At 72.7% G+C, this 230,686-nt stretch carries 178 protein-coding genes, 3 tRNA genes and 3 pseudogenes (2 of these 184 running past the window's edge); 69 read left to right on the top strand and 115 right to left on the bottom strand.

Going from position 1 to position 230,686, the window contains the following annotated elements; translation table 11 throughout:
* The 5 genes from OHQ87_RS17430 to ftsY form a co-directional block, all read right to left on the bottom strand.
* On the bottom strand, nucleotides 1-1,367 hold the 5' portion of the coding sequence (locus tag OHQ87_RS17430; protein WP_328339124.1) for a [protein-PII] uridylyltransferase. It extends 958 nt beyond the left edge of the window; 1,367 of the gene's 2,325 nt are visible here — the first part of the coding sequence; its start codon is at nucleotides 1,365-1,367; its stop codon lies off the left edge, out of view.
* Between the two features lie 13 nt (nucleotides 1,368-1,380).
* Nucleotides 1,381-1,719, bottom strand: a complete 339-nt coding sequence (locus OHQ87_RS17435) for a P-II family nitrogen regulator (RefSeq protein WP_067307311.1) — start codon at nucleotides 1,717-1,719, stop codon at nucleotides 1,381-1,383.
* A 24-nt stretch (nucleotides 1,720-1,743) separates the two neighbouring features.
* Complete coding sequence (locus tag OHQ87_RS17440) at nucleotides 1,744-3,156, bottom strand: ammonium transporter (protein ID WP_328339128.1); 1,413 nt, start codon at nucleotides 3,154-3,156, stop codon at nucleotides 1,744-1,746.
* 325 nt (nucleotides 3,157-3,481) lie between these two features.
* On the bottom strand, nucleotides 3,482-4,345 hold the full coding sequence (locus tag OHQ87_RS17445; protein ID WP_328339130.1) for an aminoglycoside phosphotransferase family protein: 864 nt from the start codon (nucleotides 4,343-4,345) through the stop codon (nucleotides 3,482-3,484).
* Nucleotides 4,346-4,352: 7 nt separating this feature from the next.
* The gene (gene ftsY / locus OHQ87_RS17450) at nucleotides 4,353-5,534 is read right to left on the bottom strand and encodes a signal recognition particle-docking protein FtsY (RefSeq protein WP_328339132.1); all 1,182 of its coding nucleotides are present in this window, start codon (nucleotides 5,532-5,534) and stop codon (nucleotides 4,353-4,355) included.
* A gap of 147 nt (nucleotides 5,535-5,681) precedes the next feature.
* On the opposite strand from ftsY, the gene OHQ87_RS17455 reads away from it, so the two are divergent.
* The 5 genes from OHQ87_RS17455 to OHQ87_RS17475 all read left to right on the top strand — a co-directional run bounded on the left by OHQ87_RS17455 (nucleotide 5,682) and on the right by OHQ87_RS17475 (nucleotide 10,678).
* A complete protein-coding gene (locus OHQ87_RS17455) occupies nucleotides 5,682-7,394 on the top strand; it encodes a DUF7800 domain-containing protein (RefSeq protein ID WP_328339134.1) in 1,713 nt (570 codons plus the stop codon).
* 24 nt (nucleotides 7,395-7,418) lie between these two features.
* On the top strand, nucleotides 7,419-7,856 hold the full coding sequence (locus OHQ87_RS17460) for a MarR family winged helix-turn-helix transcriptional regulator (RefSeq protein ID WP_328339136.1): 438 nt from the start codon (nucleotides 7,419-7,421) through the stop codon (nucleotides 7,854-7,856).
* A 116-nt stretch (nucleotides 7,857-7,972) separates the two neighbouring features.
* Nucleotides 7,973-9,592: an MDR family MFS transporter gene (locus tag OHQ87_RS17465; RefSeq protein WP_328339138.1), complete on the top strand. Its 1,620-nt coding sequence runs from the start codon at nucleotides 7,973-7,975 to the stop codon at nucleotides 9,590-9,592.
* A gap of 3 nt (nucleotides 9,593-9,595) precedes the next feature.
* The gene (locus OHQ87_RS17470; RefSeq protein WP_328339140.1) at nucleotides 9,596-10,087 is read left to right on the top strand and encodes a universal stress protein; all 492 of its coding nucleotides are present in this window, start codon (nucleotides 9,596-9,598) and stop codon (nucleotides 10,085-10,087) included.
* 69 nt (nucleotides 10,088-10,156) lie between these two features.
* Nucleotides 10,157-10,678 carry a DinB family protein gene (locus OHQ87_RS17475; RefSeq protein WP_328339142.1) on the top strand — a complete coding sequence of 174 codons (522 nt, stop codon included), beginning with the start codon at nucleotides 10,157-10,159 and terminating at the stop codon, nucleotides 10,676-10,678.
* Nucleotides 10,679-10,768: 90 nt separating this feature from the next.
* Here OHQ87_RS17475 and OHQ87_RS17480 read toward each other — a convergent pair whose 3' ends face one another.
* The 3 genes from OHQ87_RS17480 to OHQ87_RS17490 form a co-directional block, all read right to left on the bottom strand.
* Nucleotides 10,769-11,386: an HAD family hydrolase gene (locus OHQ87_RS17480; protein ID WP_328339145.1), complete on the bottom strand. Its 618-nt coding sequence runs from the start codon at nucleotides 11,384-11,386 to the stop codon at nucleotides 10,769-10,771.
* Nucleotides 11,386-14,994: a chromosome segregation protein SMC gene (gene smc / locus OHQ87_RS17485; protein ID WP_328339147.1), complete on the bottom strand. Its 3,609-nt coding sequence runs from the start codon at nucleotides 14,992-14,994 to the stop codon at nucleotides 11,386-11,388. Before smc ends, OHQ87_RS17480 begins: the two co-directional genes overlap by 1 nt.
* A gap of 323 nt (nucleotides 14,995-15,317) precedes the next feature.
* Complete coding sequence (locus OHQ87_RS17490) at nucleotides 15,318-15,512, bottom strand: hypothetical protein (protein WP_067305353.1); 195 nt, start codon at nucleotides 15,510-15,512, stop codon at nucleotides 15,318-15,320.
* A gap of 375 nt (nucleotides 15,513-15,887) precedes the next feature.
* Between OHQ87_RS17490 and OHQ87_RS17495 the strand changes: the two genes are divergently transcribed.
* A complete protein-coding gene (locus OHQ87_RS17495; protein ID WP_328339149.1) occupies nucleotides 15,888-17,252 on the top strand; it encodes a CAP domain-containing protein in 1,365 nt (454 codons plus the stop codon).
* Nucleotides 17,253-17,465: 213 nt separating this feature from the next.
* Nucleotides 17,466-18,293 (top strand): endo alpha-1,4 polygalactosaminidase, encoded by an 828-nt coding sequence (locus tag OHQ87_RS17500; protein ID WP_328339151.1) that lies wholly within the window; start codon nucleotides 17,466-17,468, stop codon nucleotides 18,291-18,293.
* On the opposite strand, the gene mutM is transcribed toward OHQ87_RS17500, so the two are convergent.
* From mutM to rsmD, 8 genes are all read right to left on the bottom strand, one after another.
* Nucleotides 18,283-19,140 carry a bifunctional DNA-formamidopyrimidine glycosylase/DNA-(apurinic or apyrimidinic site) lyase gene (gene mutM, locus OHQ87_RS17505; protein WP_328339153.1) on the bottom strand — a complete coding sequence of 286 codons (858 nt, stop codon included), beginning with the start codon at nucleotides 19,138-19,140 and terminating at the stop codon, nucleotides 18,283-18,285. The two genes, OHQ87_RS17500 and mutM, sit on opposite strands and share 11 nt — an antisense overlap.
* Nucleotides 19,133-19,945, bottom strand: a complete 813-nt coding sequence (rnc, locus tag OHQ87_RS17510) for a ribonuclease III (RefSeq protein ID WP_328339155.1) — start codon at nucleotides 19,943-19,945, stop codon at nucleotides 19,133-19,135. Before rnc ends, mutM begins: the two co-directional genes overlap by 8 nt.
* The gene (locus OHQ87_RS17515; RefSeq protein WP_328339157.1) at nucleotides 19,942-20,982 is read right to left on the bottom strand and encodes a phosphate acyltransferase PlsX; all 1,041 of its coding nucleotides are present in this window, start codon (nucleotides 20,980-20,982) and stop codon (nucleotides 19,942-19,944) included. The genes rnc and OHQ87_RS17515 overlap by 4 nt, the downstream gene beginning before the upstream one ends.
* 108 nt (nucleotides 20,983-21,090) lie before the next feature.
* Nucleotides 21,091-21,264, bottom strand: coding sequence for a 50S ribosomal protein L32 (gene rpmF / locus OHQ87_RS17520; RefSeq protein WP_088646032.1), 174 nt, complete (start codon nucleotides 21,262-21,264; stop codon nucleotides 21,091-21,093).
* Nucleotides 21,265-21,269: 5 nt separating this feature from the next.
* Complete coding sequence (locus OHQ87_RS17525) at nucleotides 21,270-21,833, bottom strand: YceD family protein (RefSeq protein WP_328339162.1); 564 nt, start codon at nucleotides 21,831-21,833, stop codon at nucleotides 21,270-21,272.
* 110 nt (nucleotides 21,834-21,943) lie between these two features.
* Nucleotides 21,944-22,441: a hypothetical protein gene (locus OHQ87_RS17530; protein WP_328339164.1), complete on the bottom strand. Its 498-nt coding sequence runs from the start codon at nucleotides 22,439-22,441 to the stop codon at nucleotides 21,944-21,946.
* 144 nt (nucleotides 22,442-22,585) lie between these two features.
* Nucleotides 22,586-23,071 (bottom strand): pantetheine-phosphate adenylyltransferase, encoded by a 486-nt coding sequence (gene coaD / locus OHQ87_RS17535; RefSeq protein WP_328339166.1) that lies wholly within the window; start codon nucleotides 23,069-23,071, stop codon nucleotides 22,586-22,588.
* Nucleotides 23,068-23,631 (bottom strand): 16S rRNA (guanine(966)-N(2))-methyltransferase RsmD, encoded by a 564-nt coding sequence (rsmD, locus tag OHQ87_RS17540; RefSeq protein ID WP_328339168.1) that lies wholly within the window; start codon nucleotides 23,629-23,631, stop codon nucleotides 23,068-23,070. The genes coaD and rsmD overlap by 4 nt, the downstream gene beginning before the upstream one ends.
* A 298-nt stretch (nucleotides 23,632-23,929) precedes the next feature.
* On the opposite strand from rsmD, the gene OHQ87_RS17545 reads away from it, so the two are divergent.
* Nucleotides 23,930-25,219, top strand: coding sequence for a cell wall anchor protein (locus tag OHQ87_RS17545; RefSeq protein ID WP_328339170.1), 1,290 nt, complete (start codon nucleotides 23,930-23,932; stop codon nucleotides 25,217-25,219).
* A gap of 1,237 nt (nucleotides 25,220-26,456) precedes the next feature.
* Here the strand turns inward: OHQ87_RS17545 and recG are convergent.
* Both recG and OHQ87_RS17555 read right to left on the bottom strand, forming a co-directional pair.
* On the bottom strand, nucleotides 26,457-28,661 hold the full coding sequence (recG, locus tag OHQ87_RS17550) for an ATP-dependent DNA helicase RecG (RefSeq protein ID WP_328339172.1): 2,205 nt from the start codon (nucleotides 28,659-28,661) through the stop codon (nucleotides 26,457-26,459).
* Nucleotides 28,658-30,304, bottom strand: coding sequence for a DAK2 domain-containing protein (locus OHQ87_RS17555; protein WP_328339174.1), 1,647 nt, complete (start codon nucleotides 30,302-30,304; stop codon nucleotides 28,658-28,660). The genes recG and OHQ87_RS17555 overlap by 4 nt, the downstream gene beginning before the upstream one ends.
* Nucleotides 30,305-30,552: 248 nt before the next feature.
* On the opposite strand from OHQ87_RS17555, the gene rpmB reads away from it, so the two are divergent.
* Nucleotides 30,553-30,744, top strand: a complete 192-nt coding sequence (gene rpmB, locus OHQ87_RS17560) for a 50S ribosomal protein L28 (RefSeq protein WP_007456456.1) — start codon at nucleotides 30,553-30,555, stop codon at nucleotides 30,742-30,744.
* A 90-nt stretch (nucleotides 30,745-30,834) separates the two neighbouring features.
* On the opposite strand, the gene OHQ87_RS17565 is transcribed toward rpmB, so the two are convergent.
* Both OHQ87_RS17565 and OHQ87_RS17570 read right to left on the bottom strand, forming a co-directional pair.
* Entirely contained in the window at nucleotides 30,835-31,296 is a 462-nt protein-coding gene (locus OHQ87_RS17565; protein WP_328339176.1) for a GNAT family N-acetyltransferase, read from the bottom strand.
* A 22-nt stretch (nucleotides 31,297-31,318) separates the two neighbouring features.
* Nucleotides 31,319-32,257, bottom strand: coding sequence for a thiamine-phosphate kinase (locus OHQ87_RS17570; RefSeq protein WP_328339177.1), 939 nt, complete (start codon nucleotides 32,255-32,257; stop codon nucleotides 31,319-31,321).
* 120 nt (nucleotides 32,258-32,377) lie between these two features.
* Here OHQ87_RS17570 and OHQ87_RS17575 point away from each other — a divergent pair, with 120 nt between their 5' ends.
* The 11 genes from OHQ87_RS17575 (at nucleotide 32,378) to OHQ87_RS17625 (ending at nucleotide 45,925) form a co-directional block, all read left to right on the top strand.
* Nucleotides 32,378-32,611 (top strand): Lrp/AsnC ligand binding domain-containing protein, encoded by a 234-nt coding sequence (locus OHQ87_RS17575; RefSeq protein ID WP_067305404.1) that lies wholly within the window; start codon nucleotides 32,378-32,380, stop codon nucleotides 32,609-32,611.
* Nucleotides 32,612-32,662: 51 nt separating this feature from the next.
* Nucleotides 32,663-33,322: a DUF3515 family protein gene (locus OHQ87_RS17580; protein ID WP_442930839.1), complete on the top strand. Its 660-nt coding sequence runs from the start codon at nucleotides 32,663-32,665 to the stop codon at nucleotides 33,320-33,322.
* 132 nt (nucleotides 33,323-33,454) lie between these two features.
* Nucleotides 33,455-34,660, top strand: coding sequence for an MFS transporter (locus OHQ87_RS17585; RefSeq protein WP_328339179.1), 1,206 nt, complete (start codon nucleotides 33,455-33,457; stop codon nucleotides 34,658-34,660).
* 896 nt (nucleotides 34,661-35,556) lie between these two features.
* Nucleotides 35,557-37,692 (top strand): Agd3-related carbohydrate-binding protein, encoded by a 2,136-nt coding sequence (locus OHQ87_RS17590; RefSeq protein WP_328339181.1) that lies wholly within the window; start codon nucleotides 35,557-35,559, stop codon nucleotides 37,690-37,692.
* A gap of 46 nt (nucleotides 37,693-37,738) precedes the next feature.
* The gene (gene pelF / locus OHQ87_RS17595) at nucleotides 37,739-39,574 is read left to right on the top strand and encodes a GT4 family glycosyltransferase PelF (RefSeq protein ID WP_328339183.1); all 1,836 of its coding nucleotides are present in this window, start codon (nucleotides 37,739-37,741) and stop codon (nucleotides 39,572-39,574) included.
* The gene (locus OHQ87_RS17600) at nucleotides 39,574-41,100 is read left to right on the top strand and encodes a hypothetical protein (RefSeq protein WP_328339185.1); all 1,527 of its coding nucleotides are present in this window, start codon (nucleotides 39,574-39,576) and stop codon (nucleotides 41,098-41,100) included. The genes pelF and OHQ87_RS17600 overlap by 1 nt, the downstream gene beginning before the upstream one ends.
* 48 nt (nucleotides 41,101-41,148) lie before the next feature.
* Nucleotides 41,149-41,943: a nucleotidyltransferase family protein gene (locus OHQ87_RS17605; RefSeq protein ID WP_328348896.1), complete on the top strand. Its 795-nt coding sequence runs from the start codon at nucleotides 41,149-41,151 to the stop codon at nucleotides 41,941-41,943.
* The gene (locus OHQ87_RS17610; protein ID WP_328339187.1) at nucleotides 41,940-42,836 is read left to right on the top strand and encodes an NAD-dependent epimerase/dehydratase family protein; all 897 of its coding nucleotides are present in this window, start codon (nucleotides 41,940-41,942) and stop codon (nucleotides 42,834-42,836) included. The genes OHQ87_RS17605 and OHQ87_RS17610 overlap by 4 nt, the downstream gene beginning before the upstream one ends.
* A 55-nt stretch (nucleotides 42,837-42,891) precedes the next feature.
* A complete protein-coding gene (locus tag OHQ87_RS17615) occupies nucleotides 42,892-44,271 on the top strand; it encodes a nucleotide sugar dehydrogenase (protein WP_328339189.1) in 1,380 nt (459 codons plus the stop codon).
* Nucleotides 44,268-45,233 (top strand): NAD-dependent epimerase/dehydratase family protein, encoded by a 966-nt coding sequence (locus tag OHQ87_RS17620; RefSeq protein ID WP_328339191.1) that lies wholly within the window; start codon nucleotides 44,268-44,270, stop codon nucleotides 45,231-45,233. Before OHQ87_RS17615 ends, OHQ87_RS17620 begins: the two co-directional genes overlap by 4 nt.
* The gene (locus tag OHQ87_RS17625; protein ID WP_328339193.1) at nucleotides 45,224-45,925 is read left to right on the top strand and encodes a hypothetical protein; all 702 of its coding nucleotides are present in this window, start codon (nucleotides 45,224-45,226) and stop codon (nucleotides 45,923-45,925) included. The genes OHQ87_RS17620 and OHQ87_RS17625 overlap by 10 nt, the downstream gene beginning before the upstream one ends.
* Before the next feature lie 198 nt (nucleotides 45,926-46,123).
* Here the strand turns inward: OHQ87_RS17625 and OHQ87_RS17630 are convergent, their stop codons facing one another.
* Complete coding sequence (locus OHQ87_RS17630; protein WP_328339195.1) at nucleotides 46,124-46,750, bottom strand: TetR/AcrR family transcriptional regulator; 627 nt, start codon at nucleotides 46,748-46,750, stop codon at nucleotides 46,124-46,126.
* A gap of 108 nt (nucleotides 46,751-46,858) precedes the next feature.
* Here OHQ87_RS17630 and OHQ87_RS17635 point away from each other — a divergent pair, with 108 nt between their 5' ends.
* Entirely contained in the window at nucleotides 46,859-47,911 is a 1,053-nt protein-coding gene (locus OHQ87_RS17635; protein ID WP_328339197.1) for a hypothetical protein, read from the top strand.
* A 55-nt stretch (nucleotides 47,912-47,966) separates the two neighbouring features.
* Here OHQ87_RS17635 and OHQ87_RS17640 read toward each other — a convergent pair whose 3' ends face one another.
* Nucleotides 47,967-48,548, bottom strand: a complete 582-nt coding sequence (locus tag OHQ87_RS17640) for a TetR/AcrR family transcriptional regulator (RefSeq protein ID WP_328348897.1) — start codon at nucleotides 48,546-48,548, stop codon at nucleotides 47,967-47,969.
* A 149-nt stretch (nucleotides 48,549-48,697) separates the two neighbouring features.
* On the opposite strand from OHQ87_RS17640, the gene OHQ87_RS17645 reads away from it, so the two are divergent.
* The gene (locus OHQ87_RS17645) at nucleotides 48,698-49,717 is read left to right on the top strand and encodes an aldo/keto reductase (RefSeq protein WP_328339199.1); all 1,020 of its coding nucleotides are present in this window, start codon (nucleotides 48,698-48,700) and stop codon (nucleotides 49,715-49,717) included.
* A gap of 50 nt (nucleotides 49,718-49,767) precedes the next feature.
* On the opposite strand, the gene OHQ87_RS17650 is transcribed toward OHQ87_RS17645, so the two are convergent.
* Nucleotides 49,768-50,670, bottom strand: a complete 903-nt coding sequence (locus OHQ87_RS17650; RefSeq protein WP_328339201.1) for an oxidoreductase — start codon at nucleotides 50,668-50,670, stop codon at nucleotides 49,768-49,770.
* Nucleotides 50,671-50,728: 58 nt separating this feature from the next.
* Here OHQ87_RS17650 and OHQ87_RS17655 point away from each other — a divergent pair, with 58 nt between their 5' ends.
* The 3 genes from OHQ87_RS17655 (at nucleotide 50,729) to OHQ87_RS17665 (ending at nucleotide 52,963) form a co-directional block, all read left to right on the top strand.
* Nucleotides 50,729-51,322: a TetR/AcrR family transcriptional regulator gene (locus OHQ87_RS17655; protein WP_442930491.1), complete on the top strand. Its 594-nt coding sequence runs from the start codon at nucleotides 50,729-50,731 to the stop codon at nucleotides 51,320-51,322.
* Nucleotides 51,323-51,437: 115 nt separating this feature from the next.
* Nucleotides 51,438-51,911: a carboxymuconolactone decarboxylase family protein gene (locus OHQ87_RS17660; protein ID WP_328339205.1), complete on the top strand. Its 474-nt coding sequence runs from the start codon at nucleotides 51,438-51,440 to the stop codon at nucleotides 51,909-51,911.
* Nucleotides 51,912-52,006: 95 nt separating this feature from the next.
* Nucleotides 52,007-52,963, top strand: a complete 957-nt coding sequence (locus OHQ87_RS17665) for an RNA polymerase sigma-70 factor (RefSeq protein WP_328339207.1) — start codon at nucleotides 52,007-52,009, stop codon at nucleotides 52,961-52,963.
* Here the strand turns inward: OHQ87_RS17665 and OHQ87_RS17670 are convergent.
* Both OHQ87_RS17670 and OHQ87_RS17675 read right to left on the bottom strand, forming a co-directional pair.
* The gene (locus OHQ87_RS17670) at nucleotides 52,957-53,145 is read right to left on the bottom strand and encodes a DUF397 domain-containing protein (protein WP_328339209.1); all 189 of its coding nucleotides are present in this window, start codon (nucleotides 53,143-53,145) and stop codon (nucleotides 52,957-52,959) included. The genes OHQ87_RS17665 and OHQ87_RS17670 overlap by 7 nt on opposite strands.
* Nucleotides 53,138-53,815 (bottom strand): DUF5753 domain-containing protein, encoded by a 678-nt coding sequence (locus OHQ87_RS17675; protein WP_328339210.1) that lies wholly within the window; start codon nucleotides 53,813-53,815, stop codon nucleotides 53,138-53,140. Before OHQ87_RS17675 ends, OHQ87_RS17670 begins: the two co-directional genes overlap by 8 nt.
* Nucleotides 53,816-54,519: 704 nt before the next feature.
* On the opposite strand from OHQ87_RS17675, the gene OHQ87_RS17680 reads away from it, so the two are divergent.
* A complete protein-coding gene (locus OHQ87_RS17680; protein WP_328339211.1) occupies nucleotides 54,520-54,786 on the top strand; it encodes a hypothetical protein in 267 nt (88 codons plus the stop codon).
* A gap of 106 nt (nucleotides 54,787-54,892) precedes the next feature.
* Here OHQ87_RS17680 and OHQ87_RS17685 read toward each other — a convergent pair whose 3' ends face one another.
* A complete protein-coding gene (locus tag OHQ87_RS17685) occupies nucleotides 54,893-55,894 on the bottom strand; it encodes a trypsin-like serine peptidase (RefSeq protein WP_328339212.1) in 1,002 nt (333 codons plus the stop codon).
* Nucleotides 55,895-56,218: 324 nt separating this feature from the next.
* Between OHQ87_RS17685 and OHQ87_RS31410 the strand changes: the two genes are divergently transcribed.
* Nucleotides 56,219-56,860, top strand: coding sequence for an RICIN domain-containing protein (locus OHQ87_RS31410; protein WP_442930493.1), 642 nt, complete (start codon nucleotides 56,219-56,221; stop codon nucleotides 56,858-56,860).
* 257 nt (nucleotides 56,861-57,117) lie between these two features.
* Here OHQ87_RS31410 and OHQ87_RS17690 read toward each other — a convergent pair whose 3' ends face one another.
* Both OHQ87_RS17690 and OHQ87_RS17695 read right to left on the bottom strand, forming a co-directional pair.
* The gene (locus OHQ87_RS17690) at nucleotides 57,118-58,218 is read right to left on the bottom strand and encodes a D-alanine--D-alanine ligase family protein (RefSeq protein WP_328339213.1); all 1,101 of its coding nucleotides are present in this window, start codon (nucleotides 58,216-58,218) and stop codon (nucleotides 57,118-57,120) included.
* 150 nt (nucleotides 58,219-58,368) lie between these two features.
* On the bottom strand, nucleotides 58,369-58,602 hold the full coding sequence (locus OHQ87_RS17695; RefSeq protein WP_328348898.1) for a hypothetical protein: 234 nt from the start codon (nucleotides 58,600-58,602) through the stop codon (nucleotides 58,369-58,371).
* A 253-nt stretch (nucleotides 58,603-58,855) separates the two neighbouring features.
* Between OHQ87_RS17695 and OHQ87_RS17700 the strand changes: the two genes are divergently transcribed.
* Together OHQ87_RS17700 and OHQ87_RS17705 are read left to right on the top strand one after the other, a co-directional pair.
* On the top strand, nucleotides 58,856-59,701 hold the full coding sequence (locus OHQ87_RS17700; RefSeq protein ID WP_328339214.1) for a helix-turn-helix domain-containing protein: 846 nt from the start codon (nucleotides 58,856-58,858) through the stop codon (nucleotides 59,699-59,701).
* A 7-nt stretch (nucleotides 59,702-59,708) separates the two neighbouring features.
* Complete coding sequence (locus OHQ87_RS17705) at nucleotides 59,709-59,909, top strand: DUF397 domain-containing protein (RefSeq protein WP_328339216.1); 201 nt, start codon at nucleotides 59,709-59,711, stop codon at nucleotides 59,907-59,909.
* An 86-nt stretch (nucleotides 59,910-59,995) separates the two neighbouring features.
* Here the strand turns inward: OHQ87_RS17705 and OHQ87_RS17710 are convergent, their stop codons facing one another.
* The 5 genes from OHQ87_RS17710 to OHQ87_RS17730 form a co-directional block, all read right to left on the bottom strand.
* A complete protein-coding gene (locus OHQ87_RS17710) occupies nucleotides 59,996-61,036 on the bottom strand; it encodes an ROK family protein (RefSeq protein WP_328339218.1) in 1,041 nt (346 codons plus the stop codon).
* Between the two features lie 29 nt (nucleotides 61,037-61,065).
* Complete coding sequence (locus tag OHQ87_RS17715; RefSeq protein ID WP_328339220.1) at nucleotides 61,066-61,881, bottom strand: putative protein N(5)-glutamine methyltransferase; 816 nt, start codon at nucleotides 61,879-61,881, stop codon at nucleotides 61,066-61,068.
* Between the two features lie 159 nt (nucleotides 61,882-62,040).
* Nucleotides 62,041-63,192, bottom strand: coding sequence for a cystathionine gamma-lyase (locus OHQ87_RS17720; protein ID WP_328339222.1), 1,152 nt, complete (start codon nucleotides 63,190-63,192; stop codon nucleotides 62,041-62,043).
* Complete coding sequence (locus OHQ87_RS17725) at nucleotides 63,189-64,196, bottom strand: NAD(P)H-dependent glycerol-3-phosphate dehydrogenase (RefSeq protein ID WP_328339224.1); 1,008 nt, start codon at nucleotides 64,194-64,196, stop codon at nucleotides 63,189-63,191. Before OHQ87_RS17725 ends, OHQ87_RS17720 begins: the two co-directional genes overlap by 4 nt.
* Before the next feature lie 37 nt (nucleotides 64,197-64,233).
* Nucleotides 64,234-64,959, bottom strand: a complete 726-nt coding sequence (locus OHQ87_RS17730; RefSeq protein WP_328339226.1) for a lysophospholipid acyltransferase family protein — start codon at nucleotides 64,957-64,959, stop codon at nucleotides 64,234-64,236.
* A gap of 125 nt (nucleotides 64,960-65,084) precedes the next feature.
* Here OHQ87_RS17730 and cofC point away from each other — a divergent pair, with 125 nt between their 5' ends.
* The 4 genes from cofC (at nucleotide 65,085) to OHQ87_RS17750 (ending at nucleotide 69,371) form a co-directional block, all read left to right on the top strand.
* Nucleotides 65,085-65,750: a 2-phospho-L-lactate guanylyltransferase gene (cofC, locus tag OHQ87_RS17735; RefSeq protein ID WP_328339228.1), complete on the top strand. Its 666-nt coding sequence runs from the start codon at nucleotides 65,085-65,087 to the stop codon at nucleotides 65,748-65,750.
* A gap of 83 nt (nucleotides 65,751-65,833) precedes the next feature.
* On the top strand, nucleotides 65,834-66,031 hold the full coding sequence (locus tag OHQ87_RS17740) for a cold-shock protein (protein WP_328339230.1): 198 nt from the start codon (nucleotides 65,834-65,836) through the stop codon (nucleotides 66,029-66,031).
* Between the two features lie 54 nt (nucleotides 66,032-66,085).
* Entirely contained in the window at nucleotides 66,086-68,416 is a 2,331-nt protein-coding gene (locus OHQ87_RS17745) for an RNA degradosome polyphosphate kinase (protein ID WP_442930496.1), read from the top strand.
* 70 nt (nucleotides 68,417-68,486) lie between these two features.
* Complete coding sequence (locus OHQ87_RS17750) at nucleotides 68,487-69,371, top strand: NUDIX hydrolase (RefSeq protein ID WP_328339231.1); 885 nt, start codon at nucleotides 68,487-68,489, stop codon at nucleotides 69,369-69,371.
* Between the two features lie 100 nt (nucleotides 69,372-69,471).
* Here OHQ87_RS17750 and OHQ87_RS17755 read toward each other — a convergent pair whose 3' ends face one another.
* The 3 genes from OHQ87_RS17755 to leuC form a co-directional block, all read right to left on the bottom strand.
* Nucleotides 69,472-70,203 carry an HU family DNA-binding protein gene (locus OHQ87_RS17755; RefSeq protein ID WP_328339233.1) on the bottom strand — a complete coding sequence of 244 codons (732 nt, stop codon included), beginning with the start codon at nucleotides 70,201-70,203 and terminating at the stop codon, nucleotides 69,472-69,474.
* Nucleotides 70,204-70,375: 172 nt separating this feature from the next.
* A complete protein-coding gene (leuD, locus tag OHQ87_RS17760; protein WP_328339235.1) occupies nucleotides 70,376-70,963 on the bottom strand; it encodes a 3-isopropylmalate dehydratase small subunit in 588 nt (195 codons plus the stop codon).
* A gap of 15 nt (nucleotides 70,964-70,978) precedes the next feature.
* Nucleotides 70,979-72,421, bottom strand: coding sequence for a 3-isopropylmalate dehydratase large subunit (gene leuC, locus OHQ87_RS17765; protein WP_328339237.1), 1,443 nt, complete (start codon nucleotides 72,419-72,421; stop codon nucleotides 70,979-70,981).
* 49 nt (nucleotides 72,422-72,470) lie between these two features.
* On the opposite strand from leuC, the gene OHQ87_RS17770 reads away from it, so the two are divergent.
* Nucleotides 72,471-73,157 carry an IclR family transcriptional regulator gene (locus OHQ87_RS17770; protein ID WP_328339239.1) on the top strand — a complete coding sequence of 229 codons (687 nt, stop codon included), beginning with the start codon at nucleotides 72,471-72,473 and terminating at the stop codon, nucleotides 73,155-73,157.
* 238 nt (nucleotides 73,158-73,395) lie between these two features.
* On the opposite strand, the gene OHQ87_RS17775 is transcribed toward OHQ87_RS17770, so the two are convergent.
* The 4 genes from OHQ87_RS17775 to OHQ87_RS17790 form a co-directional block, all read right to left on the bottom strand.
* Nucleotides 73,396-73,471, bottom strand: a tRNA-Glu gene (locus OHQ87_RS17775).
* 382 nt (nucleotides 73,472-73,853) lie between these two features.
* Nucleotides 73,854-73,926, bottom strand: a tRNA-Glu gene (locus OHQ87_RS17780).
* Between the two features lie 141 nt (nucleotides 73,927-74,067).
* Nucleotides 74,068-74,139 (bottom strand) — tRNA-Gln (locus OHQ87_RS17785).
* 104 nt (nucleotides 74,140-74,243) lie between these two features.
* Nucleotides 74,244-75,047, bottom strand: coding sequence for a fumarylacetoacetate hydrolase family protein (locus OHQ87_RS17790; RefSeq protein ID WP_328339240.1), 804 nt, complete (start codon nucleotides 75,045-75,047; stop codon nucleotides 74,244-74,246).
* A gap of 155 nt (nucleotides 75,048-75,202) precedes the next feature.
* On the opposite strand from OHQ87_RS17790, the gene OHQ87_RS17795 reads away from it, so the two are divergent.
* Both OHQ87_RS17795 and OHQ87_RS17800 read left to right on the top strand, forming a co-directional pair.
* Nucleotides 75,203-76,729, top strand: coding sequence for a hypothetical protein (locus OHQ87_RS17795; protein ID WP_328339241.1), 1,527 nt, complete (start codon nucleotides 75,203-75,205; stop codon nucleotides 76,727-76,729).
* Nucleotides 76,730-76,810: 81 nt separating this feature from the next.
* A complete protein-coding gene (locus OHQ87_RS17800) occupies nucleotides 76,811-77,695 on the top strand; it encodes a 3-methyladenine DNA glycosylase (protein WP_328339243.1) in 885 nt (294 codons plus the stop codon).
* A 156-nt stretch (nucleotides 77,696-77,851) separates the two neighbouring features.
* Here the strand turns inward: OHQ87_RS17800 and OHQ87_RS17805 are convergent, their stop codons facing one another.
* The 7 genes from OHQ87_RS17805 to OHQ87_RS17835 all read right to left on the bottom strand — a co-directional run bounded on the left by OHQ87_RS17805 (nucleotide 77,852) and on the right by OHQ87_RS17835 (nucleotide 84,434).
* Nucleotides 77,852-79,030, bottom strand: coding sequence for a cellulose binding domain-containing protein (locus tag OHQ87_RS17805; protein WP_328339245.1), 1,179 nt, complete (start codon nucleotides 79,028-79,030; stop codon nucleotides 77,852-77,854).
* Between the two features lie 284 nt (nucleotides 79,031-79,314).
* The gene (arfB, locus tag OHQ87_RS17810; protein ID WP_328339247.1) at nucleotides 79,315-79,740 is read right to left on the bottom strand and encodes an alternative ribosome rescue aminoacyl-tRNA hydrolase ArfB; all 426 of its coding nucleotides are present in this window, start codon (nucleotides 79,738-79,740) and stop codon (nucleotides 79,315-79,317) included.
* A gap of 32 nt (nucleotides 79,741-79,772) precedes the next feature.
* Complete coding sequence (locus OHQ87_RS17815; protein ID WP_328339249.1) at nucleotides 79,773-80,636, bottom strand: S1C family serine protease; 864 nt, start codon at nucleotides 80,634-80,636, stop codon at nucleotides 79,773-79,775.
* A 61-nt stretch (nucleotides 80,637-80,697) separates the two neighbouring features.
* Nucleotides 80,698-81,657 (bottom strand): VWA domain-containing protein, encoded by a 960-nt coding sequence (locus OHQ87_RS17820; protein ID WP_328339251.1) that lies wholly within the window; start codon nucleotides 81,655-81,657, stop codon nucleotides 80,698-80,700.
* Nucleotides 81,654-82,655, bottom strand: a complete 1,002-nt coding sequence (locus OHQ87_RS17825; protein ID WP_328339253.1) for a DUF58 domain-containing protein — start codon at nucleotides 82,653-82,655, stop codon at nucleotides 81,654-81,656. Before OHQ87_RS17825 ends, OHQ87_RS17820 begins: the two co-directional genes overlap by 4 nt.
* The gene (locus OHQ87_RS17830; RefSeq protein WP_328339255.1) at nucleotides 82,652-83,701 is read right to left on the bottom strand and encodes an AAA family ATPase; all 1,050 of its coding nucleotides are present in this window, start codon (nucleotides 83,699-83,701) and stop codon (nucleotides 82,652-82,654) included. The genes OHQ87_RS17825 and OHQ87_RS17830 overlap by 4 nt, the downstream gene beginning before the upstream one ends.
* 211 nt (nucleotides 83,702-83,912) lie before the next feature.
* Nucleotides 83,913-84,434, bottom strand: a complete 522-nt coding sequence (locus tag OHQ87_RS17835; RefSeq protein WP_328339257.1) for a hypothetical protein — start codon at nucleotides 84,432-84,434, stop codon at nucleotides 83,913-83,915.
* 348 nt (nucleotides 84,435-84,782) lie between these two features.
* Between OHQ87_RS17835 and OHQ87_RS17840 the strand changes: the two genes are divergently transcribed.
* Nucleotides 84,783-85,133: a hypothetical protein gene (locus tag OHQ87_RS17840; RefSeq protein WP_442930500.1), complete on the top strand. Its 351-nt coding sequence runs from the start codon at nucleotides 84,783-84,785 to the stop codon at nucleotides 85,131-85,133.
* On the opposite strand, the gene cimA is transcribed toward OHQ87_RS17840, so the two are convergent.
* Entirely contained in the window at nucleotides 85,102-86,685 is a 1,584-nt protein-coding gene (cimA, locus tag OHQ87_RS17845; RefSeq protein WP_328339259.1) for a citramalate synthase, read from the bottom strand. The genes OHQ87_RS17840 and cimA overlap by 32 nt on opposite strands.
* A 287-nt stretch (nucleotides 86,686-86,972) precedes the next feature.
* Between cimA and OHQ87_RS17850 the strand changes: the two genes are divergently transcribed.
* Together OHQ87_RS17850 and OHQ87_RS17855 are read left to right on the top strand one after the other, a co-directional pair.
* Nucleotides 86,973-87,431 carry a PRC-barrel domain-containing protein gene (locus OHQ87_RS17850; protein ID WP_442930501.1) on the top strand — a complete coding sequence of 153 codons (459 nt, stop codon included), beginning with the start codon at nucleotides 86,973-86,975 and terminating at the stop codon, nucleotides 87,429-87,431.
* A 212-nt stretch (nucleotides 87,432-87,643) separates the two neighbouring features.
* Nucleotides 87,644-88,402 (top strand): tyrosine-protein phosphatase, encoded by a 759-nt coding sequence (locus OHQ87_RS17855; protein WP_328339260.1) that lies wholly within the window; start codon nucleotides 87,644-87,646, stop codon nucleotides 88,400-88,402.
* 1,137 nt (nucleotides 88,403-89,539) lie between these two features.
* On the opposite strand, the gene OHQ87_RS17860 is transcribed toward OHQ87_RS17855, so the two are convergent.
* Together OHQ87_RS17860 and OHQ87_RS17865 are read right to left on the bottom strand one after the other, a co-directional pair.
* Nucleotides 89,540-90,637 (bottom strand): branched-chain amino acid aminotransferase, encoded by a 1,098-nt coding sequence (locus OHQ87_RS17860; protein ID WP_328339262.1) that lies wholly within the window; start codon nucleotides 90,635-90,637, stop codon nucleotides 89,540-89,542.
* Nucleotides 90,638-90,743: 106 nt separating this feature from the next.
* Entirely contained in the window at nucleotides 90,744-91,775 is a 1,032-nt protein-coding gene (locus OHQ87_RS17865; protein ID WP_328339264.1) for a 3-isopropylmalate dehydrogenase, read from the bottom strand.
* Nucleotides 91,776-91,997: 222 nt separating this feature from the next.
* Between OHQ87_RS17865 and OHQ87_RS17870 the strand changes: the two genes are divergently transcribed.
* Complete coding sequence (locus tag OHQ87_RS17870) at nucleotides 91,998-92,873, top strand: FAD:protein FMN transferase (RefSeq protein ID WP_328339266.1); 876 nt, start codon at nucleotides 91,998-92,000, stop codon at nucleotides 92,871-92,873.
* Nucleotides 92,874-93,228: 355 nt separating this feature from the next.
* Nucleotides 93,229-93,585, top strand: coding sequence for a hypothetical protein (locus OHQ87_RS17875; RefSeq protein WP_328339268.1), 357 nt, complete (start codon nucleotides 93,229-93,231; stop codon nucleotides 93,583-93,585).
* Between the two features lie 170 nt (nucleotides 93,586-93,755).
* Here OHQ87_RS17875 and serA read toward each other — a convergent pair whose 3' ends face one another.
* The 5 genes from serA to OHQ87_RS17900 form a co-directional block, all read right to left on the bottom strand.
* On the bottom strand, nucleotides 93,756-95,354 hold the full coding sequence (serA, locus tag OHQ87_RS17880; RefSeq protein ID WP_328339270.1) for a phosphoglycerate dehydrogenase: 1,599 nt from the start codon (nucleotides 95,352-95,354) through the stop codon (nucleotides 93,756-93,758).
* Between the two features lie 712 nt (nucleotides 95,355-96,066).
* Nucleotides 96,067-97,080: a ketol-acid reductoisomerase gene (gene ilvC, locus OHQ87_RS17885; RefSeq protein WP_328339272.1), complete on the bottom strand. Its 1,014-nt coding sequence runs from the start codon at nucleotides 97,078-97,080 to the stop codon at nucleotides 96,067-96,069.
* A gap of 73 nt (nucleotides 97,081-97,153) precedes the next feature.
* Nucleotides 97,154-97,669, bottom strand: a complete 516-nt coding sequence (gene ilvN, locus OHQ87_RS17890) for an acetolactate synthase small subunit (protein WP_067307043.1) — start codon at nucleotides 97,667-97,669, stop codon at nucleotides 97,154-97,156.
* A 66-nt stretch (nucleotides 97,670-97,735) separates the two neighbouring features.
* The gene (locus tag OHQ87_RS17895; protein WP_328339278.1) at nucleotides 97,736-99,622 is read right to left on the bottom strand and encodes an acetolactate synthase large subunit; all 1,887 of its coding nucleotides are present in this window, start codon (nucleotides 99,620-99,622) and stop codon (nucleotides 97,736-97,738) included.
* Between the two features lie 238 nt (nucleotides 99,623-99,860).
* Nucleotides 99,861-102,260 (bottom strand): putative bifunctional diguanylate cyclase/phosphodiesterase, encoded by a 2,400-nt coding sequence (locus OHQ87_RS17900; protein WP_328339280.1) that lies wholly within the window; start codon nucleotides 102,258-102,260, stop codon nucleotides 99,861-99,863.
* 110 nt (nucleotides 102,261-102,370) lie between these two features.
* Between OHQ87_RS17900 and ilvD the strand changes: the two genes are divergently transcribed.
* Nucleotides 102,371-104,218 carry a dihydroxy-acid dehydratase gene (gene ilvD / locus OHQ87_RS17905; protein WP_328339282.1) on the top strand — a complete coding sequence of 616 codons (1,848 nt, stop codon included), beginning with the start codon at nucleotides 102,371-102,373 and terminating at the stop codon, nucleotides 104,216-104,218.
* A gap of 126 nt (nucleotides 104,219-104,344) precedes the next feature.
* Here the strand turns inward: ilvD and OHQ87_RS17910 are convergent, their stop codons facing one another.
* The gene (locus tag OHQ87_RS17910; RefSeq protein WP_328339284.1) at nucleotides 104,345-106,096 is read right to left on the bottom strand and encodes a hypothetical protein; all 1,752 of its coding nucleotides are present in this window, start codon (nucleotides 106,094-106,096) and stop codon (nucleotides 104,345-104,347) included.
* Nucleotides 106,097-106,200: 104 nt separating this feature from the next.
* The gene (locus OHQ87_RS17915) at nucleotides 106,201-106,452 is read right to left on the bottom strand and encodes a hypothetical protein (RefSeq protein WP_328339286.1); all 252 of its coding nucleotides are present in this window, start codon (nucleotides 106,450-106,452) and stop codon (nucleotides 106,201-106,203) included.
* Between the two features lie 263 nt (nucleotides 106,453-106,715).
* On the opposite strand from OHQ87_RS17915, the gene OHQ87_RS17920 reads away from it, so the two are divergent.
* From OHQ87_RS17920 to OHQ87_RS17930, 3 genes are all read left to right on the top strand, one after another.
* Complete coding sequence (locus OHQ87_RS17920; protein WP_328339288.1) at nucleotides 106,716-107,597, top strand: helix-turn-helix domain-containing protein; 882 nt, start codon at nucleotides 106,716-106,718, stop codon at nucleotides 107,595-107,597.
* Nucleotides 107,590-107,784 carry a DUF397 domain-containing protein gene (locus OHQ87_RS17925; protein ID WP_328339290.1) on the top strand — a complete coding sequence of 65 codons (195 nt, stop codon included), beginning with the start codon at nucleotides 107,590-107,592 and terminating at the stop codon, nucleotides 107,782-107,784. The genes OHQ87_RS17920 and OHQ87_RS17925 overlap by 8 nt, the downstream gene beginning before the upstream one ends.
* A gap of 290 nt (nucleotides 107,785-108,074) precedes the next feature.
* Nucleotides 108,075-109,472 (top strand): stress response protein, encoded by a 1,398-nt coding sequence (locus OHQ87_RS17930; RefSeq protein ID WP_328339292.1) that lies wholly within the window; start codon nucleotides 108,075-108,077, stop codon nucleotides 109,470-109,472.
* Nucleotides 109,473-109,496: 24 nt separating this feature from the next.
* Here the strand turns inward: OHQ87_RS17930 and OHQ87_RS17935 are convergent, their stop codons facing one another.
* Nucleotides 109,497-110,537: a helix-turn-helix domain-containing protein gene (locus OHQ87_RS17935; RefSeq protein WP_328339294.1), complete on the bottom strand. Its 1,041-nt coding sequence runs from the start codon at nucleotides 110,535-110,537 to the stop codon at nucleotides 109,497-109,499.
* 140 nt (nucleotides 110,538-110,677) lie between these two features.
* Here OHQ87_RS17935 and OHQ87_RS17940 point away from each other — a divergent pair, with 140 nt between their 5' ends.
* Nucleotides 110,678-111,151, top strand: coding sequence for a DUF2690 domain-containing protein (locus tag OHQ87_RS17940; protein ID WP_328339296.1), 474 nt, complete (start codon nucleotides 110,678-110,680; stop codon nucleotides 111,149-111,151).
* Nucleotides 111,152-111,239: 88 nt separating this feature from the next.
* Here OHQ87_RS17940 and OHQ87_RS17945 read toward each other — a convergent pair whose 3' ends face one another.
* From OHQ87_RS17945 to OHQ87_RS17980, 8 genes and pseudogenes are all read right to left on the bottom strand, one after another.
* Nucleotides 111,240-112,904, bottom strand: coding sequence for a SulP family inorganic anion transporter (locus OHQ87_RS17945; RefSeq protein WP_328339298.1), 1,665 nt, complete (start codon nucleotides 112,902-112,904; stop codon nucleotides 111,240-111,242).
* Nucleotides 112,905-113,017: 113 nt separating this feature from the next.
* Nucleotides 113,018-113,341: pseudogene (locus tag OHQ87_RS17950) on the bottom strand (ArsR/SmtB family transcription factor); the annotation flags it as partial.
* Nucleotides 113,342-113,483: 142 nt separating this feature from the next.
* A complete protein-coding gene (locus tag OHQ87_RS17955) occupies nucleotides 113,484-114,452 on the bottom strand; it encodes an acetyltransferase (protein ID WP_328339300.1) in 969 nt (322 codons plus the stop codon).
* Between the two features lie 191 nt (nucleotides 114,453-114,643).
* Entirely contained in the window at nucleotides 114,644-116,653 is a 2,010-nt protein-coding gene (locus OHQ87_RS17960) for an FAD-dependent oxidoreductase (protein WP_328339302.1), read from the bottom strand.
* A 92-nt stretch (nucleotides 116,654-116,745) separates the two neighbouring features.
* Entirely contained in the window at nucleotides 116,746-119,196 is a 2,451-nt protein-coding gene (locus tag OHQ87_RS17965; RefSeq protein WP_328339304.1) for a glycoside hydrolase family 2 protein, read from the bottom strand.
* Nucleotides 119,193-120,098, bottom strand: a complete 906-nt coding sequence (locus OHQ87_RS17970) for a carbohydrate ABC transporter permease (RefSeq protein WP_328339306.1) — start codon at nucleotides 120,096-120,098, stop codon at nucleotides 119,193-119,195. Before OHQ87_RS17970 ends, OHQ87_RS17965 begins: the two co-directional genes overlap by 4 nt.
* A 169-nt stretch (nucleotides 120,099-120,267) precedes the next feature.
* A complete protein-coding gene (locus OHQ87_RS17975; protein ID WP_442930504.1) occupies nucleotides 120,268-121,281 on the bottom strand; it encodes a carbohydrate ABC transporter permease in 1,014 nt (337 codons plus the stop codon).
* Between the two features lie 44 nt (nucleotides 121,282-121,325).
* Nucleotides 121,326-122,606: an ABC transporter substrate-binding protein gene (locus tag OHQ87_RS17980; protein WP_328339308.1), complete on the bottom strand. Its 1,281-nt coding sequence runs from the start codon at nucleotides 122,604-122,606 to the stop codon at nucleotides 121,326-121,328.
* A gap of 390 nt (nucleotides 122,607-122,996) precedes the next feature.
* Here OHQ87_RS17980 and OHQ87_RS17985 point away from each other — a divergent pair, with 390 nt between their 5' ends.
* A complete protein-coding gene (locus tag OHQ87_RS17985) occupies nucleotides 122,997-124,016 on the top strand; it encodes a LacI family DNA-binding transcriptional regulator (RefSeq protein ID WP_328339310.1) in 1,020 nt (339 codons plus the stop codon).
* 47 nt (nucleotides 124,017-124,063) lie between these two features.
* Here the strand turns inward: OHQ87_RS17985 and OHQ87_RS17990 are convergent, their stop codons facing one another.
* Complete coding sequence (locus tag OHQ87_RS17990) at nucleotides 124,064-126,643, bottom strand: putative bifunctional diguanylate cyclase/phosphodiesterase (protein ID WP_328339312.1); 2,580 nt, start codon at nucleotides 126,641-126,643, stop codon at nucleotides 124,064-124,066.
* 164 nt (nucleotides 126,644-126,807) lie between these two features.
* Here OHQ87_RS17990 and OHQ87_RS17995 point away from each other — a divergent pair, with 164 nt between their 5' ends.
* Nucleotides 126,808-127,182 carry a PH domain-containing protein gene (locus tag OHQ87_RS17995; protein WP_328339313.1) on the top strand — a complete coding sequence of 125 codons (375 nt, stop codon included), beginning with the start codon at nucleotides 126,808-126,810 and terminating at the stop codon, nucleotides 127,180-127,182.
* 72 nt (nucleotides 127,183-127,254) lie between these two features.
* On the opposite strand, the gene OHQ87_RS18000 is transcribed toward OHQ87_RS17995, so the two are convergent.
* Nucleotides 127,255-128,181 carry a 2-hydroxyacid dehydrogenase gene (locus OHQ87_RS18000; RefSeq protein ID WP_328339315.1) on the bottom strand — a complete coding sequence of 309 codons (927 nt, stop codon included), beginning with the start codon at nucleotides 128,179-128,181 and terminating at the stop codon, nucleotides 127,255-127,257.
* Between the two features lie 165 nt (nucleotides 128,182-128,346).
* On the opposite strand from OHQ87_RS18000, the gene OHQ87_RS18005 reads away from it, so the two are divergent.
* From OHQ87_RS18005 to OHQ87_RS18015, 3 genes are all read left to right on the top strand, one after another.
* Nucleotides 128,347-130,152 (top strand): GAF domain-containing SpoIIE family protein phosphatase, encoded by a 1,806-nt coding sequence (locus OHQ87_RS18005; protein ID WP_328339318.1) that lies wholly within the window; start codon nucleotides 128,347-128,349, stop codon nucleotides 130,150-130,152.
* 62 nt (nucleotides 130,153-130,214) lie between these two features.
* A complete protein-coding gene (locus OHQ87_RS18010; protein ID WP_442930840.1) occupies nucleotides 130,215-131,387 on the top strand; it encodes a PQQ-dependent sugar dehydrogenase in 1,173 nt (390 codons plus the stop codon).
* A gap of 102 nt (nucleotides 131,388-131,489) precedes the next feature.
* The gene (locus OHQ87_RS18015; RefSeq protein WP_328339322.1) at nucleotides 131,490-133,124 is read left to right on the top strand and encodes a metallophosphoesterase; all 1,635 of its coding nucleotides are present in this window, start codon (nucleotides 131,490-131,492) and stop codon (nucleotides 133,122-133,124) included.
* 912 nt (nucleotides 133,125-134,036) lie between these two features.
* Here the strand turns inward: OHQ87_RS18015 and OHQ87_RS18020 are convergent.
* The 8 genes from OHQ87_RS18020 to ligA form a co-directional block, all read right to left on the bottom strand.
* Nucleotides 134,037-136,394, bottom strand: a complete 2,358-nt coding sequence (locus OHQ87_RS18020; protein WP_328339323.1) for a transketolase-like TK C-terminal-containing protein — start codon at nucleotides 136,392-136,394, stop codon at nucleotides 134,037-134,039.
* 59 nt (nucleotides 136,395-136,453) lie between these two features.
* Nucleotides 136,454-137,953 carry an Asp-tRNA(Asn)/Glu-tRNA(Gln) amidotransferase subunit GatB gene (gene gatB / locus OHQ87_RS18025; RefSeq protein ID WP_328339324.1) on the bottom strand — a complete coding sequence of 500 codons (1,500 nt, stop codon included), beginning with the start codon at nucleotides 137,951-137,953 and terminating at the stop codon, nucleotides 136,454-136,456.
* 94 nt (nucleotides 137,954-138,047) lie between these two features.
* Nucleotides 138,048-138,677: a DUF4276 family protein gene (locus OHQ87_RS18030; protein ID WP_328339325.1), complete on the bottom strand. Its 630-nt coding sequence runs from the start codon at nucleotides 138,675-138,677 to the stop codon at nucleotides 138,048-138,050.
* Nucleotides 138,677-140,068, bottom strand: coding sequence for an AAA family ATPase (locus OHQ87_RS18035; RefSeq protein WP_328339326.1), 1,392 nt, complete (start codon nucleotides 140,066-140,068; stop codon nucleotides 138,677-138,679). The genes OHQ87_RS18030 and OHQ87_RS18035 overlap by 1 nt, the downstream gene beginning before the upstream one ends.
* Before the next feature lie 10 nt (nucleotides 140,069-140,078).
* Nucleotides 140,079-141,554, bottom strand: a complete 1,476-nt coding sequence (gatA, locus tag OHQ87_RS18040; RefSeq protein WP_328339328.1) for an Asp-tRNA(Asn)/Glu-tRNA(Gln) amidotransferase subunit GatA — start codon at nucleotides 141,552-141,554, stop codon at nucleotides 140,079-140,081.
* A 127-nt stretch (nucleotides 141,555-141,681) separates the two neighbouring features.
* Nucleotides 141,682-141,987 carry an Asp-tRNA(Asn)/Glu-tRNA(Gln) amidotransferase subunit GatC gene (gene gatC, locus OHQ87_RS18045; RefSeq protein WP_067307096.1) on the bottom strand — a complete coding sequence of 102 codons (306 nt, stop codon included), beginning with the start codon at nucleotides 141,985-141,987 and terminating at the stop codon, nucleotides 141,682-141,684.
* Between the two features lie 162 nt (nucleotides 141,988-142,149).
* A complete protein-coding gene (locus OHQ87_RS18050) occupies nucleotides 142,150-144,654 on the bottom strand; it encodes a putative bifunctional diguanylate cyclase/phosphodiesterase (protein WP_328339334.1) in 2,505 nt (834 codons plus the stop codon).
* A gap of 259 nt (nucleotides 144,655-144,913) precedes the next feature.
* Complete coding sequence (ligA, locus tag OHQ87_RS18055) at nucleotides 144,914-147,070, bottom strand: NAD-dependent DNA ligase LigA (RefSeq protein WP_442930506.1); 2,157 nt, start codon at nucleotides 147,068-147,070, stop codon at nucleotides 144,914-144,916.
* 159 nt (nucleotides 147,071-147,229) lie between these two features.
* On the opposite strand from ligA, the gene OHQ87_RS18060 reads away from it, so the two are divergent.
* Complete coding sequence (locus tag OHQ87_RS18060; protein ID WP_328339338.1) at nucleotides 147,230-147,742, top strand: type II toxin-antitoxin system PemK/MazF family toxin; 513 nt, start codon at nucleotides 147,230-147,232, stop codon at nucleotides 147,740-147,742.
* A gap of 20 nt (nucleotides 147,743-147,762) precedes the next feature.
* On the opposite strand, the gene OHQ87_RS18065 is transcribed toward OHQ87_RS18060, so the two are convergent.
* The 7 genes from OHQ87_RS18065 to OHQ87_RS18095 form a co-directional block, all read right to left on the bottom strand.
* Entirely contained in the window at nucleotides 147,763-148,764 is a 1,002-nt protein-coding gene (locus tag OHQ87_RS18065; protein WP_328339340.1) for an ADP-ribosylglycohydrolase family protein, read from the bottom strand.
* A gap of 205 nt (nucleotides 148,765-148,969) precedes the next feature.
* Nucleotides 148,970-149,338, bottom strand: a complete 369-nt coding sequence (locus tag OHQ87_RS18070) for a VOC family protein (RefSeq protein ID WP_328339341.1) — start codon at nucleotides 149,336-149,338, stop codon at nucleotides 148,970-148,972.
* Between the two features lie 35 nt (nucleotides 149,339-149,373).
* Nucleotides 149,374-150,381 carry a methionine synthase gene (locus OHQ87_RS18075; RefSeq protein WP_328339342.1) on the bottom strand — a complete coding sequence of 336 codons (1,008 nt, stop codon included), beginning with the start codon at nucleotides 150,379-150,381 and terminating at the stop codon, nucleotides 149,374-149,376.
* Between the two features lie 78 nt (nucleotides 150,382-150,459).
* Nucleotides 150,460-151,533 carry a tRNA 2-thiouridine(34) synthase MnmA gene (mnmA, locus tag OHQ87_RS18080; protein ID WP_328339343.1) on the bottom strand — a complete coding sequence of 358 codons (1,074 nt, stop codon included), beginning with the start codon at nucleotides 151,531-151,533 and terminating at the stop codon, nucleotides 150,460-150,462.
* Between the two features lie 378 nt (nucleotides 151,534-151,911).
* Complete coding sequence (locus tag OHQ87_RS18085) at nucleotides 151,912-153,087, bottom strand: cysteine desulfurase family protein (protein WP_328339345.1); 1,176 nt, start codon at nucleotides 153,085-153,087, stop codon at nucleotides 151,912-151,914.
* 182 nt (nucleotides 153,088-153,269) lie between these two features.
* Nucleotides 153,270-153,938 carry a class F sortase gene (locus OHQ87_RS18090; RefSeq protein ID WP_328339347.1) on the bottom strand — a complete coding sequence of 223 codons (669 nt, stop codon included), beginning with the start codon at nucleotides 153,936-153,938 and terminating at the stop codon, nucleotides 153,270-153,272.
* Nucleotides 153,935-154,765 carry a DUF4397 domain-containing protein gene (locus tag OHQ87_RS18095; protein ID WP_328339348.1) on the bottom strand — a complete coding sequence of 277 codons (831 nt, stop codon included), beginning with the start codon at nucleotides 154,763-154,765 and terminating at the stop codon, nucleotides 153,935-153,937. Before OHQ87_RS18095 ends, OHQ87_RS18090 begins: the two co-directional genes overlap by 4 nt.
* Before the next feature lie 251 nt (nucleotides 154,766-155,016).
* On the opposite strand from OHQ87_RS18095, the gene OHQ87_RS18100 reads away from it, so the two are divergent.
* On the top strand, nucleotides 155,017-155,622 hold the full coding sequence (locus OHQ87_RS18100) for an RNA polymerase sigma factor (RefSeq protein ID WP_328339349.1): 606 nt from the start codon (nucleotides 155,017-155,019) through the stop codon (nucleotides 155,620-155,622).
* The gene (locus OHQ87_RS18105; protein ID WP_328339350.1) at nucleotides 155,576-156,469 is read left to right on the top strand and encodes an anti-sigma factor; all 894 of its coding nucleotides are present in this window, start codon (nucleotides 155,576-155,578) and stop codon (nucleotides 156,467-156,469) included. Before OHQ87_RS18100 ends, OHQ87_RS18105 begins: the two co-directional genes overlap by 47 nt.
* 113 nt (nucleotides 156,470-156,582) lie before the next feature.
* Here the strand turns inward: OHQ87_RS18105 and OHQ87_RS18110 are convergent, their stop codons facing one another.
* The 4 genes from OHQ87_RS18110 to OHQ87_RS18125 form a co-directional block, all read right to left on the bottom strand.
* Entirely contained in the window at nucleotides 156,583-157,542 is a 960-nt protein-coding gene (locus OHQ87_RS18110) for an electron transfer flavoprotein subunit alpha/FixB family protein (RefSeq protein ID WP_328339351.1), read from the bottom strand.
* A gap of 11 nt (nucleotides 157,543-157,553) precedes the next feature.
* Nucleotides 157,554-158,333 (bottom strand): electron transfer flavoprotein subunit beta/FixA family protein, encoded by a 780-nt coding sequence (locus OHQ87_RS18115; RefSeq protein WP_328339353.1) that lies wholly within the window; start codon nucleotides 158,331-158,333, stop codon nucleotides 157,554-157,556.
* Between the two features lie 248 nt (nucleotides 158,334-158,581).
* A complete protein-coding gene (locus OHQ87_RS18120) occupies nucleotides 158,582-158,995 on the bottom strand; it encodes a hypothetical protein (RefSeq protein WP_328339354.1) in 414 nt (137 codons plus the stop codon).
* Nucleotides 158,992-159,789 (bottom strand): GNAT family N-acetyltransferase, encoded by a 798-nt coding sequence (locus OHQ87_RS18125; RefSeq protein ID WP_328339355.1) that lies wholly within the window; start codon nucleotides 159,787-159,789, stop codon nucleotides 158,992-158,994. Before OHQ87_RS18125 ends, OHQ87_RS18120 begins: the two co-directional genes overlap by 4 nt.
* Nucleotides 159,790-159,830: 41 nt before the next feature.
* On the opposite strand from OHQ87_RS18125, the gene OHQ87_RS18130 reads away from it, so the two are divergent.
* The 3 genes and pseudogenes from OHQ87_RS18130 to OHQ87_RS18140 form a co-directional block, all read left to right on the top strand.
* Nucleotides 159,831-160,223, top strand: a complete 393-nt coding sequence (locus OHQ87_RS18130) for a YidH family protein (protein WP_328339356.1) — start codon at nucleotides 159,831-159,833, stop codon at nucleotides 160,221-160,223.
* Entirely contained in the window at nucleotides 160,220-160,552 is a 333-nt protein-coding gene (locus OHQ87_RS18135; RefSeq protein ID WP_328339357.1) for a DUF202 domain-containing protein, read from the top strand. The genes OHQ87_RS18130 and OHQ87_RS18135 overlap by 4 nt, the downstream gene beginning before the upstream one ends.
* A gap of 27 nt (nucleotides 160,553-160,579) precedes the next feature.
* Nucleotides 160,580-160,969 (top strand): annotated as a pseudogene (locus tag OHQ87_RS18140) (PLD nuclease N-terminal domain-containing protein); the annotation flags it as partial.
* A gap of 245 nt (nucleotides 160,970-161,214) precedes the next feature.
* Here OHQ87_RS18140 and OHQ87_RS18145 read toward each other — a convergent pair.
* The 4 genes from OHQ87_RS18145 to OHQ87_RS18160 all read right to left on the bottom strand — a co-directional run bounded on the left by OHQ87_RS18145 (nucleotide 161,215) and on the right by OHQ87_RS18160 (nucleotide 165,705).
* The gene (locus tag OHQ87_RS18145) at nucleotides 161,215-162,033 is read right to left on the bottom strand and encodes an ABC transporter permease (protein WP_328339358.1); all 819 of its coding nucleotides are present in this window, start codon (nucleotides 162,031-162,033) and stop codon (nucleotides 161,215-161,217) included.
* Nucleotides 162,030-163,016 carry an ATP-binding cassette domain-containing protein gene (locus OHQ87_RS18150; RefSeq protein ID WP_328339359.1) on the bottom strand — a complete coding sequence of 329 codons (987 nt, stop codon included), beginning with the start codon at nucleotides 163,014-163,016 and terminating at the stop codon, nucleotides 162,030-162,032. Before OHQ87_RS18150 ends, OHQ87_RS18145 begins: the two co-directional genes overlap by 4 nt.
* Before the next feature lie 143 nt (nucleotides 163,017-163,159).
* Complete coding sequence (locus OHQ87_RS18155; RefSeq protein WP_328339361.1) at nucleotides 163,160-164,782, bottom strand: acetolactate synthase; 1,623 nt, start codon at nucleotides 164,780-164,782, stop codon at nucleotides 163,160-163,162.
* A 149-nt stretch (nucleotides 164,783-164,931) separates the two neighbouring features.
* Entirely contained in the window at nucleotides 164,932-165,705 is a 774-nt protein-coding gene (locus tag OHQ87_RS18160; RefSeq protein ID WP_328339363.1) for an enoyl-CoA hydratase-related protein, read from the bottom strand.
* Between the two features lie 100 nt (nucleotides 165,706-165,805).
* On the opposite strand from OHQ87_RS18160, the gene OHQ87_RS18165 reads away from it, so the two are divergent.
* From OHQ87_RS18165 to OHQ87_RS18175, 3 genes are all read left to right on the top strand, one after another.
* Nucleotides 165,806-166,363, top strand: a complete 558-nt coding sequence (locus OHQ87_RS18165; protein WP_328339364.1) for a DUF6232 family protein — start codon at nucleotides 165,806-165,808, stop codon at nucleotides 166,361-166,363.
* Nucleotides 166,364-166,436: 73 nt separating this feature from the next.
* Entirely contained in the window at nucleotides 166,437-166,919 is a 483-nt protein-coding gene (locus OHQ87_RS18170) for a DUF6232 family protein (protein WP_328339365.1), read from the top strand.
* 83 nt (nucleotides 166,920-167,002) lie between these two features.
* A complete protein-coding gene (locus OHQ87_RS18175; protein ID WP_328339367.1) occupies nucleotides 167,003-167,731 on the top strand; it encodes a hypothetical protein in 729 nt (242 codons plus the stop codon).
* 182 nt (nucleotides 167,732-167,913) lie between these two features.
* Here OHQ87_RS18175 and OHQ87_RS18180 read toward each other — a convergent pair whose 3' ends face one another.
* Nucleotides 167,914-168,807, bottom strand: a complete 894-nt coding sequence (locus OHQ87_RS18180; RefSeq protein WP_328339369.1) for a ribokinase — start codon at nucleotides 168,805-168,807, stop codon at nucleotides 167,914-167,916.
* Between the two features lie 217 nt (nucleotides 168,808-169,024).
* Nucleotides 169,025-169,855, bottom strand: coding sequence for an ABC transporter ATP-binding protein (locus tag OHQ87_RS18185; protein WP_328339370.1), 831 nt, complete (start codon nucleotides 169,853-169,855; stop codon nucleotides 169,025-169,027).
* 130 nt (nucleotides 169,856-169,985) lie between these two features.
* Between OHQ87_RS18185 and OHQ87_RS18190 the strand changes: the two genes are divergently transcribed.
* Both OHQ87_RS18190 and OHQ87_RS18195 read left to right on the top strand, forming a co-directional pair.
* The gene (locus OHQ87_RS18190; RefSeq protein WP_328339372.1) at nucleotides 169,986-171,017 is read left to right on the top strand and encodes an ABC transporter ATP-binding protein; all 1,032 of its coding nucleotides are present in this window, start codon (nucleotides 169,986-169,988) and stop codon (nucleotides 171,015-171,017) included.
* Nucleotides 171,014-172,027, top strand: a complete 1,014-nt coding sequence (locus tag OHQ87_RS18195; protein WP_328339374.1) for an ABC transporter permease subunit — start codon at nucleotides 171,014-171,016, stop codon at nucleotides 172,025-172,027. Before OHQ87_RS18190 ends, OHQ87_RS18195 begins: the two co-directional genes overlap by 4 nt.
* 120 nt (nucleotides 172,028-172,147) lie before the next feature.
* Here OHQ87_RS18195 and OHQ87_RS18200 read toward each other — a convergent pair whose 3' ends face one another.
* Nucleotides 172,148-173,323 (bottom strand): ROK family transcriptional regulator, encoded by a 1,176-nt coding sequence (locus tag OHQ87_RS18200; protein WP_328339376.1) that lies wholly within the window; start codon nucleotides 173,321-173,323, stop codon nucleotides 172,148-172,150.
* Between the two features lie 149 nt (nucleotides 173,324-173,472).
* Here OHQ87_RS18200 and OHQ87_RS18205 point away from each other — a divergent pair, with 149 nt between their 5' ends.
* Nucleotides 173,473-174,981, top strand: coding sequence for a glycoside hydrolase family 3 N-terminal domain-containing protein (locus OHQ87_RS18205; RefSeq protein ID WP_328339378.1), 1,509 nt, complete (start codon nucleotides 173,473-173,475; stop codon nucleotides 174,979-174,981).
* 4 nt (nucleotides 174,982-174,985) lie between these two features.
* Here the strand turns inward: OHQ87_RS18205 and OHQ87_RS18210 are convergent, their stop codons facing one another.
* Nucleotides 174,986-175,327 carry an STAS domain-containing protein gene (locus tag OHQ87_RS18210; RefSeq protein ID WP_328339380.1) on the bottom strand — a complete coding sequence of 114 codons (342 nt, stop codon included), beginning with the start codon at nucleotides 175,325-175,327 and terminating at the stop codon, nucleotides 174,986-174,988.
* A 430-nt stretch (nucleotides 175,328-175,757) separates the two neighbouring features.
* On the bottom strand, nucleotides 175,758-176,420 hold the full coding sequence (locus OHQ87_RS18215) for a GNAT family N-acetyltransferase (protein ID WP_328339381.1): 663 nt from the start codon (nucleotides 176,418-176,420) through the stop codon (nucleotides 175,758-175,760).
* Nucleotides 176,421-176,617: 197 nt separating this feature from the next.
* Here OHQ87_RS18215 and OHQ87_RS18220 point away from each other — a divergent pair, with 197 nt between their 5' ends.
* Together OHQ87_RS18220 and OHQ87_RS18225 are read left to right on the top strand one after the other, a co-directional pair.
* Complete coding sequence (locus tag OHQ87_RS18220) at nucleotides 176,618-176,815, top strand: DNA repair protein (RefSeq protein WP_328339383.1); 198 nt, start codon at nucleotides 176,618-176,620, stop codon at nucleotides 176,813-176,815.
* Nucleotides 176,816-176,912: 97 nt separating this feature from the next.
* Entirely contained in the window at nucleotides 176,913-177,431 is a 519-nt protein-coding gene (locus OHQ87_RS18225; protein ID WP_328339385.1) for a hypothetical protein, read from the top strand.
* A 154-nt stretch (nucleotides 177,432-177,585) separates the two neighbouring features.
* Here the strand turns inward: OHQ87_RS18225 and OHQ87_RS18230 are convergent, their stop codons facing one another.
* A complete protein-coding gene (locus OHQ87_RS18230; protein ID WP_328339387.1) occupies nucleotides 177,586-178,314 on the bottom strand; it encodes a Clp protease N-terminal domain-containing protein in 729 nt (242 codons plus the stop codon).
* 276 nt (nucleotides 178,315-178,590) lie between these two features.
* Here OHQ87_RS18230 and OHQ87_RS18235 point away from each other — a divergent pair, with 276 nt between their 5' ends.
* The gene (locus OHQ87_RS18235) at nucleotides 178,591-179,454 is read left to right on the top strand and encodes a DUF72 domain-containing protein (RefSeq protein WP_328348902.1); all 864 of its coding nucleotides are present in this window, start codon (nucleotides 178,591-178,593) and stop codon (nucleotides 179,452-179,454) included.
* 50 nt (nucleotides 179,455-179,504) lie between these two features.
* Here OHQ87_RS18235 and OHQ87_RS18240 read toward each other — a convergent pair whose 3' ends face one another.
* Nucleotides 179,505-179,837 carry a tetratricopeptide repeat protein gene (locus OHQ87_RS18240; protein WP_328339389.1) on the bottom strand — a complete coding sequence of 111 codons (333 nt, stop codon included), beginning with the start codon at nucleotides 179,835-179,837 and terminating at the stop codon, nucleotides 179,505-179,507.
* 382 nt (nucleotides 179,838-180,219) lie between these two features.
* Here OHQ87_RS18240 and OHQ87_RS18245 point away from each other — a divergent pair, with 382 nt between their 5' ends.
* On the top strand, nucleotides 180,220-181,257 hold the full coding sequence (locus OHQ87_RS18245; RefSeq protein WP_328339391.1) for a glycoside hydrolase family 11 protein: 1,038 nt from the start codon (nucleotides 180,220-180,222) through the stop codon (nucleotides 181,255-181,257).
* An 83-nt stretch (nucleotides 181,258-181,340) separates the two neighbouring features.
* On the opposite strand, the gene OHQ87_RS18250 is transcribed toward OHQ87_RS18245, so the two are convergent.
* The 4 genes from OHQ87_RS18250 to OHQ87_RS18265 form a co-directional block, all read right to left on the bottom strand.
* Entirely contained in the window at nucleotides 181,341-183,779 is a 2,439-nt protein-coding gene (locus OHQ87_RS18250; protein WP_328339393.1) for a ricin-type beta-trefoil lectin domain protein, read from the bottom strand.
* A gap of 304 nt (nucleotides 183,780-184,083) precedes the next feature.
* Nucleotides 184,084-185,319 (bottom strand): RCC1 domain-containing protein, encoded by a 1,236-nt coding sequence (locus OHQ87_RS18255; RefSeq protein ID WP_328339395.1) that lies wholly within the window; start codon nucleotides 185,317-185,319, stop codon nucleotides 184,084-184,086.
* 176 nt (nucleotides 185,320-185,495) lie between these two features.
* Nucleotides 185,496-186,866, bottom strand: a complete 1,371-nt coding sequence (locus tag OHQ87_RS18260; protein ID WP_328339397.1) for a ricin-type beta-trefoil lectin domain protein — start codon at nucleotides 186,864-186,866, stop codon at nucleotides 185,496-185,498.
* 572 nt (nucleotides 186,867-187,438) lie between these two features.
* Nucleotides 187,439-190,141, bottom strand: coding sequence for an RICIN domain-containing protein (locus OHQ87_RS18265; RefSeq protein WP_328339399.1), 2,703 nt, complete (start codon nucleotides 190,139-190,141; stop codon nucleotides 187,439-187,441).
* Nucleotides 190,142-190,669: 528 nt separating this feature from the next.
* On the opposite strand from OHQ87_RS18265, the gene OHQ87_RS18270 reads away from it, so the two are divergent.
* A complete protein-coding gene (locus OHQ87_RS18270) occupies nucleotides 190,670-190,897 on the top strand; it encodes a hypothetical protein (protein WP_328339401.1) in 228 nt (75 codons plus the stop codon).
* A 544-nt stretch (nucleotides 190,898-191,441) separates the two neighbouring features.
* Here the strand turns inward: OHQ87_RS18270 and erm are convergent.
* From erm to hflX, 4 genes are all read right to left on the bottom strand, one after another.
* Nucleotides 191,442-192,275 carry a 23S ribosomal RNA methyltransferase Erm gene (gene erm, locus OHQ87_RS18275; protein WP_328339403.1) on the bottom strand — a complete coding sequence of 278 codons (834 nt, stop codon included), beginning with the start codon at nucleotides 192,273-192,275 and terminating at the stop codon, nucleotides 191,442-191,444.
* Between the two features lie 240 nt (nucleotides 192,276-192,515).
* On the bottom strand, nucleotides 192,516-193,970 hold the full coding sequence (gene desII / locus OHQ87_RS18280) for a dTDP-4-amino-4,6-dideoxy-D-glucose ammonia-lyase (RefSeq protein WP_328339405.1): 1,455 nt from the start codon (nucleotides 193,968-193,970) through the stop codon (nucleotides 192,516-192,518).
* Nucleotides 193,971-194,004: 34 nt separating this feature from the next.
* Entirely contained in the window at nucleotides 194,005-195,231 is a 1,227-nt protein-coding gene (locus OHQ87_RS18285; protein ID WP_328339407.1) for a dTDP-4-dehydro-6-deoxyglucose aminotransferase, read from the bottom strand.
* 63 nt (nucleotides 195,232-195,294) lie between these two features.
* On the bottom strand, nucleotides 195,295-196,671 hold the full coding sequence (hflX, locus tag OHQ87_RS18290) for a GTPase HflX (protein WP_328348903.1): 1,377 nt from the start codon (nucleotides 196,669-196,671) through the stop codon (nucleotides 195,295-195,297).
* A gap of 476 nt (nucleotides 196,672-197,147) precedes the next feature.
* Here hflX and OHQ87_RS18295 point away from each other — a divergent pair, with 476 nt between their 5' ends.
* On the top strand, nucleotides 197,148-198,356 hold the full coding sequence (locus OHQ87_RS18295) for an IS701 family transposase (protein WP_442930841.1): 1,209 nt from the start codon (nucleotides 197,148-197,150) through the stop codon (nucleotides 198,354-198,356).
* Here the strand turns inward: OHQ87_RS18295 and OHQ87_RS18300 are convergent.
* From OHQ87_RS18300 to OHQ87_RS18340, 9 genes and pseudogenes are all read right to left on the bottom strand, one after another.
* On the bottom strand, nucleotides 198,301-200,307 hold the full coding sequence (locus tag OHQ87_RS18300; RefSeq protein WP_328339411.1) for a helix-turn-helix domain-containing protein: 2,007 nt from the start codon (nucleotides 200,305-200,307) through the stop codon (nucleotides 198,301-198,303). The genes OHQ87_RS18295 and OHQ87_RS18300 overlap by 56 nt on opposite strands.
* Before the next feature lie 183 nt (nucleotides 200,308-200,490).
* Nucleotides 200,491-201,849: a crotonyl-CoA carboxylase/reductase gene (ccrA, locus tag OHQ87_RS18305; protein ID WP_328339412.1), complete on the bottom strand. Its 1,359-nt coding sequence runs from the start codon at nucleotides 201,847-201,849 to the stop codon at nucleotides 200,491-200,493.
* A 54-nt stretch (nucleotides 201,850-201,903) separates the two neighbouring features.
* Nucleotides 201,904-202,620 carry a class I SAM-dependent methyltransferase gene (locus OHQ87_RS18310; RefSeq protein ID WP_328339413.1) on the bottom strand — a complete coding sequence of 239 codons (717 nt, stop codon included), beginning with the start codon at nucleotides 202,618-202,620 and terminating at the stop codon, nucleotides 201,904-201,906.
* 5 nt (nucleotides 202,621-202,625) lie between these two features.
* Entirely contained in the window at nucleotides 202,626-203,936 is a 1,311-nt protein-coding gene (locus OHQ87_RS18315) for an activator-dependent family glycosyltransferase (RefSeq protein ID WP_328339415.1), read from the bottom strand.
* Nucleotides 203,924-205,258 (bottom strand): cytochrome P450 family protein, encoded by a 1,335-nt coding sequence (locus OHQ87_RS18320; protein WP_328339417.1) that lies wholly within the window; start codon nucleotides 205,256-205,258, stop codon nucleotides 203,924-203,926. Before OHQ87_RS18320 ends, OHQ87_RS18315 begins: the two co-directional genes overlap by 13 nt.
* A gap of 55 nt (nucleotides 205,259-205,313) precedes the next feature.
* Nucleotides 205,314-210,701 (bottom strand): type I polyketide synthase, encoded by a 5,388-nt coding sequence (locus OHQ87_RS18325; RefSeq protein WP_328339419.1) that lies wholly within the window; start codon nucleotides 210,699-210,701, stop codon nucleotides 205,314-205,316.
* A gap of 31 nt (nucleotides 210,702-210,732) precedes the next feature.
* Nucleotides 210,733-215,457: pseudogene (locus OHQ87_RS18330) on the bottom strand (type I polyketide synthase); the annotation flags it as partial.
* A gap of 56 nt (nucleotides 215,458-215,513) precedes the next feature.
* Nucleotides 215,514-226,751, bottom strand: a complete 11,238-nt coding sequence (locus tag OHQ87_RS18335; RefSeq protein WP_442930517.1) for an SDR family NAD(P)-dependent oxidoreductase — start codon at nucleotides 226,749-226,751, stop codon at nucleotides 215,514-215,516.
* A gap of 70 nt (nucleotides 226,752-226,821) precedes the next feature.
* Nucleotides 226,822-230,686, bottom strand: the 3' portion of a protein-coding gene (locus OHQ87_RS18340) for a type I polyketide synthase (RefSeq protein ID WP_328339422.1). It continues 1,961 nt past the right edge of the window; only the last 3,865 of its 5,826 coding nucleotides appear in the window; its start codon lies off the right edge, out of view; the stop codon is at nucleotides 226,822-226,824.

A 230,686-nucleotide genomic window follows, 5' to 3' on the forward strand; every position in this document is an offset into this window, starting at 1 on the left:
GGGCGCTCGACGTCGCGGGTGTGCCGGCTCGCCTCGTGGGCCGTCTGCACGAGGTGCCGGTCGAGGGTGAACCGGTGCACCGGGTTGTGCTGGGGCAGGCTGCGCAGCCGGGTCCACTCGGGCAGCCAACCGTCGATCAGGCCGTACCTGTCGCAGGTCTCCCAGGCGGGCACCAGGCCGGGGCCGGCACCGAGCAGGGTGACGAACGCGGCCCGGGCGGCCGGTGGCCAGGGCGCGGGCAGCGGCGGGCAGTACGCGGCCAGCCACTCGCAGGTGGCGCGGGCGATCGGCAGCCGGGTGCTGGCCGCCGCGGCGGCGATCCGCAGCGACAGGCTCGGGTCGGGGCGGGCCCCGATGGCGGTCCGGGCGAGCACCAGTTCCCCGTCGTGTTCGACCACGTCCCGGGCCACCGGCCGGCGCAGCGGCCGGCCGTCGGCACCCCGGCGGCGGCCGGAGCGGAGGCGGTCGGCGGCCCGCCAGGCGTCGTCGAGGGCGTGGCTGACGGTGCGTGCGTCACCGGCCACCCGACGCAGCAGGGCGTCGCCGTCGCCGGACTCCGCCCGTGCCCCGGCGTCGGTGGCCTCGGACGCCGGCTGGCGCAGGCCGAGCAGCGCGGCGACCCCGGCGCGTTCCTGGGCGACCAGCCGGTCGACCCGGCGGCCCACCTGCTGGTGCAGGGCGTCGCGGGTGTCCAGCAGCCGCAGGTGGGCGGCGCGGACGGCGGGACGCAGCGCGTCGGTGATCCCGGCGGTGGCGATGGCCCGCAGGATGCCCACGTCACGCAGCCCGCCAGCGGCCTCCTTGAGGTCGCCTTCGAGCAGGAAGGCCAGCTCGCCGTGGGTACGCCAGCGCACCTCGGTGATCTCCCGCAGGGCGGGCAGCTGACGGACGGCGGTCCGCCGCCAGTGGTCGGTGGCGGTGCGGACGAGGGTGTCGGCGAGGCTGGGGTCGCCGGCGACGAACCGGGCGTCGAGCAGGGCGAGGGCGACCTTGACGTCGTCCTGGGCCACCGACAACGCCTCGGCGAGGGTACGCACGGAGTGGTCCAGGCGGACCCCGGCGTCCCAGATCGGATACCACAGCGAGGCGGCCAACTCGTCCACCCCGGCCACCCCGGCGTGCAGCAGCACGAGGTCGAGGTCGCCGTACGGGGCGCACTGCCGACGGCCGAGGCCACCGACGGCGACCAGCGCGATGCCCTCCCGCCCCGGCAGCAACCCCCGCAGCCACGTGTCGAACGCCCCCGCCCGGGTCACCCGGGCCGGTTCCCCGATCCCCCCGGGCACCCGGACGACCCCGTCGACCAAGAGGTTTGCGTCCCCGTCGCCGGTGTCGCCCGACGCATTCCTCTTGATCGACGAGGTCATCTGGTGGGTCCTCCTACAGGGCGTCGAGGCCGCGTTCGCCGGTACGGACCCGGACGACCTCTTCCACACCGGTCACCCAGACCTTGCCGTCGCCGATCTTGCCGGTCCGGGCGGCGGCCACGATCGCGTCGACCACCTTGTCGACGTCCATCTCGTCGGTGAGCACCTCGACCCGGATCTTGGGCAGGAACTCGACCGTGTACTCGGCACCCCGGTAGACCTCGGTGTGCCCCTTCTGACGCCCGTACCCCTGGACCTCGCTGACGGTCAGCCCGGCCACGCCGAGGGCGTGCAGGGCCTCCTTCACCGCGTCCAGTTGGTACGGCTTGATGACCGCGGTCACCAGCTTCATGTCCAAGCCCTCCATTCTCCGAACTTAACCGGCGACCTTCTCGTCCACCGGCGCGGTGGCCGGCTCGGGGGCCTCCGGGGAGGCCGACTTCGCGCCGCCCGGGGTGATCCCGGCCATCGCGAACGCCCCACCACCGGCACCGCCGGTGCTCGGGGAGAGGTCGTAACCGCTCTCCGCGTGCTCGCTGATGTCGATGCCCTCGACCTCGTCGTCGGCCTTGACCCGGAAACCGAGGGTCTTGTCGATGACGAAGGCGAGCACCCAGGCGACACCGAACGACCAGACGGTCACGATCAGGCCGGCGAGGGCCTGGCGGCCGAACTGGGTCACGCCGCCGCCGTAGAACAGGCCGTCGGAGGCGCCGACCACGTCGCTGATCGCGGCGTTGACCGAGTTGGTGGCGAACAGGCCGAGCCAGAGCGACCCGATCCAACCGCCGACGAAGTGCACGCCGACCACGTCGAGCGAGTCGTCGTAGCCGAGCTTGTACTTCAGGCTGATGGCCAGCGCGCAGACCACACCGGCGACGATGCCGAGCAGGACTGCCGCCCAGGGGGCGATGAAGCCACAGGCCGGGGTGATGGCGACCAGACCCGCGACGGCACCGGACGAGGCACCGACCATGGTCGGCTTCTTGTCCTTGATCCACTCCACCGCGATCCAGCCGAGCACCGCCGCGGCGGTGGCGAGCTGGGTGTTGATGAAGGCCAACCCGGCGACCGAGTCGACGGTCAGCTCCGACCCGGCGTTGAAGCCGAACCAGCCGAACCAGAGCAGACCGGCACCGAGCGCGACAAGCGGGATGTTGTGCGGCTTCATACCCTCACGGGGCCAGCCCAGCCGCTTGCCGAGCACCAGGGCGACGGCGAGGGCCGCCGCACCGGCGTTGATGTGCACCGCGGTGCCACCGGCGAAGTCCAACGCGTGGATCTTGGCGCCGATGATGCCGCCGCCCCACACCCAGTGGGCGACCGGGAAGTAGACCAGGGTGGCCCAGCCGAAGGCGAACAGCAGCCAGCCGCCGAACTTGGCCCGGTCGGAGATCGCCCCGCTGATCAGCGCGACGGTGATCACCGCGAAGACCATCTGGAACGCCATGAACACGTACAGCGGTACGCCGATGCCGCTGGGGTTCTCCGCCGTGGCACCCCACAGGTCGGTCTCGGCGAGGAAGGTCTTGGTGCCGAGGTACGCACCGGGGTCGCCCCAGAAACCGTTGACGTCGGTCCCGAAGGCAATGCTGAAACCGTAGAACCACCACAGAACAGAGATGAGCCCGATGGCGGAGAAGCTCATCATCATCATGTTGAGCACGCCCTTGGCCCGGTTGAGGCCGCCGTAGAACAGCGCCAGTCCCGGGGTCATGAGCAGCACGAGAGCGGTCGAAACCAGCAGCCAAACGGTGTTGCCGCCGTCGATCGTCGGTGCTTCAGGCACGCTGGCCTCCTAAAGGTGAAGTTCCCTCCTTCGCGGCTTCCGGGGCAGCGTCGCCCGTACGCCGGTTGGCCGAGAGCTTGGTGGGCCGCTGTTTCCTGCACCGACCCCCCTCGATTTCCGACACGTGACGGGTTGTTTCCGGCGTGTGAAGAACCTCGATCATGAGAATCGGAAAACGAAAGAGTGGCCGTTCGGTACCGAACGGCCACTCTTTCCCCGATGGCGACTGCTCGGAGGGGTGCTCCGGGTGGTCGGCGCGCGGGGCTACCGGGCCCGGCTCGCGCGGGGTGTGCAGGGCTCCTCGCGCGCAGGAGGGGGGTTGAGCTCAGCGCAGGGCGTGTTCCAGGGCGTGCCGCTCGTAGTCGAGCAGCCGCAGATCGCGCATCGGGCGACGGAGGTGACCCTTGTGCACGATCCGGACGAACGCCGGCTCGCCCGCGGCGGCCATCCGGCGGATGCCCTCCACGTGGTCGACGACCCGCTTGCGGATGGTCCGGATCAGCCGGTGCCGGTCCCGGGGGATCAACCCGTACGCGTCGGCGAAGAGCCGCAGCCGGCGCGGCCGGTCCGGGTTCTTCCAGCCGAGCGTGATCGAGTCCCGGTCGGCGAAGATCGGCACCCAGGTCCAGGCCGCGTACGCCACGTCGTAGATCCGGGCGCCGGGCGAGGCGAGGTCGAAGTCGATCAGGCCGAGGGTGCCGTCAGGCCGCCAGATCACGTTGTGCGGGGCGGCGTCGTGGTGGCAGATCACCTCGGTGTCCGGCGGCGGCGGCCCGAACGAGCGCCACACCGCGCCGGGCGGCGGGGCGAACCCGTACTGGGCGTCGTGGAACATCCGCAGCATGGTGGCCACCGTCACCAGCGCCTCGTCGGTGACCCAGTGCGGGGCCAGCGGATATTCCCCGCACTCCCCTTCGAGGTAGGACAGGACCTCCCGGTTGCGCTCGTCCATGCCCAGCGCCCGGGGTGCGCCGGTGAACCCGACGTACTCCAGGTGGCGCAGCAGGGCGTGTACCGAGGGCGTCCACGGGCCGGCGTTACGCCGGACGGTGTCGCCGACCCGGACCACTGTGCTCACGTTCCCGCCGTGCAGCGGGATCTCCTGCGAGGTCACGTACGGTCTCCCCAGGCCCGGTGCCGCATGGCGGGGGTCACGCCACCCGGCGTACGCGCGATCGTCGTTGCTCACCGCGAGGTTACGCGTCCCGGGAGAGCGGCTCGGTGCCGAGCAGCGCGTCGACGAACTGCGCCGGGTCGAACGGGGCCAGGTCGTCCGCGCCCTCGCCGAGGCCGACCAGCTTGACCGGGATACCGAGCTTGCGCTGTACGGCGATCACGATGCCGCCCTTGGCCGTCCCGTCGAGTTTGGTCAGCACCACGCCCGTCACGTTGACCACCTCGGTGAAGACCCGGGCCTGTTCCAGCCCGTTCTGCCCGGTGGTGGCGTCCAGGATCAGCAGGGTCTCGTCGATCGGGCCGTGCTTCTCCACCACCCGCTTGACCTTGCCCAGCTCGTCCATCAGGCCGATCTTGTTCTGCAGGCGGCCGGCGGTGTCGATGAGCACGGTGTCGGTGCCGGCGTCGATGCCCCGGCGGACCGCGTCGAAGGCCACGCTGGCCGGGTCGGCGCCCTCCGCGCCCCGGACCGTCTCGGCGCCCACCCGGCCGCCCCAGGTCTCCAGCTGGTCGGCGGCGGCGGCCCGGAAGGTGTCGGCCGCGCCGAGGGTGACCGAGCGCCCGTCGGCGACCAGCACCCGGGCGATCTTGCCGCAGGTGGTGGTCTTGCCGGCCCCGTTGACCCCGACCACCAGCAGTACCGCCGGCAGGCCGTCGCGGCCGGTGGTGCGCAGCGACCGGTCCAGGCCCGGATCGAGGGCGTTGACCAGCTCGGCGGCGAGCAGATCGCGCAGCTCACCGGCGGAGCGGGTGCCGAGCACCCGGGTCCGCTCGCGGAGCCGGTCGACGATGTCCCGGGTGGCGTCGATGCCGACGTCGGCGGTGATCAGGCTGTCCTCGATCTCCTCCCAGGCGTCCTCGTCCAGGTGGTCCCGGGCGAGCAGGCCGAGCAGGCCCTTGCCGAAGGCGTTCTGCGAGCGGGCCAGCCGGGACCGCAGCCGGACCAGCCGGCCGGCGGTCGGCTCGGGGACCTCCAGCGGCGGGGCCTCGACCATCGGCGGCTCGACCAGGACACCGGTGGACAGGTCGGACTCCGCCGCCTCGACGGGCGGCCCGGCCAGCTCCTCCTCGGCCCGGGTGTCGACCTCGGTCTGCGGCAGCGGGGGTTCGGCCCGCCGGCGCAGCCGGGGCACCACCAGGCCGAGGCCGCCGAGGATCAGCACACCGAGCAGGGCCAGTGCGACGAGGAGGTAGTCCGTCATGCCGAAATCCTGTCAGATGCCGGCGACGGCGTCCCACTCACCGCCTCCGGACCCGAGCGAGCTGCGGGTACGCTCGCCGCTGCCGGGGGTGACCCACCCGCCCACGGGTAGAAAAGATGAATCGTCTTCTCCTCGGAGGTGCCACCCATGCCCGAGCCGCGTCTGCTCATCGGCCCGTTGCTGCGCCGGGTCGTCGGCACCCGGGCAACGGTGTGGGTGGAGACGAGCGGGCCCGCGGTGGTCACCGTCCGCACGGCCGACGGCGCCTCCGGCTCCGCGCCGACCTTCTCCGCGTACGAGCACCACTACGCGTTGGTGGTGGTGGAGGGGCTCACCCCGGACCATGCCACCAGCTACGAGGTGCTTGTCGACGACGAGCTGGTCTGGCCGGTGGCCCGGGACGGCTTCCCGCCCAGCGTGATCCGGACCAGGGCGGCCGACGACCGGGACCAGCCGGTCAGCCTGATCTTCGGGTCGTGCCGGGAGACCACCCAGCACAACACCGCCCGCCGGCTGCCCCCGGACGCGCTGGACGCGTACGCCCGGCGGCTGATGGCCGCGCCCGACCCGGACGACCTGCCCGACCTGCTGGTGCTCCTCGGTGACCAGGTCTACGCCGACGTCACGTCGCCCACGGTCAAGCGCCTGCTCAAGCGGCGTCGGCGGCGGCCGCAGGACGCCCCGGCCGACCAGGTGGTGAGCTTCGACGAGTACACCAAGCTCTATCTGGAGTCGTGGCGCGACCCGGAGATCCGCTGGCTGCTCTCCACCGTGCCGAACGTGATGATCTTCGACGACCACGAGGTGATCGACGACTGGAACACCTCCCGGTCGTGGCGGGCCGACATGCGCGCTCAGGCCTGGTGGGCCGAGCGGATCCGCAGCGGCCTCGCCTCCTACTGGGTCTACCAGCACCTGGGCAACCTGGCCCCGGACGAGATCGCCGCCGACCCGATCTACGCCAAGGTGGTCGCCGCCGGGGACGCCACCGACGTGCTGCGGGAGTTCGGTGAGCGGGTCGACAGGGAGGCCGACGAGGCGCACGACACCGAGCGCTGGCGGGCCGTGCAGTACCAGTGGAGCTACGCGCTGGACCTGGGCCGGACCCGGCTGGTCATGCTGGACAACAGGTGCAGCCGGGTACTCGAACCGGGCAGCCGGGCGATGCTGCCCGCCGGCGAGTGGTCCTGGTTCCTCGACCGGGCCCACGGCGTCTACGACCACCTGGTGATCGGGGCGTCGCTGCCCTGGCTGCTGCCGCCTGGCATCCACCACGTGGAGGCGTGGAACGAGAAGCTGGCCGACTCCGGCCGACCGTGGGTGGCCGGGCTCGCCGAGAAGCTGCGCCGCGCCCTCGACCTGGAGCACTGGGCCGCGTTCCGCCGCTCGTTCGACGCCCTCGGCGCGCTCTTCGCCCGGTTGGGCAGCGGCGGACCGAGCACCCCCGGGGACCGGGTCGGCGCCGGGCCCGCCTACCCGGCGCCGGCGTCGATCAGCGTGCTCTCCGGCGACGTGCACCACTCGTACGTGGCCCGGGCCCGGTTCGACGACCCGGCGGTACGTACCCCGGTGCACCAGCTCACCTGCTCGCCGATCCACAACCAGGTGCCGGCGGCGATGCGTCCGCTGATGAAGCTGGGCTGGAGTTCCGGGCCGGCGGCGGCCACCCGGGCGCTGGCCCGGTCCGCCGGGGTACGCCGTCCGACGGTGCGTTGGAAGAAGCTGGCCGGCCCGTACTTCGGCAACGCGGTGAGCACGCTGCGTCACACCGGGCGGGACGCCGAGGTGCTGATCGAGGGCACCACAAGCGACGGGCACCTGCGGGAAGTTGCCAGACAGCAACTTTCCTCGGCGAAGTGACGAACGGCACGTAACCTTTGCCCCGTGGACGATCATCTGCCGGAGACGCTGCGCGTGCTGGAGCACGAACTGGCGGCGCTGCTCCGCCGGGGCCGGGCGCTGTCCTGGGAGATCGCCGGGGAGGTGCACCCCAACCTGGAGCCGAACGCCTACGGCCTGCTGCTCTGGCTGCGCCGGTCCGGTTCCACCCGGCTCACCGACCTGGCCGTGCTGCTGGGCATCGGCAAGGGCACGTTGAGCCGGCAGATCCAGGGGCTGGAGGTGTTGGGCCTGGTGCGCCGCGATCCGGACCCGGCCGACCGGCGGGCGGCGCAGCTGCGGCTGACCGAGGAGGGCACCCGGCGGTTCGACGCGGCCCGGGCGGCCCGGATGGACCAGATCAACAGGTCCATGGAGAAGTGGCCCAAGCGGGACGTCGAGGAGTTCGCGCGCCTCATGCACCGGTTCAACGAGACCTTCTGACCCGCCGCGCCCGCTTCCCCGGGCGGAATAGAGTCTCGTCACGTCCGGTTGTTGCTTGAGGCAACAAAAGCTTACGGTTGCCCGAGGCACCCTTTTCACCACCGGAGGCAGCAACGATGACCCAGGCGACAGCGCCCACCAGGGCGACCGGCGTCGAGATGACCCACCGGCAGATCCTGGAGGCCCTCTCCGGACTGCTGCTTGGCATGTTCGTCGCGATCCTCTCCTCCACGGTCGTCTCCAACGCGCTGCCGCGGATCATCACCGAGCTCAAGGGCGGGCAGTCCGCCTACACCTGGGTGGTCACCTCGACCCTGCTGGCGACGACCGCCACCACCCCGATCTGGGGCAAGCTCGCCGACCTGACCAGCAAGAAGATCCTGGTCCAGCTCTCCCTCACCATCTTCGTGCTGGGCTCCGTGCTGGCCGGCCTGTCCCAGTCCACCGAGCAGCTCATCGCCTGCCGGGTGCTCCAGGGCGTCGGCGCCGGCGGCCTCACCGCCCTGGCCCAGGTGATCATGGCAACGATGATCGCGCCCCGCGAGCGCGGCCGGTACAGCGGCTACCTCGGCGCGGTGATGGCCCTCGGCACCATCGGCGGCCCGCTGATCGGCGGCGTCATCGTGGACACCTCCTGGTTGGGCTGGCGCTGGTGCTTCTACGTCGGCGTGCCGTTCGCCATCGCCGCCCTGGTGGTGCTCCAGAAGACCCTGCACCTGCCGGTGGTCAAGCGCCAGGTGAAGATCGACTGGTGGGGCGCAACCCTGATCACCGCCGCCGTGTCGCTGCTGCTGATCTGGGTCACCCTGGCCGGCGACAAGTACGACTGGCTCTCCTGGCAGAGCGCCGTCATGGTGACCGGTGCGGTCGCCCTCGGTGTGCTCGCCGTCCGGGTGGAGAACCGGGCCAGCGAGCCGATGATCCCGCCCCGGCTGTTCCGCAACCGGACCATCACCCTCGCCGTCGTCGCCAGCATCGCCGTCGGCGTGGGAATGTTCGGCGCCTCGGTCTTCCTCAGCCAGTACTTCCAGATCAGCCGGGGCGCGACCCCCACCATGTCCGGCCTGATGACCATGCCGATGATCCTCGGGCTGCTGGTCTCCTCCACCGTGGTCGGCCGGATCATCACCAACACCGGCCGCTGGAAGCGTTACCTGGTGGCCGGGTCGGCGCTGCTCACCGCCGGCTTCGCGCTGATGGGCACGATCCGCTACGACACCCCGTACTGGCACCTCGCCATCTACATGGCGCTGATCGGCCTGGGCCTCGGCATGACCATGCAGAACCTCGTCCTCGCCGTGCAGAACACCGTCGGCACGCACGAACTCGGCGCGGCCAGCTCGGTGGTGGCGTTCTTCCGCAGCCTCGGCGGCGCGGTCGGCGTGTCCGTGCTCGGCGCGGTGCTCGGCCACCGGGTCAAGGACTACATCGCCGACGGCCTGGCCGCGCTTGGCATTCCGAGCACCGGCTCGGGCAGCGGCGGTGTGCTGCCGGACGTGCACAGTCTGCCCGGTCCGATCCGCACCGTGGTGGAGAGCGCCTACGGCCACGGCGCGGGTGACATCTTCCTGGCCGCCGCCCCGTTCGGGCTGATCGCCCTGATCGCGGTGATCTTCATCAAGGAGATCCCGCTGCGCCAGCACACCGGCGACGCCCTGACCGACACCGTCGACCAGGAGTCCACCGTCGTCGCGGGCGGCGGCGCGGCGGTGGTGCGCACCGGGACCCGGGACTGACCGGTGAGCACCCCCGTCGAGCGCGAGCAGTACGGCCCGCAGGCCCGCCCGCTGGAGTTCGAGCGGGGCACCGACGGGCCCCGGGTCGTGCTGGTCGGCGTCGACGGCAGCCGGACCTCGCTGCGGGCCGCGTCGTACGCGGCGGGGCTGGCCCGCCGGCAGGGCGCCGGGCTGGTGGTGGTCTTCGTCAGCGCCCCGGTCGCCTACACCGCGCTGATGTCCGGGGTGGTGGCCGGTGCGGTCCAGCAGACCCACGACGAACTCACTTCCGAGCTGCGGCAGGAGTGCCGCCGGGGCGCGGAGGAACTCGGGCTGCCGGTGACGTTCCTGTGCCGGCGCGGCGACGCGTACGCCGAACTCCGCGCGGCGGCCGACGAGTCCCGGGCGGACCTGGTGGTGGTCGGCTCCTCCGCGCAGGCCGGGCACCGGCTGGTCGGTTCGGTCGCCACCCGACTGGTCCGCGCCGGCCGCTGGCCGGTCCTCGTGGTCCCCTGACCGCGGGCATGCGGTGCGGCGGCGAATACCTGTCGCGGAATGTCGGACCGGCGGGCGAGGATGCCCGGCATGACCTGGCGAGCACCGGAGATCACCCGGACCCCTGAACTCCCCGTCGGCGACGAGCGGGCCATGCTGGAGAGCTGGCTCGACTACCCCCGGCAGACCCTGCTGCTCAAGTGCGCCGGGCTGACCGCCGCGCAGTTGCGCACCCCGAGCGTGGAGCCGTCGGCGCTGACCCTGCTCGGCCTGGTCCGGCACCTGGGCGAGGTGGAGTCCTGGTGGTTCCGGGAGAACTTCGCCGGGCAGCAGGTCGACTACCCGTACGGTTCCGTGGACGACCCGCGCGCCGACCTCGACGTCAGCCACGCCGACGCCGAGGCCGACTTCGCCGCCTACCACGAGCAGGTCGCCCTGGCCCGGGCTGCCACCGTCGGCCGCTCGCTCGACGAGACGTTCACCGAGGTCCATGCCAAGAAGCGGACCTTCAGCCTGCGCTGGGTCTACCTCCACCTGATCGAGGAGTACGCCCGGCACAACGGTCACGCCGACCTGCTCCGGGAACGCCTCGACGGCGTCACCGGCGAGTGACCCCGGTGCGGGCGTCCGCAGGGACCGGCCCACCGGTCGCCGACCCGCCCGGCGGGCACCGCCACCCCGGCCGGCCCACCGGGCGCCGGGTCAGTAGGCCAGCGCCGCCCGCAGGTAGCGCAGCCCCTCCGGCCCGCTCCACCGGTACGCCGACAGCCCCGCCGCCCGGGCACCCCGGATCGCCCAGTCCTCGTCGTCGACGAAGAGCACCCGGGCCGGTGGGGTCACCAACGCCGCGCAGGCCGCCTGGAAATACTCCTTGGCCGGCTTGTGCACCCCGACGACCGAGGAGTTGACCACCACGTCCAGCTCGCCGACCAGGCCCAGCTCGGCGAGGTCGGTGTCGAGCAGGTCGGTGGCGTTGGTGCCGAGCCCGACCCGGATCCCGGCGGCCCGCGCCTCGCGGACGAAGGCCAGCACGTCGGCGTCGACCTCGCCCCGGTAGCGCTGCCACTGCTCCACCGCCGCCCGCGCCCGGTCCGGGCCGACCGACTCGGTCAGCGCGTCGGCCACGCTCGACACCCAGTCGGCGTGGCTGACCTGGCCGGTCAGCACCGGTTGGAGCCGCCCCCAGTGCATGGCGATCTCGCCGAGCACCCCGGCGGAGAGGCCGTACTCCCGCTCGATGCCGGCGGCCACCGCCGGGTCCCAGTGCCGCAGCACGCCGTCGAAGTCGAGCAGGAGTGCCGTCGGCCGTTCCCGTGCCACTACTGATTCTCCTCAGTTCGGTCGGACCGTTCGTCGTCGGTCCGGTTGAGCCGTTGGCTGATCACCTGGGTGACGCCGTTGCGCATGGTGACGCCGTAGAGCGCGTCGGCGATCTCCATGGTCCGTTTCTGGTGGGTGATGACGATCAGCTGGCTCTTCTCCCGCAGCTGGGCCAGCAGGGTGATCAACCGACCCAGGTTCACGTCGTCGAGGGCCGCCTCCACCTCGTCCATGATGTAGAACGGGCTGGGCCGGGCCCGGAAGATCGCCACCAGCATCGCCACCGCGGTCAGCGACCGCTCGCCACCGGAGAGCAGCGACAGCCGTTTGATCTTCTTGCCGGGCGGCCGGGCCTCCACCTCCACGCCGGTGGTGAGCAGGTCGTCGGGTTCGGTGAGGATCAACCTGCCCTCGCCGCCGGGGAAGAGCACGGTGAAGACCTGCTCGAACTCGCGGGCGGTGTCCTCGAACGCGCTGGCGAAGACCTCCAGGATCCGCTCGTCGACGTCCTTGACCACGGTGAGCAGGTCACGCCGGGTGGCCTTGAGGTCCTCCAACTGCTCCGAGAGGAACTTGAAGCGCTCCTCCAGGGCGGCGAACTCCTCCAGCGCGAGCGGGTTGACCTTGCCGAGCAGGGCCAGCTCCCGTTCCGCCTTGGCGGCCCGTTTCTCCTGCACCGGCCGCTCGTAGCGGACCGGCTCGGGCACCGGCAGGCCGTCGCGTTCGGCCGCCGCGACGTCCACCGGGGTCGGCGGGACGGGCTGCGCCGGGCCGTACTCGGCGACCAGGGTCTCCACGTCCAGGCCGAAGTCCTCGGCGGCCTTGGCCTCCAACTGTTCGATGCGCAGCCGTTGCTCGGCGCGGGCCACCTCGTCCCGGTGCACCTGGCTGGTCAACCGCTCCAGCTCCGCGCCGAGCCGCTTCGCCGCGCCGCGTACCTCCTGGAGTTCGGCCTCCCGGGCGGCGCGTTCGCGGGCGATCGCGTCGCGGTGTTCCTCGGCACGCGCGATGGAGGTGCCGAGCCGGGTCAGCGCCTCGCGGGCGCCGCCGACCACGGCGCGGGCGATCGCCGCGCCCCGGGTCCGCGCCGCCCGCCGGGCCGCCGCCCGCTCCCGGGCCGCCCGCTCGGCGGTGGCCTGCCGGGCCAGCGAGTCGGCCCGGCCGGCGATCGAGGCGACCCGCTCCTCCGCGGTACGCACCGCGAGCCGGACCTCCATCTCGTTCTGCCGGGCCCGGGGCACCATCGCGGCGAGCTGGTCCCGTTCCTCGGTGGAGGGTTCCGCGTCGATCGGGGTGTCCTCGGCGAGCCGCAGCCGTTGCGCCAGCTCGGCGAGGGCTGCCAGGTCCCGTTCCCGGGCCGCCTCGGCGCGGGAACGGCTCTCGCCGAGCCGCTCGGTCTCCGCCTTCGCCGACCGGGCCGCCGCGCCCAGCTCGGCCAGCCGCCGGGCGGCGGCGTTGCGGTGGCTCTCCGCCTCCCGTTTCGCGGCGGCGGCGTGCTGCACCGCCTCCTTCGCGGCGGCCACCTCGGCACGCGCGTCGACGAGCTGCTCACGCAGCTCGGCACCGGTCTGCTCGGCGGTGAGCCGGTTGGTCCGGGCCTCCTCCACGGCGGCCTGCACCTCGATGAAGCTGGCCGCCTTGGCCGACCCGCCGGCCGCCGCGTACGCCCCGACCACGTCGCCGTCCGGGGTGACCGCGCGCAGCTCCGGGTTGCCGGCGACCAGCTCGGCGGCGGCGGTGAGGTCGTCGACGAGCGCCACGTCGCGTAGTGCCCGGTGCACCGCGGGACGCAGCTCCGGGGCGCACTCCACCAGGTCGGGCGCCCACCGGGCGGTCTGCGGCAGCCGGGGGCGCAGCGCGTCGGCGGGACCGGTCATGCCGGGGCCGGCGGGACTGCCGACCAGCAGGCCGGCCCGGCCGGCGTCGGAGATCTTCAGCAGCCGCATCGCCTCGACGGCCTCGTCTACCCCGCTGACCGCGACCGCGTCGGCGAGCCCGCCGAGCGCGGCGGCGAGCGCCGCCTCGTGGCCGGCGGCGACGGTGAGCAGCCCGGCCAGGCTGCCGAGCAGGCCGGGCACCTCGTCGGCGCGGGCCAGCAGCGCCCCGGCACCGTCCTTGCGGCGCAGGCCCAGGGCGAGCGCCTCCTCGCGGGCCTTCCAGGTCGCGGCGTCCTTCTCGGCGGCCCGCTCGGTGTCGGTCAGCGCCCGGACGGTGGCCTGCGCGCGCTCGTGGACGGCCACCGCCTCGGCGTGCCGGTCGTCGAGTTCGGCGTTGTCCCGGTCGGCCTCGGTGGACTGCTCGGCGACCGTGTCCAGCTCGGCCTGGGCCTGGTCGGCGCGGGCCAGGGCGTCGGCGTGCGCGGCGGCGAGCCGGTCGATCTCCTCACCGGCGCTTGTGGTGCGGGCCTGCGCCGAGTTCACCTGACCGGTCAGCCGGGCCAGCCCCTCGCGCCGGTCGGCGATCGCCTTGGCTGCGGCGACCAGTTCCCGTTCGGCGGCGGCGAGCTGGCGTTCCAGCTCCTGCCGGTGCTCGACCGCCTCGGCGAGCCGGATCTGGTCGTCGGTGAGCGCCGCGCGCAGCTCCTCCTCCTGCTCGCGGACCCGTAGCGACTCGGCGTCCAACTGGTCGGGGTCACGGCCGGGGCGCTCGTCGTCGCCGGTGGCGCTGAGGTGGCGCAGCCGTTCCCGGGCCAGCTGCTCCACCGAGCGGAACCGTTCGGAGAGCGCGGAGAGCTTGTACCAGGTGTCCTGGGCGGCGGCGAGCAGCGGCGCGTCCTCGGCGAGCGCCGCCTCCAGCTCGCCGAGGCGGCCCTGGACCTCGGCGTACTCGCCCTCGATCTGCTCGCGTCGCTCCCGCAGCGCCGTCTCGTCGGCGATCTCCTTGTCCAGGGTGGCCCGCAGGGTGTGCAGGTCGTCGGCGAGCAGCCGGAGCCGGGCGTCGCGCAGGTTGGCCTGGATGGCGGCGGCCCGGCGGGCCACCTCGGCCTGCCGGCCCAGCGGCTTGAGCTGGCGGCGCAGCTCGGCGGTGAGGTCGGTCAACCGGTTGAGGTTGACCTGCATCGCATCGAGCTTCCGCAGCGCCTTCTCCTTGCGCTTGCGGTGCTTGAGGACGCCGGCCGCCTCCTCGATGAACGAGCGGCGGTCCTCCGGCTTGGCGTGCAGCATGCCGTCGAGCCGACCCTGACCGACGATGATGTGCATCTCCCGGCCGATGCCGGAGTCGCTGAGCAGCTCCTGGATGTCGAGCAGCCGGCAGGAGTCGCCGTTGATCTCGTACTCGCTCTCGCCGGAGCGGAACATCCGGCGGGTGATGGAGACCTCGGTGTACTCGATCGGCAGCGCGCCGTCGGTGTTGTCGATGGTGAGGGTGACCTCGGCCCGACCCAGCGGCGCCCGCCCTGCGGTGCCGGCGAAGATGACGTCCTCCATCTTGCCGCCCCGCAGCGCCTTGGCGCCCTGCTCGCCCAGCACCCAGGCGATGGCGTCGACGACGTTGGACTTGCCGGAGCCGTTCGGGCCGACCACGCAGGTGATCCCCGGCTCCAGCTTCAACGTCGTGGCGGAGGCGAAGGACTTGAACCCCTTCACCGTCAGGCTCTTGAGATGCACCTTCTCGATCCTCGTCCGGTGACCACCGCAGGCGTCGCGGGCTGCGCGGACCTGGTGAACCCGCAGACTAACCCGTCGGTACGTGGTGGCCGGCACGCGACCCGCCCCGGCTCCGCGGTGCCCGCGCGTCCCCGCCCGCGCCGGTGGGGCCGGCCGGTGCGCCCCGTCCGTCGGGAAATGATCAGGTGCGCCGTGCCACATCGGGCGCCAAGATCGCGAATTGGCGATCGGGAATTATGTCGGAGACAGCACTGCGCGCCGGCACAGAAGTGACGGCGCGCTTTTTCGCGGTGGTGCTGTTCAGTTTTCTGCGGATCCGAAGATCAGGTGAGCGCCGGCTCGGCCAGCCGGAGGAGGTCGTCCACCTCCGCCGCAGCCGCCGCGAGCCGATCGTTGTCGGCGCGCAGGCGCGTGATCTCGAACTCCAGGGCCTGCACCCTGGAACGCAGTCGGGTGACCTCGTCGAGCAGACGCCGGTCGGGCGCTGCACCTACGTGGCCGTAGAGGGCCTTCGCCATGCTGACTCCTTGATATGCGCTGCCGGAAAAGCCGGCCAACGCGCGCCCATTTCGTGTTCGCGACTACTACCAGGCCACTGAGATCCGGGCGTGGCTGGGCGCGACTGGCGACACCTATATATTGAGCGATAACCCGCCGTTCGTCAAGTTCTCGCAGGCCGTAGATCATCTCCACGCCTACCCTGACCACTTACACCGGGGGCCGCAAGGCTCGGACACTCTCTGTCCGGACTTCTTGACTCTACGCCTTCGGAAACGGGTACGGTGACCCTGGACGCCTGTCCCGCCTTAACTCTTCCTTAGCCACGTTGCCGCTGTTGTCGTCGCCGCCGTAGCGTCACCCCGGCCCGCAACCGACCCGTGGAGGCGACAGGCGTGTACGGCTGGACCGATCCGAACGACCCGGACGCCGCATACCGACGGCCGCAGCCGTCGGCGGACGACCCGGCCTGGCTGACCGACCGCCCCGAGCCCCGCTCGGCGTACCTCTTCGGTGACGGGCCGGTGCAGGACGGGCCGGTGCAGCCGGACTCCGGTGCGGTCGACGCCTCCGCCCGGCACTTCGAGGACACGCCGGACCGTTGGGTCGACCCTTCCGGTCCGACCCCCTCCGCGTCGCCCGGGGAGCCCTGGGCCGGTGTCCCGCGCGGCCAGCACCCGACGGAACCGACCGGGCAGTGGCGCCACGAGCAGGCTGGCCAGTGGTCGGCCGGGCCGACCGACCAGTGGCGGGACGAGCCGACCGGGCAGTGGACCGGTGGGCAGACCGGATCATGGCAGGGCGAACAGGCCGGGCAGTGGCAGGACGAACAGGCCGGGTCGTGGCAGGGCGAACAGACCGGGTCGTGGCAGGGCGAACAGGCCGGGCCGCAGGCGTACCGGGCCGCCGCCGTGCCGGTGCCCGCCGACCTCGACCGGGACGCCACCGCGCTCACCCCGGCGGTCGTGCCGGTCGGCGGGCGTCCGGTGGCGACCGACCGCACCCGGTCGCGCCGCCGGTCGAAGCGCCCGTTGCTCATCGGTGGGGCCGCCGCCGCGGCTACCCTGGTGGTGAGCCTGGGTATCGGCGCCCTGCTGCTGCCCGACGACGACGGGCCCGCCGACCGGGCCGCCCTCGACGAGCCGGTGGCCACCGCGCCGGTCATCCCGGACGCCGCGCCGAGCGCCACCACCGCCGCCCCGGCCTCCCCCAGCGCGTCACCGAGCCCGTCGACGGTGTCCCCGAGCCCGTCGCCGAGCCGGACCGCCACGCCGACCCCCACCCCGAGCCGGACCCAGGCGGCCTCCCGGCAGACCACCAGGGGTGGCGCCATCCCCACCGCGGCGACCACCACCCGGGCCGCGGTGAGCGGCGGCGGTGGCAGCCAGACCCAGCAGGTCGTCGACCTGGTCAACGCCGAGCGGGCCAAGGCCGGCTGCGCCGCCGTCACGGTGGACGACAAGCTGACCCTCGCCGCCCAACGGCACAGCCAGGACCAGGCCGACCACGAGAGCATGACGCACACCGGCAGCGACGGCAGCAACGCCGGCCAGCGGCTGGACCGGGCCGGCTACACCTGGCGCACCTACGGCGAGAACGTCGCCTGGAACCAGCAGACCCCGGCCGCGGTGATGGCCGCCTGGATGAACAGCTCCGGGCACCGGGCCAACATCCTCAACTGCGCGTTCACCGAGATCGGCGTCGGCGTGGCCAGCAGCAACGGGCCGTACTGGACGCAGGACTTCGCCGCCCCGCGCTGACCGGGGACGGCCACGCCCTCCGGTGACGACGTGACCGCGTCGTCACCGGAGGGCGTTCGTTTGACCGGGTGAGGAGTGCGGCGGGCACCGCACGGGACCCGGGAGCTGCCGATGCGGATCCGGCTGCCAGCGTCCGCGACGCGCGGCGGGTCGCCTGCCGCGTCCGCCCGGTCACCACACCGGCAGCCGGCCCGCCGGACGCTGCCGGCCGCCGTGGCACTCGCCCTGCTGACCCCGGTGTACGCCTGCCGTCCCGACCTCGGGCCGCCCGGCGCACCGACCCCCTGGCCGCCCGCCGCCGCCCCGCAGTGGCGGTGGCAGTGGCAGCTCACCGGGCCGGTCGACACCACCGTCGAGGCCGACGTGTTCCTCCTCGACCCGGTCCGGGTGAGCAGCGCCGAGACCGGGGCGCTGCGCCGGCGCGACCGGCGACTGGTCTGCCACGTCCCCGTCGGGACGTACGCCGGGACCGATCCGGACGCCGACCGCTACCCGGCGGCGGTCGGCGGCGGTGCGGCCGGGCGGCCCGGGAGCCGTTGGGTGGACGTCCGGCGGTGGGACCTGCTGCGTCCCGTCCTCGCCGACCGGTTCCGGCTCTGCCGGGGCAAGGGGTTCGGCGCGGTGGCCCTCGTCGACGCCGACGGGTACGCCCACCGGTCCGGCTTCCCGCTCGACTTCGACGACCAGTTGGCGTTCAACCGGCTGACGGCCGGGCTGGCCCGGGGGCTGGGCCTCTCCCCCGGCCTGGTCGGTGACGTCGGTCAGGTGGCCGCGCTCGCGCCGGACTTCGACTTCGCGGTCGACGAGGAGTGCGTCCGGCTGCGCCGCTGCGCCAAGCTGCTCCCCTTCGCCGACGCGCACAAGCCGGTCTTCCAGGTCGAGTACGCCGGTGACCCGGCCCGTTTCTGCGTGACCACGATCGGCTACGGCTTCGCCTCGATCCGCAAGAACCGCACCCTGGACGCCTGGCGCGAGCCCTGCCCCACCCCAGGGCAGCCGGCCGCCGGGGCGACCCCGAACCGGCTCCGGGTCACCCCCTGAGGGCACCCCGGGGGCGGGGCTGACAGCGGGGGCAACTGTACGACGACCGGTTCATGAACGCCTCCCGGCGGATCGGCGCACCGCAGCGGCGGCAGGGCTCGCCCTCCCGGCCGTAGACGTTCAACGACCTGTCGAAGTAGCCGCTCTCCCCGTTGACGTCGACGTACAGGTCGTCGAAGCTGGTGCCGCCCTGCTTGATCGCCTCGCCGAGGACGTCCCGCACGTGCCCGAGCAGCCGACCCGCAGCGGGGGCGGTCACCGCGTCGGTCGGCCGGGCACCGTGCAGCCCGGCCCGCCACAGCGCCTCGTCGGCGTAGATGTTGCCCACCCCGGAGAGCAGCGTCTGGTCCAGCAGGGCGCGCTTGACCTCCGTACGCCGGCGGCGCAGCGCGGCGACGAACCCGGCGTCGGAGAACTCCGGGTCCATCGGGTCGCGGGCGATGTGCGCGATCTCGGCGGGCAGCTCGGCCCCGCCCTCGCTGACCGCGAGCCCGCCGAACGTCCGCTGGTCGACGAAGCGCAGCTGCGGACCGTCGTCGGCGAACCGGAACCGGACCCGCAGATGCAGCTCGTCGGCCGCCTCGGCCGGCTGGAGCAGCAGCTGCCCCGACATGCCCAGGTGGCCGACGAGGGCGTCACCGCTGTCCAATGGCAGCCACAGGTACTTGCCCCGCCGTCGTACGTCGGTCACCGTCCGACCGGCCAGCACGTCGGCGAAGTGCGCCGCACCGGGGAGGTGCCGCCGGACGGCCCGGGGGTGACGTACCTCCACCGTCGCGATCCGCCGGCCGGTGACCCACTGGGCCAGCCCCTGCCGTACCGTCTCGACCTCGGGCAGCTCAGGCACGGCCCGACCCCACCTCGGCGGCCTCGTCCACCATCGGCTGCACGCCGTCGGGCTGCTCAGCGTCGGATGACACGGCGTCGGACCGGTCCCGCTCGGCCTGCGCGGTGAGTTCCCGCCAGGCCGCCTCGGCGGCCCGCTGCTCGGCCTCCTTCTTGCTGCGCCCCTCGGACCCGCCGTAACGGTTGCCGGCCACCACCACCCAGGCGGTGAAGGTCTTCAGGTGGTCCGGGCCGGTGCCCTCGATCCGGTACTCGGGCACCCCCAGGCCCAGCGCGGCGGTCAGCTCCTGGAGGCTGGTCTTCCAGTCCAGTGCGGCGCCCCGGCCCGCCGACTCGGCCATCAGCGGGTCGAAGAGCCGGTGGACGACGATCGCCGCGGTGTCCAGCCCGTACTGGAGGTAGATCGCGCCGAGCAGCGCCTCCAGGGTGTCGGCGAGGATGCTCGCCTTGTCCCGCCCGCCGGTGGTCTCCTCCCCCTTGCCGAGGAGCAGGTAGGCACCGAGCCCGTCCGGGCCTAGCCCCCGGGCCACGTCGGCCAGGGCGCGCATGTTGACCACGCTGGCCCGCAGCTTCGCCAGTTGCCCCTCGGGCAGGTCCGGGTGGTTGCGGAACAGCGCCGTGGTGATCACCACGCCGAGCACCGAGTCGCCGAGGAACTCCAGCCGCTCGTTGGTGGGCAGCCCGCCGTTCTCGTACGCGTACGACCGGTGGGTCAGCGCCCGCTCCAACAGCTCGGCGTCGAGTGTCACCCCGAACGCCCCCTCCAGATGGCTGACGGGCGAACGCCGCCGCTTGTCGTTGGTCATGTCCCTACCTCTGCTTCGTTCACGACTACGGGATACCCGGTCGGGTGACCGGCGGGCCGGGCCGGCGCGTCCCCGCGCTCCTGGTCGGTGCCGTCGTCGGCCGGGAGGGCGGCGAGCTGTTCCCGGACCCGGTCGGTGGCCCGGCGACGCCACAGGTGGGCGGCCAGGGCGATACCGGAGGCGACGTCGTCCGGGGTCGCCGCGCCGTGGCAGACCACCACGGTGCCGGCCACCCCGAGCAGGGCCGCCGCCCGTGGGGCGCCACCGCTTGCGGGCGGTCCCCCGGCCATCGCGTAAGCCCCCTCGATGGCCTTGAGCAGGACGTTACCGGTGAAGCCGTCGGTGACCACCACGTCGGCGTGGACGCCCAGCGTCACGTCGTACCCCTCGACCAGGCCGACGTAGCGGGCATCGCAGGGCAGCGGTGCGGCGGCGAGCAGCGGGTCGGCGGTCCGGCGCGGGCGGTCCCCCTTGCCGGCCTCGGTGCCCACCGAGAGCAGGCCGACCCGGGGCGCGTCGATGGCGTGCGCGACGGCGGCGAAGGCCGCACCCAGCGCGGCGTGGCGGACCAGGGTGGCAGGTCGGGGTTCCAGCGAGCCACCGACGTCGAGCAGGATCACCGGGCCGGAGACGGCCGGGAGGGTCGCCACCAGCGCGGGTCGGCGCACGTCGGCCCAGCGGCCGAAGCCGAGGGCGGCGGCGGAGACGGTGGCGCCGGTGGACCCGGCGGAGACGAGCGCGTCGGCAGCGCCGTCACGGACGGCGAAGACCGCCGCGCGCACGGTGCTGTCGGCACGGGGGGCGTGGTCGGCCGACCCGGCGGCGGTACGGGTCGCGCGGATCGTGATCCGGGTCCGTTGCGCCGGGGTCAGGGCGTCGACCACCCCGGCCGCGACCTCGGTCGGGCCGACGAGCAGCAGGTGCAGGTCCGGGTCGGCGCGCACCGCCCGCAGAGCGCCGTCAACCACGACGGCGGGAGCATCGTCCCCGCCGAGGAGGTCAACGGCGATCCGCGCGGTGCCCGGCTCCGTCGTCACGCCGGCCGGAGCAGGCCGGTCGGCGTCGGACGGAGCCGGGGCACCGGGCGATCGTCTGGGTGCGCGCGCCACCCGACCCGTGGTCGGGGGTGTCACTCGGCGTCCAGGTCAGACCTCGAGAACCTGGCGGCCGTTGTACGTGCCGCATACGGAGCACGCCGCGTGCGGCAGCTTGGGGGACTTGCACTGCGGGCAGGCCACGGTCGCGACCACAGCCGCCTTCCAGTTCGCCCGGCGGGACCGGGTGTTGCTGCGCGACATCTTGCGCTTCGGGACGGCCACGGTTCCTACTCCTCTGTACGGTTCAGTTGCGACAGGCTCGCCCAACGCGGGTCGATCTGCTGGTGGCTGTGATCGGCCGGCAGATCGTCCCAGTGCACCCCGCATTCGGGGCACAGCCCTGGGCAGTCCTCCCGGCAGAGCGGGTTGGTCGGCAGCGTGAGCACCACCGCGTCCCGCAGCGCCGGCTCCAGGTCGATCAGATCGTCCTGCATCCGGCCCACCTCGTCCTCGTCGGTCGTGATGTCCGTGGTGCTGTTCTCGTACGCGTACAGCTCCTGGACGTTCACGGCCACCGAGTAGTCGATCGCGCGCAGGCAACGGCCGCACTCGCCCTGGACGGGACCGGTGACGGTCCCGGAGACGAGCACGCCCTCGGACACCGACTCCAACCTCAGGTCGAGGTCGAGGTCCGCGCCCGCCGGCACGCCGATCAACTCCACGCCGAGGTCCGCCGGTGCCGGCACGACCCGCCGAAGCGTACGCAACGCACCAGGGCGACGCGGCAGATCCCTCGTGTCGAGGACCAGCGGCGCCTTGGGGTTGAGTGATGAAGGCGAGTGTTTGGGCATAGTCAGACTCCGGCCGGTGAGAGGCCGACAAAAAAGGTTACCTGGGCGACCGCCGGATCGTCGAACCGGGGGCGACGCCCGACCAGTCCGTCGGTGCGATGAGGTGCCGCTCAGAAGGGTAGCGGGCGTTCCGCCTCGTCCCCACCGAAGGTGCCGATCTCCCGCAGCGCGTGCATCTTGTCCCGCCCGCGCTCGATCGACGCCAGCGCCCGGGTGAGGAACTGCTCGAAGTTCGCCAGCGCGGTGTCGACGTAGTCGTCGACCTCGTCACGCAGCCGCTGCGCCTCGGCGCGGGCCTCGGCGATGATCCGCGCCCCCTCGTGCTCGGCGGAGACCGTGATCTCGTTCACCGACACCAGTCGGGCGTGTTCCGCCTCACCCTCGCTGATGATCCGGTCGGCCTCCCGCTTGCCGGCGTCCATGATCTTGTCCCGCTCCTCCAGGAGGGCGGCGGCACGGCGCAGGTCGGCGGGGAGATCGGCGCGCATCTCGTCGAGGGCGGCGATCATCTCGCCCCGGTCGACCATGCAGTTGTTGCGCGACATCGGGACGGAGCGCGCCTGCTCCACCATGGCGATCAGTTCGTCGATGCGATCGAGCGGGTCCACCGGTACCTCACTCCTGTCGTTCGTCGGCCGACCTACATGATGCGGCCTGCGCCCGGCTTCGGCGCTGCACCACATGATGTCGTGCCCCGGCCACCACCGCCGCCACCACCCCGGCCCGACGCGCCGCCCGCTGCCGGACGACGGTCAGGGACGGGGGACGGTGAGCCGGGCCGCAAGCGCCTGTCGGACGGTCTCGGGGACGTGGGAGGAGACGTCGCCACCCCACTTGGCCACGTCCTTCACCAGGCTGGAGGAGAGGAACGAGTAGAGCGGGTTGGTCGGCATGAACAGCGTCTCCACGCCGGCCAGGCCGATGTTCATCTGGGCCATCTGCAGCTCGTAGTCGAAGTCGCTGACCGCCCGCAGGCCCTTGATCAGCACGCTCGCCTCCTGCGCCCGGCAGAAGTCGACGAGCAGGCCACGGAAGGACTCGACCCGCACGTTGCCGTATGAGGAGGTCACCTCGCGGAGCATGTCGATCCGCTCCTCGACGGTGAACAGGCCGCTCTTGGACTGGTTCACCAGCACGCCCACGATCACCTCGTCGAAGAGCCGACTGGCCCGTCCGACGATGTCGAGGTGTCCGTTGGTGACCGGGTCGAACGAGCCGGGACACACCGCACGTCTCATGATCGGCGACCGTACCAAAGAGTGGTCTCGCCGTAACGCCGGCTGCGGTCGGCGGTGATGCCCCGCACCCATTCCAACGGTCCACCGCGGGTGGACCGTTCGACCACCACCAGCGCGTCGGGGGCGAGCCAGGCGTGGTCGACCAGGGCGGCCAGCAGCGCGGTGATCTCGTCGTCCGGCACCGCGTAGGGGGGGTCGGCGAAGACCACGTCGTACGGCTCGCCGCCGGGACCTGCCGTGAGTACCGCGGCCACCTTGCCGGCCACCAGCCGGGCGGCCGGGGCGGCGCGGAGCACGGCGACGTTCTCCCGGATCACCCGGGCGGCCCGGGGATCGGACTCGACGAGCAACACGTGCCCGGCACCCCGGGACAACGCCTCCAGCCCGACCGCGCCGGAGCCGGCGTACAGGTCGGCGAAGCGCGCGCCGACCAGGTCCACCTCGGTGGCGACGGCGCTGAAGAGCGCCTCCCGCACCCGGTCGGAGGTGGGTCGGGTGCCGGCGCCGGCGGGTGCGGCGATCCGCCGGCCACCGAGCGTGCCGGCCACGATCCGGGTCATGGTCTCCCCCTGTCCATGTCTGTGACGCTACGCGACGGGCGGACCGTCCGATCCATTCACCTTCGTGTTCAAGTGATCACTTCCTGTACATGAATGATCTCAAATACATAACAAGCTCTTCGGTGCCAGCTGTGCGCTGTGCCCGGATCGGCGAGCCCACTAGGGTCTGCCCGGTGCCGGTGCCGCTCCGCCGGCCGGGGCGCCGGGAGGCGCCGTCGCGGCGCTCCGCACGCGCACCGCGACCTGGCAACGCCACCCCCCGCCGCACCCCTGACGCATCTTCACCCCGGGAGTACGCGTGATCCGTCCCCAGCTGTCGCTCCGGCGACCGCTCGCCGTGACCGCCGCCGCCCTGGCTGGCCTGGCCACGGTCCTTGCCTGCACCGCTCCGGCGAGTGCCAGCCCGGCCTCGCCGTCCCCGACGGCCACGGCCACCCCGACGGCCACGGCCACGGCCACACCGAGCGCGACGGCCACCACCCCGTCGGACGAGCCGACCGCGCCGTCCTGCGTCGCCGCCGCCGACGCGCGCTACACGCACACCTTCGACGGCCCAGCGGGCAAGGCCTCGATCACCCTGACCAACGGCCCTCTCTGCCGGGGCGAGGAGCAGGAACTCGCCCTGGTGTCGTACGTGACGCCGTCGGCGAAGTTCGCCGTGCCGCAGTACGTGCTCGACAAGTCGATCAAGAAGTTCACCGGGGTGGCCCCGGGTGAGCTGGGGGTGGCCACCCTCGACTTCGCCGTCGAGGTGCCGAACTGCTACACCCAGGTCGACTTCGTCTTCGGCAGCAAGCTGATCGACCCGCTGACCGACACCAGCGACCGGTACGGCGACCGCAAGGTCGGCAGCCCGTCCGGCATCGGCGCCCGCTCCACCGGCCCGCGCGCCTGGTACAACGGCGGCTCGGGCACCTGCTCGGCGGCGCCCGAGGTGATCGCCGAGTCCGACTGCGACGGCAACGTCGAGCTGACCCTGGTCAACCGCAGCGGCAACGCCGAGGCGACGTTCACCATCACCGGCAGTGGTGGCTTCACCGAGAAGGTGACCGTCCCGCTTCGCAAGATCGAGACCCGGAAGCTCAGCGCCGGGGAGGCGCAGGAGATCACCGTGGCCGCCCCGGGCATGAAGGACTTCACCGGCGGCTGGCAGAAGCCGGCGGACTGCCAGCAGCCCGAGGTGGGCACGCCTGACGCCAGCTACGAATCCGACTGCGACAAGATGATCTTCCGGATCAGCAACCCGGAGGACGGCGCCCCGCTGACCTCCGTCTTCACCCCCAACAAGGGTGAGCCGAAGAAGCTGACCGTCGAGCCCGGCCGGACCGGCACGGTCAGCTTCCCGGCCAACAAGGGCCTCACCGTCACCGTCACCGGCGACCTCGACTCCGGCGGCCCGCTCAAGTGGGAGCAGCCGAAGGACTGCCCGTCCACGGGCGGCGGCAGCGGCGGGGGCGACCAGGACGGCGGCCTCCCGGTGACCGGCGCGGCGGCCGGTGCCATCGCGGCCGGCGCTGCCACCCTGCTGGCAGCCGGCGTGGTGCTCTTCTTCGCCGCCCGACGCCGACGGATCCGCTTCACCGTCTGACCGCAACACGCCTGACCCGTACCACGACGTAGGCGCGTGCCGACCACCCGGTCGGCACGCGCCTGCGTCGTGTGGCCCCGCAGCCGTCGCCCCGCCGGACGGTGGATGAGAGACGTCGCCCCGCCGGACGGTGGGGTGTCGAGAGCCAGGGGTCGCTTCTGGCACGTCGGTGGGTCGGGCGTCATTGCCCGGTGCTGCGGGATCCCCGACGCACCACCTCCGGCACTGTCCGAAGCCGAACCGAACCGAGCCGAGCCAATTCGATTGCCGATCCGATGGTGGCCGTGCTGGTGCTGGTGCCGCTGCTGGTCGTCGCGCAGGGACAGCGTTCCTTGCCGATCCGATTGCCGATCCGATTGCCCACGCGGTCGCCGACGCCTACAGCCGCTCCGGCCATCACCGGCCCCCACCGGGGGCACCGTTACCCCGTCGGTGTCCTGTAGAGCTGATGACGTTAACGAGTCACCCTCCGGACCACCGGACCACCGAACCGAACAGGACCAACAGGCGGGACTAGATCGAAGGCCCATACCCGACCGAGCCAGAACGGGCCGAGCCGAGCTAAATCGAGCCGAGCCAAGCCAGGCCAGGCCGGCCAGGCCGAACCAAGCCAAGCCGGACCGAGCCGGACCGAGCCGGACCGAGCCGAGCCGGGCCGGGCCGGGCCGCGCTAGTGGTGGGCAACACCGTTGCGTTAGGGGGAACGGCTGTTCGTCAACCACCGCTGCCTCGCCGATCATGGAGTTGTGGTGGGCAACAGAACGCCCGTAAACCCCCAAAGTCGGCACCACAACTCCATGATCGCCAAGCGGGCCCACCCCGCTCCCCGATCGGGCACTTCCTGTCCCGGGTTGACCAGCCGCCCACGGCGTTAACGCAACGGTGTTGTAGTGGTGGGTGGTGTGTGATCCGTTAACGTCATCAGCTCCAAAGGACGCGGATGTACCAAGCGTCGCTGCCCTCAGTAACGATGTGCTTCGACCGGCTAACCCGCCCTGAGCAGGGCAGCGATTGCCATTCACTAACTGTGCAGGTTGTCACACGGCGCGAGCGGGACCGGACCGCCCCGGAGCATGGTCGAGCAGCCCGGAGCAGAACCCGGCAACGCAGGGAAGCACCCCGCCGCACAGAGCGTCGCCGAGCAGCTCGCCGCCCAAAAGGAGCAGCGCAGACCACGGGCGACGCAGACCACGGGCGACGCAGACCACGGCACGGGCACGGCGGGGCGGGGGGTGGGTCAGCCCTTCTCCAGGTACTCCGCGCGCTCCTCGTCGACCAGGGCGGCGACCGAGGCCGCCAGCGCCGGGTGACGCGTCAGCTCCGGGTCCTCCTCGACCAGGGTGAGCGCCTCGGCGCGGGCGTCGCGGATCAGGTCGGCGTCGCGGAGCAGGGACAGCAACCGCAGGTGCGAGCGGTGGCCGGACTGGGTCGCCCCCAGCACGTCGCCCTCCCTGCGCTGTTCCAGATCCAGCTCGGCCAGCTTGAACCCGTCGGTGGTGGAGGCGACCGCGTCCAACCGCTCGCGCGCCGACGAACCCTCGGCCGCCTCGCTCACCAGCAGGCAGAGCCCGGGTGCCGAGCCCCGACCGACCCGGCCACGGAGCTGGTGCAGCTGCGAGACACCGAACCGGTCGGCGTCCAGCACGATCATCACGGTGGCGTTGGGCACGTTGACGCCGACCTCCACCACAGTGGTGGCGACCAGCACGTCCAGCTTGCCGTCGGCGAAGGAGCGCATCACCGCGTCCTTCTCGTCGGCGGGCAGCCGGCCGTGCAGGACGCCGATCCGCAGCCCGTGCAGCGGCCCCTCGGCGAGCAGCGGCGCCACCTCGGTCACCGCCAGCGGCGGCCGCCGCCCGTTGTCGTCCTCCCGGGGCGGCTCCTCCTCGACTGCCGGCCCCTCACCGATCCGCGGACAGACCACGTACGCCTGGTGGCCGGCGTCGACCTCCTCGCGCACCCGCCGCCAGGCCCGGTCCAGGAAGGCCGGCTTCTCGGCCGCCGGTACCACGTGCGAGGCGATCGGGGACCGTCCCTGCGGCAACTGGGACAGGGTGGACGTCTCCAGGTCGCCGTAGACGGTCATCGCCACCGTGCGCGGGATCGGGGTGGCCGTCATCACCAGCACGTGCGGCGGCTGGTCGGCCTTGGACCGCAGGGCGTCGCGCTGCTCCACGCCGAAGCGGTGCTGCTCGTCGACCACCACCAGGCCCAGGTCGGCGAAGTCGACCCCCTCGTAGAGCAGGGCGTGGGTGCCGAGCACGATGCCGGCCCGCCCCTCGGCGACCTCCGCGAGGGCCCGGCGGCGGGCCGCCGCGCCCAGCGAGCCGGTGACCAGCTCCACCCGGGTCGCGTCGTCGGCCGCGCCCAGCTCACCGGCCTGGGCAAGCGGGCCGAGCAGGTCGAGCATGCCCCGGTGGTGCTGGGCGGCGAGCACCTCGGTCGGGGCGAGCAGCGCCGCCTGGCCGCCCGCGTCGACCACCTGGAGCATCGCCCGCAGGGCCACCACCGTCTTGCCGGAACCGACCTCACCCTGCAACAGCCGGTGCATCGGGTGCGGCTCGGCCAGGTCGGCGGCGATCTCGACGGCGACGTCCCGCTGGCCGGAGGTCAGCTCGTAGGGCAGCCGGGCGTCGAACGCGTCGAGCAGGCCGCCCGCCTTCGCCGGGCGCGGCCTCGCCGGCCAGGACGCCGCCCGCAGCTTGCGCTGCACCAGGGTCAGCTGTACGGCGAACGCCTCGTCCCACTTGAGTCGGCGGCGGGCCCGGTAGAGCTCCTCCTTGCTGGACGGTCGGTGGATCTCGCGTAGCGCGGTGCCGATGCCGACCAGTTTCCGGCCGACCCGCAGCTCCGTCGGCAGCGGATCGTCCGGCGGGGTGACGGTGTCCAGCACCACCCGGACGCAGCGGGCGATAACCCAGGTCGGCACGGCCGCTGCGGCCGGGTAGACCGGAATCAGCGCCCCGGCGAACTCCTCGACCTCCTCGGAGGCCGCCACCTCACCCTCGCCCCCTTCGCCGAGCAGGACGTACTCCGGGCCGTTGAGCTGCCGTCTGCCCCGGAACTCGGTGACCTTGCCGGCGAACAGCCCCCACCGGCCGGGCCGAAGCTCCCGCTCCCGCCACGCCTGGCTGCCGAAGAAGGTCAGGGTCAGCGTCCCGCCGGAGTTGTCACCGACGGTCACCTCCAGCAGGTTGCCCCGACGCTGCCGCATCGGTCGTACCGCCGTGCGTTGCACCTGGGCCAGCACGGTGACCTGCTCTCCGACGTCCAGCGAGCGGATGTCGGTGTGCTCACCGCGCTCGTCGTAGCGGCGTGGGAAGTGGTACATCAGGTCACCGGCGGTGTGCAGGTCGAGGTGGCCGGCGAGCGCCTTGGCGGTCTTCTCCCCGACCAGCTTCTTGAGCGCGGTGTCCACCGTGGCCGGTTCGGCCGTCGTCATTCGACCCCCACCAGGAGCGGATAGTACGGTTGCCCACCCGGGTACGCCTGCACCTCGACGAAGGGCCAGCGCCGGCTCACGTGCTCCCGGACCGCCTCGACGAGACCGGTCGGGGCGTCCGCGCCGGTGAGCAGGGTGACCAGCTCGCCGCCGCCGCCGAGCATCCGGTCGACCATGGCCGCGCAGGTGTCGACCAGGTCGCTGCCGATCAGGTGGACCTCGCCCTCGACCAGGGCCAGCACGTCACCGGGGCGGCACGGGCCGGCGACGGTCAGCGCCTCCCGGCTGGCGTGGCACACCTCGGCGTACCGGCAGGCGCCGGCGGCCTCGGCCATCGCGATGACGTCGTCTTCGAACCGGCGCTGCGGGTCCCGGACGGCGAGGGCGGCGAGCGCCTGCACCGGCGAACGGGTCGGCACCACGCTCACCTTCACTCCGAGCCGGTGCGCCTCCCTGGCGGCGGCGCTCGCCACGGCCTGGGTGTTCGGGTCGTTGGGGAGCACCACCACCCGGGCGGCGGCGGTGGCCCGGATCGCGTCCAGCAGCTCACCGGTGGACGGGTTGCCCGGCACCACTGTCGCCCCCTCGGCACCGAACAGCTCGGCGATGCCGTCGCCGGCCGCGACCACCACGGCCGCCCGCCCGTCGGCGGCGGTGGGACCGGGCGCGGGGGCCGGCGCAGCCTGCTCGGCCGGCGCGTGGTGCTCGGCGAACCGGGTCACCGAGATCCGGTACGGCCGGCCGGCGACCACCCCGGCCTCGACCGCCGCCCCGACGTCATTGACGTGGACGTGGACGTTCCAGGTGGTGGACTCGGCGGGTGAGCCGCCGTCCCCGACCACCACCAGCGAGTCGCCAAGCGTGGCCAGTTCGGCGCGCATCCGGGTCACCGCCTCGTGCGGGGCGTCGAGGAGGAACTGCACCTCGTAGGCGTACTCGGTGGAGCCGGTCTCCCGGACGGCGGTCAGCGGCGGGCGGACCGTGCGGGTCACCGGCGTCGGCCGGGGTGGGATCTCCCCCGTGACCACCTCGACCAGCGCGTCGAGCAGCAGGCAGAGCCCCCGGCCGCCGGCGTCGACCACGCCGGCGCGGGCCAGCGCGGGCAACTGCTCGGGGGTACGGGCCAACGCGCGGGCGGCCTCACCGGCGGCGGCCCGGGTCACCGTGCGCAGGTCGTCGCTGTCGGCCTGCTCGGCGGCGGTCGCGGCGGCGGCGACCACGCTGAGCACCGTGCCCTCGACCGGCCGGGCCACCGCGGCATAGGCGGCGGTGGTGGCGTCGCGCAACGCGGCAGCCAGCGCCCGGCCGGCGACTGCGGGTACGACGCCGAGGGCGTCGGCGAGGCCGCGCAGGATCTGCGAGAGGATCACCCCGGAGTTGCCCCGGGCGCCGAGCAGCGCTCCCCGGGCCATCAGCCGCAACGCGTGCCCGTGCGCGGTGTTGCCGTCCTCCGGCAGGGTGCCGAGGTCCATCGCCAGCGCCTGCTGGGCCGAGGTGAGGGTGAGCACGAGGTTGGTGCCGGTGTCCCCGTCGGGGACGGGGTAGACGTTGAGGTCGTCGATCTCGCCCTGGTGCCGACGCAGGACCGCGAGGCCGCTCGCGCACCAGCGGCGTACCGCGGCGTCGTCGAGGGTGTCCAGCACGGCCAGAAGCCTACTGGCGGCGACCGACACCCGCCGGGGTCGCCCGGCGTGTCCCCGCGCCGGTCGGCGGAGACGCGCGCCGGCCGGCGGAGGCACCCGGGACGGTGACCGGGCGCACACCGCAAGCGGCTACGGCGGGCCGGGACGGGCCGGTTGGGCCGGCCCGGGGTCCATCGGGTAACCTGGCCAGGTTGTCCGGGCAGCGCCTGCCGGCGACCTCATGAACGTATCAATCTCAGGAGTATCCCGTGGCTAGCGTGTGCGACGTCTGTGGCAAGGGACCGGGCTTCGGCCACAACGTGTCCCACTCGCACCGGCGGACCAACCGCCGCTGGAACCCGAACATCCAGTCGGTGCGTACCCCGGCCGGTGGTGGCAACACCAAGAAGCTCCAGGTCTGCACCTCGTGCATCAAGGCCGGCAAGGTCACCCGCGCCTGACCCGGTAGCACCTCCACCGCTTCAGCTTCGACGATACCGGCGGGCCACGACGGCCCGCCGGTATCGTCGTGTGCCCGTGTCCGGCGGCGGTCAGAGCACCCGGCCGAACGACAGGCAGCCGGGGGCGTCGGCGTAGTAGCCGAAGTTGGGGATCCGCTCGTATCCCGCCGAGGTGTACAGGGCGATCGCCTCGGGCTGCCGGTCACCGCACTCCAGGATGATCCGCTTGCGTCCGTGCCGGCGGGCCGAGTCCTCGACGGCGGTCAGCACCGCGCGGGCCACCCCGCGCCCCCGGACGGCCGGGGCGGTGTACATCCGCTTCAACTCGGCGTCGTCGTCGCCGTGACTGCGCCACCCCGCGCAGCCCACCGGCTCGCCGTCGAGGCGGGCGACGAGGAAGTCGCCGTGCGGCGGCGCGAACTCGGTCGGGTCGACGGGGGTCTCGTCGCCGTTGCCTCCGTACCGGACGCCCAGGTCGGCCAGGGTCGCCCGGATCAGCGTCTGCGCCACCGGCGCGTCGAAGCCGAGCGGGCGGATCTCGATCTCACTCACGGGTGAAGGGTACGACCGCCCCTTACCGGAAGTGGTCCCAGCCGGCCGGTCCGTCGTACGCGTCACCGTCGACGGTCACCCCGGCGCCCTCGGCCACCCGGCCCACCACCCGCCACGACTGCGGCAGGGCCACCGCCTGGGGAAAGGTGGCGACCAGGGCATGGTCGTCGCCACCGGCCAGAATCCAGGTGTACGGGTCGACGCCGAGCGCCTGGGCGGCGTCGCGCATCTGCCGGGGCAGCTCGAAGGCGTCCCGGCGCAGGTCCACGCCGACGCCGCTGGCCTTCGCCAGGTGCCCCAGATCGGCGAGCAACCCGTCCGAGACGTCGATCATGGCGGTGGCACCGAGCCGGGCGGCCTCCGGCCCGGCCGGATAGGGCACCTCCGGTCGCCGGTACGCCTCGACCAGCAGGCGCGGGGTCCGGAAGCCCCGGGAGAGCACGGTCAGCCCGGCGGCGGCCCAGCCGGTGCGCCCGGCGAGCGCCACCACGTCACCCGGGCGGGCACCGGAGCGGACCACAGGTGGCCGGCCGCCCAGGTCGCCGAGGGCGGTCACCGCGATGGTCAGGGTCGCGCTGGCGGACATGTCCCCGCCGACCACCCCCGCCTCGACAAGCGCCGCCTCGGCGGCCAGCCCGTCGGCCAACTCCTCCACCCAGGCGGTGTCCAGGTCGGCGGGGATGCAGAGGGCGACCAGCAGGGCGGTGGGGGTGGCGCCCATCGCGGCGATGTCGGCGAGGTTGGCCGCCGCCGCCCGGTGCCCGACGTCCCGCGCGCTCGACCAGTCCCGCCGGAAGTGCCGCCCCTCGACCAGCACGTCGGTGGAGGCGACCACCCGCCGGTCGGGGGCGGCCACCACGGCGGCGTCGTCGCCCGGCCCGAGCAGGCAGGACGATCCGTAGGTCAGCCGGGCGGTGACCCGGTCGATGAGGCCGAACTCGCCGACGTCCGCGACACCCATGTCTTCCTTCCGACAAGCTCGCTAGCTGCTTCGGCTCGACCACCGATAGGGATCACCCCTGCTCCGTAGGGTATTTTCACCCTTCGGGCCGCCCTGGGCGGCGACGGACGGAGGTCGAGCGTGGTACAGGCGTACATCCTCATCCAGACCGAGGTGGGCCGGGCGCGGGACGTGGCCGGTCTGATCGCGGACCTTACCGGCGTGGTACGCGTCGACGCCGTCACCGGGCCGTACGACGTGGTCGTCCTCACCGAGGCGAACACGGTCGACGAGCTCGGCAAACTCATCGTCAGCAACGTGCAGATGGTGCCCGGCATCACCCGCACCCTCACGTGTTCGGTGGTGCGCCTGTAAGTGGACGAGAAGACTCCCTCCCCAGCGACCCCGCAGACCGCGACCGACTCCGTGGCCACCGCCGACCCGGCGACCGGGGCACCCGACGCCGCCCCGTCGACCGACCAGGTGACCGACCGGTCTGCCGCCGACGGCCGGCGGGCCGGTTGGGACCGGTCGACCCGGCGGGCCGCGTTGTTCGCCGCCCTGGTCGCCGTCCCGGTGACGGTGGCCGTGGCGGCTTTCACCTTCGACAGGCTGTCCCCGGACACGCCGGCCGCCGCGCCGAGCCCGTCGCCGACCAGTCTCCGTCCCCAGTCCGTCACCCCGGTCGAGATGGCCGCCCCGGCGCTGGCCGAGCGACCCGGTGTGGTGTGCCGGGCGCTGGTGTCGCAGTTGCCGGCGACCGTCCGGGAGCTCGCCCAGCGCCCGGTGACCGCCGGCGCGGAGCAGAACGCCGCCTACGGCGACCCGGCGTTGACGGTCGCCTGCGGCGGCCCCGAGCCGACCGTGGACGCCACCGCCGACCTGTGGATCGTCAACCGGGTCTGCTGGTATGCCGCCGAGCGGTCGGACGCCACAGTGCTCACCACCCTCGACCGGGAGACCGCGGTCACGGTGACGGTGCCCCGGGCGTACGAGGGGCCGTTGCAGTGGATCACCCCGATCTCCGACGCGGTGGTCGCCTCCGTGCCGTCCGGCGGGGACAGCCCGTCCGGCTGCCGGCGCTGAGGTCCAGGCAGCCGGTCGGTGGTGGAGACGACGGCGAAAATCGTTTGACGGCACCGATATTCTGATCCTCCGTACCTGCGGCTGACCGTGGGTGGCGAGGGGGCCCTGCCCCCTCACCAACCAGGAGCCGCAATGCGCCGGGCACCCGCCCTCTCCTTCCTCCTCGTCACCGTCTTCCTGGACATGCTCGGGCTCGGCCTGGTCGTGCCGATCATGCCGGCCCTGCTGAGCTCCGTCACCGAGGATCCCGCCGCCGCTGTCCGCTGGTCCGGGCTGCTCGGCTCGGTCTACGGCCTGTTGCAGTTCGTCGTCTCGCCGCTGCTCGGCCGGCTCTCCGACAGGTACGGCCGGCGGCCGGTCCTGCTCGTCTCGCTCACCTGCCTCGGCGTCGACTGGCTGGCCCACGCGGTCTCTCCCAGCCCGTGGACGCTGCTGCTGTTCCACGCCCTCGCCGGTGCCTGCGCGGGCACGTACACAGTGGTCAACGCGTACCTCGCGGACGTCACGGCACCCGAGGCGCGGGCCCGTGCGTACGGGTCGGTGGGTGCCGCGTTCGGGCTCGGCTTCGTCGCCGGCCCGACCGTCGGCGGCCTGCTCGGCAGCGTCGACGTACGCCTGCCGTTCCTCGCCGCCGCCGCGCTGTCCTTCGCCAACGTCGGGTACGGCTGGTTCGTGCTGCCCGAGTCGCGGCCCGGTGACCGGACCACCCCGTTGACCCTGCGGACGGCGAACCCGGTCGCCGCCATCGTCGCCGTCCTGCGTCGACCGGTGCTCGGGCGGCTCGCGTACGCCCGGCTCTGCGCCGACGTCGCCCGGATGACTCACCAGTCGACCTGGACGTTCTTCCTCACCCACCAGTTCGCCTGGGGCACCGCGCGGGTCGGCACCGTGCTCGCGGCGGGGGCGCTCGCCGGGGCGCTCTTCCAGGCCAGGGCCGTCGGGCCGATCGTGCGCCGACTCGGGGACAAGCGGGCCGCGGTGGTCGGCGGCCTGCTCGGGGTGGCCGCGCTGGCGGGTACGGCGTTCGTGACGGTGCCCTGGCTGCTCCACCTGCTCCAGGCGGTCGGCGTGCTCGCCGCGGTCGGTGGTGCCGCCGCACAGTCGTGGCTCTCAGGCATGGTCCGGCCCGACGAGCAGGGCACGGTGCAGGGGGCGCTGACCGGGATCGGGGCCGCCGCCGAAACCCTGGTGCCGGTGGTGGCCGGCGCGGTGTTCGGGTGGTCGCTGGCGTACGCGTCACCGGGCCTGGTCCTCGTCGGTGCGGCCGTCTTCGCGGCCGGGTCGACAATTCTGCTGGCCACGACACCCGACCTGCGGCCACCGCCGACCGGGCGGTGATTTCGGCACCCCGGTTCGGGTTTGCCGGGTCGTTCGGTCGGCAAGTCGGCGGCGGTCGTGCACATCCAATTCTGCATTTTGCCGTCCGCAGAAGTCCCCAGCCGCCGATCGGGTCCGCTTGCAGCGATTTCATCAAGCGGTCCTGATCGGCGAATCAGGACAGGTTCCAACGGGTGGGAATTGGGCAACTCCTGAAGCTGGGAACAGCAGGCGGCGGCACTCGCCGACTCGGCGGTCTCCGCTGGGGTATTCGCCATTTCCGAACGGGTCGTTCGACCGTCCTCGGCCGTGAAGCTCAACGAAAACGGTGTTCTCCGCTATCTACGGTCGATCGAGAGATTGCCCCACAAAGGCACGCAGGACGCCCGACCACCGGGGTCGGCAAGGGCACTGGCTGCGGAAACGGCGGGTAGGCCCCGCCTCGGAGCCCTCGGGCCGGCCGACACCGGCCCGATCGACCGAAGGGATGGCCCGGCAATCGGCTGATCAGCGGGCCAGCATGGGCTGATCGGTCACACCTGCCCCACGTCAATTGCCCGACCCGAAGCGAATGGCCGATGCGCCCGGGCGACCGACCCCGATCGCCGACCACATTCTGGACGACGCCGGCTACAGCCCTGTGAAGCGAACGTGAATGCCGTGTTTCGGTGCTCCCGGAAAAGAGCACGTCAGCGTGCCTGAGACCGACGTGACCCGACTTCACGATCCCCGAAAAAGACGTTACCGGAAGTCGCCGTCACAGGTGCGGCGCTAACATCCCACCCCGCTTGCGTCAATGCTCCACATGCGACAGGATCGGACGCTGAATCCGGAAGAATAATTGCTAGCCTTCGATGGCAACCCGGCAGCTCCTACTGAGCTGCGGCATTGTTCTTCTCCTCATCGGAGGTCACCACATGGTCCCCACCGGACCTGCGCGCCCGCGCGCGAAACGAATCGCCCTCGCCGGGCTCACCGCGCTCGCGGTCGTCCTCGGCACCCAGACCGCCGGCCTCGCCCAGCCACGGACAGCGCCAAGCACGCTGGCCCAGCCGCCGAGCGCACCCGGCCTCGGTCAGGTCGCGAGCAAGAAGGAGGCCCGACCCGGGCCGCTGCCCACCCGGTCCGGCACCGTCAAGGTCGCCCCGTCCCCGTCGGGCGCCCGCAGTGGCGCGGTGGGCACCCAGGCGCTCAACGACAAGGTCGCGCTCCGCTCGCTGATCGTGGCCACCAACACTGCGGACTTCGGCGTGGCCACGCTCACCACCACCCTCGACCGGGTCGGCGCGAGCTACGACATCATCTACACCGCCAGCCAGACGCTCTCGGCGAGCACGCTCGTCGACTCCAACGGGGTCGGCAAGTACAACGCGATCCTGCTGACCAACAGCATGTTGATCTACGAGTCGGGCGGCAACTACCTGGAGGGCCTCAGCAGCACGGAGTGGACCACCCTCTGGGCCTACGAGCGCAACTTCCAGGTGCGGCAGGTCGCCCTCTACACCAGTTACGGCACCTGGCCGGAGGACTACTGCCTCAACTCCGCCGGGGAGACCGCGGTCGGCGACACCGCCCTGCCGCTCTCGCTGACCACCGCCGGCGCCGGGGTCTTCGACTACCTCAAGAGCACCGCCCAGATCCCGTTGACGCAGTCCTACGTCTACAAGACGTCGATCAAGAGCGGTTGCAACGCCGACGCCCTGCTCACCAACGGCTCCAACGTGCTGGCCGTGCGCACCACGTCGACCGACGGTCGGGAGCGGATCGCCCTGACGTTCACCTCCAACCAGTACCTGCTCCACTCGGACCTGCTGGTCTACGGCCTGTTCCGGTGGGCGACCAAGGGCCTGCACTTCGGTGAGCAGAAGCACCACCTCAACGTCGACATCGACGACTGGTTCAGCTTCTCGGACCACTACAAGGACGACGGCACCATCGAGTACACCCCCGGCTTGCAGATCAGCGGGCACGACGCGGTCAACCTCGACACGAAGCAGACCGCGCTGCGCACCGCGAACCCGCTGGCGTCCGGCCTCACCTTCAACATCCCCTACAACGGCGCCGAGATCGACCCGTTCGCCGGCAGCACGTGCAGCCCGAACGGCGACGCCACCACGCTGACCGCCACCACGAAGTGCCTGAAGAACAACTTCCGGTGGATCAACCACACGCTCACCCACCCCGCGCTGAACACTACCGACTACGCCACCACCCACGACGAGATCAGCTCGAACCAGACCGCTGGCACCTCGATCGGGTTGAACCCTCCGGCCGCCGTGCTGAAGACCCCCGAGTACTCCGGCCTCGGTGTCTACAACAACTCCAGCGGCGTGCTCACCGACTACGGCCTCGCCGCGTCCAACCCGGACCTGATCGACGCGGCCGGCGACCTCGGCATCAACACGCTTGTCGGCAACATGTCGTTCGCCAGCCACGTGCCGGCGCACTTCAACGCGTCCACCGCGCACCCGCTGGACCCGAGCATCGCGGTGGTGCCGTGCTGGCCGACCAACATCGCCTACCACACCACCAACCAGGCCGAGGAGACGCACTTCTACAACGCCTTCTACGGTCCGAACGGCCACTTCCCCTACTGGCCCACCGACCGCACCTACTCGCAGATCCTGGACTACGAGTCGACGGTGGGGCTGCAGCACGTGACGTCCGGCTCGATCTACGCGCACACGTTCCACGTCGCCAACGTGCGTGACTACGGCTCGGGCAACAGCCTGGTCACCGACTGGGCGGGTGCGGTGCTCACCAAGTACAGCTCCTACTACTCGGTGCCGCTGCTGAACTCGGCGTGGACCGACATCGCCGCCTACACCAGGGCGCGCACGGCCCACTTCGCCGCGCTCGGCGCCGGGGCGTCGGCGGTCTACGACCGGACCACCGGTGAGATCACGGTGACCTCGCCGGCCGCCGGCTCGCTCCAACTCGGTGGCGTGACCACGACCACCGCGGGTGCCGGCACGTACGGCAGCGACGTCACCGTCCCGGTGACGCTTGTGGCGAACACCCCCGTGACGTTCACCGCCGCTCCTCGCCTGTAGGGCGGCACGACGAAATCAGCACAGCAAAGGTGAACGGGAGCAATTGGTGAGGATCGCGCTGGTCTCGGAGGGCACCTACCCGTACGCGATGGGTGGGGTGAGCATCTGGTGCGAGCAGCTCATCCGGGGAATGCCGGACTACCGGTGGGAGGTCGTGGCGCTCACCGTGGACGGCACCGAGGAGCCGGTGTTCGAGCGGCCGGCGAACCTCGACCGAGTGCACTCGATCCCGTTGTGGGGCGGTCGGCCGGCAGGCCGCCGCCCCCGGCGGGGCCGGGGAGTGCTGGTCCCGTCCGGCCGCCCCGGCGCGGAGTTCGTCGAGTCGTACGAGGTGTTCCTGCGGGCGCTGGTCACCCCGCTGGAGTCGACCCGCTCCCAGGCCGGCGCGGTGAACCGGAGCACCTTCCTGCTCGCCCTGCGCGGCATGTTCGAGTACGCCGCCGGCGGCGGTGACCTGAGCGCCGCCCTGCTCTCCAACGAGGCGCTGCGGATGATGCTGGAGGCCTGGCACACCCTGCGGGTCGAGGAGACCGGGCCGACGCCCACCGTCGCCGACGCGCTCGAGGCGGCCTGGCTCATCTCGCACATGCTCCGGCCGCTGAGCGCGCCGCCGGTCCGCGCCGACATCGTGCACTCGTCGATGAACGGACTGTCCACGCTCGTCGGGATGGCCGCCACCTGGACGTACGGCACCCCGCTGGTGCTCTCGGAACACGGCATCTACCTGCGCGAACGCTACATCTCCTATCTGCACGACGACGCGCCGCACCCGGTCCGGGTGCTGGTGCTGAGCTTCTTCCGCTCGCTCGCCGGCGCGGCCTACCTGATCACCGGCGCGCTCGCGCCGCACTCGCAGTACAACCGGCGCTGGCAGCTGCACAACGGCGCCGACCCCGACCGGATGTGGACGATGTACAACGGCGTCGACCCGGACGAGTTCCCGCCGGCGGCCGGCGAGCCGGACGAGCCGACCATCTCGTTCATGGGCCGGATCGACCCGCTCAAGGACCTGCACACCCTGATCCGGGCGTTCGCGGTGGTCCGCGCGGAGATCCCGAACGCCCGGCTGCGCATCTTCGGTGGGACGCCGGCCGCCAACAAGGTCTACCACGAGAGCTGTCTGGCCCTGATCGACGAACTCGGGTTGACCGGGCAGGCCGTCCTGGAGGGCCGGGTGGGCAACGCCGTCGAGGCGTACCACGCGGGCAGCCTGGTGGCGCTCACCAGCATCTCCGAGGGCTTCCCCTACACGGTGGTGGAGGCGATGGCGTGCGGCCGGCCCACCGTGTGCACCAACGTGGGCGGGGTCGCCGAGGCGGTCGGCGACACCGGCTTCGTCGTCGCGCCACGGGACGTCGCCGCGATCGCCGACGCCTGCGTACGGATGCTCAACGACAGGGAGCTGCGGCTGCGGCTGGGAGCGGACGCCCGCGCGCGGGTGCTGGAGAAGTTCACCCTGCAACGCTCGTTGCAGGCGTACCGCGACATCTACGAGGGGCTCGCCGAGCCCCCGACCGCGTCCCCCGCCCCGAAGCAGCTGCGCGGTCAGGCCCAGGGTTTCGTCCGCGTCCCGAACCGCTCGGTCCGCCCCGGGGTGGCCGCCGTCGCCGCCCGCCCCGAGGCCGTGCCCGTCGCCGCCCGGCCTGAAAGCGTGCCCGTCGCGCCCCGGCCCGAAAGCGTCCCCGTCGTCGCCCGGGTGCCCCGCCAACGGGGGCCGGAACAGTACTCGTCCGCCGCGTACCCGAGCCGCCACGACCCGAACTCGTCCGGGCCCGAGCTGCCGCAGTCCGCCGGAACGCGCTCGGACGGCACGTATCCGGACGGCACGTGTGCGGGCGACGATCCAACTGTCGGCATCCTGCGCGCCACCGGCGGTCGTTGATGACCGGCACCAACGACCCGGACGTCACCGACCCCTTGTTCCGACCCTTCGCCACGATGACCACCGAGGCGGGGACCGACGACCGGGCGGACAGTCCCGAACGCACGATCCTGCTGCCCCGGATCTCCACCGATCCGGTCGACGACCTGGTCGAGCGGGTCCGCCCCCAGCTGACCCGGGCGGTGGACGCGCTCCAGGTCGCCGCCGCCCTGGAGGCCGACGGGCACACCGACCGGGCCGCCCAGGTCGAGTACGGCTACCGCGACGTCTTCGTCCTCGCCTCGGAGGTGTTCCGGCGGTTGGGGCCCAACCCGCCGGTGGTGGACGGGCCGCCCGCCGCGTCCGCGCCCGGCCCCGACCGGCGGGGCGACCTGCGGACGATCTCGCACGGCCTGCTGTACGTGCTGCCCAGCGCCGCCTTCCCGGCCGTACTGGCGGTCGTGGGTCGACCTGGCCTGGTGCTCGGCATGATCCTCGCCGGCACGGTGGGGTGGATCTGGTCGGGGATGGCCGCCCACGCGGCGTTCCGCCTGCTCGGCCTGGGCCGGGTCCGGTCGGCCAGCCGGGTGCTGCGGATCGCCGCGCTGACCGCGCCCCTGCTCGGCGCGGTGGCCGGTGCCGCGCTGCTGCCGTACGGCGGCCTGCCGCTCGCCGTCATGATGGTCTTCCAACTGACCTACCAGTTGGCGAGCACGCTGCTGCTCTTCCACAGTCGTGAGTGGTGGCTGGCGGCGGCCATGCTCCCGGCGGTGCTCTCCGGCGCCGTCTTCCTGCTCGACGGGGGCGCGACGGCCCGGCTCTGGGCGGTCGGCGGGGCGGTCCTCGGCGTGCTGGCCAGCCTCGCCGCCGGGCTCTGGGCCACCCGGGAGGCCGTCCGGGCCGAGGAGCCGGTGGCCCGGGAACCGCTGTGGCCGCCCGCGCCCCGGCTGCTCGGCGTCGCCGGCTACGGGTTCTGCTCGGCGGTGCTGCTCTTCCACGCGCAGGCGCCCTACCTGCTGGGCCGGTTGGACATCGCGGCGGCGGCGGTGCCGCTGATCCTGTCCATGGGGTTCGTCGAGTGGCGGACCAGCCGGTTCTGGGCGAGCGGGGTCGCGCTGTCCCGACGGGCCCGCGTCCCGCGCGGCTTCGTCGCCGGGATCTGGCGCACCATCGGCCGGGAGGTCGCCGCCTGTCTGGCGGTGCCGGCGGTGCTCGGGGCGGTGCTGATCGTCGTGCTCGCCCAGCTGGGCCGGCTCTCGGCCGCCGGGGTGGTGATGACCGCTGCGCACGTGGCCCTCGCCGGGGCGTACTACCTGGCCTTCCTGCTGGTCGGTAGGGGCCGGTACGGCTGGCTCTGCCTGGCCATGACGGTGGTGGTCGTGCTGCACGTCGGCCTCGGCGGGCTGCTCGGCGTCGCCCCGCTGCTCGGCCAGGGCGACGACCCGGTCGCCGACACCTCGCTCTACCTGGGCAGCGTGCTGCTGCTCCAGGCGTTGTTCGCGCTCGGTCTGTTTCCGGTGATCGGGCAGGTTCGGCACTACCGATAGTCCACCGATAGTCCACGCGAGACCTATGGGGAGGTCCGGTTGCACGCGGTGATTCTTGCCGGCGGCAAAGGGGTGCGGCTGAAGCCGTACACCACGACGCTGCCGAAGCCCCTGATGCCGATCGGGGACAGCCACTCGATCCTCCAGATCGTGCTCGACCAGCTCGCCTCGCGCGGGTTCACCTCGGTGACCCTGGCGATCAACCACCTCGGCCCGCTGATCCGGGCGTTCGTCGGGGACGGCAACCGGTGGGGCCTCGCCATCGACTACGTCGAGGAGGACCGACCACTGTCCACGGTCGGCCCGCTGTTCGCCCTGAAGGACCGGCTGCCCGACGAGTTCCTGGTGATGAACGGCGACGTCCTCACCGACCTGGACTACGGCGACCTGCTGCGGGACCATCAGCTCTCCGGGGCGGGGCTGACCCTGGCGACCTCCGAACGGGTGCACCGGATCGACTTCGGCGTGCTCGACGTGGACGACGGGCGGGTCGTCGGGTTCCGGGAGAAGCCGGCGCTGCACTACCCGGTCAGCATGGGTGTCTACGGGATGTCCCGCCGGACGCTCGACCCGTATCCGGCCGGGTTGGCCCTCGGCTTCGACCAGTTGGTGCTGGACCTGCTGGCGGGCGGCGACCAGCCACGGACGTACCCGTTCGAGGGGTTCTGGCTGGACATCGGCCGACCGGAGGACTACGACGAGGCGAACCGCTCGTTCCCCCAGCTCAAGCCGATCCTGCTGCCCACCCGGTCGAGGCCGGTGGAGGTGACCGTCGGTGAGGCGGCCGAGCCGTTGGCCGTCGCCGACCTGCCGGGCGTGGTGCGGGCCGGGGAGCTGACGTGACGCGGGTACTGCTGTTCGGGGCGTCCGGATTCATCGGCGGGCACGCCCGCGACGCCCTGGCCGCGGATCCCCGGGTCACCGAGGTGATCTGCCCGGGGCGGGCGACGTACGACCTGCTCGACGGCGAGCCGGCCGCGCTCGCGGTGCTGCTGCGCGAGGTCGCCCCGGACGCGGTGGTCAACTGTGTGGGCGCCCTCACCGGCTCCGCCGCCCAACTGGTCAACGCGAACACGGTGGTCGCGGCGAAGCTGCTTGAGGCGACCGCCGCGGCGGCACCGCAGGCCCGGCTGGTCCGGCTCGGCTCGGCCGGCGAGTACGGGCCGCTGCCGCAGCGCGTCCCGGTCACCGAGGAGGCACCGGCCCGACCGGTCAGCGCGTACGGCGTGAGCCACCTGGCCGGGACCCGGCTGTTCCAACTCGCCGGGGAGGCCGGCGAGGTCGACGCTGTCTCGCTGCGGGTGTTCAACCCGATCGGTCCCGGCATGTCGCAGGAGAACCTGCTCGGTCGGGCGGCGGCGCGGATCCGGGCCGCGCTGGCCGACGGGGCGACCGAGATCACCCTGGGACCGCTGTCGGCGTACCGGGACTTCGTCGACGTGCGGGATCTCGCCGCGCTGATCACGGTGGCGGCGCTCGCGCCCGCGCTGCGGCACCGGGTCGTCAACGCGGGCAGCGGCCGGGCGGTCAGCGCCCGGCAGGCCGTCGCGCTGCTGGCCGACGCGGCGGGCTACGACGGCGCGATCCGGGAGGCCGGCGTCGGGCCGCAGCGCTCGCAGGCGGTCGACTGGATCCAGGCCGACATCGGCCGGGCCGCCCACGAGCTGGGGTGGTCGCCGGTGCGCGACCTGGCGACGTCGATCAAGGACATCTGGGCCGCCGGCGACGCACGCTGAGCCGGCGGACCGCTCCCCCATCACGACACACCCGTAACACGAGAGGACACCGCAGATGAGTACGAAGATCGGGGTCGTGGGCCTGGGCTACGTGGGGCTCACCCTCACCGCCGCCCTCGCCGACAAGGGCTTCACGGTGTACGGCGCGGACGTCTCGCCGGCGGTGCTGGACGCGCTCTCGCACGGCCGGCCGCACATCTTCGAGCCCGGCATCGAGGACGTCTTCGCCGCCCACCTCGGCAAGAGCATCCACGTCGCCGCCGACCTGCCGAAGGACACCGTCGACGTGGCGGTGATCAGCGTGTCGACGCCGGTGGACAACATGACCCACCGCCCCAACCTGGCGAACCTGGCCGCCGCCGCCCGGGTGGTGGCCGCCAGTTGCCGCCCGGACACCCTGGTGGTGGTGCGCAGCACGGTGCCGGTCGGCACCAGCCGCCGGGTGGTGCTGCCGGAGCTCCAGGCCGCCTGGGGTGAGCGGGTGAAGCTGGTGATGGCCCCGGAGCGGACCATCCAGGGCCAGGCGCTGCGGGAACTCGTCGAGCTGCCGCAGGTGGTAGGCGGCCTGGACGACGAGAGCCTCGCCGCCGGGGTCGAGTTCTTCGACGGGTTGGCACGCACCGTCGTCCCGGTCTCCGGGCTGGAGACCGCCGAGTTGGTGAAGCTGTCGAACAACTGCCACACCGACCTGATCTACGCGTTCGGCAACGAGATCGCGTTGATCGCCGAGCGGCACGGCCTCGACCCGCTGGAGGTGATCCGGGCGACCAACGTCGACTACCCGCGCCCGGATCTGGCCAAGCCCGGGTACGTGGGCGGCGGCTGCCTCTCGAAGGACCCGTACATCATGATCGACAGTGCGGGTGACAGGCGGCCGTTCCTCGTCGGCAAGGCCCGCCAGCTCAACGAGTACCTGCCGATCCACGTCGGTGAGACCGTGGTCCGGATGCTCGTCGAGGCGCGCGGGCGCAGCCTCGGCGCCCGGCTGGCGGTGCTCGGCTGGGCGTACAAGGGCTGGCCGGCGACCGACGACATGCGGGGCACCCCGATCGAGCCGATGATGCGGGTCTTCTCCGCCGCCGGTGTGACAGTCCTCGGCCACGATCCGATGGTCACCGACGACGTGATCCGCCAGTACGGCGGCGAACCGGTCAGCCTGGACAAGGCGTTCACCGAGGCGGACGCCGTGCTGATCATCAACGACCATCCGGACTACCGGGCGTTGCGGGTACCGGAGGTGCTCGGCGCGACGCCCCCGGCGTTCGTCTACGACTCGTGGCGGGTGCTCGACGGCGACGCGGTGATGGCCGCCGGGGTGCGCTACGCCGGACTCGGCTACCTGCCGCCCGCACCGACCGGTCCGGGTGACGACGGCGGTACGGCCGGCGCTGCCGCCGGCGCCGGCGCGGCGACCGCCGGGGCGGTGTCCGCATGAGGGCACTGCTGCTCGGCGGGGCCGGCTTCATCGGCCTGCACCTGGCCCGCCGTCTCGTCGCCGACGGTCACCAGGTGACTATCGTGGACGACTTCTCCCGGGGCCGCGACGACGCCGACCTCGACCGGCTGCGCGCCGATCCGGCCGTACAGGTGATCTCCGGCGACCTGACCAGCCCGGACACCTGGGCCGCGCTGCCGACCGGCTGGGACCAGATCTACCTGCTCGCCGCCGTCGTCGGGGTGCGCAACGTGGAGCAGGATCCGGCCCGGGTGATCCGGGTCAACACCCTCTCCGCGCTGCACCTGCTCGACTGGGTGGCCCCGGGTGAGCGGGTCTTCTTCGCCTCCACCAGCGAGGTCTACGCCGGGGGCGTCACCGCCGGGGTGGTGCCGGTGCCGACGGCCGAGACGGTGCCGACGATGATCTCCGACATCGCGGCCCCCCGCTTCGCGTACGCGGCCAGCAAGCTGCTCGGCGAGGCCGCCTTCCTGCACACCGCCCGCGCCAAGGGCTTCGAGACCGTGGTGGGCCGATTCCACAACGTGTACGGCCCCCGGATGGGCGCCGACCACGTCATCCCGGAGATGTCCCTGCGTGCCCTGCGCGGGGCCGACCCGTTCCCGGTCCCCGGCGCCGACCAGTACCGGGCGTTCTGCCACGTGGACGACGCGGTCGAGGCGATGCTGCGGCTGATGGGGGCACCTGCCGCCGCCGGGCAGATCGTGCACATCGGCAACGACCGGGAGGAGACCAACATCGGCGACCTGGCCAAGCTGGTCCTGCGGGTGGCCGGGGTGAGCCCCGCCATCGTGCCCCGGAGCGCGCCACCGGGATCGGTCGCCCGCCGCTGCCCGGACCTGTCCCGGCTGCGCGAGCTGACCGGCTACGAGCCGGGCGTCAGCCTGGAAGAGGGGGTACGCAGCACGTTCGCCTGGTACCAGGAGCACGGATGGACGTGACGAACCGACGCCCGATCTGCTTCTACTACGGCGACGGCCGGCTGCCCGAACTCACCAGGTACGTGCGGGTGGTCCTGCAACCGGACTTCTACCGGCCGGCCGAGCTGCGCTACCTCGCCGAGCAGGACGTGCAGACGCTCGGCTACCTGTCGCTGTCGGAGGACCAGGGGCCACCCGCGCCCTGGCAGCGGCAGGAACGCAACCCGGACTGGGGTGGCGCGTTCGTCCACGTCGACCATCCGCTCTGGGTGGCGCACGTGGTGAAGCAGGCGAAACAGGCGATCGCGCAGGGCTTCGCCGGGCTCTTCCTGGACACGCTCAACGTCGAGCTGACCTTCCCGGAGGACGTGCCGCACCTGCTCACCCTGGTCGCCGCGGTCCGGGAGGAGGCCCAGCCGGCGTACCTGCTGGCCAACCGGGGGTTCGGCATGCTGCCCCGGTTGGCCGAGATCGTCGACGGGATCGTCTTCGAGTCGTTCTCGGCCCGGTGGACCGACCAGGGTTACGCCGCCTGGCCGCCCGACGTGCTGGAGTTCCACGCCCAGATCGCCGAGCAGTTGCTCCAGTTGGAGCTGGACCTCTACAGCCTCGACTACGCCGACAGCCAGGGGCTCACCGATTTCGCCGAGCGCCGGGCCCGCCAGTTCGGGCTCCAGTCCTCGGTCAGCGACCGCGCCCTGTCCCGTACCTGACCACCCCGTTCGGGACGTCCGCCCGGACCGGTCCGGTGCCCGGTCCGGCTTGGGCACCCGCCCCTGCCGGGCCGGGACCGGATCGTGCGTCGGCACCACGCGCGACCGGCTCCCGCCCGACGGGGGCGGGGTTCCCCGCAGCGGTCGGGCGGCAGACGGCGTCCGGCCGGCGGGCAGGCAGCGGGTCGGGGCGGCGGGTCAGGCCGTTGCGGTGTCGAAGGCGGGGGCGAGCGGCAGCAACGCGGCCCGGACGAGGTCCGGCAGTGGCCCGGACGGCACCACGAACCCGGCCATCGACGGCACCTCGCTCGTGCCGTCCAGCCACTGCCGCAGCGCCACCCTGGTCGCCGCGCCGACGGCGGCGGAGAGCACCCGGGCGGTCAGAAGTTCGATGCCTGGGCAGCGGGCGGTGACCGCCTCGAAGAGCGGTTCGTCGATCGTGGTGACCGCGTCGACGTAGCAGGCGCGCAGCGCGGGGCTGGCGGCGATCATCAGCAGCGCGGCGGGGGGATGGTCGCCGGGGTCGGTGTACAGGCCCACGACGGCGTCGATGACCGCGTCACCGAGGCCGACCCCGGCCGGCCGGGCGAGCACGGCCCCCGCGATCCCGGCCGCGCGGTCCGCAGCGACCCCGGCGACGATCGCCTGCTCCCGGCTCGGGAAGTAGTTGTTGTAGGTCCGGGGCGACACGCCCGCCGCCTGGGCGATCTCCTCGACGCGGACGTTGTCCGGCCCGCGTTCCAGCGCGAGGCGCAGGGCCGCCGACTGGAGCGCCTCCCGGGTGGCCCGCTTCTTCCGTTCCCGCAGCGTCGATGGACTGCTCACGGTGCCACTTTCGCACACTCGGTACGTGCACGCAAACTTGCGTGCACGCAAGTTTGTGCTACGGTTCCTCCGAACCGTCTTGGAGCACCACGATCGAAAGGGGCCGACATGCGCGCCAAGGGCATGGCCTACGACACCGGCTTCGTCACCGACGGCGTCAGTTCGGTACCGCACTGGGACCCCGAGGTGGTCCGCCGGGAACTGGCCATCATTCGGGACGACCTGCACTGCACCGCCGTACACCTGGTCGGCGGCGATCCCGGGCGGCTGGAGTCGGCCGCCCGCACCGCCGCCGAACTCGGCCTGGAGGTCTGGTTCTCGCCGTATCCACTGGAGCTGGAACCCGACCTGATCCGCGCGCTGTTCCTCGACTGCGCCGAGCGGGCCGAGCGGCTCCGCGCGACGGGGGCCGAGGTCGTGTTCGTCACCGGCGCCGAGCTGAGCATCATGAACCGTGGCTTCATCGCCGGGGAGCGTCTCGCGGACCGCCTCCACCACCTGTTTACCGACCCGAACGGCCGCGCCGAGCGCATCGCCGAGGTCCGCGTCCGCCTCGACAAGTTCCTGCGCACCACAGTGGCGGCGGTCCGCGAACGCTTCCACGGCAAGGTCACCTACGCCGCGATCCCGTTCGAGGGCGTCGACTGGGACCTGTTCGACGTGGTGACCGTCGAACTCATCCGGTCCGCCGAGGTCGCCGACCAGTTCCGCGACGGCGTACGCCGGCTGGTCGACCAGCCCAAGCCGGTCGCCGTCACCGGCTTCGGCACCGCGACCTGGCGCGGCGCGGGCGAAGTCGCACCACGCAGCATGGAGATCATCGAGTACGACGCGACCAGCGGGAAGCCCCGGCGACTGGACGGAGTGTACGAGCGCGACGAGGACGGTCAGGCCGCATACCTGCGCGAACTGCTCGACATCTTCGACAGCGAGGGCGTCGACAGCGCCTTCGTCCACCTCTTCGCGCTACCCAGCCTGCCGCACCGGCCGGACGGCGATCCCCGGGACGACCTCGACCTCGCCAGCCCCGGAATCGTCAAGGTGCTCGACGGCCGCACCGGCGAGACGTATCCCGGCCTTCCCTGGGAGCCGAAGGCCGCGTTCGCCGCCGTCGCCGAGCACTACTCCCGCCCACCCGCGTCGGCCGGTCGGCGCGGCTGAACGGACGACGCCCGGCCGGAGGGGGCAAGTGTCCGGGCCACTGGGCACTGCCCCCTCAGCGCAGGCGCAGCCCCGCGACGAGGAGCCCGACCATGCGGCGTGCGTCGTAGTAGGGGGCGCGGCCGGCGCAGAGGTTGCCGACGGCGAACAGGAACTCCTGGGCGTTCTGGCCGGGGTGGATCTCGCCGGCTTCGGCGGCGGCGTCGAGCAGCTGGGCGCACGCGGGGACGAGCCGGTCGAGGAAGTACCCGTGCAGCGTCTCGAAGGCGGCGTCGTCGGACTGTAGCGCCCCGGCCAGGCCGTGCTTGGTGACCAGGAAGTCGACGAACAGGTCGATCCAGGTGGCCAGGGCGGCGTGCGGCGTACCGCTGGTGGCGAGCAGGGCCGGCGCGGCCTCGGCGCACGCCTGCACCTGGTGCCGGTAGACGGCGACGATGAGGTCCGCCCGGGTCGGGAAGTGGCGGTAGATCGTACCGACGCCGACGCCGGCCCGTGCGGCGATGTCGCGGACGGGCGCGTCGACGCCGACAGCGAGGAAGGCCGCGGCGGCGGCCTCCAGCAGCGTCGCCTCGTTACGCCGGGCGTCGGCCCGCTTGCGTGGGGCCGGCGACGCCGCTCCCCCGTCGCGGCCGGTCATCGCGCCCACGCCTCCACCCTCCTTGGCAAGCGGAACAGGGTTCCGTATAGTTCTTAGCGGAACATTGTTCCGCTTGAGCCATGATGCCAGAACCGGCCGGCCGACCGCCAGCGCGGGGACGGCCGCCGTCATCCCCAGGAGGAACAGCCATGCAGTACCGCACCCTCGGCCGCACCGGCGTGCAGGTCAGCACCCTCGCGCTCGGCGCGATGAACTTCGGCGCCATCGGTCGGACCGGCCAGGACGAGGCCACCGCGATCATCGACGCCGCCCTGGAGGGAGGGATCAACCTGATCGACACCGCCGACCGGTACAGCCAGGGCGAGTCGGAGGAACTTGTCGGCCGGGCCATCGCCGGCCGCCGCGACGACGTCGTGCTGGCCACCAAGGCGACCATGCCGATGGGCGACGAGCGCAACCACCAGGGCAGCTCGCGGCGTTGGCTGGTCAGCGCGCTCGACGACAGCCTGCGCCGGCTCGGCGTCGACCACGTCGACCTATACCAGATCCACAGGTGGGACCCGACCACGAGCGACGAGGAGACGCTGTCCGCGCTGACCGACCTCCAGCGGGCCGGCAAGATCCGCTACTTCGGCAGCTCGACGTTTCCGGCGTACCGGATCGTGCAGGCCGAGTGGGCCGCCCGGGAGCACCGCCTGAGCCGGTACGTCACCGAGCAGCCCAGCTACTCGATCCTGCAACGCGGCATCGAGACGCACGTGCTGCCCGTCACCGCACAGTACGGGCTGGGCGTGCTCGCCTGGAGCCCGCTCGCCTCGGGCTGGCTGTCCGGCGCGGTCCGGGCGGGCCGGGAGATCGCCACCCACCGCGCCGACGTCCTGCCGCAGCGCTTCGACCTCACCGTCGCCGCCAACCGGGCCCGGCTCGACGCCGTCGAGCAGTTGGCCAAGGTCGCCGACGGGGCCGGGCTGACCCTGATCCAGCTCGCGCTCGGCTTCGTCACCGCGCACCCCGCCGTGACCAGCGCGATCATCGGCCCCCGCACGCCGGACCACCTGCGCAGCCAGCTCGCCGCCGCCGACACCGTGCTCACCGCCGACGTGCTCGACGCGATCGACACGATCGTCGCCCCCGGCGTCGACCTGGCCCCGGACGAGAAGCACGACGCCCCGCCCGCCCTGCTCGACCCGACGCTGCGCCGCCGCTGAGCGGTCACCCGCTCGATCCACCTGCGGCGCGGGGCTCCGACTCGCACCGCCTACCGGGTGGGCCGGGCGGCGAGTGGGAAGGTGACGCCGGTCAGCTCCTCGGAGACCGTCCACAGGCGACGGGCGGTAGCGCCGTCCCGGGCTGCCTTCGACCGGCCGACGAGCTTGGGCGCACCGCGCCCTTCGAGCAATCCGTCGGGCCCGACGTAGCTGCCGCCCGGGATGTCGGCCACCGCCGCGTAGAGGGTGGGCAGCGCGCCGTCCGCCTCGCTCTGGGCGAAGCGGTTGACGAGGGTCGTCTGGAGCCGGTTCCACAGGGAGCGGTCGTGGTCGAGGTGCCCGAGCAGGTTGGTGGCGGCCAGGCCGGGGTGGGCGGCGGTCGCCCGCACCGGCGAGCCGACCTCGGTGAGGCGGCGGTGCAGCTCCGCGGTGAACAACAGGTTCGCCAGCTTCGACTGCGCGTACGCGGGGAACGCCCGGTAGGACCGGCGCTCCCAGTTCGGGTCGTCGAAGTCGATCTTCCCGGCCCGGTGCCCGCTGGAGGAGACGGTCACCACCCGCTCCCGGATCTGCGGCAGCAGCAGGTTGGTGAGCGCGAAGTGGCCGAGGTGGTTGGTGCCGAACTGGAGCTCGAACCCGTCCGCGGTACGGCCGAGCGGCGGGATCATCAGCCCGGCATTGTTGATCAGCAGGTCGATCGGCCCGGTGCAGCCCTCGGCGAACGCCCGGACCGAGGCGAGGTCGGCCAGGTCGAGCCGGCGGACCTCGACCTCGCCGGTCATGGTCGCGGCGGCGGCAGCGCCCTTCGCGGTGTCCCGGACGGCGAGCACGACGTGGGCGCCCCGGGCGGCGAGCACCCGGGCGGCGATCCGGCCGATGCCGCTGTTCGCCCCGGTCACGACGACGGTACGGCCGGTCATGGCGGGAACCTGGGCGGGCGTGAATGTTGTCATGGAAAACAATGTAGCCGGCGACAACAATGTATGCAACGACGACTTTTTGTCGACTACGATGACCGTCGTGCCCGCGTACCACCATGGAAACCTTCGCTCGACGCTGCTCGCGGCGGCCGAGCGCAGCCTGCGTCAACACGGCGCGGGCCAGCTCTCGCTGCGTGAACTGGCCCGGGAGGTCGGCGTCAGCCACGCCGCGCCACGCCGGCACTTCCCCGACCGGCAGGCGCTGCTCGACGCCCTCGCCGAGGCCGGCTTCGCCCGGCTGCACGCCGAACTGTGTGCGGCGCTCGCCGCCGCCGGGGACGACTTCGGGCCGCGCCTGCACGCCATGGCCGCCGCCTACCTGCGGTTCGCCACCGAGGACGCCGCGCTGCTGGAGCTGATGTTCACGGCCAAGCACCGCCAGGGGGCCGACCATCTCGTCGTCGCCGCCGCCGGGCCGTTCGGGCTGATGGACGATTTGATCGCCCAGGGGCAGGCCCAGGGCTTGCTGGAGCCCGGCCCCCCGGACCGCGCCGGCATCGTGCTGTTCGCGACGTTGCAGGGCATCGCCACCCTGGTCAACGGCAACCTGGTGGCAGCAGAGCTGCTCGACGGGATCACCCAGACCGCCGTCGACCAGTTCATGCGGGGGTCCCGCCCCCGTTAGCGGGCGACGTCAGCCGCCGAGCGGGGAGATGCGGGTCACGTTCGGACATGTCACTGGGCGGTGGGCTGCCCCGTCTCAGGGGGTGTAGCCATGAACGACCGCAGAGGAGCACATCATGGACGCCCGACTGAACTTCCTCGCCGCCCCGACCGCCGGCAGGGCCCTCAAGCACATGATGTCGGCGGGCAAGGCGTTGAAGGAGTCACCGCTGCCGACCGCCACCCAGGAGTTGGTGGCGCTGCGCGTGAGCCAGATCAACGGCTGCGCCGTCTGCGTCGACATGCACACCAAGGACGCCGCTGCGGCGGGCGAGACGTCGGTGCGGCTGAACCTGGTCGCGGCCTGGCGGGAGGCCACGGTGTTCACCGAGGCCGAGCGGGCCGCGCTGGCACTGGCGGAGGAGGGAACCCGGGTGGCGGACGCGGCCGGCGGGGTCAGCGACGAGGTGTGGACGGACGCCGCCAAGCACTACGACGACGAGCAACTGGTCGCGCTGGTGTTCCTGGTCTCGTTCATGAACCTGGCGAACCGGATGAACATCATCACCCGGCAGCCGGCCGGCGCCTACCAGCCCGGACAGTTCCACTGAACGCACCACAGCAGCCACCGGCCCGGTGTCCCGACTACGGGCCACCGGGCTCGGAGCCCGCGCAGGTGCACACGAGTGGGTGGGAGGGGTTCCGCGTGACCAAGGTCGAGGAGTTCGAGGAACTGCGACCGCTGCTGTTCTCGATCGCCTATCGGATCCTGGGAAGTGTGGGTGAGGCCGAGGACACGGTGCAGGAAACCTGGCTGCGCTTTGACGGCTCAGCGACCCGGCCCACGTCGACCAGGGCTTTCCTGTCGACCACGGTGACCCGACTCTCGATCGATGTGTTGCGCTCCGCGCGGAGGCGGCGGGAGGAGTACGTGGGCCCGTGGTTTCCCGAGCCGCTGCTGCACGACCCGTACCAGGACCCGGCACGGTCGGTGGAGCTGGCCGACTCGGTGTCGATGGCGGCGTTGCTGCTGCTGGAGCGGCTCAGCCCGTTGGAGCGGGTGGTGTTCGTGCTGCGGGACGTGTTCGCCTTCGGGTTCGACGAGATCGCCGGCGCGGTCGGCCGATCGGAGCCGGCATGCCGGCAACTGCTGGTACGGGCACGCCGGCACATGGCGGCCGGGCAGCCGCGCTTCGAGGCGGACCGCCAGGAACGGCAGAGGCTGGCGACCCGGTTCTTCGACGCGCTGACCGACGGCAACGTCGACGAACTGCGCGAGCTGCTGGCCGCCGAGGTGCAGCTGGTCGGCGACGGCGGCGGCAAGGCCCCGCAGCTGGCCAGGGCCGTGACGGGCGCAGAGAACGTGGCCCGGGTGCTGGGCACGGTCCTGCCCTGGCTGACCCGGATCGACGTGTCGTTCGCGCCGCACGAGATCAACGGCCAGCCCGGCGTGATCTTCCGCGACCCGGATGGCAGGGTGCTCCAGGTCCTCGCCCTCGATGTGCACGACGGACAGGTGCAGACCATCCGGGCGGTCATCAATCCCGACAAGCTCCGCCACATCGGGCCGGTCGCCGACGCCTGGGCCATCAGTCGTCAGGCGAAACAGGCCCGTCGACACCGGAACTCAGAGGGTGCGACGCCTCAAAGGGCCGGTCAGTGAGGCTGGCGGATGGTGGCGAGGAAGCTCCGCCAGGACTGGGCGGAGAACACCAGTACCGGCCCGGCAACATCCTTACTGTCCCGCACTCCCACCCCGACAGCCAGACTGTCGGCGAACTCCACACACGCGCCCTCGGCACTGCGTGTGCTCTTGCGCCAGCGAGAACTTGCCAGCTCATTCATCGTAGGTCTCCTTGATCACACGTCCGATGAGATCCTCGGACTCACGCTCGTCGAGGGCAAGCGCCGAGAGCGCCTGCCAGGCTTCGGAGTAGGTTTCCAGCTCGTTCGGGCCGTCCAGGTAGAGACTGCCGGTGAGCGACGCGCTGTAGATAGTGGAGGGTTCGGCAGGGCGGGTGCCGAGGGCCGGAGAATCCAGAAAAATGAAGGCGCTCGCGACAAAGACCATGTGCGGACCAGCCGACTGCGGAACGATGCGGACCGACACGTTGGGCGCTTGAGCGGCGTTCACGGTATGCGCAAGTTGCCTGCGCCACGCCTCCACATCGGCGATGGGTCGGCGGATGACCGCCTCGTCGATGATGGCCTCGAAGGTCGGAGCGACCGGGCGGCGTCGAGACAGCAGACGCTGCCGCTCCAGCCGAAGGGACACCTTCCGCGCCACTTCCTGTGCGGCACGCCCAGGCTTGCTCTCGAACACCGCCGCCATGTACTCCGGAGATTGCAGCAGGCCCGGGATCAACATCGTCTCGTAGTGGCGGATCTGGCGTGCTGCCGCTTCCAGCCCCACGTACAACTCGAACCATGCAGGGATGACCTCTCCAGCAACCGGCCGAGCTGCCTGCGGGGGACCGAAGATCCGTCGCTCACGTTCCGCTTCCCGTCTCAACACCGTGCGTCACCTGTCTCATCTGAAACAGATGGCGGGCCCGATGAGGCATCGTCAACATCTTTCGCTGAATTTCTCGATGAGACGTTGCACCTCGATCCGTTTCGGACTCATCGTGGCGGACAGGGCGGCCTGTCGACGATCAATGGAGGTGGCACTGTGCCCCGATGGAATTGGTTCCAGCGCCCGGATCATCCGGTCGATGTGGTCGGTCGGTCGAGTGCCCCGCAGAAGGCCGACACCATCGGGCACACCGGGAGGGATGCGGGGCGGGCCGACCGGCGTGGAACAGCCCTACGGTGATCTTCGCGCGGGACCTTCCGTTGCTGACCTCCGCCGCGTAGTGGCGGGCACGGAACGCGGTCAGGGGGCACCGCCGATGAGGCTGCACATGCCAACCTGCCCAGCGGTGCGCCGGACAGGAACGGGCGTCGAGCGGGGCACCCGCCATGTTTGAGGGACGACCCGGGCCGCCGTTCCGCGTCCTGATGGCCGGCTACGTGGTCGACTTCCACCACTGCAACGCCTGCCCCCCGCTGCCGCCCCGACGGCTCCTGCCGCCGCCTCACCGCAGTCGCCGACACCGTCCGCGCCTGGCGCGACCGCCCCGACCGGCAACCCCGCGAGCCCGCCACCGGTGAACAGGGCGGGTCGACCGACCGGCCCGCGCAGACCAACCGACATGCGCAGACTGACAGGGGTACGCCGTGAAGCCCGGCGACCTGCTGCTGATCACCAGGGCCGCCAGTGTGCAGTTCATCCGCCCGATCCGGTGCCGGCTGATCCGGATCGACGACCGGCCGACGTACGACGGGTGGGTCTGGCTGGATGTCTATCAGCTCGACGCCCGGGACCGGGCGGCGGTCCGGCGGAGCATCTTCGTGCAGCGCGCCGGGGTGCGGCCGGCTGCCCATGGGCAGCCACCCCCGCAGCGCGCCACCCAGCGACCTCCCCTGCGCACGACGCCCAGCTAGATCCGGCGCGGGTCCTGACAATTTCCCGACACCCGGCGCGCATTTCCACGACGGGAAGGCACGACAGTGCCCTGGCCGGCGGCCAGGGCACTGTCGGGGGAGGGAATTACGCGGGAGAGCCGGCTTCCGCGTAGTCGTACAGGCTCTTGATGTCGTCGTCGTAGTACGGGCCGTCGAATTGCCCGTTACCCGGATTGTCGCCGTGGCTGACGGTGCTGTTGATGTATCCGGCACCGATCGAGTCGTTGTATTCCTGCAACCAGGGTCCGCCGCTGGAACCGTAGGTCATGTTGCAGCTCATCCGGATCTGCTGGCCGCCCGCGTCCCAGGTCGTGCCCTGGCAGTATTGCTGGCTCTCACCGCCGCCGAGGTTGGACGGGTAGCCGAGGGCGGTGACAGCGACGCTGTAGCCCCAGTTCCAGCGCAGGCCGTTGCCGCCGACGGTGTCGACGACCTTGGCGTTGTAGATGCCGCCGTTGGACATCACCGCGATGCCCATGTCCTCGGCGTAGCTCGACGAGCTGGCCCACGCGCCACGGGTGGAGAGGGTGTACGCCACGAAGGTGCCGAACGGCCGGACGCCGTTGCGGTACCGGGGGACGAACTGCCAGTTGGTGTACCACCCACCGCCGGCGCCCTGGTGGACGCAGTGGCCGGCGGTCACCACCAGCCGCCGCTTGGCGCTGGCGACAGTGCTGGCCGAGCAGGAGGCGGTGCCGCCGCCGGGGACGGTGAAGTAGACCTTGCCCACGGTCACCGCCTCGTTCAGCAGCGTGCTGGGGCCGCCGGCGATGCGCGGCGTCACCGGCGCGACCGAACCGGCAGGCCCGGTCGGCCTCGGCGCGCGGCCGGTCGACTGGGTGGCGGACGCCGACTTCGGGAAGTCCAGGTCGACGGCGGACGCCATGCGCGCCGGGGTCCAGAAGTCGGCGACCTCCTTGGCGATTTTCTCGTTGGTGATGGCCCGGCCGTCCAGGGTACGGGCAATCGCGGTGATGTTTCCTTTCTGGGCGACAGTTGTCGAATTCGCCTCGGCTGCCGGCGCACCGGTCAGGATCAGGGTAAATGCCGCACCGGCACTCACAGTCCAACGCAGAGCGGATTTCAAGAGGACCTCCTAATGCCCCTCACACCATCCAAGCTCCGGCAGCATATTGAATTGATTCTATTGATCACAACGCCGGACATTGTCAGGAATCCGTGCCACCCGGCCGCGACCGCCATCACCGACGCCACTTTTCCCACCAATGGGAAATGCCGCTGCGGGCCCCGACCCAACTCGACCCACCCGTGGTCGGGCCCCGCCTGGAAAGATCGCCAGGCGACCAGGAGGAGGAGCAGTGATCGATGCAATGGCCGAACGGGTATTGCAATCTCCCGCCCGCGTCCGGATACTAACGAAGAGTATTCACGTCTACGAATGGATCACCGTATGATTCATCTCCATCGTGATCGCCGTGCCCTCACGGCAGGATTCGGGGCCGCCCTTCTCGCGCTGAGTCTTCTGGTATGGCCGGCCGCCGGCGCGACGGCGCAACTGGAAGCTCCCGGTCGGAATGACACGAAAGCGGGTGTCAACGCCAACTACTACCAGCTCAAGAATCCAGACTCCGGATTGTGTCTCACGCTCTACAACGGCAACACGATCGATGGGGCGCCGCTGGTCGTCATGCCATGCACCCAAGGCGGGAAGCCTATGAGCTGGGCTTTCAGCGCTGGGAACGCTGGCACTCTTTCCTCCCAAGCCGATCCGCAACGATGTGTCGATGTCCTGAATGGCGTGACCGCCAACGGAACTTCCGTGCTCGACTGGACCTGCGGTTCCACTAACCCCAACCAGCAGTGGACTCTCACCAATGGCGGCAGATTGCTGAGCGGCCTGTCAGGCGGCTGGTGTCTCTCCATCTACGGGAACAGCCCGACGCCTGGGACGATCGTCGTCCTGATGTCGTGCCTGAATGAGGGTGGAAGCCCGCCCCCCTCCCCCTCGTCGTCTCCGTCTCCGTCTCCCTCTTCGTCTCCATCCCCGCCTCCGAGTGGGGCGGGCGATTACGCGAAGTGGGTTGTCAACTAGTGCCATGACCATGACGTTCGCGGTGTCGGGCCAGGCGGGCCGGTCGCGGGCCGGCCCTGGACCTGGACGACGTGGAGCTGCCCCTGCGGCGTTCCCTTGCCCACTAGTCGGGCCAGCTGTCCGGCCGCCGACAAGGCGACGTTCCGCCGATGTGGCGGTATCCGAGGTGCGGGGATACCGCCACATCGGCGGAACCGGCGTCGGGACCACGCCCGGACGCCGGTCTGCGGAAGGGCCGGCCACCGCCGGCGCGGAGGTCAGCGCGAACCGGAGCCGAGGGCCGTCCGGATCAGCCGGTTGACAAGCTTCGGGTACTCCAGGCCGCTGGCCGCCCACATCCGGGGGAACATCGACGTCGGGGTGAACCCGGGCATCGTGTTGATCTCGTTGAGGTAGACGTCCAGGTCGGGGGTGACGAAGAAGTCGACCCGGGCCAGGCCGGCGCAGTCCAGCGCGGTGAACGCGCGGGTGGCGTACTCCTGGACCTGGCGGGTGACCCGGTCGGGCAGGCCGGCGGGGACGTCGTACTCGCAGACCTCGTCGGCGAAGAGGTACTTGGCCTCGAAGTCGTACCACTCGCGGTCGCCGACCATCCGGACCTCGGCCAGCACTGACGCCTCGGGCGCCCCGCCGGCCTCACCCTCCAGCACACCGCACTCGATCTCCCGGCCGACGATCGCGGCCTCGACCAGCACCTTGGTGTCGATCTCACGGGCGGTGGCGACGGCGGCGTCCAGCTGTGCCCAGTCGTCGACCCGGGTGATGCCGAACGACGAGCCGGCCCGGGACGGCTTGACGAAGACCGGCAGCCCCAGCCGCTGCTTGTCGGCCTCGCTCAGGGTCACCCCGTTGCGCAGCACCGCGTACGCCCCGACCGGGATGCCCTCGACGGCGCAGAGCTTCTTGGTGAACTCCTTGTCCATCGCGGCGGCGGAGGCGAAGACGTTCGCGCCGACGTAGGGGATGTCGGCCATCTCCAGCATGCCCTGGATGGTGCCGTCCTCGCCGTACGCGCCGTGCAGCACCGGGAAGACCACGTCGACGTCGGCGAGCGCCCGGGGGCCCTCGGTCGGGTCGAGCACCAGCAGGCCACCGGCGGTCGGGTCGGCCCGGAGCACCACCTCGACGCCGGCCCCGGCGGTGACCTCCGGGAGCTTGCGCGCCCGGATCGCCAACTCGCCCGGTTCCCCGCTGGTCAGCACCCACCGGCCCTGCCGGGTGATGCCGACCGGCACCACGTCGTACTCGTCGGGGTCCAGCGCGCCGAGCACGCTGCCGGCGCTGACGCAGGAGATGCCGTGCTCGGGGCTGCGTCCGCCGAAGACGATCGCCACGCGGGTCTTGCCTGGGGTGGTCACTCGGGTCACCTCTCGATACGCGACTGCGGAGCCGTCAGCTGCGCTCACCCGACTGACCTTACTGTGGGTGGCGACGCGCCGATGGGGATACCCGGCAGGACGCGAGTCACCCTCGCAAACGGTCATCCACCCCGATACGGTACGTGACGGTCAGCCCCGTCCGGGCGGCAGGACGCGGCGTCGCCGACCGACGGCGATCACCTTCACCCGCTGTCGCCCGGCCCGGACCATGCCCAGCGCCATGAACGCCCCGGCGATCCGGTCGGCAGCCTCCCTGCTGTTGGCGCCCACCACCTGGCGGCGCCGCTCGGGACAGGACCGCTCGTCGCGTCCCTCCGTCTCCATGGGCCGGACGTCACTGAGCACCACCAGGAACCGGGTCATCGCCGTCATCAGGCCTCTCACAGTCCGAAGTCCCTTCCAGACGGATGGCGGCGGCGGCGCGTGACGATCGGGAACGGGGGAGTAAACCCGATCGCCACGCGCCTCATCCCCTCCGGTCACTCACCATCGCCGTCGCCACGACAACCGTTGGTGAGGACGTAGTCACAGAGTGCCATGTGGACATGCATGAATGCAACTCTCATCGACCTTCTCTCATGCACTGATTCCCATCGACGTGTGTCACCATCAACGTATGGCACCGAAGACCGCTCGGGCTCGCCGCCTGGGCATCGCCCTGCGCACCCACCGGGAAGCCGCCGGCCTCACCCTGGAGGCCGCCGCCGACGAGATCAACAGCACCCGCAGCACGCTCAGCCGCTACGAGAACGCGCAGACCCTGGTCAACCCGGCCACCGTCCGCGCGCTGCTCAGCCTCTACGGGGTACGGCCCGAGGAGATCGCCGCGGCGGTCCAGCTCGCCAAGGACACCCGCAAGCCCGGCTGGTGGGTGCCCTACTCACACCTGTTGGACAAACGCACGATCGACTTCATCGCCCTGGAGGCCGAGGCCACCGGCATCGCCAACTTCGAACCGTCGATCGTGCCGGGGCTCCTCCAGACCGCCGACTACATCCGGGGCGTGATGCGGGGCGGCCCGCACACCCTCACCGACGAGCAGGTCGAGCAGCGGGTCAAGCTCCGCCTGGACCGGCAACAACGGATCACCGCCGCCGAACCACCGATCTTCGACGCGATCATCGACGAGGGCGCGCTGCTGCGCCCGGTGGGTGACCACACGGTGATGGGGGCGCAGCTCAGCCACCTGCTCAAGACGTCGGAGCTGCCGAACATCACCGTCCAGGTGATCCCGCTCTCCGCCGGCTACCACCGGGGCACCCGGGGCTCGCTGCACATCCTGGAGTTCGCCGACCCGGAGGACCCGCTGATCGCCTCGGTGGAGACCGTCGCCGGTCAGATGGTCCTGGACCGGCCGGGCGACCTGCGTACCTGCACCAAGATCATGGAACACCTGCGGACCGTGGCGCTCAGCCCGGCGGACAGCCGCGACCTGCTTCTGCAACTGGTGAAGGGACGGTAGGAGACCGATGACACCGACGATCAGCGCGGCCCTGTCCAGGACCGCCTGGCGAAAGAGCAGCCGCAGCGGGGACGAGGGGGCCTGCGTCGAGCTGGCCCCGCTGCCGGGCCGGGTCGCGATCCGCGACTCCAAGGACCCGACCGGCCCGGTGCTGCTCTTCCCACCCGCCGCCTGGGCCGCCTTCGCCGCCGCCCCGCCGCGCCGCTGACCCCGCCCGCCCCCGCAGTGCACCGACGCGCTGCGGGGGCGGGCGCGTCCGGCCAGCGGGTCGGGTCAGTGGGCCAGCCGGGCGGGTCAGTCACCCCGGGTGGCGTCGGGGCGTACCGATTCGGCGGCGGCGATGGCGGCCCCGCGTGCCCCGGCCATGTCCCGGTCCGGGACCAGGGCGAAGGTGGCCAGCGCGGCCTGCTCCGCCCGGAGCACGGTGTGCGCGCGGACGGTGTCGAGGAACCAGTCCCGGAACTCCGGCGTCGCCTCCACCACCCCACCACCGACGAAGTACGCGTGCGGGTCGGTGAAGTTCGCCGCGATGGTGAACAACCGGCCGAGCGCCGCCGCCTGCTGGGCGAAGACCTCCCGGGCCAGCGGGTCACCCTGCTCGGCGTACCCCCGGAGCAGCTTGGCGGCCCGCGCGGGCGGCTCCTGGGCCAGTGGGTGCCCGGGATACCGGGACAGCCAGTACGGCAGCAGGTTGCGCCCGATCGCGGTCAACGAGGCGACGCTCTCCGCGTCCCCGACGAAACCGCAGGCGCACCGCGGTTCCGGCTGGCCGGGGGCGAGCAGCCCGCCCAACGGGATGTGCACGTGGCCGAACTCGCCGGCCATCCCGGCCGCCCCGGTGACCACTCGGCCGTCGACCACCACCCCGCCGCCGAGCCCGGTGCCGACGATCGCCGCCACCGAGGACCGGGTGACCGCATCCGCTCCGAAGTGGACGTGGTGGGCGTAGAGCGCGGCGGCGTTGCCGTCGTTGTGGTAGACCACCGGGAGGCCGAGCCGCCGCTCCAGCGCGCCCCGCACGTCGAAGCCGTGCCAGGCCGGCTGGGCGAAGTTCGTCGAACCCCGGGACGAGATGACGCCGGTGGCGCTGGCCGGGCCGGGGGTGTCCAACCCCACCGCCCGGACCAGCTCACGGCGCACGCCGGTGTGGGTCAGCACCCCGTCGAAGGCGCGGGCCAGCGCCTCGATCGCCGCCTGCGGCCCTGCGGTCACCTCGCTGGGGATCTCCACCAGCCCGTCCACCAGGAACCGGTCGTCCAGGCTGAGCACGGTGGCGTTGTTGCTGGTGCCACCGTTGTCGAGGCCGACCACCACCGGTACGTCCGCGCCACCCATCCGCCACCTCCGCCACGCCTGATGCGAGGTTAGTTCCCGTTCCCGCCGCCCGTCACGCCCGGACGGCGGGCGAGGACGCCTGTGGCGTCCCACTCCTCGGCGTACAGCACCGTCGGCACCAGGCCCAGCCCGGTCATCGCCGCACACAGCGCCTCGATCTGCCCGGTGCTGACCTCCACCACCAGGTGACCGCCGGGCCGCAGCCAGTCGACCGCCCCGGCGGCCACCCGACGCAGCACGGCCAGCCCGTCGGCACCACCGTCCAGCGCCACCGGCGCCTCGTGCAGCCGGGCCTCCGCCGGCATCAGCGCCACCGCCGGGGTGGGCACGTACGGGGCGTTCGCCACCACCACGTCCAGCCGGCCCCGCCAGTCGGGCGGCAGCGGGTCGTACAGGTCGCCCTGCAGCACTGTGGCGTCCCGGCCGGCCAGGTTGCGGCGGGCGCAGGCGACGGCAGCCGGGTCCACGTCGACGGCGGCGAGCCAGCGCGGGGCGAGCCGGTCGGCCAACGCGACGCTTATCGCGCCCGACCCGCAGCAGAGGTCGACAAGCGCCGGCGCCGGCCCGGCGACCGACGCGGCGGCCTCCACCAGCAGCCCGGTGCGCGCCCGGGGTACGAACACCCCCGGGTCGACGGCGATCCGTCGGCCGCAGAACTCGGCCCAGCCGAGCAGGTGTTCCAACGGTTCGCCGGCGATCCGGCGGTCGGTGAGAGCGGCCAGCTCCCGCGGCGAGCCGGCGGCGGCGCTGATCAGCGCGGCCTCGTCCTCGGCGTAGACACAGCCGGCGGCACGCAGCCGGGCGACGAGAGCGGTGTGGTCGTGGTGGAACGGATCGGATGCCATGGTGCTGCCTTTCGGGAACGCACGTCGACGCTCCCACCGTCGCTGTCACGGCGACGGGGACTCCGTTACCGCAGCGACGGGGACTCGACGGGGAGCGCCGGTCCTGATGTCTGACGGATCGGACTCACCTCCTCGGGTCGGGGCCCGTGCGGGCCGGCATCACGATAGCGGACCGGCCGCCCCCGCGCTGTCCAGTGCCGCGGCCACGTCGGCGACCAGGTCGACGGTGTCCTCCACCCCGCAGGAGAGCCGTACGAAGCCGGGGGCGGTGTCGTCGCCCCACTGCGCCCGCCGGTCGGCGCTGGTGTGCACGCCGCCGAACGAGGTGGCGGCGGCGACCAGCCGGGACGCGGCGACGAACCGGGCCACCCGGTCGGCGTCGCCGAGGTCGAACGAGAGCACCCCGGGCATCCGCCGCAACTGCCGCGACGCCACCGGGTAAGCCGGGTCCTCCGGCCGCCCCGGCCAACGCAGCCCGGTCACGTCGGCCCGACCGGCGAGCAGTTCGGCAAGCGCCGCCGCGTTGGCGCTCTGCCGGGCCAGCCGCAGGTCGAGGGTGGCCAGCGAGCGGTGCGCCAGCCAGGCGTCGAACGCCCCGGGCACCGCGCCGGTGGTGGTCCGCCACCCGGTGACCGTCTCCAGCAGCTCCGCCGACCGGGACGCGACGTAGCCGAGCAGCAGATCCGAGTGGCCGGTCAGCGCCTTGGTGCCGGAGGCGACCACCAGGTCCGCGCCGAGGTCCAGCGGGCGCTGACCGAGCGGGGTGGCGGTGGTGTTGTCCACCGCCAGCAGCGCGCCGGCCGCGTGTGCCGCCTCGGCCAGTACGGCGATGTCGGCCACGTCCAGGCCCGGGTTCGCCGGGGTCTCCAGCAGCACCAGCCGCACCCCGTCGAACGACGGGTACGGCCCGGCGGTGGGCACGAAGCCGACCCGTACCCCCATCCCGGCCAGGGTGGCGGTCGCGAACGCCCGGATCGGGAAGTAGCCGTCGGCGGGGAGCAGCACGGTGTCGCCGGGGCGCAGCACCGCCAGCAGCACCCCGGTGATGGCCGCCTGCCCGGAGGCGAAGGCCCGGCAGTCGCCCCCCTCCAACTCGCCGATGGCCGACTCCAGTAGCCGCCGGGTCGGGTTGTCCGGGCGGCCGTAGCCGTTCGGGGTCGCGGCCGGCCCCTGCCGGGGGTCGAGGTGGTACGGCGCGGCGAACACCGGGCCGGGCAGGAACGGCTGCCCCGGCTCCGGTGCGGGCAGCCCGGCGTGCACGCACCGGGTGCCGTCGTGCCAGTGCGGCGTGGTCCCCGGTCGGCCGCTCACTCGTACGACTCCGGCTTGGCGGTACGGCTCATCAGGGTCTCCACGGCCAGCCTCGGGTCCATCCCCTCGTGGCAGATCCGCTCGATCTGCTCGGTGATCGGCATCTCCACCCCGTGCGCGCGGGCCAGGTCCCGGATGGCCAGGCAGCTCTTCACGCCCTCGGCGGTCTGCCGGGTGGCCGCCTGGGCCTGTTCCAGGGTCTCCCCCCGGCCCAGGTGCTCGCCGAAGGTGCGGTTGCGGGCCAGCGGCGACGAGCAGGAGGCCACCAGGTCACCCATCCCGGCCAGGCCGGCGAAGGTGATCGGGTCGGCGCCGAGCGCCACCCCCAGCCGGGCGGTCTCGGCCAGCCCCCGGGTCATCAGCATGGCCCGGGTGTTGTCGCCGAAGCCCATCGCGGTGGCGATCCCGTACGACAGGGCGATCACGTTCTTGACCGCCCCGCCCAGCTCGCAGCCGATCACGTCGTCGTTGGTGTACGGCCGGAAGTACGGGGTGCGGATCGACTGCTGCACCAGCTCGGTGCGGCGGGCGTCGGTGCCGGCGACCACCGTCGCGGCCGGCTGCTCGACGGCGATCTCGGGGGCCAGGTTGGGGCCGGAGACCACCACCACCCGGTCCGGGGTGACCCGGGCGGTCTCCACGATCACCTCGCTCATCCGTCGGGTGGTGCCCAGCTCGATCCCCTTCATCAGGGAGACCAGGGTGGCGTCCGGGGCGAGGTGCCCGGCCCACTCGGCGAGGTTGCCGCGCAACGTCTGCGACGGCACCGACAGCACCACCAGCTCCGCGCCGGAGATCGCCTTGGCCGGGTCGCCGGTCGCGGTGACCCGGTCGGGCAGCCGCAGCTCCGGCAGGTAGTCGGGGTTGCGCCGGTGGGCACGGATCGCCTCGGCGACCTGCTCCCGCCGGGCCAGGATCGTCACCTCCCGACCGGCGTCGGCGAGGATCTTGGCGAACGCCGTCCCCCAGGAGCCCGCCCCCAGCACCGCCACGTGACCGTTCATGCCCCTGCCGTCCCTGCGTCGCAGTCGATCCACTCGCTCATTCGGTCACCTCGGGATTGTGCGGACGGGCGGTACGTTCCCACAGCGGCGGTGGTGTCCCACCCCGGATACCGGCGAGCAGGTCACGCAGGGTCACCATGATCTGGTCGGTCATCTCGTCCAGCACCACCCGGCTGGGGGTCGCCTCCGCCCACCGGCTCAGGTCGACAGGCGGACCGGCCACCACCGTCACCGGGGTCCGGGGCCGCAGGCCCACCCGGCCGGTACGTGGGTCGAAGAGCCGTTCCGGCCCCCACATCGCCACCGGGACAACCGGCGCGCCGGTGGCCAGCGCCAGCCGGGCCGCCCCGGTCTTGCCCTTCATCGGCCACAGCTGCGGCTCGCGGGTGATGGTGCCCTCCGGATAGACGACCACCGCGCCGCCCGCGTCCAGCGCGGCGACCAGCCGGTCCAGCGACCTGACGGCGGTGGAGGTCTCCCGTTCCACCGGGATCTGCCGGCACCGGTGCAGGATGTAACCGACCACCGGGACCCGGAACACGCTCGCCTTGCCGAGGAACTGCGGCCACCGGCCGGCGTCGTAGACGAAGTGCGCGCAGACCAGCGGGTCGGCATGCGACAGGTGGTTGGGGACGATGATGACGCCGCCGTCGGTGCCCAGCCGCTCGGCCCCGTGCCAGGTGCGCCGGGTCCAGACCAGCATCACGGGCTTGACCAGCGCCACCGCGAACCGTCGCCAGAAACCGAGCCTGCGCCGTGTCACCGTGCCTCCCCTCGCCCCGTCCGCGTGCCACACCCCACCGTCGCGCGCCCGCAGCGAAATCATGCCTGCTCGTCCCGGGTACGGCCAGTGAGGGTACCGCCGTCGGCGCTGGCAGGATTGTCGACGTGGGCCAGGCGAGGTGGGTGGTGGTGGTGCCGGTGAAGCGGCTCCGGGCGGCGAAGAGCCGGCTGCGGGGGGCGCTGCCGGTCGTACCGCATGAGGAGCTGGCGTTGGCCCTGGTGGCCGACACGGTCGGTGCGGCGCTGGCCTGCCCGGCGGTGGCCGAGGTGCTCGTGGTCACCGCGGATCCGCGGGTGGCGGCGACCACCGGCGCGGCGGGCGCCCGGGTGGTGCCGGAGCGGCCGGACGCCGGGTTGAACGCGGCCCTGCGGCTCGGCGTCGACACGGCGGTCGCCGACGGTGACGAACGGACCTGGGTGGCCGCCCTCACCGCCGACCTGCCGGCGCTGCGCCCGACCGAGCTGGCCGCCGCACTGCACGCGGTCGTCACCGGCCCACCGGGGGTACGCCGGTTCGTGGCCGACGCCCCCGGCACCGGCACCGCGCTGCTCGCCGCGCCGCCCGGGGTGCCGCTGGACCCCCGGTTCGGGGTCGACTCCGCCGCGGCCCACCTGGGCTCCGGGGCGGTGCCGCTGGTCGGCTCCTGGCCGAGCCTGCGGCGCGACGTGGACACCGCCGCCGACCTGGTCGACGCGGCCCGGCTCGGCCTCGGCCCGGCCACCGGCGCGCTGACCGGCGTCGTCCCGGCGGGCCCCGCCCGGCCCGACTGAACCGCCCGGCGGCCCCGACTGAACCGCCGGCGGGCCCGGACCGAGCGGCCACCCCGGCGGAACCACAGGTGTACGGTGCTGGCATGCAGGGCACCGTGGCGACCTTCGACGCGCAGACCCGCACCGGCGTGCTGCTCCTCGACGACGGCACCGAGCTGGCCTTCCCGGCCCGCGCGTTCGACGCCTCCGGGCTGCGCCTGCTCCGCCTCGGCCAGCGGCTCAAGGTGGAAACGGATCCGGACGGCGGGGTCGTGAGGGTGACGTTGCCGACCATGGCCTGAACAACCCGGGCCAAGTTCATTTTGCGTTAACCGGAATCGGGTGATTATGAGCGGGTGAGCACCCCTCGCGAGCACCCCACCAGCCCGTCCGCCGCCACCGACCCGACCGGCTCCCGCAACGGCACCCGCCGCCGCAGCGGTACCCGCACCCGCCGCGCACCCGAGGACGTCGTCGCCACCGCGCCCGACTCCCCCGGCGCCAGCGCCGCCGGGGCCTCCGCCGGCCTCGACGAGGTGCTCGACACCGGCGACCGGCCCACCGCCGCCGAAGCGTCCGCCGCCGAAGGGGCGGCTGTCGCCGACGGCCCGTCCGCCGTCGAGCCGCTGCCGGCCGACCGGTTCCTCAACCGGGAGCTGTCCTGGCTCGACTTCAACGGCCGGGTGCTGGCGCTGGCCGAGGACACCCACACCCCGCTGCTGGAACGGGCCAAGTTCCTGGCCATCTTCGCCAGCAACCTCGACGAGTTCTACATGGTGCGGGTGGCCGGGCTCAAGCGCCGGCTCTCCGCCGGCCTGCCGGTACGCGGTGGCGACCGGCTGCCGCTGCGTACCCAGTTGGAGCGGATCACCGAGTGCGCCGCCGGTCTGGTCGCCCGGCAGGCCGCCTGCTTCGTCGACGACCTGCTGCCGAAGCTGGCCCGGGAGGACATCCGGATCCTGCGCTGGGCGGAGCTGGACGACCCGGAGCGGGAACGGCTGCGCACCTACTTCCGGGAGCACATCTTCCCGGTGCTCACCCCCCTCGCGGTGGACCCGGCGCACCCGTTCCCGTACATCTCCGGGCGGTCGCTGAACCTGGCCGTGGCGGTGCGCGACCCGGACGGCGGCTCGGAGCTGTTCGCCCGGGTCAAGGTGCCCAACAACGTGCCCCGCTTCGTCCGGGTGGCCCGGGACCAGCCGGGGCTGCGGATGCTGCCGGTCGAGGAGCTCATCTCGGTGCACCTCGGGCAGCTCTTCTCCGGCATGCAGGTGGTCGAGTGCCACCTGTTCCGGGTCACCCGCAACGCCGAGGTGGAGGTCGACGAGGACCGCGACGAGGACCTGCTCCAGGCGCTGGAACGGGAGCTGGCCCGACGCCGCTTCGGCCCTCCGGTCCGGCTGGAGGTGGCCGCCTCCATCTCCGACCACATGCTGGAGCTGCTCGTCCGCGAGCTGGACATGGACGGCCACGACGTGCTGCGGGTGCCCGGTCTGCTAGACCTGTCGGCGCTCTGGCAGCTCTACGGCGAGGCGGACCGCCCCGACCTGAAGGACAAGCCGTTCGTGCCGGCCACCCATCCCCGGCTGGCCGAGGGCGAGGTGCCGCGCAGCGTCTTCGCCACCCTGCGCGACGGCGACGTGCTGGTGCACCACCCGTACCACTCGTTCGCCACCAGCGTGCAACGCTTCGTCGAGCAGGCCGCCGCCGACCCGAACGTGCTGGCCATCAAGCAGACCCTCTACCGCACCAGCGGGGACTCCCCGATCGTCGACGCGCTCGTCGACGCCGCCGCCGCCGGCAAGCAGGTGGTGGTGCTGGTCGAGCTGAAGGCCCGCTTCGACGAGGTGGCCAACATCGGCTGGGCGCGCACCCTGGAACGGGCCGGCTGCCACGTGGTGTACGGCCTGGTCGGGCTCAAGACGCACTGCAAGACCGCGCTGGTCGTGCGCCAGGAGGGCAACCAGATCCGCCGGTACTGCCACATCGGCACCGGCAACTACCACCCCAAGACCGCCCGGCTGTACGAGGACTTCGGTGTGCTCACCGCCGACCCGGAGATCGGCGCCGACCTCACCGACCTGTTCAACGTGCTCACCGGCTACAGCCGGCAGACCGCGTACCGACGGTTGCTGGTCGCGCCGCAGGGCATCCGCAGCGGGCTGATCGAGCGGATCGAGCGGGAGATCGCACACGTCCGGCTGGGCATGCCGGGGCTCGTGCAGTTCAAGGTGAACTCACTCGTCGACGAGGAGATCACCGACGCGCTCTACCGGGCGTCGCGGGCCGGCGTGCACGTGGACCTGCTGATCCGGGGCATGTGCACGCTGCGGCCGGGGGTGCCGGGGCTGTCGGAGAACATCCGGGTCCGCTCGATCCTCGGCCGGTTCCTGGAACACTCCCGGATCTTCCGGTTCGGCAACAACGGCGACGCCGAGTTCTGGATGGGTTCGGCCGACCTGATGCACCGCAACCTCGACCGTCGGGTGGAGGCGCTGGTGCAGGTGAGCGATCCGGTGGCGCGCGCCGAACTCGACCAGGTGATGGGGTACGCGATGAGCCCGGAGGTGGACGCGTTCGAGCTGGCCGGGGACGGCAGCTGGACCCGGCGTACCGGCACCGCCGAGGAGCCCCTGCACGACCTCCAGGAGCTGCTGTTGCGCCGGGTGGGCAGCTCCGCCGGCTGATCCGCGGGCGCGGTCCGACGAGGCGGACGAGCGACCGGCACGGCGGATTCCTCGGACGTAGGGTGACCAGATGGTGCAGGAGGAACCGAACGGCATCCGGGCGGCCGGTGGGGTGGCCTGGCGGCCGTCCGGGCCCGGCGGGGTAGAGGTGTGCCTGGTGCACCGGCCCCGCTACGGCGACTGGTCGCTACCCAAGGGCAAGCTGGAACCCGGCGAGCATCCGTTGCTGGCCGCCGTCCGCGAGGTGGCCGAGGAGTCCGACGTACGGGCGGTGCCGCAGGTCCGGCTGCCCACCGTGCGGTACCGCAGCGAGGGGCGGCCGAAGGTGGTCGACTACTGGTCGATGCGGGCCGTGGACACCGGCGGTTTCCAGCCGGACACCGAGGTCGACGACGTGTGCTGGCTCGACGTCGACGCGGCGGTCGGGCGGGTCAGCTACCCGCACGACGCGCAGGTGCTTGCCGCGTTCGCCGCGCTGCCACAGGTGACCGGCACCGTGGCACTGGTGCGGCACGCGCACGCCGGCAGGCGGGCCACCTGGTCCGGGCCGGACACCGGCCGGCCATTGGACGCCGAGGGGGTCGCCCAGGCCCGGGCGCTGGCTCCGCTGGTCGCCCTCGTCCGGCCGGTCCGGCTGCTGTCGGCCTCGCCCCGCCGCTGCGTGCAGACCCTGGACCCGACGGCCGCCCTGCTCGACCTGCCGATCGAGGTGTGCGGGGATTTCGACGAGCCGCAGCCCGGTCAGCAGGTCGACGAGTGCGCGCTGGCCGCCGCCGGCCGGCTGGCCGAGCTGGCCGCCGCCGGGGCAACGGTCGGGGTGTGCAGCCAGGGCAAGGTGATCCCGGGCGCGTTGACCCGGCTCACCGGGCGGGGGGACGACTTCACCACCGCCAAGGGTGGGGGTTGGCTGCTCGCCTTCGCCGCCGACCGGCTGCTCGCCGCCGACCGCCTCTGAAACTTCGGGTGCAGGCGCTGCGGCATCGGGCGCACGGGTGGCATGACACGGAAACGGACGTCCACCGTCGGGTGGACGCCCGTTTCCGTCGTACCGGAGATCAGCGCTTGGCGGTGGCCTTCTTGGCCGGTGCCTTCTTCGCCGTGGTGGTCTTGGCAGCGGTGGTCTTCTTGGCCGCCGTGCTCTTGGCAGCGGTGGTCTTCTTGGCCGCCGCGCTCCGGGCGGTGGTCGACTTGGTCGCCGTGGCGCTCTTCTTCGCCGGAGCCGTCTTCTTGGTCGCGGTGGCTGCCTTGGTGGCCTTCGCCGCGGTGGTCTTCCTGGCCGCGGCCGCCGTCGTCTTCTTGGCGGCGGTGGCCTTGGTGCCGGTGGCCTTCGCCCCGGTCGCCTTGGCGGCGGTGGCCTTGGTGCCGGTCGCCTTGGCTGCGGTGGCCTTCGCCCCGGTCGCCTTGGTGCCGGTCGCCTTGGTGCCGGTCGCCTTGGCTGCGGTGGCCTTCGTGCCGGTGGCCTTGGCAGCCGCCGTGGTGGTCTTCTTCGCCGGAGCGGCGGTCTTCGGCACCTTGCCGGTGGCCACCATCTCCTTGAAACCGGCGCCCGGCTTGAAGGCCGGGACAGATGTCTTCTTGACCTTCACCGCCTCACCGGTACGCGGGTTGCGCGCTGTTCGCGCCGCCCGGACACGCTTCTCGAACGATCCGAATCCGGTGATCGCCACTTTGTCGCCCTTGGTGACCGCCGCCTGGACCTCGGCGAGGACCGCGTCGAGCGCCGCCGTCGCCGACTTCCGGTCCCCCAGGCGAGCAGCGAGCGCCTCGATGAGCTCGGCCTTGTTCACGAATTCCTCCCGATTGTGCAACTGACTCGACGCGAGCCATTCTGCGCGCACCGTATGCCCTGTGCTGCCTGGACACAAACATTCGGTGGAAAAAAGCCCTTGTGTCGTAACGGATTCGCCCCCACCGGATGAACCGGTGGGGGCGAAAACCGTGCGCTGGTCGGGCGTACGGCTAGGCCACGGCGGGGGTGAACGACGGCCGACCCGCCTCGTACGCCTCGATGTCGGCGAGGTGCCGGAGGGTTAGTCCAATGTCGTCCAGTCCCTCCATCAGCCGCCAACGGCTGTGGTCGTCGAGCGGGAACGACCAGGTGGACGCCCCGACCCGGACCTCGCGGGCGGCCAGGTCGACGGTCACCGGCGTGGTCGGCTCGGCCTCCACCAGGTCCCAGATCTGCTCGACCGCGGTCAGGTCCAGCTCGACCGGAAGGAGCCCTTCCTTGAGCGCGTTGCCCCGGAAGATGTCACCGAACCGGGGGGAGATCACCGCCTGGAAACCCCAGTCGCGCAGCGCCCAGACGGCATGCTCCCGGGACGACCCGGTGCCGAACTCCGGCCCGGCCACGAGGATCGAGGCCCCGGAGTACGCGGGATCGTTGAACACGAATGCCGGGTCCTCCCGCCACGCGCTGAACAGGCCGTCGGCGAACCCCGTCCGGGTCACCCGCTTGAGGTACACGGCCGGGATGATCTGATCGGTGTCCACATTGGATCTGCGCAGCGGCACGGCGGTGCCGGTGTGGGTGGTGAACTTGTCCATCTCTCGGCAGCCCTTCTACAGGTCGGCGGGGGCGGCGAGCCGGCCGGCCACGGCGGTGGCGGCGGCGACCGGCGGCGACACCAGGTGGGTACGCCCACCCCGGCCCTGCCGGCCCTCGAAGTTGCGGTTGGAGGTCGAGGCGGAACGCTCGCCCGGCTTGAGCGTGTCCGGGTTCATGCCGAGGCACATCGAGCAGCCGGCGAACCGCCACTCCGCACCGGCGTCGGCGAAGACCTTGTCCAGCCCCTCGGCCTCGGCGGCCTCCCGTACGGCGGCGGAGCCGGGCACCACCAGCATCCGTACCCCGTCGGCGACCCGCTGGCCGCGCAGCACGTCGGCGGCGGCCCGCAGGTCCTCCAGCCGGCCGTTGGTGCAGGAGCCGACGAAGACCACGTCGACGGCGAGGTCACGCAGCGGGGTGCCGGGGGTGAGGTCCATGTACTCCAGGGCCCGCCGCGCGGCGGTCCGCTCGGCGTCGGTGGCGAAGTCCTCCGGGTCCGGCACGGCCGCGCCGAGCGGCGCACCCTGACCGGGGTTGGTGCCCCAGGTGACGAACGGGGTGATCCGGTCCGCCTCCAGGGTCACCTCGGCGTCGAAGGTCGCGTCGTCGTCGGTGGGCAGCGTCCGCCAGTAGGCGAGCGCCGCGTCCCAGTCGGCCCCGGCCGGCGCGTGCGGCCGACCCTTGAGGTACGCGAAGGTCGTCTCGTCCGGCGCGATCAGGCCGGCCTTGGCGCCCCACTCGATGGACATGTTCGCCACCGTCATCCGGCCCTCCATGGACAGCGCCCGGATCGCCTCGCCCCGGTACTCCACGATGTGGCCACGCCCGCCGCCCGTGCCCACCTGCGCGATCAGCGCGAGGACCAGGTCCTTGGCGGTGACGCCGGGGCCGAGCTGACCGGTGACGTTGACCGCCATGGTCTTCGGCCGGGCCTGCGGCAGGGTCTGCGTGGCCAGGACGTGTTCGACCTCACTGGTCCCGATGCCGAAGGCCAACGCACCGAACGCGCCGTGGGTGGCGGTGTGCGAGTCGCCGCAGACGATCGTCATGCCGGGCTGGGTGACGCCCAACTGGGGACCGATCACGTGCACGATCCCCTGGTTCTCGTCGCCCAGGGGGTGCAGGCGCACGCCGAACTCGGCGCAGTTGCGGCGCAACGTCTCGATCTGGGTACGCGACGTCGGGTCGGCGATCGTCAGCAGGTCGCCACGGCGCAGCCGGAACGAGGGATCGTCGTACCCGGTCGGGGTGTTGTGATCCTCGGTCGCGAGCGTGAGGTCGGGACGACGGACCCCTCGGCCGGCCAGTCGCAGCCCGTCGAACGCCTGCGGGCTGGTCACCTCGTGCAGCAGGTGCAGGTCGATGTAGAGCAGGTCCGGCTCGCCCTGGGCGGTCCGTACGACGTGTGCGTCCCAGACCTTCTCGGCCAGGGTCCTCGGTTGAGTGACTCCCACCATCTGGACATCCTAAATTCTGGGAGGTATGTTTCGGCTTGTGGGACACAGTATGAGCGGTGTCGGCGTCCTCGACAAGGCGGTGGTCATCCTGGCCGCCTGTGTCGACGGTGCCAGCCTGGCCGAACTCGTTGAACGCACCAAGCTGCCCCGAGCCACCGCGCACCGGCTCGCCCAGGCACTGGAGATCCACCGGATGCTGGTCCGGGACACCCAGGGGCGGTGGCGGCCCGGGCCCCGGCTCGGAGAGCTGGCCAACGCCGCCCCGGACGTCCTGCTGACCGCCGCCGAGCCGTTGCTGGCCGCACTGCGCGACGCCACCGGGGAGAGCGCCCAGCTCTACCTGCGCCGGGCCGACGAACGGGTCTGCGTGGCCGCCGCCGAACGGGCCAGCGGCCTGCGGGACACCGTGCCGGTCGGCTCGGTGCTGCCCATGACGGCCGGCTCCGCGGCGCAGATCCTGCTCGCCTGGGAACCACCCGAGGCCGTCATGCCGCTGCTGCCCCGGTCCAAGTTCACCGGCCGCACCCTCGCCGAGGTACGCCGCCGGGGCTGGGCGCAGAGCATCGCCGAACGGGAAGCTGGTGTGGCGAGCGTCTCCGCCCCGATCCGGGACCGCACCGGCCGGGTGATCGCCTCGATCAGCATCTCCGGCCCGATCGAGCGCCTCGGCCGCCGCCCCGGCGAACGCCACGCCATGGCCGTCGTCCGCGCCGGCCAACGCCTCTCCGGCCTCTGACCAGCCCTCCCCACCGCCCCACCCCCACCGCCCCGCCCCCACCCGCCCCGCCCCCACCCGCCCCGGTGATCAAGAGGTTTACGTCATTTCGATCTTCAGACCTGACGCAAACCTCTTGATCACCGGGGCGGTGGGGTCAGGGTGGGCAGCGGGGTGTGTGGATGGGGCGGTGGGGGCAGGGGGCGGTGGGGGAATGCGATCGGCCCGTCTCGGCGATGCGAGACGGGCCGATCGTTTTTGGTAGCCCCGACCGGATTCGAACCGGCGCTACCGCCTTGAGAGGGCGGCGTCCTGGGCCACTAGACGACGGGGCCAGGCACTTTTCCTGCTTCACCACCCCGCAGGGCGGTGCGGCAGTAGTCTAACGGCACCGGCATCCGGCCTCCGAGACGGGGGTCGGCCCGTGCGGGTCGGCCCGGGTGGGACAGCACCGGTACTGCGAAGTAGCGGCATCAGGGCGGGTGGGACAACGCAACATCGCCCCACAGGGTTGAGCCGTCGGCGTTGCGGACTTCACCGTCACCGGGACCGGCCAGCCCACGGGACTCAGGCCCCACGGACGAGGGCTGCGCCAGCCCACGGGACTCAGGCTCCACGGGCGCAGGCCCCACGGGCGGGACTGCCCGGTAGCGCACGGGGGCAGGGCTGCACACGACGAAGCCCGCCCCAACGAAATGGGACGGGCTTTCAGCGTTGTAGCCCCGACCGGATTCGAACCGGCGCTACCGCCTTGAGAGGGCGGCGTCCTGGGCCACTAGACGACGGGGCCAGAACATAGCTTGTGCTTCCCTGCCCTATCGGGCGGGGAAGCTGCACTCTTCCAGAGATCAACTTTGCCCCCAGAGCAGGGAACGTGGTCGATCTCCGCAAGAATCCAGCGTCCGAGGATTCGGATGAACCCTCGGTTGCGCTGGGGTACCAGGACTCGAACCTAGACTAACTGAACCAGAATCAGTTGGGCTGCCAATTACCCCATACCCCATTGGCCCCTTGTGGCGCCGGGAAGGAACTTTACCCTCCCCGCGCCAACAGGCCAAATCCGATCCCCCAAACCGCCTTTGAGCTGCGGAAACAGGGGGCGTACGGTCAGCCGACCGGCACCACCGAGTTGGTGAGCTCGCCGATCCCCTCGATCCGTACGGTGACGGTATCCCCGTCGGTGAGCGGGCTAACCCCGGCCGGGGTGCCGGTCAGCACCACGTCCCCGGGGAGCAGCGTCATCACGTGCGAGATGTACGACACCAGCGCCGGCACGTCGAAGACCATGTCCTTGGTCCGGCCGAGCTGGCGTACCTCCATCTCGTCCGGGTTGCGCCCGACCTCGCAGCGGACCTCCAGGTCGGTGACGTCGAGGTCGGTGGTGATCCAGGGGCCGATGGGGCAGAACGAGTCGAAGCCCTTGGCCCGGGTCCACTGCCCGTCGGAACGCTGGAGATCCCGCGCGGTGACGTCGTTGGCGCAGGTGTAGCCGAAGATGGCCCGCGCGGCGGTGGCCCGGTCGACCCGGCGGGCACCGGGCGCGCCGATCACCACGGCCAACTCGGCCTCGTGCTCCACCTGCCTGGTGAAGACGGGCAGCCGGATCGCGTCCCGGGGGCCGATCACCGAGGTGGACGGCTTGAGGAAGAGCAACGGCTCCTTCGGCACCTCACTGCCGTGCTCGGCGGCGTGCTCGGCGTAGTTGCGCCCGACACAGACCACCTTGCTGGGCAGGATCGGCGAGAGCAGCCGGACGTCGGGAAGTGCCCAGCGGGCACCGGTGAGCTGGATCTGCCCGAACGGATGACCCTCGATCTCGGCGATGGTCAGACCCTGCGGCCCGGCCTCCGACTCGCCCTCGACGACTCCGAACGACATTCCCTTGGCATGAGCGAAACGAGCGATACGCACCGGGCCAATCTATCCCCACGGCGGCGTCGGCCGTCGGCCACCGGCCGAGCGTCGGCGCAGCTTAGGCCATCGGTCGGTGCTCCGGGCGGGGTTCGGCGCTTCGTACCCGCCCGGAGGCGGCGCGCTCATACCGTCGGCCTCGGAGGTTCGTTGGTATGCCTGCATCGAAACGACACCACAGGACCCTCGCGGTTTTCGTGAACTGCCTGGGCATCCTCGCCGCCGTACCGGCGCTGCCCAGCCCAGGAACGGGCCCGGCGACACCGGCGGCCACCGCACCGGCAGCAGCGACGGCAGGGGCGGCCACCGCACAGGCGGTCATCGCACCGGCGGCCATCGCAGCGACGGCAGCAGCGGCAGCGGAAGCCCCGGCACCGGCACCGGTGGCAGCGACGGCGGCGGGGACACCGGCTGCGGCGGCGCACCGGGGGGCTCAGGCCGCACCGGCCGTGCCCGGGGTGGCGGCCAGCGGGGCGGTCGTCCCGGTCACCCCGTCGGCGCCCGCCCCGGGGATGACCACCGCCGGCAATCCGGGTGTGCCCCGACCGGCACCGCAGCTCACCGTCGCCGTGGCACCAGCCGCGACCTCGGTGCCGGGCTACCGGATCCTGGTCCGCAACAACGGCGTCTCGCCGGTGCAGACCATGGTCCGGCAGGAGTTGCCGGCCGGCACGTCGACCACCGCGGTCAGCGCGGGCGGGCTGGTCACCCGGCCGGGCGGGTCGACCGGCGGTGGGGAGGTCACCTGGCGGCTCGTCGTACCGGCCGGGGCGACCCGGACCCTGGACACCGCCCTGGCCGCCACCGCGCCGGGCCAGGCGCTGACCGCGCCGGCCTGCGCCTACACCGGCGACGGCGACCAGCCGTACGACTGCGCGACCGCCACCTGGCGCAGCGCGGTGACCCCGGAGGCGGCAGTGCCCGCGACACCGACCTGGCGGCAGCCCCCGATCCTGCTCGGCGCGGCCCTGGTGGTGCTGGCGCTGCTGGCCGGCGGGCTCTGGTGGTGGCAGCGGGCCCGGCGGCGGGCGAGCGGCATCGCGCCGACCGGCACCGCCCCGACGGCGGCCGGCAGCCCGCCCTACGCCGGCGGTCCGGCAGCACCGGGCGGCGGGACGGTGTATCCCCGACCCGCCGTTCCGGGACAGCTCGGACGGCGACGTAGCCCGTCGGTGTGGCTGGTGGTGGGGGTGGCCGCGACGGTGCTGGCCGGGGTGGTCTTCGCCGCCGCCTGGACGGCCACCCGGCAGGTCGCCGCGATCGACACCAGCAAGCAGCCGACCGCCGGGGCGTGGACGGGCACCAGCATGACCGGCACCGTCGGCACCCCGCTCCGGGAGAAGGCGTTCGAGTTCACCGTCTACCGGGTGGACTGCGCCACCGCGAGGGCGGCGAGCCAGCAGTGCCAGGCCACGGTCGGGGTGCGCAACGTCACCCCGGAGCAGCAGAGCTGGCACGGTCAGCTCCAGCGGGCCTACCTGCCGGGCGGGACCTGGGTGAGCACCGACGAGGACGCCACCCGGCTGGCGAACCTGGGGCGTGACGTCTTCGCCCAGCCGGTCTCGGCGGGCAGCCGGGTGGTGCTGCCGCTGGTCTTCACCGTGCACGGGATGCAGAAGCCGAAACAGTTGGAGCTGCGCAGCGGGGTGTTCTCCGCCGGGGTCCGGGTGGACGTGCCGTGACCGGCGGGACACGCCGAACAGAGGAGACGTGCCGGGGGACGTGCGCTGAGCGGGAGCGGGCGGCGGTCGTACCCTGAAGGTGTGACCGCCGCCCTCGCTCCCGCCGCCCTCGACGCGGCCGACTGGCGGGCCCGGCGGGCGGCCCACCAGACGCGGGTGGCCAGCTGGCTGGACCCGCACCTGGCCCGTCGGCGCACCGGCGGTCGGCACCCGGTGGAGGACTTCCTCTTCACCTACTACTCGTACCGCCCGGCGCAGCTGCGTCGCTGGCACCCCGGTGCCGGGGTGCTGCTGCGCGACGCGGACCCGGCCGAGTTCGGCCCGGACTACCGCGCCGACCCCGCCGGGGTCACCCTCGACACCGATCGGGTACGCGCACGACGCGCCGAGTCGGTCGCCTGGATCCGGGAGCTGCTGGCGGCCACCGCGAGCCGACCGGCACACCTGGGCTGCTTCGGGATGCACGAGTGGGCGATGGTCTACCGGCAGACCCAGGAGGAGGTTCGGCACAACGCCTGGCCGCTGCGGCTCAGCCCGGAACGGACCGCCGAGGTGGTGCGGGAACGCGGCGTGCGGTGCAGCCACTTCGACGCGTTCCGGTTCTTCACCGCGCCGGCCCGGCCGCTGAACGTGCTCCAGCCCAGCAGGGAGACCCAGCACGCGCTGGAGCAGCCGGGTTGTCTACACGCCAACATGGACCTCTACAAGTGGGCGTACAAGCTCTCACCCCTGGTCTGCTCGGAGCTGGTCGCGGACTGTTTCGGGCTGGCCCGGCAGATCCGGACGCTTGACATGCGGGCCAGCCCGTACGACCTGGCCGCCCTCGGCTGTCCCCCGGTGCGGGTGGAGACCCCCGAGGGCCGGGCCGAGTACGCGGCGGCACAACGCGGCTTCGCCGAGCGGGCCGCCGTGCTCCGCGCCCGCCTGCTGACCGCCCTGGACCTCGCCGAGGCTGTCCACAGCTAACCACCCCGGCGCACCCCTCGACCGCCCGCACGCGCGACCAGTCTCCTGCATGTTCACGCTCGAACCCCGAAGTAGTGGCCTCCGTCGTTCGGGAGGCCACTACTTCGGGGTTTCAGCACGATCTTGGGGGCGCCCTTCGGCGAACGGGTGGACCGGTCAACTGGCGGTGCAGGTCACCGCCGGTGCCGTGGCGGTGCCGGTGCTGGTGCCGAGGAACCCGAAGGTGGCCTCGGCGACCGGGGCGAGCGCGCCGTTCCAGTTCACGTTCCGGGCGGTGACCGCGCTGCCGGTCTGGGCCAGTTCGGCGTTCCACACCTGGGTGATCTGCTGCCCGGCGGGCAGGGTGAAGGTGACCCGCCAGCCGGTGGTCCGCGCGGCGCCGGTGCTGCGCACGGTCACCTCACCCTGGTAGCCACCCTGCCACTGGTTGGTGACCCGGTAACTCGCAGTGCAGGCGACCCCGGCCGGCGGCGAGGTGGTCGGCGGGTCCACCGTGGGCGACCCGGTGGGGCTCGCCGTCGGGCTGGGTGAGGTGGTCGGGCTGGGTGAGGTGGTGGGAGTGGGTGAGGTGGTGGGAGTGGGGGTCGGGGTGGTTCCGCCGAGGGCAGCCACCAGCGCCGGGTACCACCTGTCGGACATCTTCTGGTCGCCTGCCGCGTTGGGGTGCACCCCGTCGTAGGTATCGGTGGTGGTGCTGAACCCGGTCCACTGGTCGACCACCACGATCGGCGACGCGGTGGTGGCCTTCCCCGCCGCCCAGCCGTCGATCACGGCGTTCAGGGCCACCGCCCGCTGCCCGCACTCGGCACAACTCGACGGCGCCATCGGGATGATCTTCGCGACGATGATCCGCATCGCCGGGTTGCTGGCCCGCATCTGGTCCACCAGCTTCGAGTACGCAGCGAGGATGGTCGCCGGTGCGATGTTGCTCCACACGTCGTTGGTGCCGAAGTGCATGAGCACCACGTCCGGGCGGGTCGCGGCGAGCCAGCCGGGGAGCAGGTTCTGGTTGGCGACGTTCGTCACCAGGTAACCACCGTGGCCCTCGTTGTCCCCGTCGTACGGCTGACCGCAGCCCTGCGGGCCGAGGGTGCCGACGAAGTCGACGTCGGTGTGGCCGGTGGACTGGAGGCGGTTCCAGAGGATGGACCGCCAGCAGCCGGGTGAGCCGGTGATCGAGTCGCCGAGCGGCATGACCCGTACCGGGGTGGCGGCGACGGACCGGGCCGGTGGGGCGGCGGTAGCGGGATGGGCCGGCGGAGTGACGGCCAGCCCGACGAGCAGGGGGATGGCCGCAAACGCGGCGAGCATGGAGAGGAACGGCCTTCGGAGCATGGTGAGGGGACTCCTGTCACGTGACGACGTGCGGTCGGTGACGGCCCGGTTGCTCCCACCTACATCCCAGCAGACCGCACGTACCCGCTCAACGCCCTCCCGCATCGTGGCGAAGCGCTTCGACGGTCGCCGCGACCGAGGACACCGGCGAGCGCTCCGACGCGCAGCCGCTCCTCACCGCTCGGCGAGGGTGCACAGGGTGTCGGTGGACATGCCCGCCAGCCTGGGCAGACCGGGCCCGACCCCGACGCCGTCTTCCGGTGCGCGCGGTCGGGCGGTGGGGCTCAGTCCCCGTCGGCGCGGCGGTCCCGTTTGCGCTGGGACTGGCGCTTCTTGTCGGCGAGGCGGCGTTCCTTGGCGCCCCGGGAGGGGCGGGTGGGCCGACGGGCCGGCGGGGGTGGGGCGACGGCGGCGCGCAGCAGCGCGGCCAGTCGCTCCCGGGCCGCCTCCCGGTTGGCCAGCTGCGCCCGGTGCTCGCTGGCGGCGATGGTGAGCACCCCGTCGACCAGCCGCCCGGCGAGCCGCTCCAGCACCCGCTCCCGCAGCACCGGCGGCAGGCTGGTGGTGCCGGCGACGTCGAAGCTCAACTCGACCCGGGAGTCGGTGGTGTTGACGCCCTGCCCGCCCGGCCCGGACGAGCGGGAGAACCGTTCCCGCAGCTCGGCGGCGGGCACGGTCCACCTGTCGGTCACCCGCAGTCCGTCGTCCACCCGGCGAGGCTATCGCCCTCGGCCGACAGGTCTCAGCCGCCCTTGCCGATGATGGTGTCGGCGGTCTGCTGCACCTGGTCGATGGGGATGGCGAAGCCGATGCCGATCGAGCCGCTGCCGTCGATGGTGGCGATCGCCGTGTTCACCCCGACCACCTCGCCCCGGGCGTTGACCAGCGGGCCACCGGAGTTGCCCGGGTTGATCGACGCGTCGGTCTGCACCGCGCTGCGCCGGTTGGTGCCCAGCCGTACCTGCCGGTTGAGGGCGCTGACGATCCCGGCGGTCACCGTGCCGGCCAGGCCGAGCGGCGAACCGACCGCGAGCACCGGCTCGCCGACCCGGGTGGACCGGGGCTTGGCCAGGGGCAACGGGGCCAACCCGGCGGCCGACGGCACCTTCAGCACGGCCAGGTCGCTGCCGGGTTCCCGGCCCACCACCTCGGCGGCGTACCGGCGGCCGTCCGGCATCTCCACCGTCACCGCGCCACCGCCCCCCTTGGCCAGGATGTGGTCGTTGGTGACGATGTGCTGCTCGTTGTCGATGGCGAAGCCGGAGCCGGTCGCCGACTGCCCGGTGGCACCGCCGCCGACCAGCACGGACACCACCCCGGGCACGGTCTTCTGGGCGGCGGTGACCAGCTCCGCCGGCACCGGGGCGGCGGAGGCCGCCGTCGGCCCCGCCCCGCCCTGGCCGGCCACCCAGCCGCCGGCCGCCGCACCGGAGACGGTGGAGAGGGCGACCACCGCCGCCGCGGTCCACAACCGGCCACGCCAGCGCCGCCGGGACGGGTCCTCCCCCGGCCCCGGCACGTCCCACCGGTGCCGGCCGTCCGGACCGAGCTCGGGTGAGAGGAACCAGGGGCCCCGGGGCTCCCCCAGACCGGTCTGTACTGCCATACGTCCGCTCCTCACTGTGTGCTCCGACGGATCAGGGCAGGTCGGCCGAGGTCGGCCCGGCTCAGGGAAGACGGGAGAACCAGCGCATCGACCCGACTGCGGCACCCATGGCGAAGACCAGCCCGAACCCGATGAACCGGGCGGAGATGTCCTGACGTTCCTTGCGGTAGCCGACCGAGGAGCCGATGTCCTCGTACACGTTGCGCAGTTCGGCGCTGCTGCCCGCCTCGTGGAACCCGCCCCCGGTCTCGTCGGCGACCGCCCGGAGGGTCTGCCCGTCGACAGGCACCTGGATCGGCCGGCCCCCCCGGTCGACGAAGCCACCCGGGGTGCCGAACGAGATGGTGTGCACCGGCACCTTCGCCGCGACGGCCGCCGAGGCAGCCTCCATCGGGTCCGCGCCGGAGGTGTTCGCCCCGTCGGAGAGCAGGATGACCCGGGCCGGCGGCGGTTGCTTGGCCGCCTTCTCGTCGAGGCTCTTCACCGCGCCGAGGGAGGCGCTGATCGCCTCGCCGATGGCGGTGCCCTGCACCCCGGTGATCCCCTCGGCGAGCCGGTCGATGCCGTCGTGCAGGGCACCCCGGTCGGTGCTCGGCGGCACCAGCACCGCCGCGCTGCCGGCGAAGGCGACCAGGCCCACGTTGAACTCGTCGGGCAGCCCGTCGACGAAGGTCCGGGCGGCCTCCTTGGCGGCGGTCAACCGGTCCGGTTCGACGTCGGTGGCGAGCATCGACGTGGAGACGTCCACGGCGACCATCACGGTGGCCCGCTCGCGGGGCACCCGTACCTCGGCGGTGGGCCGGGCGAAGCCGACCACCAGCAGCGCCAGCATGGCCAGGAAGAGCCCGGCGGGCACGTGCCGCCGCCAGGCGGGTCGCTGCGGGGCGACCCGGTCGAGCAGCCGCAGGTTGGTGAAGCGGACCGCGTACCGGCTGCGTCGGCGTTGCATCAGCAGGTAGCCGGCGGCCAGCGCGACCACCCCCAGCAGCAGCAGGAGCCGGGTGGGTGACTGCCAGTTCACGCGACACCTCCCCGGGAGGCGGCGGGCGCGGTCGCCAGCCGACGCTGGGTGTGCACGTGTCGCACGATGTCGGCGGTCCAGTCCCGGTCGGTACGCAACGCCAGGTGACCGGCCCCGCTGCGGCGCAGCGACCGGGCCACCTGGTCGCGTTGCGCGGCGGCGGCGCTGGCGTACCGGCGGCGCAGTCCCGAGTCACCGGTCCACACCTCGCGCCGTCGGCCGGTCTCCGGGTCGACCAGGGTGATCAGGCCGACGTCGGGCAGCTCCAGTTCGCGTGGGTCGGTCACCTCGACCGCCAGCACCTGGTGCCGGGCGGCGAGCCGGCGCAGCGCCGGTTCCCAGGGGGCCGGGGCGTCATGGTCGTCGGGAAGCCCGTCGAGGAAGTCGGAGACCACCACCACCAGCCCCCGCCGGACGGCGGTCCGTTGCACCGCCGCGAGGGCTGCGACCAGGTCGGGGCCGACCGGCGGGCCGGTCGGGGGTTCGGCGTCCGCCCGGGGGGCGTGCAGCAGCGCGCGGAGCAGGCTCAACAGGTGGGTACGCCCGCTGCGGGCGGGAAACCGGCGCAGCCCGTCGGCGCTGAGCACCTGTGCGCCGAGCCGGTTGCCGGTGCCGGCGGTGAGGAAGCCGACCGCGGCGACGGCCGCCACCGAGAGTTCCCGTTTGTCCAGCTCGGCGGTGCCGTACTCCATGCTGGGGCTGGCGTCGACCAGCAGCCAGGTGGTCAGTTCCCGGTCGGCGTCGACCTCCCGGACGTGCGGCACTGTGGTGCGGGCGGTGACCGCCCAGTCCATCCGGCGTACCTCGTCCTCGCCGGGGCGGTACTCGCGGCTGCCGGCGAGTTCGCTGCCGGGGCCGGGCAGCAGGCCGCGCAGCTGGCCCTGGAGCAGCCCGTCGAGTCGGCGGGTGACGGTGAGTTCGAGGCGGCGCAGCCGCTGTTCGGGGGCGAGGTCGGCAAGCGCCGGACCGGCGGGTGCCGGGGTGGTCGGGGCGCTCACGCCGCCGCCAGGTCGGGCGTGTACTCGGGGTGGCCGGTGGCGAGCACCGGCGGGGGCACCGCTTGGACCAGCCGGTGCACCACCGCCTCGGCGGAGACCCCGTCGGCGACCGCGTCGAAGGAGAGCACCAGCCGGTGGGCGAGCACGTCGACCGCGAGTTCGCGGACGTCCTCGGGGAGCACGTACTCGCGGCCCCGCAGCAGCGCCTGGGCGCGGGCGGCGGCGACCAGGCCGAGGGTGGCCCGGGGGCTCGCCCCGTACGCCAGCAGCGGGGCGATCTCCGGCAGCCCGAAGCGGCCCGGGTCACGGGTGGCCAGGATCAGCCGGACCACGTACTCGGCGAGCGCGTGGTGCACGAAGACGTGGGCGGCCCGGCGCTGGTAGTCGCGCAGCCGGACCGCGTCGAGCACCCGACGGGGGCGGGGCCGGTCGCTGCTCATCCGGTAGAGGATGGCCAACTCGTCGGCGTCGCTCGGGTAGTCGACGACGATCTTCATGAGGAAGCGGTCCCGTTGCGCCTCGGGGAGCTGGTACACCCCCTCGGACTCGATCGGGTTCTGGGTGGCCAGCACCAGGAACGGCTCGGGCACCGGCCAGCTCCGGCCACCGATGGTGACCTGCCGCTCGGCCATCGCCTCCAGCAGCGCGGACTGCACCTTGGCCGGGGCCCGGTTGATCTCGTCGGCGAGCACCAGGTTGGCCATGATCGGGCCGAGCTCGACGTCGAAGTTCTCGGTGGAGGCGCGGTAGATCCGGGTGCCGACGATGTCGGAGGGGACCAGGTCGGGGGTGAACTGGATGCGGGTGAAGCTGCCGCCGACGACGGTGGCGAGGGTCTGTGCGGCAAGCGTCTTGGCTACGCCGGGCACTCCCTCCAGGAGGCAGTGACCGTCGGCGATCAGCGCGATGAGCAGCCGTTCGACGAGCCGGTCCTGCCCGACGATCACGCGTCTGACCTCGAAGAAGGTCTGTTCCAACTCGGCGCCTGCCGCGTCGGCTTCGACCGGGCTGGGCAGGCTGGCCAGGGTGTCCGAGATGTCCGTCACGGTGCTTGCTTCCCGTGGCGACGGGCCGGCAAACGTCGGAATTTCCGCCCCGGGAAGGCCCTTACCCACCCGGATCGGGACGACCTGCCCGGCAGGGTGGCAATCACCCGGGACGGCAGTAGCCGCACCGCAGCGGGTGTCGGAGCCATCCCTCCACAGCGGACGGTGCCGACCCCCTCCCGGGGGTCGGCACCGCCGACGGGACCGCGCCTCAGTTGGCGACGAACAGGTGGAACGGCTTGTTCGAGACCGATCCGCCGGAGCTGTACGTCTGGATGAAGACACCGTTCGCGGTCTGGTTGCGTGGCGCGACCGAGATCTCACCGGCCGGCGGCACGTTGAACTGGTCGTTGGTGCCGATAGTGGCCTGGAACGCCTTCCCGACCACGCTGTAGTCGAGCAGCACCTGATACTGGCCGGTGCCGTACTTGGTCGCCGAGACGACGTTCGCCGAGTGCTGGAGCAGGGTGCCGCCGCTGGTGACGACCGCCCAGGCGACCGAACCGGCGGCCGGCGGGGCGAGCGAGGCCTTCAGCGCCGCGCGGGCCTGCTGGGCTTCGGCCGCCGACACGAGCGGCTGGCCGGTGGCGCCGGCCTGCTGTGCCCCCGGCTGAGCCACCTCGGCCCGGGTGCTGGTCGTCGGCTGGGCGGCGGCGATCCCGCCGCCGGCCAGGGTGAGCGCCAGGACGCCGAGCGTCACCGCCGCCGCCTTACGCCTGAAGAATGTGGCCATGACAGGTCTCCCTTTTGTGACCGTGGCAATACGGCCGGCCCACCGTTCGGAGAGCCGGATGGGTCTGGTGCGGACGGGCCGGAATTGACACGGGCAGAAGAACTCCACCCGCGCCGGAAATGTTGAACGAGCAACAGCTCCAACCGGTCTGAGCTGGGATTACTACGCTCTGTTGCGGCACCTCAACGAGGAGGAACGTAACACCAACAAAAGCGGAGCGTCAATAGCGGGCCAATCCGTTTTGCCATCTTCAAAATGATGTTGGAAATTGCGAAAGATGAACTCTCACCCATTCATGAATTGGCTCCGAGGCCCTGCGGAACGGCATCGGCCACTAGGCTGGCCGCCGTGCTCCTGACCTCGGCGCCGTCCACCACCCGACGTCCCGCCGCCACCCTGGCCTGCTGGCTGGCGGTGGCACCCGGTCTCGTCTGGGCGGTGGTCCGCCTCGCCGGGCTGGACCAGGGCCCGCTGGTGCAGGCGCTCGCCTGCACCCCGTACGTGGCGGGGTGGAGCCTGCTGGCGCTGACCCTGACCCTCGCCCTGCGACGCCGGTGGCCGGCGGTGGTCGCGACGGTGGCGGCGCTGGCCCTGGTCGGGGCGGTGGCACCCCGCGCGCTGCCCGCCGGACAGCCGGCAGCCCGGGGGCCGGGGGCGGGGCTGCTGGTCAGACCCGCGCGTGGTCGAGGCCGTAGGTGAGGGCGTCGACCAGGGCGTGCCAGGAGGCTTCGACCACGTTGGGGTGCACTCCCACGGTGGTCCAGTCCCGGCCGGTGCCGTCGGCGGTCTCCACCAGCACCCGGGTCACCGCGCCCGTGCCGTGGGTGCCCTCCAGGATGCGCACCTTGTAGTCGGCCAACTCGAAGCCGCGCAACTCGGGGTAGTGCTTGGACATCCCGACCCGCAGCGCCTCGTCGAGGGCGTTGACCGGGCCGTTGCCCTCGGCGGTGGCGATCACCCGCTCACCGCGTACCCGGATCTTCACGGTGGCCTCGGAGACCACCGCACCGTCCTCCCGGTGCTCGACAAGCACCCGGTACGACTCCAGCGCGAACGGCCGCACCGGGGCGGCGCCCGGCAGCTCGGAGCGGACCAGCAGCTCGAACGAGGCGTCGGCGGCCTCGAACGACCAACCGCCCGCCTCCAGCTCCTTGACCCGGGCGGTCACCTTCGACACGGCGTCCGGATGGCCGGCCAGGTCAAGACCCAGCTCGCGGCTCTTCAGCTCGATGCTGGCCCGGCCGGCCATCTCGGTCACCAGGATCCGCATGTCGTTGCCCACCACCGACGGGTCCACGTGGTTGTAGAGCAACGGGTCGACCTTGATCGCGCTCGCGTGCAACCCCGCCTTGTGGGCGAAGGCGGCGGCCCCGGCGTAGGCCTGGTGGGTGTCGGGGGCGATGTTGGCGATCTCGGCGATGGCGTGCGAGACCCGCACCATCTGTTCCAGGCAGCCGTCGGGTAGGACGGGCAGCCCGAGCTTGAGTTGGAGGTTGGCCACGACGGCGAAGAGGTCGGCGTTGCCGGGACGCTCGCCGTACCCGTTGGCGGTGCCCTGGACGTGCCGGACCCCGGCCTCGACGGCCGCGATCGTGTTGGCCACCGCGCAGGCCGTGTCGTTCTGGGCGTGCATGCCGAACAGCTCCGGGGCGATCCCGGTCCGCGCGGTCAGATCGGTGATGGCGGCGGTGATCTGGGACGGCAGCATCCCGCCGTTGGTGTCGCAGAGCACGAACCGTTCGGCCCCCGCGGCGAGCGCGGTCTGGACCACCGAGGCGGTGTACGCGGGATCGTGCCGGTACCCGTCGAAGAAGTGCTCGCCGTCGACGAAGACCCGCCGCCCCTCGGCGACCAGGTGGGCCACGGTGTCGTGGACCATCGCCAGGTTCTCCGCGCCGGTGGTGCGCAGCGCGCGTTCGACGTGCCGGATGTCGGCCTTGGCGACCAGGGCGACGACCGGGGTCTGCGCGTCGAGCAGCGCGCGCACCTGCGGGTCGTCGGCGACGGCCACCCCGGCCTTACGGGTCGCGCCGAAGGCGACAAGCAGGGCGTGCCGCAGATCCAGCTCGGTTCGCGCCCGACGGAAGAACTCGGTGTCCTTCGGCACCGCACCGGGCCACCCGCCCTCGACGAAGCCGACCCCGAACTCGTCGAGCAGCCGGGCCACCGCGAGCTTGTCCACCACCGAGTAGCTGAGCCCCTCGCGCTGGGCGCCGTCGCGCAGCGTGGTGTCGTAGACCTGGAACGTCATCGCGAGTCCCTTCCTTCGGACCGTCGGACCTTGCGGGGGCAACAAAAAGACCCCCCGCGGATGCGGGAGGTCTGCGCGCTCGGCAGTGGGGAGGGCCGGCGCGCTAGCTGCGAATAATGCGGGCTGAGCTGGTCACGGTCGTCACTCTGCCACCCCGTCCCGGTTTTGGGAGGCAAAATCCACATCTCGGGACGGGGTGTGCGCGGCGGCACCACCGGGTACCCCCGGATGCGGACACCAAGCGCTTTTCTCCGATAACGACTACCACAGTCGAGGCAGGAGTTCCCATGAACAGGCTCGACCCGCACGCCACGCACGGCACCACCGACCCGATGGTCGACGACGGCCAGGGCGCGATCCCCGGTGGCGCACCCGCCGGGGCGTTCAGCCCGTGGAGTTACCGGGACGAGGCCGGGGTCGCCGACGCCGACCTGGTCGGCTACAAGGTCGAGGCCACCGACGGCGGCATCGGCAAGATCGACGACGCGAGCCACGAGGTCGGCGGCAGCTACCTCGTCGTCGACACCGGGCCGTGGATCTTCGGCAAGAAGGTGATGCTCCCGGCCGGCACGGTCGCCCAGGTCGACCACGACGACCGGAAGGTCCACGTCGACCGCACCAGGGACCAGATCAAGGCCGCTCCCGAGTACGACGAGACCAGTCACAGCGACTCGGCGTACCGGGACAAGCTGGGCGGCTACTACGACGACACCTACGGCAACCTGCCCCCGGGCACCGCACGGTAGCCACCCGGCTGCCGCTCGGACGGCACAGCCGTCGGCCGGCGGCACGCCCGTCGAACGGCACGCCCGTTGATCGGCACGCCCGTCGAACGGCACGCCCGTTGATCGGCACGCTCGTCGGACGGCACGGTCGATGGGGCACGGTCAGCCAGCACGGTCGATGGGCACGGTCGGTGGGGGCGCGCACACGCCCCGCCGACCGTTACCGTGTCCGGATGAACCCCACCGAGGACAGTCGCCGCATCCCGTTCTCCGCGATGTTCAACTTCCGCGACGTCGGCGGCTATCCCGGCCACGACGGTCGTACCGTCCGCTGGGGCCGGCTCTACCGATCGGACTCCCCGCACCGGATCGACGGCAACGACCGGGAGGCCTTCACCGCCCTCGGCATCCGTACCGTGATCGACCTGCGCCGCCCGGACGAGGTGGCCCGGGACGGCCGGGTGCCCGACGTGGACGGACTCGCCTACCGGCACATCCACCCCGAGCACGCCGACTGGGCGCTGCGGATGTACGAGCCGGACTCCAGCCTGGCCCGCTACCTCGCCGACCGGTACGTCGACCTCGCCGACACCGGCACCGCCGGGCTGGCCGAGGCGGTCGGCCTGATCGCCGACAGCGCCAACGCTCCCGTCCTGGTGCACTGCGTCGCGGGCAAGGACCGCACCGGCATCGTCTGTGCACTGACCCTGTCGGTGCTCGGCGTCGACGACGACCGGATCGCCGAGGACTACGCGCTGAGCACCGAGGCATCCCAACGGTTCAGCGCCTGGTTGGCGGAGGCCATGCCGGACGCCCAGAAGCCGCCCGCGCCGTTCCTGGGCTCCCCCGCCGAGGCGATGTCGCTCTTCCTCACCGAACTGCGCCGGCGGCACGGTTCGATCGAGGACTACCTGCGGCACGCCGGAGTCACCGACGCCCAACTCGCCGCCCTCCGCGACCACCTGCTGGAGCAGCCCGACCGAACGCAGTAGCCGCACCCACACCAACAGCTGGCTCGGGAGGGCGGTGCGGTCGGGCGGTGCGGTCGGGCGGTGCGGGCGGGTCGGGCGGTGCGGGCGGGCGGTGGGGGCGGGCGGGGCGGGCGGGCGGGCGGGGCGGGCGGTCGCGGGCGGGCGGTCGCGGGCGGTGGGGGCCTCGCGGTTGGGGGTCGGCGATCCATGGTCAAGGTCATCGGTCGCAGATGCCCGGCCCAACCGGCGCGTAGGGGCCCGACGCCCCAGGTATCAGATCCCTCGGTGTGTCCTTTAGAGCTGATGACGTAAACGGATCACCACCACCACGGCCCGACCTACTGACCGTCCGTCAACACGCACGCATGACCGGTAGGGAACACACCCGAGACCAGGCACGCCCAGCATCGCCGGCACGACCGAGACGACAGGCACGACCGAAACAACCGGCACCACCGGCACCGAACCAACCCGCACCACAAACCAACCGGCACCACGAGACAGCCGGCACGACCGGCACCACCGAACCAACCAACACCACCAGACGACCGGCACCACCGGCACCACCGAACCAACCAACACCACCAGACGACCGGCACCACCGAGGCAGCCGAGCCGACAGGCATGACCGAGACGACCGGCATGACCAAGGTGAGGGCCGGCAGGCAGGGCTCTAACCACCCGCTGTAGACCCGCCACCATGCCCGGCCCGGATAGCCGGGGTGATCAATCCCGGCAGGGTCGGCCGCTGCCGGCGAGCCGCATGTCTGTCGGCGGCACCGTGATTCGTCTACGTCATCAGCTCTAAAGGACGCGAACCTACCTACCTACCTACCGCAGCAGCAGCCAGGCGGGGCAACACCGGCCGAGCAGCGCTCAGCATGCCCAGGGCGCAACACAAGCAGGGCTCAGGCAAGCAGGGCTCAAGACGAGCAGAGGCAAGCCACGGCAGCAGTGGGGCGGCTAGCAGGGTCAGCACCATCAGAGGTCAGCAGGGGCCGACGCGGGGCGTGGTCGCGAACCACCTACCAGTGTCCGGACACCAGGGACGCACGAGCACCAAAGCCGCCCGAGCACCACAGACGCCCGAGCACCACAGACGCCCGAGCACCACAGGTGTCCGGACAGCACCGGTGCCCGGACACCACCGACGACGGATCAGAGGACGCGCTGTACCCAGCCGTGCGGGTCGGGGGCCGCGCCACGCTGGATCGCCACCAACTGCTCCCGCAGCGCGGTGGTGGACCGTCCCGCCTCGCCACCGCCGATCACGAACTCGCCGTCGGGGAAACGTACCCGGGCGATCGGGGTGATGACGGCGGCGGTGCCACAGGCGAAGACCTCGCGCAGGCGGCCACTCTCCGCGTCGGCCTGCCACTCGGCGAAGCTGATCGGGCGTTCGACCACCTGGTGCCCGGCGGCGGTGGCCAGGGAGAGCAGCGCGTCCCGGGTGATGCCGGGCAGGATCGTGCCGTTCAGCGGCGGGGTGACCACGGTGTTGTCGTCGTAGACGAAGAAGACGTTCATGCCGCCCAACTCCTCGACGTAGCGGCGCTCCACCGCGTCCAGGAAGACCACCTGGTCGCAGTCGGCCTCGATCGCCTCCGCCTGCGCGGAGAGCGACGCGGCGTAGTTGCCGCCGCACTTGGCCGCGCCCGTACCGCCGGGGGCTGCCCGGGTGTAGTCCGGGGAAACCCAGACCGTGACCGGCTTGACCCCACCGGCGAAGTACGCGCCGGCGGGCGAGGCGATGACGCAGTAGAGGTATTCCTTGGCCGGGCGGACCCCGAGGAAGACCTCGCTGGCGAACATGAAGGGCCGCAGGTAGAGGCTGGCGTCAGCACCCTCGGGGATCCAGTCCCGGTCGATCTCGACCAGCCTGCGCAACGACTCGACGAACAGCTCCGCCGGCAACTCCGGCATGGCCAGCCGCCGGGCGGAGGTGATGAACCGGGCCGCGTTGGCCTCCGGCCGGAACATGGTGACCGACCCGTCGGCCGTCCGGTACGCCTTCAACCCCTCGAAGATCTCCTGCGCGTAGTGCAGGACGGCGCTCGCCGGGTCCATCGGGATCGGCGCGCGGGCCTCGACCCGGGGGTCGTACCAGCCTTTGCCGTCGGAGTAGCGGATGGTCACCATGTGGTCGGTGAAGACCTGGCCGAAACCCGGGTTGGCCAGCACGACGGCCCGCTCGGCGGCGGATACCGGCGCGGGATTCGGACGGATCTCGAAATCGAGCATGTCACCACCGCTCATCGCGCTGACCTCCCTGGGAGTTGACGGCGTGTGGGGGCCACGCGCCGAACTGGTGCCAGAAACCTACCCCGAACGGTCGTTCAGTGGATAGCTCCACCCGGGTGGATCAGGCCGCCGCGTGTGCGGCGAGCCGATCCCCCACCTCGTCGGTCCGCAACGCCACGCCCGACGTACGGGCGGCCAGCTCGGCGGCGACCGCACCGGTCACCCGGGCGGCGGCATCGGCGTGACCGAGCTGGTCGAGCAGGAGCGCGGCGGAGAGCACGGCGGCCACCGGGTCGGCGACCCCCTTGCCGGCGATGTCCGGCGCCGAGCCGTGCACCGGCTCGAACATCGACGGGTACGCCCCGGCGGGGTTGATGCAGCCGCTGGCCGCCAGACCGATTCCCCCGGTCACCGCGGCAGCGATGTCGGTGAGGATGTCACCGAACAGGTTGTCGGTGACCACCACGTCGTACCGCTGGGGCTGGGTGACCAGGAACATGGCGGCGGCGTCGACGTGCTGGTACTCGGTGTCGACGTCGGGGTGCTCGGCGGCGACGGCCGCGAACGCGCGCGCCCACAACGAGCCGGCGTGGGTCAGCACGTTGGTCTTGTGCACCAGGGTGACCTTGCGGCGTTCCCGGCGACCGGCACGGGCGAACGCGTCCCGGATGACCCGCTCCACCCCGTGCCGGGTGTTCAGGCTCTCCTCCGTGGCCACTTCGGCCGGGGTGTCCCGGTGCAGGCTGCCGCCGGCACCGGCGTAGAGACCCTCGGTGCCCTCCCGGACGACGACCAGGTCGACCTCGCCCGGCTTGACGTTGGCCAGCGGACCGGCCACCCCCGGCCAGAGGCGGGACGGCCGCAGGTTGACGTACTGGTCGAAGGCGAAGCGGAGCTTCAGCAGCAGGCCGCGCTCCAGCACGCCGGGCGGCACGGTCGGGTCGCCGACCGCGCCGAGCAGGATCGCGTCGTGACCGGCCAGCTCGGTCAGCACCGAGTCGGGCAGCACCTCACCGGTGCGGTGGTACCGCGCCGCGCCGAGGTCGTACTCCGTGGCCTCGACCCCGGGGAGCACGGCGTCGAGGACCTTGAGGGCCTGCGCGACCACCTCTGGTCCGATCCCGTCCCCGGCCACCACCGCGATCCGTGCCACCAGCGCTCCCTCACCTCGTCCGTTGCCGTGAACGGTACGTCGCCGTCCCGACTTCCGGTACGGCCCTTCCATGATCTGAGACGTGCAGATCCTCAGCAGGCTCCCAGGCAGCATTCATGGTGCGGTCATCTCCACTGCCTAAGGTCAACCTCATCGACGGGTCGTGGGGCCCGGGACGGACCAGCCGCGACGCCGCGGCACCGTCGGTGAAGGAGCAGTGTAATGCGGACCGAGCAGCAGCGGGGACCAGGCCGACTGGACGAACAACCGCGCACCCGTTGGGTGGACCAGGGGGCGTTCTCCCGACGCCGTCCCGACCTGCGCCTCGGCACGCACAGCCACCGCCTCGACCGCGTCGGTGACCCGCCCGGCGGCCGGATCGCCGTGCAGCACTCCGTCCGGACCGGCACCGCCGAATACTCGCTCCTGCTCAACGCCCCCGAGCAACTGGGCCGACGGGTGGTCGGCGACGCGCTGCGCGACGCCGTCGCCGAACTGCGGGCCATCGACCTCACGTACGGGCCGAACCGGCCGGAGAGCCTGGTCTCCCGGTTACGGCGCGGCGAGATCAGCCCCGAGTCGTACCCGCCGCTGACCGACCTGGTCGACCGCTGCGCGGCCATGCGGGCCGCCACCGACGGTTGGTTCGACGCCTGGGCCGTCCCCGGCGGTTTCGACCCCGGCGGCCTGCTCAACGGTTGGGCGGTGGAGCGGGCCGCGACCCGGCTGCGGGCCGCCGGCATCACCGACTACGCGGTGCTCTCCGGCGCCGACCTGACGGTACGCGGACACGCCGCGCACGGCGGCCCGTGGCGGGTGGCGGTGCACCACCCCACCGACGGCCGGCGCACCCCGCTGGTGCTGGAGATGACGGCCGGCGCGGTCGGCACCTCCGGGGTGAGTGGCCGGCGGGGACACGTGGTCGACCCGCACACCGGGGAACCGGCCGGGCAGCTGGTCGCCGCGACCGTCGTCGGACCGGACCTGGCGGTGGCCGACGCCTACGCGACCGCGCTGTACGCGGCCGGTCCGGTGGGGCTGTCGTGGTTCCGCACCGACTCGGCCTATCAGGCTCTCTTCGCCCACCGGCGCCGCTGAGCGGTGCCGTGGCGCGTCGGCCGACCTGTGGAGGGGGTCCACGGGGTGGCGCGGTCGACGGGCCGGCGATCGGCCCCCACGGTCTCGGCAACGACCGTGGGGGCCGGTCGACGACGAGTGCGCGTGGCTCGCGCATTCGAGGGGTGCGGGCCGGTCGTGCGGCGTTCGACCCCGTCACCCGAAGACGGGTCGCCGCCACAACTTTCCGGTGACCGCACCGGTACCGTAGCGAATCGACGCAACTCGACGCAAGGGGCTCCACAGCGGACGGTATTCTTCGGACGCTCCCACCACCTGCGGGAACCACGGCGGGTCAGTGTCGCCCGGGTGAACGCATGATGGCACGCTGTCCGCCGTGAGTTTCGATCTGAGCGTGTGGGCCCTCCACGACGGGGCCACGCCGGAGGACGTCCGGACGGCGGTGCAGCGGTGCCGCGAAGGGCAGCACGGCGAGCGGTATCCGGACCCCCGGGTGGTCGGCTTCTACCGGGCCATCACCGCCTCCTATCCCGACCGTCCCTCCCATCAGGGCACCCCGTGGGAGGTCTCGCCGCTGCACGCGGCCGCCGACCACGTGGCCCTGAACCTCGTCCCGACCTGCGAGGACCAGGTGCTGTTGGACATCGAGCGGCTGGCCGGCGAGTACGACCTGATGCTCTTCGACCCCCAGGACGGCTCGGTCTACCCACCGCCGTCCCGCGTCGCCCGCTGACCCGACGTACCCGCGCCACCCGGCCGCGACCTGGCATCCCGGCGCCACCCGGCCGCCACCCGACGTTCCCGCGCGGCCGGACGACGACCCGCGTCCGCTCCCCGTCGGGTGTGGACGACGGAAGGGCCCGACCGTGACGGCCGGGCCCTTCCGAGGCTGTGCCGGTGGGACTACTCGTCGCGCAGGTCCGCCGCGCTGGCGGCGGTCGCGCCGATCGAGTCGGCCGCCGAGGTGAGCAGGTCCGCCCCGAGCGCCTGGTCGACGGTGAGGGTCATCAGGGTCTCGCCGCCGGCCTCGCGGCGGGCCACCTGCATGGCGGCGATGTTGATGCCGGCCTCGCCGAGCAGCGTGCCGACGGTGCCGACCACGCCCGGCCGGTCGGCGTAGCGCAGGAAGAGCAGGATGCCCTCCGCGCCGATCTCCACGTCGAAACCGTCCACCTCGGTCAGCTTGAGGACGTCGCGGGCACCGGTGTGGGCGACCGTGCCGGAGACGCTGACGGTACGGCCGTCGGGCAGCGCGCCCCGCACGGTGACCAGGTTCGGGTGGTCGACCGTCTCGGCCTGGGTCACCAGGGCCACCTCGACGCCCCGCTCGGCGGCCAGGTGCGGCGCGTTGACGTAGGTGACCTGCTCCTCGACCACCGAGCTGAACAGCCCCTTGGTGGCGGCGAGCTTGAGCACCGACACGTCGTGGTTGACGATCTCGCCGCGCACCTCGACGGTGACGCTGGCGGCCACCCCGCCGGCAACGGCGGTGAACGCCCGGCCCAGCTTCTCGGTCAGCGGCAGCAGCGGCCGGACGTCCTCGGCGACGACGCCGCCGGCCTGCACGTTCACCGCGTCCGGCACGAACTCGCCCTGCAACGCCAGCTTGACGCTCTTGGCGACGGCCAGACCGGCCTTGTCCTGCGCCTCGTGGGTGGAGGCGCCCAGGTGCGGGGTGGCCACCACGTTGTCGAAGGCGAACAGCGGCGACGAGGTGCACGGCTCCTTGGCGTACACGTCGACGCCGGCACCGGCGACCCGCCCCTCGGCGATCGCGTCGGCCAGCGCCTGCTCGTCGACCAGGCCGCCCCGGGCGGCGTTGACGATCCGGACGCCCGGCTTGACGATCGCCAGCTCCTTCTCGCCGATCAGGCCGACCGTCTCCGGGGTCTTCGGCAGGTGGATGGAGATGAAGTCGGCCTCCCGCAGCAACTCCTCCAGGCCCACCAGGCGGACGCCGAGCTGGGCGGCGCGGGCCGGCTGGATGTAGGGGTCGTACGCGATCAGCCGGGTGCCGAAGGCGGCGATGCGCTGCGCGAACAGCACGCCGATCCGGCCGAGGCCGACCACGCCGACGGTCTTGCCCTGCAACTCGACGCCGGTGTACTTGGACCGCTTCCACTCGCCGGCCTTGAGCGCGGCGCTGGCGCTTGCGGTGTTCCGCGCGACGGCGAGCAGCAGCGCGACGGCCTGCTCGGCGGCGGAGACGATGTTGGAGGTGGGGGCGTTGACGACCATGACCCCCCGCGCCGTGGCGGCCGGGACCTCGACGTTGTCCAGCCCGACGCCGGCCCGGGCGACCACCTTCAGGCGCGGCGCGGCGGAGATCGCCTCGGCGTCGATCTGCGTGGCACTGCGCACGATCACCGCGTCGGCCTCCGCCAGCGCGGAGAGCAGGGCCGGGCGGTCGGTGCCGTCGACGTGGCGTACGTCGAAGTCGTGCGCGAGCACCTCGATGGCGGCGGGGGCGAGTTCTTCGGCGATCAGTACGACAGGATTCATCGGTCCTCGTAGACGTCGTATTAGGTTGGGCCGGGGCGACCGGGCGCCGCGATGCGCCCTGCGCCGATCCGGGCCAGTGGCCGTCAGGTGCCGGTCACGCACCTCACCAAGGATCGTAGGGGCCACCCAGGCCAGCATGTCCCGGACTGAGGGGTGAGGGCCCTCACACAGCGTTGTCGCACGCCTGTCATCCGCCGTTCATCCGGCCCGGGAGCGCGCGGCAACGGGCCGATCGGCCCGATGAGGCATCGATCACCCCATCCCGCCAGGTGAGCCCGGCACGACGCACGACGGAACCGGGTGAGGCCCGGCGGGCAGCAGCGCCACCATCGCCTCGGCGACCACCCGCGGCAGCAGGCGGGGCGGCGCGGCAGCAGGCGGCGCGGCGCGGCGGCGAGCGGGGCGGCGACGAGCGGGGCGGCAAGCGGCGCGGCGGGGCGGCGCGGCGCGGGGCGGCGGGGCGGGCCGGTCGAGTCGCCCCGGAGTGAGTTATCCAGAAAGCGGTATGCCTGGCAGTCATATTTATGCCTGCCAGGCATACCGCTTAACTCCATGACATCGGCCTGCCGCGACACGCCCGGCGCAATCGGCGACCACGCAGGACCGCAGAGGCTCAGCGCGCGCCGCCAGCCAACCGGTCTCCCATCGGGTGCCGCCGGTCGAGCAGCCTCTCAGCGCGCCGCCGGCCAGTCGGCTCTCAGCGCGCCGCCGGTCAGGCGGTCTCGGTGAGCGGGCGGTCCACCCAGCTCATCATGGAGCGCAGCTTCTGGCCGGTCTCCTCGATCGGGTGCGCCGCACCCTCGGCCCGCCACTTGGCGAAGTTCGGCCGGCCGGCGTCGTCCTCGGCCACCCACTCGCGGGCGAACTCGCCGGACTGGATCTCGCCGAGGATCTTGCGCATCTCGTCCTTGACCCGGGAGTCGACGACCCGCGGACCACGGGACAGGTCGCCGTACTCGGCGGTGTCGGAGATGCTGTAGCGCATCCGGGCGATGCCGCCCTCGTACATCAGGTCGACGATGAGCTTCAGCTCGTGCAGGCACTCGAAGTAGGCCACCTCGGGGGCGTAGCCGGCCTCGGTGAGCACCTCGAACCCGGTCTGCACCAGGGCCGCCGCGCCGCCGCAGAGCACCGCCTGCTCACCGAAGAGGTCGGTCTCGGTCTCCTCGGTGAAGGTGGTCTTGATGGCGCCGGCCCGGGTGCCGCCGATGCCCTTGGCGTACGCCAGGGCGAGCGGGAAGGCGTTGCCGCTGGCGTCCTGCTCGACGGCGACCAGGCAGGGCACGCCCTTGCCGTCGACGTACTGGCGGCGGACCAGGTGGCCGGGGCCCTTCGGGGCGACCATCGCCACGTCCACGTCGGCCGGCGGGGTGATCAGCCCGTACCGGATGTTGAAGCCGTGACCGAAGAAGATGGCCTTGCCGGGGGCGAGGTTGGGGGCGATCGACTCGGTGTAGATGGTCCGCTGGGCGGTGTCCGGCGCCAGGATCATGATCACGTCGGCCTCGGCCGACGCCTCGGCCGGGGTGAGCACCCGCAGGCCCTGCTCCTCGGCCTTCGGCCGGCTCTTGGATCCGGCCGGCAGACCGATCACCACGTCGACACCGGAGTCGCGCAGCGACAACGCGTGGGCGTGGCCCTGGCTGCCGTACCCGATCACGGCGACCTTACGACCCTGGATCAGGCCCAGGTCGGCGTCGTCGTCGTAGTACACCTCAACGCTCATTGACTTCCCTTTCGTACGGCGGTCTCGTCGGACCGTCGTGGACTGTGTGCGGTGGCGGGTGGGCGGCGCGCGGTCAGGCGGCGCGCAGCGCGGGGCCGGCGGTGATCGATCGCGAGCCGCGCCCGATCGCCACCGTGCCGGACTGGACCATTTCCTTGATCCCGAACGGCTCCAGGTCGCGCAGCAGCGCGTCGAGCTTGTCGGGGGTGCCGGTGGCCTCGACGGTGAGGGTGTCCGGCGCGACGTCGACCACCCGGGCCCGGAACAGGGCGACCGTCTCCAGCACCTGCGCGCGGGCGGTACGGTCCGCGCGGACCTTGACCAGCAGCAGCTCCCGCGCCACCGAGACCTGCGGGTCCAGTTCAACGATCTTGAGTACGTTGACCAGCTTGTTGAGCTGCTTGGTGACCTGTTCCAGCGGCGACGAGTCGGCGTTGACCACGATGGTGATCCGGGAGACGTCGGGGTTCTCGGTCTCGCCGACGGCCAGGCTGTCGATGTTGAACCCGCGCCGGGAGAACAGGCCGGAGACCCGGGCCAGGACACCCGGCTTGTTCTCCACCAGCACGGACAGGGTGTGCAGGGTCATGCCACCGTCTCGCTTCGCTCGGTCGGGCCGTGCCAGCGCACGGTCACCGGGAATCGGGCACTCATGTCAGAGGTCGTCCTCGTCGAACGTCGGGCGGACGCCCCGGGCGAACATGATCTCGTCGTTGCTGGTGCCGGCGGCGACCATGGGCCAGACCATCGCGTCCTTGCCGACCACGAAGTCGATCACGACGGGGGCGTCGGTGATGGCCATCGCCGCCTCGATCGTCTTGTCGACGTCGCCGGCGTTCTCGCAGCGCAGTCCGATGCAGCCGAGCGCCTCGGCCAGCTTGACGAAATCCGGGATGCGGTGCTTGTGGGTGCCCAGCTCGGTGTTGGAGTAGCGCCCCTCGTAGAACAGGGTCTGCCACTGCCGGACCATGCCCAGGTTGCCGTTGTTGATCACGGCGATCTTGACCGGGATACCCTCCAGCGCGCAGGTGGCCAGCTCCTGGTTGGTCATCTGGAAGCAGCCGTCGCCGTCCACCGCCCAGACCACCGTGTCCGGCCGACCGACCTTGGCGCCCATCGCCGCCGGGACGGCGTACCCCATGGTGCCGAGGCCGCCGGAGTTGAGCCAGGTGCCCGGCTTCTCGTACGAGATGAACTGGCTGGCCCACATCTGGTGCTGGCCGACCCCCGCCACGTAGATCGCGTCCGGGCCGGCGATCTCGCCCAGCCGCTTGATCACGTACTGCGGGGAGAGGGTGCCGTCGGCGGGCTCGTCGTAGCCCAGCGGGTACCGGTCGCGCAGGTCGTCGAGCTGGGTCCACCAGTCACCCAGGTCGGCCCGGTGGCCGGCCTTCTGCTCGGCCGTCACCGCCACGATCAGCTCGTCGATGACGTGCTTGGCGTCACCCACGATCGGGACGTCGGCGTGCCGGTTCTTGCCGATCTCGGCCGGGTCGATGTCGGCGTGCACCACCGTGGCGTCCGGGGCGAACGAATCCAGCTTGCCTGTCACCCGGTCGTCGAACCGGGCCCCCAGCGCCACGATCAGGTCGGCCTTCTGCAGGCCGTAGACCGCGGCGACGGTGCCGTGCATGCCGGGCATGCCCAGGTGCTGACGGTGCGAGTCGGGGAACGCGCCGAGCGCCATCAGGGTGGTCACCACCGGGATGCCGGTCAGCTCGGCGAGCTGGCGCAGCGACTCGGTGGCGCCTGCCTTGAGCACCCCGCCACCGACGTAGAGCACCGGCCGGCGGGCACCGCCCATCAGCCGGGCCGCCTCCCGGATCTGCTTGCCGTGCGGGTGCAGGGTCGGCCGGTAGCCGGGGAGGTCCAGGGTGGGTGGCCAGGAGAAGGTGGTCGCGGCCTGGAGGATGTCCTTGGGGATGTCCACCAGCACCGGCCCGGGACGACCGGTCGAGGCCAGGTGGAACGCCTCGGCGAGCACCTGCGGGATCTCCTCGGCGGTCTGCACCAGGAAGTTGTGCTTGGTGATCGGCAGGGTGATGCCCTGGATGTCCGCCTCCTGGAAGGCGTCGGTGCCGATCGACGGGCGGGCCACCTGGCCGGTGATCGCGACGATCGGGACGGAGTCCATGTAGGCGTCGGCGATCGGGGTGACCAGGTTCGTCGCGCCCGGCCCGGAGGTGGCCATGCAGACACCGACCCGGCCGGTGGCCTGCGCGTACCCGGTGGCGGCGTGACCCGCGCCCTGCTCGTGCCGGACCAGGATGTGCCGCACCGAGGAGTCGTAGAGCGGGTCGTAGGCGGGCAGGATCGCCCCGCCGGGGATGCCGAAGACGACGTCGACGCCGAGCGCCTCGAGGGACCGCACAAGCGAACCGGCGCCGGAGACCGGGACCGGCCCGGACGGCCGTACGGCCGGGGTGGCGGCAGCGGCGGTGGCTCGCGACGGGGTGGCGGGGTCGGCGTCGACGGTCGGTTCGGTGACCGTGCGGGCCCGCCGGGCGGAGTGGGCGAGGGTCTCTGGCGTGGGTCTCGTCATGGCGGTTCAGGCCTTCGGCTGGAGTTGGGTGGAGCTGCTACGACAGGTGCGACAGAGGCGATCACGCGCCCCGGGGTTCCGACGGCAACAAAAACGGCCCTCGTGCAGATGCACGGGGCCAGCGCACTCTCGACAGCGGGAGAGTGCGCTCAGGTAAGTACTCGCAGCGACCGGTTCGACGACATGGGCCAAGCCTGACGCATCTCACGCGATGAGTCAACTGATCCCACATGTTGGTTCACGAACGGGGGACCCCGTCCCCCGTGGGGGCCTCGTCGACCGGCCCTGCCTGCGCGGACTCCTCCCGGGCGGGAGGAGGGGCGGGCACCGGCGGGTGGGACCGCAGTCGGGGCAGCAGCGGCGACGGGGCCGGTCGGGGCGGCGCGGCGGGCGGGGCCGGCGGGGCGGAGGCCGGTCGGGCCCCCGGCGAGGTGGCCGCCTCCAGCATCGCCTCCAGGTGCTCGGCCGGCACCCCCCAGCCGAAGAGCGCGCCCTGGCCGAACCGGCAACCGGCGGCGACCACCGCGGCCAGCTCCGTCGGGGTGGTGACCCCCTCGGCGATCACCTCCATGCCGAGCTGGTGGCCCAGCCGCATGACGATGTCGACCATCGGGGCGAAGGCCGGTCCGTCCCGGCCCACCGGGCGGACCGGCTCGTGCTCGGCGACCAGACTGTGGTCGATCTTGAGGATGTCGATAGGCAGCCGACGCAGCTGACCCAGCGACGAGTAGCCCGCGCCGAAGTCGTCCAGCGCGATCCGTACGCCGGTCAGCCGCAGGGCTGTCAGCCGGCGGATCAGCTCGTCCAGGTCGGTCGCGACGGCGTGCTCGGTGACCTCCAGCACCAGCCGCTGCGGCGGTACGTGGTGGGCGCGCAACGCCTCGGCCACCTGCACCACGTACTCCGGGGCGTGCAGCTCGCGCGGGGAGACGTTGACCGACACCCAGACGTCGTGGCCGTCGGCGAGCCAACGGGACAACTGCCAGCACGCCTGGTGCAGCACCCAGGCCCCCAGCTTGGCGATCATCCCGCACTCCTCGGCCAGCGGGATGAACTCGTCCGGCCGGATGTTGCCCAGCTCGGGGTGGTGCCAGCGGAGCAGCGCCTCGGCGCCCACCGGCCGGACCGAGGGCAGCGAGGCCACCGGCTGGAACGCCAGCCGCAGTTCCCCGCGCTCGATCGCGCCGCGCATCTCGTGCTCCAACCGGGTCCGCCGGGTCAGCAGTTGGTCGTAGCTGCCGTCGTAGCGCTCGATCCGGTTCTTGCCGCGCTGCTTGGCGTAGCGCAGGGCAAGGTCGGCGTGGCGCAGCAGGCCGACCACGTCCGAGTCGCCACCCTGCCCGGCCACCCCGATGCTGACCGACAGGAAGACCGCCCCACCGGCCTGGTCGTACGGCCGACCGAGCACCCCCAGCAGCCGTTCGGCCACCACGTCCGCCTCGGCCGGACGGCCCCGCATCAGCACCGCGAACTCGTCCCCACCGAGCCGGGCGGCCAGGTCACCGGGGCGCAGGTTGCTCCGCAGCCGCCGGCCCACCTCGGCCAGCACCATGTCACCGACGTCGTGGCCGCGCATGTCGTTGACGTTCTTGAAGCCGTCCAGGTCGAGCCCGAGCAGTACGCAGTCGGCCCCCTCGGAGGCGCAACGCTGCATCTCCCGCAGCAGGCCACGCCGGTTGGCCAGGGCGGTCAGCGGATCGGTGTGCGCCAGTTCCCGGAAGTGCGCCTCCCGCTCGGCCAGCCGGGCGGCATAGCGGCGGACGTCGTTGAGGGTGAGGTACTGCCGGGTGACCAGCGCGAACCCCTCCAGGCTGCCGGCGACGATGCCCAGCGCGTCGAACCGGCCGCCCTGCGCGAGGTGGTACATCGCCGAGGCGGCCATCGCGAACATCGGGATGAAGGCGTACTCGCCGTCGCGCCGGATCAGGTCGATGTCGACCTGGCCGGGAGCGTCCACCCGGTGCACGGCGAGCGCCCCGGCGAGCAGGCCCACGGCGAGCAGCGCCATACCGGCCATCGCCATCGCCGAGTCACCCTGGCAGACCCCGGCGGCCACCCCGAGGCCACCGGTGGCGGTGGCGGTGATGCCGACACCCAGCACGGCCAGCCGGGCCCGGGGGCCGTCGGCGCGTGCCACCACGATCCCGGTGAGGCCGGCGGTGAGCGCCGCGGTGACCGAGGCGAGCAGGATGGCCGGGCAGGCGCTCGGCGTCTCCACCCCGAGCAGCCGGGTGGGTTCCGAGAAGAGCACCCAGCCGACGAACCAGATCGCGGTGGCCACGACCAGCCCGTCGAGCAGCAGCCGCGCGGCGGCTGCCCGGGCCACCATCGCCCCGGGCAGTCGGAGCAGCCCGGCGCAGAACGTCAGCCCGCTCAGCGCGGTGCCGATCGAGATCAGCGACGCCCAGCCCATCCGCTGACCACGCTGGTGCGCCCCGTGCTCGCTCGCGCCGAGCAGCGCGACGGTCCCGGCGACCATGGTGACCAGGGCGACGGCGGCGGCCAGGGCGAACAGCAGGTGCGCCTGGCGGTGCGGACCGCCGCGCCGCCGCGCCGAGTCGGCCAGCAGTGCGGTGGCGGCGGCGGCGAGCAGGCCGCTCAACACCGCCACGGCGACCATGCCCGGGGGTAAACGCACGACCCCAACTGTGCCGGATCGGTACCGGCCACGGGGTACCGGGTGTGCAACTGTTGGGACACGGCGTGCGCGGTGGGGGCTACCCGCCGGACGGTGTAAGACTGGTACCCATGCCTGAGCTGCGGTCGAGGACCTCCACCCACGGTCGGACGATGGCCGGCGCCCGGGCCCTCTGGCGGGCCACCGGGATGACCGACGACGACTTCGGCAAGCCGATCGTCGCCATCGCGAACAGTTTCACCCAGTTCGTCCCCGGCCACGTCCACCTCAAGGACATGGGTGGCCTGGTCGCGGACGCGGTGGCCGAGGCCGGCGGGGTGGGGCGCGAGTTCAACACCATCGCCGTGGACGACGGCATCGCCATGGGCCACGGCGGGATGCTCTACTCGCTGCCCAGCCGGGAGCTGATCGCCGACGCGGTGGAATACATGGTCAACGCGCACTGCGCGGACGCCCTGGTCTGCATCTCCAACTGCGACAAGATCACCCCGGGGATGCTGCTGGCCGCGTTGCGGCTGAACATCCCGACCGTCTTCGTCTCCGGCGGCCCGATGGAGGCCGGCAAGACGGTGGCGATCGAGGGCGTGGTGCACTCCAAGATCGACCTGATCGACGCGATGATCGCCTCCTCCAACGAGGCGGTCACCGACGACCAGCTCGGCGAGATCGAGCGTTCCGCCTGCCCGACCTGCGGCTCCTGCTCCGGCATGTTCACCGCCAACTCGATGAACTGCCTCACCGAGGCGATCGGCCTGGCGCTGCCCGGCAACGGCTCGACGCTTGCCACCCACGCCGCGCGCCGGTCGCTCTTCGTCGAGGCCGGCCGCACCGTCGTCGAGATCGCCAAGCGTTGGTACGACGCCGACGACGCCTCCGTGCTGCCCCGCACCGTCGCCAACCGCAAGGCGTTCGACAACGCGGTCGCCCTCGACGTGGCGATGGGCGGGTCGACCAACACGATCCTGCACCTGCTCGCCGCCGCCCGCGAGGCCGAGCTGGACTTCACCGTCGCCGACATCGACGCCGTCTCCCGCCGGGTGCCCTGCCTGGCCAAGGTCGCCCCGAACTCGCCGAACTACCACATGGAGGACGTGCACCGGGCCGGCGGCATCCCGGCCATCCTCGGTGAGCTGGACCGCGCCGGCCTGCTGCACCGCGACGTGCACGCGGTGCACTCCCCCTCGCTGGCCCAGTGGCTCACCGACTGGGACGTCCGGGGCGGCTCACCGAAGCCGGAAGCGGTCGAGCTGTTCCACGCCGCGCCCGGCGGGGTGCGTACCACCGAGCCGTTCTCGACCACCAACCGCTGGTCCACCCTGGACACCGACGCCGCCGAGGGCTGCGTGCGGGACCGCGCGCACGCCTACACCGAAGATGGTGGGCTGGCCATCCTGCACGGCAACCTCGCGCCCGAGGGCTGCGTGGTCAAGACCGCCGGGGTGCCCGAGGAGTGCCTGACCTTCCGGGGCCCGGCCAAGGTCTACGAGTCGCAGGACGACGCGGTCTCGGCGATCCTCGCCAAGGAGATCGTCGCCGGCGACGTCGTGGTGATCCGCTACGAGGGCCCGAAGGGCGGCCCCGGCATGCAGGAGATGCTCTACCCCACCTCGTTCCTCAAGGGGCGCGGGCTGGGCCGGTCCTGTGCGCTGCTCACCGACGGCCGGTTCTCCGGCGGCACCTCCGGGCTGTCCATCGGGCACGCCTCCCCCGAGGCGGCCTCCGGCGGGCTGATCGCGCTGGTCGAGCCGGGCGACGAGATCGTCATCGACATCCCGGCCCGGTCGATCGAGCTGAACGTGCCGGACGACGTGCTCGAAGCCCGCCGGGTGGCGCAGGAGAAGCGGGACCGGCCGTACACCCCGCTCGACCGGCAGCGCCCGGTGTCCGCCGCCCTGCGCGCGTACGCCTCGATGGCGACCTCGGCCAGCGACGGCGCGTACCGTCGCGTCCCCGAGTGACCGGGGGGGGCCGGCCGGGTGAGGTGATCGTCTCCAGGTCGGCGGGGTTAGCGGTATCCCACGACCGGGACACCGCTATCTCGCCCCCGACGAGTGGATCAACGACCACCTAGGTTCCCCCGTATGTCACGTCAATCGGCGATCGGGCAGGTCGTCGCCCTCGGCGATCAGGTGGGCGCCGTCGTCGTCGTGGCGGTGGACGGCGCTGCCGGTCCGGGTGAACCGGACGCTGAGCGGGCGGCCGGCGTGCCGGGCGGCCAGCCGCCGCAGCCCCGGCACCGGGTCGGGCGGCAGCGGGCGGGACGCCGACCGTGGCACCGGGACGGACATCCGGGGATCGGCCGGCACGGTCTCCGGCAAGGTGACGTCGAGACACTCCATGCAGTGCGCCACGGCCGCCGCGAGGCTGGGCCGGTCCGGCAGGTCGTCGGGGCGCACCGGGGCGTCCGGCGGGCGCAGGCCGACCGACCAGAGCACCCCGTGCGCCCGCATCGGCGCGACCGGGTGCCGCCGTAGGTCCAGCACGTTCACGATCAGCGCCAGGTCCAGGCCGCAGGCGAGCCGGAGTAGCTCGGCCAGCGGCGGCGCGTCGGGGCGAACGGCGGTGACCAGCAGGCGCGCGGCGGGCAGCGCCGGGCCGACGGCGGCCACCTGCTCCCCCACCGGGTCCGCGCCGGCCCACGGCAGGGCGACGTAGCCGTCGCGCACGTCCGGCGGGAGGGTGTGGCCGCCGTCGGCCTCGGCGAGGTCCTCCGGGCTCACGCCGAACACGGCCGCCCAGGCACCCAGCCGGTAGCGGTCGGGGAGCCGGACCACCGACCGGCCGCCGGGGCTGACACTGACCGCCGACACGGGCTCTGCCACCCCGGCCCGCCACGCGAGGTGTACCACCCGGCCCCGCAGGTCGGTCAGGGTGACCAGGGCGGCCTGGTGCACCCGGCCGGTGCCGGCGCAGGTGGCGCAGGGCAGCGCGGAGGCCACCCGGCGCCTGGCGGGGCGGCAGGCCGGGCAGGGCCGCGCCGGCACCGGCTCACCGAGCCACGGCGGGTCCGGCGGCTCGACGGCCCGGCGCAGGGGCGTCCGGCTACGGGGTATGCCGTGGGGCCGGTGCGACCGGCTGCGACGCAGGCCGGTGGGCTGCCCGACCAGGTCGGGTGCGGGCTCGCCGGGACGCAGGCCGGTGTGCCACCAGCGGCCGTCCCGCCACACGGCCAGCGCGCCGGGCAGCCGGCCGCCGCCCGCCCGGCCCGCGCAGTCGGCGCGCACCCGCCGGGCGACCCGCGCCACGTTCGCCGCCGCCGGGATCAGCGGCCGGAGCGGGTCGGGGCGGAGCAGCCGGGCGGGGGCGTCCCGGCCGCGCTCGCCGAGCCCGGTCAGCGCGCCGGCCACGTCGGTGCCGGCGAGGGCCGCCGTCAGGTCGGCGAAGCCCGGCTCCGTTGGCAGGCCGGGCACCGGGGAGCCGGGCACCTCGTACCGGACGGCCCAGCGCAGGGTGTCGCCGTGCCGGCGGGCCTCCAGGACCAGGTCGAGCAGGAGCAGGTCGGCCAGCGCGCACAGCCGGCCCAGCCGCTGCGCCGGGTCGACCGGGGGCGGGGCGGTCGACCGGCCCACCCACACCCGCCACGCCGGCCGGGCCGCCACCGCGAGGGCCCGCGCCGCCAACTCCTGCCGCTCGACCGCCGGCAGGTCGGGCCGCCAGGCCGTCGGCATCGGTACGACCATCGGGTCCACGGGGGCGGCGACGCCGGCTTCGACGGCCAGCTCGCGTACCCGGGGAGTCAGGTCGACCGCCCAGCCGCCCGCCGGCCGGGGATGGGGGGCGGGGCCGGCGGGCAGCACCTCGTGGGACGCGACCGCACCGGTGTCGAGGTTGGCCACGGTCAGCACGAGCTGTGCGCGTCGCCGCCCCCGCCGCCCGCAGCGGTGGCAGGCAGCTGTGGAAGTGCCGTCGCAGTCCGGGCAGGCGACGCTGGGCGCGCCGGTCACCGGGGCGGCCGGGCCGTGCAGGGCCCGTCGTGGTCGACGCGGCGCACGCAGCGCGGCCCCCCGGCCAGCGGCAGGTCGCAGAAGACCCGACGGCGTACGCCCTGCTCGTCCTCGGCCGAGACGGTCGTCTCACCGGCGTCCACCTGCGACAGGAACGTCACCGACCGGGCCAGCGCCGCAGCGAACCGGTGGGCGGCGGGCAGGTCGGCGGCGGTGAACGGCAGGTGCGCCACCCAGCGCCCGCTCACCGGCGGATCGCTAGGTGGGTGCCGGTGGGGCGGACCTGATGGGGAATCGCGCGCACGGCGCACCTCCTCGACGACCATTCGATGCGGCAATTAATGGGCCGTGGAAATTCACGACCATCGCCTTTGACAACGCCATCTTGTAAGGTCGGAGGCGCTATCTCAATGGATGTCCCCGCACACTGTTCCGCTAATCGTCGGCAACATTCGGCGTTCCAGAACGGAGCGTCGAGATGTTGCAAAACGCAACGGGGAAAGGCGGCCGGATGGCCGAGGACATGGGATCGACTGTGCCCCGTCGCCGGCTCGGCAGGGCACTGCGTGACCTGCGCACCGAGGCCGGGATCACGCTGGACGCCGCCGCCGAGGCGCTGGAGTGCAGCCGGCAGAAGGTGTGGCGCATCGAGAGCGGGCTCGGCTCTGCGCGCAGCGTCGACGTGCGCGCCATGTGCGAGCTGTACCGGGCGAAGAACGAGCCGACCCGGGCGCTGGTCGCGCTGGCCGGCGAGACGAAGGCGAAGGGTTGGTGGCACGCGTACGGCGACGCCATTCCCGACTGGTTCGAGCTGTACGTCGGCCTCGAATCCGCCGCTTCGCACATCCGGCGATACGACGAAGCGTTGATTCCAGGGCTGTTCCAGACGCGCGGCTATGCGCTCGCCGTCTACCAGCACCGCGCGGAGGTGACCGAGGACGAGCGCGAGCAACTGGTCCAGGTGCGGCTTCAGCGGCAGTCCCTGCTGACCCGCCGGCTGCCGGTGGCGCCCCGGGTGGAGGCCGTCATCTCCGAGGGGGCGCTGCTGCGGATCGTGGGCGACCGCCCGACGATGGCCGAACAACTGCACCACCTGCTCGACGTCGGCGAGCGAGGCCGGGTCAGCATCCGGGTCCTGCCGCTCTCGGTCGGCCTGCACCGGGGCGTCGAGGCCGGAACCTTCGTCATGCTGGAGTTTCCCCTCGGCAACCGGGCGACACCGGACCCTCCGGTGGTCTACAGCGAGTCCTGGACCGGGGCGCTCTACCTCGACCGGCCGGACGAGTTCGCCGCCTACGAGAAGGTGTGGACGAGCCTGGATCAGCTCGCCCTCGATGAAGGACAATCAAGGCACCTGATCAACAAGATCGTCACGGAGGTCCACCATGGCTGACCTGACCGGTGCCCACTGGCGCAAGAGCACCCGCAGCGGCAGCAACGGTGGCGACTGCGTCGAGGTCGCCGACAACCTGCCCGGCATCGTCGCCGTGCGCGACAGCAAGGACCCGGCCGGCCCCGCCCTCACTTTCACCCCGGCCGCCTGGGCCACCTTCACCGGCCAGGTCAGGCGCACGCACTGACGGCAGGCGGGTGCGGCGGGCATCGAAGCCGCCGCACCCGCCTGCCGTCAGTGGATCGGGATTCCCACCTGCTCGGCTGGCCGACCGCAGTCGGCTACCGGACAGAAGTGTCGTCATTGGACCAAAGCGATGATGTCGACAGCTCCGTCTGACTGTCGCAGCCGGCCGGGCGGATCGGCTGACGTCCGACCCGGCAGCTTCTTCGGTTCGTTCGCGCCAACAGTCGCGCCGGTTTCTCCCCGGTTCGCCGAGTAACTTCTCGTACCACCGCCTGCACGAGGAGTCATCGCATGTCCGAGGAGACCTGGCTCGCCGCCCGCCTGATCCCCACCTCAGGCATCAACGGCGCAGAGGAACAGGAACGCCGGGCGACCTCCGCCCTGCTGGCGGTGATGAGCGCGGTACGGGAGTTCGGCCGCGTCCTGACCCAGTCCCTCGGTGCGCCGGCCGGAACGGTGCAGACCTTCATCGAGGTGCCCTTCAAGCTCGGCACCCAGCAACTCTTCCCCGACGGACTGATCCGCGTCACCCGGGGGCAGCGCCAGTGGACCGCCCTGGTCGAGGTGAAGACCGGCGGCAACACGCTGCGGACCGAGCAGTTGGAGGCGTACCTCGACATCGCCCGGGAACAGGGCTTCGACGCCCTCGTCACGATCTCCAACGAGATCGCGCCCGTGCCGGGTCAGCACCCGACCGCCGTCGACCGCCGCAAGCTGCGCAAGGTCGCCCTGTACCACCTGCCCTGGTCGGAGATCCTGACCCAGGCGGTGATCCAGAAGGAGTACCGCGGCGTCGCCGACCCGGATCAGGCGTGGGTCCTCGGCGAGCTGATCAGGTACCTGGAGCACCCCCGCTCCGGTGCGCTGGAGTTCAGCGACATGGGGCCGGCGTGGGTGCAGGTGCGCGACGGGGTGTCCGCCGGGACCCTACGGGCCAACGACAGCGGCGCGGCGGAGGTGGCCGGTCGCTTCGACGCGCTGATCCGCTACGCCTGCCTGCGTCTCGGCCGGCAGTTGGGCACCGAGGTCACCCCGGCGCTGAGTCGCCGGGATCTCGCCGAGCCGGCCGGTCGCACCCAGTCGCTGGTGAACCAGCTCGTCAGCACCGGAGCCCTGACCGGCAGCATCAGGATTCCCGGTGCGGTCGGCGCGCTTCAGGTCACGGCCGACCTGCGGGCCGGGCGGATCGTCTGCCATGTCGACGTGGACGCCCCCCGCTCCGGTCGGCCGACGACGAGGGTGAACTGGTTGGTCCGCCAACTGAAGGACGCGCCGGACACCGTACGGATCGAGGCGTTCGCCATGCATGCCCGGGGCGGCGGAGCCACGGACCTCCTGCGCCGGGTCCGCGATGAGCCCACCACGCTGATCACCGATCCGTCCCGTGAACTGCGCGCCTTCCGGGTCGCCCAGAGCACCACGGCGGGCACCAAGCGCGGCAGCGGACGGGGTGCGTTCATCGACTCCGTGCTGAAGGCGATCGACGACTTCTACGAGCAGATCATCCAGAACCTGAAGCCGTGGATGCCCGCGCCCCCACGGCTCCGGATGCCCGACGAGGTGACCCCCGTGCAGCCGGTGGCCGCCAGTCTGGTCTCCACCGCCATCTCGTCCCAGGACAGCCCGGAGTTCGACACCCCGCCCACCGGGTCAGCGCACGGTGCGGGCGTCAGCCAGTCGAAGGAGTGACCGGGACGGGTGCCGGTGACGGACTCAGGGGATCGGGCGGACCTGGGTGGCGCCCCGGTAGCAGCCGGTCCGGGCCGGCGGCGACACCCACCCCGCCCCGGCGATCCGTACCTGCGCCCAGACGCAGGTACGGGTGCTGGTGAGCAGGTTGCCGTAGGCCGAGATGCCTGCGTAGTCGATGGTGAAGTCGCGGCTGCGGGCCGGGGTGTCGCCGTCGGTCACGGTGAGCACCACCCGGGCCGGCCGGGGCACCGTCGGGGTGCCCGCCGGGGCCGGCATGAACCGGGGCCAGCTCGCCCCGCAGGTGGGCGAGTAGCGCAGTTCCACCATGCCGATCACCCGTTCGTCCACCAGCACCGCCGCGCTGTCCACTGTGGCGACGGCGGGATCGGCCGCGCAGCCGGCGTCCTTCGGGTCCGCCCCGTCGTGCACCAGCTTGGCGGGTGCCGGGTCGGTGGCGTCGGCCGGTCCGGTGAGCGGAGAGGACGGGGGCTGCGGCCGGTCGACGGCGCGCCAGCCGGCCGAGGCCAGGCCGACGGCGAGCACCACGAGCAGGCCGGCACCGGCGGCGGGGAGCAGCAGCCGGCGGTGGGAGCGGCCGGCCCGCACCGGGGGCGACGGTTCCGCCCCGCCGGCCGCCGCAGCGGCAATCGCCGGCAGGCGCCCGGCACCGGGCAACGGGCCGGCACCGGGCGAGTGGCCGGCAACGGGTGGCGGCTCGACACCGGGCGAGGGACCGGCGACAGGCGGAGAGCCGGTAGCGGGCGGAACGGGGTCGGGCAGGTCGGTCGTCGCCCCGGGCACGCTCGCGGCGACCTGACGCCAGCGATCGGCCCAGGCCGACTCGTCGCCGCCGAGCGCCCGGACGTACGCCAGGGTGGTGTCCAGGGTGGGGAGTTTCCGGCCGCCGGCCGCCTCCGACAACGAGCTGGACGACCGGTGGGCCCGCCGGGCCAACGCCTGGTAGGTGGGCCGGCCGGCCCGCTCCCGCAGGCTGCGCAGGTCGGCGGCGAACGCCTGCACCGCGTCGGCGTCGGGATCGAGAGGCCGCTCCGTCCGGGCCATCCGTGACTCCTCGGATTGATTGACCAGCGCCGGCTATTGATTGTCCAACGCCACACAGCGTAGAGACGACCGTCGACGGAAGGTAGAGATGGGAAGACGACTTCCGCCTCCGGAAGTCGACCATCCACACCGGAGGAACGATGACCGCCGCACCCCGAACGTCGAGGGCTGTCCACCGGACGTTGGCCAGCGTGGCCGCCGGCACCCTGGTCGCCGCGAGCCTGCTCGTGGCGAGCCCGGCGAGCGCCGTCGGCTGCACCACCACCGGCTGCGACGGCACCGACCCGAGCAACACCGGCTGCTCGGCCGACGCCCGCAACGCGACCAGCCAGCCGGCGTACATCGTGAAGGGCGCAACCACGTTGGCCGTGGTGGAGCTGCGGTACAGCCCCACCTGCGGCACCAACTGGGGCCGGATCAACAACCGGGTGACCCCGAGCGCCGTCAAGGTCACCGCCTACCGGGACAGCCCGCGCAAGTCGACCCCGTGGTACGGCGGCACCGGCGCCCAGTACTACGGCGACCAGCTCTACGGCGACAACTCGACGATCTGCGCGGTCGGCGAGGTCGTCTACGGCGGCACCACGTACACCAGCACGCCGCTCTGCGCCTGACCGGAGCGGCTCCGGGGCGGCCGGAGCGACGACGGGGCGGCGGTGGGCGACGAGGCCGCCCACCGCCGCGCGCGCCGGCCGGCCGGCGTCAGGTGGTGACGGTGCCGCGCAGCAGTTCCCGGGCGTGGGCGATGGCCGCCGGGGTGTCGGCGAAGACCAGCCCCTCGCGGCGCAGTTCGTCGGCCACCCCGAGGGTCGCGAGCACCTGGTCGTGGTCGGGAGTGATGCCGGAGAGCAGCACGGTGATCCCCCGGCCGCGCAGCCGCCGGATCGCGTCGCCGAGCACGTGCGCGCCGGTGGCATCCAGCGCCGACACCCGGGACATCCGCAGGATGACCACCCGGACGTCGGCCACGTCGGAGAGTTCCAGCAGGAAGGTGTGCGCGGCGGCGAAGAACAGCGGGCCGTCCAGCCGGTAGGCCACGATGTGCTCGGCCAGCAGGGCGTGCTCCTCGGCGCTGTGCTCACCCCGGTCGAGCGGGACCTGTTCCAGCCGGGCGCTGCGGGCCACCGCGCGCAGCGCGATCACCACCGCCACGGCCACCCCGACAGCCACGGCGGTGACCAGGTCCCAGGCCACGGTGACGGCGAAGGTGAGCACCAGCACCAGCGCGTCGCCCCGGGTGGCGCGGGCCAGCGCCCAGAGCGAACCGGCCTCGACCATCCGTACCGTGGTGGCGAGCAGCACCCCGGCGAGCGCGGCGAGCGGAATCCGGCCGACCAGCGGGGCGGCGGCGAGCACGATCGCGGCGAGCGCCACCGCGTGGGTGAGCGCTGCCAGTTTCGAGGCCGCCCCGGCGCGGACGTTGACCGCCGTGCGGGCGATCGCGGCGGTGGCCGGGATGCCGCCGAACAGCGGTGCGGCGAGGTTGGCCAGGCCCTGACCGAACAGTTCCCGGTCCGGGTCGTGCCGTTGGCCGACCGTCATCCCGTCGGCGACGGTGGCCGACAGCAGGCTCTCCAGCGCGGCGAGCGCGGCCACCGCCAGCGCCGACGGCAGCAGCACGCCGACCGCGCCGGGGTCGAGGAAGCCCAGCGACGGCGCGGGCAGCCCCTGCGGCAGGGCGCCGATCCGGACCAGGTCGACCGGGACGGCTTCGGCGAGCACGGTGGCGGCGGCCACCCCGAGCAGCGAGAACGGTACGCCGGGCCGCCAGCGCGCACCGAGCAGCATCAGCGCCGCCACCGCGAGGGCCACCGCCAGCGCCACCGGCCGGGGGTGTACGACGAACCGGGCGACCGCGTCGGCGGCGACGGCCCAGACCCGGTCGCCGTGCGCATCGGTCACGCCGAGCGCGGCGGGTAGCTGTTGCAGGGCGATGACCACGGCGATGCCGGCGGTGAAGCCCTCGATGACGGGGGTGGGCAGGTAGCGGACGTAGCGGCCGAGGCGGGCCAGGGCGAGGGCGATCAGCAGCAGCCCGGCCAGCGCGCCGACCATCAGCACCCCGGTCGGGCCGAACTGCTGCACCACCGGCACCAGCACCACCGTCATCGCCCCGGTGGGGCCGGAGACCTGGAGGTGGGAGCCGCCGAAGACGGCCGCCACCGCCCCGGCGACCACCGCGGTGACCAGCCCGGCCCCGGCCCCCAGCCCGGAGGTGACGCCGAAGGCGAGGGCGAGCGGCAGGGCCACCACCGCCACGGTCAGCCCGGCGACCAGGTCCCGCCGGGGTGAACGGCGTACCGCCTGCCAGTCGGCGCGGTCGGGCAGCAGGCCGAGGAACCGGTCGGCGACGGCGACGGCGCTCACCGGCCCGGCCGGGTCGGCGAGCCGTTCGTGGCGGGGGTACGAGGCGTGCGCCCGGCCCCGCCGGTGCCGGGCGGACCACCGACGGTGGGTGCAGTGCTGGCGGCCGGATCGGGGGCGGCGCGGAGTTCGTCGAGGAGGGCGTCGCGGTCGGTGAGGACGGTGCCGAGGATGCGTCGGCCGGCGGCCAGCAGGTCGGCCACGTCGGGGGTGCTCAGCGAGTACATGACCAGCGGGCCGTCCCGGTACGAGGTGACCATGCCGGCCCGGCGCAGCACGGCGAGCTGTTGGGAGAGGTTGGACGGCTCGACCTCGATCACGGCGAGCAGGTCACGGACCGGCTTCGGGCCGTCCTGGAGCAGTTCGAGCACCCGGATCCGCACCGGGTGCCCGAGGGTGCGGAACAGCTCCGCCTTGGCCTGGTAAAGCGGAACCGACATGGCACCCTCCCGATCAAGTCATGAAGACTTTACCACTTGCAAAACTCTTCAACTCACCAGTCGCATGGTTCGTGACTCTCGCTTCGCTACCCGAATCGGGCGGTGTGCCCCCGGCATACCTGCCGGGGGCACACCGCGCGGGTCAGTCGGAGCCGGGTCGACGGGTCGGGGCCGCGAAGGTCGGCGCGGCCTCGCCCTGGTCGCGGGTCGAGGCAGTCGGCGCACCGTCGGCGGGCTCGAAGAGCAGCCGCGAGCGCAACTGCCGGAAACCGGTGCGTTCCAGCTCCGCGACCACCGTCACCCGGTGGGCGTCCACGTCGGCCACCACCTCCCGGGCACCGTCGGCGGCCAGCGCCGCGACCGAGTCGGCCAGCAACTCGCCGCGCACCGCCCCGTCCAGCACACCGAGGTAGCCAAGCAGCGGGAAACAGGCGTCCCCGGTCGGCCCGGCAAGCCCCACCGGCTCCCCGGCGGCCACGGCGATCCGCCAGTTCGCGGCCGGGCCGGTCAACCAGGCCAGTGGGTCTCTGGCCAGGTCCACCCCGGCCACCGCCTGCGCGATCTCGCGGCCGGTCAGCACGTCCGGCTCGGCGATCCGGGCGACGAGGGCGTCGATCTCCCCGGCGTCGGTGGCCGGGCGGAAGGTGTAGCGCCCGGAGCCGGCCGGCAGCGGTGTGCCCGCCCACGAGCACCGGAGCCGCTCACCGCGCTCGACCAGCCCGGCGAGCCGGGCCGCCGCCAGCGGCGCCCGGACCACGGCGAGCACCTCCGGCCGACGCCGCCAGTGCGCGGGCAGGCCGGCGTAGTACCGGTGCGGGCCGCCGAGCGCCTCGTGGGCCGTACGCAGCAGTGCGGCACCCACCTCCGGCTCGGCGGTCAGGTCGAAGCGTTCCAGCCAGGGTGCGCCGGCGGCTCCGGGCGGCAGGAGCCACGCGGCCCGGCCGACCACCCGACCGCCCCGGAGGGCGACCCAGGTGCGTTCGGGACGGTAGCCACCTCCGGCGACGCCGTCGGCGTAACCGATCTTGCGCAGTTGGGGCAGCGGGTCGGGCATGGAGTCGAACAGATCTTCCTCGCCCGCGACGAGCGGGCGGATGACCAGGTCGGTCATGGGGAATCCTCCGGAAGGCGAACGCCCCGGTCAGACCCGCGTGGACGCCGGGACGCGGAGGGGGCGCAGAACATCGGACATCGTTCTGACCTCCTCCCGGCTCGACGGCGTGCCGCAGAACGTACTCGACTCCGCAGCACCGCCGCAACACCGCTCCCGCTGCTGCCGTGGACGGATCGGCGGCCGCACGGTCAGGCCGGTACGAAGCGGGCCGCGTCGGCGACGACGTAGCCGTCGGTGCCGTCGGTGCGGATCAGCACGCTGCCGGCCGTACCCGCCGGGAACCGGTAGGTCCCCAACGACACCCACTGCCCGCCCGAGGTGCGCTGGTCGACCACCCGGGTGGTCACCCCACCGTCGTGCACCACGTCGACCGGGACGTTGCTGGCCCGGTTCGGGTCGGCGGTCCAGCGCACCTGGACCACCCAGCTCCCGGCCATCGGCAGGGACGGGGTGAACCGCAGCCGGTTGACGCCCTTGCCGGTGTTGCCGTCGTGCTCGTAGTCCGACCCCCAGTAGCCGCCGATCGCGGTGCTGCCCACCCAGACACCGGACCGGGCGACCCCGGCCGCCCGGTTGTCCACCACGATCTCGCCGTCGGCGGTGGGCGGCCAGGTGAGGAGCTGCCCGTCGGCGCGCAACCGGGCCTGGAGGGCGGCGACGTCGACCTGCTGCACCGGCACCCCCGCGTCGAGCGCCAGCTTCGCCGCCGTCGCGGCGGACTGGGCGAGGATCATGAAGACCGGTTCCATCCGGATCGACCCGTACGCGATGTGGGTGGCCGACAGGCACACCGGCACGAACAGGTTGGCGCACTGCGCGGCAGTGGGCACGATCGACCGGTAGCTGATCGGGTACGGGCCGGGCACCCCGACCTGCACGTCGCCCTCGTTCTTCACCAGCCCGTTCACCACCACCCGCTGGCAGTTGTGCGAGTCCATCGTGTAGCTGGCCAACCCGATCGAGTCGGCGGCCCGTACGCTGCCCCGGCAGTCCCGCTCGGTCATCACGTACGCCGAGACCATCCGGCGGGCCTCGCGGACGTAGAGCTGTGGGGGCCAGTTGCCGGTGGCGGTGAACTCGTCGGCGGCCAGGCCCCAGCCGGCGACCCCCGCCCGGACAGTCGCCGGCAGCCGGGGGTCGTTGGCCAGGAACCACAGCAGGCCCTGCTGGTAGGTCCGGTGGTCGGCGACCAGGCTCGCCCGCTGCGCCCGGCCGGCCGTCGGGAAGGCGTAGTTCGCGCCGATGAAGTCGGTGGAGAACGCCCCGGTGTTGTTCGAGTCGGTCTTCCCGCCGCCGACGCTCTGCGTGGTGAAGAACGGCCCGGTGTAGCCGGCCTGCACGTACCGCAGCAGCAGTTCGTAGTCGGCCGGGTCGTAGCCGGCCGGCTGCGGGAACGGGACCCGGCCGGCGGCCTGGGTCAGGCACATCCGGAAGTTGTACGCCTGGATCCGGTCGTCGCCGGTGCCGTTCGGCGCGACCGGGGCGGCGGAGATGCCGGGGAGCAGACCGCTGGCCGGGCTGCCCGGCACCACGTACGGGTCGACCGGCCGGGTGAACTGGTGCTCCCCGCGCAACTGCACCCCGTTGACCGTCTCGCCGTACGCGGTGTTGGCCTCCCGGCCGACCGCGTACGACACCCCGGCGGCGGCCATCAGATCACCCTCGTACGTCGCGTCGACGAACATCGGCCCGGCGAAGAGCTGCCCGTTGTCGGTGACCAGCCCGGTGATCCGGTCGCCGGTCCGCGCGACCGTGGCCAGCGGCGCGTTCAGGTAGACCGGGACCGCGTACTCGGTGAGCAGGTCGTCGAAGACCTCGGCGGCCACGTGCGGCTCGAAGACCAGCCGCATCGGCGAGTCGGGGGTGACCGGGGTGCCCTGGTAGCGGGCGTACACCCGGCGGTAGAACTCCCCGGCGAGGCCGCCGATGGCGGCGCTGGTGCCGCTGTCGGTGTAGCCGAGTCCGCCAGTGGTGAGCCCGCCGACGTGGCTGCCCGGTTCGACGATCACGGCGGTGCCGCCGAGCCGGCGCATCTGCACGGCAGCCATGATGCCGGCCGAGGTCGCGCCGTAGATCACCAGGTCGACGGTGACGGTGCCGGCGGCGAGGGCGGGCAGGCCGAGACCGGTGCCGGCGGCGACGACGAGGGTGGCCCCGCCGAGGCGGAACAGGTGACGGCGGGTGAGCGCAGGCGACATCGCGGCTGCCCTTCGCAGGAGGGGAAGGAGCGCGCCGCCGCACCGGTATGCATCGACTTTCGTTGATCGGACGGGGGTTGTCAAGGGGCGGGTCAGCCGTCGACCAGGTCGTTGACGCAGCGCAGCACCGGGCGGCTGGTCAGCTCCGCCGGGTCCAGCGGCGCACCACCGGTCACCGTGAACGTGACCGACTCCCCCGGCAGCACTGTGACAAGGGCCGCGTCGACCTCGGCGGCCGGGTCGAGGCGGTCCGGGAAGAGGGTCAGGTCGCGCAGCACGGTCTGTGCGGTGACCCGGACCCGCTGACCACCCTCGACCTCCTCCACCGTCGCCTCGTAGCGGGCCGCCGGCCAGTGCGCGTCCCGGTCCTCGGCGAAGAACCACAGCGCCCGCTCCGCGCTGTCACCGGCCTCGGCGACAAGCAGTTCCCGGCGTTCCTCCTCCGCCACCGCCAGGTCCGCCGGCAGCGGCAACGTCACCGCCGCGTACGCCGGCACGTCGAGCCGGTACGAGGTCTTCGCCCTCGGCTCGCCGTGCAGGGTGGACCGGGTCACCGTGACCGGGGCCCGCCACGGGGTGCCCGTCTCGTTCACCGCCACCAGGGCCAGCCCGCCGTCACGGGGCTGGACGGTGAGCAGCCGGTCGGCGTACGCCCGGCGCAGCGCGTACCACAGGGGTTTGCGGCGGCCGTCGCCGTCGACGGCCGCCCACGAGGTGACCGGCCAGCAGTCGTTGAGCTGCCAGACGATGGTGCCGGAGCAGACGTCCCGGTGGGAGCGGAAGTGTTCCACCCCCAGTTGGATCGCCCGCGCCTGGTTGAGCTGGGTCAGGTAGTGCCAGTCGTCGAAGTCGGCCGGGGCGGGCAGGTGGGCGTCGAGCCCGCGTTGCAGCTTCGCGTCCCCGTCGGCGGCCTTCTGGTGGTGGGTCATCCCCGGTGAGTCGTGCGCCAGCGGCTCGTCGGAGAGCGCCCGGCGCAGCGTCGCGTACGCCGGGGGCGCCTGGTAGCCGAACTCGGCGACGAACCGGGGGACGTACTCCCGGTACTTCGTGTAGTCGTCGGTGTTCCAGACGTCCCAGATGTGCGTGGTGCCGTGCGCCGGGTCGTTGGGGTGGATCGCCTCGGTGCCCGACCACGGGCTACCCGGCCAGTACGGGCGGGTCGGGTCCAGCTCGTCGACCACCCGGGGCAGCAGGTCGAGATAGAAGCCCCGTCCCCAGGTGCGCCCGGCCAGCCGCTCCTGCCACTCCCAGTCGTGCCAGCCCCAGATGTTCTCGTTGTTACCGGTCCAGAGCACCAACGACGGGTGCCCGGCCAGCCGGGTCACCTGCTCCCGCGCCTCCGCCTCGACCTCCGTGCCGAACGGCTCCTCCTCCGGGTAGGCCGCGCAGGCGAACAGGAAGTCCTGTTGGACGAGCAGCCCCCGCTCGTCGGCGAGGGAGTAGAAGTCGGCCGACTCGTAGCGGCCACCGCCCCAGACCCGGAGCAGGTTGACGTTGGCGTCGGCGGCCTGGGTGAACCGCCGGGCCAGCCGGTCCCGGGTGATCCGGGTGGGGAACGCGTCGTCGGGGATCCAGTTCGCTCCCCGGACCAGCACCGGCACGTCGTTGACGTGCAGGGTGAACGGGGTGCCGTGGGCGTCGGGGGTGGTGTCCAGGCGTACCGAGCGGAACCCGATCCGGTGTGACCAGGTGTCCAGGGTGTGACCGTCCGCCGTCGCCAGGGTCACCGTCAGCGGGTGCAGCGGCTGTGCGCCGTACCCCCGGGGCCACCACAGCTCGGGGTCGGCGACGGTGAGGGTCAGCGCGGCCGTGCGCCGCCCGGCCGGGACGGTCGTCTCGCCGACCACCCCGGCGACCTCGGCCCGGACGGTCAACGGCACGTCGGCCGCCCGTTCGACCTCGACCTGCAGCTCCACCCGCCCCGCGCCGTCGATCACCGTCACCAGTGGACGGACGGTGCCCAGCCGGGCAGTGGACCAGGCGTGCAGCCCGATCTGCTGCCAGATCCCGGCGGTCACCACCGTCGGCCCCCAGTCCCAGCCGAAGTTGCAGGCCATCTTGCGGACGAACTGGAACGGCTCCGGGTAGGCGTTGGGCCGGTCGCCGAGCCGGTCCCGCTGCTCCTCGGCATAGCGGTACGCCGAGTCGAACCGGACGGCGAGGGTGTTCTCCCCCGGCCGCAGCGCCGACCGCACGTCGAAGCGGTAGGACCGGTGCATGTTGGCGGTGCGGCCGACCTCGACCCCGTTGAGCGTGATCGTGGCGACCGTGTCCAGCCCGGCGCAGACCAGGTCGACCCGGTCGTCGTCGCCGGGCCGGTGGACGAACGTGGTCGCGTACTCCCAGTCGGTGCGGCCGATCCAGGCGAGCGCCGTCTCGTTGTCGTCGAGGTAGGGGTCGTCGATCAGGCCGGCGGCGAGCAGGTCGGTGTGTACGCAGCCCGGCACGGTTGCCGGCACCGCCCGACCGGCCACGGCGTCGGGCACCTGCGGACCGGACACCGCGCGCAACCGCCAACCCTCGTGCAACACCTGCTCGCTCACGACTTCACCGCGCCTTCCATGATTCCCCGGACGATCTGCCGGCCGCCGACGAAGAGCATCACCAGCAACGGCACCGTGGCGATGAACGCCCCCGCGAGCACCCGACGGTAGATGACGTAGTTACCGCTCGCCAGATCGGAGATGGCCACCATCGAGGTCGGGTAGTCGGTGCCGCTGAGCGTGATCAGCGGCCACTGGAAGTCGTTCCAGGTGGCCACGAAGGTGAGCAGGCCCAGCACGGCCAGGGCCGGACGGATCGCCGGCAGCACGATGCTGCGGTAGATCCGCATGGTGGTCGCCCCGTCGACCCGGGCCGACTCGATCAGCTCGTCGGGCACGCTGTTGACGATGAACTGTCGCATGTAGAACACCCCGAACGCGGTGACCAGGCCGGGCGCGATCACCGCCAGCAGGGTGCCGTTCCAGCCGAGCTTTCCCATCACGATGTAGAGCGCGACGATGCCGAGCTGGTTGGGAACGGTGAGGGTGAGCACCACGAGGAGCATCAGCATGTTGCTGCCCCGGAACCGCAGCTTGGCGAAGGCGAACCCGGCCAGCGAGCAGAAGAAGAGCACCGAGGCGGTCACCACTGTCGACACGATGAAGCTGTTGATCAGGGAGGCGGCGAAGTAGACGTCCTGGAGGGAGAAGACCTCCTCCAGGTTGGCCAGGAACCGGTTACCAGGCACCACCGCCGGTGGCAGCTTGGCCAGCGCCTCGTCGTCGCTGGTGGCGATGACGAACATCCAGTAGAGCGGGAAGGCGGCGAACAGAAAGGTCAACGACAGCAGCAGGTACGTGCCGAGGCCGGCCGGGGTGTCCTGCGGCGCGCGGCCCGGAAGGGCGGGCCGGTGCCGTCGGCGGGTCGGTCCGGTGGGCCGTGGCGGGGCGACGACGGTCATCGGTGTCCCCTTTCGCTCGCGACTGCGGTACTCCGCTGCGCTACGTTCCTCGCGCTCACCGATGACCTTTCGCTCGCGACTGCGGTACTCCGCTGCGCTACGTTCCTCGCGCTCACCGATGACCTTTCGCTCGCGACTGCGGTACTCCGCTGCGCTGCGTTCCTCGCGCTCACCGATGACCTCCCGACAGGCGGTTGGTGAGCAGGGTGTTGAGGCCGGTGACCAGCAGGATGATCAGGAACAGCGCCCAGGACATCGCGGCGGCGTAGCCGAGGTTGAGGTCCTTCCAGCCGACCTTGTAGATGAGCTGGGCGATGGTCTGCCACTCGCCGTTCGGCCCGCCGGTGGCGGCCTGCGCGTTCAGGTCGAACAGCATCGGCTCGGTGAACAGTTGCAGCCCGCCGATGGTGGAGAGCACCACGGTGAAGACGATGACCGGCTGGATCATCGGCACGGTGATCCGCCAGAGCTGCCGCCACGGGCCGGCCCCGTCGATCGCCGCCGCCTCGTAGACGTCGCGTGGGATGGACTGCATGGCGGCCAGGTAGAGCAGGGCGTTGTAGCCGATCCACTTCCAGTTGACCATGGTGGCGATGGCGATCCAGGCGTGCGGCTTGTCGGCCCGCCAGTCGATCGCGGCGTCCCCGGTCCCGCCGATGCCCACCTCGGCGAGCAACCAGTTGGCCATCCCGAAACTGCGGGAGAAGAACGCGCTGAACACCATCGTCGAGGCGACGATCGGGGTGACGTACGGCAGCAGCACCCCGACCCGCCACCAGGTCTGCGCCCGCAGCCTGCGGTTGAGCAGCGAGGCGACCACCAGCGCCAGCAGCAGTTGCGGCACCGAGGAGAGCAGGAAGATGCCGAAGGTGTTGTAGAGCGCGTTCCAGAAGTCCTCGTCGCCGGCGAGCCGGCTGAAGTTCGCGACACCCGCCCAGTACGGCAGGGTCGGGTCGTCGAGCCGGTAGTTGCGTAGCGCGACGACCCCGTTGAACAGCAGTGGGAAGAGCCCGAAGACGCCGAAGAGCAGGAAGAACGGCGCGACCATCAGGTAGGGCAGGTAACGCATGTCGAAGCGGTACAGCCGGTTGCGCCAGTCGAGCGACCGGTCACCGGCCCCGGAGGGATCGTGCTCCGGCCCGTTGCGGTGACTCGACGGCGACGCGGCACGGGTGGTGGACACAGGACACCCTCCAGGGCCGGGGACGTGACGGGAGGTGCGGACGGTCAGGACGTGCCGGCCTTCTCGGCCTCCTTGACCGCCTCCGCCCAGGCGGCGTCCGGCTTCAGGGTCCTGTTCTGCACCCGGGTGATCACGTTCTCCACGGCGACCCGGGTCGGGCCGTTCTTCTTGCCCAGGTACTGCGGGGTCAGCCCCTGCGCCATCTTCGGGAAGATCTGCCCGACCGGCGCGTCGTTGAAGAACGGGTTCCTGAACTCGGCGATCGCCGGGTCGGCGTAGAGCGCCGGCTGTGAGGGCAGGTTGCCGACCTTTTTGAAGATCTCGATCTGCTGCTCCGGCTGGACCAGCCACTCCAGCAGCTGGTACGCCTCGTCGACGTGCCTGCTCTGCTTGGGGATGGTGAGGAACGAGCCGCCCCAGTTGCCGCCGCCACCGGGCACCGCGGCGATGTCCCACTTGCCCTGGGTGCCGGGTGCGGTGTCCTTGATGTGGCCGAGCATCCACGCCGGGCAGGCGAGCACGGCGAACGAGCCGGCGGTGAAGCCCTTGTCCCAGTCGGCCTGGAAGCTGGTCAGGTTGGCCGAGAGCCCGGCCCCGATCGCCTTGATCGTGTAGTCGAAGGCGACCTTCGGGCCCTGCTCCATCTGGAGCTGTTCCTGGTCGGTGTAGAAGCCGACCGGTTGCTGGCCGAGGATCGGGTTGAACAAATTGGTGCCGGAGTCGAGGAACTTCTTCCTGGTCTTGCCGGTGTACTCCTGACCGACCTCGATGAACTTGTCCCAGGTGGGCCAGAGCGCGGAGACCTGGTCCCGCTCGGTGGGCAGCCCGGCGGCCTTGAACAGGTCGGTGCGGTAGCACATGGCCAGGCCACCGACGTCGGTGCCGAGGCCGATCTGGCTCTTGCCGTCGGCCGACAGCGACTGCTTCCACTTCCAGGGCAGGTACTTGCTCTCGTAGGAGTTGGCGCCCTTGTCGAGCAGGTTGACGAACTTGTCGGACTGGCTGCGGAACTGGACCATGAAGCCCTCGTCGACGGCGGCGATGTCCGCCGCGCCGTTGCCGGCGACCAGCTTCTTCTGGAGATCCTCGTGCTGGGCGTTGTACTCGCCCGAGTTGAGCTGGATCTTGACGTTGGGGTGGTCGGCCTCGTAGCGGGTCTTGAGGTCCTGGAGACCGAAGTCGCCCCAAAAATTGATCTTGAGGGTGACCTGGCCGCCCTTGCCGCCCGAGTCGGTGGTGCTCTTGCCGCTGCACGCGGCGATCATCGTCAGGCTGACGGCACCGACCGCCGCCGCGCGGGCCCAGTGGGTCCAGGACCGTGTCATCTCATCCTCCGCGCACGCATGGGGAACGCTCCAGACATCGAGGAACGTTGACTGAACCGGATAAGTGAGGCCACCGTACGGGCCACCCCGTGCACTGTCAACGGCCGGTTAACAACGCTCTCGACCGGTAACCTGCGGGTGCCCATGGGAGCGTGACCAGTCGTGATGAGGCGGCTCTGTCGGCCCGCACGGCAGCCCCGCGCGCCCCTATCCGGGCGCGACGCGACTGCCGCGCTTAACCGGGCAAGCAGATCGTCCGCCCACGACGGGCAGGGGTCGACCACAGCCGGGGACACCGGCCGGACCAGGCACCGGTAGCGTGGGCACCGCCGGCGATCCCGGCCCCGTGGACGGCCTGCCCAGGCCGCGAGGAGTGGAGGAGACCCGCCGGTGAAGCGGCCGACCATCGCCGACGTCGCCCGACGCGCCGGAGTGTCCAAGGGCGCGGTCTCGTACGCGCTCAACGGGCAACCGGGCGTCTCGGAGACCACCCGGCAGCGGATCCTGGCGATCGCCGCCGAGATCGGCTTCAGCCCGAGCAGCGCCGCCCGCGCGCTCTCCGGCGCCACCGCCGACGCGGTCGGCCTGGCGCTGTGCCGGCCAGCCCGGATACTCGGCATCGAGCCGTTCTTCATGGAGCTGATCAGCGGCGTCGAGGCCGAACTCTCCGCCCGCTCGTACGCGCTGACCCTCCAGGTGGTGGCCGACCAGGAGGCGGAGATCGCGGTCTACCGACGGTGGTGGGCCGAGCGGCGGGTGGACGGGGTCCTCGTCTGCGACCTGCGTACCGACGACATCCGGGTGCCCGCCCTGGAAGAACTGCAACTACCCGCCGTGGTGATCGGCGGGCCGGGGCACACCGGCACGTTGGCCAGCGTCTGGTCCGACGAGGCGGCGGCGCTGGCCGAGACGGTGGAATACCTGGTCGCGCTCGGCCACCGCAAGATCGCCCGGGTCGGTGGTCTGCCCTCGCTGCTGCACACCGGCATCCGGACCGACGCCTTCACCGAGGTGTGCGGTCGGCTCGGGCTCACCGAGGCGGCGACCGTGTGGTCCGACTACACCGGCGAGGAGGGCGCCCGGGCCACCCGACGGTTGCTCAGCTCCGCCCAGCGCCCCACCGCGCTGATCTACGACAACGACGTGATGGCGATCGCCGGGCTCTCCGTGGCCCAGGAGATGGGGCTCGGCGTGCCCGCCGACCTGTCCATCGTGGCCTGGGACGACTCCCCGCTGTGCCAGCTGGTCCACCCGCCGCTGACAGCGCTCAGCCGGGACATCCCCGCCTACGGCGCGCACGCCGCCCGCCAACTGCTCGCCGTCATCGCCGGCGAGCCGGTCGACGGGCTCCAGGACGAGACGGCGCACCTGACCCCGCGCGGCAGCACCGCACCGCCCCGGGCGAGGTGAACCGGTTCAGGAAAGCCGCCTACCCGATCTCACCGGGGCGGTCGATCTCACCGGGCTGTGGTCGGGAACTCCGCGAAGTACGCCTCGACCCGTTCGGCGGTGGCCGGCCGCGCCAGCGCGTAACCCTGGCCGTACCGGCAGCCGGCCCGGGTAGCCCGGTCGACGTCCGGCTCGGACTCCAGCTCCGCCATCACCACCGTCACCCCCAGCCGCTCCCCCAGGCCCACCACCACGTCGATCAGCGGACGGGCACCGTCGGCCGGCACGGCCGGCTGCGGCTGCACCTTCAACAGGTCGATCGGCAGCCGGCGGAGCTGGGCCAGGGAGGCGTGCTCCGCCCGGAAGTCGTCGAGCGCGGTGCGCACCCCCATCGACCGCAACCCGGCAAGCCGGGTCACCACCGTCGGCAGATCGGTGCCGAGCCTCGACGCGGCGATCTCCAGCACCAGCCGTTCCGCCGGGACGTTGTGCCCGGCCAACACCGCCGCCACCCGGGGCACCAGATCCGGCGCCAACAGCTCGGCCAGGGTGACGTTGACCGCCAGCCACAGTTCCCGGCCCCCGTACGACCAGTCGGCGAGCTGCCGGCAGGCCCGGTCCAGCACCCACCTACCCAGCTCACCCAGCAGGCCGAGATCCTCGGCGACGGGTAACAACTCGGCCGGCAGCACGGTGCCCAGGACCGGGCTGCGCCACCGCAACAACGCCTCGATGCCGGCGGGGCGCCGGTCGGCCAACGCCAGCACCGGCTGGTAGACCAGGTCCAACTCGCCCCGGGCCAGCGCGCCGGGAAGTTCCCGTTCCAGGTCCAGCCGGCGGACCAGTTGCTCCTCCAGGCAGGCGTCGTAGAACTCGACCCGGTTCCGGCCGAGCTGGACGGCCCGGCGACGCGCCAGTTCGGCCTGGCGCAGCACGTCCGGCGGCCCCGCGCCGGCCAGCTCGGCCAGGCCCACGCCGACCCGTAACCGCACCATCCCCGTCGACACCGGACACGGCTCGGTCAACGCGGCGAGCAGTCGTCCGCCCAACGCGTACGCCGGCACCGAGGCGGCATCGGTGACCACCGCGAACTCCGTGCCGGACAGCCGGGCCACCAGGTCCCGGGGACCGACCACGTCACGCAGCCGGCGGAGGGTGGTGGTCAGGACGGCGTCGGCCCCCGCGGGAGCGGGCCCGTCCGGCGACAGGTCGAGGCCGTGCACGTCGAGCACGAGCAGGGCACCGGGCGTGCCGCACCGCTCGTCGAGCACCCGCAACAGCTCCCGCCGGGTGGCCAGCCCGGTGAGCGGGTCGGTGGCCGCGATCCGACGCAGCTCACGTTCCCACCGGCGGCGTTCCCCGACGTCCCGCACGTGCAGCACCACCGCGGCAACCTCCGGCACGTCCCGCTGGTCGCTCACCGTCGACTCGATCTCGCGCCAGCCACCGTCACCGGCCCGCATCCTGGCCACCAGCAGCGGCGGAACACCGTCGTCGGGCTGCGCGGCCAGCCGGGCCAGGACGACCGGGGCGTCGTCCGGGTGCAACAGGTCGGCCAGCGCCAGCCCGCACACCTCGTCCTGGCGCAGCCCGAACCAGCGCTCGCCGGCCTCCGACAGCCAGTGGACCCGCAACCCGTCGTCGAGCACCAGGGTCAGGTCGCGACCACCCGAGACCAACGTCCGGAAATACGCCTCCCGGGCGGCCAGCAGGCCCGCCCACCGTCGGTTGTCGGTCGCGGAGATCAACTCCCGGCCCACCAACGGCGGGATCACCGCCAGCCCCAGCAGGACGGCGGTCCGGGTGAAGCCGCCCACGAACACCAGGTGGCCGACCGCCGCCACGGTGGCCACCACCGCGGGGGCGGTCACCCGTGGCCAGGCCGGCGGTGGACCGGACAGACCGGCCGGGTCACCCGCCGAGACCCGGGCCATCGCGGTGGCGGTCAGCAGCGCCCCGCCGGCCAGCAACGGCACCGCGGTCAGCAGCGCCGCCCCGGGGGCCCGGTAGGCCAGCAGTGCCACCAGGTCGGCCAGCCCGAGCAGGACGGCCGCCGCCCCGACCCGACAGCGGGCCGCCCCGGGACGACGACGCCCGTCGGCCAACGCGCTCACCAGCAACCCGGCCAGACCACCCGCGCCGACCACGGTGACCACCCGGACCACCGGCGGCACCGGACCGGGCGGGACCAGCACCCAGCCGGCGAAGAGCAGCGCGGTGCCCAGGCCGAGCACGTCCACCCCACGGCGCAACCGGGCCCGGGGAGTCAGCCGGGAGTGGCCGGGCAGCAGGAGCAGACCGACCGCGTACGCCAGGGTGGCCACGCCGAGCCCGACCGCCGCGACCTCGACCCGCCGTACCGTCGGCGTCAGCGGTAACACCGCCACGGTCAGCCCGGCCACCGTCACCGCGGCGTTGAGCAGGGCGGCGGCCCGGCGGCGGTGCCGGGCCCGCCGGTCCGGGCCACCCGTGGTGGTCAGTCGGAACAGTCGACGGATGGCCAGCGCGCAGCCGCCGGCGCCGGCGAGCGCGGTGGCCGCCAGCGGCGGGAGGACATCTGCCAGGCCGGCACCGATCAGCAGCGCGGCGAGCAGCGAGAACACGATCGGGGCGGACGGTGGGCGGCGGAGGAGGGGAGCGACGGTCACGGCGGTCGCCTTCGTGAGGGGGACACGGGCCGGTGCAGAAGGGGTTAGCGTTTCAACGAGCCGCAATCCCCCCGGTTATGCCCCTCTGCCGTGACCCGCGTCACCTATTCGCGGCGGCAGCCCCGGGTGCCGGTCGGCCCGGCCGCAGGTGGGATCATCGGGGGGTGAGTAGCGCCGACACCATCCGCTTCCGGCACAACCAGGCCATCCTGGTCGCGGCCGTGATCGCCACCGTCGGCGCGCTGCCCCTGGCCGCCGCCCGGTGGTACCTGCTGCCCGTACTGCTGATCCCGCTTGTCGTCGCGGTCTGGGCCTGGCGCTCCGGCACCGACGCCGACCCGCGCGAGCTGCGGCTGCGAGCGCTGGCCGGAAGCCGACGGGTGCCCTGGGAACAGGTCGTCGAGTTGGCCGCCGACCCACGCGGCCGGGCCGTCGTCCGGCTCGCCGACGGGCATCAGCTGCCCCTTCCCGCCGTCCGCGGCGCGGACCTGCCCCGACTGGTCTCGATCACCGGGCAGACCCGGCCCGACACCCACTGAGCCGGGCAGCCGCCCCACCGGTCCGGAGCCCCACCATCCGAGCTGTGCGCCGGCCCGCCCACAGCGGCGCTGTCAGTAGCCGTCCACCACCCGGTTGACGAGCGGCGTCCCGGCGGCGAACCGGCGCACCTGCTCCCCCACCAGCCGGTACGCCCGGGGCAGCAGCCCGCGCACCGAGCCGGCGACGTGCGGGGTGAGCAGCACGTTCGGCAGCTCCCAGAGCGGATGGTCGGCGGGCAACGGCTCCGGTTCGGTCACGTCCAGCGCCGCCCGCAGCCGGCCCGAGGTCAGCTCCGCGACCAGCGCCGAGGTGTCCGCCACCGGGCCACGGGCGGCGTTGACCAGCAGCGCCCCGTCCGGCATGGCGGCCAGGAAGTCGGCGTCCACCAACCCCCGGGTGGCGTCGGTCAACGGCACCAACAGCACCACCACGTCGGCCTCGGGCAACAACCGCGGCAACTCGGCCACCGCGTGGACCCCTTCGGCCGGCCGGGCGCTGCGGGCGACCAGGGTGAAGGTGACGTCGAACGGGGCCAGCCGGTCCCGTACCGCCGCGCCGATCGAGCCGGCCCCCACGATCAGCACCCGCTTGCCGGTCAGCTCGTCGGTCGGCGCGACCTGGTCGTACGCCCACTCCCGCCGGGCCTGGGCGCGGGCCAGCGCCGGGAAGCCGCGCAACTGGGCGAGGATCGCGGTGACCACCCACTCGGCGGTGCCGGCGTCGTGCACCCCCCGGGCGTCGCACAGGGTGACCCCGGCAGGCACCCGACCGGTCCAGGCGTCCGCCCCCGCGGAGAGGAGCTGCACCACCGCCAGGTCGGGCAGCCGGTCCAGCATCGTCGTGGTGTCCGTGCCGGCCAGGAACGGCGGCACCCAGAACCGGACGTCCGCCGGGTCGCCGGGGGGATTCGCCGGATCGGTCCACGGCTGTACGGTGACACCGCACGGCACCGGCCCGAGCAGCTCGACACCGGCGGAATGCGGAATCCATACCTTCACGCGTGCCGACGATAGCCCTCCGACGGCGGCCCGTGCAGACGGGCCGGCCGACCGACGCCGCACCGGGCGACGTCGCCCACGTCCACAGGCGCGGATCGGCCGGGGCAGGTATAACCGAGGGTCGGACGTCGAACGGCGTCCCCCATCACGGCAGACAGGTGGTCGATGACCGAACGCACCGAACGGCCGGCCGTCGACATCCCCGCACTGGCCGACCCGGCCCGGCTGCGGTCGCTTACCGACACCGGTCTGGGCGCCGCGCCGGACGAGGCGTTCGACAGGTTCGCCCGGCTGGTCAGCGACCTGCTCGACGTGCCGGTGGCGCTGGTCTCCCTGGTCAGCGAGACCCGACAGTTCTTCCCCGGCGCGGTCGGGTTGCCCGACCCGTGGGCCGCCCGCCGGCAGACCCCGCTGAGCCACTCGTTCTGCCAACACGTGATCGACACCGAGATCCCGCTGGTGCTGCCGGACGCCCGGCTCTATCCCCGGGTACGGGACAACCTGGCCGTGCCGGAACTGGGCGTCATCGCGTACGCCGGGATGCCGCTGACCGACCTGGACGGCCGGGTGCTCGGCTCGCTGTGCGCGATCGACAGCAAACCCCGGGCCTGGACGAAGGCCCAGCTACGCACCCTGGCCGACCTGGCGGCGGCCTGCTCCTCGGAGCTGCGGCTGCGGATCGCGCTGGATGCGGCCGAGGAGGCCCGCCGCCTGGTCGAGCAGGCACACGACCGGCTCAACCTGCTCGCCTCGCTGAGCGAGACCCTGGCCGGGACACTCGACGTGGAGACGGCGGTGGGACGGCTGGCCGACGCGGTGGTGCCGTTGCTTGCCGACTGGGCCACGGTGACCCTGGTCGACCGGGCAGGCACCCCCCGACGGGTCACCGCCGTGCACCGTGATCCGGCCCGCGCCGCCGAGGTGGCCCGGCTCGGCGAGCTCGCGCTCCACCGGCTCGGCCCGGCCTCGATCACCCGGACGGTGCTGCGGACCGGCCAGCCGGTGCTGCGCGGCGTCGCCGACCTGGCCGACATCCGGCAGGCCAGCGACGCCCCGGAGCTGGTGACCCTCGCCGAACGGCTGGGCTTCGCCTCGCACCTGACCGTGCCGGTGCCGGCCCCCGGCCGGGGCGCGGTGATGGGCGCGGTGACCCTGGTCAACGGGCCGGGTCGGCGGGCCTTCGACGACGACGACCTGGGTACCGCACTGGAGATCGGCCGTCGCGCCGGGCAGGCGGTCGGCAACGGGTGGATCTACGGCGAGCAGCGGCACGTCGCCGAGGTGCTGCAGCACAGCATGCTCCCGCAGTTGCCGCAGAGCCCGTGGGTCGAGCTGGTGGCCCGCTACCAGCCGGCCGCCGACCGGGTGGAGGTGGGCGGCGACTGGTACGACGCCTTCGTCCAGCCCGACGGCGACCTGATCGCCGCGATCGGGGACGTCGCCGGCCACGACATCGAGGCCGCCGCGACGATGGGGCAGCTCCGCAACCTGGTGCGGGGCAACGCGTACGGTCGCAGCGACCCGGTCGACGAGTTGATGCGGCGGTTGGACGCCACCATCTCGGGGCTGCACATCCCGACCGCCGCCACGGCGGTGCTGGCCCGACTGCGGCCGGCCCCGGGCGGGGTCGCGGTCACCTGGTGCAACGCCGGCCATCCCGCGCCGCTGCTGGTCACCGCCGACGGCGGCGTACGACTGCTCGGCGGCCGCCGGGAGCCGCTGCTGGGGTTCACCCGCCCGGTCCCGCGGACCGGGGCGGAGGTGCTGCTCGCTCCCGGGGACACCCTGCTGCTCTACACCGACGGGCTGGTGGAACGGCGGGACCAGCCGATCGACGAGGGCATGGCGCAGTTGTGCGAACGGGTCGCCGCCGCCGGTGCCCGGCCCGCCGCCGACCTGTGCGACCTGCTGCTCGGCACCGAACAGCGGCGCGAGGACGACGTGGCGTTGTTGGCCGTACGGGCCCGCTGAGGCGTCCACCGACCGGTGGCCCGTCCGCCGCCGGCCCGGCGGGTCCGGATTCGCGGGCTAGGCTGGGGCGGGTGACCGCCCGACTCCCGTATCCCCGCACCGCCCGGGTCCGCGCGGCCCTGGCGACCTCCGGCGTCGCGCTGCTGCTGACCGGGTGCAGTCTCGGCCCGCCGGAGCCCGACCCGGCCGGTGAGCCCCCCAACCTGCCGACCCCGTCTGCGTCGGCGGGCACCCCGGAGCAGCAGGTGGTGGCCACGGTGCTGGCGAAGGGTCTACGGGTACCGTGGGCGATCGCCTTCCTGCCGGACGGGGCGGCGCTGGTCACCGAGCGGGACAGCGGCCGGATCCTCAAGGTCGGGCCGGAGTCGGGGGCGCAGGGGCTGACCGTCGCCCCGGTGCAGACCGTGCCGGAGGTGGCCGCGTCCGGTGAGGCGGGGCTGCTCGGCATCGCCGTCTCACCGGCGTACGCGCAGGACCGGTCGGTCTTCGTCTACTACACCACCGCGCAGGACAACCGGGTGGCCCGGTTGACGCTGGGCGGCACCCCCACGCCGATCCTGACCGGCATCCCCAAGGCCGGCAACCACAACGGCGGCGGGCTCGCCTTCGGCCCGGACGGGCAGCTCTACGTGAGTACCGGCGACGCCGGCAACCGCGACGCCGCCCAGGACCGCGCCAACCTGGCCGGCAAGATCCTGCGGATCACCCCGGACGGCAAACCGGCGGCGGGCAACCCGTTCCCGAACTCGCCGGTCTGGTCGCTGGGGCACCGCAACGTGCAGGGCATGGCCTGGGATTCCGGAAAGCGGATGTACGCCACCGAGTTCGGCCAGAACACCTGGGACGAGCTCAACCGGATCGACAAGGGCGCGAACTACGGTTGGCCGACGGTGGAGGGGCAGGCCGGTGACAAGCGGTTCGTCGACCCGATCGCGCAGTGGGGCACCTCGGAGGCGTCCTGTGCGGGGCTGGCGGCGACGGGCCGGTCACTGGCCACCGCCTGCCTGCGCGGCGAGCGGCTCTGGCTGGTGGAGCTGACCGACGGCGGCACCGTGCTCGGTGCGCCCCGGGAACTCCTCACCGGGAAGTACGGTCGGTTGCGGGCGATCGCCGCCGCCCCGGACGGTTCGCTCTGGGTCTCCACCTCCAACCACGACGGGCGCGGCCAGCCGGTGCCGGAGGACGACCGGCTGCTGCGGCTGGTCTTCGCCGACGGCGGTGCCGGCCGGAGCTGACGACACGCCGGCAGGCCGGACAGCGGGGCAGGTACCGGGCGGATCGGCCGCCCGTCGGGCGGGTTTGCCAAGATCTTTCACTGGGCAGGTCACAATCTCAGCATGGACGGTCAGGAGAACGAGCAGCGCGGGCCCGGGGAAACGGACACCCCCACCCGGCGTGAGCGGCGCCGGCGCACCTGGTGGCCGGCCGGCCGGTCGGGGCAGGCCCGGCGGGTCGGCGTGGTGCTGGCGGTGCTGCTGGTCGCCCTGACCGGAACGGTCATCGGGGTGTTCGCCGCCGGCCGGGTCAGCACCGACATCGGCCCGTTCCGCGCCGATCTGACCCTGGCTCCGGCGGTCCGGGGCGGGACCACTGTCGACATCCCCCCGCTGGGCGCGCTGCAGCTCGACAGCCACCAGGGCCCGACCCACCTGACGGTCGGCCTCGGCGCGCTGGACCAGCGCAAGACCGAAGCGTTGATCGACGACCCGGCGAGCATCAGCCGGGCCAGCCAGTCGGCGGTGACGGACGTCCGCAACGGGGTGCTCCGGCTCGGGCTGCGTACCCTCGGCGGTGCGGTGCTGGTCACCCTGCTGCTGGCCGCGCTGGTCTTCCGGGACACCCGGCGTACCGCGTGGGCCGGCGGGCTGGCCCTGGTGGTGACCGCCGGCAGCCTGGGGCTGGCGGCGGGCACCCTGCGCCCGCAGGCCATCGAGGAGCCCCGGTACGAGGGACTGCTCGTCAACGCCCCCGCGATCGTCGGTGACGCGCGCCGGATCGCCAACGACTACAGCCGCTACGCCGAGCAGTTGCAACGGTTGGTGGGCAACGTCAGTCAGCTCTACACCACGGTCTCGGCGCTGCCGGTGTACGAACCGGCGCCGGGCACCACCCGGGTGCTGCACGTCTCCGACATGCACCTCAACCCGACCGGCTGGCAGCTGATCCGCACCGTGGTCGAGCAGTTCGGCATCGACGTGGTGATCGACACCGGCGACCTGACCGACTGGGGCAGCGAGCCCGAGGCGTCCTACGTCGGCTCGATCGGCCTGCTCAAGAAGCCGTACGTCTATATCCGGGGCAACCACGACTCGCCCAGGACTGCCGCGGCGGTGGCCCGCCAACCGAACGCGGTCGTACTGAACAACTCGACCACCACCGTGGCCGGGCTGACCATCGCCGGCATCGGTGACCCCCGGTTCACCCCGGACAAGGAGACGTCACCCGCCGGCAGCGGCCTCACCGCGCAGGTCGCCGACCAGGTCATCGGGGCCGGCGAGACGCTCGCCGCCACGGTCCGCAGCTCGCCGCGCCAGGTGAACGTCGCGCTGGTGCACGACCCGGCCTCGGCCGGGCCGCTCTCCGGCACCTGCCCGCTGGTGCTGGCCGGGCACACCCACTCCCGGCAGGTGTCGAAGCTGCCGCAGGTGGCCGGCCAGCAACCCACCCAGTTGATGGTGGAGGGCTCCACCGGCGGCGCCGGGCTGCGCGGCCTGGAGGGCGAGAAGCCCACCCCGCTGTCGATGACGGTGCTCTACTTCGACCAGCAGAAACTGCTCCAGGCGTACGACGACATCACCGTCGGCGGCACCGGTCAGGCCCAGGTGAACCTGGAACGTCACGTGATCCGGGAACCAGCGAAGGGCGCCGACGTTCCCGTCACCCCGACCCCGACGCGGGGCGCAACGGAGTCCCCGTCCACCTCCGGGACGGGCCCGCCCCCCACGTCGCCGTCGCCCGGCCCGACCCGCTGACCCACCACTACCCAGAATCTTGGCCCTCCGGTGGGCCAGGCCGGCCCGGCGGGCGGGCGGCCCTGGCGGGCGGGCGGGCCCGGCGGGCGGGGGCCCTGGCGGGCGGGCGGGCCCGGCGGGCGGGGGCCCTGGCGGGCGGGCGGGCCCGGCGGGCGGGGGCCCTGGCGGGCGGGGGGCCTGGCGGGCGGGGGGCCTGGCGGGCGGGGGGCCTGGCGGGCGGGGGCCTGGCGGGCCCGGCGGCCCTGGCGGGCGGGGGGCCTGGCGGGCGGGGGGCCTGGCGGGCGGGCCCGGCGAGTCGACTCAGGCCTGACGGGTCGGATCGGGCGGTGTCGGCGGACGGGCGGACTGCGCCCGCCCGCCTGAAAACCACCCACTCAGTCACTCAGAGCGACGCTCGGACCGGCCCCACCTATCTCCACTCGGCCACTTTGCTCTGCTGCCCTGAGAGCGACAGTGACAGATTGTAGTGACGTCGAAGCCCATCGCGTAAACGAGGGATCAAGATAGGCGCTGCTCAGCGCTCTGTCGCTTAGATGGCAGCAGAGCAAAGGATGCAAACCGGGGACGGGTGGACCCCCCGAGCGAGCACGCAGGGTAATTTGCGATAACGCAGGCCGTTTCCTACACGGAGCGTTACCAATGCAGAGACGGCATCTATGTCGGGGTGGCTGGGATCGAGGGCAGAAACTCCGGCCCTGCGTCGTTGGCCGCACGAGAACGCGGGACCGAGGGGTTGCGAGAGAACACCGGGCCGGAAACCTGGACGCGCCCTGGGACTGGGCCTCGGCCTGGGCCGTCGACGCGGCACACCCGGCCCAGGGCCGAAGGACGCGCGACGAAGCTCAGCGCGGGAAAGGGAACGGGGACAGGGGCGGGGCGCGGGTGGCGGGTGGGGGTGGGGGTGGGGGTGGGTCAGCGTAGGGACAGGGCGGCCAGGGCGGCGTTGACGATGCTGCCGGGGAGCAGGTCGTGCAGTTCGTACAGCTCGCGGACGCTGCCGGACTGGCCGAACTCGTCCACCCCGAGCGGCACCGCCGGCACTCCGAGCGCCGAGCCGAGCCAGGCCATCGCGTGCGAGGCGGCATCGTGCACGGTCACCAGCGGGGCACGGTCCCCGAAAGCCGCCCGCAACGCACCGGGGACGCTCGGCACGGTCGCGGTGCGCACGCCCTGGCGCAGGGTGCGCTGCCAGGCCCGGTACAGCCGGTCCAGGCTGGTCACGTCGACCACGTGCGCGGCGATGCCCTCCTCGGCCAGCTCGGCGGCGGCAGCGAGCGCCTCCGGCAGCACCGCCCCCGAGGCGGCCAGGGTCACCACCGGCGCGTCCACCAGATGCGGGTACGCCTGGTGCGCGTCCACCAGCCGGTACGCCCCGGCGACCACCTGCCGGCGCAGCACCGCGTCGCCGAGGCGGGCCCGGGCCGCCTCGAACGGCGCCTGGTCCAGCGGGCGGGTGCTCAGCCGGAAGTAGTACGCCCCGTCCTCGGCCGGCGCGGCGGTGGCAGCCGGCGCGGCACCCTGTGCGATCTGGCCGAACGCGTCGCAGAGCAGCCAGTCGAGGCTGGTCGCGTACGCCGGTTCGCAGAAGGTCACGCCGGGCAGTTCCAGGCCGACGGAGGCGGTGATGGTCGACTGGTGGGCACCGCCCTCCGGGGCCAGGGTGATGCCCGACGGGGTGCCGGCCACCACGAACCGGGAACCCGAGTAGGTGCCGTAGAGGAACGCGTCCAGCCCGCGCAGCACGAACGGGTCGTAGACCGTGCCGACCGGCAGCAGCGGCTGCCCGGACAGGTCCCAGGACAGGCCGAGCTGACCCAGCAGCAGGAACAGGTTCATCTCGGAGATGCCCAGCTCGATGTGCTGCCCGGTGGGGCTCTCCGTCCAACGCAGCATCCGGTCCTCCGACCAGGAACGCCGCTCGGTCGGGGCGAACACCCCGGTCTTGTTGAGGAACCCGGCGAGGTTGGTGGAGGTGGCCACGTCCGGCGCGGTGGTGACCAGGTAGGGCGCCACCTGTGGGTCCCGGGCCAGTTCCACCAGCACCCGGCCGAAGGCCTCCTGGGTGGAGATCGGCTTGTTCGTGCGTACCCCGGTGGTCTCGGGGACGGTGACTCCCAGCGACCGGTGGCGGGGCGCGCGGGCCAGCGCCTCGCGGCGCGCGCCGGCCCGGATGCCGGCCGGGCTCGCCGGGTCGAGCCGGTCCCACTCGGTCGCGCTGGTCAGGCCGTGCGCCGTGCGCAGCGCGTCGACCTGCGCGGTGGAGAGCAGCGCCGAATGGTTGCGCGGATTGCCGGCGAGCGGCAACCCCCACCCCTTCACGGTGTACGCGAAGACGACGCTGGGCCGGTCGGTCACCGCGTCGCACTGGGCGTACGCGTCGAGCATCGCCTGCAGGTCGTGCCCGCCCAGGTCGGTGACGAGCGGGGCCAACTCCTCGTCGGTGAGGTCGGCGATGAACTCGTCGATGCCGGCCGGCGCACCGTCCAGGAACTGCTTCCGCAGCACCGGCCCGGTCAGCCCGAACAGCGACTGGTACTGCTCGTTCGGCATCCGGTCGATCCAGTCGCGCAGTGCCGCGCCGCCCGGCCGGGCGTATGCCTGCGCCAACCGGCGGCCGTACTTGACCTCCACGACGTGCCAACCGGCGGCCTCGAACTGCCCCCGCCACTGGTCGATCCGGATGCCGGGCACCACCCGGTCCAGCGACTGCCTGTTGAAGTCGACGAGCCACATCACGTTGCCCAGGCCGGTGGTGGCCGGGTCGGCGACCGCCTCCCAGATGTTCCCCTCGTCCAGCTCGGCGTCGCCGATCAACGCGACGAACCGGGAGTGCGGGCGGGCACCGAAGTGGGCGTCGACATAGCGGCGGGTCACCGCCGCGAACAACGGCGCCGCCGCCCCCAACCCGACCGAACCGGTGGAGAAGTCGACCTCGTCCGGGTCCTTGGTCCGCGACGGGTACGACTGCAGGCCGCCCCGCGCCCGCAGCGTCGGCAGGTAGGACCGGTCCAGGTTGCCCAGCAGGTACTGGATCGCGTGGAACACCGGGGAGGCGTGCGGCTTGACCGCCACCCGGTCCTCGGCGTCCAGGTGGGCGAACCAGAGCGCGGTCATCGCGGTGACCAGGGAGGCGCTGGACGCCTGGTGCCCACCGACCTTCACCCCGTCGCCGGTGTCCCGGTCGTGGTTGGCCGCGTCCACGATCCGGGTGGCGAGCCACAGCACCCGTTGCTGGATCTCGTCGAGGACGTCGAGGTCGTGCTCGTTCACGGTCACTCCATCCGGGCGTCGCCGTTGACGCCCTCGGGCGGGGGTGTGTCGCGCTGGTGTCAGCCCTGGACGCCGAGGCGCTCCAGGATCAGGTCACGGAGGGTCTTGGCGTCGGCCTGGCCACGGGTGGCCTTCATCACCGCGCCGACCAGCGCACCGGCGGCGGCGACCTTGCCGCTGCGGATCTTGTCGGCGATGCCCGGGTTGGCGGCGATCGCCTCGTCCACGGCGGCGGTGAGCGCGCCGGTGTCGGAGACCACCTCCAGGCCCCGGCTGGTCATGATCTCGGTAGGCGAACCCTCACCGTCGACCACACCCTCCAGCACCGTACGGGCCAGCTTGTCGTTGAGCTTGCCCGCGTCGACAAGCCCCTGGAGCTCGGCGACCTGCGCCGGGGTGGCCCCGATGTCGGCCAGCTCCATACCTGTCTCGTTGGCCCGGCGGGACAGCTCGCCCAGCCACCACTTGCGGGCCGCCGCCGGGGTGGTGCCGGCGGCCACGGTCGCCTCGATCAGCTCGACCGCGCCGGCGTTGAGCACCGACTGCATGTCGAGGTCGGACAGGCCCCACTGCTCCTGGAGCCGGCGACGGTGCAGCCGGGGCAGCTCCGGCAGGGCCGCCTTCAGCTCGGCCACCCAGGCGGTGTCCGGGGCGAGCGGCACCAGGTCCGGCTCCGGGAAGTACCTGTAGTCGGTGGCGGTCTCCTTGGACCGGCCCGGCGTGGTGTCCCCGGTGTCCTCGTGGAAGTGCCGGGTCTCCTGGGTGATCCGGCCCCCCGCGTCGAGCACCGACGCCTGCCGCAGGATCTCCGAACGGACCGCCCGCTCCACCGACCGCAACGAGTTGACGTTCTTGGTCTCGGTGCGGGTGCCCCACTCCTGACCGGGCAGGTTGAGGGAGGTGTTGACGTCGCAACGCAGCGACCCCTCCTCCATCCGTACGTCGGAGACACCCAACGAGCGCAGCACGTCCCGCAGCTCGGTGACGTACGCCTTCGCCACCTCGGGGGCGAGCGCACCGATGCCGGGGACCGGCTTGGTGACGATCTCCACCAGCGGAATGCCGGCCCGGTTGTAGTCGACAAGCGACTCGGTCGCGCCGTGGATCCGGCCGGTGGCCCCGCCGACGTGCAGCGTCTTGCCGGTGTCCTCCTCCAGGTGCACCCGCTCGATGCCGATCCGCACCAACTCGCCGTCGACCTCGACGTCCAGGTAGCCGTCGGCGCACAGCGGCTCGTCGTACTGGCTGATCTGGAAGTCCTTCGGCATGTCCGGGTAGAAGTAGTTCTTCCGGGCGAACCGGCACCACTCGGCGATGGAGCAGTTCAGCGCCAGGCCGATCCGGATGGTCGCCTCGATGGCCGCCTTGTTGGCCACCGGCAACGAGCCGGGCAGGCCGAGGCAGACCGGGCAGACCCGGGTGTTGGGCTCGCCGCCGAAGTCGGTCGGGCAGCCGCAGAACATCTTGGTGTTCGTGCCCAGCTCGACGTGGGTCTCCAGGCCGATCACCGGCTCGTAACGCGCAACGACCTCGTCGTACGCGGGCAGTGTCGTGGTCATGAGACGCTCCAGGCGCGATCCGGACAGAACCCGTCCAGCCTAATGGGGTTGCCTAGCCGCCCCACCCCCGGGTTTCGATCCCCCTCGCCGTTGGTCAGGCTCGCCGGTAGCCCAGCCGCGTCAGCGCGTCCAGCGTGTCGGACCACCACTGCCGGTAGGCCGGAACATCATCGAGCCTGGCCAGGGAGACCAGCTCCCCCAGCTGGCCGAAGTGATCGGTGGTGGAACGACTGACCCGGCCCATGATGTCGTTGAGCACCTTCTTGGGGTCGGCGATGCGCTCCACGCGTCTCGGCTGCGCGGGCAGCCCCATCTCCGCATCCGTCCACCGGACGCCGAGCGCGGTGCGCAGCGCGTCGCCGTCGGTCAACAGCCAGGCCTCCGTCTCGCGGACCGGCACCACGGCGATCAGTTGCTCTGCGCGATCTCCCCACAGCTGCCGCAGCGGACGCAGCCACTCGGCGGCGACCCGGTCTGCGCTGGCACCCTGGTCGTGGTGGAAGAAGATGAGCGAGAAGCTGGCGGGATTCTGCTCGACGAGCCTGATCACATCCGCCGTCGAGCACGGACCCTTCCGGTCGCGCAGGGGCTGGACGTCGGCGACCTCGACCGCGTCCTCGAACTCCGATTGGCAGATCTCAGTAAGTGCCCTGGCCAGCAGCCTCGGCAGGAACTGGTCGTCGGTGACGCCCTCGGACACCAGCGCGGAGGTGAGGTACCGCATCAGGTGTCCAACTCCGCCATCACCTCGAACTCGGCGATCTCCCGCGGGCTCACCACGCTGCCGACGTCCAGCGCGTCCTCGATCGTCAGTTGCTGCGCACCGGCGATCGACCGCCAACGGCTGACCCGGCTACGCGCCGTGCCGCGCTGGACCCGGCTCACCACATCCATGAACACCGCATCGGAGCGCACGTGTGCCTGCGCGGGCTCCAGCGCCCGCAGAATCGCCGGCGAATGGCTGCTCAGCACCAACTGAGTCAACGCGGTGCCATCGTTGCCGGCTGCCAACGCCCTTTCGACCAGGGTCCTGAGGTATCTGACGAACTGCGCGAGGCGCTGCGGGAAGATGCCGTTCTCCGGCTCCTCGAAGCAGATGAGTCCCGCGCCGCGCGGATCGTAGAGCGCCGCCAACAGCGCGATCGCCCGGAGGGTGCCGTCCGAGGCCACCCGGGCCGAGAACGGTGCCTCCTCCCGCGTGATCACCTCCACCTGACGTTGCCGACGCGCGTCGTCCTCGGTCAACCGCACCCGGACAACGCCGGGAATGACGGCTGCCAGGTCGGCCGAGAGATCGTTCAGGGCACCCTCGGGTCGGTCCGGGCTGCCTGTCTCGTCCGCCAGCCTGCGGAGGGTGTTGGCAAGGTGTCCGCCGTTGGCGGACAGGCTGTCAGGATCGTCGTAGGAATCCGGGGCGCGCAGGGCACTCGGGTCGAGGTGCAGCAGCCGCCACGACTGCATCTCCCGCTTGAGCGCATAGAGCAGCGGAAAGTCGGTGGCGGTCGTCAGACTGGACAGCACCGTGGCAGTGGCCGCCGTGGCCGGGAGCTTCCGCTTCCGTCCCTGGTTGCCCTGCTGCCTGATGCTGAAGACCGGCCGCCCCTGGTCGTCCTGCTCGGTCTCCAACGGATCGGCACCCGTTCGATAGACCGCCAACCGCCGTCGCTGCTCCGCGGTGAACTTCTCCATCCAGGTGTCGCCCGCGCGCCGGATTCGCCGCACCGACTCACGGACGACGTACGGGCGCTGCGTCCCGCTGCTACCCGTCGATCGAAGTTCGATGGCCAGCTCGTAACGGAGCCGCGAGTGGTTGACCTCGGCGGTGTCACCGAAGGCGTCGGTGACCGAGCGGCCCAGCAACACCTCGACCGCGAACGACATCACCTCCACCGACGTGCCGTCGGTGTGCTTGTGGAAAAGGTCCGCGACATCGCCCCGCATGTGCTGGGCGGCTTCCAGGACGGGATCACCGGCCAACCTGCTCAGGAACTGGATGGCGTCGAAGAGGTTCGACTTGCCCGCCGCGTTCCGTCCGATGATCACGAGAAAGGGCGGGATGTCCAACGAGAAGTCGCGGAACGACTTGAAACCGTCGATCTCGATTCGCGTCAGCATCCCGCCCGCCTCACAGTGCCGGTGGGGTGAACGTGCCGACCACGGACTCCAGCGCGGCGGCGACCCGGTACATCCGGTCGTCGGCCATCGTCGGGGCCATCACCTGCAGACCGACGGGCAGCCCCTCGGACAGGCCGCACGGCACCGAGATGCCCGGCCCGCCGTACAGGTTGGTCGGGATGGTGAACAGGTCGGCCAGGTACATCTGGTACGGGTCGGCGGTGCGCGCCCCGATCGGGAACGCCACGAACGGCGTGGTGGGCGAGATCAGCGCGTCCACCTGCGTGAACGCCGTGGTGAAGTCCCTGGTGATCAGGGTACGCACCTTCTGTGCCTGGCCGTAGTAGGCGTCGTAGTAGCCCGAGGAGAGCGCGTACGTGCCGACCATGATCCGCCGCTTGACCTCGGGGCCGAAACCGGCCTCCCGGGTCAGCGACATGACCTCCTCCAGCGACCGGTTGCCGTCGTCGCCGACCCGCAGCCCGAACCGGACCCCGTCGAAGCGGGCCAGGTTGGAGGAGCACTCGCTCGGCGCGATCAGGTAGTACGCCGGCAGCGCGTACCGGAAGTGCGGGCAGGACACCTCGACGATCTCGGCGCCCAGCTTGGCCAGGGTGTCCACCGAATCGCGGAACGCGGCCATCACGCCCGGCTCCGCACCCTCACCGGTGAACTCCTTGACGATGCCGAGCTTCACCCCGGTCAGGTCACCTGTCGCACCCTGCCTCGCGGCGGCCACCACGTCCGGCACCGGCTGCGGGATGGAGGTGGAGTCGCGCGGGTCGTGCCCGCCGATGACCTGGTGCAGCAGGGCCGCGTCGAGCACGGTCCGGGCGCACGGGCCGGGGGTGTCCAGGGAGGAGGAGAACGCGACCAGGCCGTACCGGGAGGTGCCGCCGTAGGTGGGCTTCGCGCCCACGGTGCCGGTGACCGCGCCGGGCTGACGGATCGAGCCACCCGTGTCGGAGCCGATGGCCAGCGGCGCCTCGTACGCGGCCAGCGCGGCGGCGCTGCCCCCGCCCGAGCCGCCCGGGATCCGGTCGGTGTCCCACGGGTTGTGGGTCGGGCCGTACGCCGAGTACTCGGTGGAGGAGCCCATCGCGAACTCGTCCATGTTGGTCTTGCCGAGCATCACCGTGCCCGCCGCGCGCAGCCGCTGCACGATCGTCGCGTCGTACGGCGGGCGCCAGCCTTCCAGGATCTTCGAGCCGACGGTGGTCGGCACGCCCTTCGTGGTGAGCACGTCCTTCACCGCCACCGGCACCCCGGCCAGCGGACCCAGCTCCTCACCGGCGGCCCGGCGCTCGTCGACCGCGCGGGCGGCGGCCAGCGCCCCCTCGGTGTCGACGTGCAGAAACGCGTGCACCCGGTCGTCGACGGCGGCGATCCGGTCCAGGTGGGCCCGGGTCACCTCGACGGCGGAGGTCTCCCCGGCGGCCACCAGCCCGGCCAGGTCGGTCGCGGTCATTCTGGTCAGGTCGGTCATGCCGTCGCCTCGCTCCGCTCACCGGCGCTCCGGGCACCCGGCGCACTGTGCTCGATGATTCGCTTGCCCCGCCCGGTCACCGGATCACACCCGGCCGCACCGCGCCCGGTGTCAACCTCACACCCGGTCACGACGCCACGTCCTCGTCCAGGATCCGCGGTACGCGGAACCGCTGCTCGGCGACGTCGGGGGCGCCCGACAGCGCCTCCTGCGGGGTCAGTCCGGGCACCACCACGTCCTCGCGGAGCACGTTGGTCAGCGGCACCGAGTGGGAGGTCGGCGGGATGTCCGCCGCCGTCACCTCGCCGACCTGCGCGACCGACTGGAGGATCACGTCCAGCTGGCCGGCGAAGGTGTCCAGCTCCTCCTCGGTGACGGCGAGCCGCGACAGTCGCGCGAGGTGCGCGACCTCCTCGCGGGAGATGGCGGCCATCGGTGCCCCCTTCGTGACTGTGCTGCTGCGTCTGGGTGTGCCGGCCGCGCCGTCGACGGGAGGACGCGCGGTGACCGGAGCGAGTCTATTGTCCTGCGCGCACCCCGACGCCTCCGACTCCCCCTCCGCCCGTCACCCGGGCCGGCAGGCCACCCCCGTCGGTCAGCGGGCGTGCCGGCGGGGGATCTCGGCGTCCGGACTGGGGACCGGGCTCAGGGGGCGGTAGCGGGCCAGCCAGGCGGCCAGTTCGTCGGCGGGCATCGGACGGGCGTAGAACCAGCCCTGCGCGGCGTCACAGCCGGCCGCGTGCAGCAGCCGCCAGGTCCGTTCGTCCTCCACCCCCTCGGCCACCACCCGCAGGCCGAGCGCACCGGCCAGCTCGATCGTCGACCTGACGATCGCGGCGTCGTCGGCGTCGTCGGCCATCCCCAGCACGAACGACCTGTCGACCTTCACCTCGGACAGCGGCAGCCGGCGCAGGTGCTGCAACGACGAGTAACCGGTGCCGAAGTCGTCGAGCGAGATGGCCACCCCGAGCTGGTGCAGCCGGGTGATGGTGGCGAGCACCCGCCGGGGGTCGGCCATCAGGGCCCCCTCGGTGATCTCCAGTTGCAGCCGTTCCGGGCGTACCCCGCAACTGGTCAGCCGGTCGGCGATCCGGTCGACGATCTCCTCGGTGTGCAGGTCGCGGACGCTGACGTTGAGCGCCGCCCGCAGGGTGATCCCGGCCGCCGACCACTTCGCGAGCTGTGCCACCACGTCGTCGATCACCCGGTAGGTGAGCAGGCGCATCACGGCGCTCTGCTCGGCGACCCGGATCAGCTCCTCCGGGTCGACCATCCCCCGGCGCGGGTGCCGCCAGCGCAACAGCGCCTCCACCCCGACCACCTCCCCGGTGGCGATGGCGACCTGTGGTTGGTAGTACATGGTGATCTCGCCGGCCTCCGCTGCCTGGTCACCGGCCTCCGCTGCCTGGTCACCGGCCTTCGCCGGTCGGGCCTGCGGCGTGTCGTCCTGCCCGGTCGGAGCGGTTGTCCCGCTCCCGTCCGCTCCGGCCGAGGAGGAGGTGACAGGTACCGAGGTCATCGCCGGCGGCCGGCGCGACGGGGTTCCGCTGTGGCGGCGGACCGGGTCGGCGCCGGTGAGGATCCGGTTCAGCAACTCGTCGGGATGCGTCGGCGTCGGCCGGGGCCGTCGGCGGGGCAACCACCACCGGCCCGCAGCCGTGCCACCGGAGCGGGATTCCGGGTCGGTGCCCTGGCCCGGGTCGCCGGGCGGGGTGTGCTCGCCTCCGGGGCCGGCGGCCAGCCGGGGCGGCAGTGCCGCGCCGTCGCCGCCCCGCACGAGCTGCCCGGCCGCCGGTCTCGCCTCCAGTACCCGCCGCAGGTCGGCCAGGAGCCCCAACCGCTCGGCCGAGTGGTGGTCGGACTCGGCGGCGTACACGGCCACGGTGTCGTTGCGGTGCTTCGCGTCGTACATGGCGACGTCGGCGTGGCGCATCAGGGTGGCGTAGTCCTCGCCGTGCTCGGGGAAGAGCGCGATGCCGATCGAGCCGCCCACGTCCAGCGGCAGGCCGTCCAGCGACACCGGTTCGGTCAGCGCGGCGACCACCCGGGCGGCCAACTCCCGGGCCTCGTCCACGCCGTCGAGCCCACCGGCCACGATGGCGAACTCGTCGCCGCCGAGCCGGGCCAGCAGGTCCCGGTCGTCGACCACCTGGTCGAGGCGGGCGCCCACCTCGACCAGCAACCGGTCGCCGACCGCGTGGCCGAGCGCGTCGTTGACGTTCTTGAACCGGTCCAGGTCGATCAGCAGGAGCGCCACCTGCGCGCCGGGTTCGCCCCTGGCGACCCGCTCGGCGTGCCGGTGCACCTGCTCGGCCACCTCGGCGAGCAGTGCCTTGCGATTGGGCAGACCGGTGAGCGGGTCGAGGGCGGCGAGTTGCTCCTGCTCGTCGGAGAGGTGGGCCATCCGGTAGACCGCGAACAACGGCAACAGCACCAGCGGGATCAGTGCGGCGGTGGCCCGTGCGGCGGTGACCAGGACCGGGGCGAGCAGCAGCAGCGAACCGGTGGAGAGCAGTTCGAACGGCAACCCCTGCCGGACCGCCGGCCACCACCGGCCGCCGAAGCGCAGCCGCAGCGCGGTGCTGACCAGACCGTAGTTGACCACGAACCAGGTGACCGTGGCGCCGCCGACGGCGAGGACGTCGGTCCAGCCCAACCGGCCGCCGTCGAACAGGCCGCCCGGTCCGAGCCGGAGCACCAGGTACGCGGCGGCGAGCGCGCAGGTGTACTGGGCCGCGTTGAAGGTGGTCCGCCAGGGAGCGTGCCCCAGCCGTACGCCGGAGACGGCGACCGCGACGGCCTGCACGAGCACCGCCGGACCGAGACCCCAGCCGAGCAGGATGGCGAAGGTGAAGCAGGTGGAGGGGAAGACCGCAGCGGTCTGCCGACGTGCCGAGGGCACGAAGGGGCGGGCGTCGCAGCCGACCGCGAGGACCGCCATCGTCCAGAACGCCGCCGGCAACAGGCCCGGTCGCTCGGCGAGGTCGGCAAGCGGCAGGACGGACACCACGACGGCCAGCCCGATCACCCCGGCGACGAGACCCAGGAACGGCGTCTCCCGCTCGGTCGGAAGGCGGTTGCGGGGGTCGGCGGTCTCCATCACACCTCCCGGGCACGCCCTTCAGGGTGTACGCCGGTCGTACACCTGCCCCCATGAAACGCCCTGGTGGCCGATGGACCCGCACGACAGCCACGAATCGGTCGTAGTCGTGACTAAGTTGATATACGACCCCAAGATTCACCTATGGGTGGAGCAGGGCGGGCGGCGCTCGCACCGGGCCCGCTGCCGCAGGGCCGGGCTGCGCGCCCAGCGGTCATCGCGGTGAGTCGAACGGTCGTCCGATGCCCCGAGCCGGAAGTCAGCTCTCCTCGACCCGGGCCACCTCCCGGGCCGCCTCCGGGCCGGCGTCGAGCAGCACCCGGAAGCCGTCCTCGTCGAGCACCGGCACCTTGAGCCCGGCCGCCTTGTCCGCCTTGGAGCCGGGGTTGTCGCCCACCACCACGAAGCCGGTCTTCTTGGAGACCGAGCCGGTGACCTTCCCGCCCCGGCTCTGGATCGCCTCGGCCGCCTGGTCCCGGCTGAACCCGGCCAGCGTGCCGGTCACCACCACGGTGATCCCCTCCAGCGGGCGCGGCCCCTCGTCGACCGCCTCCTCGGCCATCCGGACGCCGGCCTCGGCCCACTTGCGGACCACGTCGCGGTGCCAGTCGACGGCGAACCACTCCTTGATGCTGGCGGCGATGGTCGGGCCGACGCCGTCCACCGAGGACAGCTCCTCCTCGGCGGCCGCCTCGATCGCCTCGACCGAGCGGAAGTGCCGGGCCAGGGCCTGCGCGGCGGTGGGACCGACGTGCCGGATGGAGAGCGCCACCAGCACCCGCCACAGGTCGCGTTCCCGGGCCACGGCGAGGTTGTCGAGCAGTTTGGTGGCGTTGGTGCCGAGGCTGCCGTCCTTGTTGACGAAGAACGGGGAGCGGGCGAGCCGCTCGGTGTCGAGGGAGAACAGGTCGCCCTCGTCGGTGATGATCTCGGCGTCGAGCAGCGCGGCGGCCCCCTTGTAGCCGAGCACCTCGATGTCGAACCCGCCGCGCCCGGCGAGGTGGAAGACCCGCTCCCGCAGCTGCGCCGGGCAGCTACGGGAGTTGGGGCAGCGGATGTCGACGTCGCTCTCCTTGGCCGGGGCGAGCGGGGTGCCACAGGACGGGCAGGTGGTGGGCATCACGAACGGCCGGGCATCGGCGGGACGCAGCTCGACCACCGGGCCGAGCACCTCGGGGATCACGTCGCCGGCCTTGCGCAGCACCACCGTGTCGCCGATCAGTACGCCCTTGCGCTCGACCTCGCGGGCGTTGTGCAGGGTGGCCTGGGCGACCGTCGAGCCGGCCACGTGCACCGGCTCCAGCACCGCGTACGGGGTGATCCGGCCCGTCCGCCCGACGCCGACCTCGATGTCGAGCAGCCTGGTGTTGACCTCCTCCGGCGGATATTTGAAGGCGATCGCCCAACGGGGTGCCCGGCTGGTCGAGCCGAGCCGACCCTGGATGGGGACCGGGTCGACCTTCACCACCACCCCGTCGATCTCGTGCTCGACGTCGTGCCGGTGCTCGGCGTAGTGGGCGATGTATTCCGCCACCCCGGCCAGGTCGGGCACCACCCGCCAGCGGTCACTGGTCGGCAGCCCCCATGCCCTCAGCGCCGCGTACGACTCGGACTGGGTCGCCGGCCGGAAGCCGGTGCGGGCACCGGTGCCGTGCACCACCAGCCGCAGCGGCCGGGACGCGGTGATCCGGGGGTCCTTCTGACGCAGGCTGCCGGCGGCGGCGTTACGCGGGTTGGCGAACGGGGCCCTACCCTGCTCGACCAGGGTGGCGTTGAGGTCGGCGAAGCCGGCCACCGGGAAGTAGATCTCGCCGCGTACCTCAAGCAGCTCCGGGAGGTCGGGGAACTCGTCGGACGGGGTGAGCCGGGCCGGCACGCTGCGGATGCTGCGGACGTTGGCGGTGACGTCCTCGCCGGTGCGCCCGTCGCCCCGGGTGGCGGCCCGGACCAGCCGCCCCTTCTCGTAGGTCAGGTTGATGGCCAGGCCGTCGACCTTGAGCTCGCACAGGTAGGGCACCGGGCCACCGGCGTCCCGCTCGACCCGCTCGGCCCAGGCGGCCAACTCCTCGTCGGCGAACGCGTTGTCAAGCGAGAGCATCCGCTCGGCGTGGGTGACGGGGGTGAAGTCGGTGGAGAACGTGCCGCCGACCCGCTGCGTCGGCGAGTCGGGGGTGCGCAGGGCCGGGTACTCCGCCTCCAACGCCTCCAGCTCGCGCAACTGCCTGTCGAACTCGGCGTCGGGAACCGTCGGCGCGTCGAGGACGTAGTAGCGGTACTGGTGCTCGGTCAGCTCCTGGCTCAGCGTGGCGTGCCGCTCCCGCGCCCCGGGGGTCGGCTCACCACCGGCCGCCTCCTCCTGCGCCGCACTGACCTGCTGGGGGATCTCTTCTTCCGACACCCTGCCGCCTCCGGACATCGTGCGAACCTCCCCGTGATCACGCTACTGGAGCACCGTAACCGGCCGGTGGGACAATCCGTGCCTCCCACCGCGCCCGACGGGCGCGCGACGCCCGGCCGTGCGACGATCGCCGCACCTCGGCGGCACGGTGGCCGCCCGGATGGAGGCGGGGTACCGATGCCGGAGTGGGTGTGGTGGGGGCTGCTGATCGTCCTGGCGGTCGCCGCCGGCTGGGCCTGGAACGAATGGCGTCGACGCGGTGGCCGACCGTCGAGCGGCGGCGGGCGCACCCGGCCGGAGCGGGGCACCCCACCCCGGGACCGGGCCCGGCCGACCGCACCACCCCGCCCCCGCACCCCCGCCGGTACGCCCCGGCCGGGTGACATCTGGTGGGCGGACGTGCCGTTCCACGACGGCACCGGCTCGAAGGTCCGGCCCTGCCTGGTGTTACGCGCCGACGACCGGGGCGGCGAGGTGCTCAAGATCACCAGCCAGGACAAGAGCGACCGGGACGACCACGTGCCGATCCCGACCCGGCACTGGGATCCGGACGCCGCGCACGACAGTTGGCTCGACCTGGCCGAGCCGCTGCACATCCCGGCCGACGCGTTCTCCCGCCGGGCCGGCGGCTGCGACCCGACCCTGTGGCGTCAGGTCCAGCGACTGCACGGACGACGCAGCCCCGCCTGACCCGCTCTGGGCCGGGTGCGTCAGTCCCAGGCCTTGCCGAGGGTGGCGAGCTGGTCGGCGTACTCGATGCGGGTGGACCACCCGGTCGGCCAGCCGGGCAGACCGTGTGCGGCACCGAGGAACGCGCCGGCCAGGGCGGCGATCGAGTCCGAGTCGCCCGCGGTGGTCGCCCCCCGGCCGATCGCGGCGACCGGGTCGTCGGGGTGCCGCAGGACGCAGAGCAGCGCGGTGGACAACGCCTCCTCGGCGATCCAGCCCTCACCGGTGTACCGGCACGGGTCACCGCCGTCGTCGGACCGACGCAGCGCGGCGTCGAGCCGGTCCAGCGTCGCCAGGCACTCGTCCCAGCCACCGGCGATGAACTCCGCCGGGGAGTCCGCGCCGGAACGCTGCCACAGGTCGCCGAGCCAGTCGTCCCGGTACGTCCGCCGCTCGCCCCGGGCCCGGTCCGCCAGCAGGCCGGGCAGTTCCGCCGGGGCCGCGCCGTCGCGCAGCAACCGCACCGCGTACGCGGTCAGCTCGCTGGCGGCCAGCCCGGTCGGATGACCGTGGGTGAGGCCGGCCTGGAGCTGGGACAGCCCGGCGAGGGTGTCCAGGTCGACGTCGAGCAGCCCGACCGGGGTGACCCGCATGTTGGCACCGCACCCCTTGGAGTCGATCACCGTCGCCTGCTGCCAGGCCAACCCGCGACCCAGCTCGCCGCACGCCCGCAGGCAGGTCATTCCCGGGGCCCGGTTGTTGTCCGGGCTGGCGGCCCACTCCAGGAAGCGCCGCCGGAGCAGCGGTTCGACCGCCTCCGGGGTGTGCGTGGGCGCATCGTGCAGCGCCCACGCCACCGCGAGCGCCATCTGGGTGTCGTCGGTGACCAGCACCGGATCGCCGACCAGCTCCCGCGGCCCACCCGGGCCGTACCGGCGGTGGATCTCCGGGACGGAGAGGAACTCGGTCGGCTTGCCCAGCGCATCGCCGTAGGCGAGCCCGAACAGCGAACCGGAGGCGCGGCGGAGCGAGGAGTCGATCACGACCCGATCATGCCCCGCCCCCGCCACCCCGGCACGCCGGACGCCACCGGGCCGGACGCCACCGGGCCGGACAGCGGCGCGGCGACACGCGTCGCGCCACACCTCCCCACCCCGGAGGCCGAGAGCGGCCCGGCCGGCGACAGTAGCGCCGGTCGACGCCCGCCCGGTAGCGGGAGCGTCAGTCCCAGCAGAGGTAGCGGGAGCGTCAGTCCCAGCAGAGGCAGAACGGGTGGCCCACCGGGTCGGCGTACACCCGGAAGCCCTCCCCCTCACCGGGGAGCCGACGGGCCCCCAGGGCGAGCGCCGCCTTCTCGGCCACCTCGATGTCGTCGACCGTTACGTCGAGGTGGAACTGCTGCGGACGGGCCGGATCGGGCCAGGCCGGGGGAAGCAGGTCGGGTGCCTGCTGGAAGGCGAGCCGGGGCTGGTGCCCGACCGGACCGCCGAGCACCACCCACTCGTTGCCCTCGGAATCCCCCTCGGCCAGGGGCAGGCCGAGCAGTTCGGCATAGAAGCCGGCCAGGGCGCGTGGATCGGGACAGTCGATGGCGACGGAACGCAGTTTTCCAATCATGCCCGTCATCCTGCCCACCGGGTACGACGGGAAACTCACTCCTCGTACAGCCGTCGACCGGCCTCCCGACAGGCGGTGAGCACCTCCCGGGCGTACTCCGGGGTCGCCCCGGCCATCCCGCACGCCGGGGTGACCACCACCTGTTCGGCGAGTTGGCGGCGCGGAAAACCGAGGCGGTCCCAGAGTCCGCGTACCCGATCGGCGAGCTGGGCCGAGGTCGGCGCCCGGCCGGCCGACGGCGGCTGCGTCGGTGCCACCCCGGCCAGCAGGCCGAGACCGGCGTCGATCGCCTCACCCAGTGGGTCCAGGTCGGTGACCAGGGCGAGATCCAGCGACACCCCGACCGCCCCTGCGGTGCGGATCAGCTCCAGCGGCACGTCCGACGCACAGCAGTGCACCACGGTCGGCACCCCGGCCGCCGTGATCACCTCGCCGAGCAGGGTACGGGCGACAGCGGTGTCCACCGGCCGGTAGGTGCCCAGACCGCTCTCGGTGCGGATCCGGCCGGCCAGCGCCGCCGGCAGCGACGGCTCGTCGAGCTGGAGCAGCACCGATGCCCGGGGCAGCCGGCGGGCCACCGCCGCCACGTGCAACCGCAGCCCCTCGGCCAGGGACGCGGTCAGCTCCCGTACCGCGCCCGGGTCGCGCAGCAGCCGACCGCCGATCGGCAGCTCCACCGCCGAGGCCATGGTGAACGGCCCCGTCGCCTGCACCTTCACCGGCCCGGCGTACGCCTCGGCCTGTTCGGCGAGCTGGTCGAGGTCACGTTCGAGCAGGTCACGGGCGCGACGCAGGTCCCGGCCGGGGCGGGGGGCGATCCGCCAACGGGCGGCGTACAGCTCGACCGGCAACTCCACGAGCAGCCCTCCGGTGCGCCCGATCATGTCCGCGCCCGGACCCCGGGCGGGCAGCTCGGGCAGGTGGGGCAGGGCGGGCAGTTCACCGAGGACGATCCGTTGCGCCTCGGCGATGTCGGTGCCGGGCAGCGAACCGATGCCGGTCGCCGCGCCCGCCGGCCAGGGCCAGAGCTGGTGTTGGGTCACGGCCGAAGGGTAACCGGCCCCGGCGACTCAGCCGGTGATGGTGATGGTGGCGGTGGCGGAACCGAGCAACACGCCGACTCAGCCGGTGATGGTGGCGGAGCCGAGCACCACGTCCCCGGCCGGGTCCGGCCGGTACGCCACGACGGCCTGCCCGGCGGCCACCCCGCGGACGGGTCGGCGCAGCTCGGCGGTGAGCGTGTCGCCGTCCACCGTCACGGTGGCCGGTACGACGTCCCCGTGCGCCCGCAACTGCACCTCGCACTCGATCGGCCCGGTCGGCCAATCGCCACCGGTCCAGACCGGACGGGTGGCGCGGACCAGGGAGACCTCCAGCGCCTCGGCGGGGCCGACGGTGACCGTGTTGGTCTTCGGGGTGATGGACAGCACGTAACGCGGTCGCCCGTCCGGGGCCGGCCGGTCCAGGTGCAGGCCCCGCCGCTGCCCCACCGTGTAGGCGTACGCGCCGGTGTGACTGCCGACCACCGCACCGGTCAGCGCGTCGACCACCTCGCCGGGTGCCTCGCCGAGCCGCCCGGCCAGGAAGCCCCGGGTGTCGCCGTCGGCGATGAAGCAGATGTCGTGCGAGTCGGGCTTCTCGGCCACCGCCAGGTCACGGCGGGCCGCCTCGGCACGCACCTCCGCCTTGGTGGCGTCGCCGAGCGGGAACACCGACCGGTCGAGCTGCGCGCGGGTCAGCACCGCCAGCACGTACGACTGGTCCTTGGCGAGGTCGACGCTGCGGCGCAGCAGACCGTCGGGGCCGAGCCGGGCGTGGTGACCGGTGACCACGGCGTCGAAGCCCAGGGCCACGGCCCGGTCCAGCACCGCCGCGAACTTGATCTTCTCGTTGCACCGCAGACACGGATTCGGGGTACGGCCGGCCGCGTACTCGGCGACGAAGTCGTCCACCACGTCGGCGTGGAACCGCTCGGCCATGTCCCACACGTAGAAAGGAATGCCGATCACGTCGGCGGCCCGCCGCGCGTCCCGGGAGTCCTCCAGCGTGCAGCACCCCCGCGCTCCGGTCCGGAAGGTCTGCGGATTCCGGGACAGCGCCAGGTGCACCCCGGTCACGTCGTGTCCGGCCGCCACCGCCCGCGCCGCCGCGACGGCGGAGTCCACCCCGCCCGACATCGCCGCCAGAACCTTCACCCCACGCTCCCTTCCCCCGACGAGCGTACCCACCCCACCCGCCCCGCCCCCGCACCCGCCCCCGCCCCCCGCGCCCAGCTGTCGCCCCGCCCCCCGCCCCCACTCCGCCCCGCCCCGCCCCACCCCCGCCCCGCGCCCACCCCCGCCCCGGTGATCAAGAGGTTTACGTCATCCAAGTTCCCATTCCTGACCTAAACCTCTTGATCACCGAACACCATCGCTGCCCGGGGCGCGTGATCAAGAGGTTTGCGTCATCCGCCGGCTTGGAATTGACGTAAACCTCTTGATCACGCGGGCGGGGCGGGCGGGGGCGGGCGGGGGCGGGCGGGGGCGGGCGGGGCGGAGTGGGGGGTGGGGGTGGGGGTGGGGGTGGGGGTGTTAGCGGGGGGTGCGGAGGGCGGCGGCACGGCGGGCGCGGTCGACGGCGGCGGGCAGGGCCGCGATGAGGGCGTCGACGTCGGCGGGGGTGCTGGTGTGGCCGAGGGTGAAGCGCAGCGAGGAGCGGGCCCGGTCGTGGTTGGCGCCCATCGCGAGCAGGACGTGGCTGGGCTGGGCCACTCCGGCGGAGCAGGCCGAGCCGGTGGAGCAGGCGATGCCCTGGGCGTCGAGCAGGAGCAGCAGGGCGTCTCCCTCGCAGCCGGGGAAGGAGAAGTGCGCGTTGCCGGGTAGCCGGTCGACGGGGTCACCGTTGAACACCACCTCGGGCACCGCCTCCCGGACCCGTCGCACGAGGTCGTCGCGGAGCGCGGCCACCCGGGTCGCGTACTCCTGCTGGCTCTTGACCGCCGTCTCGACGGCGACGGCGAAGGCGACGATGCCGGCGGTGTCCAGGGTGCCGGAACGGACGTCCCGCTCCTGCCCGCCGCCGTGCAGCAGCGGGGTGGCGACGACGTCCCGGGCGAGCAGCAACGCGCCGACCCCGGTCGGACCGCCGAGCTTGTGCCCGGTCACGGTGAGCGCGGAGACCCCGCTGGCCGCGAAGTCGACGGCCACCTGGCCGACCGCCTGCACGGCGTCGGTGTGGAACGGCACCCCGTGTTCGGCGGCGACGGCGGCCAGTTCGGCCACCGGCTGTACGGTGCCGACCTCGTTGTTGGCCCACATCGCGGTCACCACGGCGACCCGGTCGGCCTGCTCGGCCAACTGTGCGCGGAGAAGTTCCGGGTCGAGCCGGCCGGAGGCGTCCGCCGGTAACCAGTCGACCTCGGCGCCCTCCTGGTCGGCCAGCCAGTCGACCGCGTCCAGGACGGCGTGGTGTTCCACCGCGCTGGAGACCACCCGGACCCGGTCGGGCCGGTCGGCCCGCCGGGCCCAGAAGATGCCCTTGACGGCGAGGTTGTCACTCTCCGTGCCGCCGCCGGTGAAGATGACCTCGGACGGGCGGGCACCCAGCACCGCGGCCACCCGTTCGCGGGACTCTTCCACCCGACGCCGGGCACGCCGGCCCGCCGCGTGCAGCGACGACGCGTTGCCGACCTCGCGGGCGATGGCGACGTACGCCGCCAACGCCTCGTCGAGCATCGGGGTGGTCGCCGCGTGATCCAGGTATGCCATCACCGTTCAGCGTAACGGCCGGGGCACGGTCCGCCAGATCCCGGACCACCCGTACCGAAGCGTGGATCGGTGCGGCGGCGGGCCGGGCGTCCGGACCGGACGGGAGAGGGACCGGGCGACGCAGGAACCGGGCCGGGGTACGGCCGGACCGGGATCGGGGTCGATCCCGGTCCGGCCCGGCATCAGGCCGGTACGGCCGTGACGACGATGTTGTCCCGGTAGTGCCGGGTCTTCGGGTCGAACGGGCCACCGCAGGTGATCAACGTGAGGCGCGGTCTGCCGTCCCGGGCGAAGTACCGGTCCAGCGGGATCTTCGTCTTGACGTACTCCTCGCGGGCGACGACCCGGTAGGCGCGCTGTTTCCCGTCCGCGCCGGTGGCGGTGAGGGCGTCTCCCTGGTCCAGCTCGCGGAGCCGGAAGAACGCCCCCTTGCCCTGTTCGGAGCTGTCGACGTGGCCGGCGATCACCACCGAGCCGGCGTCGGCCTCCAGCCCGGGGCCGTACCGGTACCAGCCGATCTGGTCCACGCTCGGCGGGACGTCGAACTCGTCGGTCCGGGTGTCGACGCCCACCGGGTTGACCGTGGCGGTGACGTCGATCGCCGGGATACGCAGCTTCACCGGCGGGACGGTCCGCTCGCCGGTCGGCAGGTCACCGGCGGTCACCGGCACCGACGGGCCACCACCGGTCCCGGCCGTCGGGCTCGGCGGGTTGCTGCTGGCCAGCGCCGCCGCCTCGTCGGCGCCGACGTCCCCGGCCGGCTGTGATCCGCACGCCACCCCGGTGGCGACGACGAGCGCGGCGACGCCGGCGGCCATCGCCGCCAGCGCCCCGCGGTTACGCACCGTCACCGGCGACCGGTCCGAGCGGTGGCCACCCGGGCCCCGCCACCGACCAGCAGCAGTACGCCGGCACCGGCCAGCACGTACCACCAGGTGTCCACGCCGGTGCCGGCCTGTCCGCCGCTGCCGCTGGGCACCCCGCCCGGTGCGGAGTGCAGACCGGTGATGGTCTGGGCGACCAGGTCGAGGTTCTTGGCCTCGGCGGAACCGATCGCGTAGACGATGGTGGCGGTGCCCTCCTTGAGGTTCAGGTCCGCCGGGCCGATCGCCACGGTGTCGGTGCCGGCCAGCACCACGTCGGCCTTGACGGTGCCCGCGTCGACGTCCGCCTTGGCCTCCTTCGGGTTGGTCAGCCCCTCGAAGACCGGCTTGCCACCGGCCCGGACGTCCACCGCCGGGGCGGCGGCGGTGTGCCGGACGATGAGCCGGGCCTTGCCGGCGGCCAGCTTGGCGGTGTCGTTCACGAACGGCGTGATCTGCGGCTTGCCGTCCGCGCTGAGGTGTGCGGCGAGGCTGATGTTCGCGCCGCCGGGCACCTCGGCGTCGTCGACGCTGAGGATCGCGCTGCCGATCGGCTCGCCCGGCTTGGTCAGGGCGATGTCGTACTCGCCCTCGGGCAGGGTCAGCGGGCCGGCGACGTCACCGGGCTTGAAGTTGTCGAGGGTCTTCTTGCCGTTGACGTAGACGTCGACGGGGGTGTCCGGAATGCCGTGCACGACGGAGACCTTGGCCGAGGCGGCGTACGCCGGCCCCGTGGTCGCGGCGCCGACGCCCGCGAAGGCCAGGGCGGCCACCGCGCCGCCTGCGGCGACCCGACGGAAGATAGCGAGCTGCATGTCTGCCTCCTGGTGATTGGTGCTGGTTCGTCAGGTCTGGCTTGCAGAACGGGTTACGCCGCCCGTCCCGCCGTCGGATGCAGCCGCACACCTGTTTCTTTTTCTTAGTCCGGGGTGCATCCGGAGCCGCAGGCGGCGACGAAGAGCAGGTGAGACGAGTGGAGGCGGACACGGACCGGGAGAGTGGGGCGACGGCTGTGGGAGCTACAGTCGGGCATGCCCCAGGGAAGGCGACCCGCCCGGTGACAGCGGTGGGAACAGCAGGACAGGACCCCGACCCCGCACCCCCGGACGAGCTGGCCGCGCGCTTCCGGGCGGGCGAGGAGAGTGCGCTGCGGGAGGCGTACGACCGGTTCGGCCGTGCCGTGCTCCACCTGGCCACCAGCACGCTTGCCAACCGCAGCGACGCGGAGGACGTGACCCAGGCGACGTTCGTCGCCGCCTGGCTGGGACGGGACACCTTCGACCCGGCCAAGGGCTCGTTGATCGGCTGGCTGCTCGGTATCGGCCGGCGCAAGGTGGTCGACCGGCTGCGTGCCTCGGCCCGGGAGAACCGGGTGGTGGAGACCGTCCGCCAACTGCCCGAGCCGGTCGCCACCGGCGGGGACCCGGACACCGTGGTCGACCGGCTGGTGATCGCCGACGAGCTGGCCCGGCTCCCGGACGACCAGCGGCGGATGCTGGAGCTGGCCTTCTACGACGACCTGACCCACCAGCAGATCTCGACGGTGACCGGGGTGCCGCTGGGCACGGTCAAGAGCCATATCAGACGGGGCATGGCGAGCTTGAAACGCAGATGGGAGGTGGACGGTGCCGCACCTGGAGCACGACCGGCTGGTCTTTCTGGCGCTCGGTGAGAGCGAGGCGGGCCACGGTGAGACCGACCACCTCGAGGCGTGTGCGACCTGCCGCGACGAGCTGGATACCCTCCGGCACGTCGCCGGGTTGGGCGCGGACACCCAGGGCCTGCACGCCCTACCCGACCCGCCGGCGCACGTCTGGGCGGGCATCCTGGCCGAACTGGACGCCGTCGAGGAGGTGCCGTCCCTGGCCGAGGCCCACCGCGGTGGCCTTGAGCAGGGCCATTCCGGAGTACGCCCGGGAGAGCCGTCACCGCAGGCCGAGGGCCGACCCGGTTCCCCCCACCGGCAGCCGTCACCGGTGACCGGTGACCGGCCGGACGCCCGTCGAGGGCAGTCGCCGTACCCGGGCGGGGAGCGGCCCGGACCACGACCGGCGGTCCGCTCCCGACGGGGCCGACGGTGGCCGCGCTGGGCGACCACCGTCGTCACGGCGACCGCCGCCGCCGCGATCACGGTGCTCGGCACCGTCGCCGTCCTCGGCGACCGGGGCGGACCCGCGCCCCGGCAGGCCGTGCTGGCCAGCGCGCCACTTGCCGCGTACGGCAACACGCCGAAGGACGCCAACGGTGACGCCCGGGTCTTCGCCGACGGACGACTACATCTGCACGTCGCGAATCTCCCGGACGTTCCGGGGTACTACGAGGTCTGGCTGATCAATCCGACGACCATGGAGATGTTCTCGGTGGGTGTGCTGCGCGGCGGTTCGGGCGACGCGCTGCTGCCCCTGCCCCCGAACGTCGATCTAGAGGCGTACTCGGTGGTCGACGTCTCTGCCGAGCGGTACGACAACCAGCCCGCCCACTCCGGCGACAGCCTGCTGAGGGGCACCCTGACGGGCTGATCGGTGGGCCGGCTCAGCTCCCCGGCCCGCCGATCAGCTCCCCTCCCCGCACCCGCAACGAGCGAGCCGCCGCCCGGAACTCCGGACGGCGGCTCCAGGCTGACCCGGTCGGGTCACTTGCGCTTGCGGATCTCCTCGGCGGCCTGCGGGACGATCTTGAACAGGTCGCCCACCACCCCATAGTCGGCCAGCTCGAAGATCGGGGCCTCGCCGTCCTTGTTCACGGCGACGATCGTCTTCGAGGTCTGCATGCCGGCCCGGTGCTGGATCGCGCCGGAGATGCCCAGCGCGACGTAGAGCTGCGGGGAGACGGTCTTGCCGGTCTGCCCGACCTGGAACTGGTGCGGGTAGTAGCCGGAGTCGACCGCCGCCCGGGACGCCCCGACGGCACCGCCGAGCAGGTCGGCGAACTCCTCGACCAGCTTGAAGTTGTCGGCGTTGCCGACCCCGCGACCGCCGGAGACGACGATGCCGGCCTCGGTCAGCTCGGGGCGGGAGCCCTTCTGCTCGGCCACCCGCTCGACGATCCGGGCCAGCTTGTCGGTGTCGGTGACCGCCACGGTGAGCTGTTCGACGGCCGGGGTGGCCGCCGCCGGGGTCGGGGTGACCGAGTTCGGCCGTACGGTGACCAGCGGCAGGCCCTTGGTGACCTTGGACTTGACGATGGTGGAGCCGGCGAAGGCGATCTGGGTGGCGGTGCCGTCGGCGTCGAGGCCGACCACGTCGGTGAGGATGCCGTTGTCCAGCTTGACGGCCAGCCGGGCGGCGATCTCCTTGCCCTCCTGGGCCGACGCGAGCAGGACGGCCGCCGGCTGCACCCGGTTGACCAGTTCGGCGAGCACTGTCGCCTTGGGGGCCACCAGGTGACCGTCGATCTCCTCGCTCTCGGCGGCGTAGATCTTCTCCGCGCCGTACTCACCGAGCTTGGCGCTCAGCGCCTCGGCGGCACCGGCGCCACCGAGCACCACGGCGCTCGGGGTGCCCAGTTCGCGGGCGAGGGTGAGCATCTCCAGGGTGACCTTCTTGACGCCGAATTCCCTGGTGGCTTCGACGACGACGATTACCTCAGCCATGTCCGGACCCCTCACACGAACTTCTCGGTGGCGAGGAACTCGACCAGCTTGACGCCGCCCTCGCCCTCGTCGGTGATCTTGGCACCGCCGGAGCGCGGCGGACGCTTGGTGTGCTCGACGACGGCACTCGTCGCCCCCTCGAAACCCACCTCGGTGGGCGCGACGCCCAGGTCGGCCAGGGAGAGCGTGCGCACCGGCTTCTTCTTGGCGGCCATGATGCCCTTGAAGGAGGGGTAGCGCGGCTCGTTGATGGTGTCCCAGACGGAGACCACGGCCGGCGTCGACGCGGTGACCACCTCGTAGCCCTCCTCGGTCTGCCGCTCGACGGTCAGCGTGCCGCCGTCGACGGTGAGCTTGCGCGCGCCGGTGAGTGCGGCGACCCCCAGCCGCTCGGCGAGCATGTGCGGCATGACCTGCACCCGGCCGTCGGTCGACTCGGCCCCGCAGATCACCAGGTCGGCGCTCAGTTGCCCGAGCGCGGCGGCGAGCACCTTCGAGGTGGCCACGGCACAGGACCCGTGCAGGGCGTCGTCGAGGACGTGCACGGCGGAGTCCGGCCCCATCGAGAGCGCCTTGCGGATCGACTCGGTGGCCCGGTCCGGTCCCATGGTCAGGATGGTGACCTCGCCCCCGTGCGCCTCCTTGATCTTCAGCGCCTCCTCGATGGCGTACTCGTCCATCTCGTTGATCACGTTGTTCGCCGAACCGCGGTCGACGGTGTTGTCGTCAGCACGCAGGTTGCGGTCCGCGCCCGAATCAGGCACCTGCTTGACGAGTACGACGATGTTCATCGCGATTCGACGACCCTCCTGTTGGTGGTGTGCGATCTGCTCGCCCGGTCACGGGCGGAGCTTCGCGCGTCCGTTGACGCCCGGTCAACCGCGGGCGGTTGTGCAGTTGCCCACGACCACCATGTTACCTGCCAGTAGCTTACCCCGCCGACCACCCACCGTGACACAGCTCACCCGCGACGGCGCGACGTAGGCCCCTGCCCGGCAGGCGTCGCCACATCGCCGATCCGGCGGCGTGACGCGGATGGCTAGGCCGGCTCGGCCAGGGCGGTCCGGATCCGCGCGATGGTCTCCGCCTCGGCCGCCGTCACCCCGCGGTGCGCGCGGGCCACCTGCTCCGCCGCGGCCAACACCAGCTCGCGGTACGCGGACAGATCGGCCGGTGACTTCGCCCGCAGGATGTCCACCGCGCGAACCAGCGCCGGCAGCACCACCGACTCGACCTCCAGGGTCGAGTCCCGGGGCAGCCGGGGCAACGAGCCGCCGGTGAGCGCCTCCTTCACCAGCCCGCTGGCCCCGGCGAACGCCCCGGAGGCGGCGAAGCTCTCCCGGATCATCGCGAACACGCCGGGATCGGCGTTCGACACCAGGAAGACCGCCCCGAAGGCGCCCGTCTTGAGGACCTGCTGCTCGTCGTCCGTCAACCGCTGCTCCATCATCACGGAGTGTAGACGTAGGGGGTGGTCGTGGTGACCGGGACGAAGCCGAGTCGTTCCAGGATCGGCCGACTGTCCTCCGAGGCGTCCACCTGCAACAGCGTCTTGCCCCGCTGGTCGGCCAGCCGGGCCCGGTAGGTCACCAGCGCCCGGTAGACGCCCCGGTGCCGCCACTCTTCGAGGGTCGAGCCTCCCCACAGGCTGGCGAAGCCGGTGCCGTTCAGGTAGCGCACCCAGCCGGCACTGACCGCCGTCTCCCCCACCTCGGCCACCACCACGGTGATCGACTGCGGGTCCGCCTCGATCTCCCGGGCCAGGCCGGTGACAAGGTGCGATCGGTCGCTACGCCAGACCTCCTCCTCCATCGCGGCGATCCGCTCCAGGTCGACCCGGCTGGTGACCTCGCGCAGCCGTACCCCTTCGGGCAGCACCGGGACGGCGCCGGCCAGCGGCGCGACCGGCCCGATCAGGACGGTCTCCCGGTCCTCCGGCACGAAGCCGGCGGCCCGCAGCCGGTCCGGCAGGTCGGCAGGCTCGTCGTGGCTGTTGTGTTTCCACTCCACCGACTCCCCGCGCTGCCGGAACAGCTCGACCTGCCGGGCGATCAACGCGTCCAGCTCCGGCCCGGCCAGCCCGTCCAGGGTGCGGTAGGTGAGGAATCCGCCGTGGTCCAGGCCCAGCACCCGCACCAGCGGCCCGTCCCGCTCGACTGTCACGCCGGCCGGGACCGGGTCGGGGATCTCCGGGCGGATCTGCCGGTCGTAGGTGTCGCGCAGGGTGGTGGCGTCAAGATCGGTCATCGCTCCAGGCTAGGCCGACCGTAAAGCGGATAATCGGCCTCGTGTGGCAGGCGATCAGACGGTGGTTCGACCCGTCGGACCTCGACTCGGTGGGCACCACCCCCGACTACCGATTCTCGCTGGCCAACGAACGGACCTTCCTCGCCTGGCTGCGCACCGGGTTGGCGCTGATCGCCGGTGGGCTGGCCGCCGCCCAGTTCCTCCCGCCGCTACCGCTGCGACATCTGCGCGAGGTGATCGCCGTGGCGTTGCTGCTGCTCGGCGGCACCGTCGCGGTCAGGGCGGTGGACCACTGGTCGCGTACCGAACGGGCCATCAGGCTCGGCGAACGCCTGCCGGCCTCGCGGTTTCCGGCGGTCCTCGCCCTGGTCGTGGCGGTGGGCGCGCTGCTGCTGGTGGTGGCCGTGCTCGTCCGGGGGGTGAGCGGTCGGTGACCGGCGGCCCGGCGCGCGGGGGTCACCCCGGTGGTGGCGATCCCGGCCTGCAACCCGAGCGCACCGGGCTGGCCTGGCGGCGTACCGCGCTGGCGTTCACCGTGGTGACCGTGCTCGCGGTCCGGTTGGCGCTCACCGGCGACACGCCCGGCGCATTGCTCGCCGGGGTGACCGTGCTGACCTGGTGGACGACGCTGGTGGTCACCTGGGGACGGGCCACCGGTCGCCGCCGGGCCCGGATCGACGGCCGGGCCGTTCCGCTGGTGGCCCTCGGTACGGCGGTCCTGGCACTGCTCTGCGTGTCGCTGGTGCTGCGTGGGGTGTGGTGACGCGCGACGCTGCGTCATGATGGGGGCATGGCCCGGCTCTACGTGCTGTTGTTCCTGATCCAGGTGGTGCTCGCCGCCTGCGCGCTGATCAGTTGTCTGTCCGCCGACGACGGCGCGGTCCGCGGGCTGCCCCGGTTCGCCTGGGTGTTGATCATCCTGGTCCTCCCGCTGGTCGGCTCGATCGCCTGGTTCCTCGTCGGTCGTCCCGCCCCCGAGGGTGACCGCCGACGGGGCCGGTCGTCCGGCCCCGGCTCGCGGCGGCCCCTCGCGCCCGACGACGACCCGGAGTTCCTGAAGTCGATCGACGAGCGGGCGCACCGCGACGACCACGCCCTCTTCCAGCGTTGGGAGGAGGACCTCCGCCGCCGGGAGGACGGCCTGCGCCGCCACGACGGCCGGAGTTCTCCCGCCGACGCGTCGCCCGGTGACCACGTACCGCCCGCCGAACGCCCGCCCGCCGAGCACCCACCCACCACGGACCGGACGTCGCCCCGGGAGGACGCCGCACCCCGCGACGGTGAACGGCCCCGTGAGGGCGACCGACCCGAGATCTGACTCGCCGGGGTCACCCCGGTCCACGGGCGGCCATCCCGGCCGCCCGTGGCACGTCGCGTCGGCCGCCCGTGCCGGTCAGGCCGCAGGTGGCACGTCGGCGTCCGGGGTCAGACCCGGCGCCGCAGGCCCCGCACCGCGAGCGGGGCGAAGACGGCGGCGATGGCGACCGCCCAGAGCAGCGACTGGAGCACCGGCCCGGCGACCGGGCCGCCGACCAGCAGGCCGCGCAGCGCGTTCGCCAGGATGGTCACCGGATTGACCTCGACCCAGTGCTGGAGCCAGGACGGCATCGTCTCGGTCGGTACGAAGGCGTTGCTGGTGAAGCTGAGCGGGAAGATCACGGTGAAGCCGAAGATCTGCACCTTGTCCGGCTCGCTGACCAGCACCCCGACCAGCACCGACATCCAGGCGGCGGCGAGCGAGAAGACCAGCAGCAGGGCGAATGCGCCGAGCAGGCCGAACAGGCCGTTGCCGAGCCGGAAGCCGAGGATCATCCCGACGCCGAGCAGCAGGGTCAGCGACCAGGCCTGCTTGACAGTGTCGGCGACGATCCGGCCGGCGAGCGGGGACCAGCGGGCGACCGGCAGCGACCGCAACCTGTCGAAGACACCCTTGGTGAGATCCTGGTTGAGCCCGAAGCCGGTGGTCATCGTGGCGAAGAACGCGTTCTGCACGATGATGCCGGGCAGCGCGAAGGTGAGGTACTCCCCCGGGCTGCCGGAGATCGCCCCACCGAAGACGTAGGTGAAGAGCAGCACGAACATCACCGGTTGGATGCTCAGGTCGAGCAGTTCCATCGGATTGTGTTTGATCTGCACCAGGCTGCGCCAGGCCAGCGTGCCGGTGTGCCGCAGGCCCGCGGTCGGGCCGAGTCGGCGGGCCGGCGCGGGTCGGGCCGACGGGGCGACGACGGTCGCGGCGGTCATGCCGGGCTCCCTTCCAGGATGTCGGCGGTGTCGGTGGTGTCGGTGGTATCGTCGTCGGCCCGGTGGCCGGTGAGGGAGAGGAACACCTCGTCGAGGCTGGACCCGCGCAGGGCCAGCTCGGCGACGTGCACCTCGGCGTCGTCGAGCCGGCGGACCACGGCGGGCAGTGTGCCCGGCCCGTCGACCGGCGCGCTGACCGTCGTCTGGTTGACCTCCGGGGCGACCCCGGTCACCTCGCTGACGACGGCGAGCACGGTCGGCAGGTCGGTGGCCTCGACCGGCCGGACGGTGAGCACCTGGCCGCCGGTCTTGGCCTTCAGCTCCTGCGGACTGCCCTGGGCGATCACCCGACCGTGGTCGACCACCGCGATCTCGTCGGCCAACTGGTCGGCCTCCTCCAGGTACTGCGTGGTCAGCAGCACGGTCACCCCCTCGGCGACCAGGCCCCGGACGATGTCCCACAGGTCGTTGCGGCTGCGCGGATCGAGCCCGGTGGTCGGCTCGTCGAGGAAGAGCACCTGCGGCCGGCCGACCAGGCTGGCCGCCAGGTCGAGCCGGCGGCGCATGCCACCGGAGTAGGTCTTGGCGGCCCGGCCGGCGGCGTCGGTGAGCTGGAACCCGGCCAGCAACTCGGCGGCCCGGTCCCGGGCGGCCCGCCGGGACAGGCCCAGCAGTCGACCGATGAGCAGCAGGTTCTCGGTGCCGGTCAGGTTCTCGTCGACCGAGGCGTACTGACCGGTGAGGCCGATCAGCTGGCGGACCCGGTGGGCGTCGCGGCGCACGTCGTACCCGCCGACGGTGGCGTGGCCCTCGTCGGCGGTGAGCAGGGTGGCGAGCACCCTTACCGCGGTGGTCTTGCCGGCGCCGTTGGGGCCCAGCAGCCCGAAGACCGTCCCGGTGGGGACCTCCAGGTCGACCCCGGCCAGGGCGGTGGTGGTGCCGAAGCGGCGCACCAGCCCCTCGGCGCGGATGGCGTATGTCATCAGAACTCCCGTCGTTATCGCTGGATCGTCCAACGATGGGCGAGGGGTCTGACGTTACGTGTATCGCCGCCGACATTCCGCCGATTTATCCGCGCGGCAGAACACGACCGCCGTCCGAGGTCCGCCGGTCGGCGGAGGCGCGGTCAGGCCAGATTCGACGAACGCGGGTACGCGTCGGCCGGATCGGTGAGCACATTGACCAGGTACGGCACCCCCGCGTCGAACGCCCGCCCCAGGGCCGGGCCGAGATCGGCCGCCTTCGCCACCGTCTCCCCGGCACCGCCGAGCGCCTCGACCACGTGGTCGTAGCGCAGCTCGGGCTGGAGGTCGGCGGCGACGTCGTAGCCGTACATGGCCCGCATCGGGTGCTTCTCCAGCCCCCAGATGCCGTTGTTGCCGACCACGATCACCACCGGCAGCCGCTGCCGGACCAGCGACTCCACGTCCATCAGCGAGAAGCCGGCCGCGCCGTCGCCCATCAGCACGCAGATCTGCCGGTCGGGGTGGCTGACCCGGGCCCCCATCGCATAGCCCAGGCCGGTGCCGAGGCAGCCGTACGGGCCGGGGTCGAGCCAGGTGCCGGGCTGCGACGGCTCCAGGTAGCGGCCGGCGTACGAGACGAAGTCACCGCCGTCGCCGATGGTGATCGCGTCCGGGGCGAGGGCCCGGCGCAGCTCGCCGTAGACCCGGGCCGGGCGGATCGGGTCGGTCTCGGCGGCCATCTCGCCGGCGTCGCGCGCCTTCGCCGCGTCCTCGGCGGTCCGCAGCTGGGCGATCCAGTCGGTGTGGTCGGCCCGGTCGCCGGGGTGCCCGGCGAACGCGGACAGGATCAGCCGCAGGTCACCGGCGGGGCTGGCGGCCGGCTGGACGTGCCCGGCCCGCTGGGTGGGTGCGTCGACGACGTGCACCACCGCCGCGTCGCCGAAGTCGCCGAAGCCGAGCCGGAAATCCAGCGGGGTGCCGACGACGACCACCACGTCGGCGTCGTTCAGCGCGACCCGACGGGCCTTGGCGAAGGCGAGCGGGTGCTGCGGCGGTAGTGCGCCGCGCCCCATGCCGTTGGTGAAGACCGGCACCTGCAACGCCTCGGCGGCCTCGCGGAGCGCGGCGACGGCGTCACCGGCGTACACGTCGGAGCCGGCGACGATCACCGGACGGGTGGCGGCGGCGATCATTCGGGCCGCCTTCGTCACCTCGTCCGGGTCGGGTTCGATCGGCGCGACAGGCGTCGGGGCGGGCAGCTCGGCGTCGCCGACGGAGAAGACCGCCTCCAGCGGGAAGTCGAGGAAGACCGGCCCCCGGTGCGGGGTGAGCGCGGTGGTCAGCGCGGCGGAGACCGCCCGGGGGATGTCATCGGCGGTGAAGACCGTCTCGGCGTGCTTGGTGACCGGGGCGACGAGCGGCAGGTGGTCCATCTCCTGGAGGCTGCCTGCGCCCCACCGGAACTGCGGGGCCCGACCGCCCAGCACCAGCACCGGTGAGGCGTTGAAATAGGCGCTGGTCAGGCCGGAGATGCCGTTGGTGACGCCGGGACCGGCGGTGAGCACGGCGAGGCCGGGGCGGCGCTGGAGCTTGGCCACCGCCTCGGCGGCGAAGACGGCGGACTGCTCGTGCCGGACGTCGTAGATCGGGAACCCGGTGGTGTGGGCGGCGTCGTAGAGCGGGAAGACGTGCCCGCCGGAGAGGGTGAACATCTCCCGTACGCCGTGCGCCCGCAGTGCCGCCAGCGCCAGCGCTCCGCCGTGGCCCTCGACCCGTTCCGTCATCGCCGCTCCCCTCGTCCGGTGACCCGGGGTCACACGCTACTGGCCGGTACGGAAGATGTGAACACTTCTCACCGTCCCGGGGGCCAAGCGGAGTGGACAGCCGCCCGGACCGGCGCGGACAGCCGGCCGGGTCCGACAGCCGGCCGGGATCAGCGGCCGGTGAAGTCGGGCCTGCGCTTCTCGACGAAGGCGGCCATGCCCTCGCGCCGGTCGTCGGTGGCGAACAGCGCGGCGAAGAGCTGACTCTCCCAGGCGAGGCCGGAGGTGAGATCCATGTCCAGGCCGGCGTCGACCGCCAGCTTCGCCGCCCGCAGCGCCTGCACCGGACCGGTCAGGTACGGGCGCACCAGCGCGACGGCGGTGTCGTAGACCTCGGCCGCCGGGGCGACCCGGTCGGCCAGCCCGATCCGCAGCGCCTCCGCCGCGTCCACCATCCGGCCCGACATGATCAGATCCTTGGCGCGGGCCGGGCCGACCAGCCGGGCCAGCCGCTGGGTGCCGCCGGCGCCGGGGATGACGCCGAGCTTGATCTCCGGCTGACCGAGCTTGGCGTCCTCGGCCACCACCCGCCAGTCACAGGCCAGCGCCAGCTCGCAGCCGCCGCCGAGGGCGTACCCGGTGATCGCGGCCACCACCGGCTTGGGAATCCGGGCGAGCGCGCCGACGGCGCTGGAGAGGTCGGCGGCCCGCTCCGCCATGTCCACGTAGGACATCTCGGCCATCTCCTTGATGTCCGCGCCGGCGGCGAAGACCTTCTCCCCGCCGTACACGATGACGGCCCGGACGGCCGGGTCGGCGGTGGCCGCCGTCGCGGCGGCCCGCAACTCCTCCTGGACCTGCTTGTTGAGCGCGTTCATCGGTGGCCGCTCCAGCCGGATGGTGCCGATGCCGTCCCTGGTCTCCAGCCGCACGAACTCGCTCACGCCGCCCTCACTTCCTCGTCGAAGTCGCGTGCCAACCTTACGACCCGGGTCGTTGGGGTACGTAGTCTGGTGTTCGCCACCCGCGGTCGGGAGTCCAGCGATGATCACGTACTACGACGACCGGTCGGTGCAGGTCACCTCCGCCGCCATCCGGGTCGACGGTCGGGCCTTCCCGTTGGCCGAGATCGGCCTGGTCTGGCACCGCCGGGGCAGCCGCTCCTGGCGCGTGCTGGCCGGGCGGGGCGCGATCGGCGCGGCCCTGGCCGGGCCACTGGTGGCCGCGGCGCTCGGCATCGCAGTGGCCGTGTGGCTGCACCGCTCCCCCACCGTCACGCTCGCCGTCGTGGGGGCGTCGGTCCTGGTCGGGCTGGCTGTCGGGCCGATCGCCGACTTCCTCTTCAATCACCTGGACCGGTCCTACGACCGGGGCAGCCGGCAGCGCGAGCTGTGGATCCGCTGGCGGGACCGGCCCGTGCTGCTGCTGCGCACCGGCGACGCGCAGCGCTTCGGCCAGATCTACCGGGCGGTGCAGCGCGCGGTGGAGCACACCGGACCGCCACCCCGACCGGGGCACGACCCCGGGCCGCCCTCCCCGGCGGCGGCACCGCACACGATCGGCTCGACCGGCGGCAACCCGGGGCACGGCAACAGGCGGTAGCCGCCCCGCGTCACCCGCGCTATCGCACGGGCACACAGCGGCGCCGGTCGGCTGCGAACGGTTAGGGTTAGTGATGACCCTCTATTACCGGGACGACACGGTGCAGGTGACCTCCGAGTCGATCCGGGCCGGCGGGCAGGTCGTACGGCTCGCCGACGTGGCGTACGTCTGGCACGCCCGGGGAGCCACCACGATGGCCGTCCGGTCCCGGATCCTCGGGCGCGGTGTGCTGGTGCTGCTGCTCTCGCTGCCCCCGTTGATCGCGCTGGTCTGCGTGGTCTCGCTGCTCTGGTCCGCGCAGGACCGGGGCGAGTGGAAACCGGCCCTGCTCGTCCTGGCGGCCTGCGCCGTCGGGGTGCTCGCCCTGCTGCCCTTCCTGGAGCTGCCGCTGGGCTGGCTGGACCGCTCCTACGAACGCGGCAACCGGGTCAACGAACTGTGGGTACAGCACCTCGGGCAGGAGGTGATGCTGCTGCGTACCCCCGACGCGTTGCGGTTCGGGCAGATCTACCGGGCCGTCCAGCGCGCGGTCGAACAGCAGGGCGAACCCCGGTGAGCACCCGGGGTGGCACGGTGGTCCCGCCGGTCGGCCCGGTCGCCGGCGGGCACCACTGGCCGGACCGGCGCACACTGGGTGACATGGCCATCCCCCTGCCCCGACCGACCGCCGTCGTCGGCCTCACCCGCTCCGCCCTCGACCAGGCGTTCGGTTCGGCCGCCTCGTTCGCCGCCGTGCCGGCCCGCGCCTTCGCCGTGCTGGACGGGGTGGAGGAGCTGCTGACCCGGATCAACGGGGTGGTGGACCGGATCGAGGACACCCTGGACCGGACCGACCGGGTGCTCACCGACGCCGAGAAGGCGGTCGGCGAGGTGGCGGTGATCACCACGGCGGCGGCCGTGGTGGTGGCGGAGGCCGAGCAGGTGTCGGGGGCGGCGGCCGGGGTGGTCGCCGCAGCCGGGCAGGTGTCCCGGGCCGCCGGCGTGGTGGTCGCCGAGGCCGAGGCGGTGGCCGGGCGGGCCGCCGGCACTGTGGTCGCCGCCGAGGGGGCAGCCACCGTCGCGGCCGAGCTGCTGGCCGCGTACGAGCCGGCGTTGCGGCGGGGTGCGCCGATGGCGAACCGGTTCGTGGCCGAACTGAGCCACGACGAGGTGGTTGCCGCGATCCGGCTCGTGGACGAGTTGCCGAGGCTGAAGGAGCACCTGACCTCGGACGTGCTGCCGATCCTGGCCACCCTGGACCGGGTCGGCCCGGACCTGCACGACCTGCTCGACGTGACCCGCGACCTCAAGCTCGCCGTCGCCGGCATTCCCGGCCTGGGGCTGCTGCGCCGCCGGGGCGAGCGGCTCGCCGAGGACCCCACGGACTGAGCCGCCGGAGTCGCCCGGCCCGGCGCAGAGGTCGGTGGACCCGGTCAGCACCCGGGTTCGCCGAACGACCGGCAGCCCGATGCGGCAGGCGGACCGATGCGGCAGGCGGACCGATGCGGCAGGCGGACCGATGCGGCAGGCGGGCCCTTGCGCCAGGCGGACCCTTGCGCCAGGCGGGCCGGTCAGCCGGTGAAGAGGGCGTCGATCTCGGCACGCCGGGGCAGGGCCACGGAAGCGCCGAGCCGTCGTACGCAGGCCGCGCCGGCCGCCGCCGCCCAGCGCACCGCGTCGACCACCTCGCGGCCCTCGCCCCAGGCCACCGCCAGGGCGGCGGTGAACGCGTCCCCGGCGGCGGTCGAGTCGACCACGTCCACCGCGACGGGCGGCACGTGCACGGCCTGCCCGTCCCGGTCGACGTACCAGGCCCCGTCGCCGCCGAGGGTGAGCACCGCCCGGGGCACCAGCGTCAGCAGCGCCTGCGGATCGTCCCGTCCGCTGCCGGTGAGCAGCTGCGCCTCGGTCTCGTTGACCACCAGCAGGTCCACCGCGGCGAGCAGTTCGGCGGGCACCTGCCGGGCCGGTGCGGCGTTGAGGATCACCCGGGTGCCGGCGGCACGGGCGGCCACCGCCGCCTGGGTCACCGTCTCGACCGGGATCTCCAGCTGGGCGACCAGCACGTCCGCCCCGCGTACGGCGTGCAGCTCGGCCTCGGTCAGGTCGGTGAAGGCGGCGTTCGCGCCGGGGGTGACCAGGATGGCGTTCTCACCGGCGGCGTTGACCATCACCAGCGCCACCCCGGACGCCCCGTAGACCACCCGCAGGTGACTGGCGTCCACCTGGGCGGCGGTGATCCGGGCCCGCAGGGTGACGCCGAACGAGTCGGAGCCCAGCGCGCCGAGGAAGGTGCAGGCGGCCCCGGCCCGGACGGCGGCGATCGCCTGGTTGGCGCCCTTCCCTCCGGGGACCATCATGAAGTCGTTGCCGAGCACCGTCTCCCCCGGCCGGGGCAGCTTCCCAGCGGCCCCCACCAGGTCCATGTTCGCGCTGCCCACCACGACGATCCGACTCTGCCGCACCCCGACCTCCCGCCGACACCACCACCAGCTCCCCGACGTCCCGCGCCAGGCACCCGCACCCCAGCGAGTCTAAATCCCCCACACCCACCCTCCACCCCGTCGATCATGGACTTGTGGTGGCCGCAAAAGTGGCACAGAGGGGCGATCCCCCCACCACAAGTCCATGATCGACGCGGGGGGGGGGGGGGGGGGGGGGTGGGGGGTGGGGGGTGGGGGGTTAGGCGGCGCGGGCGGTCCAGCGGTGGGCGCGGCGTTCGACCGTGAGGGGTAGGCCGAAGGTCTTGCTGAGGTTGTCGCCGGTCAGGGTGTCGGCGAGCAGGCCCTGGGCGACCACCGCGCCGTCGCGCAGCAGCAGCGCGTGGGTGAAGCCGGGCGGGATCTCCTCGACATGGTGGGTGACGAGCACCAGGGCCGGGGCGTCCGGGTCGTACGCCAGCTCGGCGAGCCGGCCGACCAGGTCCTCGCGCCCACCCAGGTCGAGCCCCGCGGCCGGTTCGTCGAGCAGCAGCAGCTCCGGATCGGTCATCAGCGCGCGGGCGATCTGCACCCGCTTGCGTTCCCCCTCGGAGAGGGTGCCGTAGGTCCGGTCCGCCAGGTGGCCGACGCCGAACTGGCCGAGCAGGGCACGGGCGCGGGCCTCGTCGGCCGGGTCGTAGCTCTCCCGCCAGCGGCCGACCACCGACCAGGCGGCGGTGACCACCACGTCGCTGACCCGTTCCTCGGCGGGAACCCGCTCGGCCACCGCCGCGGTGGTCAGGCCGATCCGGGTCCGCAGCTCGGTGATGTCGGTGCGGCCGATCCGCTCGCCGAGCACGTGCGCGACGCCGGTGCTCGGGTGCAGCCGACCGGAGGCGAGGCTGAGCAGGGTGGTCTTGCCGGCGCCGTTGGGGCCGAGCACCACCCACCGTTCGTCCAGCTCGACCTGCCAGTCGACGTCGTGCAGCAGGGCGGTGCCGGAGCGCCGGACGGCGACGCCGGCCAGGCTGACCACCAGATCCGCGTCCACGGTAGAGGGGGCGGCTGCGGCGGGGATCGGGTCACCAGTCACCGCTCCATCCAACCACGCAGCCGGCGCGGCCCCCCAAGGACGGTGGCGCGGCCATAGGGTGGGGCGCCGTGTCGTTGGTCACCACACCGGGAGGACGCCCCATGCCTGTACGAGACGAGAGGCGGTGCGGATGAGCGCGGTCATCGAGATCGCCGGCCTCCGCAAGACGTTCCGTACCCTGCGGCGCGGTAGCCGGGTGGCGGTGGACGGCTTCGACATGATCGTCGAGGCGGGCCAGGTGCACGGCTTCCTCGGCCCGAACGGCTCCGGCAAGACCACCACGCTGCGCGCCCTGCTGGGGCTGGTCAACGCCGACGCCGGGGAGCTGCGGGTGCTCGGCGCACCGGCTCCGGAGCAGTTGGCCCGGGTCGCCGGTCGGGTCGGCGCGATCGTGGAGAGCCCGCAGTTCTTCGGCAACTTCACCGGGCACCGCACGTTGCGGTTGCTGGCGGTGGCCGGTGGCGTGCCGACGTCGAGGGTGGACGAGGTGCTGGACCAGGTCGGCCTCCGGGAGCGGGGCCAGGACCGGGTGAAGGGTTATTCGCTGGGCATGAAGCAGCGGCTGGCGGTCGCGTCGGCGCTGTTGAAGAGCCCGGAGTTGCTGATCCTGGACGAGCCGGCGAACGGGCTGGACCCGGCCGGCATCCGGGAGATGCGGGACCTGATGCGCACGCTCGCCGAGTCCGGGGTGACCGTGCTGGTGTCCAGCCACATCCTGGCCGAGATCCAGCTGATCTGCGACCACGTCACGATCATCTCGCAGGGTCGTCGGGTGGCCGCCGGCCGGGTGGACGACGTGCTGGCCGGACACGACCCGCACGAGTGGCGGGTCCGGGTGGCCGAGCCGGAGCGGGGCGCGGAGCTGTTGCGGGCGGCCGGGCTGACGGTCACCGCGCACTCCGACGGCTCGCTGGTGGTCGGTGACGCGCCGGAGCCGGAGCTGATCAGCAGCACCCTCGGCGGGCAGGAGTTGTGGGTACGCGAGCTGACCCCGATCCGGCCGGACCTGGAGAGTGTCTTCCTCGAACTCACCGGTGGGGCGGCCCCGCCCCGGCAGACGGACGGCACCGCACCGGACGATGTCCCCCCGGACGGCGTCGGCAGCGCAGGTGAACCGCTTATCGAACTGGACCGGACCGACGGTCGGAGGGTGGACGCGTGAACCTGGTCCGTGCCGAGGTGGAGCGGTTGGCCGCCCGACGCTTCGTCCAGCTGATGGTGCTGCTGCTCGCGGTGGCCTTCGCGGTGACCACCGCGACCACCCTGATCGGTTCGCACCAGCCGACGGCCCGTGAGCTGTCGGTCGCGCAGGAGCAGGCCGCGCAGGCGGTGGCCTCGATGGAGGCGGAACACACCCGCTGCCTGCGGATCAAGGCGGGCGAGATCCCGGTCACCGAGGACTCCGGTTACGTGCCGGCCGACTGCAGCGAGCTGGACCCGGCGCGCATGGAGCAGTTGCCGGTGGCCGCCGACTATCTCTCGTCGGTCTTCGTCTTCTCCCAGCAGGCCCAGGGGTTGCTCTACTTCCTGATCGCGTTCCTGGTGCTGTTCGGCTTCCTGGTGGGCGCGTCGTACATCGGCGCCGACCTGAACTCCGGCGGGGTGGTCAACCTGCTGCTCTGGCGTCCGGGTCGGCTCACCGTGCTCGGCACGAAGCTGGCCACCCTGGTCGGGGTGGTGGCCGTGCTCTCGGTGCTGGCCACGGTGTTCTACCTGGGCACCTTCTGGACGATCGGGCAGACGGCCGGTCTGCCGGGCTCGTTGGACGGGGAGTTCTGGGGCCGGTTGGGGGCCATCTACGGGCGCGGCCTGGTGCTGGTGCTGCTGACCACGGTGGTGGGCTTCGGAATCGCCACGCTGGGTCGGCACACCTCGGCGGCGCTCGGCGCGGTAGCCGCGTACGCGGTGGTCTGGGAACTGGGCTGCCGGGTGGTGTTGGAGATCCTCGACGTGGCCCGGCCGGACCAGTTGATGCTCTCCACCTACCTGGGTGCCTGGTTGACCGGCAAGGTGGAGCTCTGGGACGACAATGGTTGCCCGCCGGGTGGCGGTGCCTGTGACGGCGGCCTCTACACGATCACCTGGGCTCCGGCGCTGCTGGCGCTGCTGGCGCTGACCGGGGCGGTCGCCGGGTCCGCGTTCGCCGCGTTCCGCCGCCGCGACCTGCTCTAGTACGCCCTCGGACTGCTCTGGTACGCCCTCGGGCCGGCGTGCCGCTCACGGCAACATCTTGCCGTGAGCGGCACGCCGGTGGAGTATTCCTTCATGGCGACGGATCGGCGGGGCGGTCGGTCAACCGACCGTCGACCCGAACACCTCGTCCCGGACGGCGTTCAGCGCGGTCCGCAGGGCCCCCCGCAGGATCGGCTCCTCGGGCAGCCCCGTGGGCACCACCCGCGGCCGGACCAGGGTGATCGCGGCCACCTCGTGCTGCACCCGCTCGGCCAGCGCCACGCCGCCGGCCTGCCCCACCTCACCGGCGAGCACCACAAGCGGCGGGTCCAGCACCACGCAGGTGCTGGCCACCCCGAGGGCGAGCCGGCGGGCCAGCTCGTCGAGCAGCGGACCACCCGTGGTGCCCGCGGCGACGGCAGCGCGCACCGCATCGGCCGCGTCGGGCGCGTCGATGCCGTGCTCACGGGCCACCGCCTGGACCGCGTCCGCCCCGGCGAGCTGCTGGAAGGCCGGCTTGGCCCGGCGCGAGACGTCCCGGGGGATCGGCACCCCCGGCACCGGCAGGTAGCCGATCTCACCGGCCGCGCCGCTGCTGCCGTGGTGCAACCGGCCACCCAGCATGATCGCCAGACCGACGCCGGCACCCACCCAGACCAGGACGAAGTCCGCCAGCCCCTGGGCCGCCCCGGACTGCGCCTCGGCGACCGCGGCCAGGTTGACGTCGTTCTCGAATACCACCGGGGTGTGCAGGTCCTCGCGCAGCGCGGCGAGCAGTCCCCGGTGCCAGCGGGGCAGGTTGAAGGCGAAGGTGATGTCCCCGGTGGCCGGGTCCACCAGGCCCGGGGTGCCCAGCACCACCCGCCGTACGCTGTCGAGCTGCGCGCCGGCCCGGCTGGCCGCCTGGACCACCGCCGTGTGCACCACGCCGACCGGGTCGTCGGTGTCCCGGGTGGACTGCTCGACCCGGCTGACCACCGCGCCGGTGATGTCCGCGCAGGCGGCCACCACCCGTTCCGCGCCGACGTCCACTCCGACCACGTACGCGCTGCCCGGCCGCACGGCGTAGAGCTGCGCGTTCGGCCCCCGCCCACCTGCCTGCTCGCCGACCCGGGCGACCAGCCCCCGCTCCTCCAACCGCTCGACCAGCTGTGAGGCGGTGACCTTGGACAGGCCGGTCAGCTCGCCGAGCCGGGCGCGGGTGAGCGGGCCGCGTTCGAGCAGGAGCTCCAGCGCCGCACGGTCGTTGAGCGCCCGCAACAGTCGGGGGGTGCCGGGCAGCCGGGTCGCACTCATGCCACGTCCTCTGGTTTTCGTAAACTCTGCTGACCACATCGCTGGTCAGGGCTGTCCGTAGCGTATCGGCCACCCCGTGCCGGGGAACTCGGACGACCCGGCCGCCCGCGCCGACACTCGTGCCGTCCGACCGCGAAGGGAGAATTCACGTGGGGCGGGATCCCGGACTGCGCCGGTTGGTGCTTGGCACGTTGCTGGCCGCGTACCCGGGGCCGGTGCCGCCGGACTGGGCGGTCGAGTTGGTCGCCGAAGGGCTGGCCGGGCACACCCTCTTCGGCACCAACGTGCGCGACCCGGCCCAGTTGGCGGCGAGCACCGCCGCGCTGCGCGCCGCCCGGCCCGACGTGCTGGTCGCCATCGACGAGGAGGGCGGCGACGTCACCCGGCTGGCGCACGCCACCGGCAGCCCGTACCCGGGCAACGCGGCGCTCGGTGCGGTCGACGACACCGCGTTGACCCGCCGGATCTACGCGGCCATCGGTGCCGAACTGGCCGCCGTCGGGGTAACCGTCGACCTGGCTCCCACGGTCGACGTCAACACCGCCGACGAGAATCCGGTGATCGGCACCCGTGCGTTCGGCGCCGACCCGGCCCGGGTGGCCGCGCACTCGGCCGCCGCCGTGACCGGTCTCCAGTCGGTCGGCGTGGCGGCCTGCGCCAAGCACTTTCCCGGCCACGGCGCCACCGTCGCCGACTCGCACCACGAACTGCCCACCGTGGACGCCGGTCGGGCCCTGCTGCGGGAGCGTGACCTGCCGCCGTTCGCGGCGGTAGTCGACGCGGGCGTGCAGGCGATCATGACTGCGCACATCCGGGTACCGGCGCTGACCGGGGACGGGCCGGCCACCTTCAGCCGGACCGTCCTGGTCGACCTGCTGCGCGGTGAGTACGGCTTCACCGGCACCGTGATCACCGACGCGTTGGAGATGAAGGGTGCGGCCGTCGCCGCCGGCGGGATCGGCCCGGCCGCCGTACGCGCTCTGGCCGCCGGGGCGGACCTGCTCTGCGTGGGCGCGAAGGTCGACGCCGCGCTGGTCGAGCGGGTGGTGGCCGAGATCGTCGGGGCGATCGGGGACGGCCGGCTGGACCGGGCCCGGGTGGAACAGGCCGCCGGCCGGGCCGCCGTGCTCGCCGCCCGGACCCGACCCGCCGCACCGACCGGCCCCGTCCCACCCGGCTCTCTCCCGTCCGGTCCCGGCCCGCTCGGCTCCGACCCACCCGGTGCCGGACCGCTCGGATACGAGGCGGCGCGGCGGGCCGTCCGGGTGGAGGGCGACCTGACCGGGTTCGACCGACCCCTGGTGGTGCAGGTGCACGCCGCCCACACCGTCGCCGAGGGCCGGGTGCCCTGGGGGCTGGGTCCGCACCTGACCGCCGTCGAGCAGGTCCGGGTGGTCGACACCGGCACCGATCCGGCGGCGGTGCGGGAGCTCGCGGCGGACAGGCCGGTCGTGCTGGTCGGGCGGCACCTCCATCGGCTGCCAGGCGGTCCCGCCCTGGTCGAGGCGCTGGCCGCGACGCACCGCGTGGCGGTGGTGGAGATGGGCTGGCCCGGTCGGTGGCGGCCAGCCGGGGTGCGGGCTTTCGTCATCACCTACGGCGCGAGCCACGCCAACGGCCGGGCGGCAGCCGAGGCACTCGGCCTGACCGGGCCGTGAGGGGTCAACGACGCCAGGGTGCCGGGTCGCCGTGATCGTCGGGGAGGCCGAGTAGCGGACCGACCGCAGTGATCCGCAGCACCCGCGCCACCACCGGTTGCGGCTCGGTCAGCCGCAGGGCGGCACCCCGACCGACCGCCTCCGCCGCTCCGCGCAGCAGCGCGGCCACCGCCGTGGAGTCGAGAAAGGTGACGGCGGCGAGGTCGACGACGATCTCCAACAGGCCGGGCCGGCCGAGTGCCTCGTCGAGAGCGCGTTCCAGCCCGGCGACGGTGGCGGTGTCCAGGTCACCCACCGGCGCCAGCACCACTCGGCCGTGCCCGTCGCTCGGCGTCGGCAGCTGCATGACCCGTCCACTCCTGGTAAGCGGCCAGCGACCGCTCGCGTCGACCCTCGCCGCGACGCCCGACCCTACCGGTGGGTTCTGACAGCGATCCACCAGCACCGCCGCCGGGGCATTCGACCACCCGAAACACATACCGTGAGTCACCAAGCTTCAAGGCCGGATTTCCCTGTCCTTGCAGCTCAAGTCCACTACCAGACAGACATGGCGCGCCGATGACCCCTTGCCGAGAGGCGCAGAAAGTACGTAGCGTCACCATTGCCGAGAGTCCACCGGCAGCGCCCGGCCAGGGCGGTGCCCGGGGCAGGCTGCGGACCGTGGATCCGGCCCGGGATCCACGGTCCGCGCCCCACTGCGGACCGCGTCGCACCGGACCGACCCGCCCAGGACAACCTCGCTGCGGACCGACCTCCCGACCGCCGGTCACGCCAGGTCAGGGCGGGTACACGCCGTACGACGACCAGCCCCGGTCCGGGAAGCCGGCCGCCTCGGCCACCCGGGCGGAGCCGATGTTCCCGGGGTCGTGCCGGTAGGTCGGGACGGCCCCCTCGTCGAGCACCCGCCGGGCGGCCTGCGCGACGAGCCGTCGGGCCAACCCTCGGCCGCGCGCCGCGGGCACCGTACCGACGGCCAGTTCGTGCCCGTACGCGTCGTGTCGCTTGATGCCGACGCCGGCCAGGTAACCGCCGTCGGCGTCGCGGACCACGAGCACCTCGGTGTCGAACAGGTGCAGCCAGGGCGGGAAAGCCGGATCCGTGGGGGCGGTCCACCCGCCGACGTCGGGCAGCGCCGCCGGTGCGAGGCACCACCGGAACACGTCGTCGTGGACCACCCAGCCAGGTTGTCCGACCGCCGCCGGCAGTGCCTCGTACAGCGCGGACCGTGGTCCCCCGGCCAGCGCCCGGACGGCCTCGACCCGCCGCGTCGGCACGGAGAGCACGGTGCTGCCGGCGACCCGGACCGCGACGGCCGGACGGGGGCGACCGTCCCAGGCCGGGCGCGCCCGGCGCCGGGAGCCGACCACGTGCAGACCGGGCCCGGCCGGCCACTGCCCGAGCCAGGTCACCAGGTGCAGGTACAGCCGCCGGTCCAGCACCGTCCGCCCCTCTCACCCGATGGACACCTCCATGATCCACCGTACGCCGACCCGGCCCGGCCGACGCCCGGTTGCCGAGGGTGGTGCGTGGGTAGAGGAGAACCGGATCGTGAGCTGCCTCACCGGAACCCGGTCCATCGACCGTGCGTCATATCTATTTCCATACATGTACACCTTTCTTTGGGACGGTAATGGTCATGCCCATGCAACCAAATGACCGGCACCAGCAGGACGCACGAATCTGGCGTACGGCGGAAGCCGCCGGCCGCTTCCCGGCCCAACCGCGATACCGGGAGGCCCGGTGCGGTCGCGGCGTCGACACCCGGCTCTCCTGGAACGAGCTGAACGTCCTCCCCGCCGGGTCCTCCTCCCGGCGCGGCCTCACCGCCCACTGACGGATGCCCCCGCCGGGGTGTCCGGCCGGGGCGTTCGCACACCTGTCGGGTAGCGTCCTGTGGTCGATTCCGGCCAGCGACAGGAGAAGCGCAGCGCATGGGCAAGAAGACGATTCACGTCTCCGACTTCAGCGGCACCGTGCTGCGTCCCGACGACGAGGTGGTCAGGGTCGTCGTACTGGAGCATCCCGATCTGGTGGCCGGGCCCGTGCAGCTGGACGCCACGGTGACCGAGGTGGAGAACATCGACGACGCCGCGCTCGACGTGGCGGTGGTGGAGATCCACGACGGGCACGCCGGCGGGGAACCGCGCCGGGTGGTGGTGACCGCCAGCGAGTTCGACGCGATGGCCACCGACACGCCGATGGCCCAGTTGCTGAGGACGGCCGAGCGGGTCCGCCCGCCGAAGGCCCGCAAGAGTGCCGAGAAGATCGACTACGGCACCCTCGACCACGCCGGGAGGCCGCACCGGGGCCGGGTCACCGAGGAGGAGGCCCGACTGGTGCGCGAGCAGCTCGACGAGGTCAACAAGCGCCTCGCCGACGCCGGCATCCGGCAGATCGATCCGGCCGATCCGGAGCATGCGTTGCGCTACGGCTTCCCCGACGCCGACTGAACCGGCCCGGCGTCGGCCGGACGCGCCACGCTGTCGCGCCCGGCCGACGCCGCAGGTGTCGCCCTACCCACAGGCCGGCGTGCACGGTGGACACCCTGTGATGTGCCAGGTGGGGCCGTGCGTCCAGGTGCCGGTGCACCGCCGGCCGGGTGGGTCACTTCCCGCCGGCAGACCCGGCGAGCGCGGTGGCGACCTGGGCCTCGACCCGGTCCTTGGTCAGGCCCAGCCCGGACAGCACGCCCCTGCCGTCCTCCAACTCCAACAGCGCCAGCAGGAGATGTTCGGTGCCGACGTAGTTGTGTCCGAGCCGCAGCGCCTCCCGGAAGGTGAGTTCGAGGGCCTTCTTGCCCTGCGCGTCGTAAGGGATCAGGTCGGGGACCTGGTCGGCCGGCGCGGGCAGCGCCGCCGTGACCGCCTCCCGGACGGCTTCCGGGCTCAACCCCTCGGCGACCAGGGCCTTCGCGGCGAGGCCGTCGGGCTCGACGAGCAGGCCGAGCACCAGGTGTTCCGGCCGGATCTCCGGGTTGCCGGCAGTGCGGGCCTCCTCCTGCGACGCGATCACCACGTTGCGGGCCCGGGGGGTGAAGCGGCTGAAACCGGCGTTGGGGTCCAGGGCCGCCGCGGCGTCGGCCTTCGTGGCGGAGCGCTTCTGGGCGGCCTGCTTGCTCACCCCCATGCTGCTGCCGATCTCCGTCCAGGAGGCGCCGGAGCGCCGGGCCTGGTCGACGAAGTGACCGATCAGGTGGTCGGCGAGGTCGCCGAGGTGGTCGGCGACGAGCACCGCGTCGCTGAGTTGGTCGAGCGCATCGGGACGGGCCTTCTTGATCGCCTGGATCAGCTCGTCGAGACGTACGGGGTGCGGGAGCTTGCCGGGTTCCGTCATGCGTCAACCATAGGTTGACGAGCCTCCATCGTCAACCCAAGGTTGACGTTATGACTCCGCAGTGAGCAGATCCCGAAACTCTCGGTGAACCACCGGACCTCTGCCGCATCACCGGTACGACCGCCGACGGATGCCGGGCGAGCGGTGTAGGCCCGCTGCCGCGCCGGACCGCCCGACGCGGACCGACGCCGCTCCGATACCGTGCGGCGGACGGCCGGGCCGGTCGGGCGGCGCTGCGGGAGGATCGGGATCATGCGGTTGCACGTGGGCTGCGCGATGTGGACCCACCGGGCGTGGCAGGGTCGGCTGCTGCCGCATCCGCTGCCGGCGCACGAACGGCTTCGGCAATATGCCGGCTGGTGCGACGCGGTCGAGGGGAACACCACGTTCTACGCCACCCCGACCCGGGAGACCGTGACGTCCTGGTCCCGGCAGACCGACCCCGACTTCCGGTTCGTCCTCAAACTGCCGAAGGTCGTCACCCACGAACGCCGGCTCGTCGACGCCGACGAGCCGCTGCGGGTCTACTTCGACGCGATCGAGCCGCTCGGCAGCCGCGCCCACGCCCTGTGGATCCAGGTGCCGGGCTCGTTCGCCCCGGCGGACGTCCCCGTGCTCGCCGACTTCCTGCGCCGGCTGCCCACCACCCACCGGTACGCGGTCGAGGTCCGCCACCCCGCCTTCTTCACCGACCCGCGCGCGACCCGACTGCTGGAAGGGGTGCTCGCCGACGCATCGGCCGAGTGGGTTCCGTTCGACACCACCGCCTTCTTCGCCAACCCGCCGACCAGTGACGCGGAACGGGAGGCGTGGACGAGGAAGCCCCGCCTGCCGTTGCGGACGGCCGCGCTGACCGACCGGCCGATCGTCCGTTACCTCGGCCGCGACGCCGAGCCGGAGACCGTCGAGGGCTGGCAGCGCTGGGTCGAGATCACCGCCGGCTGGCTGCGGGAGGGTCGCTCACCCACCATGTTCGTGCACACCCCGGACAACGCCGACGCGCCACTGCTCGCCCGCCGATTCCACGACGAGGTACGGGCGCAGGTGCCCTCCCTGCCCCCATTGCCGGAACCCATCCCCACCACCCCCCCCAACCCTGTTCTGACCCCCTCCCCGGAGCCCTTCAGATCTCATCGGTGATCAAGAGATTTCTGTCAGGCCGGGCTGATCCCCTGACGTAAACCTCTTGATCAACTCAGTGGGGGGTGGGGGTGGGGGTGGGGGTTGGGGTTCGCCTCGCCGTGCCGGTCATCGGTCGGGCCCAGCAGCGTCAGCGCCTGTGTGCAGTGGTCGAGCGCCGGTCGGTACTGGCCGAGCTGGGCGTGCGCCCAACCGACTGCGTTGCGGGCGCCGGCCTCTCCGACCAGGTGACCGGCGGCCCGGTACAACGCCAGGGCCCGCTGCCCGTGGTGCAGCGCCTCGGCCCCGACCCCGGTGACCCGCCGGCGACCGGGCCGCCCTCGGCCGCCTACTGCGCCCGGTCGCCCACCGACACCCCGTCGCCGGGTAGTAGGCCCGGTCACGGCTCGGTCTCGGAAGTTTCGAACATCGCCCCCCAGCGACCGCCACCCCGGGGGCACGGTGGCAGCCGACCAGCATCGGCAGGTGTCAACGACACCGGCGTCAGCCAGCGGTAACCCGCCGCCAGAAGGATCATTGTTACGATAGAGTTTCGGGAATCTTTCCGAAAGTTGTTGACAGGTCACGGATCGACGCCCTACCGTCGCCATCGACAGCACTCGATGCTGTCGCCACCACCCCACCGCGACCCGTCCCCGGTTCTCTGGACGACTCCGCGTGGTGACACACACCGAACGACCGGCTGCCGTACCTGGCCACCGACAGTCCACCAGGTCGGCACCGCGTCGCTGGCTCCGGCCAGCTGTCACGAGGAGGAACACGTACATGAAGGACACCTCGACCAGGCCGCGAAGGAGCAGCCGGCTCCGGCTGTTCCTCAGCGCCGCGTGCGCCGCGGCGCTCGCCGTCACCGGCACGTTCATCGCCTCGCCGAACGCGTACGCCGAGGCCGACCGGACCCTCACCTCGAACCTCACCGGTACCCACAACGGCTACTTCTTCTCGTTCTGGAAGGACAGCGGCAACGCCAGCATGACGCTGCGCGCCGACGGCCGCTACAGCAGCAGTTGGGACCGGAGCACCAACAACTGGGTAGGCGGCAAGGGCTGGGCCACCGGCACCCGCCGGACGGTGAGCTACTCGGGCAGCTACAACCCGGGTAACAACAACACCTACCTCGCCCTGTACGGCTGGACCCGCAACCCGCTCATCGAGTACTACGTGGTGGAGAACTTCGGCAGCTACAACCCGAGCAGCGGCGCCACCCGGCTGGGCACGGTCACCACCGACGGCGGCACCTACGACATCCTGCGCAGCCTGCGGACCAACGCCCCGTCGATCGACGGCATCCAGACGTTCTACCAGTACTGGAGCGTCCGGCAGCAGAAGCGCAGCAGCGGCACCATCACCACCGCCAACCACTTCGACGCGTGGGCCCGCGCCGGCCTGAACCTCGGCACCAACCACAGCTACCAGATCATGGCCACCGAGGGCTACCAGAGCCAGGGCAGCTCCGACATCACCGTCCGTGAGGGCGGTGGGAGCAACCCCACCCCCACCAGCGGGCCGACCGGCAACCCGACCACCCCGCCCGCCGGCGGCAACTGCACCGCGGTACTGTCGGCCGCCGAGCAGTGGGGCGACCGGTTCAACCTGAACGTCGCGGTCAGCGGCACCAGCAACTGGGTGGTCAGCCTCGGGCTCAACGGCGGCCAGAGCATCCAGAACAGCTGGAACGCCTCGGTCAGCGGCACGAGCGGCACCGTCACCGCCAGGCCGAACGGCAACGGCAACAACTTCGGCATCACGATCATGGCGAACGGCAACTGGACCTGGCCGACGGTCAGTTGTCGAACGGCCTGATCCCGACCGGTTCCTGACAGCACGGCAGCGGCGGGCGGCCCCGGTGAGACCGGGACCGCCCGCCGTACCGTCGTCGCTGAAGATCAGCCGCGTACCCACTGCTGGTTGCTGCCGCCGTTGCAGGTCCAGAGCTGGACGGCGGAGCCGTTGGCGGTGGACCCGCCGTTGATGTCCAGGCAGAGCCCCGACCCGACCCCGACGATCGTGCCGTCGGCGTTGAGCCGCCACTGCTGGTTGCTGCCACCGGTGCAGCTCCAGATCCGGGCCCGGGTGCCCGACGCGGCGCTCGGCACGTCGAGGCACTTGTTGCCGTAGACGGTGAGCTGGTTGGACGAGTTGAGCGACCACTGCTGGTTGACGCCACCGTTGCAGTCCCAGATCTGCACGGTCGCACCGTCGCTCTGGCTGGCCCCGTTGACGTCCAGGCACCGGTTCGAACCCGCGCCGCGGATCTCACCCGTCGGGGTGCCGGGGTTGCCGACCGCGGTCACCGAGAGGTTGTCGAACTGGGCGGTGACGCCCTGGCCGGTGCCGTAGCCGATCTGGCCGGCGACCCAGGTGGAGTCGGACGCCGTGCCGACGGTGGTGCCGTCGATGGCGGCGGTGAGGGTGCTGCCGTTGAGCGTCAACGCCAGGGTGTGCCACCGCCCGGTGCCCAGGGCCGAGGTGTTACCGCTGGCCAGGGTGCGCCAGTTGCCGCTTGTGTTGTTGCTCCGGATGGACCAGGCGCCACCGTCGGTGACCCGGAAGTAGTACCCGTTGAGGTTCTGCGGACCCTGGTGGTTGTAGGTGTTACCGCGCCCGATGAGCTGCGCGTAGCCGGACTTCTCCAGCAGCACGTCCGAGGAGACCGTGTAGTTGCGCCAGGTCAGATCGCCCAGCAGGGTGAACGGATCGGCGTGGCCGGAGGTCCAGTAGATCGGCGCCTGCTCCGACATCTGCCGTACGCACTGCCCGGTGCGACCACCGGTGCAGCCGGCGATCTCGAACGAGCCCTGCTGGTCCATCAGGTACCGGGCCTCGCGGCCGGTGGCGTAGCTGTCGAAGTCGTCGCCGTACGGCAGCTTGAGGTTGCCCTGCGCCGGGCTGGCCGCCGTGCCCTTGCCCTGCCCGCTGGTGGTGGTGATGCTGTAGACGTAGCCGGGCTGGACGGTGAGCGAGAAGCGCCCGCCGTTCGGGGTGATGTCGCTGCCCCGGACGAAGTGGTCGGCGGTGTTGTTCGACCGCACGTTCGTCGACCAGACCCGCACCGTGCCGGTGGACAGCCCACCGGTGACGGTGAAGTCGAGGGTCTGTGCCGCACCGGCGTCCATCGTCTCGATGATGGTGCTGTAGTCGCTGTTGTTCGTGGACTTGAGCGAGACGTAGCTGCCGTTGTTGCGGTTGCCGCCGAGGTAGCCGCTCGACGCGTCGAGGTAGCGCCAACCCGGGGCGGTGAACTGGGTGGTCTGCGCCATCACCCAGGCGTTCTTGCCGATGGAGTAGGCACCGGACCACGGCTGCTGGGCCACCGCGACGCCGGTGGTCGCCCACGGGATGTTGGGGGTGATGGCGGCGATGACGGGCCAGTTGATGTAGCCGGTCATCTTGCCGTCGATGTACCCACGGTTGATGCCCCGGGCGAGCGCCTGCGCACCGGCGTTGTAGTCGTCGGAGCCGTTCTCGCTGGCCCACAGCGACTTACCTGTGGACACCGCGTTGTTGGAGCTGGGGCAGCTGGTCTGGGCGCTGCGGTAGCCGCAGACGTAGTGGCTGCCGAAGACCTGCACGGCGTTGGCGAACGCCGGATCCCGCAGCGAGTCGTCGGCGGCGCCCCAGCCGAAGTCGTCCGAGGCGACGATCTTGACGTTGCTGTAGCCGCGGGAGTTGAGGGTCGAGCGCAGGTTCTTGTACCAGGTGGTGTTGTAGCCCTTCTCGTTCCACCCACCGAGGTAGTTGATCGTCAACCCGTGGGTGCCCGCGCAGTCCAGCCAGGCCACCAGGTAGTCGATCGAGTCGTTGGACCAGAAGTTGCCGTTGCCGATCCAGCCGGGCGCTCCCCAGGCCAGACCCGCCAGGGCGATGTTGGGGTTGCGCATGCGGGCCTGCTCCATCAGCCACCACTCGTAGCCCCGGTTGCAGTCGATGCTGCCCCGGGTGTGTTCGTGACTGGGCTCCGCGCCGGAGGTGGAGTTGGTGTCCCCGCCGATCTCCACCTTCATCAGCTGCATCGCCGCGCCGTAGCCCGGCTTGAACAGGTAGTTCAGGATGTCGCTGCGCTGCGGTTCCGGGTAGTCGATCAGCAGCCTGCTGTTGCCGCCGCCGCCACTGACCGCGCCGATCCCGTCCAGCGCCCGCCCACCGGACCCGCCGTTGATCGTGATGGCGGTCGCCGCCTGGGCGGGTGCGGGGAACGCGGTCAGCACGGCCGCCGCCGCGACCACCGCCCCCAGCACCGATGCCGTCAACCGGCGCGGACGCCACCGACTGCGTGCCCCACCGGCGTCGCCGGCGCTGCGCCGATGACTGTCTGCTCTGAACATCTGGCTCGCCTCCCCAGCCGGTCTCCGGCTCGAGGCGGTACGGCACAGGTCGGGCTGCCGTACCCCACGCAGCATGGAAATCGGCGACCATCAATGATAAGACATCACATGTCTAGCACCGCACTGCTCGCCGGTCAACGTCTTACGAAACGCCTTAGCTGCCGCTGATGGTGACCGCCACAGAAAGACGGCCACCGAATCCTGAAAAGATCAGACGAATACGCCGGAAGGCCGCCGGCCCGCGCCGCCACCGACATGGCAACGGCGCGGGCCAACGGCCCCCGGGGACACCTCCCGGTGTGGATCAGCCCGGCAGGACCACCTGGGCCGGGGTGGAGCGGTGGGTGGTGGTGCCGTCACCCAACTGCCCGGACATGTTGTTGCCCCAGCACCACAGGCCACCGTCGGTGCGTACGCCGCAGCTGTGGTAGCTGATGGCCAGGTTGGCCGTCCAGGTGGTCGCGGTGCCGACCCGGACCGGGGCGGACCGGTGGGTGGTGGTGCCGTCACCCAACTGCCCGAACCCGTTGTTGCCCCAGCACCACAGGCTGCCGTCGGTGCGCAGCGCGCACGACGAGTCGACGCTCGCGTCGACCCGGGTCCAGGTGGTGCCGGTGCCGACCTGGAGCGGGTTGGTCTGCACACCGGTGCCGCCGCCCACCTGGCCGTACCCGTTCTCGCCCCAGCACCACAGCGTGCCGTCGGTGCGGACCGCGCAGGTGTGCGCGTGCCCGGCCGTCACCCCGGCCCACGTGGTCGCGGTGCCCACCTGGGCCGGCGTCGCCCGGTAGCCCAGGATCCCGACACCGAGCTGCCCGTCCGTGCTGTCACCCCAGCACCACAGCGTGCCGTTGGTCTGGACAGCGCAGCTGTGCGCGTAACCGGTGGTGATGCTCACCCAGGTGGTCCCCGTACCCACCTGCACCGGGCTGGTGGCCTTGGAGGGCGAGGTGCCGACGCCCAACTGCGCGTTGCGGTTCAGGCCCCAGCACCACAGCGTGCCGTTGGTCTGGACGGCGCAGGTGTGGTTGGCCCCGGCGCTGACGCCGGCCCAGGTGGTGGCGGTGCCGACCTGCACCGGGGTGCTCCGGCTCGTGGTGGTCCCGTCACCGAGTTGCCCGCTGTAGTTGCCGCCCCAGCACCACAGCGTGCCGTCGGTGCGGATCGCGCAGTTGTGGCTGGTGCCCGCGTCGACCCGGGACCAGGTGGTGGCCGTGCCGACCTGCACCGGGCTGGTCCGGTTGGTGGTGGTCCCGTCGCCGAGCTTGCCGCCGTAGTTGTCCCCCCAGCACCAGAGTGTGCCGTCGGTACGGATCGCACAGGTGTGCAGGTCACCCGCGGCGACCCGGGAGACCGGCGCGGCGGCGAACGCGGCGCTGGACGCACCCCGCTCCGCGGTGCCGACGCCCGCGACGGCCGCACCCGCCGAGAATCCCACGGCGAGCGCGGCGACCCCGAGGGACACCGCCGCCGTGGCGACGGCGGCGCGGGCTGTCCGTCGCCATCGGGCCCACAGCCGGCTGTTCTGCTGTTCGTTCATGTTCTGTTCTCCCCAGACAAACGTCGTTTTTCTGCACGGTGGAGCGGCGTCGCCCCGGCGGGTCGTCGTCGACCCACCGCGTACAGCAGTGACCCTATGCATTGAATTAAATCAATGCGAGATCCCGCCGGGACGCCGCCGCGCCTAGCGCTGTCCTCCGCTGACGTCCGCCGGGTTCAGCTCCGGCTCCATCGCTGGCTGGCCGCGCCGTTGCAGTCCCGGATCTGGGTACGCGTGCCGTTGGCCGTACCGTTGTTGACCACGTCCAGGCACCGGCCCGAGCCGACCCCGGTGATCGTGCCGTCGGCGTTGATCCGCCACTGCTGGTTGGACTGGCCGTTGCAGTCCCAGATGATCACCGAGCTGCCGTTGGCGGTGCTGGCGCCGTTGACGTCCAGGCACTTGTTACCGAAGACCCGCAGTTCCTGGGCGGCCGTCGAGGTCCAGTTCTGGTTGCTCTGACCGTGGCAGTCCCAGATGATCGCCGCCGAGCCGTTGGTCTGCGTACCACCGTTGACGTCCAGGCACCGCCCGGCGGACGTGTTGCGGACGGCGCCCGTGCCGGACGACGGCGGGGTGGTCGGGTTGCCGGTCGGCGAGGCCGTCGGCGTCGGAGTCGGGTCGGTGCTGCCGAACTGGGTGAAGAACCGCCACACCTCGCCCTTGGTCCAGGTGCGGACGCCGCTGTCGCCGCCCCCGTCCACCGGGCCGGGGGTGTGCCCGCCGTCGAACGCGGCCCACACCACCGGGTAGCCGGAGCGGCAGCCGGAGTAGGTGGTGGTGATGTGGGTCAGGCTGCCGGCCCGCGGCTCGGGCGGGCTCTGCGCCGTACACCCGTTGTTGCGCACGAACGTGTCCCGCAGGGACCGTCCGGCAGAGACGTTGAGCACCGGGTCCCCGATGCCGTGGATGCCCATGTAGGCGATCGGCTGGCCACCGCCGCTGCACCCGCTGAGCTGCCCACCGGAGTAGACCGCGACGGCGCGGAAGACGTTCGCCCGGGAACAGGCGAGCGAGTAGCTCATGCCGCCGCCGTAGCTGAAGCCGAGGGCGAACAGCTGCGTGGTGTCGACACACAGGTCCGCCTCGATCAGCCGGACCATGTCGTCGACGAAGGTGACATCCTGGCCGCCGGGGTTGGCCCAGCCGTTGCCGTTGCCCTGCGGGGCGACGAAGATCGTGCTGTTGTTCGCCTGCTGGCGCAGCCCGTAGTAGGACCAGGCCGCCCCGTCCGACCCACCCCCGTCGACGTCGTTGGCGGTGCCGCCGTTCCAGTGGAAGCCGAAGATCAACCGGTACTGGTGGTTCCGGTCGTAGTTGTCGGGGATCCGGAGGATGAAGCTGCGGTTCTGCCCGCTGCTCTGGATGGACCGCTGACCGCTGGTCAGCGTGGGTGCCTTGCCGCACCCGGCGGTCGCCGCGGCCGCCGAGACGTCGGCGGCCGCCGCCGTGCTTGTCGGGCCACCGGCCAGGGCCGTCGCGCCCACGGTGACGACGAGGACCGCCGCCGCCGCGAGAGAACCAAGGATGGGTCTACGCCTTGTCATGATGATGGGGGCTCCTGCCACTCGGCATGGACTGAGGTGAGGTACGGGGTGCCACGGCGATCCCGACGCGGGCCCGGCTGCTCCCGTTGACCGCACCCGCCAAGGACGGACACCGGGAACTGCGCGATGCGCCCACGACGCCGGCCGGCTCGTCGCCGCAGATGCCAGCCGCTGGTCTCGCTGCCCAGGCGGGACCGGCTGGTCGTCGAATCGATCGGTGGTCCCACACCCGCATGCGCCCGAACGCCACCAGGTCGACCGCTGGTGCCGGGGCACCGGGCTCGACGTCGAATCGATTCGGCAAGACCCTAGGTCGGAAAGTGAAACATGTCAATGCTGTGTCCGACGGGTTGCGGTCCGGGTACGCCTGCGGCGGATCCGACGGATCGCAGGTCAGGACGCCGACGGGCGTCGGCTCCTCCGCAGCGGCCGGGCCCGCGACGCACCCGCAAGGGCGGGGACGCACCCGCAAGGGCGGGGACGCACCGGAAGGGGCGACGCCCGCCGACCGCGCCGCCGTTCCCCTGCGGTGGTCCCCGGGGCCGGTCAGCGCCGGCCCCGAGGACACCCGGTCAGTTGCGCAGACTCCACTGCTGGTTGGTGCCGCCGTTGCACGACCAGAGGATGATCTTCGTGCCGTTGGCGGTGGCCGCGCCGTTGGCATCGATGCAGAGCCCGGACTGGGCGTTGGTCACGGTGCCGTTGGCGTTGAGGTTCCACTGCTGGTTGGTGCCGCCGTGGCAGTCCCAGATGATGACCGTGGTGCCGTTGGTAGTGCCCGCGCCGTTGGCGTCCAGGCACTTGCCCCCGGGCCCGGTCAACTGCTTGCCGGCGGTGTAGCTCCACTGCTGGCCGGTGCCGCCCGAGCAGTCCCACAACTGCACCTGGGTGCCGTTGGTGGTGCTGGCGTTGGGCACCTCGACGCAGCGGCCGGACTGGGCACCCACCAGGCGTCCGCCCTGCGGGCCGCTGCCGGTGCCGCCCTGCTGCCTGACGATCGAGACCGACTCGGCGGACCGGTTGCCCTGCGCGTCCACCACGAAGAGCCGGTACTCACCCTGCGTCGACGGCACCGCGATGGAGGTGGCGGTGCCGGCGGCCCTGGTCATCGTCGGGCCGGCGGTGAAGGTGGTGGTGCCGGCCGGGGCCAACCAGACCGTCCTGGCCGCGTCACCGGTGCTCCGGATCGGGATCGACGCCGTCGCGCTGGTGACGAAGGTGCTGGCCGGCAGGACGTAGTTCGGCAGGGAGAGGTTGCCCGCCGGGATGATGTCCCGGTACGCGTCCTCCAGGCCGGAGTTGGCCGCGATGCCGTACGCCGCCGCCGGCCAGACGTAGTCGGAGGAGACGAGGATGTCCTGGACCGTGCTGTTGGGCAGGTTCTTGTTTGAGACCTTGTTGATCGGGCCGTAGCTCTGCGTGATGCTCAGGTCGTGCTTGCGGCCGAAGTCGTCGGAATTGATCAGCCAGGTGATGTTCTTGTCCACACTCAGGACGTTGTCCCGGAAGGTGATGTAGGCCGAGCCCTCGTCCGGGTGCAGGCCGTACTTGTGACCGGACGGCACACCCTGGAGGTAGTTGTTGGTGATCGTCGTGCCCGGCTGGCTGCCAAGCGTGTAGATGGGTGCGGTGTCACTGAGCCGCTGCACCGTGTCGATGAAGTGGTTGTAGCTGATGGTGTTGTTCCGCGCGGTCGTGGTGGGCCGGTTCGGCGCGATCGAGCCCGACGACCCGTCGAAGTTCCACCAACCCCAGCCGAGCGTGATGCCCGACCACGGTGACTTCTCGATCCGGTTGCGCTGCACCGTCAGGGTGTCCACGAAGTACGCCGAGATGGGGCTGTGCCCGTTGAACAGCACCGCACTGTCGTAGAGGTAGTTGTTCTTGATGTCGATGTTCTTCGGCAGCCCCTCGACCTGCGGCAACCACTTCTCCCGGTTGGTCGATGTCCCGTCGCCGATGTAGACGTGCTGGGGGTGACCGACGGTGATCGCGGAGCCGGCGACGTCGTTGGTGAAGTTGCCTGTCAACTGGGTGCTCTGCACGTCGTTGACCATGTTGACGCCGTCCGCGCCGGTGTGCTGGATCCGGTTGCGCTCCAGCCGGATTCCGTCGGCGTTCTCCACCTGGACCATGCCGGGGGTGACGTCGACATTGCGGTAGTAGTAGTCGTGGAAGTTCTTCTTCGCGTACGCCTGCGCCCCGAGGTTGCCCTGCTGCGCCTGCTTGTAAGACGAGCCGGCGACGTTGAACAGGTTCCAGTCGGAGTGCTGCACGGTGAGCCCGGCGAACGTGAGGTTGCGGGCGTGGTTGCTCGTCGAGGTGCCGGCGATCCGCAGCAGGGTGGTCACGTTGTTCGGCGCGACCACCGACGCGGTCGCCATGTTCTCGGCGCTGGACTTGTAGTAGTAGACCGTCTTGCTGCCCTTGTCGAAGAAGAACTCGCCCGGCGCGTCCAGGAACTCGTAGGCGTTCATCAGTTTGTGGCTGCCGCCCGTCTGGGCGTTGCCGTTGAACGCGCCCTGGGCGATGGCGGCACCCGGCTGCTGGAACAGCGCCACCCGGTTCGCGCCGTCGGAACTCGTGGTCACCTGGCGGACCCCCACGATCGCGGTGGTCCAGGTGGTGGCCGTCTCGATCTCGATGTCGTCGGCGTTGCGGGGGACGGCGGGGAAATCGTTCAGGTTGTACTTCGCGCCGTCACACTGCGACCCCGACTCCCAGGCCCACGCGGCCTGCCCGGCGGTGATGTTGTACGTCCCGTAGCAGCCAGCCGAGCCGATCGTCTTCGACGCCATGAACGCCCGCTTGTCGTTGACATAGAGCGCCCGCAGTTTGTTGGCGCGGTCGAGCGGCGCCTTCCAGATGTTCCCGCTGTGCTGGGTCCACCCGGTGACCGGCACGCCACCGTCGAGCACCGGCGTCTCGTTGGGGTAGGCGGAATACATGACCCGGTAACCGTTGCTACCGGAGTCACCCGCCCCGAATTCGATCGTGCTGGTCACCGGATAACGACCACCACGCAGGTAGACCTGAATGTCACCGGTCATGTTCGCATTGACCGTGCGAACCACGTCCCGCGCGCGTTGCAGCGTCCTGAACGGCGATTGGACCGTGCCCGGGTTGGTGTCGTTGCCGTCCGGCGCGACATAGTAGGTTTCCTGGATTGCGGCCGAGGCCGGCAGTTGACTCCCGAGTACGGCCGGCAGCGCGGCCGCGACGAGCAGCGCGCTGGCCAGCAGCGACCTTCGCGCGGTGGAGAGGGCTGACTTCACGTGCGATTCCTTTCGCATGACGCCGACAGACATGTCCGCTGGACAGTCGTCCTGGCGATGCGACAACGAACCGCCATGCGAACATGGGCCGAGGCGCCGGGAGGCAGGGCGCGATCCCGGCGGGTTCGACAGTTGGCGGGTTCTTTGACGAGAAGCCGTGACAACACAGGCAAGGTCCACGTCGAGCGACAGGCACCGGCCGGCGGCAGTTCCCTGCCACCGGGAACTCCAGCCGTCCGCTCAACCGCTCTTGCCGGTAGTCACAGAATGCTGCCCTGAAGCGTAGGCGTCAGGGCAGCCGGGCGCAACTACCAATTGTCAACCACCTATTCGTAATCGTGACCGTACCGGGTGGTGCGCCCGGACCGACCACGGGCGGCCCGCCTCACCTCCGCCGGACGGGTGGGCGGGACGTGCCGCGCGGGCGGCAGCCCGACGCCTCTGCGGACCCGCCACCGCCGGCACGGCAGCGCCACGGCAGGTCGAATTCGGTCGCGTACGCCGCCGCCCCGGGGGGACGATACGGTGGTGTCCGGAGCACCCGAGGGATTCAGCTATCGCCTCCGTAAGAACGGCGATGTGGAGGTGCTGCACCACGGCCGCCCTGCCGCCGTGCTGCGTGGTGCGGCCGCAACCCGGTTCCTGACCGATGTGGACGACGACGATCCGCAGGAGTTGATGGCCCGCCTCACCGGCAACTACCGGCACGGCAACGAGCGGACGGCCAAACAGCACCCCCGCAACCGACGCCGGTGACGCGGCGGCGCCGCGGCCCGGCCCGTCACGTCCCCGGGCCCGGTGCCCTGGGACCGCACGGGCAGCCTGCGGTGGTGGGCGGCTTGCACGAACGGAGGACGCCGACATCGCCGACGGTTGCGTCGGCCGCGTCGCCCCCTCCGGCGTCGTACGACAGCACCACTTCGCCGACGCCGGATGCCGTCCGCACGCGGTCGCGGCCGACACCGACGGGGGCTGTTGGTCACCCTGTGGGCCTCGGGCCGGCGTCCGTCGAGGAGCTTGACGATACCCACGCTGGCCCGGTCCAGGTCGTCCCGGGGATCACCGTCCGGGCGGTGCGGGAAACCGGGCAGGGCGAACAGGAACACGAACGCGCTGTCCACCCCCTCGGTCTCGACCAGCTCCGCGCGGCACCGGCCCCGCTCGCGCCCGCGTTCGACGCCGCCGAGTGACGCCCCCGCCCTGAGGTCGACCCGCGCGCGGACCTGACCTGTCCCTGCCGGCCCCCGGCGACGGGGTACGGGGGCCGGCCGGGCAACGACCGGGCCGACCCCCGTACCGCTCAGCGCCGGCGCACCGAGGCGGGGCTTCCCGGCCGACGCGGTGCCGGCCGACGGGAACCGGCCGGGCGGGCGCGCCCCACCAGGCTCCACAGGGACGCCCACTGGTGGGCGGTCAGGTCCTTGGGCAGGTGCTGCGGCCCCACCCGGTTGGCCCGTTGCCAATCCTGCTGATCCTTGCGGGCGATCCGCCCCGTCCGCTGAAGGATCTCCTGCAGCCCGTGCCCCTTACCGGTGAACACCAGCCGGACGAAGTCCTGGTAACCCCGCCGGTCGTCGACCAGCGGGGTGCCCCGACGCACCATCGAGAACAGCCCGCCGTCGACGGAGGGGGCGGGCCGGAAGGCGCGGGCCGGGACCCGGGAGTGCAGGTCGAAGTCGTACCACGGCCACCAGCTCGCGGTCAGCAGCGTCGCGCCACCGATGCCGGCCCGTCGGCGGGCCACCTCCCACTGCACCAGCAGCACCGCCGTGTGCCAGTGGGGCGCGGCGAGGAGGGTCCGCACGATGGGGGTGGTCACGTGGAAGGGGATGTTCCCGACGACCACGTGCGGATACTGGGGGAACCGGAGACTCAGGACGTCCCCGCAGACCACTGTGACGTTGTCGGGTACCTGCCGGCTGAGCCGCTTGGCACGCTTGGCGTCGATCTCCACTGCGGTCAGTTCCCTCCCCTGCCGACTCAGCGGCAGGGTCAGGGCACCGTCGCCGGCACCGATCTCCACGATCGGGCCGTCGGTCCGGGCGACGAGTTCGACGAAATCGTCGATCACCAAGCGGTCGACCAGGAAATTCTGGCCGAATTCGTGTCGCCCGGTGTGCTGGATGTAGGGCATGTGCGTGCTCCGCGAGTATCGTTTCGGAGCCGGTCGACGAGGAATGCCGCACCGGCAGTGACCCGATGGGCGGCGAAGCTCATCAAAAGGAACGATGAACTGCCGCTATGCGCGGCGGAGCCTCATGAAGCACACGACAACCATGACGGGCACTATACCCGACGCCTGAAACAGCGGTGCGGACGCGCCGGGAACCGGCTTTCTTCGGCACTGATCACCCCTCCCACCAGTCGATCTCCGTCAGCGGAGAAAACCCCGCCGGTCCCCCCAGCCATCGGCGACGTCGGTCTCCATCTGGTTCAGCCGCGCGGTGACCGCCTGGTCGAATCCGTCCAGGAAGTATTCGTCGCCGGGCTTCGCGACCACCGTTCCACCGCTGGTCACGAACGTCTCCACCACCTGCGCCAACGTCGTGCCGGGGGACACGGTGCCGATGCGATAGCGGTCCGCACCGGCCAGGCCCGGGAAGGCTGCCTCCCGGTAGAGGTAGACATCGCCAAGGAGATCCACCTGCACCGATACCTGAGGGTGGGCGGCCGGGCGCATCGTCTCCGGTCGGATACGCACGAGCTGCACGTCGCTTCCGGTCATGAGACTGTTCAGGGCGTAGCCGTAGTCGATGTACAGGGTCGGCGTCCGCTCCGCCGCCTTCTCCCGGAACCGGTTCAGCTCGGTCTGGAGCTCGGCCCGCTCGTCCGGGGACAGCCTCCCGTCGGGCCGTCCGCTGTAGTCCTCCCGCAGGTTGATGTAGTCGAGCGGGCGGTCCGGCGCCGCCTCGTTGAGCTCGGCGACGAAGTCGACGAGCGCGCTCAGCCGCCCGGCGCGGCCGGGCAGGACGAGGTAGCTGAGGCCGAGCCGTACCGGCTCGTCCCGCTCGGCACGCAACTGCTGGAACCGCACGAGGTTCGCCCGTACCCGGGTGAAGGCCCCCTGCTTGCCGGTGGTCGCCTGGTACTCCTCGTCGGTCAACCCGTACAGCGACGTGCGGATGGCGTGCAGCTCCCACAGACCCCGCTCGCCCTTGAGCTTCTGCTCGGTCAGGGCGAACGAGTTGGTGTAGAGGACGATCCGGAATCCCCGCCCGGCCGCCCGGCTGACCAGTGCGCCGAGCCCGGGGTTGGTGAGTGGCTCCAGACCACCGGAGACGTACATCGCGTCGCGATTGTGCGCCGGGACCTCGTCGATGACGGAGGCGAACATCGCGTTCCCGTCGCCCAGCGCCGAGGCCTGGTAGCGGGCGCCGGTGACCCGCACGCAGAAGTGGCAGCGGAACATGCACGTCGGGCCCGGGTAGAGTCCGACAAGGTGCGGGAACATCGGCCTTCTGTCGAGCACCGCGTCGAACACGCCGGCCCTTTCCAGGCCGAGCACGGTGTTGGTCCAGTAGCGACCGGACGGACCGTTCTCCACGGCGGTTCGCAGCACGGGGATCCGGGCGAACAGGTCCAGCAGCCGCCCGAACCCGAGCCGGTCCAGGCCGATTTCGCGGCGGGCCTGCTCAAGGGGCAGGAAAGGCGTGTTTCCGTAGATGCGTGCCAATGCCACAAGTCCCTGGGCGGTGGCGCCGATCTCTGCCGGCGGCACGATTCCGGTGCCGGCGACGTCGTCGTACAGCGCGTGCACCGCCGCGGTCGGGTCGCTGCCGGGGACAGCGCAGGTCGCCACGGGATTCGATGCGGACATCTCTATGGTCATGGGCCCTCCCACACGTCCGTCCGGTGCCGTTCGGTCAACCGGGTGCCACCACGCTCTGTTCGTCGGGCCCGGCCTGCTGTTGCCACCGAGCGGTCAGTTCGAACCCCCGGGTGACCGCCATCCGCACGATGTTGCACACCCTGCGGATGTCCTCCCGGGAGATGGCGGAACCGGTCGGCAACGCCAGGACGCGCGCGGAGAGCCGCTCCGTGTGCGGCAACTGGACGTCCTGTCGCGACCGGTAGGGCTCCAGTTGGTGACAGGCGGGTGAGAAGTAGCGCTGCGCCACGACGTTCTCGGCCCGGAGCAGATCGAGGAGCAGATCACGGTGCAGGCCGGTGACGTCCGGGTCGATCTCGACGATCACGTACTGGTAGTTGCACTGCTCGTCCGGGGCGAAGTCGATCAGGCTGAGGCCGGGGATCCGGGCCAGCTCACCGCGGTACTGCTCGTAGTTGGCCTGGTTGTGGCGTGCCACCTCGGGGAACGCGTCGAGCGAGGTGAGCCCCATGGCGGCGGACGCCTCGCTCATCTTCGCGTTGGTGCCGCCGGCCGCGCTGGGACTGTGCAGGCCGATACCGAAGTTGGCCAGGGAGCGGACGCGGTGGGCGAGGTCGTCGTCGTCCGTGACGATCGCCCCGCCCTCGAAGGCGTTGACGACCTTCGTCGCATGGAAGCTGAACACCTCCGCATGGCCGAACCGCCCCACCGGTCGGCCCTGCGAGGTGCACCCGATGGCGTGCGCGGCGTCGAAGAACAGGCGCAGGCCCGCGTCGCCGGCGACCTTCTCCAGCGCGTCCACGTCGCAGGGGCGGCCCCACAGGTGGACGCCGAAGATCGCCGACGTACGCGGCGTGATGGCCGCGGCCGCCGCCTCGTGGTCGAGGCATCCGGTGCGCGGATCGATGTCGCAGAACACCGGTTCCAGCCCGAGCCAACGCACCGCGTGCGCGGTCGCGGCGAAGGTGAGCGACGGCATGATCACCTCACCGGTCAGCCCGGTGGCGTGCGCGAGCAGTTGGAGGGCGACGGTGGCGTTGCAGGTCGCCACGCAGTTGCCGACCCCGACCATGTCGGCGACCCGCTCCTCGAACTCCCGTGCCAGCGGACCGTTGTTGGTCAACCAGTCGTTGTCGAGCGCCCAGGACAGCCGGTCGAAGAGCCGGGCCCGGTCGATCCGGTTGGGTCGTCCGACGAGGATCTGCTGGAGGAAACTGGCGTGCCCTCCAAAGAGCGCCAGATCACCGAGGTCTCGCTTCATCGCCTGCCTCCCTCTGCGGGCCACAGCCTCGCCGACTCCGGAGCCGCCCCGGGCGGCGGCTGCTCAGGTCCTGGCGTACGCGCCGAGCTCGGCCGCCAGGTCGGGGGCCACCCGTGCCCGTAGCACGGTGCCGTCGGCCGTGTGCTCCTCGGCCAGCACCTCGCCGTCGGCGTGCACCCGGGCGACGAGGCTGCCCTCGACGTACGGGATGAGGACGTCGACCTGGACCTCCCGGTGCGGCAGCGCGGCCTCCAGCAACTGCCGGAGCGTGTCGATGCCCTGGCCGGTGCGGGCTGAGACGACGACGTGGTGCGGTTCGGCCTCCGCCAACGCGGCCAGGGCGGCCGGACTGGCCGCGTCGGCCTTGTTGATCACGACAAGCTCGGGTACCTCCGCCGCGTCGACGTCCCGGATGACCGCGCGCACCGAGGCGAGCTGCTCCAGCGGCGCGGGGTGGGCACCGTCCACCACGTGCAACAGCAGGTCGGCCTCGGCCACTTCCTCCAGTGTGGAACGGAACGCCTCCACCAGGTGGTGCGGCAGGTGCCTGACGAATCCGACGGTGTCGGTGATCGTGTAGCTCCGCCCGTTCGGGGTGGTGGCCCGGCGTACGGTCGGGTCGAGGGTGGCGAAGAGCGCGTTCTGCACCAGCACGCTCGCTCCGGTGAGCCGGTTGAGCAGGGAGGACTTTCCGGCGTTGGTGTAGCCGGCGATCGCGACCGACGGGACGCTGTTACGCCGCCGCTCACGGCGCTTGAGCTCGCGGCCGGACTTCATCTCCACGATCTCCCGCCGGAGCTTGGCCATCCTCTCGTGGATGCGCCGCCGGTCGGTCTCGATCTTGGTCTCGCCGGGCCCCCGGGTGGCCATGCCCCCACCACCAGCCCCTCCGCCCATCTGCCGGGAGAGCGACTGACCCCAGCCACGTAGCCGCGGAAGCATGTACTGCATCTGCGCCAGGGCCACCTGCGCCTTGCCCTCGCGGGACGTGGCGTGCTGGGCGAAGATGTCGAGGATCAATGCGGTGCGGTCCACCACCTTGGCGTCGACGACCTCTTCGAGGCGTACCAGTTGGGCAGGGCTCAGCTCACCGTCGCAGATCACCGTGTCGGCTCCCGCCTCCTGGACGATGTCCCGCAGCTCCCGCGCCTTGCCGGAGCCGATGTACGTCGCCGGGTCGGGCCGGTCGCGGCGCTGGATCACCCCGTCGAGCACCACGGCTCCCGCGGTCTCGGCGAGTGCCGCCAGCTCGGCGAGCGAGCGTTCGGCCTCGTCGGCGGTGCCCGAGGTCCAGACGCCGACCAGGACGACGCGTTCCAGCCGCACCTGCCGGTACTCGACCTCGGTGACGTCGGTCTTCTCGGTCGACAGCCCGACGACCCGTCGCAGGGCGGCCCGGTCGAGCCGTGGACCGTCCGCTTCGGCGTCGGCGTCGTCCATCAGGGCGTCGGCCTTCACCGGGTGCGGGGAACGGTGCGCTGCGGAGGTCATCTGGCGTCCTTCGCGGTTCGGGTGCTCGCCTGGGGTCACGGACCGGTCCGGACCGCAGGATCCGGTTTCGGTCGACACCCGTCAGGCCACCGGGGATGCCCACCACGGAGGAAGGCTTCCGGTCTTCCTAGCAGGCTTCCGGATAGCGGCACCGGAAGCGAGGTTCGTCGGTCACACACTTCGCCGCGGTCGACGCCGCGATGTGTGCGGGCGTCACCGGGTCGACGGGCGGTGTCCGGTCGCCACGGACGCGTGCGGGCCCGGCCGCGGTGGGCCCGGGATCGCCGCCGTCACCAAGTGTGTCACCGAGGCACCTGGGCAAGGCAGGCGTCGCCGGGCGATGGTGGGACCGGGGGCCGGGCCGGCCGTGGTCAGCACAGTCTGCCGTGGTCGGCATATCGTCCCACCCTCCGGAGAGGGGAGTGATGGTGCCGACGCTCGACGTCCGAGAGGAGGCGACCGCGGGCAGGTCCGATCCGGACACCGTGTCCCGGGTCTGCGCCGCCCTACTGGCCTCGCTGCCCCGCGCCGACCAGCGCCGCAAGGGCGAGCGGTACGTCCGGGGCCTACTCACCGCCTCCGGCCGCAAGACCATGCGCAACCTGGCCGCCAGCACCGACGATCCGGCGGCGGCGCAGAGCATGCACCACTTCATCAGTTGCTCCACCTGGGACTGGGCGGCCGTCCGCGCCGCGCTCGCCGGCCACCTGGACCGGACGCTGTCGCCCCGGGCCTGGGTGGTGCGGTCGATGCTGGTGCCGAAGACCGGTCGGCACTCGATCGGCGTGGAACGCCGGTACGTGCCCGCGCTGGGCGAGACGGTGAACAGCCAGCAGAGCTACGGCCTCTGGCTGGCCTCGGAGACCGTCGCCGCGCCCGTAAACTGGCAGTTGTCCATCGGTAGGGGCTGGCTGCAGGACAACCCCGCCCACGCGAGCGTTCCGGCCGACGAGGACGGCACGACCAGCGACGGCGCGGCGGTGCAGGCGGTGCTGAAGGCCGCGACCTGGGGGATCGGCCCCCGCCCGGTGGTGATGGACGCCCGGCACTCGGCGCTGCCCCCACTGGTCGAGGCGTTGACCACGGCGGGTCTGCCCTTTCTGTTGCGGATCAACGGCGGCTGCACCCTGCTGGCCGCCGGATCCGGCCCGCGCGAGAGCCGGATGGCCGCCGCCTCCGCCGAGCAGCTGCTCAGCCTGACGCGCGCCCAACGCCGCCCGGTGGAGTGGATCGACCCGGCCAGCCCCGGCGCCCGGCGCACCAGTCTGGTCGCACCGCTACGGGTGTACTGGCCGGGCCTGTCCGGTTCCCGCCCACCCGGTCCGTCCACCCCGGCCCCGCCGGGGGCGGCACGTGCCGCCGCGCCCGGACTCCCCCTCACCCTGCTCGGCAAGTGGCAGACGTACGAGCGCGGCGTACGGCAGATGTGGCTGACCAACATGACGGATGCCGGGTACGGCCCACTGCTGCGGCTGAGCAAGCTCACCCGTCGGGTCGAGACCGACTTCTCCTACGTCAGCCTCGACGTCGGCATCCAGGACTTCGAGGGCCGGTCATATCAGGGCTGGCACCGGCACGTCACCCTGGCATCCGTGGCGCACGCCCTGCGGATGCTGGACGGCGGCGCCGGGTAGGACGTACCGGCTGGTCCGGCTCCTGCGCCGGGCCGGGGCCCGGGTGGCCCCGGTCCTGGCGGAGCAGGCCACGGATCCGGTGCAGGCGCAGGGCGAGCTGCGTGTCCAGGGCCCGGTCCGGTTGCTGCCAGTCCCGGCCGAGCAACTGGGAGATGCGGTCCAGCCTGCGGGAGACGGTGTTCGGATGCAGATGCAGCACCTCGGCCGCCCGGATGCGGCTGCCCGCCGAGTCGAAGTAGGTCTGCAGGGTCTCCCTGAGGTTCGTGAGCCGACGCTCGTCGTAGTTCAGTACCGGTCCGATGACCCGGTCGACGAAACCGGTGACGTCGTGGCCGCCGGCGACCAGCAGCCCGAGGAAGCCCAGATCCCGCGAGCAGGCCGCCCGGCCCTTCGCGTCCAACGCGTACAGGGCGTCGACGCACCGGGCCGCCTCCTGGTAGGTGCGGCTGACCGAGTCGGCGGTGTGCACCGGTCCGGCACCCCCGGCAGTGACCGGCAGGCCGAGAAGCCCACCCAGTTCCCGCGAGACGTCCCGGGCCCGGGTTCCCGGGTCGTCACCGGGCAGCAACAGCACCGCGTGGCCGTCCCGGATGACCTTCATGCCGTTCAGGCCGTGGGCGACGGCGACCGCCCGTTCGAACACCCGGGGCGAGGTCGTGCCCTCGGGACGGGCGACCACCACGACGTAGGGGCGGTCGAACTCGACGGACGTGCGGCGGCGGCGCTTCCCGCTGCGGTCCAGGTCCGGTCGCGGGCCGAGCAGGTCCTCCAGGAGCCTGTCGCCCGGCTGGCCGTGAACCCCGCCGTTCCTGGTCATCAGCAGCGCCACGGTCTGGGCGACCGCCGGTAGGGCCGCCGCCGGCTCGTCGTCGGACGTCTCGTCGGCGTGGAACAGCACACAGCCGAGGTCACCGGCGCGGGTCGCCAGGGGCACCACCCAGGAGCCGGTGGTCAGCCGACCGGGTCGGCCGGTGGCGTGGGCCTTCAGCCGCACCCGGGCCAGTTCCCGCTCGTTCGGGGCAGGGACGTCGCCGGCCGCCGCCAGCACGCCGTTGGCCCGGTCGCGGACGTGCAGGGCGCCGCCCAGTCGTCGCACGGCGCTGCCCACCAGGTCGTCGAGCTCGCCACCGTCGAGGATGAGCTGGACGAGTTCGGGATGGAGGCTGTCGGCGGTGCGGACCGCGTTCAGCTCGGCTCGGGCCCTGGCAGCCTCCTGCTGGGCCTGCTTGAGTTCGGCCCAGGTGTCGTCGAACAGCCTGATCCGCTCCACGGCCGTCGCCGCCAGATCGGCGAGCAGACGCAGCGACGCGACCTCGTCGGGGGCGAAGTGGCGGATCTGCCGGTGGCCGACGTGCAGGTTGCCGAGGTGCCGACCCTCGACGCTCAGGACCACCGACAGCACCGCGTGCAGCCCCTCCGCGCGGACCAGACCGTCGGCGGCCGGGTGTCGTTGGAGGCGCTCGTCGGTGAGGTGGTCCGCCGTCCAGGCGAGTGGCTCGTACGCCGCGGCGGGCACGACCAGCCCGTCGCGCCAGGGCAGCCGGTAGCCGCTGGTCAGCGCGGTGGCCGCCCCGACGGCCGAGGCGACGTAGGATTCGCCGGCCACGTCGTCGGCCAGACTGACGAACGCCACGTCCCCGGCGAGCAGCAACTGGGTCCGCCGCACGACCAGTTGCAGCCCGGCCTCCAGGTTCGTGGCCCCGGCGAGGTCACGGGCGGTGTCGACGAGGGCGGCCAGCTCCGCCTGCCGCTGACACCGCCTCCCGACGACCTCTCGCAGCTCCAACGCCAGCCGCTTGGCGATCATGACCCGGTCGAGCGTGGCCTGGTCCACGCCGTCCCGGTGCGCCTGGTGCACCAGTTCCTCGTACTGCGGCAGGGGTGCCTCCCTGGCCAGGAGTTCGAAGAATCGGAGTTCGTGGTCCCGCAGGGAAATGCTGGTGCCAGTCATGCGTCCAACCACCTCGCACACAACGAATAGCTGATTAGGGGGGCTCGATGGCAGTACAAGACCATCGATATGGTTACAGTAACCGGTAAACCCTGCAACTACTCGGAGTGATATTCGCTTCGCCCGGTAGGTATCCGGTTCGCCCCTGGCCGGTCGCCGGGCCGAGACGTCACGGGCAGCTCGTCAGGCCGGTGTCCGGAAGCGGTTGATCGCGGCGAGATGACGTTCCCGCAGTTCCGGGTTCCGGACCCCGAGCCCCTCGCGGGGCGCGAGCGCGAGCACGCCGACCTTCCCCTGGTGCAGGTTGTGCTGGACGTCGTAGACCGCCTGGCCGACCTCGTCGAGGGGGTAGCAGCGGGACAGCGTCGGGTGGATCTTGCCTTTGATCACCAGCCGGTTGGCCTCCCACGCCTCCCGGTAATTGGCGAAGTGCGTGCCGACGATGCGCTTCAGGGACATCCACAGGTAGCGGTTGTCGTAGACGTGCTCGAAGCCGCTCGTCGAGGCGCAGGTGACCACGGTGCCGCCCTTGCGGGTGACGTAGACCGAGGCCCCGAACGTATCCCTGCCGGGGTGCTCGAAGACGATGTCCACGTCCTCGCCACCGGTCAGCTCCCGGATGCGTCGGCCGAACCGCTTCCACTCCCGGGGGTTCTGGGTCCGCTCGTCGGACCAGAAACGGTAGTCCTCTGCGGCCCGGTCGATGACGGCCTCGGCACCCATCTGACGGCAGACCTCGGCCTTTCCCGGGCTGGAGACCACGCAGACGGGATTGGCTCCGCCAGCCAGCACGAGCTGGGTGGCGAACGCGCCGAGGCCGCCGCTGGCCCCCCAGACGAGGACGTTGTCGCCCTGCTTCATCCGGGCTCCGTTGCCGGAGACCAGCTGACGGTAGGCGGTGGAGTTGACAAGTCCCGGCGCGGCGGCCTCCTCCCAGGTCAGGTGGTCGGGCTTGGGCATCAGCTGGTTCGCCTTGACCAACGCGATCTCGGCGAGGCCGCCGAAGTTGGTCTCGAAGCCCCAGATCCGCTGCTCCGGGTCGAGCATGGTGTCGCCGTGGCCATCGGCGGACTCCAGCTCGACCGAGAGGCAGTGCGCCACGACCTCGTCACCCGGCCGCCAGCGGTTGACACCGGGTCCGACCCGCAGCACCACGCCGGCCAGGTCCGAACCGAGGATGTGGTACGGCAGGTCGTGCCGCCGGGTCAGCTCGGAGAGCCGACCGTAGCGCTCCAGGAACCCGAAGGTGGGCAACGGCTCGAACAGCGCCGACCAGACCGTGTTGTAGTTGACCGAACTGGCCAGGACCGCGACGAGGGCCTCCCCGGGGCCCAGCTCGGGGACCGGCACCTCCTCGGTGTGCAACGACTTGCGCGGGTCCTTCTCCCGGCGGGGAAGGCCCACGAACATCTCCGTCTCGTCCTTGTGCACCGTCACGGCCCGGAAGGAGGCGGGCAGCGGCAGGGCCGCCACCTCCCGCGCGCCGGACTCCTGGGCGAGGATCACGTCGAGTACGTGGTTCAGCTCGGGCGTGTCTGGCATCTGTTCCTCCAGCGGGTCGGTGGTGCGGGTCAGGGGCGCACCGGGAACGGGTCGTCAGGGGTGGACGCCGACGAACAGGCCACGGCCGGACGGGCCGGGCGTCAGGTACTCCGTCGTGAAACCCGCCCGGGCGAAGGCACGTTCGTAGTCGGACCGTTCGAAAAGGGTGATCAGGTGGCTCTCGTCGAAGTGCCGGACTCCCCCGCCGGGGCTGGCCACGAGGTAGTGCACGGTGATCCGGGTCGCGCCGCCCTCGCGTACCGAGTGGGAGACCCGGGAGATGGTGCGGCCGTCGACCTCCACCAGGCTCGCGCCCACGTACCCGGGGGTGAAGGTCTCCGGGAACCACCACGGCTCGACGATCGCCACCCCTCCGGGGGACAGGTGCGCGGCGAACCGGGCCAGGGTCGCGTCCAGCTCGGTCGTGGTGGCCAGGTGCCCCACCGAGCTGAACATGCAGGTGATGACGTCGTAGCGGTGCCCCAGGTCGAACGTCCGCATGTCGCCGAGGTGCAGGGCCGCCCCGGGGTTCCGCTGCTGGGCGATGCTCAGCATGTCCGGGGCCAGCTCGATGCCGCCCACGTCGTCGAAGAGGCCGGCCAGGTGCCGTAGGTGCAGCCCCGTGCCGCACGCCACGTCCAGCAGCGTCCGGGCGTGCGGCCGGCGGGACCGGGCCAACGCCTCCAGCTCCGCCGCCTCCGCCGCGTAGTCCTTGCCCTTGCCCTGGTAGATCAGGTCGTAGACCTCGGCGATGGCGTCCGCGTACATCATGGACATCAGTCCTTTCGGGGGTGGTCGGTGGCGGCGCCGGCCGACCGGCCGGACCGGTCGTCGGCGACGAGGCGTTCCAGGATGCGGACGACCTCGGCCGGCGAAGGCTCGGCGCGCAGCTCGTCGCGCTGGCGGCGGGCCGCGGCGGCGATCGACGGGTCGTCGAGGATGCGGGCGACCGCCGCCCGCAGGGTCGGGGCGTCGAGCTGCTCCGGCGGGATCGAGATCCCCGCGCCGAGCCGCTCGGCCTGCTGTGCCTTGAGCGGGGCGTCCCAGAGCGACGCGATCATGATCTGCGGTACGCCGTAGAGCATGGCCGTCGACCAGGTGCCCGCCCCGCCGTGGTGGATGATCGCGACACAGGTCGGCAGCAGCACGTCCAGCGGCACGAAATCACACACCCGGACGTTGTCCGGCAGGTCGCCCAGGTCCTCGCGCTGGGCGTCGCTGAGCGTCGCGACGACCTCGACGTCCAGGTCACCGAGGGCACCGAGCAGTTCCTGGAAGGAGACCACGTCCCTGCCGTACGTCTCCCGGGCCGACACGCCGAGGGTCAGGCAGACCCGCGGCCGGTCGGCCTTGGCCACCCACTCCGGCACCACGGACGGGCTGTTGTACGGCGTGTACCGCATGGCCACCCGGCGCCCCGGTGCGGGGAGACGGGTGCTCTCGGCGGTGGGATCGATGGTCCACCCGCCGGTGACCAGGGTCTCCACCTCGTCGTCGCCGAGCTGGCAGCCGTACCGGTGCAGGGTGCAGCGCAACCACTCGGCCATCGGGTCCTCGCGCTGCTCGACCGGCCGGCGCGCCAGGCTCTCGGTGAACAGCCGCCGGGCGTTGCCGACCACGTCCGGCCCCCAGAGCAGCCGGGCGTGCGTCGCACCGACGACCCGCGCCGCGACCGGCCCGGAGTAGGTGAAAGGTTCCCAGATCACCAGGTCGGGCTGCCAGGACCGGGCCAGGGCGACCGTGTCGTCCATCGTGGAGTCGCCGTTGAGCGGCGCGAAGCACAGCGCGGTGAGCATGGTCTGCTGCCCGAGCAGGTACTCCGGGGTCAGCACCTCGGGGCGGGTCTCGGTGAAGTCCAGTCCCCGCTGGTAGGGCATCAGGTCGCCGCCGACCTCGGTGAGCAGGTCGATGATCGCCTGGTCGTCGCCGACCGGCACCGCGGTCAGCCCCGACCGCACGATGGTGTCGGTGAGCGAGGGCTGACTGGCCACCCGTACCTCGTGACCGGCCGCGCGCAGCGCCCAGGCCAACGGCACCAGGCTGTAGTAGTGGGTGTTGTGCGCGAAGCACGTGATCAGGACGCGCATCGGATCGCCTCCTCCGGCGCCTGGCGGTCGTCGGACCGGTGGCCGCCGTTCCCGGTGCGGGCGACCGGGAAGCGGGCGTGGCCGAGCAGGACGGGTGAGCGTCGCCACCGCACGCCACCGGACGACTGCCGCAGCGTGGGGAGCGCCTCGGCGAGGGTCCGCAGGGCAGTCGTGACGACGAGCCTGATCAGCGGCCCGGCATTGGCAAGCTGCGGCAGCCCCACCACGTCGCGGTCCGGCGAGCCCGACCCGCCGGGGTCGAACCCGTCCCGGTGCGGGGCGGTCGCCGTCTGCGGTCCCCGGTTCGCCATGGCCACCAGCACGACCAGGTGGCTGTCCGCCGGGAGGAACTGCCCGCCGAGGGTGACGTCCCGCTGCACGACGCGGCTCTCCAGGCGCACCGGCGGAAAACAGCGCAGGGTCTCCTCGACGACGGCGGCGGACCGGTCCGGGTCGCCGCGGAGCAGGGCCCACTGCCCGGGGCGGTCCAGCAGCGCCCGGACCGCGTTGCAGAGCAGGGTGGTCGCCGGTTCGGCCGCGCCGACCGCCAGCGCGAGCGCGGCGGCCGTCCGGTCGTCGGTCGGCAGCGCCACCCCGGAGCCGGCCGGGTACGGGGACGGCGGTTCGGCCCCGACCGGGGACCGGGTAGGCGGCGGGGGCGGCACCTCGCCCAGCAGGTCGGTCAGCTCGGCGGTGGCGGCGACGACGGTGAGGGCGTTCGCCACGGTCTGCGGGCACAGCCGGCTGTCCAGCGTACGGCCGGCGGCGGTGAGCGCCCCCTCGAAGCGGTCCCGCCGCCCGGCGGGCACCTCCAGCAGGTCGGCCAACACCGAGGCGACCAGCCGCCGGGCGAGCACGGCGAGGTCGAACCGCTCCCCGAGCCCGTCGAGCAGGGCGGCTGTGGTCTTCTCGACCCGGGCACGCACCCCCGCGGCGTCGGCGCGCAGGACCGGCCCGCCGAACCCGGCCAGCGCGTCCAGCCGCCGCCGGGCCTCCGGCCCGTGGTCCAGAGCCGTACCGGCCAGTGGCAGGTCCCGCTCGCCGGGCCGCTGCCCGGCGCGGGTCAGCCAGCCGAACCGGTCGTCGGTCAACACCTCCCGGGCCACCGTGGCGTCCCCGGTCACCCAGGTGTCCAACTGCTCGCTGCGGAACAGCGGCTGGGCGGCCACCCGCTGCTCGTACGGGGTCGGGTCGTCGGTCTCCGCGCGCAGGATCAGTGCGTACGGGTCGCCGTGGTTGCCGGCGAACCACTGCGCGGCGCGGGTCAGTTGCAGCCGGCGGGCCCAGGTCGCGGGATCCCCGTCGGGCGGGACTGTGGTCATGCGTTCTCTCCTGCTGTCGTCGGGTTCGCCGGGACGGACGGAACCGGTGTACGGGTCACGGAACGCGGGGCGGACACACCTCGTCGAGCCACTTGTGCACGGTCGCGGCGGTGGCGGGGGCGTGCTCGGTCATCATCGAGAAATGGGTGCCGGGCACCTCGGCGCTGGTGTGCGCGCCGTCGAAGCGCGACCGCCAGTCCTGCCGGGGGTCCGGCCAGGCACCCACCGGCTCACCGGCGTACAGGTGCAGCACGGGTGCCCGGGTCGGCCGGGGCGCCCAGTCCAGGAGCAGCCGGTGGTACGCGCCCATCGCGGTCAGCCGTGTGTCGTCGACCGGGACGACGGAACGCTCGGCGACCCAGGCCAGCATCTCCTCGCGCCATACCCCCATCGCCCCCGGTGCGGCGGGCGTGTAGATGTCCATCAGCACCAGCGCGTCGGGGCCGGCGCCCCGCGCCTCCAGGCGCAACGCCAGCGCGTGCGCCAGGTTCGCCCCGGCCGAGTGGCCGACCAGGACGAAGGGCTTCCCGGCGCGGTGGGCCAGGACGGCGTCGGCCTGGACGTCGAGCAGCACGTCGAGGCCGGCGGGCAGCGGCTCGCCGGGCAGGAAGCCTGGCTGCGGAAGGACTGCGACGTCCCGGAGATCGGCCAACGCGGCGGCGAACGCCGTGAACTCCCGGGGACCGGACGCCGCAGCCGTGCCCGCGCAGCAGATCAGCGGGGGACCACCCGCCCCGGTGCCGAGCGGGACGAGGCCCGGTGGCTCGACCAGTTCGTCGGCAGACCGGAACACCGGCCGGAAGGTGGCGACGGTGCCGAGAACCTCCACCGCCTCGGCGGCGCGCCCCGTGCCGACGGCCCCCCGGTACATCTCGACCAGGGCGCTTGCCGCAGCCGGCACGGGTGGCCCGCCCGGCGCGTCGGCGAGCAGGCCGTGCAGGTGCGCCGCGAGCGCCCCGGGGGTGCCGTGGTCGAACAGGACCGGGGCCGGGAGGCTCAGGCCGGTGGCCTCACCGAGCCGGCGGCGCAGTTGGACGGCGGCGAGCGAGTCGAAGCCGAGGGCGGGAAACTCCGCGTCGGCCGGTACGTCGTCGATCCCGTCGTATCCCAGCACACCGGCGGTCTCGGCGCGGACCAGCGCCAGCAGTCCGGCGCGGTCGGTGGCCACGGTGGCCGGTCGGGGAGCGGGCGGCTGCCCCCGGTGCGCCGGGCCGGCCGGATCGCCGCCCCCGGTCGGCAGCTCGGCGAGCAGCGGGGCGGGACGCGCGGCGGCGAAGCCGGCCGCGAACCGGGCCCACTCCGTGTCGGAGACCGTCACCCCGGTCTCGTCGGCGTCCAGGATCTGCCCGAGGGCGGCGAGGGCCGCCGCCGGGGACATCGCCCGGACGCCCCGACGGCGCAGGTACTCCTCCCCCGCGCCCGCTCCCATGCCGGGCCCGCCCCAGACCCCCCAGGCGACGGAGGTCGCCGGCAGCCCTGCGGCGCGACGGCACTCGGCGAGCGCGTCGAGTGCGGCGTTGGCCGCCGCGTACGCGCACTGCCCGCCGCTGCCCCACACCCCGGCGGCGGAGGCGAAGGTGACGAAGGCGTCCAGGTCGCCGGCGAGTTCGTGCAGGTTCACCGCCCCGGCGACCTTGCCCGCGCAGACCTGCGCGAACAGCTCCGGAGAGGTCTCGCGGAGCGGCGACACCTGGGGCACGCCCGCCGCGTGGAACACGGCGGTGAGCGGCACGGCGGAGGGGATCCCGGCGAGCAGGTCGGCGACGGCCGCCCGGTCGGCGACGTCGCAGGCGGCCACGGTCACCTCGGCACCGAGCGCGACCAGCTCCGCCCGCAGGGCGGCGACCCCGGGGGCGTCCCCGCCCCGGCGGCTGGTCAGCACGAGGTGCCTGGCGCCGTTGCGTGCCAGCCAGCGGGCCGTGTGCGCGCCGAGTGCGCCCGTACCACCGGTCACCAGGACCGTGCCGCGTGGGCGCCAGGCCCGCACGGCCCGAGGCGTGGGCGCGGGCACCAGCCGCCGGGCGTACCCGACCGCACCGCGGACCGCGACCTGGTCCTCCGGGCCGCGGAGCGCGTGCCGCAGCAGGTCCCAGTCCCGGTCGTCCGGGTCGACCGGCAGGTCCACCAGGCCACCCCAGGACCGGGGAAGTTCGAGCGCGGCCACCCGGCCGAAGCCCCACAACTGGGCTCCGGCGACAGAGGGGGACTCGTCGGGCGTCACGGCGACCGCCCCCCGGGTCACGCACCACAGCCGCGCGGAGGTCCCCAGGTCGGTCAGGGTCCGGGCGAGGGCCAGGGTGGCCAGCACCCCGCCGGGCACCGGGGCGGACCGGGGGGACACCCGGTCGTCGAGGCCCAGCAGGCAGAGCACCCCGTCCGGCCCGCCACCTGCGTCGGCGGCCCCGGTCAGCAGGGCGGCGAGGGTGTCCCGGTCCGCGTCGGCGGCGTCGACCGTCAGCCGGGTGACCGTGGCCCCACCCCGACGCAGGGTCCGCTCGGCGGCGTCGGCGAGCGACGCGACGCCGTCGTGGGCGGGGACCACCAGCAACCACGCCCCGGCCACCGTCCCCGGCCCGGCCCCGACCGCCGCTTCGGCTCCGCTCCCCGCCGCCGGCCCGGTCCCGGCCACGGTCGGCAGCAGCCGCCAGGCGATCCGGTACCGCCAGGCGTCGGCGGGGCGGGCCGACGGCGGGCCCGGCGACAGCCAGAAGCGTCGGTGCTGGAAAGCGTACGTCGGCAGCTCGACCCGGCGTGCGCCGGTGCCCGCGAACACCCGGGACCAGTCCAGCTCCACACCTGCGGCATAGGCAACGGCCAGGGCGGCCAGCAGGGTGGCGGGCTCCGGCCGGCCGGGCCGCAGCAACGGCGACAGCAGCACCTCCCCGGTGGGTCCGAGACACTCCTCGGCCAACGCGCACAGCACCCCGTCCGGGCCGAGGCCGACGAAGACGGTGGCCCCCCGGTCGCGGGCGGCCCGCACCCCGTCCCGGAACCGGACGGGCCGGCGGACGTGCCGGACCCAGTACCCGGGGTCGCACAGCTCGTCGGCGGTGGCGAGCCGGCCCGTCACGTTCGACACCACCGGGATCGTCGGGGCGTGGTACGTGAGGCCCCGCGCCACCCGTCGGAACGGCTCCAGCATCGCGTCCATCCGCGGGGAGTGGAACGCGTGGCTGACGTTGAGCCGTCTCGTCCGGTGGCCCAGGTCGACGCACCGGGCAGCCACTGCCAGCACCGCCTCCTCGTCGCCGGACACCACGACCGCGCGTGGGCCGTTGACCGCCGCCACCGCGACCCGGTCCCCGTCGAGCAGCGGCCCGACCTCCTCCTCGGCGGCCCCGATCGCCACCATCGCGCCGCCGGGCGGCAGCTCGCCCATCAGCCGGCCCCGTGCCGCGACCAGCTCGCACGCGTCGTCCACGTCGAGTACGCCGGCCACGTGCGCGGCCGCCAGTTCGCCCACCGAGTGGCCGAGCAGCACGTCGGGTCGGACCCCCCAGCCGTGGACCAGTCGGAACAGCGCCACCTCGACGGCGAAGAGGGCGGCCTGCGCGTACCGGGTGCCGTCGAGCAGCCGCGCGTCGTCCGATCCCGGCTCGGCGAAGAGCACCCGCAGCAGCGGACGGTCGAGGTGCCGGTCCAGCCGGGCGGCGAGCTGCTCCAGGGCGTCGGCGAAGGCGGGAAAGGCCCCGTACAGTTCACCCGCCATCCCGACGTGCTGGCCGCCCTGCCCGGCGAAGAGGAACGCGGTCGCGCGGTCGCGACGCGCGGTGCCCCGGACCACGCCCGCCGCCGGCCCGCCGGCGGCCAGCGCGTCGACGGCGCCGAGCAGGCCGTCGCGGTCGGCGGCCACCAGCACCGCCCGGTGCTCCAGGGCGGCCCTGGTGGTGGCCAGGGAGAACCCCACGTCCAGCGGGTCCACGTCGGGGTGCGCCGCGAGGTGCGTGCGCAACCGGCCCGCCTGGGCGCGCAGCGCCGCGTCGGTACGGCCGGAGAGCACCCACGGCACCAGCGGCAGGCTCCTCGTGGGGGACTCCGGGTCGACCGGGGCCGGTGGTGGTTGCTCGACGATCACGTGCGCGTTGGTGCCGCTCACCCCGAACGCGGAGATCCCGGCCCGGCGGGGCGCTCCGGGCGTCGACGGCCAGGGCACCGCCCCGGTCGCCACCCGGACGACACCGGCGGACCAGTCGACAAGCGGGGTCGGGACGTCGGCGTGCAGGGTAGGCGGGACCGTACCGGCCCGCATCGCGAGGAGCATCTTGATCAGGCCGCCGACACCGGCCGCCGCCTGGGCGTGCCCGATGTTCGACTTCAGCGAGCCGAGCCAGAGCGGCCGGTCCGGGCTGCGGTCGGCGCCGTAGGTGGCGATCAACGCCTGTGCCTCGATCGGATCGCCGAGCCGGGTGCCCGTGCCGTGCGCCTCGACCGCGTCGATCTGGTCGGCACCGAGCCGGGCGTCGGTCAGCGCCTGCCGGATGACCCGCTGTTGGGCGGGGCCGCTCGGGGCGGTCAGCCCGTTGCTGGCCCCATCCTGGTTGACGGCCGAACCCCGGATCACGCCCCGCACCCAGCGGCCGTCGCGGACCGCGTCGGAGAGCCGTTGCAGGACCAGCACGCCGACGCCCTCCGCCCAACCGGTGCCGTCCGCGCCCGCCCCGAACGCCCGGCAGCGACCGTCCGCCGCGAGCCCCCGCTGCCGGGAGAACTCCACGAACGCCGCCGGGTCCGGCATCACGGCGACCCCACCGGCCAACGCGAGCCCGCACTCGCCCCGGCGTAGCGCCTGCACCGCGAGGTGCACCGCCACCAGGGAGGACGAGCAGGCCGTCTCGACGGTCAGGGCCGGCCCCTCCAACCCGAGCAGGTACGAGATCCGTCCGGACAGGACGGCGTCGGCGCTGCCGGTCAGCCGGAAGCCCGCCGAGCCCTCCGGCACCTGACCGGCGTCGGCCGCGTACCCCTGGTGGGCCGCACCGACGTACACCCCGGTACGGGAACCGCGCAGGCTGTACGGGTCGGTACCGGACCGCTCCACCGCCTCCCAGGACACCTCCAGGAGCAGCCGCTGCTGGGGATCCATCACCATCGCCTCGTGCGGCGAGATCCCGAAGAACGCGGCGTCGAAGTCCCCCGCCCCGGCCAGGAACCCGCCCTCGCGGCAGTAGGTGGTGTTCCGCGACTCGGGATCCGGGTCGTACACGGCGTCCACGTCCCACCCGCGGTCGACGGGGAAGTCCCCGATCGCGTCCGTACCCGCCTCGACCAGTCGCCACAGGTCCTCCGGCGAGGACACCCCGCCGGGGTAACGACAGGCCATGCCGACGACGGCGACCGGCTCGTGCAGGGCGGCGAGCAGCTCGTGGTGCTGTCGACGCAGCCGCTCCGTCTCCTTGACCGAGACACGCAGCGCCTCGATCGCCTTGTCGGGGGGCATGACCATGGGCGGGCTCCTTGAGGGGAGGAAGAGCGGGTTAGGAGTCGGCGTTGTCCAGCACCCGGCGCACAAGTTCCTCCGGATCGAGTTCGTCGATGGCATCGCCGAAGGCCGGCTCCGGCCCGTCCGGCACCGCGTCGGCACCCAGCCCGGCCAGCGCCAGCAGGCCGTCCAGCAGGCCGGCGTCACGCAGCCGGGCCAGCGGCAGGTCGGCGAGGGCCCGGCGTACCTCGGCCTCGCCCGGGTCGCCGCCCGTCGACGTGGGGTCGAGGAGCCCGGCCAGGTGCCCGGCGACCGCCGTCGCGGTGGGATGGTCGAAGACGAGGGTGGCCGACAGTGGTACGCCGACCGCCGCCCCGAGCCGCCTGGCCAGGTCGACGGCGGTCAACGAGTCGAATCCGATCTCCCGGAACGCGGCGTCGGGGCCGACGTGCTCGGGCCCCGGGTGACCGAGGACGGCGGCGACCTGCCGGCGTACCAGGTCGAGCAGGCTCCGGCGGCGTTCGTCCGGACTCGCGGCGGCGTGCCAGGCCGACAGGTCGGTGCCCTCGGGCACGGCGTCGGCAGGCGCCGCGCGGGCCTCCGGCAGGTCGCCGAGCAGCGGGCTGGCCCGGAAGGCGGTGAACCCGGCCGTGAACAGCGGCCAGTCCACGTCGGCCACGGCGACGAAGGTCTCGTCCCGGTCCAGGGCGGCCAGGAGGGCGGCCACGCCCCGCTCGGGAGGCATCGGCCGCAGACCCCGGCGGCTCAGGTACTCCTCGGCGTCACCCTCCCCCATACCTCCGGAGCCCCACAGGCCCCAGGCGACGGAGGTGGCGGTCAGCCCGGCGGCGCGCCGCTGTTCGGCAAGCGCATCGAGGGCCGCGTTGGCCGCCCCGTACGCGCTCTGCCCGCTGCTGCCCCAGACGCCCGCGTTGGACGAGTAGAGCACGAACGCGTCCAGGTCGTACCCCCGGGTGAGCTCGTCGAGGTGGCGGGCCCCGGCGACCTTCCCAGCGAACACCTCGGCCACGTCGGCGAGCCCGGTCCCGCCGATGGGCATCGAGTGCGCCACGCCCGCGGTGTGGAAGACCGCGCTCAGCGGTGCGTCGGCGGGCAGTCCGGCGAGCAGCTCCGCCACGGCGGCCCGGTCGGCGACGTCGCAGGCCGCGACGGTCACCTCGGCACCCAGCGCCCGGAGTTCCCCGGCCAGCTCGGCCGCGCCGGGGGCGGCGGCCCCGCGTCGGCTGGTGAGCACGAGGCGCGCGGCCCCGTCGGCGGCCAGCCGGCGGGCCACGTGCGCGCCGAGCGCGCCGGTGCCGCCGGTGACCAGGACGGTGCCCCTGGGCCGGTACCTCCGCTTCGCGGGAAGGGCGGGAGCGCGCCGGAGCCGGCGGCCGTACCCGACCGGGCCGCGCAGCGCGACCTGGTCCTCCTTCCCGGCCAGCACGTCCACGAACGCCTCCCACACCGGGCCGTCCAGGTCGACGGGCAGGTCGACGAGCCCGCCCCAGGTGCGGGGCAGTTCGAGGGCCGCGACCCGGCCGAACCCCCAGACCTGCGCCTGGTGCTGGTCGGCGGTCTCGTCCGGCCCGACGGAGACCGCGCCCCGGGTGACGGCCCACAACCGGACGGCCGGCAGGGCCTCCGCGACGGCCTGGGTCAGCAGCACCGTCGCGGCGACGCCGACGGACACGGCCGGATGGTCGGGGTGCGGGCGACGATCGGTGCCGAGCAGGGACAGCATCCGGGTCGGCCCGTCCGCACCGGCTGCCCCGGTGAGCAGCGCCGCGTACCCGGCCCGGTCGGTGCTGGTCGGCTCGACGGTCACCAGGCGTACCTCGGCACCCCGCGCAGCGAGTGCGCCGTGCACCGCCTCGACCAGCTCCGTCGCCTGCTCCGGGCCGGCGACCAGCAGCCACCGGCCGGTCGGCGCGGCACCTGTGCGTTCCAGCCGCCGCCAGCCCACCCGGTAGCGCCAGCCGTCCCCGGCCGGGCCGGAGTCCGCCTGCGCGGCGGGCTCCAGCCAGTAACGCTGCCGCTGGAACGCATAGGTGGGCAGGTCCACGGCGACGCGCGCGGCCCCGGCCAGCGCCCGGGACCAGTCCACGGCCACCCCCTGGGTGAACGCCTCGGCTGCCGAGGTCAGGAGCCGGTCCAGGCCGCCCGCCCCCCGGCGCAGCGACCCGACGGCCACCACCCGGACGCCGACGTCGTCCCCCAACTGCTGGATCCCGGGTACGAGGACGGCGTGCGCGGCGACCTCCACGAAGGTACGGTGCCCGTCGTCGAGCAGCACCCGCACGGTCTCCTCGAAGCGGACCACGCCCCGCAGGTTGCGGTACCAGTAGCCGGCGTCCAGGCCGGCGGTGTCGATCCGCCCGCCCTGCACCGTCGAGTAGAAGGGCACCTCCGCCGGACGCGCGTCGACCGGGCCCAGGACGGTGAGCAGCTCGTCGCGCAGCCGGTCCACCTGCGTCGAGTGGGAGGCGTAGTCCACCGGCACCCGCCGGACCCGGACGCCCTCGGCCTCGAACGCCTCGACCAGCTCGGTGACCGCGTCGGCGGCACCGGACACGACTGTCGACCGTGGCCCGTTGACGGCCGCGACGTCGAGCCGGCCGTCCCAGGCGGCCAGCCGCCCCGCGACCTCCCCGACGGGCAACTGGACGGACGCCATGCCGCCGAGGCCGGCGAGCACCCGGCCGATGACCTGGGCTCGCAGCGCGACCACCCGGGCGGCGTCCGGCAGGGTCAGCGCACCGCAGACCACCGCGGCGGCGATCTCGCCCTGGGAATGGCCGACCACCGCGTCCGGCTCGACGCCGAGCGACCGCCACAGCTGCGCCAGCGACACCATCACCGCCCACGAGACGGGCTGGAGCACGTCGACGCGGTCCAGCGGCGGGCTGCCGACCGTGCCCCGGACCACCTCGCCGAGCTTCCAGTCGGTGTACGCCGACAGCGCCTGCTCGCACCGGTGCATCGACTCGGCGAACACCGGTGACCGGTCGAGCAGGTCGGCCCCCATGCCGACCCAGTGCGTCCCCTGCCCGGGAAAGACGAAGACGGTACGCCCGGTGGGCGCGGCGACGCCGGTCGTGACCGCCGGTCCGGGTTCGCCACCGGCCAGCAGATCGAGCGCGTCGAGCGCCTGCGCCCGTCCGGTGGCCGTCACCACCGCCCGGTGGTCGAACGTCGAACGTGCGGTGGCCAGGGCGAAGCCGGTGCCGGCGAGGTCGGTCTCCGGCGCGGCAGTCAGCAGGTCACGCAGCCGGCGGGCCTGCCCGGCCAGCGCCGGCTGCGACCTGGCGGACAACACCAGCGGTACGACCGGCGGCGGGTCGCCGACGGGCCGGGTGTCGACGGGCGGGGCCTCGTCCGCAGCGGCGGTGTTCTCGGGGGCCTGCTCCAGCACCACGTGCGCGTTGGTGCCGCTCACCCCGAAGGAGGAGACCCCGGCGCGACGCGGACGGCCCGTCTCCGGCCACGGGGTCCGCCCGCGCAGCAGGGCCACCTGGCCGGCGGACCAGTCGACCTCGGTGGTCGGGGTGTCCACGTGCAGGGTCGGCGGCAGGATCCCGTGCCGCATCGCCAGCACCGCCTTGATGACCCCACCGACCCCGGCCGCCGCCTGGGTGTGACCGATGTTGGACTTCAGCGAACCGAGCCAGAGCGGACGGTCGGCGGGACGGCCGGCGCCGTACACGTTCATCAGGGCCCGGGCCTCGATCGGGTCACCGAGCCGGGTGCCGGTGCCGTGCGCCTCGACCACGTCCACGTCCGCGCCCGTCACCCGGGCGTCGACGAGCGCCTCGCGCAGCACCTTCTCCTGCGCCGGGCCGCTGGGCGCGGTGAGACCGTTGCTCGCCCCGTCCTGGTTGACCGCCGTGCCGGTGACCAGGGCCAGCACCCGTCGCCCGTGGCGGACGGCGTCCGACAGTCGCTCCACGACCAGCATCCCGACCCCCTCGGCCGGCCCGAACCCGTCCGCCGAGTCGGCGAACGCCTTGCACCGGCCATCCGGGGCCAGCCCCCGCTGCCGCGAGAACTGCACGAACACCGCCGGGCTGGCCAGCACCGTCGCCCCGCCGGCCAGCGCCAGGTCACACTCGCCCTGCCGCAGGGCCCGCACCGCCAGGTGCAGGGCCACCAGCGAGGACGAACAGGCGGTGTCCACCGTCAGCGCGGGTCCCTCCAGGCCCAACGCGTACGAGATCCGCCCCGAGGTAAAGCTGACCACCCCGCCGGTCAGCAGGTGCCCCTCCAGTTCCGCCGGGGGCTGTCCGGCCATGTCGGTGTAGCCGCCGTGCCACGCCCCGACGCACACCCCGGTACGGCTGCCGCGCAGCGAGTCCGGGGGAATTCCGGCCCGTTCCAGCGCCTCCCAGGACGTCTCCAGCAGCAGCCGCTGCTGCGGGTCCATGGCCAGGGCCTCGCGGGGCGAGACGCCGAAGAACGCGGCGTCGAAGTCGCCGACTCCGGCGAGGAACCCGCCCTCGCGGCAGTAGGTGCGGCCCGCCGCCGCCGGGTCCGGGTCGTACAGCGCATCGCCGTCCCAGCCGTGGTCGTCGGGGAACGGGGAGATCGCGTCCGTACCCGAGGCGACCAACTCCCACAGTTCCTCCGGCGAGCCGACCCCTCCGGGGTAGCGGCAGGCCATGCCGACGATCGCGATCGGCTCGTGCGCACGCGCCTCGACCGCGCGGAGTCGGTCGCTGACCCTGGCGAGTTCGGTGGTGGTCAACCTCAGGTACTCGCGGAGCTTCTGCTCGTTCGACATGCCGCCTCGTCCCTCCTGACCGTCGTTCCGTCCACCACGTCCCTCGCCCACCCGGGTCAGGAGGTGCGGAACCGCTCGTCGATGAACGCGAAGATCTCGTCGTCGTCGGCGGACTCCAGTACGTCGGCCGACCCGCCGTCGCTGCCGACCGTGTCGTCGCGGGCCGTACCCCAGCGGGTGGCCAGCGCGGCGATCCGGACGCCGATCTCCCGGCGCACCAGGTCGTCCAGCCCGTCGAGGGCGGCCGTGTCGGTGTCGGCCAGGGCCGCCTCCAGCCGGTCCAACTCGGCCAGCAACGGCAGCTCGGCACGGGCCTGCCCGGGGGCGAGCCCGCCGAGCAGGTGCTCCGCCAACGCGTCCGGGGTGGGGTGGTCGAAGACCAGCGTCGCCGGAAGGCGCAGCCCCGAGGCGGTGGCCAGCCGGTTGCGCAGCTCCACCGCCGTCAGCGAGTCGAAGCCGAGTTCCCGGAAGGCCCGGTCCGCGTCGACGGCCTGCGGGTCGGCGTGTCCGAGGACGACCGCCGCGTGCCCGCGCACGGTCTCCAGCACCAGCTCCCGCTGTTCGGCCACGGTCAGCCCGGCGAGCCGTTCGGCGAGCGTGCGGTCCGCGTCGTCCGGGGTGGCAGTGGCGGCCGTGTCGCCCGATGCCGCCACCGGCACCAGGCCGGTGAGGAGCGGGGGGACCTTCCCGGCGGCCCGCAACGCGCCGACGTCGAGCCGGATCGGCACCTGGAGCGCCTCGTCCACCGACTGCGCGGCGTCGAACAGGGCAAGGCCCTGGTCGGTGGTGAGCGGCAGCACGCCGCCACGCGCCATCCGGCGGCGCATCCCCGCCTGGTCGAGGTGCCCGGCCATCCGGCTGCTGTCGGCCCACAGGCCCCAGGCCAGCGACACCGCCTGCCGCCCCTGCGCGCGGCGGTGCTGGGCGAACGCGTCGACGAAGCCGTTGGCCGCCGAGTAGTTTCCCTGCCCCGGGCTGCCGAACAGGGCCGCCGCCGAGGAGAACAGCACGAACGCGGAGAGGTCCCGGTCCAGGGTCAACTCGTGCAGGTTGACCACCGCGTCGGCCTTGGGCCGCAGCACCGCGTCCACCTGCCCGGCGGTCAGCGCGGTGATGGTGGCGTCGTCGAGGACACCGGCGGCGTGCACGACGGCGGTGAGTGGATGCGCGGTCGGAATGCCGTCGAGCAGTCGGCGCAGCGCCACCCGGTCGGCGGCGTCACAGGCGACCACGGTCACCGACGCGCCGGCCGCGGTCAACTCGTCGACCAGCGCGGACGCCCCGTCCGCCGTCGGGCCGCTGCGGCCGGCGAGCACCAGGTGCCGTACGCCGTGCCGGGCGACCAGGTGCCGGGCGACGGCGCCGCCGAGCGTCCCGGTGCCGCCGGTGACCAGGACGGTGCCGTACGCGTCGAACGCGGGCGGCATGGTCAGCACCACCTTGCCTACGTGCCGGGCCCGGCTGATCAGGCGGAACGCGTCCCGGGCCCGCCGGACGTCCCGCACGGTCAGCGGCAACGGGTTGAGCACCCCGGTGGCGAACAGCTCCATCAGCTCGCCGAGCAGCTGCCCGACCAGCTCCGGACCGGCCTCGACGAGGTCGAACGCACGGTATCCGACCCCCGGGTGGTCGGCGGCGATCCGGTCGGGATCACGGACGTCGGCCTTGCCCAGTTCCAGGAAGTGGCCGCCACGCGGCAGCAGCCGCAGGGACGCGTCCACGAAGTCCCCGGCCAGGGAGTTCAGCACCACGTCGACGCCGCGCCCCCCGGTGGCGTCCAGGAACCGCCGGGCGAAGTCGAGGCTGCGGGAGTCGGCGATGTGCGCGTCGTCCAGGCCGAGGCCACGCAGGGCGTCCCACTTTCCCCGGCTGGCCGTGGCGTAGACCTCCACGCCCAGGTGCCGGGCCAGTTGGAGGGTCGCCATGCCGACGCCGCCGGCACCCGCGTGCACCAGCAGCGACTGCCCCGGGCGGAGCCCGGCGAGCCGGGTGAGCGCGTAGTGGGCGGTGAGGAACACGGCCGGCACCGACGCGGCCTGCGCGTACGACCAGCCGCGCGGGATCCGGGCGAGCATCCGGGCGTCGGCGACCACGACCGGCCCCAGACCGCCGGTCCACATGCCCAGCACCCGGTCACCGGGGGTGAGGCCTACCACGTCCGACGCGACCTCGGTGATCACGCCGGCCCCCTCGGCGCCCAGCAGCGGCGTACCCGGGTACATGCCGAGCGCGATGAGGGTGTCCCGGAAGTTCACCCCGGCAGCGCGTACCGCGACCCGGACCTGCCCGGGTGCCAGCGGTGCCTCGGCGTCCGGGGCAGGCACCAGCGCCAGGCCCTCCAGGGTGCCCTGCCCACCGGCGGCGAGCCGCCACGCGGCACCGGCCGGGGGCGTCAGCGGGCCGTCCGGGCGGGATCGGTGCCGGACCAACCGGGGCACGTGCACCGTCCCGGAGCGCACGGCCAGTTGCGGCTTCCCGGCGGCGAGCGCGGCGGGCAGGGCCCAGGCGCTGACCGGGTCGGCGTCCAGGTCGACGAGGACGAACCGGCCCGGCTCCTCGGACTGGGCGGAACGCACCAGCCCCCACAGGGCGGCGGACACCGGGTCCACGTCCTCGGTGCCGTCGCCGACAGCCACCGCCGAGGTGGTGACGAACGCCAGCCTGGCCAGCCCCAGGCGGCCCTCGACCGCGAGCCAGGACCGGGTCAGGTCCAGAGCGCCGAGCACGGTGGCGCGTACCGCATCGGGCCCGATCGGCGCGCCCGACCCGACCGGCACCGCGACCACGTCGGGCACCGCCGCACCCTCTGCCACCGCTGCGACCAGGCCGGCGAGATCGGGGTACGCCGCGCAGAGCCCACCCGCCCGCTCCAGGTCCCCGGCCAGCCCCGGAGCGTCCGCGCCCAAGACCGCCCACCGCTGCACCGCAGCGGGCCCCGGTTCCGGCAGGTCGGTCCAGGCGACGTGGTGCAGCGCGCCGTCCCGGGCACCGGGAACGCCGGACGCGAGCGCCTCCACCGGAACCGCACGCACCACCAGGGAGTCGATCACCACGACGGGGTTTCCCTGTTCGTCGGCGCAGACGATCCGGACCGCCTCGGCACCGGCCGGGCTGATGGTGACCCGCAGCCGGTCGGCACCGACCCCGGACGACGACACGCCCCGCAGGGCGAACGGCATCCGGACCTGCCCGTCCTCGGGGAAGAACGCGCCGAGGCCCATCGCCTGGAACGCCGCGTCGAGCAGCGCCGGGTGGACGCCGAAGCGCGGGGTCCCGGACTGGGGGACGGGCAGGGCCACCTCGGCGTACACAGTGCCGCCGGCCCGCCAGGCGGCCCGGACCCCCCGGAAGGACGGCCCGTACTGGTAGCCGCGGTCGGCGAACCGGTCGTACAGCCCCGCCACCTCGACCGGTTCGGCCCCGTCCGGCGGCCAGTGCCCGCCCGGTTCCCCGCTCCCGACGGTGTCGGCGCCGGCCGGCACGAGGGTGCCCTGCGCGTGCCGGGTCCACGCGGCGTCGGCCTCCGCACCGTCGGCGCGCGAGTGGATGGTGAGCTGCCGCCGCCCCGCCACGTCCGCCGGGCCCACCACGAGCCGCAGTTGCACCGTCGACTCGTCGGCCACCACCAGCGGCGCGTCGAGGGTCAACTCCTCGATCCGGTCGGCCCCGTCACGCCGCCCGGCCCACAGGGCGAGTTCGGCGTACGCGGCCCCGGGCAGGATCGCCGTGCCCAGCAGGGCATGCTCGCCGAGCCACGGGTGGTACCGGACGCCGAGTCGGGCCGGGTACACGTGGCCGCCCTGGTCGGGCAGCTCCACCGCCCCGCCCAGCAGCGGATGGTCGGCACCGCTGAGACCGGCGGACGACACGTCCTGCCGCGCGGCCGGTGCGTGGTACCAGAAGCGCTCGCGCTGGAACGGGTACGTCGGCAGGTCGACCCGGCGCGAGTCGGTCCCGAAGAGCACACCCGCGTCGATCTCGATCCCGTGTGCGTGGGCGAGCCCGAGCGCCATGCCGAACCAGCGGGCGCCGCCCCGGCCGCGCCGCAGTGTCCCGAGTACCGTCGCGGTGACCCCGGCGTCGGCCGCGGTGCCCTGCAACGACACCGACAGCATCGGGTGCGGGCTGGGCTCCAGGAACCCCTGGTGCCCGTCCGCGAGCATCGCCCGGGTCGCCTGCTCGAACTCCACCGGGTCGCGCATGTTGCGGTACCAGTAGGCGGCGTCCATCCGCGCGGTGTCCAGCAGACCGCCGGTGACGGTCGAGTAGAAGGGGATCTGCGAGCTGCGGGGCGACACCGGGGCGAGGGCCGTCATCAGGTGTTCCTTCAGCACGTCCACCTGCGCGGAGTGCCCGGCCGTGTCCACCCCCGGGATCGCCTTGGCGTGCACCCCCTCGGCGGTCAGCTCGTCGACGAGTTCGGCGAGCGCGTCGGGGTAGCCGCTCACCGCAGCCGTACCGGGGCTGTTGACCGCCGCGACGGACAACCGGTCGCCGAACCGCTCCAGGCGGGTGCGGAGCACGTCGACGGGGAGCGACACCGCCACCATCCCCCCCTGCCCGGCCAGCCGCAGCCACGCCTGGCTGCGCAGGGCGACGATCCGCGCCGCGTCGTCCAGCGACAGGCCGCCCGCGACGTGGGCCGCCGCGATCTCACCCTGCGAGTGGCCGACCACGGCCGACGGGTGTACGCCCAGCGCCCGCCAGGCCGCCGCCAGCGACACCATCATCGTGAACAGCACCGGTTGGACCACGTCGACCCGGCTCAGCGCGGGCGCGCCCGGCACCCGGCGCAGCACGTCCAGCACGGACCAGTCGAGGTACGCCCGCAGCGCCTCGTCGCACGCCGACACGCTCGCCCCGAAAGCTGGTGAGCGGTCGAGCAGCCCGTCGGCCATCTCGGCCCACTGCGAACCCTGGCCGGGGAAGACGAACGCGACCCGGTCGCTCGCGCCGGCCCGCCCCCGCAGCAGCACCGGGTGCTCCTCGCCCCGGGCCAGCGCGGCGAGCGCGTCGCTGACCTCCGCGCGGCTCTCTCCGATCACCACGGCCCGATGCGCGAAGCGTGCCCGGGTGGCCGCCAGCGTGTAGCCGACCTCGGCGATGTCCAGGTCGGGCTCCTCGATCAGCCGGGCCCGCAACCGTGCCGCCTGGGCGCAGAGCGCGGCGCTGCCCCGGGCCGACAGGAACAGCGGGACGGTGACCTCGTCCGCCTGGTGATCGAGCGGTTCCCGCACCACCGGCGGTGCCTGCTCGACGATCACGTGGGCGTTGGTGCCGCTGATGCCGAACGAGGAGACCGCCGCCCGGCGTGGTTCGTCGCCCTGCGGCCACGGCACCGGCTCCGTCAGCAACGACACCGCGCCGGAGGCCCAGTCCACCCGGGGCGTCGGCCGGTCCACGTGCAGCGTGCGCGGCAAGGTGTCGTGCCGCAGCGCCAGGATCACCTTCATCACCCCGGCGATGCCGGCGGCGGCCTGGGTGTGACCGATGTTGGACTTCAGCGAGCCGAGCCACAGTGGCCGGTCCACCGGCCGCTCCCGGCCGTACGTGGCGAGCAGGGCCTGTGCCTCTATGGGGTCGCCGAGGGCGGTGCCGGTGCCGTGCGCCTCGACCGCGTCCACCTGGTCCGGCCGGAGGGCGGCGTCGGCCAGGGCCTGCCGGATGACCCGCTCCTGGGAGGGCCCGTTCGGGGCGGTGAGGCCGTTGCTGGCCCCGTCCTGGTTGACTGCCGACCCCTTGATCACGGCCAGGATCTCGTGCCCGGCGGCCTCCGCGTCGACGAGCCGCTGCACCACCATCATGGCGGCGCCCTCGCTGAGCGCCACCCCGTCGGCGGCGGCGGCGAACGCCTTCGACCGGCCGTCCGGGGACATCGCCCGCTGCCGGGAGAACTCCACGAGCATGTCCGGCGTCGACATCACCGTTGCCCCGCCGACCAGGGCCGACGTGCACTCGCCCCGGCGCAGCGCCTGCACCGCGAGGTGCAACGCCACCAGGGAGGCGGAGCAGGCCGTGTCCACGGTCACCGCCGGGCCCTCCAGGCCGAAGACGTAGGACAGCCGGCCGGACATGACGCTTGCCGAGTTACCGGTGCCGAGGTAGCCGTCGAAGTCGTCCGCGCCGTCCCGCAGCAGCGGTAGGTAGTGCTGGCCGTTGGTCCCCACGAACACGCCGGTCCGGGTGCCACGCAACGCGGTCGGGTCCACCCCGGCCCGTTCCAGGGCCTCCCACGCGGTCTCCAGCAACAGGCGCTGCTGCGGGTCCATGGCCAGCGCCTCGCGGGGCGAGATCCCGAAGAAGGCGGCATCGAAGTCCGGCGCGTCGTGCAGGAAGCCACCCTCGCGGACGTAGGTGCGGCCGGGCGCCTCCGGGTCCGGGTCGTACAGGCCGTCGACGTCCCAGCCCCGGTTCGTGGGGAACGGGGAGATGGCGTCCCGGCCCTTCTCCAGCAGGTCCCACAGGTCGTCGGGGGCATCGACCCCGCCCGGGAACCGACAGGCCATCCCGATCACCGCGATCGGCCCGTCGTCGACCGCCCCCGCCGGAGCGGACGGCGGGGCGACGGCATCCACCGCGTCCTCGCCGGCCTCCGGCCCGAGCAGTTCGACACGCAGGAACGCGGCCAGCGCCCGGGCGCTGGGATGGTCGAATACGACGGACGGCGGCAGGTTCAGCCCGGTGGCCGCGTTCAGCCGGTTGCGCAGGTCGACCGCGGTCACCGAGGTGAAGCCGAGCTCCCGGAACGCCCGGTCCGGATCGGCCGCCTCGGTCCCGTCGTGCCCCAGCAGGACCGAGACGTGCGTACGGACCAGCCGCAGCAGCGTCCGGTGCTGGTCGGTCGCGGGCCTGCCGATGAGCGCGCGGACCAGTTCGGAGCCGGTCGACGCGTCCTCGACCGGGGTGCGCTCCACCTCCCGGGCCGCCCGCAGCTCGGGCAGCTCGTCGAAGAAGGTGGTCCGCCGGGCCGCCGTGTACGAGGCGACGAACCGCGCCCAGTCCACGTCGGCCACGGCCACCAGGCCCTCGCCGCGCGCCACCGCCCCGTGCAACACGTCCAGCGCGGTTCCCGGCTCCAACGGCGTGAGGCCACCCCGGAGCAGCAGTTCACGGTCGGAGTCGGCGGCTCCGGCATCGAGTTCACGCCCGGCGGAGTCCACCGGCGGGGCGGCCCACGGCGTCCACGCGATCGCCGTGCCGGGCAGGCCACGGGCCCGCCTCTCCTCGACCAGCGCGTCCAGCCGGGCGGTGCCCGCCGCGTAGCCGCCGTGCCCCGCACCGCCCCAGGTTCCGGAGACAGAGGAGAAGACGACGAACGCGTCGAGCTTCAGCTCCGCCTCCGCCGCGAGGGCGTCGAGGTGCAGCGCCGTCGTCGTCTTCGCGGCGACGGCGGCGACGAAGTCCTCCGGGGTGGTCTCGGCGAGGGGGGTGAGCGCCACGGCGGGCGGGGCCACCACGATCGTGGTGGGCCGGTGCGCGCCGAGCAGCCCGGCGAGCACGTCCCTGTCGTTCGGGTCGCAGTCGACCAGGGCCACCCGGTCGGTGTCGCCGGTGAGCCCGGCGGTGGACGCGGCTGCCGGGCCGGCGAGCACCACGCGTGTCGCCCCGTCGTCGAGGAGGCGGCCGACCAGGGGCGCGGCGGCCGGGCCGGTGTCCCCGACGACGAGGACGGTGCCCCGGGCCGGCCAGTCGCCGGGCGTGCCGGCGGCGCGGGAGCGCACGAGGCGTCGTCCGTGGACGCCGGAGACGCGTACGGCGACCTGGTCCTCGCCGCCCGAGCCGCCCACCACGTCGGCGAGCTGCGCGAAGGCGCGCTCACCGGGGGACGCCGGCAGGTCGACCAGCCCGCCCCACCGGTCCGGCAGTTCGAGGGCCGCGACCCGTCCGAGGCCCCACACCTGGGCCTGCCCGGCGTCCGGCGTCTCGCCGGAGGACACCGCGACGGCGCCCCGGGTGACCGTCCAGAGGCGGGTCCGCGTTCCCGCGTCCGCCACCGCCTGGATCAGGGCGAGCGAGGCGGTCAGACCGAGAGGTACGGCCGGGTGGCGCGCGTCCGCGCCCTCGGCGAACGCCAGCAGCGACACCACACCGGCCGAGGCGGACGCCGCGTCGTCCCCGGAGAGGGCCGGGGCCAGGAGCGTGGCGAGGCTGGCCCGGTCGGCGGCGGCGACGGTCAGCAGCTCGACGGACGCGCCACGCGCGACCAGCCCCCGCCGGACGCCCTCCGCCACCCCGCCACCGGCCAGCGCCTCGGGCACCACCAGGAGCCAGCGGTGGGTGAGGGGTCGGGGGTCGCCCGTCGGCAGCGGCTTCCACACGATCCGATACCGCAACTCCCCCACCGGGTCGGCACCCACGACCGTCGTGGTGGCGGAGCCGGTCGGAGTAGGTGCCCAATAGTGGCGTCGTTGGAACGGATACGTCGGCAGGTCCACCAACCGCGCGTTCGTGCCCGCGAACACCCCACCCCAGTCCACGTCCATGCCACCCACGAACGCCTCACCCACCGACGTGAGGAACCGACCCCACCCGCCATCGTCACGCCGCAGCGACCCCACCACCACCGGCCGCACACCCGCATCCACCACCGCCGCCGACTCCAACACCCCACCCGCCAGAACCGGATGCCCCGAACACTCCACAAACCCCGAGAACCCGTCCGCCACCAACCGCCCCACAGCATCCGCGAACAACACCCGCTCCCGCAGATTCCGATACCAATACCCACCATCCAGAGCATGACCGTCGACCAGACCACCCACCAGAGAGGAATAAAACGGCACACTGCCCTGCTGCGGGGACAAACCATCCAGAAGCCGCGACAGCTCCCCCTCCACCGCCTCCACATGCGCCGAATGCGACGCATAATCCACCGCCACCCGCCGCACCCACACACCATCACGCTCACAGTCGGCTATGAACCCCTCCGCCGCCTCCACGTCCCCCGACACCACCGTCAACGACGGACCATTCACCGCCGCCACACCCAACCGGCCGTGCCACCCCACCAACCGGCCCTCGACAGCAGCCACCGCAAGCGCCACCGACACCATCGCCCCACCACCGACCAACACCCCACCAATCACCCGCGACCGCAACGCCACCACCCGCGCACCATCAACCACGCTCAACACACCCGCCACCACCGCAGCCGCCACCTCACCCTGCGAATGCCCCACCACCGCATCCGGCACCACACCCACCGACACCCACAACCGCGCCAACGACACCATCACCGCCCACGACACCGGCTGCACCACATCAACCCGACCCCACAACCCCCCACCCGCACCGCCACGCACCACCTCCAACAAATCCCAATCCACAAACCCCGCCAACGCCCGCCCACACTCCACCATCGAACCGGCAAACACCTCCGACTCGTCCAACAACACCGCACCCATCCCCACCCACTGCCACCCCTGACCCGGAAACACAAACACCACCCGACCACCACCAACCGCCACACCCGAACCCACCGAACCCACCACCACCGAACCCTCAACCAAACCCGAAACCGAACCCGAAACCGAACCCGACGACCCCGCACCCGATATCCCCGAAACCACACCCGCCACCGCCACACCAGACGCCACCACATCCAAGCCCGCCACAACCTCCGCGACATCCCGACCCAACACCACCGCACGATGCTCAAACACCGACCGCGACGACACCAACGACCAACCCACATCCACCAACCCCGCACCAGACCCCGCACCAGCGCCCGCATCAGGGCCGGCATCATCGCTGGTGAGACCCGCGCACAACTCCCGCAACCGCGCCGCCTGCGCCCGCAACGCCCCCACCGACCGCCCCGACACCACCACCGGAACCACCGACAAACCCCCACCACCAGCGGCATCGGCATCGGCATCGGCGATAGCCGGCTCCTCAAACTCCGGAGCCTGCTCCAAAATCAGATGCGCATTCGTCCCCGAAATACCGAACGCCGACACCCCCGCACGACGCACACGATCCACCACCGGCCAATCCCGAGTCTCCGTCACCACCTCCACCCCACCCGACGACCAATCCACCAACGGCGTCGGCACATCCACATGCAACGACCCCGGCACCACCCCCGCCCGCAACGCCATCACCATCTTGATCACACCCGCCACACCCGCAGCAGCCTGCGCATGACCAATATTCGACTTCAACGAACCCAACAACAACGACCCACCCACACGACCACGCCCATACACCCCCAACAACGCCCCCACCTCAATCGGATCACCCAACCGAGTCCCCGTCCCATGACCCTCCACCACATCCACCCCAGACGGCCCCAACCCCCCACTCGCCAACGCCGCACCAATCACCCGCTCCTGCGACGGACCCGACGGCGCCGTCAAACCATTCGACCCACCATCCTGATTCACCGCAGAACCCCGCACCACCGCCAACACCCGATGACCACGCTCCCGCGCCACCGACAACCGCTCCAACACCACCACCCCCACACCCTCCCCCCACCCCGTCCCATCCGCACCACCCGCAAACGCCCGACACCGCCCATCACCCGACAACCCACCCTGCCGAGAAAACTCCACAAACAACCCCGGCGCCGCAATCACCGTCACCCCACCCGCCAACGCCACATCACACTCACCCAACCGCAACCCCTGACACGCCAAATGCAACGCCACCAACGACGACGAACACGCCGTATCCACCGAAATCGACGGACCCTCCAACCCCAACACATACGACACACGACCCGACACCACACTCGGCGACGTCCCCGTCAACAAATAACCCTCAAACCCACCCCCCGACTCCACCAACCGCGGCCCATACTCCTGACCCATCACCCCCACATACACACCCGTCCGGCTGCCCCGCAAACCCACCGGATCAATCCCCGCGCGTTCCAACGCCTCCCACGACACCTCCAACAACAACCGCTGCTGCGGATCCATCGCCACCGCCTCACGCGGCGAAATACCAAAGAACTCCGCATCGAACATCCCCGCCTCATACACAAACCCCCCCTCCCGCACATACGACTTCCCCACCACCCCCCGCACCGGATCAAACAACCCCTCCACATCCCAACCCCGATCCACCGGAAACCCCGACACCGCATCCCCACCCCCCACCACCAAATCCCACAAACCCTCCGCCGACACCACACCACCCGGAAAACGACACCCCATCCCCACCACCACCACCGGATCATCCACAACAGCAACCGACTCGTACTGCCGCAACCGTTCGCGGGACTCGTGGAGATCCGCCATGGCACGACGCAGGTACTCGCGAAGCTTGTCTTCGTTGCTGACGGACACGGCGCTCCCCCTGTGATCCGAGTGTCTTACTGGCGTCGGTGGATTCGAGTGGGCAGTGGTCCGACCGGCGTCAGGCCAGTCGGAAATCGCTGTCGAGCAGGTCGAACAGTTCCTCGTCGGAGGCGGTCCGGAGACGGTCGGTCACCTCGGCGCCGGAACCTCCGTCGGTGTCCCGGTGCGGACCGGCGGCCGGCCGGTCGACCTCGGCTTGCAGGACACGCAGCAGGTGGGCGGCCCGGGTCCGGTCGGCGTCGTCCTCGACGACCGTCGCGATTCCGTCCCGCAGGTGGTCGAGCATCGCCAGGACGCCGGCGGCGTCCGTCGGGGGCTGGTGCCCGGTGGGTGACCGGCGGTCCAGTTCGGTCAGCAGGTGGGCGGCGAGGGCCGCCGGGGTCGGGTGGTCGAATACGACGGCGGCCGGCAGGCTGAGGCCCGTGGCCGCGCCGAGCCGGTTGCGCAGGTCCACGGCGGTGAGCGAGTCGAAGCCGGCGTCACGGAAGGCCCGCTGCGTGCTCAGCATCGCCGTCTCACCGTGGCCGAGCACGGCGGCGGCCTCGGCCCGGACCAGGTCGGTCAGGATCGCCGTACGCTCGGCCGCCGACCTGCCCGTCAGCCGCGCGCCAAGGGTGGCGACGGTAGGCTTCCCCGGCGCACCGTCCCCCGTGCGCGCACGGTTCGGACCGCGCAGGACGGCGGGCACCGCGGCGGCGCGGGACCGCAGCACCACCGGGTCGAGGCGGACGGGGTGGTACGCCGCCGCCGGTCGGGAGCAGGCATCGTCGAAGAGGACGAGCGCGTCGTCCACGCCGAGCGGCACGAGCCCGGACCGGCGCAGTCGTGCCACATCCGCAGTACCGAGATCGCCGGCCATCCCACCGTCGAGCGGCCCCCAGGCCAGGGCGGTGGCGGGCAGCCCCTGGCCCTGCCGCCAGCTCGCGAAGGCGTCGAGGAAGGCGTTCGCGGCGGCGTACCCGGCCTGCCCGGCGCTGCCGATCGTGCCCGCGATCGACGAGAACAGCACGAAGGCGGTCAGGTCGAGATCCCGGGTGAGTTCGTGCAGGTTGACCGCCGCGTCCGCCTTGGCGCGGAGCACCGCCTCGATCCGCTCGCCGGTCTGGGCGGTCAGCACACCGTCGTCGGACAGGCCGGCCGAGTGCACCACGGCGGTGAGCGGATACGCGGCGGGGACCTCGGCCAGTAGACGCGCCACCGCCTCGCGGTCGGCGGCGTCGCAGGCGGCAACGCGTACGGATGCTCCCTGCTCCTCCAGTTCCCGGGTCAGCGCCGCCGCTCCGGGCGCGTCCGGTCCGCGCCGGCCGACCAGCAGCAGGTGCCGGACCCCGTGCCGGCGGACCAGGTGCCGGGCCACGGCACCACCGAGCATGCCCGTACCCCCGGTGACCAGGACGGTGCCGGCGTCGGTCCACGGTGGGGCGGCACCGCTGACGGCAGGTGCCCGCACCAGGCCAGCGACGTTGGTCGTGCCGGCCCGCAGGGCCAGTTGCGGCTCGCCCGCGACGACCGCCCCGGGGAGGGCACCGAGCGAATCCGGGTGGTCGTCGGTGTCCACGAGGGTGAACCGGTCCGGATGTTCGGTCTGGGCGACCCGCAGCAGGCCCCACACCCCGGCGGCCGCCGGATCGGTGACGGCCGTCCCGGCGTCCACGGCCCCGCTGGTGAGCACGACCAGCCGCGAGCCGGTGAACCGGTCGTCGGCGAGCCACTCCTGGACGGTGGCCAGCGCCAGGCGGGTCAGCGCGCCCACGTCCCCCGGCCCGTCCCCCGTCGACGGGGCGTCGGCACGGCGGCGGAGGTCGACCAGGACGTGGCCCGGTCCCCCACCGGCGGGCAGCGCGTCGGCGAGCGCACCCAGATCCGGGTACACCGGCACGGACATCCCGGCCCCCGGTGGGCCGGACCACAGCGGGCTGTCCGCGCCGACGACGGCGAACCGCGTGGCGGTGACCACCGGGGCAGGCTTCACGGCGGACCACTCCAACCGGTACAGCGGCGCCTGGCCGGTGACGGCTGCGGCGATCCGGTCGGCGGCGACCCGGCGCAGCGCCAGGGTGGCGGCGGCGAGGACCGGCGACCCGTCGCCGTCGGTGACGAGCACGCTTACCGAGTCGGCCTCGGCGGGCGCGATGCGGACCCGGAGCCGGCCGGCGCCGGAGGCGAACACCCGTACGTCGGTCCAGGCGAACGGCAGCATCCCGTGTGCTCCGCCGGGGAACTGGTCACCGAGGACGATCGCGTGCAGGGCCGCGTCCAGCAGTGCCGGGTGTACGGCGTACTCGCCCGCCTCGGCGGCGTACTCCTCGGGGAGCCGGACCTCGGCGAACGTCTCGTCTCCGCGACGCCACGCGACGCGTAGCCCGCGGAAGGCGGGGCCGTATCCGATGCCGTTGTCGGCGAAACGCTCGTACTCGCTCTCGACGCTTACGGGCACCGCCCCCTCGGGTGGCCAGGTGCTGCCGGGGCCGACGTCCCACCCGGACCGGCCGACGGCGGGCTGCGGCACGGCGGCACCGTCGACCGGCCCTGTCACGGCGCTGTCGACCCGGCCTGCGGCGTGCCGGGTCCACAGGGGAGGCTCGATCCCCACCGGCGCGGAGTGGATCCGCACCTGGCGGGCCCCGTCACCGTCCGGCCCCTCGACGACGACCCGCACCCGGACGCCGCCGTCGTCGGCCACCACCATCGGTGCCTCGAAGGTCAGTTCCGCCACCCGGGCGCAGCCCGCCTCGACGCCCACCCGGTGCATGATCTCCAGGAGCGCCGTCCCCGGCACCACCGTGCGCCCCCACACGCTGTGGTCGGCGAGCCACGGATGCGTCCGCCCGGAGAGCTGGCCGCTCCAGACCGTGCCGTTGCCGTCGGGCAGGTCCACTGCGACGGCGAGCAGCGGATGCCCGGCGACATCGAGGCCGACGGCGGTCAGGTCGGGTGCCCCGGGGCGCGGGTCGAGCCAGTAGCGGGACCGCTGGAACGGGTAGGTGGGCAGGTCGGTGGCGGTCGGGCCGTCCCCGAGCGACGCGACCGGGTCGACCCGAAGCCCGTGGACGTGGACGGAGGCCAGGGCCTCCTGCACGGCCGTGGCCTCGTCGCGGTCCCGCCGCAGGGTGGGCAGGAACAGCAGGAGGCGGTCGGGTCCCGCAGCCCCGGCGGGACCGGGGGCGTCCGTGGGGTCGGCGGGGTCCGCAGAGTCGGCGAGGTCGGCGGAATCCGTCAGGCAGTCCCGCGCCATCGCCGTGAGCACGCCGTCCGGGCCGAGTTCCACGAACGTGTCGATGCCCTCGGCACGCAGCCGGCGCATGCCGTCGAGGAAGCGCACCGCCTCGCGGGCGTGCCGGACCCAGTAGCCGGGCGTACGGAGGTCGGTGCCGGACGCGATCGCCCCGGTGACGTTGGCGACCACCGGGATCGTCGGCTCGCCGGGGCGGAGGTCACCTATCGTCTCCTCGAACTCGGCGAGCATCCCGTCCATCCGGGCGGAGTGGAAGGCGTGGCCGACCCGCAGGCGCCTGGCCCGGCGGCCCCGGCCACGCCAGAGCGCGACCTGCTCGTCGACCGCCGCCTCGTCGCCCGCGATCACGGTGGCCTGCGGCCCGTTGACCGCCGCGATCGACAGCTCGCCCTCCCGCCCCGCCAGCAGCGGGCCGACCTCGGACTCGGCAGCCTGGAGCGCGGCCATCGCGCCCCCGGCCGGCAGGCCCGCCATGAGTCGACCGCGCGTCGTCACCAGCCGGGCGGCGTCCGGCAGGGTGAGTACGCCCGCGACGTGCGCTGCGGTGATCTCCCCGACCGAGTGGCCCAGCAGGGCGTCCGGGCGCAGCCCCCAGCTGGTGACCAGCCCGAACAGGGCCACCTCCAGTGCGAACAGGGCCGGCTGGGTGTACCCGGTGTCGTCCAGCAGCGCTGCCGCCCCGGTGCCC

Origin of the sequence: Micromonospora sp. NBC_00421 (genome assembly GCF_036017915.1) — a bacterium.
Classification (GTDB): Bacteria; Actinomycetota; Actinomycetes; order Mycobacteriales; family Micromonosporaceae; genus Micromonospora.

Coding starts and splice junctions, on each gene's coding strand:
- OHQ87_RS17435 (WP_067307311.1), bottom strand. CDS start 1,719: ATGAAGCTGGTGACCGCGGTCATCAAGCCGTACCAACTGGACGCGGTG.
- ftsY (WP_328339132.1), bottom strand. CDS start 5,534: ATGACGGACTACCTCCTCGTCGCACTGGCCCTGCTCGGTGTGCTGATC.
- OHQ87_RS17455 (WP_328339134.1), top strand. CDS start 5,682: ATGCCCGAGCCGCGTCTGCTCATCGGCCCGTTGCTGCGCCGGGTCGTC.
- OHQ87_RS17465 (WP_328339138.1), top strand. CDS start 7,973: ATGACCCAGGCGACAGCGCCCACCAGGGCGACCGGCGTCGAGATGACC.
- OHQ87_RS17475 (WP_328339142.1), top strand. CDS start 10,157: ATGACCTGGCGAGCACCGGAGATCACCCGGACCCCTGAACTCCCCGTC.
- OHQ87_RS17490 (WP_067305353.1), bottom strand. CDS start 15,512: ATGGCGAAGGCCCTCTACGGCCACGTAGGTGCAGCGCCCGACCGGCGT.
- rnc (WP_328339155.1), bottom strand. CDS start 19,945: ATGACCAACGACAAGCGGCGGCGTTCGCCCGTCAGCCATCTGGAGGGG.
- OHQ87_RS17525 (WP_328339162.1), bottom strand. CDS start 21,833: ATGCCCAAACACTCGCCTTCATCACTCAACCCCAAGGCGCCGCTGGTC.
- coaD (WP_328339166.1), bottom strand. CDS start 23,071: ATGAGACGTGCGGTGTGTCCCGGCTCGTTCGACCCGGTCACCAACGGA.
- rsmD (WP_328339168.1), bottom strand. CDS start 23,631: ATGACCCGGATCGTGGCCGGCACGCTCGGTGGCCGGCGGATCGCCGCA.
- recG (WP_328339172.1), bottom strand. CDS start 28,661: ATGACGACGGCCGAACCGGCCACGGTGGACACCGCGCTCAAGAAGCTG.
- OHQ87_RS17570 (WP_328339177.1), bottom strand. CDS start 32,257: ATGGGTGTCGCGGACGTCGGCGAGTTCGGCCTCATCGACCGGGTCACC.
- OHQ87_RS17585 (WP_328339179.1), top strand. CDS start 33,455: ATGCGCCGGGCACCCGCCCTCTCCTTCCTCCTCGTCACCGTCTTCCTG.
- OHQ87_RS17590 (WP_328339181.1), top strand. CDS start 35,557: ATGGTCCCCACCGGACCTGCGCGCCCGCGCGCGAAACGAATCGCCCTC.
- OHQ87_RS17600 (WP_328339185.1), top strand. CDS start 39,574: ATGACCGGCACCAACGACCCGGACGTCACCGACCCCTTGTTCCGACCC.
- OHQ87_RS17615 (WP_328339189.1), top strand. CDS start 42,892: ATGAGTACGAAGATCGGGGTCGTGGGCCTGGGCTACGTGGGGCTCACC.
- OHQ87_RS17620 (WP_328339191.1), top strand. CDS start 44,268: ATGAGGGCACTGCTGCTCGGCGGGGCCGGCTTCATCGGCCTGCACCTG.
- OHQ87_RS17625 (WP_328339193.1), top strand. CDS start 45,224: ATGGACGTGACGAACCGACGCCCGATCTGCTTCTACTACGGCGACGGC.
- OHQ87_RS17635 (WP_328339197.1), top strand. CDS start 46,859: ATGCGCGCCAAGGGCATGGCCTACGACACCGGCTTCGTCACCGACGGC.
- OHQ87_RS17640 (WP_328348897.1), bottom strand. CDS start 48,548: ATGACCGGCCGCGACGGGGGAGCGGCGTCGCCGGCCCCACGCAAGCGG.
- OHQ87_RS17645 (WP_328339199.1), top strand. CDS start 48,698: ATGCAGTACCGCACCCTCGGCCGCACCGGCGTGCAGGTCAGCACCCTC.
- OHQ87_RS17650 (WP_328339201.1), bottom strand. CDS start 50,670: ATGACAACATTCACGCCCGCCCAGGTTCCCGCCATGACCGGCCGTACC.
- OHQ87_RS17655 (WP_442930491.1), top strand. CDS start 50,729: ATGACCGTCGTGCCCGCGTACCACCATGGAAACCTTCGCTCGACGCTG.
- OHQ87_RS17660 (WP_328339205.1), top strand. CDS start 51,438: ATGGACGCCCGACTGAACTTCCTCGCCGCCCCGACCGCCGGCAGGGCC.
- OHQ87_RS17670 (WP_328339209.1), bottom strand. CDS start 53,145: ATGAATGAGCTGGCAAGTTCTCGCTGGCGCAAGAGCACACGCAGTGCC.
- OHQ87_RS31410 (WP_442930493.1), top strand. CDS start 56,219: ATGATTCATCTCCATCGTGATCGCCGTGCCCTCACGGCAGGATTCGGG.
- OHQ87_RS17695 (WP_328348898.1), bottom strand. CDS start 58,602: ATGACCCGGTTCCTGGTGGTGCTCAGTGACGTCCGGCCCATGGAGACG.
- OHQ87_RS17700 (WP_328339214.1), top strand. CDS start 58,856: ATGGCACCGAAGACCGCTCGGGCTCGCCGCCTGGGCATCGCCCTGCGC.
- OHQ87_RS17705 (WP_328339216.1), top strand. CDS start 59,709: ATGACACCGACGATCAGCGCGGCCCTGTCCAGGACCGCCTGGCGAAAG.
- OHQ87_RS17710 (WP_328339218.1), bottom strand. CDS start 61,036: ATGGGTGGCGCGGACGTACCGGTGGTGGTCGGCCTCGACAACGGTGGC.
- OHQ87_RS17715 (WP_328339220.1), bottom strand. CDS start 61,881: ATGGCATCCGATCCGTTCCACCACGACCACACCGCTCTCGTCGCCCGG.
- OHQ87_RS17725 (WP_328339224.1), bottom strand. CDS start 64,196: ATGAACGGTCACGTGGCGGTGCTGGGGGCGGGCTCCTGGGGGACGGCG.
- OHQ87_RS17740 (WP_328339230.1), top strand. CDS start 65,834: ATGCAGGGCACCGTGGCGACCTTCGACGCGCAGACCCGCACCGGCGTG.
- OHQ87_RS17750 (WP_328339231.1), top strand. CDS start 68,487: ATGGTGCAGGAGGAACCGAACGGCATCCGGGCGGCCGGTGGGGTGGCC.
- leuD (WP_328339235.1), bottom strand. CDS start 70,963: ATGGACAAGTTCACCACCCACACCGGCACCGCCGTGCCGCTGCGCAGA.
- leuC (WP_328339237.1), bottom strand. CDS start 72,421: ATGGTGGGAGTCACTCAACCGAGGACCCTGGCCGAGAAGGTCTGGGAC.
- OHQ87_RS17770 (WP_328339239.1), top strand. CDS start 72,471: ATGAGCGGTGTCGGCGTCCTCGACAAGGCGGTGGTCATCCTGGCCGCC.
- OHQ87_RS17795 (WP_328339241.1), top strand. CDS start 75,203: ATGCCTGCATCGAAACGACACCACAGGACCCTCGCGGTTTTCGTGAAC.
- OHQ87_RS17805 (WP_328339245.1), bottom strand. CDS start 79,030: ATGCTCCGAAGGCCGTTCCTCTCCATGCTCGCCGCGTTTGCGGCCATC.
- OHQ87_RS17815 (WP_328339249.1), bottom strand. CDS start 80,636: ATGGCAGTACAGACCGGTCTGGGGGAGCCCCGGGGCCCCTGGTTCCTC.
- OHQ87_RS17835 (WP_328339257.1), bottom strand. CDS start 84,434: ATGGCCACATTCTTCAGGCGTAAGGCGGCGGCGGTGACGCTCGGCGTC.
- cimA (WP_328339259.1), bottom strand. CDS start 86,685: ATGACGTTCCAGGTCTACGACACCACGCTGCGCGACGGCGCCCAGCGC.
- OHQ87_RS17850 (WP_442930501.1), top strand. CDS start 86,973: ATGAACAGGCTCGACCCGCACGCCACGCACGGCACCACCGACCCGATG.
- OHQ87_RS17855 (WP_328339260.1), top strand. CDS start 87,644: ATGAACCCCACCGAGGACAGTCGCCGCATCCCGTTCTCCGCGATGTTC.
- OHQ87_RS17860 (WP_328339262.1), bottom strand. CDS start 90,637: ATGAGCGGTGGTGACATGCTCGATTTCGAGATCCGTCCGAATCCCGCG.
- OHQ87_RS17870 (WP_328339266.1), top strand. CDS start 91,998: ATGCGGACCGAGCAGCAGCGGGGACCAGGCCGACTGGACGAACAACCG.
- serA (WP_328339270.1), bottom strand. CDS start 95,354: ATGAATCCTGTCGTACTGATCGCCGAAGAACTCGCCCCCGCCGCCATC.
- ilvC (WP_328339272.1), bottom strand. CDS start 97,080: ATGAGCGTTGAGGTGTACTACGACGACGACGCCGACCTGGGCCTGATC.
- ilvN (WP_067307043.1), bottom strand. CDS start 97,669: ATGACCCTGCACACCCTGTCCGTGCTGGTGGAGAACAAGCCGGGTGTC.
- OHQ87_RS17895 (WP_328339278.1), bottom strand. CDS start 99,622: ATGACGAGACCCACGCCAGAGACCCTCGCCCACTCCGCCCGGCGGGCC.
- ilvD (WP_328339282.1), top strand. CDS start 102,371: ATGCCTGAGCTGCGGTCGAGGACCTCCACCCACGGTCGGACGATGGCC.
- OHQ87_RS17920 (WP_328339288.1), top strand. CDS start 106,716: ATGGCCGAGGACATGGGATCGACTGTGCCCCGTCGCCGGCTCGGCAGG.
- OHQ87_RS17925 (WP_328339290.1), top strand. CDS start 107,590: ATGGCTGACCTGACCGGTGCCCACTGGCGCAAGAGCACCCGCAGCGGC.
- OHQ87_RS17930 (WP_328339292.1), top strand. CDS start 108,075: ATGTCCGAGGAGACCTGGCTCGCCGCCCGCCTGATCCCCACCTCAGGC.
- OHQ87_RS17935 (WP_328339294.1), bottom strand. CDS start 110,537: ATGGCCCGGACGGAGCGGCCTCTCGATCCCGACGCCGACGCGGTGCAG.
- OHQ87_RS17940 (WP_328339296.1), top strand. CDS start 110,678: ATGACCGCCGCACCCCGAACGTCGAGGGCTGTCCACCGGACGTTGGCC.
- OHQ87_RS17955 (WP_328339300.1), bottom strand. CDS start 114,452: ATGACCGACCTGGTCATCCGCCCGCTCGTCGCGGGCGAGGAAGATCTG.
- OHQ87_RS17960 (WP_328339302.1), bottom strand. CDS start 116,653: ATGTCGCCTGCGCTCACCCGCCGTCACCTGTTCCGCCTCGGCGGGGCC.
- OHQ87_RS17970 (WP_328339306.1), bottom strand. CDS start 120,098: ATGACCGTCGTCGCCCCGCCACGGCCCACCGGACCGACCCGCCGACGG.
- OHQ87_RS17980 (WP_328339308.1), bottom strand. CDS start 122,606: ATGACACGGTCCTGGACCCACTGGGCCCGCGCGGCGGCGGTCGGTGCC.
- OHQ87_RS18005 (WP_328339318.1), top strand. CDS start 128,347: ATGACCGAACGCACCGAACGGCCGGCCGTCGACATCCCCGCACTGGCC.
- OHQ87_RS18015 (WP_328339322.1), top strand. CDS start 131,490: ATGGACGGTCAGGAGAACGAGCAGCGCGGGCCCGGGGAAACGGACACC.
- gatB (WP_328339324.1), bottom strand. CDS start 137,953: ATGACCACGACACTGCCCGCGTACGACGAGGTCGTTGCGCGTTACGAG.
- OHQ87_RS18030 (WP_328339325.1), bottom strand. CDS start 138,677: ATGCGGTACCTCACCTCCGCGCTGGTGTCCGAGGGCGTCACCGACGAC.
- OHQ87_RS18035 (WP_328339326.1), bottom strand. CDS start 140,068: ATGCTGACGCGAATCGAGATCGACGGTTTCAAGTCGTTCCGCGACTTC.
- gatA (WP_328339328.1), bottom strand. CDS start 141,554: ATGACCGACCTGACCAGAATGACCGCGACCGACCTGGCCGGGCTGGTG.
- gatC (WP_067307096.1), bottom strand. CDS start 141,987: ATGGCCGCCATCTCCCGCGAGGAGGTCGCGCACCTCGCGCGACTGTCG.
- OHQ87_RS18050 (WP_328339334.1), bottom strand. CDS start 144,654: ATGGAGACCGCCGACCCCCGCAACCGCCTTCCGACCGAGCGGGAGACG.
- ligA (WP_442930506.1), bottom strand. CDS start 147,070: ATGTCCGGAGGCGGCAGGGTGTCGGAAGAAGAGATCCCCCAGCAGGTC.
- OHQ87_RS18060 (WP_328339338.1), top strand. CDS start 147,230: ATGCCGGAGTGGGTGTGGTGGGGGCTGCTGATCGTCCTGGCGGTCGCC.
- OHQ87_RS18070 (WP_328339341.1), bottom strand. CDS start 149,338: ATGATTGGAAAACTGCGTTCCGTCGCCATCGACTGTCCCGATCCACGC.
- OHQ87_RS18085 (WP_328339345.1), bottom strand. CDS start 153,087: ATGGCATACCTGGATCACGCGGCGACCACCCCGATGCTCGACGAGGCG.
- OHQ87_RS18095 (WP_328339348.1), bottom strand. CDS start 154,765: ATGCAGCTCGCTATCTTCCGTCGGGTCGCCGCAGGCGGCGCGGTGGCC.
- OHQ87_RS18110 (WP_328339351.1), bottom strand. CDS start 157,542: ATGGCTGAGGTAATCGTCGTCGTCGAAGCCACCAGGGAATTCGGCGTC.
- OHQ87_RS18115 (WP_328339353.1), bottom strand. CDS start 158,333: ATGAACATCGTCGTACTCGTCAAGCAGGTGCCTGATTCGGGCGCGGAC.
- OHQ87_RS18125 (WP_328339355.1), bottom strand. CDS start 159,789: ATGACCGATCTTGACGCCACCACCCTGCGCGACACCTACGACCGGCAG.
- OHQ87_RS18145 (WP_328339358.1), bottom strand. CDS start 162,033: ATGACCGCCGCGACCGTCGTCGCCCCGTCGGCCCGACCCGCGCCGGCC.
- OHQ87_RS18150 (WP_328339359.1), bottom strand. CDS start 163,016: ATGACATACGCCATCCGCGCCGAGGGGCTGGTGCGCCGCTTCGGCACC.
- OHQ87_RS18155 (WP_328339361.1), bottom strand. CDS start 164,782: ATGACGGAACGGGTCGAGGGCCACGGCGGAGCGCTGGCGCTGGCGGCA.
- OHQ87_RS18165 (WP_328339364.1), top strand. CDS start 165,806: ATGATCACGTACTACGACGACCGGTCGGTGCAGGTCACCTCCGCCGCC.
- OHQ87_RS18170 (WP_328339365.1), top strand. CDS start 166,437: ATGACCCTCTATTACCGGGACGACACGGTGCAGGTGACCTCCGAGTCG.
- OHQ87_RS18175 (WP_328339367.1), top strand. CDS start 167,003: ATGGCCATCCCCCTGCCCCGACCGACCGCCGTCGTCGGCCTCACCCGC.
- OHQ87_RS18190 (WP_328339372.1), top strand. CDS start 169,986: ATGAGCGCGGTCATCGAGATCGCCGGCCTCCGCAAGACGTTCCGTACC.
- OHQ87_RS18200 (WP_328339376.1), bottom strand. CDS start 173,323: ATGAGTGCGACCCGGCTGCCCGGCACCCCCCGACTGTTGCGGGCGCTC.
- OHQ87_RS18210 (WP_328339380.1), bottom strand. CDS start 175,327: ATGCAGCTGCCGACGCCGAGCGACGGGCACGGCCGAGTGGTGCTGGCG.
- OHQ87_RS18220 (WP_328339383.1), top strand. CDS start 176,618: ATGCCCATGCAACCAAATGACCGGCACCAGCAGGACGCACGAATCTGG.
- OHQ87_RS18225 (WP_328339385.1), top strand. CDS start 176,913: ATGGGCAAGAAGACGATTCACGTCTCCGACTTCAGCGGCACCGTGCTG.
- OHQ87_RS18230 (WP_328339387.1), bottom strand. CDS start 178,314: ATGACGGAACCCGGCAAGCTCCCGCACCCCGTACGTCTCGACGAGCTG.
- OHQ87_RS18235 (WP_328348902.1), top strand. CDS start 178,591: ATGTGGACCCACCGGGCGTGGCAGGGTCGGCTGCTGCCGCATCCGCTG.
- OHQ87_RS18245 (WP_328339391.1), top strand. CDS start 180,220: ATGAAGGACACCTCGACCAGGCCGCGAAGGAGCAGCCGGCTCCGGCTG.
- OHQ87_RS18250 (WP_328339393.1), bottom strand. CDS start 183,779: ATGTTCAGAGCAGACAGTCATCGGCGCAGCGCCGGCGACGCCGGTGGG.
- OHQ87_RS18255 (WP_328339395.1), bottom strand. CDS start 185,319: ATGAACGAACAGCAGAACAGCCGGCTGTGGGCCCGATGGCGACGGACA.
- OHQ87_RS18260 (WP_328339397.1), bottom strand. CDS start 186,866: ATGACAAGGCGTAGACCCATCCTTGGTTCTCTCGCGGCGGCGGCGGTC.
- erm (WP_328339403.1), bottom strand. CDS start 192,275: ATGCCCTACATCCAGCACACCGGGCGACACGAATTCGGCCAGAATTTC.
- desII (WP_328339405.1), bottom strand. CDS start 193,970: ATGACCATAGAGATGTCCGCATCGAATCCCGTGGCGACCTGCGCTGTC.
- OHQ87_RS18285 (WP_328339407.1), bottom strand. CDS start 195,231: ATGAAGCGAGACCTCGGTGATCTGGCGCTCTTTGGAGGGCACGCCAGT.
- hflX (WP_328348903.1), bottom strand. CDS start 196,671: ATGGACGACGCCGACGCCGAAGCGGACGGTCCACGGCTCGACCGGGCC.
- OHQ87_RS18295 (WP_442930841.1), top strand. CDS start 197,148: ATGGTGCCGACGCTCGACGTCCGAGAGGAGGCGACCGCGGGCAGGTCC.
- OHQ87_RS18300 (WP_328339411.1), bottom strand. CDS start 200,307: ATGACTGGCACCAGCATTTCCCTGCGGGACCACGAACTCCGATTCTTC.
- ccrA (WP_328339412.1), bottom strand. CDS start 201,849: ATGCCAGACACGCCCGAGCTGAACCACGTACTCGACGTGATCCTCGCC.
- OHQ87_RS18310 (WP_328339413.1), bottom strand. CDS start 202,620: ATGATGTACGCGGACGCCATCGCCGAGGTCTACGACCTGATCTACCAG.
- OHQ87_RS18315 (WP_328339415.1), bottom strand. CDS start 203,936: ATGCGCGTCCTGATCACGTGCTTCGCGCACAACACCCACTACTACAGC.
- OHQ87_RS18320 (WP_328339417.1), bottom strand. CDS start 205,258: ATGACCACAGTCCCGCCCGACGGGGATCCCGCGACCTGGGCCCGCCGG.
- OHQ87_RS18325 (WP_328339419.1), bottom strand. CDS start 210,701: ATGGTCATGCCCCCCGACAAGGCGATCGAGGCGCTGCGTGTCTCGGTC.